The following is a 230,686-nucleotide window of genomic DNA, read 5'->3' as shown; positions in this document are numbered from 1 at the left end:
TGACTTACCTATTTGAACATTTAAATAAAAAAACTAAAGTAAGTAGCGAGGAAGCTATAGACAATAAGCATTCACTAATGCAGCGATTAATATTTAATTATCCATACGAAAAGTTATAAAGACCATAAACTACTAAAAACTTATCCAATAATAAAAAATCCTAGCACTTATATATACATATTAGATGGTGAATACGTAGAATGGAAACCAAATAAAATCATTCCTATACAACCTGACATGTTAACTAAAATTAAAGCAATGTGTTTTGCTTTTCAATGTAGTATATTAAATAGAAGCGATGAAACTGCCACAGAGATATTTAAATATATAATTACAGCAATAAATTTATATTTTAATCACTTTGCAAAAGAAGTTGAACAATATATAAAATGTGCAGAATATCTAACTTCCTGTAATAAAACTTATTGAACCGGAATCTAAACTTCAAATTATCCAGGCATTAGTACCATATATAAAATTCAGCTTGGATTTGTCAGGTAAATTTTCTGATTTACTAATGGAAAATCAAAATTTTGAAGAGGCACAAGCTCTACTTAAAGCGTCTAACTCCTCATTAGATCTTTTAAAAGAACGCGCTTATGGAGAGGGGAAAGAAGCAAGTTATGCAAGCAGTTTATTAAATACTAATACTAAAAAAAAATTTTAGGAGAGTACTATTATAGAACAGCTTGTGCTTATGAGAAAAACTGAAGACTATAATCCATCCAATATTATGAACATGCTTTCGCACTTCTACCGACACATACGGCAATAGCCTTTAATTTATGGTCTAATTATAGAATACAAGGCGAATTTGATAAAGCTAAAGATTAAATACAATATGTACCGGAAGGATATATAAAATACTTCCTAGAAATGTTAACTAATCCATATGAAATTTCTTATAAAAGTGAGAAGTTAACTTCAATTAATAAAAAGACCTTAACTCCTTTCTACTCATCGCTATATGCCGGTTGCGAATATATGGCTTTTTATAACAAAATTTCAAATAAACAAACAATTACAAAAAAACAGCAATCAATATTAAATGAAAAACTAAAAGCAATTAGTGATTTCTCAGGCAATATACTTCTAGCATTCTCACTAGCCCTATGTACTAAACAATTTAAAACGGCGTCTGATCTTTTAAATAAGATACCGGGGTATCAAATAAGTTTATATGATAAGGCTCTTATAAAGCTTCGTAGTTACATGGAGCCAAATTATACGTTACCTCAAAATAATACTCTCGAACCCAATGAAAAAGTAGCAGTTCTAAATGCAGTTAGTACCACTTTAATAGCAGATAACGAGACTAAATTAACTTCTGAAAAATCCGAAAAGATTTTCCAAAATGTTGAAAGTGCTTTGCAAAATGATTCTTGCAATGAAAACACTTTAGAAATTGGGGTAGTTACTGCTTTATTAAATAATAACCAAGAAAAAGTGCAAGAATATGCAAGTAAATTAAGTCCGAAAAAACAGGAAGAAATTATTGCAAGTTATTCTCTCGATGATAAACAAGTAGAAAGTTTAGAGCAATTAATTGATCAATATGATGCAAAGAAAATTCATCAATATTATCAACTAAAAAAGAAATATGAACTGCACTTAGCCATTCAAAAGATTAGCTACTTTAGTAATGATTCTTGGAATATTCCTAAAGAAGGTAAAATTAAAGTTGATAATCAAGAAGTAGCACAGGGTACGGCTATATTCCTAGGTAAATATAGAGAATTCGATTGTTACGGTACAATTTCTAAAAAAATTTATGATAGATTTGATAAAAGTAAAATTATGCCTTTTATTTCTGCTTTAAAAAAAGGAATAATACATCACAAACACGGAGTAAACGGGGTTAAACTTATTAAAAAGAATGCCTTTAAAGTTAAATATGATGGCGAAGACGACCGCCTACTTACAAGCATATTATACTCTCATGAACAAGGGAAGTTATTATTAAATTTTGATGAGTACGGTAATCATGATGAAGTAAAAAAATTTGTTATTGGTCATCGACGGGAATTTTATAATGTAGAGTAATATAAAACTTAAGATAATATTTTAAGAGTTTTGATTCAAATAATCGTTACCGTATTTCTCAATATAATCATCATATTTACCTTTAAAATCAACAATATTTTTTCTATGAGAAAGAGCAATAACCCTAGCCGCTATATTACTTGCAAAGTCACGGTCATGCGTTACCAATATTACTGTACCCTCAAAATCAATTAAAGCTTTTTTAAGGGCTTCTCTTGACTCTATATCAAGATGGTTTGTCGGTTCATCAAGAACCAAAATATTGCTTTTTTCCAGTATCATTTTAGCAAGTAATAACCTTGCACCCTCACCGCCGCTTAAACTTAAAATATTTTTATTTACTTCATCGCTACGGAATAATACTTGTCCAAGCGTATTTCTAATAGTATTTTCCGTTTCCTTTTCAGCTTGCTTTTTAAGCCAATCAATAACACTAATATTTTCATTAAGTAGCTCATGATGGTCTTGAGCGAAATAAGATATTTGCGATTCATACCCCCATTCATAGCTACCTTGATCTGCTGATATTTTATTCATTAAGATTTTTAATAAAGTAGATTTACCTATACCGTTTGCACCGATAATAATAATTTTTTCCCCTCGTGATACATTAAAACTAACTTTATTTAATGTTTGCTTATTCTCAAAATCTTTAGTTATTTGATCGATTTTTAATACTAATTTTCCTGATGATCTTAGTTGTTTAAATCTAAATAATGGACTAATTCGTGAAGTTTTTTGTAAATCAGGTAATTCTATTTTTTCTAGCTGCTTTTCTCGTGAGCTACTCTGTCTTGCTTTCGTTCCTGCTCTAAATTTATCAATCCACGCTTGCATATTTGCTATTTTCTTTTCTAAAAAATTTCACTCGTTTAACTTCTGAGTAGCTATTATCTGCTTTTCCTGAACAAAATTATCATAATTGCCCGTATATAATCTTATTTCTCCATAATCTATGTCCAAAATATCCGTTGCGACATTATTTAAAAAAGCTAAATCATGCGATATAAAAATTACTATTCCCTTAAAAGAGTTTTTTAAATAATTCTCAAGCCAATATATTGAAATAATATCAAGATGGTTTGTTGGTTCATCAAGTAGTAAAATATCGGGATTATTAAATAAACTTTGTGCGAGTAATACACGAAGCTTATAACCTCCTGACAACGCAGAAAGCGGCTCATAATGATATTTTTCCTTTACTCCAAGACCTACAAGCAAGCTAGCAGCAAAAATTTCAGCGACATAACCTTCGTTATCATATATTACCTGCTCTAGTTCGCCGAGCCTATATCCTGCTTTTTCATCACATTCTTGCTTCTTTAATAGTTCTTCTTTTTCTTGCAAAGCTTGCCATAATTTTTTATTACCTGCTATTACCGTATCTATAATTTTAGTATTTTCATAAAGAAATTGATCTTGTTTTAAACAACCTACTTTAGAGTTTTTTGGTATATTAATCTCACCGAAAACCGGCTCTTCTTCTTTATTTAAAATTCTAAAAAAAGTTGTTTTACCTGCTCCATTGCTACCTACAAGACCATATCTTTTATTATTTTTGATATGCAAATTCACATCGGTAAATAGTATTTTTGCACCATAACTCATGGCTGAATTATTTATAACAATCATATTTTTATATAGATGTTAGGGTTAAATTCAGAAATGATTGAGAAAATTTAATACTTCTTCAATAACTCAAGAGCTTTTGCAAAATCAAGTATATATTCTTCTTGTTTTTCTAAATCTTTAAGTTTGAGATTATTATTTGCTTGCTCTTCGTCACCTATGAAAATAATAAATTTAGCATTTTCATTTGAAGCACGCTGCATTCTTTTAGCTATTTTACCGGTGGGTTCTATAATAGTAGCAATATTTTTTGTTCGCAATTTATCTACAATTTCTAGAGCATAATAAATATTATTTTCACCTATAGGTAATACAACTACTAGACTTAATGAAGATACATTATATTCTCGCATTAAAGCAATTCGCTCAATACCAGCAGCAAAACCGATAGCCGGCATATCATCGTTATTACCCATGATTTTAGCAAGCCCGTCATAACGTCCGCCGGCCAGAATAGTAGATTGCGTTCCAAGCTTTGAAGTCGTGAATTCAAAAGCAGTATGGCAGTAATAATCAAGCCCTCTAACCAAACGTGGATTTATTCTATATTTCACACCTAAAATATCGAGATATTTTATTAACTCCTCAAAATATTCTTTGGATTCATCGGTATAATATTCAGACAAGATCGGAGCAGCAGCTACTATTTTTTGATCAATTTCGCTTTTAGAATCAAGAATCCGCATTGGATTTTTGATCAGCCTTACTCTACTCTCTTCTGATAACTGATTTTTAAAATCATTTAGATATTCCACCAATTTTTGTTGATAAACGCTTCTTGATTCACTACATCCAAGAGAGTTAAGCTCTAAGGTAGTATCCTGCTCTATTTCGAGTGCTTTAAGTATGTCTACCGCTAACTTTAAAGTTTCGGCATCGGTAATTGCTCCTTTAGCTCCGATATATTCGTAATTTAGTTGGTGAAATTGTCTTTGACGTCCTGCTTGCGGTCTATCATAGCGAAAAACAGGACCGGTAGAGAAGAACTTTAAGGGTAATTTATGTTGTAAGCCGTTTGAGATAAAACTTCTTATAATACCGGCCGTGAACTCAGGTCTAAGAGCTACAGATTCATTGCTTTTATCTAAAAAACTGTAGATTTCTTTACTGATTACGTCAGAGCTTTCGCCCATTGAACGATTGAAGACTTTAGTATACTCCAGGATAGGAGTACTCATTTGTTTATAGCCGTATAATACTCCAACATCTCTTGCTTTATTAATTATATAGTCGTGCATTTTATAATCATCCGGCAAAAGATCTTTCATTCCACGAAGCGGTTGGAGTTTGTCTAGCATTTGTTTAATTTTGTTTTTTTGGTATTAGTTTTCTATGTCATTCCCGCGAAAGCGGGAATCCAATAACTTTTATTGTCATCCCGCGACTTGATCACGGTATGACATGTAACACCTAATTTTGTTCTTTTTTCATAAAAAATGATCTTACAATATATAAAACAAATATTGTAATAAACCAATATATTAATGCACGACCTGCCGTTAATAGATTAAATTCACCGTCATATATTTGAATAAATAGTAAATATGCACAAGCAATTAAAATAAACGGTACAATAATAAATACTAAAGGACATTTAAAAGGTCTTTGTGCATCAGATAACTTTATCCTAAATAATACCACTATTATTGTGACGGTTATATAATCAATAAGTGCTCCCATTGAAGTTAATTGCGTTAATAATTCCGTAGAACAAAATCCTCCAAGGATAGCTGCAAGAGACGCAAATATTATAATCGTAATATATGGGCTATCATATTTTGGGTGTAGTTTTGCAAAACTTTTCGGTAGTAAACCGTCACGTGCAATCGCATAGAAAATACGTGACGTTCCATATATATTCATCATTAACACCGTCATCATACCGCAAACAGCACCAGTTGCAACTATAGCAGAGCCAATCTTGCTATTATTAATAGTTAAAGCATAAGCAAGCGGTTGATCGTTATTTAACTGATCAAAAGGTGCAATACCGGTAACAAGTCCTGCCATCGTTACATAAACTATAGTCGTTAGAACAAGCGAGCCTATAATACCGATCATTATATCACGTTTTGGATTTTTACATTCCTCAGCTGCGGTTGCAATCGTTCCAAAGCCTGTGAAAGCTAAGAATAAAATAGATGCACCTACTAAAACATTACTAAAACCGAACGGCATAAAATTGCTCCAGTTAGTAGCATCGAAATGTGGAGCAGCAGCAAGTATAAAGACAAATATTGCAGCCATTTTTATAAAAACTAAAATTGCATTTAGTCGCTTACTGTCTTTAGTACCTAAATATAAAATAAACCCAATAAATACTGAAATTAAAAATGCCGGTAGATTTACTATCCCCCCGTTTGTCGGTACTGTAGTTAGCTCTTTCGGTAAGTTAATTCCACCAGCCGCAAGTATTCCCTGTACGTAACCGGACCAACCAGCAGCTACTATTCCCGCAGCAACGCCAAGTTCTAATATTATAACACTACCGATCATCCAGGCGAATACTTCGCCAAATGCTACATAGGAATAAGTATAAATACTTCCGGAAGTCGGAAGCATTGCGGCAAGTTCGGTATAAACAAGTGCTACGAAAATACAGGTAATACCTGCAATCGCATAAGATAGCATTACTGCAGGTCCTGAGTATTTAGCAGCAATTATACCGGTAACGACAAATACACCGGTACCGATCATTGCACCAAGACCTAGTAATATTAAATCGAACGCTCCAAGCGTCTTGCTAAGACCGCTTGAGCTACCTATCTCCTTTACAGATTCAAAACTTTTCTTCTTTAAAAAACTCATTAGTTTCTCCGTATTGTTTTATTATATAATTATTAGTTTGATGTCATTCCTGCGTAGGCGGGAATCCAGTTCTTTTCGGTGTCAGTCATCCCGCGACTTGATCGCGGGATCCAGTCTTTTTTATTTTTTTTTGGACCCCGTGATCAAGTCACGGGGTGACAATGATATCCCTAGTAATCCAGCCGCCGCCAAGTACCCTCTCGCCGGCATAAATAACGCATGCTTGCCCAGGGGCAACGGCTTTTTCTTCGGATAAAAATTTTACTTTCATTTTATCGTCACCGAGTTTACTTATTTCGGCTAAACGAGGCGGTCTTGTTGAGCGAATTTTAACGGCTACTTCTAGCTTCTTGTTATCTTTAATCTCATCTGCAAGCCAATTCACGTCTTTAATTATAAATTCCTGCACGTTTAATGCGGATTCCGGTCCTACATATACTATATTATTATTAGGATCAATCTTTATCACGTATAAAGGCTCATTATAAGCTACACCAAGCCCTCGACGTTGCCCTATAGTATAATTAATTATACCGCTATGCTCTCCTAGCTCAAATCCGTTTACGTGAATAATCTTACCGCTTTCGCTGCTACCCGGGCGTATTTTATTTATTACACTCTTATAATTTCCGTCAGGTACAAAACAAATATCTTGGCTGTCAGGCTTATCCGCTACCTCAAGCCCGAATTTACTAGCAAGCTTTCGTGTTTCATCCTTAGTCAGCCCCCCTAGAGGGAAACTTAAATATTCTAATTGCTCTTTAGTTGTTGTAAACAAAAAATAACTCTGATCTTTTGCCGGATCAAGCCCTGTATGTAATTCCGCTCCGTTATCACCGTCTATTTTTCGTACGTAATGACCGGTAGCAAGCTGAGCTGCTCCAAGCTCTTTAGCCGTTTTAATTAGATCCCTGAACTTTACCGATTTATTACATTGCACGCACGGAAGCGGTGTTTCACCTTGTAAATAGCTATCGACAAAATTATCTATTACCGACTCTTTAAATTTGCTCTCATAATCAAGTACATAATGAGGAATACCCAGCTTATTCGCTACCATTTTAGCATCGTAAATATCCTGACCGGCACAACAGACATTTTTTTTGCCTACTGCCATACCGTGATCATATAGCTGCAAGGTAATACCTATTACGTTATATCCTTGTTCATGCAGCATTGCTGCAACTGCCGAACTATCAACACCGCCGGACATTGCAACAACTATGGTAGACTGCTTATCCCCTAAATTAATCATAAGAACCTAAAACAAACAGCAAATTATACTAGATTTATAATTAAATTACAACACTATCTTTTTATATATTAAAATGCTATAATTAGTATTGTCTAATAATTATCGATTTCGTCATTGCGAGCATTTGCTCGGAGCGTGGCAATCCAGCAAAAAAATAAAAAAATGCTAATTATAGCATTTTTAACTGACGTAGCCTAAAGAATTAAAAAATTATATGTTATTTAAAATATTATACAAAACAGTTGTTACATTAATACCAATTTATTTCATACTGATTATTTTAGAATATGCACGGCAAGGTTTTATTAATGACTTATCACTACAAAAAGTAGATTTATCTATTCAGAATTCTATAAAAGAACCTATTTATTTAGTTTCTTATGCCGATGGCCCTGAATATGTTTATCGTAATCAGAATGCAACAAATCATTATGCAATTAATAAAGGTATAGATTTCATATTTCACTATAAGAAAAAACACCTTAACCAAATATTTATAGAAAAAAACCAAGAAATTTTTAATGAACCTGCAGGAGCAGGTTTATGGCTATGGAAGCCTTATATTATACTTGAAACAATGAAAAATGCACCGGAAGGAGCTATTATAGTATATTTAGATTCAGCGTTTGTTATTAAAAAGCATATCAGTAATTTAACAAATCTTTTAGGCGATAATGATGTATTACTGGTACATGATCGCAATCGTAAAAACGGTAGTTTTGTTAAAGGCGAAACTTTTGCTTTAATGGATTGTCTTAATGACGAATGCAGAAATGCCGATCACATTTGGAGTGCCGTTATTATTGTGCGTAATACCGAGCTTTCTCGTTCTTTTATTGAAAAATGGCTAAAAAGTTGCGAAGATATTAGAATACTTTCAGGTAAAAATTATAATATTTATCCTAATTATGATGAATATAAATGGCATCATTCCGATCAATCAGTACTTAGCCTTATATATCACAAAAATCCACAATCGGTTAAAGTAATAGAGTATGAAGAAACAATGCCTTTTTTATCTTGGTTTCACCGTAAATATTCAAATAGCTCACCGTTAAAGCCTTGGTATAGCATATATGGTATAGAACCTATAATTAATTTTAATACTAACGGTAAAGTTTTACCTTCTACCGCTCTTATAAATACTCCGCCGGTTGTTAGACTTCGTAAATGGGTTATCGAGAATGTTGGATTATAAAGACTATGGATAGAGAGCCATCCATAGTCCAAGATTTATCCTAAAATTTCAACATCATTATCATAATTTAGCCAATAATTCAGCATATCAGAAATAGTTGAAACATCATTATTACTTATTTGTGATTCCAATAAAATTTTAGGAATCCAATTCCATTGTTTTGTTATATTCTTTGGTATTTTTTGTGTATTGCTATAACCTAAGATATAACGGCTATCTTTAGAATAAGCAATATACGGGCATGCTTCCTGAATATTGCCTTTATTTAGTTTCTCGATTCCTGCACTACAATATAGCAATTTAAGATTTTCATTAGGACAAATATCTTCATAATATCTATCAAATTTTAACTCATCCCATTTATTTAATACTTCTGGTTTAGTAAGACCTTTAAGTTGATTTTTAGATTCCTTATAAATCCAACCAATTTTTACTCCTACATTTTTGTGTATATGTAAATAATTAATAATAGCTGTCTGAGATATAATATATTTTGAATGTCCTGGATCATTGTTAGTTAGCCATTGTGCTTTTTCAGTACTTTTAATATTCTCACATATATTTTCATAGTCTTTATTGTCTTCCAAGTTAGATAAACGAATTATTTCTGTATCTTCTTTCATCTTTAGCATATCTAGCAAGTTACTAAGAGCCTTCTTATAGGCGTCAATACAACTCCTTAATTCATTAATATCTGCTCTCTCTTCTTTTGCCATACTATCAGCAAGAATAATAATTAACTTTGAGTTATTACCTTGATTTTTGTTACACAAAATTGTAGCAGTCATTAACATCTGCATTACATCGATAGGTAGCCCGATACTTAATCCATTTTTTTTGACCACAAGCCTATACCCATACATATATTTGGCTTTTCTTGTGAAATATTAATATTATCATAACTAACTAGTGATAAAGCGTTTTCTATGGAAATATTGTCTTTAGTTTTCATACAAATCTCTTATAATTTTTGTTAAAGTTAAAATAAATTGTTTATTAATATGATGTTTTTGCGGGGCAATACGAATATATTGCTCTAGCCTTTCATACAAACTACAGTTGACTACTGCTATATTATGCTTTGCAATGGTTTGGCAGAAAGTAGTAGCATTGCTAAAATATTTAGGCACCTTAGCTATAAAAGTTTGACTCTGTGAAGGAATTACCTCAAAACCCAAAGCTTTCAGCGAATCCATCAGATATAATTTTTCCTGTAATAAATAATTTACTGACGAATTAAGATATTTAGAATCTTGTAAAGCAGCGATGGCCCCTACAATTCCAAGTGAATTAGTGCGATAAGAACCTAACCGTCTTTTCATGTAATTAATTCTTTCTTCTGAAGCAACGATATAGCCCATGCGAAGCCCTGCAAGACCATATGCTTTTGAGAAAGATCGTACTAAAATAATGTTTTCATGAATTTCATGATTAAGAATACTATCACCTATAAAATCAGCACCTGCCTCTGAAATCAGTAGCGGCACAGTCAAATCATCAGCAAGTGAAATTAATTCTCTTGGATTATGCCAAATTCCTGTCGGATTATTAGGGTTGCATATATGTATTAGTGCAATATCCGGTTCTAGTCCCGTGAATAAGGCTTTTAAATCTAAAGTGAAATCAGTTTTAAGCAGAATAGTTTTGGTATATCCACCAAGGGTTGTAATACATGCTACAGATTCAGGAAAAGTGACTGACGGCACAATAATGCCTTGATTTAAAGCATATATTTTCAACGCATCTTCAAGTAGTTGATTTGCTCCTGCCCCAACTATAATATTAGTGCTACTGATATTATGATGTTTAGCAAGAGCTTCAATTAACCTATCTTCATTTGGATAAGTATTAATACCTGATGCAGTTTTAGCAATAGCAGTAATAACTTTAGGTGATGGACCTAAAGGATTTTCAAAAAGTGTTAAATCAATACTATTACGGCTAGTACAAGCATAGGTATGCTCGTAGAGCTTTTTTATAATATTCATATTTAAGCCTTATAAAAACATAAGTAATAAAAAATTAGAATTTATAGGCTCTGTGAAGATGTCTAATGGATTTGCTATTTTGAGGTATTTTTTAGCGAAAATTAATAAGATTTTTGAAGGAATAGCTACTCCTATTTCAAAAAAATCTTATAATTTGCAGCAAAAAATAATCAAAATTAAATCTTTTTAGAAATCTTCACAGAGCCTGAATAATTAAGATGAATTAGCGGCTAAATCGGCTAAAAGAAAACAGAGATGTATAAAAAAATGTGAAAGTAGCGATAAGTTGATATGAGAGAGAAATAATAGAGTAAATTGACTTAGCAATACGGTTATTTTTGTGATTTAATATTATTTTTTGCATAAATTTTATTAGTTACGTTATTTATCATAGTTAAAGAAAGATCTGTTAATGAGAAAATTCTAAATCGATAAAAAGATTTAATATTCATATGAAACTCCTGATATTATTAAATTCTATGTACAAAACTAATTCTTAATTTTGCGAAATGTAATATAGATAAAAAGTAAATTATTGTAAAGATTTCTTTTAGGGTTAAATATTATTTATTAAATTTAACATCTCGAACTTTAAAAAAACTATAAGATAAGGTAAGTACTTTAACGTCTTGCATTTCAGGATCAAACTCAAAATCTTTATCTATATAAAACGTAACCGGCATTAAGACTTTTTCACCGGCTTTTAATAATTGTTCTTCAAAACAAAAACAATGAATTTTTACGAAATATTTTCCTGCTTTATTAGGAGTGACATTATATACGGATGTCCCTATTATATCGTTATTGCTTAGATTTTCTGTTTCATAGAACACTAGAGTATTCTGCCCTGGAACAATTTGCACTCTTTGTTGCCTTGGGATAAAACGCCAAGGCAAGTTTTTATCGACATTAGCATCAAACTCGATAATTATAGGTTTAGTGCCTTTTGTCTTAGAATATACACTCACCGTTTCTTTTGCAGTAGTGCCGCCATATCCTGTAACTTTACAAAATAAATTATAAATAGGTACGGAAGCAAAACTGAGTAACACCATACTGATTATTAAGCCTAGTAAGGAAAAAGCAAAATTTCTATTAGATTTTTTAGACATTATTGGATTTGATTTAAAAATACTCTAGAAAAAGTTTATTTTAGATAATATATATGTTAGTATAAAGAAAATAGTTTTTTAAGGTTAGTATGACTAATAATATTAATGCATTAGCAATCTCTAGCGAATCAGGATTTTATAGCTATTTACAGAAAATCAATAAAATCCCTTCACTTACGCAAGAAGAAGAATTTCTATTAGCGAAATCCTATTTAGAGGACAATGATTTACAAGCTGCACATAAATTAGTAACTAGTCATCTTAAGCTTGTTGCGAAAATTGCAAGCGGCTATAGGACGTACGGTCTTCCTATTACCGAATTGGTTTCAGAAGGTAATATAGGTTTAATGCAGGCAGTAAAAAAATTCAACCCTGAACTTGGTTTTCGCCTATCAACATATGCTATGTGGTGGATTAAAGCCGCCATACAAGAATATATATTAAAATCTTGGTCATTAGTAAAGATGGGAACAACAGCTGCACAAAAAAAGTTATTTTTTAGCCTTAACAAAGTTAAGCATAAAATTACTAATTTATATTCAAGGGCTATTACTACCGATGATTTTGTACAAATAGCAGATGAGCTAGGCGTTTCGGTTAATGAAGTTTCCGAAATGAATACTAGAATTTCAGGTCCTGATTTATCGTTAAATAACTCTATAAATAGTGACGATGCAGAATCAGGAGAGCTAATAGAATTATTACCGGAAACACGCCCTACTCCCGAAGCTATGGCTATTAATAAGCAAAATTATACTACTAAAAAGAACTTACTAGCAAGTGCTATGAAGATTTTAAACGATAGGGAGCTTCGTATTTTAACAGAGCGTAAATTAAAAGATACTCCTAAAACTTTAGATATTCTAAGCAATGAGTATAATATTTCTAAGGAACGTATTAGACAAATAGAGAATACGGCGTTTGAAAAAATAAAAAAGTTTATTTTAAAACATAGTAGAGAAGTAAATGTCATGCCGTGACTTGATCACGGCATCCAGAAAAACAACTTGAAACACTAATAATTTTAGTATTGTGACTGGATCCCGCGATCAAGTCGTGGGATGGACATCAAACCGTTTTCCGATCTATGCAACAATACTTATTAATCAATTCAGCACCATAGACCATTCCGGATCGGAAGCATCCCCAGGAGTTATAATTTCTCTTTCATTATGACCTGTTAGATCAATTGCAAAAATTTTGTTTTTTCCCGGAGCTTGAGCTCTTGACGGCCAACCTTTAGCAAACATAATAACTCGTCCGTTAGGCGACCAACAAGGGCTTTCGACTAAATATCCGCTTGTTATTATCCTTTCGCTATTCTCATCATCTTGGGGGCATGCTTTCATAATTCCGATATTAAAAGTTTTTCCTCCGTCTCCTCTAGTAATCTTAGTAAATGCTATATAGTCTCCTCTAGGAGACCAGCTAGGAGCAGCGTAAGAACCTCCGCCAAAACTAATACGCTGAACATCACTACCGTCCGAATTCATAATATATAATTGAGGAACACCGTTTCTATCGGAATTATACACAATTTGTTTACCGTCTGGTGAATAGCTAGGAGAAGTATTAATACCGAAACCGTCAGTTAATTTATGAAGCCGTTTAGTAGCAAGGTCGATTTCATAAATATGGGTTGAGCCGTTTTTAGCTATCGACATTACGGCTTTTCTACCGTCCGGTGAGAATCTAGGAGCAAAAGATATACCGGCAAAATCACTGACTATACTTTCTTTTCCTGTTTTTAAATCTTTTTCATAAACGAGTGCTCTTCTTTTAGTTGCGTATGAAACATAAAAGATCTTATCCGCTGAACGGGCAAACCTTGGGGTTAGTACTAGTGACTTTCCATTGGTAAGGTATTTATTATTAGCCCCGTCATAATCCATCAAAGCAATTCTTTTTATTTTTGGTAAAGAACTGCTTTCTGATACATACACTATTTTGGTATCAAAATAACCGGAATCACCGGTGATTTTTTCATAAATTTTATCAGCAATTTTATGTGCGGCTCTTCGCCATAAATTTTCCGGTACCTCAAGGATTTCACCGGCGAGCTGTTTTTCAAGCAACGTATCCCATAATATAAAACTAATTTTAAGTTTACCGCTTTCTAGTTTTTTAACTTCACCGTTTACTAAAAGACTAGTATTAATTTGACGCCACGCAGCAAAAAGCGGTTTATATTCTATTCCTGTCTTCTCTTCTATAAAAGATGCAGAGGAAATAGGATGAAATAATCCCGAAAGCTTTAAATCATTAGAGATAACTTTAACCACATCATGACCTACTATATCATCAGTAGAAGTATCAGCATCAAATTTATTTACTGCTATAGGTGTAGGGTCAGCTCGCCCATGCTCAATGTTTATTGTTTCAAGTGCATAACCCGTAAAACTAAATAATAATAGTATAAAATATATAATATTTCTCACTCAAAATACTCCTTTTTATCAAATTCCGTTAGGGTTGTTGAATAACCTTATGTCATTCCCGCGAAAGCTTTTTTGCGTGGAACGGTAAATCAGTTGTCATCCCGCGACTTGATCGCGGGATCCAGTCTTTTGTAATTTTTTTCTGGATACCGTGGTCAAGCCACGGTATGACATCAAAAATCAACTACCCAAAAATCTTTATCAGCTCTTCCCACTCTCTTTGAGTCATACCGCTAGTTTCATGAGTAACTTTTTCACCTTTTATCATTCTTTTAATTACGTCCAAACCTTTACGTGAAATATTTGCTCCCTGCAAACGATATTCCTCAAAAGCTTCATAAGTAAAAGGTACCCAAACTTTGACTATCTCAAGCATTTTTTCGGCATAAACCCTAATTTCATATTGAGCGTGAGGGTCGGCACGCAACCTTAAAAAATGAAGTAAATTATGTAAATTAATCTTCCAATACCATTCAGTATAATAATTTAAAGTTAAATTCATACGGGCAAGTTCTCTTGCTATCCCTATAGCATTCTCATCTATAATATTACCCTCTTCATCGGCATTCATCAGCTCCGTATAATGCCCGTAGCACTGCCTAGCATCTTTTTCGAGAATCATTAATACTTTTTCTGCTATGTCCTTTGGTAAACTATCGCCCTCTCTACATTGTTTATTTACGGCAGATTGCGAAGCAATATTTGCCGGTTCAGGTAGATAAAATTCATTGCCTAAAATAGAGTATCTTGCCGAATATTCGTTAACACTAGCTGTTCTGTGCCTAATCCATTGCCTTGCAATAAATATCGGTAGTTTAATATGAAATTTGATGTCACACATCTCAAAAGGGGTGGTATGATAATGTCGCAGTAAGTAATTTATTAACCCTTGATCTTGGTTTAACTGCTTCGTCCCCTTACCGTAAGAAACACGTGCTGCTTGTACTATAGCACTATCATCTCCCATATAGTCAATAACTCTAATAAAGCCGTGATCTAACACTTTTATAGGCTCGTATAAGATTTCTTCAAGTGCCGGAACTACTACTCTTTTTGTGGTGTTGTGCATTCTATCCTCTGTATTTTTTGTTGCAAGTATTACGTTGTTATGTCATTCCTGCGAAAGCAGGAAGCCAGTAACCTCTAATGTTATCCCGCGACTTGATCGCGGGATCCAGTTTTTTTTTAATTATTTTTTGGATACCGTGGTCAAGCCACGGTATGACATCCAGTACTTTTCTTGATCCACACAGGCAAACCTTACCCCTCATGACAAATAACTATATAAATTCTTACCGTTTCTTTTCAGCCATAATTTTGCCGGTTGGTATTCGGGATATATATCCTCAACTAGCTGCCAAAAATTTTCGCTATGGTTCATTTCTTTTAAATGTGCCATTTCATGAGCTACTAAATATTTCAGTACTTCAAAGGGAGCGAAAACTACTCGCCAATTAAAAGCAAGGTTTCCTCTACTACAACAACTTCCCCAACGAGTAACATTTTCCATTATTCTAATATTGGAATAAGTCAAATTATGTTTTTTGGATATATTCTCTACTATTATTTTTATTTCTGCTAATAATTTCTTTTTAAGGAATACTTCTATACTAAGTTTTTTTAGTACCCTACTGCAATACACTTCTAATATAGAATCATTTAGTTTTATCTGATTTTTAGACGCATCAATATGTATTATTTCATAAGATTTACCTAAAATAGAAATCTTATCTTCATCCTTTGGTATCTCAGTTACATTACGACGTAATTTTTGCCTAACCCAATATTCTTTACTTAACAGAAAATTATGACCTTTTTCGGCCTTTACCTTAAGAGGTAATACAAGCTCTGCCCCTTTAGACGTAATTCGGATAGCTATATTTTTAGCTTTAGCACTTCTCCTTACTATAACATTTTGAGGTTCGCCGTATTTGGTAAGAGTAACAAAATCTCCCATCTAAAATACTATTATTATTCATTTAGGCCAGGTATATATTTGCTTGGATCAACTGCTACTTTGTCTTTACGCATAGCAAAATATAACTTATGTTCTACATGCCCGATAACACTATTTTTAGCAACCTTATCACCTTTTTTAAGTAATAAATCGTCTAAATTAGCATATGCTACTTCTAGATCGTCTTTATCTAATTTAACTATTACTAAATTACCGAATTGTTTATTAAAACCTGAATATATTACCGTTCCTGCAGCTATAGATTTAACTTCGCTATGTTCTTTAGCTGCAATATCTATCCCTTTACTTTTACCGGCTTTAAACTCGGTAATAATTACCCCGTTTAACGGTTTTGCAAAGTTTAATTGTTCTATCACTTCTTCATCTTCGCCTTCATGCCGAGATATAGGGATCTCAATATCATCATTATCATCTTCTATAATTTTTGCCTTTGGTTCTTCGAGTATACCGCTAACTTTTTCTGATGTAGTAGTATCTTCCATAGTTCTTTGCACTATTAATCCCTCATCGTGATCTAGTTCGGTAGGATTATTATTTGCAGTAATAGCCCCCACTTTATACTCAATTGGAGCAGGTGGCTGATCAACGCAAGCAATCAAACAAAAACATATAATAGTACTAAGTGCAACAGGATATTTCATATATTTAACAAAACTATTATTTACATTAGAAAACAAATCTTACATAGTATATAATTTTTATCATTATTTTCCATCAAAAAATTAACTATGAAAACTTATAATATTGTCATAGCTAGTGACCATTCAGGTTACAAGCTTAAGTCTGAAATTATCGATTATTTAGAACAGCAATCTTTAAAGATTTATGATTGCGGAACAAATAACACACAAACCGTTGATTATCCTGATTATGCTAAGAAAGTGGTAGATACTATTATTGAAAAATTAGCACCTATCGGTATTTTAATTAATGATACGGGGATAGGTATGTCTATAGCTGCTAATCGCAGCTCGGAAATAAGAGCCGCTTTATGCAATGATATATTAACTGCCGAAAATGCTAAAGCTCATAATGACGCCAATATCCTAATACTCGGTGCAAAAACCATAGATCATGAAATAGTATTTGATATTATAGATAGGTTTTTAACCACTAAATTTGAAGGCGGCAGACATAGCACCCGCTTATTAAAGATAAAGTAATTTTATAAACTATTAAACATTGTTAGTTCGCTTGCAGCTTTATCAAAAGTAACAGTATAATTACAACCATTAAATATATTTAGCTTACCTATTAATATATCGGAAAAATCTGTTTTATAATTTTCGTATTCTAAAACAGATAACCATAAAACTTGTTGATTCTCAAAACTAAATTCAATTGTACTAAATATTTCTTTTAGTACTAAAACTATTTGCTCTTTTGAATATTTATAGCCTTTTTCTAATACCCAAACTAATTCACATATAACTATATTATTTATAAATATTGAATTTTCTTTACCGGAATATTTTTCTATTAATTCTATAGCTTTGATGCTTTGTACTTTATCGTCTTCGGTTAAGTAACGAATTAGAATATTTGTATCAATTCCTATCATATGAACCTTTAATAATTTCATTCATTGCATCTATAGTTAGAGTATTTTTAGGTTTTGGTAAAATATGTTTCAAGTTTTTAACTGATTTATTTATAGGTATTACCATAAAAGAATTATCTTGTACTATTAGCTCTAGCTTACTTCCTGTAGATAAATTTAACTTCTCTCTAATATAACTTGGAATTGTCATTTGCCCTCTATTAGTGAGCACTACAAGCTGTGTTTTCATAATGATCTAATTTAAATATTTTCAGTATAAATTAATAATAGCAGAAATAATTTAATAATGCAGCATTATAATTAGATTTAAGTTCTGTAATTTTTCTCCAAAAATATATATTTAACTTAATGAGACATTCCTATATATTTTGATAAACCAATATGTACTCCGAATAAATGAAGAGTATGAAAGATAACAAATAAAAAATAAATTTTGTAATAAAGGTGGAAACCGCTTTTCACCTTTATTACTCATTATTTTAAAGCTTCTTTGAAGAAGCGTGTTTATACGATTCTTCAAAGAAAGGAAATGTATGATGCTGCTTAATATGAATCTTCAAGAGTTTAAACAAAAATATAATTATGATGTTGCAACGAAAATGATGCAACAATATCTAGACATTAAATTTGCTCATTTAGATTGTTTACTATTATTTAGAATGGGTGATTTTTATGAGATGTTCTATGAGGATGCAATTCTTGCAAGTAACGTACTTGGCATAGCTCTAACAAAAAGAGGCAAAAACGGTGAAGAAGAAGTCCCAATGTGCGGCGTACCTTATCATGCTCTTGAGAACTATTTAACTAAGTTAATCGAAGAAAATTATAAAGTTGCTATTTGTGATCAACTCGAAACACCTGAAGAAGCAAAAAATAGAGGCGGTTATAAAGCGGTAGTTAGTAGAGACGTTACAAGGATTATAACCCCAGGTACTATAATTGAAGAAAATTTAATTGCTTCAGCTGAGCCTAATTATTTAGCAAGTCTTGTAATACCGAAAAATAAAGAAACAGCTAGCCTTTGTTATGTTGATCTTTCTACTTCTGAAATTTTTGTAGTTAATGTACCGGAAGCCGAAATTCTTAATGAACTTGCCCGTTTAAAACCTCGTGAAATTTTACTTAGCGAGAATCTAAGATCTTCTCATCTTGCAGATAATATCTTCAAACAATTAAATTTTCGTATTACCTATCAAGTAGATAGTTTTTTTGCGGTTAATAAATGTGAAAAAATTATTTTAGATTTTTATAAAATGAAAGATATTAAAGGAATTGGCGAGATATCTAGCGGTCAAATTTGTACTATAGGTAGCATTTTAGAATATTTATCGTTAACGCAAAAACAAAATATCCCTCATTTGCCGATCCCTAGGATTATCAATTTTCATAGCTATATGACTATTGATTTTGCAACTAGACGCAACCTTGAAATTGTAACAAACGCACAAGGCAGCTCGAAAGGAAGTTTACTAAGCACCATTAATCATACGGTTACTAAACAAGGCGGACGTTTATTATATAATTTTCTTTCTAGTCCTTTAACCGACATTGCCAAAATAAATCACCGTTTAAATATTACCGATTTCTTTTATTCTAATCCGGAAATAGTTTCAAAAACCCGTAAATACTTAAAAAAAACCAACGATATAGAACGCTGCTTAACCCGTATTACAATGAATAGAAGCTCAGGTCGTGATTTACTTAGTATTAAATATACTTTAGAAACGGCGACGATTATTAAAGGAGTATTTTGTGATGTTTACGGTTTTAATTTACCTGATTTTATTGAAAAAATTATTAAACCTCTCACAGGCAACGAAGAATTATATAATTTAATAGAGGCAACAATACGGGAAGATGCTCCAAACAACTTAAATGAAGGCGGTATAATAAAACATGAATATCATCCGAAAGTAGCACAATTACATGATTTAATTAATAACGGAAAATTACATATTGAAAAGCTCAAAGATCAATATCGCAAAGAAACGGGTATAGATAGATTAAAAATATGCCATAATAATGTTATAGGTCTTTTTATCGATATAACTGCTAAAAATGCTAATAAAATTACCGATCCTAAATTTATTCACCGTCAAACAACAGTTAACAGCGTACGTTATACTACTAATGAATTACAAAAGCTTGAAAGTGACCTAGTCAATGCTAAGACTTTAGTAATAAGCTTAGAAAAAGAATTATATACGGATATTTGTAGGCAAGTAATCGAGAAAGCTCCTTATTTACGAATGCTTGCAAGCTCTTTAAGCGGACTTGACGTATTTTGTAATTTTGCTTATATCGCTGATGAATATGATTATGTTAAGCCTGAATTTACCGATGATTTAAGTTTTGATATCGTTAAAGGACGACATCCTGTAGTAGAGAAAGCACTGCAGCGAGAAAGCAAAAGCTTTGTATATAATGACTGCCGATTATCGGAGTTTGAGCGTATTTGGTTAATTACCGGTCCTAATATGGCAGGCAAAAGTACTTTCTTACGACAAAATGCCATTATTGCAATCATTGCTCAAATAGGTTCGTTTGTACCGGCAAAAAGTGCCAAAATAGGAGTAGTCGATAAAATATTTAGCCGAATAGGTGCTGCCGATGATTTAATTAAGGGACAATCGACATTTATGGCAGAGATGCTTGAAACTTCGGCAATTCTTGCCCAATCTACAAAAAACTCACTAATCATACTTGATGAGGTAGGTAGAGGCACTTCCACTTACGACGGCGTATCTATAGCATGGTCAGTACTTGAATATATCCATGATAAGCTGAAATGCCGCTGTCTTTTTGCTACACATTATCATGAACTAACCGTTATGAGTAATTTTCTGCCGGCTTTGCAAAATTATACTATCGCTATTGAGGAGTCAGGTAAAGATATTCTGTTTTTACATAATATTATCTCAGGTGCCGCCGATAGGTCATATGGTATTCATGTTGCAGCCTTAGCCGGTCTTCCTGCGAGCGTTATAAATAGAGCTGAGCAGATTCTGCTTAAATTTGAAAAAACTTCTACCGGTAAAGGAAAAAATATCTTATCGACGGAATCAAATAATTTGAGTTTGTTTAACCTCGAACCTAATAAAACTACTATAAGCAGCAAATTAGACGCAAAATTTAGAACTATCGATCCTGATAAACTATCCCCTAAAGAAGCACTTGAGCTAATTTATGAGTTAAAGAAAATGGGTTAATGCGAGTTGGCAGTGTTGCATGGATTAAAAAAAGCGTGCGATGTCATTCCCGCGTAGGCGGGAATCCAGTAAAACATATATAAAAAACTTATTTTTTATATATGTTTATTTTATCAAATATGTATTTTTGTACCAATATCTAAGATTATTTCTTCTGGATTCCTGCTTTCGCGGGAATGACATAAATAACGCCGCTAAAAGCAAGAATCTACAAATTATTTACTACCCCAAAAGAAACCATACACATATCCTACTAATGAGCTTACTAATTTTACTGCTGTGTTATACATTACAGTACAAGTATCATCCGAAGGTATAGTTTTGGAGTTTCTAATTCTGCAGAAGTAAAAATATTTCCTGAATTTACTAGATCAAATATTGTCGGAGTTAGATTATATTCACCACTTGAATATGTTTCATCTGTGAAGAACTCTAATACTGCTTCTTTGCTATCGATTAACATTTCGCCCATAAAAAATCCCCTTTTAATTTTTAAATATTTAATAAATTAATCACTCTGTGTATTAACTTATTAGTGCATTATATAGGATTTTAATATTGAAGTCAAGAAGAAGTTAATAAATTAATATTTAATTAACTAAATGTCATTAAACGCTTCGATGTCACCCCGTGGCTTGAACTATACGAACATTTAGGATGTCATTCCCGCGAAAGCGGGAATCCAAAAATGATTGTCATCCCGCGACTTGACCGCGGGATGACACTTTTACTCTTTTTCCAACCAATATTTGCTACAGGCGAAAAAATTAGGATTAGCGAAATTTTCTTTACCGTAAGTAATTTCTTTTCCGTCGCAATCTAAAATATTACCGCCGCCGGCTTTAATTAAAGCATGACCTGCCGCTATATCCCACTCCATAGTGTGACCGAATTTTGGATATATATCAGCTGCTCCTTCAGCAATTAAGCATAATTTGATTGAGCTACCTACGGCATTTATTTTACCGAATGAATATTTGCTTAAAAATTCTTTAGTAGCTTTATTTGAATTATAAAAACCTATTACCGCATTAAATTCCTCTCTTTTAGATTCGTAGTGAATAGGTATTTCTAAAGAATTTTGTTCGATTTTTAATTGTTGTTTCGCATTTGTATAATATAATTTATCCGATTCAGGTTGGTATACTAAGCCAATGGTCGGAATATTGTTTTCAATAAGCCCTATATTTACCGTATATGTACTTTTACCGTTTACATAGCTTCGTGTCCCGTCAATAGGATCGATTAACCAAAAAGTATCACTGCTGAATATAGGTAGCGGCTGCTCTTCACATACTATAGCTATTTGTGGGGTTAAGGTTTGTAGAGTGTGATAAATTATTTTACTAATTTCCTTATCAGCATTAGTGACGAAAGAACCGTCTGATTTAATATCAGTCAATATTCCTGCCTTTTTTATATCTAGTGCAATCTTGCCGGTATTAATAATTAAATCTTTTAAAGCAGCTATTAAATTATTGTCCATATTATTTATTTAACATTTTTGCAGCGATATCGTCCTCTAACCACTGACCGGTATTTAGAAGCGCAGCCTGCTGCAACTCAGCGATTTGATGATCAGGTGACCCAGGTAATTGCGTCCACCCCAAATACTCAATTCCGTAATATTCTATATCAACCATTCTTAAATAAGAGTCCATATTTTCTAAATCTTTTTTATTATTTGCAAAAATTACTATTTTTGTAGGTTGTTTTGGTATAATTTTCAAGAACTCTATAAGAGTTTTTACTTTATTTATATTACCGGTAAATATTATACCTAAATAAAAAATAGGGGCTCCGGCATCACTTGGATTAAATCTAAATACATCTTTATCATTAACTTTATTAGTAAAATTAATATTAAGTCCGTAAAGTAAGGTATATAGCCATCCTTCATAATTTTCAATTAAATTACACGGGGTTGTTATTTCCTGAAGACCTAAAACCGTTGCACCTTGCTGTTTCATCTTATTAATTAAATCTACCCATTTAGATTCAACAAGCATCATTTGACGCCGCTCTATCAATTGTGCAATAGTTTTATTAACTGATGAGTTATCCACTGCAAGACTATATAAATATTTAGTAAAATTTATATAAGAATTATCTTGGTATCGAAATAATTTTGATTTCGGTGTTATAATAGTATTATCTATATTTATAAGTACCAGCGTATCTGCATCTATCTTCGGTAATAAATTTTTCATTGTTACCGAATCTACGGAGTAAGTAGGAATAATTTGACCGTAGCCCGCATACGAAATAACTAAGCAAAGTAAACTCAATAAAGTTTTATTGATTAGACCTCTTAAATAACCTACCTTATAAAGAGGAATTTGAAGGAAACACGGAACGTAGCACCGCAGCGTACAAAAAAGTACGTGAGGATGCAAGTACCGGATTGACGTACAAATTACCTTTAGAAGGAGGTTATTTAAGAGGTCTACTTTTGTCATAAGGATTTTTACCTTTTGTATTATTATTCTTTAAAGGTGGATTATTTCTTTTTACTTTATTTATTTGAGGTATTAAATCATTAATTAGTTTAGTATAATTTGCTACATCTTGATCTTCTTGGGTATTTTTATTATTATAATGATAACCGATAAATAATATATTAGAACTATAACTATTAAGTTGAAATTCCATTGATTTTAATAATTCTATGTTACTGCTAATCATTATAAAAGCTTTAGGCATAAATCTTATTTGAATAAGGAATTTAAAAATCATCTCTGCTTCCGGTATATTATTACCGGTCAATATACCTTTATAAAATACCGGATAAGTATTAGCAAAACTGTCTAAATTATTAAAAATAATATAATTATTGTTTGGAAAACTATTTGAAAAATCAATATCGAAATTTTTCTTTAAGTAATCGGCAAACCATATTTCAAATTTAGGAATATTATTAAAATTACCGGTAAATCCTTTATTTACAGCTATTATAGGGATTTTACTATTACTAATTTCACTTACAAAATTTGGAAAATCCGATTCTTGTAACTCTTTATTATATTTATCATTAGTTAAAATCAATTGATCTATATAAATAGCTTTTGGATTTGTATTAACATTACGCAAAAGAGGAGTTATTTTTAAATAAATATCCTTATCAATTTGTTTACCGATAGGAACTAAAGACTTAAACAGAAATTCATCTAAAACTGTTACTACTAATAAATCCTGCGGTGCATAATTTTTATTATAATTTTCATTAAAATCTTGCTTTATTTTATTCAAGCTATCTACTTCTATAATCTCTGCACGAGCTATAGACGCAATAAATAATATTAAAATAAATATATATTTTTTAAACATTTATAGTTTCCATTTTTAGTGTCATTCCTAAGGCTTTTTATGTCATTCCCGGGAAAGTGTTGTTGTGTGGATCGGTTTCCGCCCTGTCATCCCGCGACTTGATCGCGGGATCCAGTTAAAAATACTAAAATTATTAGTATTTTAAGTTGTATTTCTAGATACCGTGGTCAAGCCACAGTATGACACCGAACGCGTTTTCCAATCCACGCAACAATGCTTACGCGGGAATGACATAGATCCGCACCGCTCGCAATGACGAAATTTAATATATTAGTGTTACCACATCATAATGCTAATATCAATCCATATTAAATTATAATATGGTAAATATGTTTGGAAGTTTTTTTAGCACGCTAGGCGGTACTGTCGGAAATGCATTTGGGGGTGGCATATTTTCAAGTGTAGGAAGATTTGCCGGCAAAATGCTTGGCGAGTATTTAGATCAACTAAATCATGAACCGACAGAATATGATAATATTAAAAATTTCAAAGAAAACTTTAAATATACTACAGCGAGTTACGGCGAACCTATACCACTAATTTTCGGTACTGCAAGAGTTAACGGCAAAATAATTTGGGCAGATCAAATTAAAGAGATAGCAAATAGTACCCGTCATAAAGAATATTCCCCATATTTTCACAACTTAAAATCCGTTACTAATTTTACTGAATATAGCTATTTCTGTTCGTTTGCCGTCAGTATTTGTGAGGGAGAAATTACTGAGATTAATAGAGTATGGGTAGATGATGAGGTAATAAATTTAGGCAAGTATAATTTTAGATTATATAAAGGATCAGAAACGCAATTACCCGATCCTTTAATTGAAAACAACTTAAGTATTGGTAAAACTCCGGCTTTTAGGTCGCTTAGTTATATAGTATTTGAAGAATTGCCTTTAGAAGATTTCGGCAATATTATTCCAAGTTTCTCATTTGAGATAACAAGAAAACCCAATATTTATTTACCGAGTAATTATGCAAAGGTTGAAAATTTAATCAGTAGCATTAATATGATCCCGGGATCAGGTGAATTTGTTTACGATACGGAGGTTCAATATAAAATGCAAGAAAGTTCTTACGGCGGCGTAATAAGCCATGAGGCTATTAACTCCCATAATCATTATAATATCGCCGATAGTGTATTCAGCCTCAATCAGCTACAAAATACCTGTCCTAATATTAAAAGCACCTGTAGTCTCATGGTGCGGCGATAGTTTAGACATAAGCTATTGTAGCATAAAACCGGCTATAGAGTTTAACGACCCTCTAACCTCATATTCATGTACTTGGCAAGTCGGTCGTTATAATAGAGAGAATGCTAAAATTATCTCTAAAGATGGGCATGATAACCCTAATTACGGTGGCAGCGTTAACGATGCTAGTTTAGTGCGTTACTTAACCGAGCTAAAAAGACGCAATTTAAAAATTATGTTTTATCCAATGTTTTTCATGGACTTATCAGGTAAACCATGGCGTGGACATGTTATAGGTTCTGCAAATACAGTAAGTAATTTTTTTCATAAAGCGGACGGCTATAATAACTTTCTTCTTCACTATGCAAGACTTGTTAAAGATTATGTAGACGCTTTTATAATCGGCTCGGAACTAATCGGCATAACTTCTATAAAAGATGCAGCAAATAATTTTCCGGCAGTGAACGAGCTGATACATCTTGCGTGCTTAGTAAAGGAAATAGTAGGAAGTAATGTACAAATTACTTATGCTGCCGATTGGTCGGAATATCATAACACTAATGGCGGGTGGTATAATTTAGACCCGTTATTTGCCTCCCCTTATATCGATTTTGTCGAAATAGATGCTTATTTCCCTCTAACTAGTTCTTTAAGCTCTCAGATAACAAAAGAAAAAATTACGAAAGGTTGCCACTCTAGCGAAGGGTATGATTATTATTTAGACGGCGAAAATAATAAACAACCTTTATCTGCTGCTTACGCTTGGAAGAATGTAAGGTACTGGTGGGAAAATCATCACTATAATTCTGATGGAAATAGAACGGCTTGGGAGCCAAAAATGAAAAAAATATAGTTTACCGAATTCGGCTTTCCGTCAATAGATAAAGCACCAAACCAACCAAACGTGTTCTTTGATCCTAAATGCACGGACGGCGGTAGTCCTAAATATTCCTCGGCAGCTACTGATTTCTCAGTGCAACGAACGGCTATTAAAGGCTTTATAGAATATTGGCAAACACAAGAATATATAGAAGAAATGTTCTTATGGACATGGGATGCTAGACCCTACCCTGCATGGCCGCACGGTAATATTTGGAGCGATAATCATTTATGGGAAAAAGGACATTGGGTTAACGGTAAATTCGGTAGTTGTAGCCTTGCCGAGATAATCCTTGAGCTATCTGCTAGAAACGGTATTGATCTACAAAAAATCGATATTTCTACTATTGATGAAGTGGTAGACGGTTTTATTTTAAATAAGGTTTTATCTACAATAGATGTTATTAATTCTCTAAGAATATTTTACTTTTTTGATATAATAGCAAGCGATTGCAAAAAAATTAAATTTCTGAAACGAGGAGCGGGTAATTTAGAGCATCTAAGCAGCGAGAGCTTAATAAAACTGATCGATAATAGTTATTTAAAGCAAACAGAAATACCGGAAGAAAATATTATTAGCAAGTTATTAATTTTATCGATCGATTTAATAATTATACTAATTCCTATTGTTACATAAGTAATGAAACAGGCTCAAAATAGTCCGACCCTTAACGTCAAAATACCTATTATTTTATCGCTACCTGAAATAGAGAGCATAGGAGGTTTAATCTTAAAAAATGCTTCTATTGAAAGTAAGGTAATTAAATTCTTAATACCAGCAATCTTTCATGGGTTTAAACCCGGGGATTTCTTAATACTTCATTACAAAAAACTTAAATATCAAATTAGAATAGTAAATATAGAATTACTTTCTTTAACTTCTTATGTTACAGGCGTTATAGATAATTTATCTGCCTATTATTTGCCTGCTGCAAATATTTTATCCGGTTTTAAGAAAACCATAAATGAACAAATTAAATGTATTATACTTGACTTACCTTTTAATGTAGTAGAGGGAAATGATAGGCCTTATCTAGCCTTTTATTTACAGAGTAATATTAATGAAGCATTGTATGTGTCTACAGATGGAAATGATTATGCTAAAATAGCTAATTTAACCAACCGGACTTTTATAGGCAGCGTTGTCGGTTTTGCTTCTGATAATATTACTATTAACTGTAGAAATTTTGAAACACTAGTTAATGATGATTGGAACTTAGCAGCTTTCGGTCTAGAAATTATAAAATTCAAAAGATGGGAAAAATTAGATACCGATACTTATAAAATTAGCGAAATAGTAAGAGGTGAATTTGGAACGCAAAACTTAGTTCACTCACATCAAAATAACGAAAATTTTATTTTACTTGAAAAGAATTTTAATATCATTCCCGTAGCTACAAAATTAAAAGGTAAAAAAGTATATTTTAAAGTCGCTAACTTATAACCTATAGACATTACTTTCCAAAATAAAGTAGGGTTGTAATCGGAAGCATTTGATTGTTATTTTTTATTTTAATGATATACTTATATAAGTAATTACTTAAGGATGAATAATATGACAAGATTAAGTATAGATATATCAAACGAATTGCACCAATTCCTTAAAGTCCATACTGCTTATAAAAATGAGACTATTATGAATTTTGTAAAGGAAGCAATATACAGTAAGATAGAGCAAGAAAAAGAATTAAATACAGAATCAATCAAAATATTAGAAGAATCAACCAAAGGTTTGAACATCAATAAATATTCCTCTTATAAGGAAATGTATAAGAAACTTGATTTAATATGATTCTGCAAACTACTACTAAACGTTTTGAAAAAGAATTGCTACTAATGCATAAACGTAGTAAAAATATAAAAAAGTTAATCACGATTACTGATTTACTAGTAAAAAATATTAATAATAATGTAGCACACCATCTATTATTACCGCCAAAATATTGCTTACATAAAATTACTAATATGAATAATATTTGGGACTGTCATATAGAACCTGATTGGTTATTACTTTATTATTTAGATGATGAAGTTTTAAGGCTAGAGCGTACCGGTACACATAGCGATTTATTTAAATAATCTAATAAGATAAATTTATGACATAATTGCAAGTGAAGCTAGAAAAGAGCTATATAAGCTAATTGATGAAGTAGCTATAAGCCACGAACCTACTTTAATAAAAGGCAAACGGAATGCAGCAGTTTTAATCTCAGCCGATGATTGGGAAGATATACAAGAAACAATATTTGTTGCTTCTAATAAGAAATCAAGCGACTCAATTATTAAAGGATTAAATACTCCTCTTGAAAAATGCAGTACTTCTTTAGATTAGTAATTTAAAATGTATACCTTGTATTATACTGAAGCTGCACGTAAAGATTATAAATTAGTAAGCAAGTCTATTTATAAAGATAAAATTCAAACTTTATTATCTATCATTCAAAACAATCCTTTTCAAAACCTACCGCCTTTTAAAAAAACTAATAGGTACCTATAATGGTGCTTATTCAAGAAGAATAAACCTACAACATAGATTATTCTATCAAGTTTACGAAGAAAGTATGTGGAGTCATTACGGCGATAATTAATTATTAAAGTTGCTCAAACCTGAATAAAAAATTTGCTTGACATGTATATACAAAGTAATTACAATGTATTAAGACATTTATATTGGTAATAAATATGCATGCAGAAATTATTAAAATCGGTAATTCAAAAGGCTTAAGAATACCCAAGCCTTTTCTTGAACAATGCAAAATAAAAAATACTGTAAACTTAACAGTAAAAAATCATTCTCTTATAATAACTCCTTATGAAAATATACGAGAAGGATGGGAAGAAAGTTTTAAAACTATGGCTGAAAAGAAAGATGACCATCTTTTAGATGAAGATTATATAGACTTAGATACAGAAGGATGGGAATGGTAAATATTAACAGATTCGATATATTACTTATCTCTCTTGATCCGGCTAAAGGAACAGAAATAAATAAAACAAGACCTTGCGTTGTTATTTCTCCTAATGAAATGAATAAATATATTAACACTCTTATCGTTGCACCTATGACGAGTAAAATTAAAAACTATCCAACTCGTGTTCCGGTTACTTTTGACGGTACAAAAGGCAATATCGTATTAGATCAAATTCGTACCATAGATAAATCTAGAATTATAAAAAAACTTGGGGTTTTGGATAACGAAACTATAAATTTAGTTTTTAAGACTTTAGAGAAAATATTTACTTAAGTCTATAACGAGTGGCTTTTCCTTGACCTATTCGTTCTAATCGTTTTAAATCGAGTAATTTTTTTATTATAGATTCAATAGTTCGTTCAGGAAATCCTGTTACGTCCACTGCATCCTTTCGGCTAAATTCCTTATTTCCTTTATTAATCCAATTCCATACTTCTAATTGTTTTTCGGATAATAAATATTCTATATTATCTTCTTTGATAATCTGTAAAGCTTTAATACTTTGTAGCTTAACTACATTTAAAAAGAACTTTAACCAAGCAGTAATATCTTCAAGTTCTGTTTTCCAAGATCCTTGAGTTTTATTTAGCACTTTATAATAATCAATTGTGTTTGCTTCAATAATACGCTCATGAGAAACGATTTGAGTAAATAAATAACCATGTTTTAGAAGCAATAAATTTGTTAGTAATCTGCTTGTTCTACCATTACCGTCCTGAAACGGGTGAATCGCTAAATATTCAAAAATAAAATTAGCAATAAGGATGAGCGGATGTTTGGATTTATCGTTAACTGCTAGATTATACCAACCTATTAACTCCTGCATTTCCTTTTTTACCAAATAAGGAGGAGTAGGCTCAAATATTACACCTACTACATTACCGTCATAATCTTTTGCTTCTACTCGGTTTGAGGTAAATTTATAATTTCCCTTATGACGCATATCTTTATCACTATAAACTAACATATCTCTATGTAATTTTAATATAAGCGATTCTGTAATATGTATTGCTTTATAATTATCAAAGATCAATTCAAGGCATTGCAAATACCCTGCTATTTCTTGCTCATCTCGTGTTTTAAATTTCTGAACATTTAAATTTCTATAAAGATTTTCTACATGATCATCGGTAAGTTTATTACCCTCAATACGGTTAGAAGAACCGGTAGAAGTTATAATTACGCAGCGAGTTAAGCGATCTAGAGTGTGAGGTAACAACTGCTTAGTAATTTGCCAGCTATTTTTTACTCCTTCAATTTCAGAAATTATAATATAAATTTCTTCAACTAGTTCAGGATTTAAACTTAATCTTTTATGAATACGAAAATTTTGTAAGCTCATTCATAATCTCACATAGTCACTATGTGAGATTATGTGAGAAAGATCAAGATTTATTTAAATAAACTTATAGATTCACTTTAAGCCTTAAAGAGCCTTGGTTAGCTATATATTTCTTTGCAAGGGATAAATTGTATCTAATACCGAATTCTATCATATTATATTTAGTAGAAAGACTCTCGCCTAAATTATAATTTAGTTTTGTAGGTTTAAATCTAACTGTTGTAAGCGGCTCATCTATTCCATCAAGCCGTGCATCGGTATTTGGTAATTTTCCTCTAAAATCATAATTGACAAAACCGTGTAATTCCGGTTTTACTTTTACGTCTTTTACAAAGAAACTAGTTACGCCTTTTAGCCCCACTATACCTTCAAATCTATTATATGATTTTTTTCTAACGGATAAATTTTGGAAAGTAGTCCCTATTTCGGTATAACTATTATTTTTAAATGTAGCATAGCGAGCTCCAACCATAGGTGTTATAGCTGTAAGGTTAGATATTACATAATTATAACCGCCAAGTAATTCACCGCTATAGGAAGTATTAGTAAATTTACCGATTGCAGTTTGATCGCCTGTAGAAACCTTACGTCTTTCATAATTCTTAATTTTACTTCTACCGTATGAACCTATAGACTCAACAAAGAAATTACTTGTCTCACAATTATAAAGCCCGTAGATAGAGTATATATCGCTTATAGCTTTAGTCTTATCACCGACTTTATAATCTCGATGGCGTAATTTACTACCGGCTCTAGTATAAGCAGCATCAAGTATTACGCTGTCACTTAAAGCATAATCAAAACCTATTATTCCTCCTTGGGATTTAGACTTATATCCACTTGCCCCATTATTACGGAATTTTTGCTTAGCCTTACCATAGAAAAGAACTACCCAAATACCCGTACCGATATTCTCCTCATCACCGGCAGCTACTGCCGCTTGGTTAGTGTACGGCTTTCACGATTCTCACCGCTATTAGGTTTATTTAAACCGCTTAATGTAACCATACTTTCGTCCTGATTATCTAACTCACCGAGTCTAGTGTTGATCCCCGCAGAAACAAAGCTGTCCATATTTATCGAAATATCAATTAATATATCCTCTACTTCTCCTCTATTAAACTCTCCAAGCCCCTCACTCACTTCCCGCACATCTGTTCTTCCGCCTAAACGATCTAAAGTTTCCGATACATTTTTTGTCAATCCTAAATCATTCAATACTTTAGCTGCATCGCTTTTATTACCTAAATCCGGAACATGTTCAATTAATTGATCTATAATGCCTGGAGCTATGGGACCCGTAACCTCGTCTCTTATCGGTTTTGGATCAAAAATAGGTACTATTCCCCCTCCATCGTCTCCAGGATTACCTCCGCCGTTATCACCGTCACCCGGGTTCTCTGGAGCACCGCCTCCATTATCACCATCACCGGAATCAGGGTTTTCTGGATTACCACCACCGTCATCATTATTATTCAGTAATACATTCTCATCGCTTACCCATCTTATCAACCTGTTTAATTCTCCGCCTGTATCAACAGTAACTTTATCTTGAGCAACAGGAGTAAAATTTCCGCCCGCTTCTTTCAATATTACTTCATGTTTAGTATCAGGAGTAATTTTAGTAATATCAGAGCATGATTTCACTTTAATTACTAAACTATCTAAAGCCGACATATCAACATTAGCCCCGTTACCGACTAATATATGACCGCCTGATTGCAATGTTGTATCAAAATATGTAATAATATTGAGAGTACCGTTATATGTAACATTTCCGGTATGTTTTAATTCATAAGTAGCTAAATCTAAAACAGTATCCGTAAATTGTGAATCGGCATTTATCTCTAAATTAGAGAGCAGCACTAAATTTGCTTTATTTGCTACTAAATTAGCTGCTTTAATATTTTTCTCAAGAATAGCAAATTTCTCAGAACCAAACTCTATCCGCTCTATATTTTTAATTTCCTGTTTTAACCAAACATTTTCATCAAATTTTGTAATACCACCACCATCAATTTCAGCATTTACTAAAACCGCATCTTTAAAATGTGCAGAAGCAGCAGCATCAGCAAAATTTAATTTATCTGCTTTAATATCGGTTAAATAAGTAAATAGCTGAAGCGAACGAGGAAGGAGATCTCTATCTACTAGAGCATTTTGTATAATGATATTCTTAGCATTCCTATTATTATCTCGTTCAAAATCTATATTCTTACCTGCATCAATGTTAATCTCTTTAGAATATACATCTCCTTTAACAGTACTATTTTCACTAACTTGTACACTAGCTAAACTATTATTTTTACTTCCTACACTATAAGTAATACCATCGGCAATATTAAGTTTTACGTTACCTTGTCCGTTATTCGCAGTAGTTAAATCTGAATAAAAATTCTTAGTATTTACCGTAACTAAACCGTTTCCTGTTAACTCTATTGCTTTTAACCTATGATCTTCAGCCCCAATAGCACCGTTACCTGTATCAAAATCCGTTACTGCTAACGTATAAATATTATTACCTGCCGTAGTAATATTTGTAACTTGACCTGCCGCTTGTAGCGTTAAGGTCGCTTCTTGCCCTGCGTTTGAGAAATTAATAGTTTTTGCTTTTAATTCACCTGTAATAGTAACATCTCTACCGGCTACTTCTATTGTACCTAAAGTATTATTATTCCCGATAGTACCGGTTATATTAATAGGAGCTTTGTTGTTTAATTTTAAAGTACCGTCATTCTCATTTTCACCTGCAATATCCGTAGCAGTGATATTATCATTGACCTCTATTTCCGCACCGTCCGACACTATAATATTGTCGCTTTTAACAGTACTGCCAAAATTTACCGCACCTGCTTTTACGATAATATCACCGGCTGCTGCATTTGAACCGACGGCATTACGAACACTACCGCCATCAGTAAAGATTAAATTTACAGCCTGCCCGCCGGTCTTATTAATATAAGTCGTAGTTAGCCTTTAGCACCAAAAGTTCAATTATTATTACCGTTACCTTAAATCTCACCGATAGAGTAATCACCGCCGGCAGTTAACGATACATCACCGCTACCTGCTTTTAACATTGCTATATTAGTAATTAGCTTAGTAACTACCCCTGTTCCTTCAAAGTTTAATGTACCACTTGTATCACCCGTACTTGTAACTACACTGTCAATTTGTACGTTATCGGCAATATCAATCACACCTGCTTTACCTTGGAAATCGACTATTTCACCTTTTATATTCCCTGTGGCGGTATATACTGCATCGCTTTTAAATTTAATATTTGCATTTACTTTATTAAGTGTAATAGCATGAATATCTAATACTATATTCTCAACATATATTCCTGCCTGTAAATTTATAGTACCATTACCGGTACTGACAAAATCCAATTCCTTTAATCTGTGATCTTTTGTGCCAAGCGTATTATTATCATTACCGTTATTAACAATTGTTAAATTTTTATCACCCGTAGTTAACTTTATTATACCGAATTGATCCTCTCTCGAATCTAAAGGCCCCGTTAACGTTATAGTATGATCATTAGCATTTGAGCTATTTTTACGATCTAATATTGAATCTCCATGAGCAAATGTCATACCGCCGGTATTAAAATCAAAATCACTGTTTACGGCATCTAAGGCGTAAGTAGCGGCTCCATTTCCATCACCTATCTTTATATTTGCAATCTTAGCAGAAGTTAAGCTCTGATCGGTAAATACTGCACCGCTTTTAATATTTAACTGATTAATATTATGTATGTCTAAATTATCGGTGATAGTAACATTTCCCATGATATTTAAGTTAGCTAGCTCATTACCTGCTGTACCGAGTGTTACTCCATTATTACTATCTACAACTAAATTATGACCGTTACCACTCAAAAATACCACACCGCCACCGCCAGCAAATACCTTTTAAACTATTAGCAAATGTAACAGTTTGATCTACAGGAGCAGTTAATGTTAATTGTGAATTTGCATTGCCAAAATTAATGCTGCTATTTGCACTACTCAGCAGAGCTAAATTGCCGTTATTTACTTCAATTAAAAAGCTCTGCCCTGCATTAGCATCCCCTATATTTATTGTTTTAATCGTACCTATCGTTGCATCCGTAGCAGTTAAAACATTTAATACACCGGTTTGCCCGTTTGCTATAACGGCATTGAAAGTATATTTATCATTACCGTTAAACTCTAAAGTACCGCCCTTTATTCCAAAATCAATATTCTTTGCCTTGAGATTTTTACTAAGTTGTAATTTTCCGCCATTTGTAAAATTAATATCACCTACAAATACATTATCTGCTATAGATACATTTGTTGTGTCATCTCCCTGTTATAGTAGCAGGACTATTTTCTTCATCAGTACCTATACCGCCCGTCACATTACCGTCACCTTTAAAGTTCAAAATACCGCCAACTCCACCGCTACTAAGTACAACTCCGTCAATTGCAAAGCCGGCATTTACATTAAACGTTCCGTTAGTTCCTTTAAAGTCTACATTTCCTGTTATACCTTCAGGTGCTAATGTGCCGTCTGCTTCATAATTTACGTTACCGGTCATTAATCCTTTAACTGTGACATTAGCATTTGCATTTGCTATGGTAAAAGTTTGAGCATAAGTCGCACCTTCTATAGTATCCACTCCATTAAATATTATTTCTTCTAAAACTGCACCGTTTGCTCCTACCGCACCGCCAACAGTTCCATCAGCTGCAAATACTAGCTTACCGCTATTATTACCGGCTGTAGTAGTAATATTTCCATGTATTATACTTTGATGTTCTAATTTTAATACTGATGTTTTATCCGTAAGAACTGCCACTCCCGCATATACTTCGCCGCCAAGGCTGCTCCCCCGCGCTCCTGCTCCTATCTCTACTCTCTTTAAGCTCGCACCATTTGCACCTATGCCATCCGTCACGCTACTATCCTGCTCCAATATCAACACACCATGCGTACCATTTCTAGTGCTTACACTACCGGTTAATTTAACACCCTTTGCTAAAGTCAAACTTGAGGCCTGTTCAATTAGGATTATAGGAGCAAATACATTAGCAGAAAATGTAACAGGATTTGCTCCAATATTCACGACTTTTAAACTATTCTTATTATCTCCTATTATTCCACTAACATTACCGCTATTTATAGTCAATTTCCCTTGATTATTTGCAGAAGTCGTGATTGAACCGGTCACGCCGTTTACTATTAGCTCACTATCAGCACTATATAATACCTCCTGTCAATAATCTGCTTGCCGTAACATTTGCATCCGCATTATTGATATTAAAATTAGTAGCATTAACCTCTCAGTAAAAAATTATATTTCCTATACCGTTAATATCTAACTTAGCAGTATTAACATCACCATTAAAAATTGTATTTCCTCTACTATTAATATTTACTTCTTATAAAGAATTATCATTATTTCCTATTGCACCGGTAATATTACCGCTATTTATCGTAAGTGTCCCATGATTAGGAGCAAAAGTCGTTATGGAACCGATTATTCCGTTTACTACTAGCGTACTATCCGCTCCAAAAGCGATATTACCACCTGCTCCTAAATTTAATGCTTGGTTAAATGTTACTTTACCGGTACTATTCATACTTAGTAACTTTGTAAATACCGTATTATCAACTACGGTATTACCTACTCCCTTAACTTCAAACTCTTTAAGACGATGTGTATTATCTTGCCCTATGGTGTAAGGTCCTCCATTATTTGCTATAGTAAGACCGTTTGTAGTTGCCTCTTACTATCCCATATTCATCTTCTGCATCTGACGGATTTAAATTAGCGTATAATGTAAACTGCTTATCCGTATTACCGGTATTTATTAAATCTAATTCCGAATCTGCCCCTTCAAATATTATCTTTGCACCGTTATTTAATAAAGCTACGTTGCCGTTTTTAGCATCAATCGTATATTTTACGTTATCAGCTATTCTGATCTCTCTTATATCTCCGGCACTTGGGTCACTAATTGTAAAATCAGCATTCAGAATTATCATACCGTTATTAGGATTTACTATAGCATTAACTGCAGATGGTGCATTTATTACTAATGTACCTCCATCTGCATTCTTATCATTGAAAACTACTCTTTTTGCAATTAAACCGCTCTCAATATTTACCTTACCTGAAGTATCAACACCTTGAACAAAAACTAAATCATTTACAAGTACATTCCCTCTTAACGTTACTTGTTTTGTATTATCACCTGAAATCTCTATAATATCAGGTTTATTTTCGTCATCCGTACCTATATCAGCGGTAACATCATTATTTATAGTAAGCCGCATAAAATTGTTAAAATTGAGAGTACGATTTACTTGAATCTTAGAGGCTTAACCTTACCGTCTAATTGAAAGTTAAGAGAAAATTGACCATTATTATTTCCTATTCCTAAATTCTTAATAGGATTGGTTTCGCCTATATTACCCTTTATATAAGAGTTTACTACGTGATTATCTTCAGATTGGATCACATTAACTATACCGTTTTCCCCTGGCACTATATTATCTATATCCGCATTAAAACTTTCATAAACATCTAAAGCAATATTAAGAGTATCGTTAACATTTTGAAAGTTAACCCTTCCTATAATAGGATTATCGCCGCTAACATTTAATGTGCCAGGTTGATTATATGATACATCTCCTGTTATTTTACCTTGAGCAATAATATTTGCATCTTCATTATTAATATTTAAATTAGTAGCTTTAATAATATCGCCAAAATTTATATTACCGTTTCCATTAATATTTACCTCTGATACAGAATTATTATTACCAATAGCCTGAGTAACACTTGTATTATTTCCTAAATTTATTATACCGTTGTTTTCAGCTCCGGTATTGTCTATGGCAGTCGTAATAGCTAAAGTGTCGTTAATTTCTAAAGTAGAATTTTTACCGGCAAAATCTATCGAACTAAATAATTGATTACCGACTCCCGTAATAGTTGCCGTAACATTATCAACCATAAATTTAAGAGGGCCAAAATTAGGGTTAAGACCATCCGCAGCATTAAGTGGACCTATTGAAGTATTTTGACTGACTTCTACTCCTCCAAAAACGAGAGCATTAATTAGAGTTTTTATTTCACCAATTTGAGCATTTGGCTTATCTGCTGAGATGATGGGAGTAGGGACATTATTTGCTTCTATTTGAATAGTATCGCCATCATTAAATATTCCCCCTACAAAACCTACTCCAGTATTTAAACTTACACTATCACCGGTAGTTATAACAGTAGCTCCTGCTGCATTAAAGCTTGTTAAAAATGTTCCATATATTGATGCAGTTGCTAGAAAACTTTTTAATATTCTAGATTTTTTCTTCATAACTCTTAACCTTATAGTTAATTTATATTGACTAAAACTTTATATTAAAACTCTTTAATTTATTAATTTTTATATAAAGTAATGAAATATTAATATTTATTAGGATAATTTAGATTATTTCTTTACCAATAGAAAGATTATGCTATTTATTATAAAATATATTACCATGAAGTATGGTATTTTTAATATAGATAAGGAGTAAATAATGAATACAAAAATATATCAATCGTAGCACAAGAAATTTTTTCAACTATCGATGGGAATTTAGAATCAATAATCAGTTTATTTCCTTTACAATATAAAAAGCAATATGATGCTATTAGCTATGTAATCAATCATTTAAATAATATTAGAATTCAACCGCAAGAATCACAAAGTTTAATTAACGAGCTAGAAGAAGAACTAAAAGAAATAACGGAACTAACGAATACTTTTAAAGAATTAAAAAAATTAACTGAAGCCGAATTACTCCAAATATGTGCAGAAACTGCAGAATTAATAAAAAATAATACTTTAGAAGAAATTAACAAAAAAATAGAATATTTTACAAAAATATCTGAATCTGAACTTGAAAAAGAATATCAAACTAAAATCACTGAAACTCAGCATAAAGCCGTAGAACGGAAAGAACGAAGTAAAGAGGATCATGAAAAAGCTTTGCTGTTTAGTGAATTACTATTTAGTGAAGCAACAAATACAGACCTATTAAAAGTATATGAGAATAACATAAAAGATCAAGAAAGAATCAAAACTGCTGAGGATAAAAAAGCTTTAGAAGAATATCTAGAAAGAAAATAGCACAAGAAACTTTAAATTCCAAAATTATATCTAATGCTTTCATTTATGGCATTTACCACAGTAATTTAGAAATAATAAACTATTTACTTTCTTTAGCAAAAACAAATATCAATGAAAAAGACTCAGATGATAATACTCTTTTACATCATGCGATCTATTCTAGTAAGCCTGAAATAGTTGAACTATTACTTAAGCATGGAAGTATCGATGTTAATATAAAAAATTTCCAAGGTCATACTCCTTTAGCACTTACTATATCTATAGTTGACGGCAATCCTACAATGGTTGAATTACTACTTAAGCATGAAAGTATTAATGTCAATGAAAAAGATGCTATTGGTAATACTCCTTTATATCAAGCTATCACTCATAATAGATTTAAAATAGTTGAGATACTAATTGAACATCCAAAGATCAATGTTAATGAAACAAATTTATATGGTAATACTCCTTTACATCAAGCTAATAGTTATAATTATTTTTCAATAGTTGAATTACTTAAACATAAAGATATCAACATTTATAAAAAAATTCACATAATAGTACCCCTTTAGACTTAGCTACTAATAAACCGGAAATATTTAAATTATTAAATGACTATAAAGAGCGTCGTGAAATTTCTAAGGTTTCTCAAGATCAAGAGCAAGAAGTACAAATTCTAGGTGAAGAATATAATTGTGATGCATTTGATGGAGCGTAATTATTGTATTTATTTCAAACTCTCCGATGTCATTCCCGCTTAAGGCTTGCTTGCGTGGATCGATTCCACCCCTGTCATCCCGCGACTTGATCGCGGGATCCAGATAAAAATGTCAAAAAATATACACTAAAAGTTGTTTTTTGGATCCCGTGGTCAAGCCACGGGATGACACCGAGTGCGTTTTTCGATCAACGCAACAACGCCTTTAGCTAGGAATGACATAGTAGCCATAGGAACAACACCTAATCGCTAAAATTATGACTAATATTTTTTCTAGCGGTACTTATATCTTTTAAACGTTCACAAACCTTTTCAAAGACTTGTTTAGGCAAGATATTTGAAGCATTAATTTGTAAAAACTTATCGTCTTTTAATTTAATCGAAAAAGAAGGTTCTTGGAATTCCGGTCCATCAATTTCTCTAGCAATTTTTATATAATAACCGATTATATGACTGTTGTAATAATCACTTTTACTAATCATTTTCTTAGCTATTTTATTAATCTGCATGTCAGTTTTAGCAGTATAAGTAACTGTAAGGGCAATGCCTAACATAAGACGCTGTCTATGACTAAAAGGAATATCCGACGATAATATAAATTCCGAAACAAAATTTGCTCTGAGCGTTTTATCAATATTTTTATTATATTGTGCTAGCATTATAGCAAGTTCAATAATAATAAGAGTTGTGGCATCGGAATTAATCAAAAGATATTGTACTGCTTCAATATATTTTTCAATTTTACATATATTTTTATCAAATTTTACTAATCTCTTTACCCTCTCATAAATAATATCTTTTTCTGTTTCATGCGGCGGTAACGAGTCAAATCTTACTCCTTCTTTTAAACCGTAATTTGAGATAATAATTTTTTCCGGTGAAAATACCTTAATCATCGCTTTTATTACTAAAACAGCATTATAATTTATGGCTTTCTGCTCGTAATAACTCAGCTTTAATTTATCGATTTGCGATAATTTCTCTAAATATAACTCAAACTCTACACGATTTATTTCAAAATTATGTAAATTTTTAAGAGGATAATTTATAGACTCCATATATATACGGCTCATTAGACGTAATGCACCACCGATTAAATATAAATTAGGATAATGTGCAGCTCCAAATTCCTCCTCTAGCATTTTAGTAATCAGCCCGACATCACCAAAATTGCTACTAGCAATAATTTTAGTACCAAGCGGCAATGATTTTAATTTACCGACCTTCTTATTTCCAATCTGTGCCAGCTCAAGACTTCCACCACCAAGATCCGCTACAATACCGAAAGCATCACTAATACCGGAAATTAATCCGGCAGCCGTTAAATAAGCTTCACGTTCACCTGAGATAATTTCAATATCAATATTGAATCTCTTTTTAATTATAGCTTTGAATTCATCTGCTTTAGGATGTCCTCTAAGTATAGCTGTTGCAACACATCTAATATTAGTAACAGACAGTTTGGTAAAAATATGAATAAGATATTGTAGAGATAAATATGTTTGATGTTTTACGTCTAAACTATCTAAATTAAGTAAATTTGTAAGATAATTTCTAAATTTATAATTAAAAATTTCCGGAGCTCCAAGCTCATCACTTTCATAAACTACAGCTCTTAAAGCATTTGAACCGATATCAATAATAGCTGAACGCATTTTTGGATCTTACTCATTATTTTCCGAAGCAGTTGTTGTTTCGGTCTCTTCAGAATCCTCATGATTATTTGCCCTAGGATCAAAAGGTACTTGAGTAGGTACAAAAGTCGGCGGTAATAATCTACTAGTAAAAAACTTATCTTCGTAATACTTAATTTTACGAGATTTTATAGGCGGAAAGGATTCTATTAAAACAATTTGCTCATCTCTCGGTAACTGTATTACTTCTTGAGGTAAAAGTAAAGCTCTTTGAACTTGAGAAACATTTTGTGTTCTAGTAGAAATATTAAGATCAAAAAATAAAGGTTTACTAAATGATCTTTGTTCTACCGTCTTATTACCGACAAGCTGCGATATTAAATTTGCCGTTTCATAGTTATTAGCAGCAAAAGTAATACGGTATGTTGCATTAGATAAGAATGAATTCATACCGGCATCTTCATATGTTCCTTTTAATTGCTGCGTATCTTGAATAATTAAAAATAAACGTACTCTATAACCTCTAAAATATGCTATACCGGCTTTAAAAGTATCCATCTTCCCAAGCGTTGGGAACTCATCAAGTAAAAACATCACACCGTAAGGTTCTTCTTTTACATCCGGCATTTTTCGGCTTAAAAATTCTGTAGCTTGCTGATAAAATACCTGCATTAATTTCTGCAAGCGTTGTATATTATCGGGAGTAAGTCCTACATATACGGTTGTTTTTACTTTTTTAAATTCTTGTATATTAAAATCAGAGGTAGCAGTAGCAGAGTCGATTAACGGATTTGCCCATAATTCAAGAGATGAGTTCATTGTAGATATTACACCTGAACGCTCTTTATCGGCTTTTTGCAGAAACGCAGCAATATTCATATATGCAACAGGATGTATTACACCGCCTAAAGTATCAAGTACAACTGCTAGATTATAAACCACGTCGTCACTTCTCATGGTACGCACTACTTCACCGAAAGATTTAGTTTTAGTAGGATCGGCTATTAAATATAAAGTTACACCTAAAAATAAACTTCGTGCTTCATTATTCCAAAAATCCTTTTCAGGCATTATAAGGTTTGAAATTTTTTGAACGTCATCAACCATTTGACCAGGCTTAGTACTAACCCAATCAATCGGATTGTAACAATGAGTGATACCGTCGGGATTAGAAGGCTCCCATACAAAAACTTTCTGACCTTGTTTCTCACGCCAACCGCTCGTCAAACCGTGATTTTCGAGCTTTATGTCATGTACTACTACCGAATCGCTCCAAAATAACAAGTTAGGTATCACAAAACCCACACCTTTACCTGAACCGGTAGGAGCAAATAATAAAGCATGCTGGAACCCATCGGCAACAAAATATCCACCAGCATCAACACCTATCAACATACCTTTTTTAGATCTAAGACCTGCGGCCTCTATATCTGACGGATTAGCCCAGTTAGCATCTCCATATACTTTTTCCGGTTGCTCAAAAAATTGTAATGATTTTATTCTTTCAAAATTTTTAATGTAAAATATTATAACAACAATAGCAGGCCCAAGAAGAGATGCGAGTAGCTTCAATTTTAAATAATTATAGTCGGCAATTTTTAACTGCCCCCAAACATTAATAAGCCAATAAGCCCACTTATAAGCAATATTTATAGCATTTATATCTACGCCTAAAGCTCCAACCTCATTAGTAAAAATTGCAACAAATGCACCGCTTATCCAAATGGTACAAAAAATAACAACCGGATGAATTATAGCATGACCAAATATATTCCTAGTAACTTTAAGTATCGTATGCCATTCCATGAATTGATATTCCTAGTTTTTACTTATTACTTAATATTGTTAACGTTATTATGAGGCGGTAGACGAAGTTTAATTTGGAAAAGAGCAAGGCACTTTGAAGCTTATAACCGCAGCGTAGGATTACTACGTGAGGATTATAAGCAAAAAGTAACGTAGCCAATTTTTCAAATTAAACGAGTCTACACCATTCCTTCAGCGTTTTTGTTCTTCTTATAATATACTTCCGAAACATATCTTTTCCCGCCGCTACCGCGTTTTAGCTGCACAACGATATCTACAACGGTTAAAATATACTTCTTTACTTCTTCAGGCGGCATACCGAGATCAGCTTGCATAACCATAAGCTTTAACTGCTCAATTGCCATAGCAGGACTATCAGCATGCAGTGTCGATATTGAACCAGGGTGACCGGTATTAATAGCACGCAAAAAACTAAAAGCTTCTTTACCTCGAAGCTCACCGACTATAATTCTATCCGGTCTTAAACGCAAACAGGCTTCTATTAAATCTTGAGTAGCAACATTTGCTCGCCCCTGTCCTCCTTTGGAAGCAAGTAAATGCACTCTGTTAGGATGGCTTGATAGTACAACCTCACGAGCATCTTCTACAGTAATTAATCTTTCTATTGCAGGTATTTCAGTAAGTGCCGCATTTGTAAAAGTAGTTTTACCGGTTGAAGTACCGCCGCTAATTATGATATTTTTCTTTGAAACAACTGCATGTCTAATAAATTCTTTAATCTTTTTTTCAGCTAAGAAATTATTTAAAATTACTGCATCTTCATCTACTAAACTCTCTGTTGCAGTTTCATCAAATGCCCCCATTTTAGCGTACTCGTCTAAAGTTAAATTCATACCGCTAGGCTTTCTGATAGAATAAATGATTTGTCCTATTTCACAAGCAGGAGGAAATACTATTTGAATACGGTAACCATTTGGTAAAGTTGCAGAAAGTAAAGGCTTTTCTTCTGAAATCATCTGTTCGGTAGATTGAGCAACTAAACGTCCTAATGAAAGTAGATGTTCGCTATCCAGTTCCGGTATTTGCTTAGAGTATATATCGCCTTTCTTTTCAACCCATACTTCTCCAGGCTTATTAACCATAATTTCATTAATACCATCTTCAGCAAATAAATTTTTAAAAGGAAGTAAAAACGTCTCTAAGGCTGCGAATTCTTCATTCATTTCATTACCTTCGATTTTAATAAAACGGCTTTTGGGAATGTATAATCCTTATTAACGTATATTCTAACCGGCGTACCTTGATTAACCGTCGTTGTCGGCTTAAACTGCTGCTGAGTTATCATATTTTGTACAACATTTGTAACATCCGTAAAAGCTTGAGTAGAAGCTTGCTGTGCTTGCGTCGGAGTTGATGCTATAGACGTAGTAGTAAGCAAACTTGAAGCTGCCGTATTAACTGCCTGTACTAACGTAGATAATCTCTGATCGGCAGTATTTGCTGACGAAGGATCTTGCGCTGTTGTACATGCTTGAGTCATAGTAGTATAAGCAGTCGAAGTTTTATCGGTAATAGCAGCAAGTACGTTAGTACAAATTGTAACTATCCTAGTATTTGCATCCATCGAGGTATTAGCTGCAATAGTTTGAGCAGTATTTAATAATTGTGTGGCTGTAGCACTATTAGTTGCTGCAGCTTGCGAGTCTATAGGAGGCGGCACCAACTTATCAAGGACTTTAGCAAGACCTATATTAAAGCCGGATTGTAAAACCGCATTTGCAAATTGTTCTTTATATTTATTATCGACTCTTCCTTGTATCCCCGGTCTACCTAAATTATCGACCGCAGGTGAATCAAATTCTATAGTATAACCGTTGGTTAAATCTATTCTATCCCATATTATAGCAACTCTACCGTAACTGTCTGATGAAGTTGAGGTTGCATATTTACCGAATATTTTTGATCCTTTCGGTATCAATATAACTTTATCTTTCTCAGAAAATACGTCTCTACTAATAATGGCTCTTATTTCACCGCCGAGATCACTATTTATTGCCGTCTCAAGCACTGCATCAATTAATTTACCGCGTCCGAGAACCAAAGACATATCACCGCGATCTTTAAATGTTGCTTCTGCCGTAATCTGTTCCGGTGTTTTTTTAGGCTCTACACCACCAACCAACACTATAGATGATTTTCTTTTTGCTTCACGACGTTTCTTCTCTTCATCGCTCTCAACTAGCGTTCCTGAGGTCGAAGGCAACGAAACCGGCGGCAATGGAAGCGTTTTGTCTTTATTCTCTTCTACAGGAGTAGTAGGAGGTAAAACCGGTGGAACTTCTACTACCGGAGGAGGAGGCGGTGGGGGAGCGGTGGGCGTCTCAAGCTTAGGCGGATCAGGTAACTTTGGAATCTCCGGAATATTATCCTCAACATCCGTAACAGGTTTTACAATATTACTCGGCACCTGAGTCTCCGGTATCTCTTCTTTTTTAGTACCGAAAAAAAGAGTATAAAAAATATATATAAAAATACCGCAAATTACAACTACTATTGCAATACTCTTATTAAAGCTAACTGAAACTTTTGATAATTCTCTTTGTACTTCAGGCGAATCTGCTCCTGATAAAGAACCGGTATTATTATTATTATTATTTTGCTCTTCAGCCATATCTAAATTATATTAGTTAAAGTGTTTTTGTTATTATTAAAAAAGTTGTCATACCGTGGCTTGTCTCTATATAGTGTACGGACGTTTAGGATGTCATTCCACACGAACAAGCTTTCATGAGAACGACAGTGATCCTACTAAAACCTTGCCATGCAATTACTGTTTTTCTTAGGATAGTAAAATTTAATTACATATACTAAATCCCTTTCGTTACCCATCATAAGTTCCGTAGAAGCGATATCAAATTCATATGTTCTTTTATTAGTTATAATAGTCATATTTGTACGAATATCTTTTTCAAGGGGTTTTATAAATAATCTATTTGCCAGAGGAGTTATTTTCCACGCATAAGCATCCCCAAGAATTATATTTTGGATTTCTTCGTTTTTAGCAAATTCTATATGCGATTGAAAGCCAAAATGCAGAACTAACAAATAAACTTCATTTGGATTATATATATAAGTTTTTATCCTATTATCTTTAGTTATAGATAAATCATCTACATAATAATTATTACTACTATTACTACATGGATCATCTTCTATAAGAGGACATTTAGCTTGAGCTATAAAACTACTAAATAATACAAAAACTAAAAAACAAAATCTAACTATTGTCATCGTCTACCCTATATCCGTTAACTTGGAATCCTACCGGATTTATATCAAGTTCTGAACCTGTTAATTGCATAGGCACGTAAGCATAACTTACTACCGCTATTTTATTATAAACTAATTGGCTTCCTGATGTTTCATTTACGGAAAATCTAACTATATATTTATCTGCTGCGATTTTTGACCATGATTTTATTACTAAAAATGTAGTATTATCTTCTTTATATTTTAAAGTAGGATCAAAATCTTTATTTCTTATATAGCCAAGATAATTATAATAAACACCGCTTGTTGAAAATAATCTTATTGTCGTACGAGCTAAAGTAGTAAAATCAACCGGATTATATGTTTCCCGTGCCGTTATATATTTCTTTATAAAATACCTTGTAAGCGACTCATCCGCCGTTAATACCGGTGATGAAATAGGTTCTACCACCGAGGCACGTCCGGTATTACTATTAAGCTGAATAACAAAAGGATCAAACTGTTTAGATTTTACTACAAATGCTATTACTAAAGTTGATATAACCACAAAAATGGTTAGTAGTATTATTAATATGATAAGTAAGTTACGTTGAACAATTAACTTATCAGATCGCTCTTCATACCAATTCTGAGTAATTTTTAAAGGATTAGCCGATTTAATACTTTCTTGATTTTGTGTATCGCCTGAACCGCTTTGCGAGTTATTACTTGATTTAAAGAAGCCAAATATATTATTCATATCAAAGGTATTTTTATTATTACATTGTTATTGTGTAAAACTATTGCTTTTATGCTATATTTACTGAATTAACCGGTCTTCTTATACAAGGATTTACGCTTAAACTCGATCCATCATCTATATCAGCAGAAACGCACGGGCTTTTAATTTCATAAGGAGCTGAAGGGGTACATGACAACAATTGAGAAAGCATAATTAATACTAATAAAAACTTTAATGATTTTAACATTCTAATTATACATTATTAAATTATCTTGTTACTGTTTTAAAATTACCTTACTATACAACAGTTCACAAGCATTTTTTGAAAAAATCTATTTATAAATATTAAAAAGATTGTCAACTAATGCGAATAGCGAATTATACTCAAATGATTTGGAGAATTGGAATGTAAAACGAGGAGCAAACACGCACAGCCTATACTTAATAGGTGAGCATGTGAGTTCCACGAAGTTTTGCAGAACCGATTCTTCAAAGCAGAATGAGTATACAATAATAACTATCATCAATAATTATTATTGTATAATTTTAATTTATAATTTATTTATTTTAATTTTAAAGTTAAATAATATTTGGTATTGTAGCAACAATATAAACTTATTTTATAGCTTAAATAATATTAAATTAACAAATCATAATCATATTATAATAATTATGATAGACTTAAAACAAAATAAAATTAGCTATTAATCTAATAAATGCGAATAGCGAATTACTTTGTAATTTGTTATTGACGATAGTAATTATGGACCCATTAACCAAAGCAATACAAGAATATATCAAATCCGGCGAATATTTTATTGATGCAAGAAAATGGTATAATTTTAAGTATATCTTACCGTTAAGTCATAGAAGTCTTCTACTTTTAATATGCACGATTTTTACCTTATTATTCACCTTAATTTGTATAAATATCGATATATTGCTACCAATAAACGAAAAAGTAAGTTATTTAATAAAAGATGATGCCGAAAAACAAGCTACCGTTACTAATACTAAACATTCGTCATTAGCAAATCCTTATATTTCCGTTGCAAATATTATGCTTCAGAATTATGTAAAACAACGAGAAGAATATAATTATGATATATTAAAAGAACAATTTACCTTTATCAAAAATGCTTCTACGAGTATTGTTTATATGCAATTTGCTAATTTTATGAATATTGATAACCCATTATCACCGGTCATAAGATATCAAAAATTATATAAACGCTCAATTAATATATTATCAATTAACAATATAAATGATAATGAGGCAGTTGTTACTTTTGAATCATTGGCAAAGAACAGTACGGGTGAAATCTTAGAAAATATGCTGTGGGAATCAAGGATAGGGTTTATAATGGATTCTATAGGTATAAATATATCGCCGGATACAGCATTTAATTTTACCGTTACTAGTTACAAGCTAAAATTATTAAGGAATAAAAATCAGAAATAATATGAAGAAACTAATAATATTTAGTACTTTTATACTACTTACATTAAATGTCTTTGCTCTTACTACATCACGACCTTTAGGTCGAGACCCACGTCTAAGAGTTATGACTTATAACCCTGACGATGTTTTTAAATTTACAGGATATTACGGCTATCAAGCAAGTATCGAACTAGCAAGAGATGAGGAAATAGTAAGTATTTCTATGGGAGATACTACTTCATGGCAAATAGTGCCTGCCGGTCATAGGATTTTCATCAAACCGATGGAACCGGATGCTACTACTAATATGACTTTAATTACTAATAAACGGACTTACTTCTTTGAACTATATGCCGCAGAAACACTCGATATGCGTGCCCCTGAAATGGTCTTTAACGTAAAGTTTCTTTATCCGGATGACGAAAATGACAATATGAGCGGTCATATGCAAACTTTTTCTGCTTCCTTGGCAAGTCCTGATCTTACTCATCCTGAAAAATATAACTTTAATTACTATATTAGCGGCAGCGAAGCAATAGCTCCTATTAAAATTTTTGACGACGGCGAGTTTACCTATCTTCAATTTAGGGATAAAAACGCTGAAATTTCCGGTATTTTTGCCGTAGATGATTCACTTCGAGAATCTTTAGTAAATTATCGCCTTGCTCAAGATAATCCTAATATGGTAATTCTTGAACAGGTTTTTCCTAAGCTCGCTATACGTAAGGGCAAAAAAGTCACATGCGTATTTAATCAGTCTTTCAAAGAGTACTAGTAATGTCGCATTTAATATATTTCTTTGCCTTGATTTTACTAACTAACGGCTTATTTATAATGCTTACAAGCCGTAATTATATTCATAAAATTATCGGGCTTGGGATCTTTCAAAGTTCGGTATTAGTATTTTATTTAAGTCTTGGAAAAATTAAAACAGGCGGTGTACCTATTTTACAAGAGGGTATCACTACTTACACTAGCCCTTTGCCTCATGTATTAATGTTAACTGCTATAGTAGTTGGGTTTGCTACTCTTAGTGTAGCTTTAAGTTTAATATATCAAATTTATAAACATTTTGGTACAATATCAGAAAGTGAAATTAATTTTGATAAATGATTTTCTCAACTATGTCATTCCTCTATTCGATTATGTCATTCTTGCCGTCCTTTATGTCATTCCCGCTTTCGCGGGAATGACATCGGCTCCATGCAACAATGCCTCACGGAAATGACATAAATATAAGTTTTGAATAAAGTTCCATGATCCTAGCTAACCATTTCCCTATCATACAAATATTACTTCCTTTATTCGGGGCTTTACTCTCAATAATATCTTTTCGCTTTACTACCTTTGCACGAGTAATTACTACAGTTTGCATTTTATCTAGCCTTTTGGTCAGTATTTATGGATATAGCATTATACAAAATACGGAACTATCTTACACCATGGGAGAATGGAGTTCAAAAATAGGAATAGAATATCGACTAAATTCGTTAAACCAAGCTATTATTATTTATCTTAATCTTGTCTTATTATTCTTTTTAGTTTTTTGTCATAAGATTACTAATCAAACAATCTTAAAATATATTAACAACAATAGAAAATCTTTATTTTACGGTATATTATTATTTGCTCACACCGGCTATTTAGGAATGATTGCTACTCACGATTTCTTTAACCTATATGTATTTATAGAGATTTCGGCACTTAGTAGCTATGTCTTAATAGCACAAGGGGCTAATCCAAAATCTTTAATTGGAGCTCTTGATTATTTAATCATGGGTAGTATCGGTGCAACTCTTATTCTTATATCTATAGGATTTTTACTAAGCATTACGGGCAGCTTAAATATGTACGATGTTGCAGCTTATTTGCAAGAACATCCTAATTCTCGTATAACTACTATAGCTATCGGTTTTTTCTTAATAGGTGCTATTTTAAAAACAGCTTTTTTCCCTATGCATTTTTGGATGATGAGAGCTTATAATAACACGGCTTCAGTTATTTTAGTATATTTAGCAGGGATTTCTACTATAATAGGAATATATATAATATATAAATTTACTTATATTATTATAGGCTATGAGACAATTAAAACAGCTATTACAAATTTTATAAGACCTACCGCTTTAGCTACTCTTATTATGGCCCCGTATTTTGCTTACCAGGCAAAAGACTTCAAGAATATTATAATTTATTCATGTTTTACTCAAATAGGTTATGTATTCCTATTATATGTTACCGGGGGCGGTATAATACTTTTACCAAGCTTATTACTTGCAGATAGTATAAATAAAATAGCTCTTTTCTTGATAGATGCTTATAATGAAAGCTATAAAAGAAATCCTAACAAAGTTTTAATAATAATTGTTATTATTTGCAGCTGCGGCTTACCTATCAGCCCGTTATTTTTTATCAAAGTAAATATTCTTGAATTATTATTAACGCAAAATCTACTATTAGATTTTGTTATAATTTTACTCAGCTCCGTAGGATCATTATTTTACCATTATAAAATGGTGAAAGTTATTTTTTGGAAGAATTAATTAACCTTTGACATTCTGGTACAATATATTATAATTAACTAGACAACAGACCAGTTAATTATATGTATAATTCTATTACAGCCTTCGATGCTAAAACTCATTTTTCTAAATTATTAGATCGTGCTAGTAAAGGCGAAGAAATTCTAATTACCAGAAGAGGGAAAGTAGCGGCCAAAATTGTTCCAATCAATACAGAATATGATATTGAAACTTCAAGAATAGCAGCAATCAGACTCCGCAAACTTGCTAAAGAAATTAATTTACAACCTTCTGATTTTGAAGAGTGGTTAAATTATAAAAATGAAGGTAAAAAGTAAAAATGTCACCTTTTGTTTTAGATTCCTCAGTAACTCTTTCATGGTTTATGCCTGATGAAACAGCAAATTTAGAAATATTAGATAAAACTGTAGCAGGAAAAGCAATTGTCCCTGCTATTTGGGGGCTTGAGATAGGAAATATTTTATTATGTGCTGAACGTGCAGGACGTCTTACAACAAAACAACGTCATCAAGCAATTTATACTCTCAAAGATATATACATCAAAATTGATCAAACAACTTTAGAGCATACCTGGCTTGAAACAATGGACATAGCAACACAATACGGATTAACTCTTTATGACGCTAGCTATTTGGAATTAGCATTACGTTATGGAATACCTATAGCAACACTTGATAAATCCTTAAAGCGAGCAAGCAAGATTGCAGGAATTATCACGATTTAAACACCTGTTTAGCTTATCATGATTATACAATTTACTACTCCGAGTCTCTTAATCTTATCAACTTTGCTAGTTGGTGCATTAAATTTAACAAGTCCGTATGCCACTAGTAAAGATAGTTTTATACGTAATTTCTTACTTATTATTATCGCTATTTTTTTCTTCGGTAATATTTTAATTATTGATTGGTTATTTTTAAAAGGTATCAGAGCAGGATTTGAATTTAATATATTTGCTAATTATTCCATAGGTTTTTATCTTGAACCTTTAGGGCTTATATTCTTGAGCTTAATAGGCTTTTTATGGATTTGTGCTTTACTTTACACTCCACAATATCTTGCTATTAATAATATAGAACACTCTTCTAGATTCTTATTGTTCTTTAACTTAACTATTCTGATCGGAGTTTTAATTGCTTTATCTAGCAATTTGTTCACGATGTTTATTTGCTATGAGCTTTTAACTATTTCTACTGCTTTTTTGGTAGGGCATACCAAAAATAATATAGTACTTAGCGGGTTATACAAATATCTAAAAATTCTGATGATTTCTGCCACAATATTATTTTTACCGGCAGTGATAATTATTTATGCTAAAACCGGTAACGGAGATTTTGCAAGCGGTAGTCTAGTAGAAAATTATTTTTCTAAAAACCAATCAATTATTTTATTATTAATGTTTATTTTTGGAATTGCCAAAACTGCAATTTTTCCGGTACATTCGTGGCTTCCTGCCGCTATGGTTGCACATTACCCCGTTAGTAGTTTACTGCATGCCGTAATAGTGGTTAAAACCGGATTATTTTGTATTTACAAAATCCTATTATATATATTCGGTTTATCATATTTACAAAGGGTATTTGCCGAGTTTAACTGGTTAATTTTTATACCGATAGTAAGCATATTTTACAGCTCAATCAAGGCACTAGGCACGGATAATATCAAAAAAATACTTGCCTATTCTACTATGAATCAACTAAGCTTAGCATTGCTTAGTGCTTTCATGTTAACGCCTAAAGCACTCGGGGCTGCAATCTTACATTTAGTTTCACATTCTTTTACAAAAATCTGCTTATTTTATAGTATGGGAAGTATTTATAGTTTAAAGAAAACCGATCAAGTACAGGCTTTACATGGTACATTCAAAGAATTTCCTTTAATTTCTTTTATTATATCTATCTCTTCATTATCACTCATCGGTATACCTATCTTTAGCGGATTTATTAGCAAATTCTCAATATTACTTGTCGCAAGCGAGCAGAATCAAATCATCGTTATGATTGTCGTAATAGCTAGTAGTATATTCTCAAGCCTTTACCTTCTCAAAATATTAAGCTCTATTTACAAACCTTCTTTGATAGAATCCAGCGTAACAAAGCTACTTCCCTATTCCATGCGAATCAGCATAATAATTTGTGCTTTAGCTATAACATTATTTTACTTTATTCAAATCTTAATCAGAGAATTTTTAGCTTATATTACATGAAACATATTTACATAATTTACGTATAATCATATAATATGTAAATATGGTAATTATTTTTAAGGATAAATATGGCACAAATTATTAGAGCAACAGAAGTTGTACGATCTTTTTCGGATATTATGAATAGAGTTTACTATAAAGGCGAGAGCTTTGACGTTCAAAAAGGTAATAATATTATAGCAAGAATTACGCCTGCAGAAACCAAGCCTTCTATAGCAGTAAGGGACTTAGAGGAAGCCTTTAAAAATGGCCCCCACCTTGATCCTGAAGATGCTGATCAATTTCTGAAAGATATCGAAGAAATAAGACGCAACACCAGAATAGACATTAAAAAATTATATCAAAAATGGGATTAATAATTGATACCTCAATATTTATAGCTTTAGAAAGAGGGAAAATAACTACTAAAGCTTGGTCAAATTATGATAAAGCTTTTATCAGTCCTATTACATTAACGGAATTGTTAATGGGAATTGATAGAGCAGATAACGACAATAGGCGTATAAAACGTTTAGATTTTATAGAGTACGTAAAAATCTTATTTACTATATTACCTTTTGGCATCGAAGAAGCATATACATACGCCCGCATTATTCATAATTTGTATAAAACAAATATCACTATCGGTACTCATGATTTACTAATTGCTGCAACGGCAATTACAAATAATTTTCCAATACTAACTCTAAATGTAAAAGACTTTAAAAGGATTCACGGGCTAGAAGTGTTAACAGTTTCTTCTAAAGATTAAAATGTTTATTCAAAACACCCAATTTGCATTTTCGCTAGCTAATTTTGAACTTGCTTTTGACCTTAGCTCTCAAAATCAATTAATAGCTTTAGCATTCTTAATTGTTACCGCTATCTTAAATCTTTATACAATTTCTCAAAATAGAAAATTTGAGACGCTAATAGGTAGTTTATACTGTTTATCCTCTATTATATGTGTATTTGCAGCTGATTTTATTTCCATGATCATTTTGCTTGAATTCATGACGATTTGTGCCTGCATAATTATTTTTTGTGACCAATTAAAGATAAAACCGGTACGCCAATATTTTCTTACGCATTTATTCAGTAGCGGGTTAATTTTAATCGGCATGACTCTTCTAATTCAAACAACAGGTAATACAGCTTTTATTTCCTTAACTGAGTTAGTATACAATGCTGAATTACCGGCAATATTCATACTTGCAGGTTGTTTGATTAATGCCTCAGCTATTTTTGTAAACGGATGGGTTGTTAATTGCTATCCTATAGCTTCAAGTAGCGGTGTTGTATATTTAATTAGTTTTACTACTAAAGTTACTTTAATTATCATTTTAAAATTATTTAGCGGTCTTGAGATACTTAAGTTTTTTGGAATATCAATGATCATTTACGGGTTAGTATTTTCTCTAATTGAGAAAAACCTTAAACGATTGATATGTTATCTTACCGTATCACAGCTTGGTTTTATATTAACGGCTATTAGTATAAACTCACCTAGTATTGCTTATCTTATTACAAGCTTTATATTCATACATATATTATATAACGGACTATTTGCTTTATGTTTCACTTATATAGAAGATGAGTACGATATTAAAAATTACCAAGATCTTAAAACCGCCACCAATCCTATTTTACTAATTGGATTTATAATTAGTATATTAATATATACCTCTATGCTGCCTATTAGCTCTTCTTATATCAAAGATGAAATAGCTAATATTTTAAACGAAAATAATGTAATGCTATTTTCCAAGATAGTAACTTGTACCGTGTTATTTGGGTTGTTGTTGGAAAGTATAGGTAATTTGTCATACCGCGACTTGATCGCGGTATCCAGAAAAAAAATAAGCAATGATAATAAATATTTATGGATACCGCGATCAAGTCGCGGTATGACAAGTGTGGTTTACCTCTCTTTCTGCATCATAACTTTATGCGTATGTTTATTCTATCCTGTTCAAATATCACATATTGCTAACTTCAAGCTAGTCATTCCTGCAATCTCGCTATTATTAGCTTTAATATTTAGAAAAATACCACGTATTTCAACAGCAGACATCAATCTTGACTTATACCAATATATTGAAAAACTTATATATTTTAGTATCGATAAATATAAAGAAACGGCAGACAATAATGAAGATGCGGAAGAATATCTTAATTTTAAAGTTATTTGGGGTAATATTTTAAGTAAAATATCTGCTTGGCATAATCAGCAAACTGCTATATTTATTGTATTATTTCTATTAATTAGTTTGATTTTAACATTGCAATATTAATAACATATGAAACCACCAATAACAGATAAACAAAATTACAGCTTTGAGCTTCATGGACAAACAATACACGATGATTATCACTGGTTGCGTGATCCTAAATGGCCAAAGGTAAAAGACTCTAAAATTTTAGATTATTTAAAAGCCGAGAATAAATATACCGAAAATTTCTTTGCCGATCTGCAAAAGGATAAGGAAAAGATTTTTGAAGAATTAAAAGGACGGATCAAATTAGATGATGAATCGGTTTATGTTAAGAAAAAAGATTATTACTATTATACAAGAGTAGAGGGGGATAAAAATTATCCGATATATTGCAGAAAACATAATAATATTAATGCTCCTGAAGAAGTAATATTAGATGCTAACCTTCTTGCTCCAAACGGTGGTTTTACCGATGTTGCCAAAGTTGCAATGTCACCTGATCAAAATCTAATGGCTTATAGCGTTAATTTTACAGGTAACGAAAAATACGATATCAAAATATATAATCTTAAAGAACAAGAATACCTATCTGATAATGTAAAGGATATTGCTCCTACTATAATTTGGCATGAAAAATTAAACGGCTTTTTCTATATTACTATTAATGAGAATCAACGTTGGGATAAAGTAATGTTTCATCGTTTAGGTGAAGATGTTTCTCAGGACAAATTAATATTCGAGGTAAAAAACCCTCTTCATTTCATTAGTAGCAAGAAATCAGCAAGTCGTGAATATATTTTTATAAACTCAGGTGATCATAATGAAAATGAAATTTACGTAATTTCTATGCAGGATGATAATTTCACTCCTAAACTAGTACGACCTGCACAAAATAAAATATTCTATGAAATAGAACATGAAGGCGATTATTTTTATATTAAAACTAATTATAAAGCTAAAAATTTCCATGTTGTAAAGCTGCCGGTAAATAATTTTGAAAACACTAGCCTAGATGATATTTATATTAAAGAAGAACAGGATAAATATTTAAAAAGCTTTGATATTACAAGTAATTATTTAATCTTAAATTATCGTGACCAAGGTTTACCGCTAATTAAAATAAAGCGATTCAAAAATCTACAAGAAAAAATAATTCATTTTCCCGATGAAAGTTTCCAAGCAAGTAGTTTTTCTACAAACTTTGAGGAAGACGATATCAGAGTAAATTACTCTTCTCTAGCAAGACCAAGTACCACTTATAGCTACGATTTTGACAGCAATAAATTAACGATATTAAAGCAGCAGGAAATACCTTCAGGCTTTAATCCGAAGGAGTATAAAGTAGAGAGAATATTTGCAGATAGTGATGACGTAAAAGTACCGATTACTTTATTCTACAAAAAATCTTTATTTAAAAAAGACGGCTCAAACTCTTTATATCTAATGGGGTACGGAGCTTACGGGATTAGCATGCCTGTCAATTTTAGAAATACGGCAGTAACGCTTGCCGATCACGGCTTTATTTACGCGGTTGCTCATATTAGAGGCGGCGATGATCTAGGTCATGATTGGTATGAAGCAGCGAAGTTTTTAACCAAAAAAAGCACCTTTGAAGATTTCATAGCTTGTAGTAGAACTTTAATTAAAGAGAAATATACAAGCAAACAAAATATAGTCATAATGGGCGGTAGTGCCGGCGGTATGCTAATCGGTTATGTACTTAATGAAAAACCGGAAATCTATAAAGCGGCAATCGCTCATGTACCGTTTGTAGACGTGCTGAGTACCATGCTTGATGAGAGTTTACCGCTAACTCTCTTGGAATATAATGAGTGGGGTAATCCGAAAGAAAAAGAATATTTTGAATATATTAAATCTTATTCTCCTTATGATAACGTAAAAGAACAAAACTACCCTGCTCTATTCATTACTTGCGGTATATCCGACCCACGTGTAGGTTACTGGGAACCTGCTAAATGGGTAGCAAAATTACGAGAGCTAAAAACGAACAATAACCCATTATTATTAAAAATAAATATGGATACAGGACATACCGGTTCTACCGGCCGTTTTGATTATCTGAAAGAAACAGCTGACGAATTAGTATTTATTTTTAGAGTGTTTAATGTGGAAATTTAAGAGGTATATGTCATTCCCGCGTAGGCGGGAATGACATAGTAACAATTACCCAATATAAAAACAATGCATAAAAATTATCTAGAACAATTACAAAAATTACCGATTACTTTAATTTTACTAATTAGCTTAATTTGCTGTATTGGTTTCATTGTGCTTTATTCTGCAGCAAATAGCAATTTGCAGCCTTGGGCTTACAAACAAATTATAAATTTTTGTATATTCTTGCCTTTAGCTATTATTATTGCATTAATTGATTTGCGGATAATCTTTAGGTTATCGTATATCTTTTATTTTTGCGTACTGGCTTTACTAGTAGCCGTGGAGCTTTTCGGCTCAACTGCCATGGGCGGTAAAAGATGGATCGATATCGGTATAGTTAAACTTCAACCTTCCGAACCGATAAAAATCGCTGTTGTATTAATGCTTGCTAGATATTTCCATTCACTAACAATTGACGATCTTACAAAACTTCATAAAGTTATTATACCGATTATAGGAGTTTTAATACCGGCTTTTCTAATCATTAGAGAGCCAGATCTCGGTACAGGGATGATTGTTTTAATTGTTTCGGCAATTATATTTTTTGCAGCAGGTTTTAGAATAAAATATTTTATAATACTAGGCCTTGCTACTCTTGTTAGCCTGCCTATTGCTTGGAATATGATGTATGATTATCAAAAAAAACGGGTGATGGTTTTTTTAGATCCGGAACATGATCCGCTCGGTGCTAGCTATAATATTATTCAATCCAAAATCGCTATAGGTTCAGGTAGCTTATTTGGACGTGGTTTAAATCAAGGTAGTCAAAGCCATTTAGATTTTCTTCCCGAACATCAAACCGATTTTATCTTTGCTACCTTTGCTGAAGAATTCGGCTTTATAGGAGGAATGTTTTTATTAATATTATATTTTGCACTTATAACTATTTCTTTATTAATTGCCGCAAATTGCCGAGAGATTTTTAGTAAATTAATGGTAATAGGTATCACTTCAATTTTATTTAGTCACGTATTTATTAATATAGCTATGGTGATGGGCTTACTTCCCGTAGTAGGCGTACCCCTGCCGTTTATTTCTTACGGCGGAACAATGATTGCATCTATGCTAATCGGTTTTGGACTTGTGATGAATGCTCAGGTACACGGACATACCGCTTTAAACTAGATTCAATTATATCTGTAAAAAATACGGTATTATTTAATTGGTCACAACAAATTAATAATAAGCTGCATTTTCTTATTTATCGTATAAAGCGAAATTTCCTATTGACTTTTATATAAAACAGTATAGATTTCTTTACAAATTAACTTTTATAAAGAAATTATGCTAGGCTACAAAAAGGAGCAAAGAAGCTTAACAAGAGAGGATAAAGAAAGTATAGCTTTTTTATGTATAGGAACGTTTTTAGAATACTTCGATTTGATGTTATATATTCATTTAGCAATTTTATTAAATGAATTATTTTTCTCTCCTAATAATTCTTTGTCTGATTTTCTTATAACTTCTTTTGCTTTATGTTCAACTTTTATTTTTAGACCTATAGGAGCTATAATTATTGGTTGGATAGGTGATAATATAGGTAGAAAGCCTACAATTATTTTGACTGCCCTACTAATGTCCATTTCTTGTATTACAATTGCTATTTTACCTCCATATGCTCAAATAGGAGTCACTGCTTCATGGATAGTTATATTATGCCGAATAGCCCAAGGCATGTCATCTATGGGGGAAATAGTGGGAGCGGAATTGTATCTTACTGAAAAGCTTAATCCCCCAATACAATACCCTGCTGTTGCTGTGATATCAATTTTTGCGAGCGTTGGTTCTGCAGTTGCTTTAGGAATAGCTTGTTTGGTTACTTCTTTTGATTTTAATTGGCGTATTGCTTTTTGGTTTGGTGCAGGAATAGCGTTTGTCGGATCATCTGCTAGAACTAGACTACGAGAAGCACCAGAATTTGCCGATGCAAAACTTCAACTACAAAAAACTTTAGAGCAAGTTAAATTAGATAAAAAATTACTTCAAAATAATATAATATGGACAATGAAAACTAACAAAAAAACCATTTTATCTTTATTCTTGATACAATGCATATGGCCTGTATGTTTTTACATAGCTTATATTTTGTGCGGTAACATTTTAAAAACTAACTTTGAATATAGTGCTGCAGATGTTATAAGACAAAATTTTTATGTTTCAATGGTTTATTTACTAGGATTAACATTTTTAACTTATTTAAATTATAAAATATATCCGTTGAAAGTTCTTAAAGTGCAATTATACATGTACTTTATTTTTAGCTTAACCAGCCCATACTTATTGAACCACGCAAGTTCTGTAACTGAGATTTTTATAATCCAAATTCTTACCATGTTACTTAGACCTGATATATCTTCAGCAATACCTATATTTTTTAAACATTTTCCTATATTTAAGCGTTTTAGAGCAACTAGCTATATTTTTGCTATAGTCCATGCTTTAATGCATATAATAAATACGTGTGGTCTTATGTATTTAGTAAAAATTTGTGGTAATTGGGGATTAGTTATCATAACAATTCCAATAGGTGTAGGTTATATATTTGGATTAGATCATTTTATAAAATTAGAAAAAGAGGTTGGAAATTATCCTAAAGAGCCATTTGTAAATTATACCCAAAAGACTGTTGTATAATATGTAAATATTGAAAACAGAGTTGTATGATTTTACTTTGTACAATTGGTATTTCCAAATACATAGCTAAAGTCACAAAATTTGCTAAAGTCTCTTCAATAATCTTTTTCGCTTTCTCAGGTGATTTAGCTCCCAAAGTTTGGATGTTATGTATACGATCAAATAATTTTATGAGTGCAGTATCATATCTTTTTTGTCTAACTAGCAAATTCAGACTTTCCTCACTACTTATTTTTCCGTAAGGTTTGATTCTAGTTAAACCCTCTACGTGCTTTGCAACTTCTAGCCCAAAAATGGTGGTTATTACTTCTTCGGTAAGTTCTGTATCTTCAATAGTATCGTGAAGCAGTGCGGCTTGCAGCATAATAGCGTTATAGAGCTTAGGTACTTCTTCGGCTACAAATTCAGCAAACATATAAGCCACTTCGATCGGGTGAGAATAATAAGGTTCACCCGATTTACGCATTTGAGAGCCGTGATATTTGCGGGCGTAGTAGATACCTTTTTTAATTTCCTCTATAATCAACAGGGTTTTTTACTTTAGTGTTTAAATATTCAAGTTTATCAAGTAATTTTTTACCATAAACACAAATTTCAAACTTTTCTTTCCAAGAGCTTAAACCTTCCATAAAAAGTTATTTTATTTATATTAATAATAGTTGATTACAATTATAGTAAAAATTTAAAAATTGTAATAATAAATAGCTTTTTAATCCTTTAGTATTTTAACAACTATTATTCTGTTTTATTAGTTGCTTTAGCTTCTTGTTCCTGCTGTAATTTATACTCTGCTACTTTTTCTTCTACGTAATTTAAAAAGAAATAAGTAAAAGTTAAAAAACTAGTAAGAATAATAGCAAAAGTTATTAATATTAATTTAAGCTCTTTCCTTGCATTTTCAGCTTTTAAACGCTTTTCTTCCTCTTCATCAATATAAGATTCAGAGGTTAAAATTTCTTCTTCTTTATTGTCCATATTTTAACTCTTTAAAATTAACTTATATATGAATGATAGAGCTTAATTATCACCTGAGAGAAGTAATCTATAGCAGTAATTAAAATAAGTCAATAACTATAATTGTTGATTGTAATAATCATATATTTAATAAATCCTCTTTCCCTAAAAATACTGCACGTTCTATTTGACGACGTTTAACAAGTCCTTCTAGTTTTTAACATAGACCCAATAAGCGCGATTCATATATGGATTTAGTAGCAGACGGAGTTTTTAACTAGAGAAGAATTTTTGCGTAAGGAAACACAATTAAAAGAACGTCAATACGAATCAAACGAGTTAATTAAAAATTATGACGTAGTAGATGACAAGTTATCTAAAAAACTTCTAGATTTTATAAATGTAACGACAAATGCGTATGAAACTTTTAAAGGTTCGACAATTGCCGAAAAAAGGAAATTTTTAAATTTGGCTTTCCTGTTCAATGAACTTGAAAAAGTAGCCAACTGTACGGAATGGCTCCCCGGGCCGGATTCGAACCAGCGACCGAACGGTTAACAGCCGTTTGCTCTACCACTGAGCTACCGAGGAATAATTTTAGATAACTTCTTATAACAAATCTTTTCTATAACGTCTAGCGTTTTCTTTATATAAAATAAAAAAAATTAATACAGATCAAGCGATAAAAAATTACTCATCACCTATTTTTAAAGCAGCAATAAAGGCAGATTGCGGGATTTCGATATTACCGTACTGTCTCATTCTCTTTTTACCTGCTTTTTGCTTCTCAAGAAGCTTACGCTTACGGGTTATATCACCGCCGTAACATTTAGATAATACGTCTTTACGCAGGGCTTTAATAGTCTCACGGGCAATAATACGGCTACCTATACTTGCTTGAATTGCTATATCGATTTGCTGTCTTGGTATCAAGTCCTTTAATCTTACACATAACGTCCTACCCCTCTGCGCGGCACGAGAGCGATGTACGATTGTCGATAACGCATCAACCGCCTCACCGTTAACCAAAATTCCAAGTTTAACAAGCTCGGAAGGTTCATAAACATCCATTTGCCATTCAAAACTTGCATAACCTTTAGAGCAGCTTTTTAAACGATCGTAAAAATCGTAAACTATCTCATTTAACGGTAATTTATAAACTATTCTAGCCCTGTTTGCTATGTAGCTATGATCTAGCTGCACTCCCCTTTTTTCAGTACAAAGCGATAATACTGCACCTAAAAACTCATCAGGTACCATTATAGTTGCCTTAATCCATGGCTCTTCCATTGACTCGATTTTGTGCAAATCAGGTAAATCTGCGGGGTTATGAATTTCCAAGCTCTCACCATCCCGCATATAAATTTTATATACCACACTTGGTGCGGTAGTAATTAAATCTAAATCAAACTCCCTACTTAAACGTTCCTGAATTATCTCTAAATGTAGTAACCCTAAAAAGCCGCACCTAAAGCCTACTCCGAGTGCTGAGGAGCTTTCCATTTCATATTCAAAGCTGGCATCATTAAGGCGCAATTTAGCAAGCGAATCCTTTAGATGCTCAAACTCTGAACTATCTGTCGGATAAAGACCGCAAAACACTACAGGTAAATTTGGTTTAAAGCCAGGCAACGCTTGCTCGCAAGGCTTTTTCTCATCAGTTATAGTATCCCCGACTTTACAATCCGCTACCTGCTTTATAGAAGCAGTAAAGAAGCCGATCTCCCCTGCATATAAAACATCCGAAATATGTTTTTTCGGAGTAAGATATCCAACATTCTCAACTGTATAAACTGAGTTTGTAGCCATCATTTTAATACGCATATTCTTACGTAAAGCCCCGTCAATAATACGTACTAAAATAACCACGCCAAGATATGGATCATACCAACTATCAACAAGCAAAGCTTTCAAAATATCAGAACTACTTTCTTTTGGCGGAGGTAATTTATTTACTATCGCTTCTAAAACTAAATCAATCCCTATACCGCTTTTAGCAGAAATTAGCACAGCCTCGTTTGCATCAATTCCGATTATATCCTCTATTTGCTGCTTAACCTGCTCAGGTTCGGAAGCGGGTAAATCAATCTTATTAAGCACCGGTACTATTTCGTGATTATTCTCGATTGCTTGGTAAACGTTTGCAAGCGTTTGTGCCTCTACTCCTTGCGTACTATCAACTACCAATAACGAGCCTTCACAAGCGGCTAAAGACCTACTAACTTCATAAGCAAAATCGACATGTCCCGGTGTATCCATTAGATTCAAATAGTAAGTATTGCCGTCTTTAGCCTTATATACAAGCTTTACTGTTTGTGCCTTAATAGTTATGCCTCGTTCTTTTTCGATATCCATCGAATCTAGCACTTGTTGGCTCATTTCTCTAGCCTGAAGCCCGCCGCAATGTTCAATTAACCTATCAGCTAACGTAGATTTACCGTGATCGATATGAGCAATTATTGAGAAGTTCCTTATATATTTTTGATTATTCATAATTATTGTGATATAATTTGCATTTGTTTATTGGGGTTATCGCCTTTGTCATTCCCGCGTATGCGTGGATCAATTCCACCCCAAACAATCACGATAATATATAACAAAATCAAAATTTATAACAGGAAAAAATAATGCGAGCCGAAATAGAAAATTATGTAAAAAAAATTGAGCAATCTTTAGAATTGCTTGAGAGGTCTCTTTGATGTCGAAACTTCGACTAAACGATTAAAAGAATTAGAAGAACTAACAACAAACCCTGATTTATGGAATGATCAGGTTAACGCACAAACATTACTTCGAGAGAAAAGTGCTTTAGAAGAAAAACTAAATGCTTTTAATAAACTCAAATCTAATTTAAAAGATACTTTAGAACTTGAAGAACTAGCCGACACCGAAAACGACTTAGAAACACTTTCACGAGTTGAACAAGATCTTAAAAATTTAAGCATAATTGCTGCTAAATTTGAAACGGAATGTTTATTTTCAGGTGAAGCAGATGGGAATAATTGCTTTTTGGAGATTAATGCCGGAGCAGGAGGAACTGAAAGCCATGACTGGGCATCTATCATGATGCGTATGTATTTGCGTTTTGCCGCAAGATTAGGCTTTAAAACTGAAATAATCAATATGATTAACGGCGAAGAAGCAGGCATTAAATCATGCACGATTAGGATAATAGGCAAACGTGCTTACGGCTGGTTTAAAACCGAAGCAGGAGTTCATAGGCTGGTGCGTATTTCCCCGTTTAATGCGGCAGGTAAAAGAATGACCAGTTTTGCAAATAGCTGGGTATATCCCGAAATTGATGATAATATAGCAATTACTATTGAGGATAAAGATTTAAGAATTGATACTTTCAGAGCATCAGGAGCCGGCGGGCAGCACGTTAACACTACAGATTCTGCCGTACGTATCACCCATATACCGACAGGAACGGTAACGCAATGCCAAAGCGATAGGTCACAGCATAAGAATAAAGCTCAAGCTATGAAAATGCTTCAAGCCAAACTCTATGAGCTTGAAATGCAGAAACGCACAGACAGCGTTAACGAGCAGAATGCAGCTAAAACCGATAATAGCTGGGGACACCAAATTAGGTCATATGTCCTGCAACCGTATCAAATGGTGAAAGATTTACGTACCGATTATGAAACTTCCGACACTAGAGGAGTGCTTGATGGTAACCTTGAAGAATTTGTTTCCGCAAGCCTTGCTATGAACGCCGGTAGTAAGAGATAAATTATTTATATGTTTTACTCTATGTCATTCTCGCTAGGCTTTATTGCGTGGATCGAAAAACGTACCTAGCGTCATACCGTGGTGGTCAAGCCACGGTACCCAGAAATACAACTTACAATACTAATTAATCGGTATCTCTCTTGCGTCTTGTTCTTTAACCTCAGTGCGAGGTAGAATAATAGTAAGTATTCCATTCTTAAGGCTTGAAGAGATATTTGTTTGATCTACATCTTCATATAATGATATTACATAATTAAAATTTTTATTCATATAATTATCTGAATCATCAGCTTTATTTTTTGCTTCTATATTCCCTGTAATAAATAATTTATTGCCGTTTACTTTAACCTTAATTTGACTTTTATCAAATCCAGGTACTTCCATAACAATAATATACTGCTTATCTTTAGTAATAAAATTGCTTTTTATGCTATTAGATTCATACAACAGCAATCTATTTTTAAATAAATTATCAATATTTGTAATTTGATTATCTATTAAATCCGCTACTTGACGCAAAGGTGTCGCATGACCGGCATCATAATTCTTATTAGCCATTGCAATATTACTAGATAAAATAATAGCTGCTATAGACGGAATATATAATCTTACACTCTTTAACATAAAACCACCTTTAATTTTGTTAGTTATATATTTAAATATATAAAATTATCTATTTAAAATTCAAGTCTTATACTTCCATAATTTGCTGAAAGTACGCTGACCAAAGTAAAAACTAATAATCCCTGCAAAAATAGTTTGATCTTCTATACTCCATAATATGTCTAAATATTCCACTAGCAGGGTAGAACTTTTTAATGATTTATATTGAACATATTTAACTCCTCCATACATTGCACAGAAGCTATAAGCAAGCACTGGTCTTACTGAGCCGTTTAAAGCATCAACCCAACTAACACCTGATTTATAAGTGGAGTAAAGAGATCTGCCATTTCTTGCGATATGGTAAGCTCTGTAAAAGTTTTGGATTGATTTAGTTTGTTATTAGCAATTTGACGATCTAAAATATTTATCTCGTGTTTTTGTTGTTAATGTCTTTGTATATTTTTAAAATTTCAGGAATGATAGAACTAATAAATCCTGTTATAGCTGCAAATAAAGTAATCATAAATACCTACCTATATAAATTTTAGGATAAGTATAACAAAAATTAATTACCACACTAAGCAAGGGGGAGGAGGAGTTGCCCGCATGGGCTGACAAAACTACTTTAAATTAGACCAAATGCGGTTTTTGGCAATATAGAAAAAGATAGTAAATACTACTAAAAACATCATAACTTTAAGACCCATAGATTTACGGTGTTCCATTTCCGGCTCGGCTGCCCATTGTAAGAATACTGCGACATCATGCGACATCTGCTCTACACTTGCATTAGTGCCGTCCATATAAGTCACCTGCCCATCTGTAAGCGGCGGCGGCATTGCTATTTGCTCGTCAGGGAAATAGGGATTATAATGAGTTCCTTGCATCAGCTTAAAATCTGCCGGCGGTTCTTTATAACCGGTAAGCAGCGAATATATATAATTAGCTCCGTCATGACGTGCTTTTATTATTAAAGATAAATCAGGAGGATATGCTCCGTTATTAGCCGCTCTTGCCGCTTGCTCATTAGGGTAAGGAGGTACAAAACGATCGGATGGAAGAGCAGGACGTTCAAACATCTCACCGTCATCATTTGGTCCGTCTTTTACCGTATATCCTTTAGCGATTTCTTTTATTTCATCATCAGAAAAACCGATATCTTTTAAATTACGGTAATATAAATTATTCAAGCCGTGACAAATGCTGCAAACTTCTTTATAAACCTGAAAACCTCTTTGTGCAGCTTCACGATTAACTGTGCCAAATACGCCGTCAAACGACCATTTCATCTTTTTCGGCGGCAATGCTGCTTCACCTGCTAGGCATACGCTAGAGGTTATTAGTATGATGATGGAGATAATTAGTTTAATTTTCATAGTATTTTTAAATTTATATCACTGTGTCATTCTAGTTTCTTGATCAGTGTTGTTACATGGCTCTTGAAAAATGCTCCGATGTCATACCGTGGCTTGACCACGGGTATCCAAAATAACAACTTATAACGTTATTTTTTGTTTATTTCCTGGATCCCGCGATCAAGTCGCGGGATGACAATCGGGAATTGATCCACACAACAATGCCACGCAGGAATGATATATACTACTTTTACAACTCCTCCGGCAATGGCAATGGCTTCTCATATTTACCGATCAGCGGTAAGGCTACTAAGAAATGGAAAAAGTAATAACAAGCAGCAAAACGGCTAATGGTAATATACGGCTCTTCTGCCGGCTGTCCCCCTAAGTAACCAAGCAATAAACAATCTGCCATAAATATCCAAAAAGCAATTCGGTATATTGGTCTATAATTGCTACTTCTGACTTTTGAAGTATCAAGCCAAGGCAGTAAAAACAATACGAATATACTTCCGAACATTAATAGCACCCCGCCGAGCTTAGACGGTACGGCTCTAAGGATCGTATAAAACGGCAGAAAATACCATTCAGGTACGATATGAGCAGGTGTCACTAACGGATTTGCCGGAATGTAATTATCGGGATGTCCTAAATAATTCGGTTCGTAAAAAATAAAATAGGCGAATATCATGAAATAAACCCCAAAACCGACAAAATCCTTTACGGTATAATAAGGATGGAACGGAATAGTATCTTTAGAGCTTTTAACGTCGATACCTTTTGGGTTATTTGAACCATGCTGATGCAAGGCTACTAAATGGAGCATTACAAGGGCAACGATAATAAACGGTAATAAATAATGAAGAGAGAAGAATCTATTTAATGTCGGATTATCAACAGAAAAACCACCCCATAACCACGTAACTATGGAGTCCCCTATTAGCGGAATAGCTGAAAATAAATTAGTAATTACTGTTGCACCCCAGTAGCTCATTTGCCCCCATGGCAGTACATAACCCATAAAAGCAGTAGCCATCATAGTTAGAAAAATGATAATACCGATATGCCAAAGCAGTTCTCTAGGTGCTTTATAAGAGCCGTAATACAAGCCTCTTGCTATGTGTAAGTATACGGCAGCAAAAAACATCGATGCACCTACCGCATGAGTATAACGCAGTAACCAGCCGTAATTTACGTTACGCATGATTCGCTCAACACTATCGAAAGCATGATCAATATGCGGGGTATAGTGCATAGCAAGCACCACGCCGGTAATTATCTGAATTACTAAAGCAATACCGGCAATAGAGCCTAAATTCCATAAATAGCTAAGATTTTTTGGAGTTTGATAATGGCTAAAATGCTTTAGAAAAGAAAAAATAGGTAAGCGATAATCTATCCATTCTATAATAGCATTAGGCTTTTTAGGGATAATATCTTCATTCATAAATAACTACCCAATTCTAATTTTTTTGTCGCTAATGAAGGTATAAGGCGGTACTGCTAAATTTAAAGGAGCAGGACCTCTTCTAACTCTACCTGAAGAATCATATTGTGAGCCATGGCATGGACAGAACCATCCATCATATTCACCTTGATTAGCAAGCGGCACACAACCTAAATGCGTGCAGATCCCGATCGTCACAAGCCAATTATCATGACCTGCTTTAACGCGTGCTTCATCTGTTTCAGGATCAATAAGCTCCGACATTTTTACTGCTCTTGCTTCGGCTATTTTATCAGGAGTACGGTTGGTGATAAAAACCGGTTTACCTTGCCATTTAACCGTAACTGTTTGCCCTACCGCAATATTTGATAGATCAACCTCAATTGATGATAAAGCTAGCACGTCTGCAGAAGGGTTTAAAGAATCAATAAGAGGTAAGAGTGTACATGCAGCCCCGACCGCTGCAACACTACTAGCCGTTAGAACCATAAAATCACGACGTGTAGTTTGTTTGTTTTTATTATCTTCAGTATCCGACATATAATATTAAAGTGACATAAATTAACGATTATTATTACTACCGCTTAAGGTATTATTAAGATTATTTTGATTTTCTAGTTGTTCATAAGGGTTTATTATAGGACGTTCAGCGTCTGCAGCACTATCTGCTTGTTTTGGCGTAAGCTTATTTATTTCATCTTCTAACTCTTTTGCTCCTGTCCCTTCTTCATGCTTATATTCTCCAGGATCACTTAAGCAATTCCAAAAGCTAACTAAATGATTCCAATCAGGACCGAGTTTTGTAGTACAATTTTGAGCAACTACTTTACTTGTATCTAATATCTCGACTATAGTTTTAGTAAAATAATCTATAAATCCGATTTTTTTTAAGCCCAATACCGTATAATATAAAGTAATTAAGGAAGCAACTGCTATAATTAAATACCATTTAGTGATAATAGACCACAGAAAAAATCCCATAGGATTCGCTGCAATTAACCTTCGTAAAGCCTGCCACATATATTTTTCTCAAAAAAATTTATTAACAATATTCATCTTATTTTATATCACTACATTAGTAAAAATAAAGCAAAATCACGTAATATTATAAATATTTTTAATTAAATAGGAACTTAAGAAGAATGAAACCGGTAAAAATACTAAATTAATTCCTATCATAATAAAAATTAATTGTAAGTTATTATCTTGTAATATTAAACCTGTCATTATAATATTCGGAATTAATAACGGCATAATAAACGTACCGAAAAAATTAGCATTCTTCTTAAAATAACATTGCACGCTACCGGATAAAACTACTAAACTACTTGATAAAACTAACATCATCCATACACTAATAAAGAAAAATATTATCTCAAGCAAAGTTTGATTAAAAAAAATATAAATAATGGGTAAAATAAAAACCAGCCCTACCGTACTACTGATAAATATAGCAAAAAATTTAGCTAATATAATTTTTTCATGACTGACAATTGATAATAACAACTCTAAGCTTCCGTCTTCCAAATCAGATTTAAATATAATAGAAGAAAAATTTATTAATGAAATTAATAAACAAATTACCGAAAAAATTAAACCGAATTTGTTAATATCCCTTTCACTGTTAATTAAAACAGTACTAATTATGCAAAACAAAAAAAATATCACTAGATATTTAATTATATTATTAATGCGATTCTGCACTATAAATTCACGCTTAATTAATACAAATAGATTATTCATGGTTAAATAAGTTATAAATTAAATACATAATAGCTGCAACAGTTAAACCTATACCGATTTCTACGATAAATATCCCTATATGTTGAGCAAGTAGCTTATCATTGATAAAATTTGTTAGTGAATAATAATTTAAATAATTATCGTTAAAAAATAGTGATATCGTTCCTACAATTGCATATATTGCTACCCCTAAAATAGCAATATAAATTAATACATTAGGAGAGAAGTATCGATTTAATGTCCGATTACCGTAAACTAAATCATAAGCAATGAAGCTAGACGCAAATATAACACCTGCTTGAAACCCACCACCCGGCGAAGATTCACCGTTAAGCTGAATATATATACTATACAAAATTATATAAGGGATTATAAAACTAGTAATATATTTTATTATTTTTGTCATGCCGTGGTCCCTCCACGGCATCCAGTTTATATTTTTACGGATACCGCGGTCAAGCTGCGGGATGACATCTTTTGAAACTTCTTCTCTCTCAAATTTCTTTGAAAATACCAACAACACGGCAATTCCTGCAATTAAAATTACGCTAGTTTCACCTAAAGTATCATAGCCACGATAGCTAGCAAGAATAGCTGCCACAAGGGAAGGTATACCAATATCTTTAGTAGTATTTTCGATATAATATTTACTTGAATGCATATGAAGAGGAGCATTATCATCACCGTAATTTGGTAATTCTAGCCCCATATAAGTAAGAATTATTACAAATACTAAACATATTAAACTTGCGGGAATAATATTAGTTCTCTTGATATTCTTTAAATCAGGAGGTAATTTGCGTAACAAATTCAAATATACGCATGTTGATAAGCAAGCTCCAAGTGCTGCTTCAGTCATTGCAACGTCCGGAGCATCCATAATGAGATAAGATACGCCGATTAATAAGCTAAAGACAGAAGAAGCAATCACTGCATTTAGTAAATCTTTAGCAAAAATTATTTTTATGGATATTAAAATCAATAAAAAAGCAATTAAGTTAAGTAGGTAATTGCTGAGATTAAAATTTAAAGCTATATTCATTAGTTTTATAGGATGTTGACTGTATTGTCTAATGTCATTCCCGCAAAAGCGGGAATCCAGTAACCTTTATTGTCATCCTAGCTAACTTGATCGCGGGATCCAGTCTTTTTTAATTTTTTTCTGGATGCCGTGGTCAAGCCACGGCATGACAATAATTCATTATTCCTAAATTCCTGCTTTCGCAGGAATGACATCGAAAGCAGCGAGGCTTTACCAAGTGCATGAGTTGCTACCGGATTTAGTAGAAAAATCAATAAAGCCGCTAAAATTAATTTAACAGAGTTAATAATATCTGCTTTAATACACGCAAAACCTATTAAGCAAATAGGCACTCCAAAACTCTCAATAACGCTTGCAGCATGTAATTTAGGATAAAAATCAGGAAATCTAAAAAACCCGATTATTCCTGAAAATATAGCAAATAATCCAATAATTACCAATAATATTCCGATATGATATAGTGTCATTATTTTTATTTCTTTGTTATGTCATTTGTTGTATGGTTCTAAAAACCTACTCGGTGTCATCCCGTAGCTTGACCACGGGATCCAAGAAAATATTTAAACAACTATTATTATATATTGTTTTTATGGACCCCGTGGTCAAGCAAACTAGGTGACAATAATTCAATTATTCCCCCTGGGCTAAGCTATAACCTGCCACCCCGTCAAACTCAAATAGATTCTCTACTTTGATAAAATCAATATTTGCTTTGCTTAAAGCTTCAAGCAATCTTGTTATATCTAGATGCTTTATTTCCGTGCCGTCCTTATTCATAAAACGACAACACCAATGATCGAAAACAGTTTCAAATCTTGCATCACGAGGCCATAATTTTAACCCTTTTGAAGATATAGTTTTTAACTCAAAATTACCAATATCAAGCTTATTAATTTTATCTGCTATATCATGAGCAGACAAAACATTCATATTTACAAATATATCGGTGCCAACCAGCTTCTTAACTTCTTGGGTATCAATTTTATAATCTATATTACTTTCTTGTTTCTTGGCAATTAACGGATAATCTGCTTTAGATAGCTTTGTTGGTAACTGTCCTAATCTTTTCACTACTTCTGCGGCAAATTCTTTTGTACCGACTTTTTTACTAGAAGTCTGCTCGTTATATATATCGGCTGTGTGAACTCCATCCTCTATAGTTTGCTTCCAAGCATTTTCGATTAAACTAGCAATATCACCCTGCCCTATATGCACTAGCATCATTATAGCAGCATTTAAAAGCCCTGAAGGATTAGCGATATCCTGACCTGCAATATCGGGAGCACTTCCATGTACCGCTTCAAACATCGCATAATGCTGCCCGATATTTGCAGAACCGGCAAGCCCTACCGAGCCTGAAATTTCAGCAGCTACATCAGAGATAATATCACCGTATAAATTAGAAGTCACGATTACGTCAAATATTTCCGGTTTGGTAGCAAGCCTTGCCGTCCCGATATCGATAATATAATGCTCATTATTAATTTGCGCATATTCTTTTGCAATTTCATTAAATACTTTATGAAAAATCCCATCAGAAAATTTCATGATATTATCTTTGCTTAAGCAAGTAACTTTTTTACGGTTATTTTTTACTGCATATTCAAAAGCATATCTAATAATTTTTTCACAACCGGTATGGCTAATTAACTTTACCGATTCATACATGTTATGAGTCTGGCGGTATTCTATACCTGCGTATAAATCTTCCTCATTTTCACGTATAATAGTGAGGTTCAAATTTGGATGTAATGTTCTAGTAAAAGGATGAAACGAAACGGAAGGACGAATATTAGCAAAAAGCTGTAATGTTTTACGAATCGTGACGTTTAAACTTTTATATCCTCCGCCTTGCGGGGTAGTAATCGGGGCTTTAAGTATAATGCCGGTACGTTGTATTGATTCCCAACTTTCCTCACTTATGCCTGAAGTGTAATGCTTCTTGTAAAGCTTTTCACCTATTTCTATAGTCTCAAGGCGAATACGAGCTTCGGCTTTACGTAATATATAAAGCACTGCCTCCATTATTTCAGGACCTATACCGTCCCCATATGCAATTGTAATCGGTGTAAATTCTGCCATATTAAATACTCTCATTAAATAATATCATTGTTGTGTGGCTCCTATGTCATTCCCGCAAAAGCGGGAATGACATCCTGAACGTTCGTACACTACTGGGTCAAGCAACTAGGTGACACCGAACGCGTTTCTGAGCCATACAACAACATCATTAATAGTTTATCGTTACTTCTTTTAACCTCTCATTCAACATAAAAGTCACTTCGGAAGTTATATTCAAATTATTTTTGGCATATAAGACTTGAGCACTTGGAATTACCAAATTAAGGTTATATTTCTCGGCAAGTTCACTAATTATTGTAATAGTTGTTCCATGGACTCTACTCATAGCTTCAGCGTGGGCTTGTTCAAGTTTTGTTTTCTTAATCTGAATTTCTTTTCTAACGTGGCTAACTTTTGCATTAAATTCGTTTACTTTATGCTCAAATTCGGTTTCACTTAAATTAGAACGTTCATTTAGCAATTTCTCTTCTAGCGGTTTAAATTCTGCTTCTTTTGCAGCAATATCCTCTTGAATTTTATGATTAAGCTTTTCGATTTTATTACGCAAATCTTTTATAGCTATCGAACCTTCCAATATAGATTGTACATCAGCAACAGCTACTCTAACTTTGAAATTATCCTCTTTAATCGGCACATTTTGTGCTTCCGTGATCGTTGAGAAATTTATTATGAATATGCATAAACATAATATTCGATATATCATTGATAATCCTTTTAGATTAAACTGTGTCGTCGCTAGGATTGTCATCCCGTGGCTTGACCACGGGATCCAGTTAAAATGTTGTTTCTAGATGCCGTGGTCAAGCCACGGCATGACACCAAGGTCATTTAATCTAAGAATAAATAACATCAAGCGATTTGTCTATAATTAAAAACTTAACTATTACCTAACATTGGCACATTCCCGTCCCCCCATAGTGTATATTCGCCATCCAAATAATAATCACTAGAAAAAGGTTCAAACGGAATAGTGTTTATTTCTTCTTGGCTAAAATAGATACCGTTCTCATCATATATTTCAGTAGCAGGATCTTCTAGCTCAACATAAATTTCGTGCTTTTCATTAAAGTCATACAAAAAATTAAAAGCTTCCTGAATATATTCCTTGTCGTCTTTCTTAACCCAAACCGCTTGGATTTTATAGTCTTTTGCAGCATCGGTATGCTTTTCATCATCATCCATAAAAAATACATTTGCTTTATTCGTTATTTCAGTATTGTTCATCACTTCTCTAATATAAGGTACTTTATTACAAAGTTTTATCTCTTCATCACTCTTAGCAGGTAAACCTGTTTTTATATATATATTTTTTACCGTTTCTTCACCTAATAACTGTTCTAATGCATATTTTACGGCATCAGGATAAGCATTAAACGATGCTATAGCTATTTTATGACCGGATGATATAATATTTTTAAAAAGACGTACTAATTGTTCTTCATTTTTCCAACCTAAATTATCCTTATCTAAAAATCTCTCCATTAGCTCTATAGAGAATTTTTGCTCAAGCCTAGCCATCTCTTTAGCACGTTCATCATATGAGCTAAAAAAGCGATTTTGTATATTTCGCTCTACTAAGCCTACTACCCGCTGCCCGATATAATTATGCGAATGCCCCTTAATTAAAGTTCCATCAAAATCAAATATAAATAGTGCTATATTATCGTTCATTAATTTCTCTTGTTTTAAAGTTTAAAAATTCTTAGTAATTTTTATTCTGTAGTTAAATCAGTTTCTTTTTCAAGAACTTTATTCCAATTTTTGGTATTTTAGTATATAATACGAAAAACTATTGTAAACTTGTGAGAATTTTTAAAGATGACATCTATTCGTAATATAGCAATTATTGCCCACGTTGATCATGGGAAAACTACGCTTGTCGATAACATGCTTAAACAAAGCGGTACTTTTAGAGCTAATCAGGCGGTTGCCGAACGTGCTATGGACTCTAACGATCTTGAGCGTGAACGCGGTATTACCATACTGGCCAAATGCACCGCTCTTATGTGGAACGATATACGTATTAATATCGTTGATACACCTGGGCATGCTGATTTTGGCGGTGAAGTAGAGCGTATACTTAGTATGGTTGACGGTGTTGTGTTACTCGTGGATGCTTCAGAAGGACCAATGCCGCAAACAAAATTTGTATTATCTAAAGCTTTAAATCTCGGCTTAAAGCCTATCGTTGTTATTAATAAAATTGATAGAGACGATCAAAGAATTAAAGAAGTTATCGATGAAGTATTTGAGCTATTTGTAGCACTTGAAGCAAATAACGATCAGCTTGATTTTCCTATAGTTTATGCATCAGGTAGAGCAGGAAGAGCTTCTTTAACATTTGATGATAAAATTAATCCTTTAGATAATTTAGCCGATGATTTATCGCCGCTTTTTGATCTCATAGTAACACATGTACCTACGCCCGTAGCTGACGATAAAGCACCGTTTTCTATGCTTGTTACTACTAGAGAATACAATTCTTTCTTTGGTAGGGTTTTAACGGGACGTGTACAAAGCGGAACTGTTAAAATCAACCAAAACGTTAAAGTATTAAATCGTGAGAATAAGGTACTTGAAAACGGACGAATTACTAAAATATTAGCATTCAGAGGTTTGGAGAGAATCGCTATAGATGAGGCTACAGCCGGTGATATTATTGCTGTAGCAGGCGTTGAAAACGCCAACGTTGCCGATACTATCTGCTCTCCCGAAGTAACGCAGGCCGTACCGTCTCTACCGATCGATCCCCCGACTCTATCCATGACCTTTAGCGTTAACGATTCACCGCTTGCAGGAAGTGAGGGAACAAAAGTTACATCAAGTCTAATAGGTAATAGATTAATGCGTGAGCTTGAGAGTAACGTCGCACTAAAAGTTACCGAAGCTGCCGAGAAAAATGCTTTTCAAGTTGCAGGACGCGGTGAGTTACAATTAGGTATATTAATTGAAACTATGCGTCGTGAAGGGTTTGAGCTATCTATCAGTAGACCTGAAGTATTATTTCAAACCGATGAGAACGGCAATAAGCAAGAACCGATGGAAGAAATTCAGGTTGACGTTGATGACGATTATGTCGGGATGGTCGTAAAATCTTTAGCACTTAGAAAAGCCGAAATGACTGATATGAGACCGTCAGGCGGAGGCAAAAGCCGTGTTACGTTCATCGGACCGTCTAGAGGGTTAATCGGTTACCATAGTCAGTTTTTAACCGAAACTCGAGGCACAGGCATCATGAACCGTATTTTCCACGGATATGCCGATTATAAAGGAAATATCGAGGGGAGACGTAACGGTGTTCTTATATCAAACGGTGACGGGGCGGCAGTCGCATATGCTCTATGGAATCTAGAAGAAAGGGGGGAAATGTTTATAAACCCTAGTGATAAAGTATATAGAGGTATGATTATCGGCGAACATAATCGTGATAATGATTTAGAGGTAAACCCGCTAAAAGCGAAGCAACTAAGCAACGTTAGAGCAGCAGGTAAAGACGAAGCCATAAGGCTAACTCCGCCGATGCTTTTAACTTTAGAGCAGGCAATGAGCTATATACAAGATGATGAAAGAGTGGAGGTAACCCCAAAATCTATTCGCCTACGTAAAGCTCTACTTGACCCTAACGACCGTAAAAGAGCTGCGAAGTAAAAGGTCGCTCCTAGCTAAAAGCAGCCTTGTTGCAGCGATCCCGATGTCATTCCCGCGTATGCAGGAATCCAGTAAAACCTGTAAAAAACTTGTTTTTTAGGTTTATTTTGTCAATTAATATGCAATTTTTGTACCAGTACTAAGGTTATTTTTTCTGGATTCCTGCATACGCGGGAATGACATTATAGCCATGCAATAACAACGCTTTTAGCTAAGACGTAAACCCTAAACACTATAATAACAAACTTTCTTAACGGCTTCTATTACATCACTCTCGCTAGGCAGAGCTAATTTTTCTAAATTAACGGCATAAGGAAGAGGGACATCTTTGCCGCTGACAATCTCTATCGGAGCATCTAAATAATCAAATGCTTCTTTCATAACTATAGAGGCTATACTTGCTCCAACACCTGCAAAAAACCACCCTTCTTCTACTACAACCAAACGGTTAGTTTTTTTCACTGATTCTATTATTGTCTCAGTATCAAGAGGCTTAATAGTACGCAGATCAATAACCTCACAATCAATATTATCATCCTGTAAAACATTTGCAGCATCTAGGGCAAGTTTTACTTGAATCGAGAAAGTGACTATAGTAACGCTATTACCCTCTCTTAAAGTTTTTGCTTTACCGAAAGGGATAGGCTCAATTGTTTCCGGTACGTCAAAACTATGACCGTATAAAATCTCGTTTTCCAAAAAAATAACCGGATTATCATCTCTAATAGCCGTAATCATAAGTCCTTTATGATCTTCTGCACTATAAGGAGCTACTACTTTTAATCCTGGAATATGGGAATAACAAGCTGTATAATTTTGGCTATGCTGTGCTGCTACTCTACTTGCTGCCCCGTTTGGTCCTCTAAATACTATCGGACATTTTACCTGCCCGCCTGACATATAATGAGTTTTTGCAGCTGAATTAACTATATGATCCATAGCTTGCATAGCAAAGTTAAAGGTCATAAACTCCACGATCGGACGAAGTCCTGCAAAAGCTGCTCCAACTGCAAGCCCTGCAAAACCATACTCCGTTATTGGCGTGTCAATTACTCTTTTAGGACCAACTTGCTCAAGCAATCCTTGAGTTACCTTATAAGCTCCTTGATATTCTGCAACTTCCTCACCCATGACAAAAACTTTGTCGTCTCGTATCATCTCTTCTTGCATCGCATCACGCAATGCTTCACGTACCGTTATTTGCATTTTTCTTTTTATTTAAATTAAATGTTCGATGTCATTCCCATACAGGCGGGGCGTTTGTTAAATGGTTCTGATGTCATTCCTGCTTTCGCGGGCATCCAGTAATCTCGAATGTCATCCCGCGACTTGTGAGCTAGATCCAATCTTTTTTTTCTGGATACCGCGATCAAGTCGCGGTGTGACAAATATTCGTATATAACTCCCTTTCATCAGGCAGCGGCGAATTTTCTGAAAACTCTACTGCTTCTTTTACAATTTCTTTTACCGACTGCTCTATTTCTTTTAAATCCGCTTCGGTTGCATATTTATTGTCGCGTATCGTTTTTCTTATTATTACTAACGGATCACGCTCTTTATATTGCTCAACTTCTTCTTTACTGCGATATTTTGCCGGATCGGACATTGAATGCCCACGATAACGATAAGTCTTTACTTCTAATATCAGCGGCTGACTAGTCTCTCTAACATATTCTGCTGCTTGTTTAGTACCGTCATACATTTCTTCAAAATCCATACCGTCTAGCTGAAATCCTTTAATCCCAAACGATTCCCCTTTCTTATATAAATCACGCATAAAGGTTGAGCGGGCAACGGAAGTGCCCATTGAATATTCGTTATTTTCGATAATATAAACTACCGACAAACCCCATAAAGCAGCCATATTAAAGGCTTCATATACCTGACCTTGATTAACGGCACCGTCACCTAAAAAAGTAAAACAAATATTATTCGTACCATTATATTTTTCAGCAAAAGCAAGCCCTGTACCTATCGGCACTTGAGCCCCTACTATACCGTGTCCACCGTAAAATTTGTTCGGTACGTCAAATAAATGCATAGAGCCACCCTTGCCTTTTGAGCAGCCTGTAGCTCGCCCCATAAGCTCGGCAAGAACATACTTAGGCTCAGTTCCCGCTAAAATAATATGAGCATGGTCACGATAGCTAGTAATAGTGCTATCACCCTTTTGTTTAACCATATCTACTGCAGAAATTACTGCTTCCTGACCTATATATAAATGACAAAAACCGCCTATTTCTCCCATTCCGTATAACTGACCGCATTTTTCTTCAAAACGCCGAAGTAGGAGCATATCTTTAAAGCTTTTTATATATTCTTCCTTTATCGGCTTATATTTTCCTAACTTAATATCCACTAATTACTCCTTAATGTTTTTAGTCTTATGTCATTCCCGCGTAGGCGGGAATCTAGAAACAGATGTCATCCCGTGACTTGATCACGGGATCCAGTCTTTTTAAATTTCTTATTGGATCCCGCTACAAGCTCGCGGGATGACACCATCAAAATTAAAATTCACAAAATACGGTACATGATCTGAAGGCGGCAGCCAATCACGTGCTTCTGATAGTAAATTTATAGAAAATAATGCATCTTTTAAATTATTACTCACCCAAATATGATCAAGTCTTCTGCCTCTGTTAGACTTTTTCCAATCTATATTTCTGTAACTCCACCAAGTATAGAATTTTTCGTCAAGCGATACGAAATGCCTGCTACTGTCGATAAAACCTAACGAGTTTTGTAACTCTACCAATAATGCGCGTTCAACATCAGTATGGCTGATAACATTTCGCAATTGCCTACTAGACCATACATCATGCTCATGCGGAGCGATATTTAGATCACCGACAATGATAATTTTATCATTTTTAGTACGGTTAACGGTTAACCATTCCTGCATTAGCCTTACATATTCCAGCTTATGCTTAAATTTTAAGTTTATCTCTATATCAGGTATATCACCGCCGGCAGGAACATAAAAATTATGTATTTCTATATCATTAACAGTAGCTGCTATATGCCTTTTATCACTATTATATAATTCCAAAGAAAAAACATTATTCAAAGGAAATTTAGAAATAATAGCAACACCGTTATATGATTTTTGTCCTGAATATATTACATGTTCATAGCCTATATTTTTAATAACTTCAAGAGGAAATAATGAATCAACCACCTTTGTTTCTTGAAGCAATATAATATCCGGCTTATGTTCATGCGCTAATTTTCTTAATAAATCGACCCGTAGACGCAATGAATTAATATTCCAAGTAACTATCTGCATTTAATTTTTTATAGCTGCCCCTATTATTGCATCTCTGAAATAAATTATTCCAAGCTGATTTAAAGGATTTTTCATGTCAATTTTATCTTTTCCTTCTTCAGGAATTTTAATCATAGTATTACTAAGTATAGCAAAGTAAAGATTATTAGGCAAAACATATCCTGCTTCACTTTGCATTCCGAGGGCCTTTCCCGTATAATGAATCATTAAATGCTGAGAATCAAGATCGGTAAGGAAAATACCGTAACCCATATAAGATTTTCGCCCTTCTATATCTTTTGCTAAAAAATATTTAGTAGTCATAAGTTTATACGACTTCTTAGAAAGAATTTTTCCCTCATTTAATGCCCTGTACCATTTAACTAGATCGTTTGGTGTCGATATTATCCCCCCATCTGCACAAGGAACTGCTAAAAAATCAGCTATTACAGGAGTAAATATAGGTTTATTACTATTATTGGGCGTTAAAAAATATCTTACCGGATAATTAGAACTAATAACGTTTTTTTGGATTCTAGCGGCTTCACTATATGAAGCAAAACTAGTAGATTTCATATTAAGAGGTTTAAAAAATTCATCATAAAAAAAGTTACCTAAATCTTTTTTAGCTACTTTTTCGATAATCATACCAAGTATAACAAAATTAGTATTACTATATTTAAATTTTTTTCCTATAGATACTTCTAAAGGCTTAGAAGAAACAAATTGTAATATTTTCTTGTGAATCTCTTTCTTAGACATATTTAAATCAAGTTTAACAAAACTAAAATATTCGGCAATACCGCTACTATGCGTTAATAAATTATGGATAGATATTTTATATGCCCAATCCGGCACTTTTCCGCCCCACATTTCCGGATCAAGATATTTATAGATTTTATCGTTAATATTTAATAATTCCTGTTCTTGTAATTTTAAGATTCCTGCCGCTGTAAAAGGCTTTGTAGCAGAAGCAATAGGCATCATTTCATTTGCTTTTAATTGCTCACCGTTTAAAGCAAAGATGCCTTTAGCACCGGTTAATAAAGGTTTATAATCATCGGCAAACATAAAAACGGCATTTAAAAATCTATTACTTATATATTCTTTTTCTGCCTCATTGATTCTTTGCTGTATATCTGCAAAACAATTAATACAATTAGTAATTAAAAAAAACAGTAATAAAAGATATCTACGAATCATAACTTCAACACTCCACAAACTTATCAGTAGACGTCTTACATAACGCAGCTAATAAAGAGGACTTTGAAGGAGACACGGAACGCAGAACCGCAGCGTACAAAAAAGTACGTGAGGATTCGAGTACCGGATCATTGTCCAAATCACCTTTAGAAGCAAGTTATATAAGACGTCTAGTAAAATAAAACGGTAATTTTGCTTCTAAATTAATCTCTTTACCAAAAACCTTTTCAGATAAACATATATTATTAGCATGCAAGAACATATATTTACTATACGGCATTATTTCTTTACTGCCATATTTATCATCTCCAAGTATCGGGCAACCTAATAAGGTAGCGTGCAACCTTAATTGATGCATTCTACCTGTAATCGGAGTAAATGCAATTAAAAATAAGTTATTATCAAGTGATTTAAGTAATTTATAATAAGTAATAGCAAGTTTACCATTTTCACTATCAATATCAGTAATTTTAGGTGTACTTCCCTTACTCTTGTCTATATTACTTCTAACTTCGCCTACATTTTTAATTGGCTTCCCATAGGTTACGGCAAAATATGTTTTGACAACCAATTTTTCTTTAAAAGCATCATGAAGCTTTACACTACTTAAATAATTTTTGGCTATTAAGAGCAAACCGCTTGTTTCTTTATCTAACCTATGTACTAGCTTAAAATCAGCACCTTTATAATTCAAATATTTTAATGCAGAGTCAATAGATAAATTTATTTTACTGCCGCCTTGAGTCGCAAGCCCTGCAGGTTTATTTATAACTATTAAATTATCATCTTCATATATCAAATAATCGGTAGTAATTTTCTTTGCTAGCTTAATTTCGGCATCGGTAAAAACTAATTTTTCGGGTTGTTTAACAGGTAAATTAAACTTATCGCTAATAAAAATTTTATCGCCGTCTATTACTCTTAAACTAGCTTCTGCTTTCTGAGAATTAACGATAATTTGTTTTTGACGTAATGCTTTCTCTATTACTCCTTGAGTCAATAACGGATATAGACGTTTTAAATATTTATCTAATCTAGAAGAAATAGGAGTACTGACATCGATGATCATTTAGAACTTTTTATTAAAAAATAGCACCAAATTACTACCGATAAAAGAACTATCGCAAAAAATTGATGAGTAGAGGCAATTATTATAGGTACAGAGTATAAAAGAATAATTATTCCGGTAGATATCTGCATTAATAATGCAATAATTAGAAAATATGCTATTTTATTTAATTTCGGATGCTCTGTTTTTAACAAGTAAGTTGCTAAAGCCATAACAACCAAAAATACGCTATAGCCGCCTAAACGATGTATGAATTGTATAAAAACCGGATCATACCAATTTTTAAGATCAAAGAAATTATCTTTTATCTCCGTCGGAATAAAATTATCACCCATTAGTGGAAAACTATTATATATCAGCCCTGCATCAAGCCCTGCAACTAAAGCACCTAAAAAAATTTGCAGGTATATTACAGTAATAGCAACACTAGAAAATATTAACGGTAATTTTAAATCTGTTTGTGACGGGATTAACAAAATATCACAACGATTTTTTATTAATTGATAAAAAAGTATGTGATAAATAATTACGGCGATAATTAAATGAAAAGCAAGCCGGAAATGACTAACAGACGGGTTATTCAATAAACCGCTTTTAACCATATACCACCCCATAAAGCCTTGTACACAAAATAACAACAAAGCAATTATATAAGGTGCAATATCACGATTTTTTATAATGCCTTTAAAATAAAAATATATTAAAGGTACAATATATATTAAAGCTGTAATTCTACCGAGTAACCGATGTATAAACTCTAACAGATAAATAAATTTAAACTGTGATAAAGTCATTCCGTAATTAACGGAATGATATTCGGGAAAAGCTTTATATTTAGCAAACTCCGCTTGCCAAGCTTCAAAGCTGAAAGGCGGTAAAATACCTGTTATCGGACGCCACTCTACTATAGATAAACCAGAACCTGTAAGTCTCGTTATCCCTCCTATAACAATCATCGCTATGACCATTATACAACTTATAGACAACCATTTTGTAATTAAACTTTTCTGCACTTTTATTTTAAGTTTATGTTTTTATATTGTTTCTTTATATGTCATTCCCGCGGAGGCGGGAATGACATAAAGAACATTTACCGAGTCATACAACAATACCTTAACAATTAGCTGTTAAATCAAGACTCTGCGTTCTTTTCCGTATCCGTGGCGGTATTAGAAGCACGCTTCTTATTTGATTTTTTATTACGATATCTACGCTTTGATGTTTTTTTTTCCGGCACTTCTGCTGTTACTACATCACTTTCTATAATTTGTGACTCTTCATTTACAACCTCTACATTTTGTGTAGATTGTTCCACTTCTTGCTTTGTCTCTAGTTTTTTATTCTTTTCTTCAACTGAAACGTTATTATTATTATTATTAACTGTCTTCCATTTATGTTTATTCTTGCGTAATTGTTCTTTTTTGGGTTCTTCTTCAGTATAATCGGCACTATGATTTTGGATCACCGGCTTAACAGGATTAACATTATTGTTATTTTTCTTCAATAATTTTACCTTTTCAATCGAATAACTATCTGATGTAGCATTAGGATCGGAATAAAAATTAAGCTTTATATTATATTTTTCTTCAATAAATTTTATCTCGGCACGTTTATTATTAAGTAGATAAATAACTGAAACGATATTGGTAAAAACATTTATTACATCAATTCTTTCTTCAAAAATTTCGTTCTCTATAGTGCGTAAAATTAACATAGCATTAGCGTCATTAGCTCTAATGACTCCTTTACCGTTACAATGAGAACAAATTGCCGAATTAGTTTCTAAGAAAGAAGAACGCAATCTCTGTCTTGAAAATTCAAGTAATCCAAACTGACTAATATTACCGGTTTGTATACGAGCGCGATCACGACTTAAAAATTCTTTAAAGGATCGTTCAATAATTTTACGATTCTTTGCTTCGCTCATGTCTATAAAATCAACAACTATCAAACCTGATAGATCTCTAAGCTTTACTTGCTGTGCTACTTCTTTGGCTGCTTCTAAATTAGTTTTTAGTGCCGTTTCTTCGATATTTTTCTCAGAAGTGGATTTACCGGAATTTACGTCAATTGAAATAAGAGCTTCCGTAGGATTAATAACAATATACCCTCCTGAAGGTAATGTCACGACAGGCTGATATAATTTAACTAATTGCTCTTCTACTTGAAACTTAGTAAATATAGGAGTTTTATTTTTATGTTCTTTAAGTTTTGAAAGCTCTGAAGGTAATAAATCCTGCATAAATTTTGAAGCATCTTCATAAGCTTCCGGTCCTTGAATAACTACCTCTTTAACATTGTGATCACACATATCACGTATGGTTTTACGTATTATACTATCTTCTTCATGAATAAAACACGGAGCCGGAAATTTAATAGTACTTTTACGAATTTTATTCCATAATCTTGCTAAATAATTATAGTCTTTCTTCAAATCTAAGGTGCTACTTCCTCTACCTGCGGTTCTAACAATGACGCTGTAAGTATTTTTGTCACCGCTTACTATTTTATTTAAAATATCTTTCAGTCTTTTTCTTTCTTCCCCGTTTGATATTTTACGCGATATGCCGTTTTGCGAACCTTTATTAGGCATTAAAACACAATATTTACCAGCCAAGGATATATAAGTAGTAAAAGCGGCACACTTATTTCCTCGTTCTTCTTTAGTAACTTGCACCAATAATATTTGGTTTTTTCTTATTACTTCTTGAACTTTATATTGTTTATATTGCGGAATATTTGACTCGATGCCGCTTTGAATAATTTCAATATCATCAGCCGCTTCTAAATTAAGTTCTGACTGAAATTTACTCTCTACTAAATCTTCTATGGTTTTTAGGTCAATTTCTTCACTCTCAACCAAAGAATCATATATAGCAGCCGGCTTCTCTTTATCATCTTCAACCGTAATATTTGAAAGAGCTATTTCAGGAAAAGCATTAACCGGAAAATTTCTCTCCGAGGCAGGCAAATTGTAATAGTTAGGATGGATTTCACTAAACGGTAAAAAACCGCTTTTATCCATTCCGTACTCTATAAAAACAGCTTGTAGCGACGGTTCTATTCTTGTGACTTTTGCTAAATAAATATTACCTTTATTTTGTTGTCTTACGGTTGTTTGAAACTCAATATCTTCTATATTGTTGCTTTGTCCTAATAAAACTACTCTTGTTTCAGTTGGAAAATTAGCATCAATTATAATTTTTTTATTCATTTATCTTGCTCACTAACTTGAAGAACAAATAATTAATATAATGCTTGTATCTTAAGAAAAATCATTGCTTATCTTGTATTAATTTAAATAGATAATTTATCTATAATTAAAGAGCAAAAATGAAATTCTAGATAAACTTCAAATAACACCTCTTTAAAATACCAAAAAATATATTATTATTTTTCTTACATTAAAATATTTTCATATTATTTAATTCATTAATTTTTTTAAAATTAAACAATAATTATATACAAATTATAAATAAGACTACCATACTTGATTAAAAGCTGATAATCTAATAACTATCCATATATACTTAAATAATGGAATTACAAATCTCTTTAATTTTTAAGATAAAAATCTTAATCATTTAATTATGAGTTATATACCATGTATTTATGTTTAGCAAACACTTAATTTATGACTTTAAAAAACGATTATAAAACTATTTTTTGCTCACTTTTGGGAATATTTATTTTTTCCTGTATCAATGCCATAAATTTTTATAATTTTAAAATTTTTTTACTGATAAATAAAAATCTAGGCGGAGAACAAATAAATCATATAAATCAAACTAAATTTATAGGCTCGATAATCGCAGGCTTTGCCTTAACACAGTTAATTAATAAGTTAAGTAATAAAAAAATTATTTTAATTAGCTTATCTTTATTAATTATTTGTACAATAAACCTAATTTTATTGAATAATTATACCCTAATTAAAATTAATTTTATTTTAATTAATTTTGGAATATTTTCATATTTCACTTCTATAACATTACACATTATTGAAAGTGCTAAAGAAAAGAAATATTTTTTTTTAGCTTGTATAATGTTGTTATGGGCAGGTGGAAATTTAATGGTAGATTTATTAAATCCATTTATAAAACCGACAAATAATACTATAGTAATTTGTGCGTTGTTATACTGCATCAATATTCTAACCGAATTTCTGCATTATAATCCTACATCTCATAAATTAAATTTAAATTCAAAATTCTCATCCTTAATAAAAAATGTCGAATTACAATTATTGACAGGCTTCGTAGTTGCTTATGTCACCTTGGATATATTATGGTATTATGAAGCTTTTGCATTAAAGAAAGAATTAGCATTAATTAATTTAAGGCTCATACTAAAATATATTTTCCTAGCAATATGTTTTTCTATAATTCCTATATGCTACATATTAAGCAAAATAAATAAATATTTGGCTAATTTATCACTAACTATAATTTTACTCATCTGCTTTATTTTACTACCACTTCATGGAACTAATAAAAACCTTAATATATTATATATAATACTAATCGGTAGTTGTTTAGGGTCCATTTTTATTTGCAATATTTTAATACTAATTGATAAATTTAGAGATTACGAACTCAGCACAGCTTTGTTTTCATATTTTTCAATGTGTAGCATCGGTATATATGCCGGAGCTTTATCATCTCATGTACCTTACGGCACTATTAACGGCAGTGATTTCTTATTTTCCGTTTTTGCCGTAGTCGGTAGTTTTGTAGCTTATCATTTTTGGTATTTTATTAAGTATAAATTATATAGATTCTAAATTTAGCTCGGTGTCATACCGTGGCTTGACCACGGTATCTAGAAAAAAAATTAAAAAAGACTGGATCTAGCTCACAAGTCGCAGTATGACAAGTGTTATCTAAGTATTTATGTAATATTTTGTAACATAATATCACTTGTATAATTTGGCATTAAATATATATTTAAATATATTTTTACAATGCCTAAAATGCAGCAAAATACATTATTAAAACCGGTTAGTTGTTACGGGATCGGAGTTCACTCAGGAAAACGCACCCAGTTAACTATAGAACCTGCTAAAGAAAATACCGGAATTATATTCATTAGAACCGACATATCTTCTGAAAATAATTATATTGAGGCTAGCTATTTCAATGTTTCCGATACCTTGTTATCTACCACTATAAGTAATGATCATAAAGTTCAAATTTCAACAATTGAACATTTAATGGCAGCACTTTGGGGATGCGGAATCGATAATGCAATTATTAAAATTGACGGTCCTGAAGTACCCATTATGGACGGCAGTAGTAAACCTTTTGTGTTTATGATTGAATGTGCAGGTAAAAAATTACAAAATGCTCCTAAAAAATATCTAAAAATTTTAAAAGATATAAAAGTAATTCATAAAGATTGTGAATTATATTGTACTCCTTCCAATCACATGACTGTAGATTTAACCATTGATTTTAGCAGTAAAGCTATAGGCAAACAAAATCTAAGTTTTTCAAATCAAGAATCTTTTACTAAAAATATTGCAGATGCTCGAACTTTCGGCTTTATGAAAGATGTTAATGATTTGCAAAGCAAAGGACTTGCCCTAGGTGCTTCATTTGAAAATGCTATAGCCATAAATGAAGAGGACAAAATTCTAAACCCAAACGGCTTGCGTTATGAAGATGAATTTATTCGTCATAAACTATTAGATTTATTCGGTGATTTATATACCGGCGGCACTAGCGTTGTAAGTGCAATTAAAGGCTACAAAACCAGCCATGCTCTTAATAATGAATTATTGCATAAAATATTTAGCGATACTACCTCTTACAAATTTGTTACTGCAAGCGAATTATAATGAATTCAGTTGAATTATTTACTATATAATTTTATATTGTTAAATTTCGCTTTCTTTTTTGCATCCTTTTTGACTTTTCACTTTTCGTCCTTTTTATTTCAGCATTATTAACTTTCTCTTTATCCATAGCTTTAGTTAAAGAACTATATCCTTCGGCTTTACTAGGGTTTTCATAAAATGGATTCATTACATTTTTAATATCTTTAACATAACTCTCTTTTTTATTATCTATTGTTATTTTATTTTTTCTAAAAAATCCTTCTAAACCGTTTCTTTTTATTTCAAAATTAAAACTACCTCTTATTTCTCGAAATTTTTGTATTTTTTGGTCTTTATTCATACTCCAATAATTCTTATTCGTTATTAATTTTTTTAAAGCTAATGTTTGTAATACTTGACTCTTAGTATAATTCTCTAATTGTTCTAAATTGTCATATATAGGAGTATCTTGTTTTTTATATTCTTTATTTATATTTAATTTAAATATTGCTTTTATTTCTATTTTTTCCTTTTCGGTAAGACCATCGATAATTAATGATGCGGTCGTAACTACGCCGTAACCCGTAGCTTTTAATATATCAAGCACATTACCGCTAGCACCTTTAATAATAGAGGTAGCCAAATTTGCGGCTCCACCTAAATTATTTCCAAATATTCGTCCTGTACTTTTCAATTTATTTACATTTAACTGATACTTATCTTGAGTAGAATCCTTACCTGCCGTCTGTACCGTATATAATTCATTTTTCAAAATATCTTTTAAGCTCGGTTCTAATGATAATATATAATCTTGCTGACTTTTAGCATTTCTGTTATGTACTAATAAATTATTCTCTTTATGAAGTTTACGCAAACTATGCACTTTCAAAGTCTCGTTTATAGCCTGAATTCCTACGCTCACGCCTGAACCAACAGCTACAGCTATAATCATCGGTGATATAGGAGTAAAAAGTCCGGAAACAGCAATTGCTATAGAAGCTGCGGAAACTGCATAACTTAAGCTATTACTAAATAATATTTTACCGATTTTGCTTTGTCTAAAACTAGTCCAATAAGATTTGGACTTATTAAATATTGTTCTAATACTTGATTTTTTTGAATCAGACATTTATTTTTCTCTCCCAAGCACAATATTTTTATAAATTTTTCTTTTATTTATTTAATTAACTTCTCTTACAACTTAAATTATAGTATAAATTCTAATAAAAAAACAAAATAAATGTCTGGAAAAGAATTAAATAAAATTGTTGCAGCCATCTTATTTGCTAGTTTAATTGCTATGATGGTTGGGTTTGTTGCAAATGTATTATACAAACCAAACTTACAAGTTTTACATCGCGGTTATAGCGTTGCAGTTCACGAAAATTCAGTAGCTTCTACGTCGGAAGCACAAGCACCGGTAAATATACCGGAATTGATGAAAACCGCTAATGCCGATAACGGTCGTGAAATAGCCAAAAAATGTTTAATGTGTCATTCTCTTGATAAAGACGGTCCAAATAAACTAGGACCGCATCTTTGGGATGTAGCAGGTCGCCCTAAAGCAAGCATAGCAGACTATAAATATTCCCCTGCTCTATCAAAACTTGGCGGCATATGGGATGATGACAGTTTATTTGCTTTCTTACATAAACCAAGTAGCTATGCCCCAAGAACTAAAATGTCCTTTGCTGGTATCTCAAAACCGCAAGACATAGCTGACGTAATATTATTCTTAAAAACTTATGTTCATGATAAATAATTATCTCACCGAAATATGGTTAATAATCGGCATAATTTGCTTAGTTATTGAATTTTTTGCAGTTCCAAGCATCGGATTCTTATTTTTTGGACTTGGAGCATTATCAAACACTCTTGTGGTATATAACTACGATATTAACTTACAAAATCAAATAACGATTTTTGGTATATTATCGCTTATTTGGTTTAGTATATTATACTTACCTCTTAAAAAATATGTTTATAGTACAACTGCTAAAGCAGAAAATTATTCAGATATGGTAGGCAAAGCCGTAGAAGTTCATAGCTCTACCATCTCGTCCCATACTATAGGGCAAGTAAAATGGTCCGGTGTTATTATGAATGCTTATCTTGCACCAAATGAAGAAGAAGCAAAAACAGGCGACCAACTTTTTATTATCGAAGTTAAAGGTAACATCTTAGTTTGCTCTAGACACAAACCTAATCATAACTAAATATCCTCATATTTTCCTATCTATTGTTATTCCCTAATAAATAATTAAGAAATTAACTATTTTCTTGTAAAAATAAAATTTTTGTGTATAATACAAAATATAAGCAATGATCATAGGGTTTTAGTTAAATATTGATTTAATTATCTTATTTATATTTTTTACCTTATTTCAATAATTTATTATTAAAATTTTAATAATAAATCAAGGGGTAATAATATGAGAAAAGTAATAATGCAAGGACCTAAGGTATCTAACTATACTAATACCGAAGAATTAGCAATTCTTTCAGGAGATGATGTAATACATCACTATCTAAATACTCTCCATGCTCCTATTGAATTATTTATAAATGCTCATGGTCAAGAATATCTGCAGGAAAATCTACCTCCTCTATTAACTATAAGCTTGTTTTCAAAAGAGGATGAATCGAATTTATCTGAAAGACTTGCTCACAATGTACTTACAAAGATAGCAAAAAATACAGTTGGAGATATGCCTAGTATCGTACATATACTTTCCTGTCATTCAGGTGCAGCTCAGCATAACTTAAGTCAGGTTAAAGGAGATATTGTACTATGTACTTATACTAAATCTACTAATACGTTAAAGGAATGTATTAGTAAACTTTTATTTAATAGAGATACAAGTTTAATTAATTTTATAGTAAAAAACTTACCTTTACTAATAGCTACTGATTTTACTATTAGCTATAAGTTAAATGATAGTATATATACTCTTGCATTTGATCATACACCTATAAAACAAATGAATTTAGATACTTTTTCAAAATTTTTACAAATACAATATGATAATGTAATTAAATTTTATAAAGAGCTGCACCAGCAATACTCTGACAAATACGAAGAATTAATACCTAAATATGATTTTCCGGAAACAATATCATATACTACAGAAAAACTAAAAGAAGCTTTTAATTCCATATTAAATATAAATTATACTAACCTAACTGCTTTAGCAATAGAACATTTTTTGAAAATAGATAATGCTTCTACTTTTGGCATTTTAAGCGATGCTATTAAACAATACAACATAACTGGCATTGAATTAATACTCAATAATATTGAAGTTAATGATTCGTACTTATGCGTAGCCATTATAGCAAGCGATACTCTACCTATAAATGATCGTATTCAAGTAATTAACATGATGCTTGAGAGAATAAAAGAAGTTGGCAGCATTAACTTTTATACAGCTGCCATGTCAAAAGATCCGGCTATATTTAAAATACTACTTAACAAAGTAGGAATAGCTGATGCTATACATTTTGATATAGCTGTTAAAACAGGTAACACTGACATAGTACAAGCAACACTTGAGAAAATGGTAAAAACTAATGATTCATATTGGGCTATGAAGACTATAGCTAAAGTATTAACCGGGGAAGAAAAAGCCACTGATGCACATACAGTTATAGCTATTAAAACAGGAAATCCGGATATAGTTAAAGCAGTAATAGAAAAAACCGGTATTACTTACGACATGCTCAAAATTGCTAGCACTACAGAAAACCAAGAAATTATTGATTTAGTATTTATAAATTTGGTACTATCCCAGAATGGCTTTTATTCAACTCTATTAGTAGCATGGATGAACAATCTTTTTACAGAGTAATTACTAAATAAAATGCCCCAAGTGTCAATTACTGCTGCTTATTATGCATTAAAAGTAGGTAATTTAGAGGCAATACCGAAAATACTTAATAAAGTTAATATCAACTATATTAGAAATGGCGATAAGGAGTTTTGTCGTGAAATAGCAAATGAATTTAGTACTGAACAAAATCAAGAAGTCATTAAGCAATTAGAGCAATACCTTATTACTCAACCTGAATTTAATATAACAGATCAGTTAGAAAGTAATATTATGAGCATAATAGGAGATTTTATTCCGGTTGCCGAGTAATATTTAATAGAGATAAGGTTGTTAAAATCTTATCTCTTCAAACATTCTCCTTAAACCAATCAAAGGCTTTTTTAAAGAAGCTGCTATTTTCATCAAGTCTAATATGAGCGAATTCTTTTTGCTGTTTTAATGCATGAATCTTTAGCATTCCTATAGTTGCCGAATATATAGCAGGATTATAATCTTCTACGAAACCGGCAATAATCTCCGGTTTACCGATTCTACTCTGTTTTTCAAAAACTCTATTTGAAAGCTCTTTAAGTCCTCTAAGCTGAGACCCGCCACCGGTAATTACAACTCTAAAAACTTCAACTTGTCCTTTTGTTGCTTTGTCATATTCGGCTTTTACCATTGATAATATTTCTTCGGCTCTTGCTCTTATTACCTCAGCCAATTTATAAATTGTTACAGACGTATTTAAATTATGATGAGTATCAACTTGAAAATCATCCATATTTATAATACTATCTTTCTCAAATAAAGGTATAGTTGCGTTACCGTATAAAATTTTTAATTTCTCTGCCGTAACAAGATCAATACCAAAAACTTTAGCAATATCCGAGCTAATATGAAAACTACCTATATTTACATGCCCCGTATATATTAATTTACCTGCAAAAAAAATACCGAAAGAAGTAGTTTTATCTCCCATATCGATGATAAGCGAACCTAGATTTTTTTCATCATTTGTAAGACAGCTAATAGCAGAAGCATAAATTGCAAGAGTGATATTTGTGACTTCAACATGACATTTAGCAAAGCATTGTACAATATTTGATAACATATTTGAACTAGCTGCAATAATATGTAATTCACAACTAAGTTCTCTACCGTACATACCTATAGGGTTTTCAACTGAATTATTATCAAGGGTCAACTCAAGAGGAAAATAATGAATAATTTCTTGGTTTTTAACTTTAAATTCAAGCAATGCTTTTTGTAATAATTTTTTAATATCTTGCTGCGTTACGGTTTGCCCGTTAACTTTAATTGTATAATTTATATAATAAGATTTAGTATCAGCACCTGATAACGATAATATAATTTTTTTTATATTTTTACCGCAATCTTTTTCAAGTGCGTAAATTGCCGAAACAATACTAGTTTCAGCATTTTTTAAATCTGATATAACTCCTGATTTAATACCTTTAGAATGATGCAAATTTTGGCTTGCTACTTTAATCTCACCTTTTTTACTAATATAGGCAGCAATTACGGCAATCTTACTACTGCCGAAATCAAGTGTAACAAAATTTGATATTTTCTCTTTCATTTTTTTATGTAAATTATTGTCATGCCAATTATTGCATGGATCGAAAAAAGTCCTGAGTGTCATACCGTGGCTTGACCGGCTTTGTTGCATGGATCGATTTTTTTATTGTCATCCCGCGACTTGATCGCGGGATCCAGTTTAAAATACTAAAGTTATTAGTATTTTAAGTTGTATTTCTAGATACCGTGGTCAAGCCACGGTATGACACCGAATGCGTTTTTTGATCCATGCAACAACGTCCTTACGCGGGAATGACATACACTATTAGCACTTCTCTATATAATACTTATTCCTATCTCTTAAATCCAAAACCTTATAATTTTGGTTAAATAGCTTGTTAGCTTTATTGAGTGCATCGATATATTTTAACGCTTCTTCAAACTCTTTTTCAGGTAACTTAATACTTATATTACCTTTAAGATTTAAATCCCACCTTCTATCTCCGAGCCTTACAGCGGCTGAAGTTTTATTCATTAATACCGGATATTTCTGTAGCTCACTTACTAATTTACCTGCATAGATATTTGCCCCTTCCCCTACAACATGTAATAAATGAGGAAAAGGCTGAATATTTTTACTAATTTCGTAACCTTCTTCATCAACCAAGAAAAGCTGATTATTGATTTGCCAAATAGCAATAGGTGCTCTTTCAAATAATTTTATATATACCGTATTTGGTAACCTTCGAGTGACATATACTTCCTTAATCCATTTATTTTTCTTTAAATTATTTCTAATTTCGTCTAACTTAAGAGCAAAAATAGGGCTACCGTTACTCGCATTTAAAACCTTTAATATTGTAGGTTCATCAACATTTTGCTGTCCTTCAATTATAACATTCTCAAGTTTAAAACCAAGTTTTGTTGTTGTTTGATATATATTTGTTGTTAAGTAGGTTTTTACGCCGGCAAAATATTTTGTAAAAACAAATAGACATACAAAGATAATTAAAGCAACCTTAAGCCCTAATATTGCTTTTTTGTAAATTAGTCCTAATTTTCGGCGTAATGAGATATTATTAGTTTTTTTTGTCTGTTTTTTTTTATTTGAGCTTGGTTTTTTTCTCATGATTCAAAGCTTGCCGTCTTTATAATTTCTTCAATTAAGTTAGTAAAATTTATCCCTGCATAAGCTGCAATTTCCGGCACTATTGATAAAGGAGTCATACCTGGGTGAGTATTTATCTCCAAAGCATATAATTTGTTTGTCTGATCTTCTAAAATAAATTCTGCTCTAGCAGGACCTTTGCAATTCATTGTTTTATAAATTTTTTCTGATTCTATAAGTAATTTTTCATATAAATTAGCAGGTAGTGGAGCAGGACAAAGATGCTCAGCAAATCCTTCGGTGTATTTAGTCTCATAATCATAAAAACGATTTTTCAGTAATTTAATCTCTAAAGCTCCTAGAGCTTTGCCGTTTAATACTGCTACTTGCAACTCTCGCCCTTTTATATATTGCTCTATTATTACCTGATCACCGTAAGGAAAATCATAATCGGCAAAGTTAAAATCATCTTCTTCAAATATTACTTCAACGCCGATACTTGATCCTTGCGTCAGAGGCTTAATTACATATGGTCGTTTCATAGGGTCAATCTTTATATTATCGCTTTTATTTACGACAATACTTTCTGCCATATTAATATTATTCGTTAAAAACCAGCTTCTAGAATGTATTTTATCGAATGCTAACGCTGAAGATAACACCCCGCTATGAGTATAAGGAATCCGCATTATATTAAGTAATCCTGGCAAACAACCGTCTTCGCCGTATGTACCGTGTAGGCAATTAAAAACGATATCAGGCTTTATTTCTTGTAATTTAACTGCAATATCTGCTCCCATATCAATAAAGGTTACTTTATATCCTAATTCAATTAAGGCTTTACTAACCCCTTCGCTTGACACTAAAGATACTTCACGCTCAGCAGACATACCACCTGCTACTAACGCTATATGCTTTTTACCGCTATAGTCAATTGATTTGGACTCGCCTACTTCGTCGCTCGTCGCTCTCCTATTAGTTATAGGCTTCGCTCCTCGCTCCTTGTATTCAAGTCCAACTGAATTGACTATATTACTCAATATTTTAACTTCAGAATGTTCCACCCAATGTGTTTGATATTTATGCATATTTTCCGATTCGTTTTATTTCCCAGTTTAATTCAACACCGCTATCTTCAAATACGTTTTGCCTGACAAAATTCCCTAAATCTTCTAAATCCTTAGCAGTAGCATCACCGTTATTTATCATAAAATTACAATGAAGTTCTGACATCGAAGCACCGCCTATTCTATAGCCTCTAAGTCCTGCTTTGTCAATAAGCTGCCACGATTTAAGCCCCTCAGGATTTGCAAAAGTACTACCGCCTGTACGTGCCTTAATAGGTTGCGTCCGTGATCTTGTAGCATTTATTTCATTCATCCGTAATAATATATTTTCACTGTCGCCTTTATTTACTTTAAAAACGGCTTTGAAAATAATTAAATCCTTTGGTAAATTATTACTGCGATATTTAAAACCGATTTCTTCGTTGGTAAATGTTAAAAAGTTTCCTGCAAAGTCGATCGCTTCAATTCTAACTATAATATCCTTAAATTCAGAGCCGTAAGCACCGGCATTCATAGCAACTCCGCCGCCGATAGTACCCGGAATACCTACTAAAAACTCAAAACCGGAAATAGCATTTGCGTGACAGAATTTTGCTAAATTATAATTAAGACAGCTGCTGCCCACTACTAAATGATTATCATCTATAAAATCAATATTACTAAAATTCTGACCAAGCTTTATTGTAACTCCTTCTATACCGCCGTCTCTTATAATAATGTTTGAGCCTGCACCGAAAGTAGTTATAGGTACTTTTTGCTTATTTTGTATCAAGAAACTTGCTAAATCTTCGCTATCAAAAGGTTTAAAGAAAATTTCGGCATTACCGCCTACTTTAAACCATGTCAGATGTTTTAAATTATAATCTTTTTTATACTCGCCTTTTACTATCGGTAAAGTCATCACAAATTACCGAATTTTTTTGGTAATTCATTTGCAAAACTTGAAATATTACCTGCTCCCATCATAATTATCATATCACCGGAAGCTGCGTTATCTATAATAACTCCAACCGCCTCATCTAGTTCGGCTAGAAAATTTGCTTGATCATGATGCTTATTCTTAGTAATCTTATCAACTAAACTTTGTCCTGTAATTCCTTCTATAGGGTTTTCACCTGCATCATATATATCGGTAATATAGAGTATATCGGCATCAGCGAAGCAAAGCATAAAATCATCAAATAAATGCTGCATTCTTGAATATCTGTGAGGCTGAAAAATAGCAATAACTTTACCGTTTTGTTTATTTGCTATATTTTTAGCCGTAGCAAGCGTTGCTTTAATTTCCTCAGGGTGATGAGCGTAATCATCGATAATTGAAGCCCTATTATATTCAGCTACTTTAGTAAATCTCCTCTTCACTCCTTTAAAATTATTAAAGCCGTTTTTAATAGCTTTAATACCAAAATCTAATTCTATCCCAACGGCGATTGCAGCAAGGCTATTTAAAATATTATGTCTTCCAGGTGTTGGAATAGTAATTTTTTCAATAATCGTTGTACCTAGTACATTCGGTAAACTAATTTTTACGTCAAAAGTAGAGGAGGCAATATCAGTGTTAATATTAAATGCTATAATATGAGCATCAGCCGAATCAATTCCGTAAGTAACAATCTTCCTTTCGGTAATATCATCTACTAACTTACGAACTATTTTATGATCGATACAACAAACTGCAAAACCATAAAACGGCAAATTGATAATAAAGCTTCTAAAAGCACTAATTAATGTTTCAAAATCTTTATAATAATCTAAATGTTCGGGATCAATATTAGTTATTATCGCAATAGTTGATGGGATATGAATAAATGTCGCATCGGACTCATCGGCCTCCACAATTAAATAATTACTTGAACCAAGATATGCATTAGTAGATCTGTTATTTATAATCCCGCCGTTAATAACCGTAGGACATAAGCCGGCTGCCTCAAATAAACAAGCAACTAGAGAAGTAGTAGTGGTTTTACCGTGCGATCCCGAAACTGCTACGGAACATTTTAATCTCATAAGTTCAGCCAACATTTCCGCACGTCTAATAATCGGAATTTTACGTTCTAACGCTTCTTTTATTTCAGGATTATTTGGATTAATTGCCGATGAAATAACGACATACGAAACATTGGTAATGTGTTGCGGAACGTGTCCTAAAAATATTTTAATGCCGTATGACTCAAGCCTTTTAGTATTATAATTTTCTACTAAATCGGAACCTTGTACTTTATAACCTAGATTATGTAATATCTCGGCAATACCGCTCATTCCAACGCCGCCGATACCTATAAAATGTATAATTTCTAAGGTTTGATTAGTTTTTTTTAATTCAAGTAACAGCATCTAAGTTTAATCATTTAAAGTTGAGTTCTGCATATAGGTTTTTATGGACGTTGTCAAGGGTTATAATTCATGTCATTGCGAGCGAACGAAGAGAGCGTGGCAATCTCAGGACTTTGGCACGAGATTACTTCGTCAAAACTATGTTCTTCCTCGCAATGACGATATTCCCGACTCTGTAGGAATGACATCTACCCTATCAAACTTTGCTTCGGAATAGAAATTCCCTTGTAACCCACCGACTTTTAGATCAATTAAAAATTTAGCTATTTCTCCGTTTTCTACGAATTCAGCTACCGTTTCAATACCTAAATCTTCTGAAATTTTAATTAATCTTTCTACGAAATACCTACTTTGTACGTCACTTGTAATACTACGTACATATTGACCGTCAATTTTGATAATATCAATAGGTAAGCTTTGGAGTTGTTTAAAAGAAGTAAAACCCGAACCAAAGTCATCTAATGCAAATCTACATCCGTACTTACGTAGCTTATTAATAAACAAAGTTATTTTATCGTAATTCTCATTGAAAGAAGTTTCCGTAATTTCAATAATTAAGCGATCTCGCACATTATGAGCTTTTAATAAGTTTGCTGCTATTTCCCATAAAGCTTCATCGCTTGTTCCTATATTTGAAATATTAACGGCTAACATTAAATTTGGGTTTTGGGCAAGTTCATTAACAGTCATTTCCAAAACAATTTGATCAATTATAAAAATTAATCCTTTATTTTCAGCAAGAGGAATTATAGGACCTACGGAAATATAAACACCATTCTCATCAGGTATACGAAGCAGACATTCATAATAATGAATTTTCATAGTACTGCGATCTATTATAGGTTGATAAGCGAATCGCATAGTCTTTTTTGCTAAGGCTTGTCGTAGTAAGTTAAGCTGAAGGTTATATTTTCTTATATTTTCCAAATCATGTTCTGTGCTGCTATATTCGCGGTAATAATAATTATTATTTTGTGAAAGTAACATATTTAATGTTTTTTCAATTTCTTTAGCATTATTACTTACTTTTGGAAATTTAATACTAGCAATATAACAATTCATATAAATTGCCGGCTTCTGTTCATTAATATAAAGCTGCGAAAATAAATATAATTTTCTAGCAAAATTTTTAATTAAGTCAGAATCAGTAGTATTTAGGATAAATAATATTCTATCTTTCTTTATTTTCTTAAACTTTGAAAAAATATTAAGTTCTTCGCTTACATTTTCAATGATTTGATCTAAATCTTTAATTATAAAGTGTTTATCTTGCTCTATAAATTCTATTTCATCATAATTAACTAATCTACAAGCAAAACATACGCCTTTTTCCAATTTATCTATCTCATCTTGTAAATCTTTATAATCCGTTATTAATTCCGACATTGCCATTTTTATCATAAAATTATATACTTAAGAATATTAGGACATTTTTACTGTAAATGAAATAAAAATATGAGCCGCATAGAAAGGATACAAGAAAAATTAAGTGTGTTAAAACCACATTTTCAAGAAATAATAGATGAAAGCTATAAACATGCGAGTCACTATGATGGAATCCACAGCCATATAAAAATAAGAATTTCTGCAAAAATTTTACAGGGAAAAAGCCTAATTGCCAATCATCACACTATTAACAACTTACTTACCGATGAATTTAATAACGGTCTACATGCGTTATCTATAGAGGTACTATGATGAAAACAAACGATATTATAAAAGTTGCGATAGGAGCTAGCAGCGTAGCACAAAAAGCTTTAAATAGTATAGCGGATAAAAGCTGCGGCATAATTGAGGATAAAATACTTAAAGGTAACTACGTCACTCGCGAAGAATTTGAAAAATTACAAACTTTAGTAATAAAACTAAAAAAAGAATTAGCAGAGTTAACTGGTAAATAATTACAAGTTAATATTTTTATGTACATAAAAAGTTTCGAGGGGATATGTACCCTGTAAATGATGTGGAATTTGCTGCATTTTTACCTTATCAATAATCAGAACTTTTAACCTCCAAGAAAGCCAAGCATTCCCTATGCGAAAATATGATCTACCCATCGCCTCCCCTACTACTCTCGTTGATAATACCCAATCATCGCCTATTGAATCTAATAAAGCATCATCAAAGAATGTTTCTTGTACTGATTCTAATTTATTATTTTGCCAAATACGTATACAATCGGAAATATTACTGATTATATCCCATGCTTGAGCCCATAATTTTAAGGTATTAGTACTTACAGGTTTCATTGTATGGTAGAGCTGCAATAATTCTTTAGGAGGAATCATAGATATAGAACTTTGAAAGCTTTCTTTTGGTGATACCTGTAATACCACTTCACTCACCTTTCATTACTTTGTAAATACCAAGCTACTCTACGGGTTAATAATATCTCTGCTGCATTCCATCCGTACCATAAAATCACATTAGTAGCGGTGGTTATCAATTTGTTTAAATCATTATAAATATTTAATAATTCGGTCTCTATTTTATTATTGCAATAATTCGGTAATAATTTTTCCCAAAATACCATTCTAGCAGAAGGGTTAATACTATCTACATCAAATAATGGACCTATAGATAAATCATCATAATGTCTTAATACAACATGATTTTTTGACTGTGAGGATTCAAGTATATATTTTATAGAAGCAAATGCACTATCACCGCTAACAATATGTATAACCATAATTTTTATATCTTTTGATCAATTCTAATTGATACTATTGCTGACATGCCGGGAACTAGATTGGCACTTGGGGATTCAAAATCTATTAAAACAGGTACACGTTGTACTATCTTAGTAAAATTACCGGTAGCATTATCGGGGAGGGGATTAAACTAAATTTAGAACCGGTAGCAGGAGCAATATTACGAATCTTCCCGTAAATTACTTTTTTAGGCAAAGCATCAAACTCAATTTTTACTTTCTTCATGCCGGACTTAAATTTCTTAATTTGCGTTTCCTTAAAATTAGCTTGAATATACATAGTGTTATCTTGCACTATAGAAAACAACGCTCTTCCAGGTAATATATAATTTCCGATTTCTAAACTACTATTACCGAATATACCCGATACCATAGCAATAAGTTTAGTATTTTGTAAGCTCCTTAAGGTAACTTTTTTATTTTCCGTTAATTCTTTGAATTTTTCTTTTTCTGCGGATTTCTCAAGATCTAAAAGAGCAACATTTTGTTTAGATATATCTAAATCTAATTGTGCTTGTTTATAATCTGTTTTAGCTTTTTGATAATTATTTCTAGAGTCATCTAATGTTTTAGAGCTAGCAAATTTTGCCTTATTTAATTCCTGCACCCTAGAAAAATCCGTTGAAGCAATATAAAAGCTTATTTTAGTAATCTTTAATTTTTCAGCCGCTTGTTCTAAGCTAATCCGCCCTATTGAGGTTTTGTGCTCTATAATTTCTATATTTTGTATACAAGCTTCTATAGATGCTTCAAGTGCCGCAAGCTTTGCTTTATAATCTCTATCGTCAATTTCACCTATCAGATCGCCTTTATTAACTTTAGTGTTATTGGTGATAAATAACTTTATTAAAACACCGCTAACTTCAGCACTAACGTTTGAAATATCTGCATCTATGTACGCATTATCCGTGGATTGTGTATTTGCCCAAACATAAATTCTATATCCAAAATAAATATTACTAAGGCTACAATAATTACATATTTAGTAAATGGATGATGTTTATATTTGTCGATAGCTTGTTGTAATACACGCGGCATAATTAACTTTACCAATACCCTCTATGTTTAAAAAAATAACAAATTGGTATAGAAAGAATATATATAACTGCAATTAACGGCAGTGAATACCATGGATATATGATAAGATTTATAATAACAATAGCAACTAAAATCATTGCAAGCGATAAATACTCAGGTTTAATACTTAAATTTTTTGTTGAGATTGTAGGAAGCCTACTAGCAAGTAGAAAAGCTATAATAGCCAAATATATATTAATTGTTATAGTGTGAGTACGGGTATTGATATTTAATAACGTACCGATTTCAAAATCTATCATTACAGGCGTTAAAGCAAGTAAAGCACCGCATGGAGCAGGTACACCGGTAAAAAAATATTCAGTTTTTTTATCTTGTTTCGGTTGATAAATGCCAACGTTAAAGCGAGCTAAACGCAACGCCATACACACTATAAATAATAGCATTACTGCTGATGAAAATACCTTATACTCATATTGTTGAAAAGACCATAAATATATTAAATAAGCAGGAGCTATACCGAAATTAGCAAAATCGCATAATGAATCAAGCTCTGCACCAAATGGGCTAGCTGCGTTTAGCATCCTTGCTATTCTACCGTCGATACCGTCAATAATTGCCGCTACTATAATGCAATATACCGCAAGTTCCCATCTACTATCCAAAGCAAATTTTATAGAACTCATACCGGTTACAAGACCAAGCAACGTAATAAAGTTGGGAATTAATTTTATTATAGGTACAGGCTTAGTTATTATAGATTTACGAATTTTTAACAATTTTATACTCAAAATGTATTTTAGTAAATACACGGCTTTTATGTCATTCCTGCCTACGCGGGAATAACATCCTGGACGCTCGTATAGCAGTGGATCAAGCCACGGTATTATGACACGTAAAAATATCTACTTCCTCTCAAACTTGAATTCTGCTGTTTTTTTACGTCCAAAATCAGCAATGATAGTTTCACCGCCTATAGCGGTCTGCCCTTTACTCACTAATAAAGCTGTTTTCAACGGTAGATAAACATCTACTCTACTACCAAAACGAATTATACCGTATCGCTCGCCCGTTTTAACTTCATTACCCTCTTCTAAATCACAAACTATACGCCTTGCTATAAGTCCGGCTATTTGAACAAAAACAATTTTCTGCCCTTGATCAGTTTCCATTAATACTGATTGACGCTCATTATAAATACTAGCTTTATCAAGTGAAGCATTAAAAAACTTTCCTGGATTATAATGAAGTGCTAAAATTTTTCCGTTTGCCGGAATTCTATTAACATGGACATTAAAAATATTTAGAAAAATACTAACTCTAATCATTGCCACATCACCGAGCCCTAATTCCGGCGGCGGCAATGCTTCCTTAATTTCTTGAATTACTCCATCTGCAGGACTTATTACCAAATCATCATTTATAGGAACATATCGATCGGGATTACGAAAGAAGTAAATACACCACGCAGTAGCAATAAACCCAATACAGCCAAGTTTTTCATTAAATGATGCTAATAAAAAACTTACTAATGCAAAACTAGCAATAAATATATATCCTTCGCGGTGAATAATTTTAAATAAATCATTATATTGTTTCATTTTAATCTCTATGAATCTCCTTATTATTTTAACTATGCCTGCTCTGCTGTATCTTCTTGCCTCTCATTCTCGTCTTCATCTTCTTCTTGAGGGGTAGTTTGGGCTTCTTGAGCAGCACCAAGAGCATATACGCATAAATCCGGAAGTGGAACACCGTTTTTTTTGGCAAGATCATTTAGCTGTGATATTGCTTGCATAACCTCATCAGGAATAGTACCGCCTCTTTCGTCAGATAACCATTTTGCTTGAAATTGTAGCGGATGATGCCCTTCTTGCGGCGTACCTATATAAAACTTAAACTTGGCTCTTTGTCCACCAAAATCACAGTCAAATGCAAACTCTTTATAATGTGCCATAACTTTATGAATAATAATTATATCTAATATTATTATATTCTAACAATAAAAATGTAAATCTAAAATAATTTCTTGTCTAATATTTTTTAAGTTTCTTAGCAATATAGCGATTTGAATATATAAATTTATCGCTAGAATCTATAATTATACCGCCTGCTTCCTTAATAAGAAGCTCAAATGCATAATATAATGTAAAATTTAATAATGATAAACATATTAAATCCGCTTTACCTGAAGCTACAAGCGTAGCCGCATAGCAAGGAGAGCCAAAAGATCTAATATTATCTACCTCCCCCAAATTATTATGATTTAAATCTTCAATAATTGCTAAACAGTTCTTTAAATCGGCATTATCGGAAACTCTAAGTCTTAATCCTTGATAATTAGAGTTTAAATTATTTTTTTCTATCCAAGCTCCTTTACCTTTTTCAGCATAATAAATTTCATTAAGAGCGGGAAAATATATTACTGTAGAAGTAGGAGTTAAAACTCCTTGATTCCTTTTGAAATAAGTTACGGATATCGCAAAAAAAGGTATGCTTCTAGCGAAATTATTTGAGCTATCTATAGGGTTAATTAAAAAAACACTCTCATAATTATTATTTAAATCGAATTTATCCTCCGGAAAAAATAAATATTGTGTATGTTTTTGTAATTCTTCACATAATAAAGTTTTCAATTTTAAATAAGATCGCTTGCAAAATTCTTCATTTCTTACAGAATTTTTTTGTAGCATTTCGAGTTCTAAAAAATCTCTATGCAAAAACTTAACTGCTTTACGCATGGCATTAATTAATAAATTAGTTATAGGCTGCATTTAATTAATATTAAAGTAAATGAACAGTATACGAAGATCAACTTCAACAAGAGCAAGGAGTTCAAAGTCCTCGGAACGCAGCGTATACTTAATATAGTTCGTACCGTAGCTCTTGTAGAACGACGACGCCAATTTTTGAAGTTCTATCTTAGTATACTTATTTGGCTCTTTCGACATATGTCATATCATCAGTTTTGACAACAATTTTTTCCCCTATTTCTAAATATTGCGGTACTTTAACTTTAATGCCGTTTGTTAAAATTGCCGGTTTATAAGAAGCGGTAGCAGTTGCTCCCTTTATTACCGGATCAGTTTCACTAATCTCAAGTATAACGGTTGGAGGAAGCTCAATATTTAAAGGCTTTTCATTATAAAATTCGACTTTAACAATCATATTTTCGGTTAAGAAAGGTAATTTTTCTTCTAAAATTTCCTTGGGAACATTTATTGGATCAAAATGTTTGGTATCCATCAATACTAAATCATCACCTTCAAAATATAAAAATTGATAATCTTTTTGTTCAAGTTCGGCTTTTTCTAAATAATCGGAAGAACTGAATCTTTCGTTACGCTTTGTCCCTGTTTTTAAATTTTTCATCTCAACTTGTACATAAGCTCCACCTTTCCCGGGTTGCGTATGTTCCGGCGTTTTGCTTACAACCCATAAATCATTATTATAAACTAATATGTTACCTGTTCTAATTGAATTTGCTGAAATTTTCATATATTATACATTTAAGACTTAAAATAAAGTATAAATATACAAATTATTTCCTTTAAAAACAAGAATTTAATCTTATGACCACAATATTAGTAGTAGACGATATAGAAACCAATATTAAGTTACTAACAGCCAAACTTTTAAAAGAGTATTATACTGTTCTTACTGCAAATAGCGGCAAAGAAGCATTGGCAATTCTTAAAAAGGAAAAAATTGATATTATACTACTTGATGTTATGATGCCGGAAATGGATGGATTTGAGGTATGTAAAACGATAAAAACCGATCCGGAAACTACTCATATACCGGTTGTAATGGTAACTGCACTTTCTGATATTGATGATCGAGTTAAAGGTCTTGAAGCAGGAGCTGATGAGTTTTTAACAAAGCCGATTAACGATACTGCTTTATTTGTAAGGCTTAAATCGTTATCCAGAATGAAAAGCTTAATTGATGAATTAAAACTTCGTAATAGCACTAATGCATTATTAGGCGTAACAAATATTGAAATGCATGACACTTTTGCAGATAAAAAAATATTACTCATTAATGATGATGTAGTACAAGCAAAAAATATAAAACAAATGTTACTTAAGATTACCGCAAACGTAAAGGTGATAAGTAATTCCGATGAATTAGATATTATAAATGAATATACACCCGATTTAGTAATTATCAGTAGTACGCTCGAAAATGAAGATCCTTTAAGAATCAGTGTTATTTTAAGAGGTAAAGCAGAAATAAGCGGAGTGGTAATAATTTTACAAATTGATGAAGACGGTATGCCTTTGGTTGTGAAAGGTATTGAACTCGGTATTAATGATTATTTCGTTTATCCTATAGAGGAAAGTGAATTGCTTGCTAGAATTAGAACACAATTAAGGCGTAAGCAATATCAAGATAATTTACGTAATGATCTTGAACAAAGTGTTAATTTAGCAGCTAAAGACGGCTTAACCGGCTTATTTAATCGTCGCTATTTCGATATACACCTCAAACAAATGATTGAGAAAACTAATAAAGAAAGTATTAAATTATATTTACTTATGTGCGATATCGACAATTTTAAACATGTAAACGATACTTACGGTCACCAAGCAGGCGATAAGGTTTTAACAATTGTATCCCGTATTTTGAAGAATACTCTCAGAGTAACAGATTTAATAGCAAGATTTGGCGGTGAAGAATTTACTATACTCTTAACGGATATAGATATTTCTAAAGCAATTGAAACTGCGGAGAGAGTTAGAGTTAAAATAGAATATATGGATTTTCACATTGAAGATCAAATGGAACCTTTAAAAAAAACTATTTCAATCGGAGTTACGGAATATAAAAAAGAAGAATCAATAGAATCTTTCATTGCACGTGCTGACAAAGCTATGTATGAAGCTAAAACAACGGGTAAAAATAAAGTAGTAAAATTATAATTGATTTTTTAAAGTAAAAAAATAATGAGCAATTCTTCCAAAAAACATCTTGATTTACCATATAGACCAGGAGTCGGCATGATGATATTAAATGCCGATAACCATATATTCGTCGGTAAAAGAATAGATACAAAAATATCTGCATGGCAAATGCCGCAAGGTGGGATCGTTCCCGGCGAAACTCCAAGTATTGCAGCAATGCGTGAGATGCTCGAAGAAATAGGAAGCGATAAAGGATATATTATTGCCGAAAGCAAATGCTGGTATAGTTATGATGTACCAAGCTTTTTAATACCTAAATTGTGGAACGGTAATTTTCGTGGACAAAAACAACGCTGGTTTCTAATTAGATTTACCGGAAATAACGAAGATATTAATATAAATACCTCTAATCCGGAATTTGACCAATGGCGTTGGGCATCACTTGACGAGCTATTATCTATTATAATTCCTTTCAAACGGAAACTTTATCAAGCCGTCGTAAAAGAATTTGAATCATTAATTCAGTAAAAGTCTTATATACTTAATTATTTAGAGCCTCTTGATCCTCTATTTGACCTAGACATACATTATGTTGATCACTATTATCATGGTGATCAGAATTTATATGTACCTTAATTTTATTAGCTATATATCCTATGCCTAATATACTTAATGTTACTGCTGTAATATAGATAAAAAGAGTACTTGTAGCACTATTGACCTCTCTATCACTTTCAATTAATTCATTTATAGCACTAAATAATGAGGTATCTGTATCATTGCCTAAAGTAAATACAGCACACTCATTTGTACCTCTAGACACTAAACTAATATCTTTATCGCAACTAGATTCAACCATATAATATGTACTATCATTCTTTATTAAGCTATAATTATTATCACCGATTATATGTGCAGTAAATGCATTTGCTAGGTTAGATATAGTTATATTATCAATAAAATCTTTTACTTCTCTTATATGAAATAAATTTATAATAAAATTACTTAGGCAGTGATTTGTTGTGGTTTCAGTTTCCCAATTAACCGTATCAATTTGAGCTTCCGGCATTCAAAACCATGAATTTATATCTTCAAACGCAAATTTTAGCTCTTGAACCAATCCACATAAAATATATTTTTTATCAGCAATATGTACAAAGGTATGATCAGGATGCTCATCTAAACAGTATGTAGAAGTATTAGAAAAAGGTTTTAAATGCACGGAATATACCTTATTGCTATCAAGGCTTTGTGCATAGCTATTTTCACTAGAATCAGCGGGTATTAAATTTGGTAATAAAATAAGCCTACAAAAATAACCGATTAAATTAACTATATTTGGTAAAAACTTAATATGATAATTTGGCATAATGTTACTTTATGTTTATAATAAGTATATCTTATTATTAAATATTATTAAGATTATTGTTATAATTCAATGACTTAATAAGAAACCATCATTGAGCTGCTCATCCTTGTGTGATTTTTGCTATTATTCTTTTCACTGAAGTAATTAATTATTACAGCCCGAAAATAATTAGGTTTTACTTTCTATTTTTGCAGCCAATATAAAATCGTTTTCCGTAAGACCATTAATTTTATGAGTCCATATTTCAACATTGCATGCTCCCCAAGATATAGTTAAATCGGGATGATGTGCTTCCTGTTCTGCAATTGCGGCTATCTTATTTGCAAATTCCATAGCCTTTACAAAATTAGGAAATGTATATTTCTTATAAAGATGCCCTAATTCATTTACTTGCCATTCATTTTGTAATTCAGTTAATAATTTATCAATTTCTTTTTTCTCAAGCGGCGGAACTCCACCCTCACACGGAATACATTTTTTTTCACTTAATACTATCATAGTTTTTTATTCTATATCAAAGTTAAAATATTGATCTTTATAAGGTTCATCTTCAAGTGTATAATGCCACCACTCAAATTGACATGCTTTAAAATTATGTTTTTGCATCTTAAAACGTAAATAATTACGTTTTGCTAAATATTGCTTATCAATTAATTTACTATCATGATGTGAAGCTTCATCAAATAGGGCAAAAGAAGTATACATGTCTACTGTATTGTCATCTAAATAGGATATAACATGCTCGTCTTTCAACTTTCTCTTAATGACTTTAGGATTATTATTAACTTCCTGCCGAAGTTTTATTATTGATAAATCTACAGTACTACCCCCTACTATGACTGGATCTTTCAGCTATATAACCTAATGTAAAACATTTAGACTTATCTATATATGGGTAAAAGTTTTTCTTATTTTTTTGATCAATATTATCTTTGCTCCATCTTAAAAAGTGTTGTACAGCTCTTTGTGGTCTATATGCATCATATATAATAAGTGAATAACCATCTTTTTTTATCTCATCTTGTACTACTTTAAGAGCTTTAGCAGCTTCTATGGTTAAAATTGCTTCCGGTGCTTTATAACCCTCTACCTTTTTACCAACAAAATTTTCATCTGAATAATAACGCATACTTTGGATAATTGTAGGGTCGATATCTTTCAGATACACAAACCCTTTAGGTAAGGATCTGGCATATATTGGAGAAAAGCTCATAAATATAAGAATTAAAGTTGTTAAAATCAATTTCATAAAATGCTAGGCTCTGTGAAAGTTTCTAATTGATCTGTTATTGTGAGATATTTTTTAGTGAAAATTAAATCTTTTTAGAAATCTTCACAGAGCCTAATATAAAATATTTATACATTTATCTTATACAAAATTTTATTAAAAACTAGAACTTTCAAAAAGACGGATGAATGGTAGCGAGGGAGGGATTTGAACCCCCGACACACGGATTATGATTCCGTCGCTCTAACCAACTGAGCTACCCCGCCAGGGGAGAAATAATATATTGTTACAGATATTGCTAACTAAAGTTGTTGCAAGTATCCTATATCATTCCCGCAAAAGCGGGAGTGATATTAGAGCCATGCAACAATGGCAATAGCCAACACCTTAAATTTTATCTTAACGTTTAGAGAATTGTGTTTTCTTACGTGCTTTACGCTGTCCGTATTTCTTACGCTCTACTACTCTAGAATCACGTGTTAAAAGACCGCCTTTACGCAAAATAGCATGAAAATCCGGAGCAGATTTATCTAGAGCTTTAGAAATCCCATGTAAAACGGCTCCTTTTTGTCCTGAAATTCCTCCACCTCTAACAGTACAAATTACATCATACTGATCGATAGTGTTTGTTAAAACAAAAGGTTGTAAGATCGTTTTCACATAAGTTTCAGAAGGAAAATACTGGTCTATTGTTTTTTTATTAACAGCTATTTTTCCTTTTCCTACTTTAAGCCATACTCGTGCTATAGCATTTTTTCTTTTCCCTGTAGCATAAAACTTGCCTGAATTATCTATTTTTTCTTTAGGTGCTTTTACTGCTAACTTCTCAGAAGTTAGAACTTCTTTAGTTAATGGCTTGTCTGTTTTAATCTTTAACTTTGTCATAGGTAATTACTTTTTATTTTTTGGATTTTGGCTTGCAAAATCATAAATTGCAGGCTGCTGTCCTACATGAGGATGATCACTATTTGCATAAACATACAAATTACTCATTTGCTTAGCACCTAAAGTATTTCTTGTAATCATTCTTTTTACAGCCATTTTAATAACTCTCTCAGGGTGTTTACCGCTTAAGATTTTACCTGCCGTAGTATCTTTAATCCCCCCTGGAAATCCTGTATGTCTGTAATATATTTTTCCGTCTTTAGGATTCGCTTTTTTACCTGTTAATTTTACATGCTCTGCATTTATTATGATTATATTATCACCACAATCTAAATGAGGAGTAAAGCTAGGTTTATGCTTACCGCGTAGCATATTAGCAACTCTGCTAGCGAGTCGTCCGAGTACAATATTTTTTGCGTCTATAACCCACCATTTCTTTTCAATTTCCGATGGTTTTGCAGAATAAGTTTTCACAATAGTATCTTTTTAATTTTAATTTTTTAAATAAAGACTTAAGAAACATATTTAATAGCATTAATACCTGCCATTTGTCAAGTTAAATATAATCTATTTACTTCCGAATATTATCTTTCTCTCAGTAGAGAAATATAGATGATTATTTGTACTTAAACCATAATAACGAATATTCTTTATAATTTTGCCGATATGAGGCATCATGTTTAATCCATTATTATCAATGTCAAAACTATATAAAACACCGTTAACGGAAATAACATTTAAACTTCGCTTATTGTTATTATCAACTCCAACAAAAGGTGCTAAAAAAGTAGCAGATTTTAGTTTCTTAGGATCTTGCCCGTCACTTAAATCAGCTACAAACTTTACCTTCCCTGTTTCAGGATTAAATGCTGCTATTTGTCTTGCATTATTTGTTACAAATAGACTATTACCGATTAAAGACATTGAGTGGATATCCTCTGCATTTACCTGCCAAATCACACTGCCGGTTGCTGTACTCAGTTTAATAAGCTTACCAAGACCGGTTGCTATATATAAATTCATATTATCATGAACGGGTGTACATAAAATACTTGATTCGTCAAAATTCGGTATAGCTATGTGATCGCTAAGATTTGCAAACTCAAAATTCCATCTTACTTCACCGTTTTTTATATTTAAGGCAAGTACTTGCCCGGAATTATAAGTTACTATTACATTGTCATGTTGTACTATCGGCGTCATAAAATAACTAGCCGATAAAACTTCCGCAAGGCTTTCATGCTCCCATACGGTTTTTAAAGTTTCTGCATTTAAAGCAATTGTTTGATTACTGATAGTTTGCACTAAGACAGTATTATCATTTAGCATAACAGGCTTAATTCTAATAATATCCGGAAGTTCTTTTCTAATTATTTCATAACCTGATTTTGCATCTAGTACTACTAACAATCTTGAACCGTATGTTACGTATAGCTTTCCGTTATAATGTAAAATTCCGCCACCTATATAATTATCTTTTTTATGTCTACTTAAATTATAAGACCAAATAATCTTATTTTTCTCTATAGAAAATGCAGAAATATTTGATCTAATATCCAATGCATAAATCATATCGCCTATAAAAACCGGCTCGGTAATTGTTTTGCTTCTAGCGAAACTATACTGTTTATTCTTAAGCATATTTACATTAAATGCATATATATTTGCATTAGAATCTAAATATATCGGCTCATTAGTTTGCATTGATAATTTAAGAGTCAGTTCAACAATATTTTTTACCCTTTTCGGTCCAAGCCCGTTACATGAAATTAAAATAAACGGTAATAACAGAAGTGCTATTTTTTTTGTCATATTTTTCCTTAAGTACGAATTATTATTTATTTAAATTTACGAGCAGAGCCTTAGCCTGATCTTTTAACAAATCAGATACATTATTTGAAATTAATAAATTTTTTAGATTTTTTTCTGCTTGCGGTTTCATATTATTCTTAATATCCCACATAGCTTTCATAATAGTGGCCGTAGCCCAAAAAGGTTTTTTCTCGTCATCAAAATAGTTTAAATATTTTGTCAATTTTTCTTTATCTTGAATATCTAGATTTTGATCATCAATGACAAGGCCACACCATGAAATACGTGCATAAGAAGTAGAAATTTCGGAATATTCTTTATTTTCAATAATTTTATTAAGCAGGTCTTGCGCTTCTGAATATTTTTTTTCCGACATCTTTATAGCTACTTGTTCTAATGCAGCTATTTCTTTTATTCTAGTATTACTAGTAGTAACTAAATTCTCTAAAGTATTAAAAGCTAATTCTTCATTATCTTTTGTTGTTTCCAAACCAACGGTTTTAACAAGAATATCTCCGTTTTTTTGGTTATTTTTAATTCTTTTATCTTTATTATTATTAATAACAACCATTATAGTAATAGCTATTATAGAAATGATTATTATTATAGGTAAAAGCTTTTTGAAAAAAATTAACCTTTTTTCTTCATTTTGATCACTCAATACTTCGTCTAAAATATCAGTCATATTTTATTATTTTTATTTATTTTTACAGCCAAATTTGATCTTAGCATCTTCTGTCATTTTCTTGGATGCGGCCGTTCTATTAGTTGGAAATTCCTTATCAAGCTTAGCAAGCATATTACATGCTTCCTGAGTTTTTTTTAGTTCACCTAAGGAAAGTGCTAACTTCAATAACCCATCGGAAGATTTTGCCCCTTTCGGTGACTCTTTATAGCCTTTTAAATAGTTAACCGCTGCTCCGTTATAATCTTTTTGTTTAAAAAAGCATTCCCCGTACCAAAAATAAGCATTACTAATTAGCGAACTGTTAGGATATTTTTGGATAAAATTTTTTAATTTATCTTTTGCTTCAGTAAGCTTATTATCTTTATAAGCAGCTAGAGCCAAATCATAAGCTTGCTTATCGGGAGCTATATCCTTATTAACCGTAATGGGTTTTTTAGAAGCAGTATCAGGCATATCTTTTAGCAAAGCTACATCAAAAACGTCTTGGCTTTTTGAATTATTACCTTCTGAAATTTCAGTATTTTCTTCTTGATTCGGAATATTTGAGTTTTGCGTTAACATATCAATTTTATGCTGTAAAACCTCAACTTTACCGATTAATCTTCTGATTTCTTGTTCCTGTTCATCTAGCCTATTTTCAAAATCATTATTTGCTGCATATTTTAAAGGCTTTCCTTTAATAGTTTCGCTTTCTCCGAAAACAACCATAGAAAATAAAAAAGTAAATAATAAGATAATCAGTTTCATATATTTTTTAACAATTTATAACGTTTCTTATAATACCGAAAATTTTTTAATATTCTACATAATTTTTTGGCATTGCCTCATAACTATAGATTTCGTCATGAGCTACGCGACTAAAAGGAGTGTGGCAATCCAGAAAAATAACAAAAAATACTACGAATTAGCATTTTTTTCTTCCTTGCTTCGTCAAAACTTATAGTTTTTCCTCGCAATGACGTAGAATTTTTAAGCTATCAACTCTTATTTTGCAATGCCTATATTTCAAGACTACCGTCATATGTAAAAGTTATTGTTACGGTGGTACCTTCATTTATCTTACTTTGCAAATCAAATTTACCGTTCATAAGTTCAACCAGCTTTTTAGTAAGCGGCAACCCAAGACCGGTACCCTCATATTTGCGACTAAGCTCACTATCAATTTGACCGAACACCGACAAAGTTTTTGGAATATCTTTTTCCTCAATACCGATGCCGGTATCTATAACTTTTATATATACTAATTTTACTAACTCGTCTTTTTCAAGTGCAATAGTAACACTTCCTCCGGAATTTGTAAATTTCACGGCATTTGATAAAAGATTTAAGAATACTTGTTTTAGCCTTTTTGGATCAGCCTTTATAACAATATGCTCTTTCGGTAATTTACTAATTAAAGCCACTTCGGCTTGATCGGCACGAGGCTTAACAAGTATCAGCGAAGAACTAATTAATTTATTTAAATCAAGATCTATACTATCTACTTTTAATTTATCGGCAGAAGCTTTAGAAAGATCTAAAATATCATTAATCATACTAAGTAAATGTTTACCGGCATCATTTATATCTTTAATATAATTCTTACTTTTTTCTGCGTCCCTTTCCGACATAAGAATTTCCGAAAAACCTATTATAGCATTAAGTGGTGTACGCAACTCATGACTAATATTAGCAAAAAACTTTGTATTTGAAGAGCTGGTTTTTTCTACCTTTACTATTTGAGCTTTTAAATTTCTATTTGTTTCAAGTTGCTCCTCAATAATTTGTCTAGCATAGTTAGTATTACTAATAATTATAGTGCAGAATATTATAAAAATAATAATAAAAGTTATAAAAACCTTTTGCTCAAGAGATGTTATATTTTGCCACTGGTTGGTAATATTAGTATTAATCTCAAATACTGCATCTACGGAAAAATCTAAATTATTATCTATAACAGGGATATAGCTAGTAACAAAAGAAGCTTCTTCCACTGTTAAGTCACTCTCATTTTCTATTACTACCCTTGGTAATAATATATGACTTGTAATACCTTCAAAAGCATCTCGAAGCGGAGCTTCTGAAGTAAAAGACTTTAAAAAAAATTTATCGATTTTTGCGGTAGCCATCTCAACCACACTATCATCTTTATAGTTTTCTACACTATACATATGTAACATATTACTAGTGATGAATTTATTACCTTTAAGATCGTAGAGAGAAATATTAATATTAAGGTTGGTGAACCATTGAGCGGTAATCTTTGCAAAATCAATAAACTCTTGATCTTGTAATAATTTTAAATAACCGAATTTATGTAATTTACTGATTACGTTCTGATGAGTATTCCAAATATTATCAGTGTAAAGTTCTACAATTTTAGTATGTTCCAAAGCTACGTGTTTTACTATCATTTCTTTTATCATAAAATAACGGTAAAACATCATATTTATGACAATATTAAGAAACAATATAATAAATGATAATCTTACTATATACTTATTATGGTTCATTACGAGACCTAGTAGTTATTTTTATATCACCCTGTGGCTTGCCCCTCTACTGTACGAACGTTCAGGATGTCATTCTCGCGTAGGCGGAAATCTAGTAAAACCTATAAAAAACTTGTTTTTTTAGGTTTATTTTGTTAATTAATATATAATTTACTAGTATTAAGGTTATTTTCTAGATTCCCGCCTACGCGGGAATGACATAGGGAGCCATGCAACAAAGCCGGGAATGACAGAGAATAACATTACTCTTTCTCCTTATCTTCTTGTTTAACATCGCTTGTTTCCAGCTTCTGATTAATAATCAACCCTGTAATTACATCATAAGCACGAGCAAATTGATAATCTTTTTTGTATAATTCCGATAATTCATTCTCTTCTTGTTTATTATTTTTGGCTTTTGTTGCTTTTTTACTATCTTTGTTTTTAGATGAATTATCTTTATTTTTTTCATTATCATTCTTTAAGTAATTTTTTAAAGAACTCTCTGAAAAACGCTTATCTATTTTTTTCACCTCAGGATATTCGACTTTTGCCAGCTCAATTATAATATCAGGCTCTATTCCTTCTGCTTGAATAGAACGACCGCTTGGGGTGTAATATTTAGATATGGTGAGTTTTACGGCAGCCCTAGAATTGATTTGCGTTAAAGCCTGAACTGATCCTTTACCGAAAGACTTAGTGCCAAGTATTATTGCTCTTTTATGATCTTGCAAAGCTCCGGCAACTATTTCCGAGGCAGAGGCAGAATTACCGTTTATTAAAACTATCATAGGTACTTTGGGAGCTTTTAACGAAAACTCATTTGCTTTAGTTTCGCTATTACTTGATGCAGTTCTACCTTTTGTTGTTACAATTACACCGGAATCAATAAAATAATCACTAACGGCAATAGCTTGATCGAGTATACCTCCGGCATTATTGCGTAAATCAAGAATAATACCTTTAAGATCATCTTTACTTTCAGTTTTTAACTTCTTTACTGCCGCCTTCAGCTCAGAAATTGTTGATTCATTAAAAGTAGTTATACGTATATACGCAATATTATTTTTTTCTAAATGTGCTTTTATCGGCTTGATTTTTACTATTTCGCGAGTAAGTTCTATTTCTTGCGGTTTTGCCTCTTCTTCCTTAATTATCAACAATTTAACCTTAGTACCGGGTGTACCACGCATTTCTTTTATAGCTTTATTAGGACCAAGCGTAGAGACTAACTCGTCATTCACGCCTACTATATAATCCCCGCCTTTAAGCCCTGCTTTGAAAGCCGGTAAATCGTCAATAGGAGATATTATCTTAATTACTCCGCTATCATACATTATTTCAACACCGATTCCGCCGAATTCACCTTTTGTAAAAGTAAAAATATCTTCTAAATCCTCATCGGTATAATAGCTTGAATGAGGATCAAGCGAATTTAACATACCGTTAATTGCTTCATCTATCATTTTTTGCCTATCGGGTATCTGTACGTAATCCTTTTCTATACGTTCAAATACGTCTTGAAATTGCTTATAAGCTTCCTGATTCGATATTTTATTTTCAGGGTCTTTTTCTTCTTCTGCAAATGCACAAATAGAATTTATAATAAAAAATAGTGTTATAATTAAACGTAATAACATAATGCTCCAAATATGTGTTTAATTTTGTGTTTTTAACGTCATTGCGAGAAGGCGTCACCAGTGTGAATCAATTTTCTCAATGTCATCCCGCGACTTGATCGCGGGATCTTGTATCATAAACTGTGTCCTGAGACCCCGTGGTGGTCAAGCCACGGGGTGACATTTTTCTTCAAATATCCAAATCATTGATAATTTTGTCCATTTTAACTAAAGCTTGTTCATAAATAAATTGAAATCTTTTTTCCGGCTTTTTACCCATTAAATCATCTACTATTTTATCGACATTTTGGCAATCTTCTAAAGTCACCTTTAAAAGCGATCTTTTTTCAGGATGCATAGTAGTTTCTTTTAATTGAGCAGGCATCATTTCACCGAGACCTTTAAATCTACCTACTTCAATTTTAGCTTGACTTGTTTTTGATAATTTATCTGTTAACCTAGCTTTTTCCTCTTCATCGGCTGCATAATAAGTTTTATTAGATTGCGTTAAACGATAAAGCGGGGGTTTCGCTAAATATAAATGCCCCTCTTCTACCAATTTCGGCATTCGTAAAAAAAAGAAAGTCATTAATAACGAAGCTATATGGGCTCCGTCTACATCTGCATCAGTCATAATAATTATTTTTTCATAACGCAAATTTTCTTCTTTATAATTTTTTAAACTACCGCAAGCAAGTGCTATTTCTAAATCCTGTATTGCTTGATTATTAACGATTTTCTCAAGCGTAGAACTCGCAACATTTAGCACCTTTCCCCATAACGGTAACACTGCCTGTGTTTCCCTACTACGTGCTTGTTTTGCAGATCCTCCTGCCGAATCACCTTCCACGATAAATAATTCCGTTCCTTCGGGTGAGGTTCGTGTGCAATCGGCAAGTTTACCTGGTAAACGTAATTTTTGAGTAGCATTTTTACGAGAAATATTTTTTTCGTTTTTCTTACTTATTCTAAATTCGGCAATAGCAATTACATGTTCAAGAAGATTAGTAGCTAAAGCTTTATCGCTACTAAGAAAGTGGTCAAAATGATCTTTTATTATATTCTCAACAGGTTTGCTTACACCGTTTGATACTAATTTTTCCTTAGTTTGCCCTTGAAAAGACGGTTCAGATATAAAAATAGAAAGTACGACGCTTGCGGTTTCTAAAATATCCTCAATGGTCAGATTAGCAGCTTTTTTATTCCCTATCATTTCACCGTATGCTTTAAGCCCGCGTAAAATAGCCGACTTAAGCCCTTGCTCATGTGTTCCTCCTTGCGGAGTCGGAACGGTATTACAGTAAGATTGAATAAACGCCGAGTTATCGTTATTTTGCCAGCAGATTGCCCATTCAAGTTTTACCCCGTCCGGCGTAGACTCTATATTGCCTGAAAAAATTTCCGGAGTAATTAAATTATCTAGAGTTATTTTTGAACTTAAATAATCTTTTAAACCGTTCGGAAAATTTATTAATGCCTTTTTAGGTATATCTGACGGCACTTCTACTTCGCATTCCCATTCTATAGTAACACCGCGATATAAATAAGCTTTTGACCTTGCAAGCTCATAAATCTTTTTAGGATTAAAATGTAATTTTTCACCAAAAATTTCCGGATCGGGAGTGAAATTTATTGATGTACCTCTTAGCCTTTTAGGTGCTTCTTCACATATTAAATCAGTTAACTTTTCTCCTTTAGAGTAACTTTGGCTGTATAATTTACCTTGTTTATAAACCTTTATTTCTAAATGTTTAGATAAAGCATTAACTACCGATATTCCAACACCGTGTAAACCGCCTGCAGTATGATAAACATTATTTGAGAATTTACCGCCCGAATGAAGAGTAGTTAAAATTACCTCCAAAGCAGATTTATCAGGAAATTTAGGATGATTATCAATAGGGATACCGCGACCGTTATCAAATATAGTAATACTATGATCCTGATGCATTTTTATCGTGATAATACTTGCAAAACCCGCAACTGCTTCATCCATAGCATTATCCAGCACCTCAGATACTAAATGATGCATAGCATTTGAATCGGTGCCGCCGATATACATTCCCGGTCTTTTACGAACAGGCTCAAGCCCCTCTAATACTTCAATATCTTTTGCACTATAGTTATTATCGACTAGCTTATTTTTTTTTTCTTTGTTAAAGCTGAATAAATCATTCATATATTAGGGGAGGCAATTAATTATTTTCTTTCCTAAATTAAACTATTTAATATAGAAAAGCAATTATGCTTTGCAAGAATTGTTTGAATTGTGATGTGGATAAGAAAGAATGTCCGATGTCATCCCGCGACTTGATCGCGGGATCCAGCTTAAAATACTAAAGTTATAAGTACTTAAAGTTTTTTTGGATCCCGTGGTCAAGCCACGGCACGGGATAACAATTACGCAAACAATACCGTTAATTATAACCTTTAGCTTTGATTAACATGCACGCTATGTTAGCGTTTCCTTGAGCTAAGGCAATATCTAATGGATATTGGCATTCATCATTTAGAGTAGAAATTTTAATGCCGCGTATGACCAAAAATTTTGCTAAATAGTAATTATTGTTATAAGTAGCAGCAGTTAGTAATGTTTCACCTAGTCTGCTCTTTTCTTGCAATATCGGATAAACATCAAGTAACGCACGCAGCCCAAAAAGATTGTTTCTATCAACTGCTCTAAAAGCATTATCTACTGCACTACAATAAGATAGGTTGGCATAAATATCTTTCTGTTTATTTATATCATTATCATATTTAATAAAACTCTCTACAACTTTTCTTCTTTCGGCATTTACTATCCATTCTGCTTTCTTTTGGAATAGCCCTATATATGCATACATATCCATCTGCTCTAAAGTCGCTTGCTCCGTTAGTTTACCAAGAACTATATCATCATCAGGTAAAAGTAACATTTGCGTTTCATCTTTAACAAATTTTGTTGCCGATTCCGATGTTTCATTATTTAGGTTATTATCTTGTTCTTGAATCGTAACATTTGGAGAGCTTACCGGCGGTGATTTCTCTTGATTATTTGTAGTTTGACTATTCTTAACTTGCTGCTCTAAAGGCTTACTTTGATTGGGCTTCACTACAACAACAGGTATGAGCGGAGTATTCCAATCTTGTTTTTTCGGTATATTCGAGCTAGCCGTTAATGTCTCTTTCGAGTTATTTATCTCTGCCGAAGAATTAGTTGCAGGGACTACTTTAGGCGGAGTGCTAACAGGTGTATTTGGACTACTCGGCATTATAGGTTGTGTAGACGGTTGATCTGTAGGCATTACCGGCGGTGCAGGTACATTACTAGGTACTACCGGAGTTTCTGCAGGAGGCACTGTTGCCGGCATGGTACTTGGAGTAGTATCTTGGGTTGTACTAACCGCAGGCAGAGAAACAGCAGGCATATTAGGTATAGACGGTGTTGCCGGCGGTGCTATCGGTGTTACGCTTTCTTCCTCTTTATTAGCATCAGGAGGTGGATTAAGCGGAATAGGCTTATGCACGGGCGGCAAATTGGTCGGTTTATATATTTGCACAGGCGGTGACGGAGGTACTACATAGCTTCCGGGACGAGCCGGAGGCATAGATACCATCGGTCTTGGTACGTTAGGAGTTATAATATTGGAAGCTAGATTTGTATCATCATGTGCATTAGAAGCAATGTCATCATCACGCATTTCATTACTTGTAGCACTAGGTAACTTTGCACTACCAATATCTATAAAAGGCTCAGATGTTTCTGATTCATTAGGTTCTTGTTGCGTAACTTGTATATCCGGCGTGTTATCATAAGAAGCTAAATTTGTACTATTTTCATGCTTGGTATTTGTATGAACATCATCACTTACAGCACTAGGCAATGCTGCATTACCGACATCCATAAACGGCTCAGCATGTTCATTTTCATTAGGCTCGTGTGAAACTAGCTTTGGTTCTTCTTGATCAGCTGCTTTAGTTTGTTCATTTGTTGATTTAGGAGATATATCTTTCTTTTTTGGTTTAATAAAAAATTGCTTAAATTTATCAAAAATAGAAGTATCTGAATTAGAGCTAACCTCCTTGTCTTCGGTAGCTACTTCGGCAGCAGATAATGAGGAGGGTAATGGAGGAGGCACAGCATAACTTTGTCCTGTCACCAATAACAGCTTGATAAAAAATAATATCTTACATAATTTATTTAACATATAATTCCTTATTAAATAATTTAGTTGATAGTAGGATGTTGTTCCATTCCCGCGTACGCGGGAATGACATAAGTACCCTACCTCTTACTATTTTGCACCAATTTCTTTATTTCAATCTCTACTAACTCTTTAACAAGTAAAGGTAGATTTTTATCGAGCCACAGCTTAAGTTCCGGTTTTAACATCTCAACAACTAATTCTTCAAGTGCATTTTTAGATGGAATATTGTTATCCCGCTTTTTATCTTTAATAGTATCGGTAAAATTTTTAAAAATATCACCTATTGCCTCAGCAGATTTAGTTGATATTAACTTTTCTTCTTCATCTTGATTTACTATCTCTGTTAGCTCTAATATATCTTCATCTTCACTATCATTTTCGTGAATAGGATTTTTACATTCGTTAATTACTCCTTTGATCGATTTTAATATGTCTTCTATAGACATATCTTGGTTCTTCTTACTTTCTGTACTCACGTTAGAAACCTATAAACATTTTCTTTTTAATAGTCTTAAACTCTTCTTCAGGACTAAAATATTTTACTTTAAGTTTTAAACTTTGAGCCGTTAGCTCGCCGGTTAACAATTTCATTTGATATGCCGCAAGTACTGAAGATTTATACGCATCCACACGAGTTATTTTCGCTTCATATAATTTTTCTTCGGCAGTTAAAACATCTAATATTGTTTTAGACCCGACTATTTCTTCTTGCACAGTACCGTCATATGATATTTGAGCAGCGTCCACGCCTTGATTAGCTGCAACAATACGTGATTTTGCTGCTTCAAATCCCTCCCACACACTTACAACCCCTGCTTGGGTCTGCTTTATCGCACTATCAAGCTGCACTGCACTACTTCTTGTTTGGTTCTTAGCCGATCTAATTCTCGAATATTGAGCTCCTCCTTCAGGATAAATAGGTATATTTACCGAAAGAGTAGTAGTAACACTTTTAGTGTTTATATTTTGAACAACTGGATCTTGCGGATTATAGTGAGTTCTACCCGATTGCAACTTTACACTTACTTGCGGCAATAATTTTCCTTTTTCTGCCATTTCTGAGGCTTTAGCCGAAGTCACATTATGCCTTGCCGAATCAATATCAGGATTTAACTTAGTAGCTTTTTTTGTTAACTCATCTAATGAAGCAGGTAACATTTTAGGTAAATCAGGCATAGTTATATTAGTCGGTTCTATTCCGAATACTCTAATAAAATTTGCTTTTTTTCCTTGAAAATCGGCATAAGCAGCTAGTTTATTCGTTTCTGCCGCTGCAAGCCCTGCTCTTGCAGTTGCTATATCTATTTCCGTTGCTTCTCCAAGCCTTAATTTTTCTTCAACGGTATTAACTTGTTGTATGTTAGTGCGGACCCTACTTTCGGAAATATCATATTTCTCTTTGCTCTCAAAACAATCAAGATAAGCAGTTATTAAATTTAATAATACTTTTTGTTCGCCGGCATAATATTCGCCTCGTGACGCTCTAAATCCTGCTTGAGCAGCTTTAAGAGCTGCAACACTAGAGCCCCCATTAAATAATGATTGCTCAATTGTTAATGCACCTTGATCGCTATCTGTTTCCCTTGGGGTAAGACCAAGTCTATCTGCGTATTTTTTATTATATTTATTTTTAGTGTTATTTCTATTAATCTGCAATCCGGCACTAGGCATAAACCCTGAAAAAGCTCGTGGAAAACTCTCAATTGAGTTCAGAAATTTAATTTTCGCAGCTTTCAGCTCCTCATTATTCTTATACCCTTCAGTTAAAGCTTCCTGCAAATCAACAGAGGCAGCCGAACTAGTTAGTAATAATGTAACAATAAATGTAGTTAATTTACGCATAAATTTTTTGAATAATTGATAATATGTTAGTTAGATTAGTTTAATCTTTCAAGAATATAGCTATACCTAAAACAATATAAATCTATTGTAGCAATGTTAGCACGTAATATAACAAAAATTAATCTTAAGGGCAATGATAACTATTTTACATTTTATTTTATGGTTATAAAGCTTTAAGATTAATTAACATTTGGTAATAAACTAATAAATTTTATGTCTATAATTGATTTTTCTCGCTTCAGTGGATTAAATAAAGAACAACAAGAAGAACTACAAAGACGTTTAATAAAATTAAACGGTTTTATAAAATCTTTGAAAATAAACGTAAAAGATTTAGAAGATCATTTATTTTATATTTTACAAAATTCTTTAAATGAATTATCTCACACTGAAAATATCGATGTAGAAAAAATAGAAAAACTTTTTAATGGGACAATCCAAGAATCCCTAACTACTCTATCCGCGGCACTTGAGAAAGCATATCAAGAACAGTTAAAAACAAAAGATATCTTTTTATTTGACGGGCTTATTATAGAAAAATGTTTAAACGTTTTAGAACAAGTTTTAAAATTGCAGCAAGAATTAGATAAACTCTATCCTGGAGCTTCTAAAAAAATTATAGAATCATTAGAAAATATATTAGTCGGGGTTATATCAACTCAAATGCCGATTCTTGGGATATTTATCCAAACAAGCGGAATATTTGAAAAAATAAATAATCTTATTGACTATGAAAAGCTATTGCCAAAAGTAACAAAATTGCATAATAATATAAAAGAAATGAGGCAAGAAATTAAAGGCAATAAAAATCTTGAAAATATATATACAAAAGCCGAGAAAGTTGCCGCAATTTCAGAAATATCAAAAGAACCGCCTCGAAAAATTATTGAAATAGCAAATAAAAATCCTAATAATAAAGCTTCCCTAGAGAATGTTGTAGAGGCTGTTAAATATATACCAAAAAGTAAAGATGAAGTAGAAGAAAAAATAGCAGAACTAAAAAGTAATATTGAAAGTGCAATTCCGAAAGATATAAATATTGACAAATTAAATTCTGTAAAGAATACTATTTCCAATAATCTAAATGAAACTACAATAGAATTATTAAAAGTATTAAATCCGGAAGCTTCTTTTGCCGAAAAGATAGAATCCTTATGTAAAGCAGCAGAAAAAGCTGCAGAAATTGCAAGTGATATAAAAAAAATAATAGGAATAATACCCGGAAGTAAGGAACTCGGAAATGTTATAAGTTTAGCAATAAAAACTAACTTATTACCGCCTCCGGTCTTAGCAGTTGCAAAGCTATCTCCTGATATAGCTAACTTAGTTAATATAGGTAAAGCAGTGGTTACGATGCTTTCTAAAACACAAAACTTAACTCAACAACAAGGAAGAGCAAAATAGTGTCTAATTCTAATACTCATATTTTAATTGCCGTAGGCTGCTTAGCATTAATAGTAATATTTTTAATGTATAAGAAAATAGCAGCACGTAAAAAAAATATATTACCTGCTGAAGGAAGTAATGTTGACGATACCCCAAATGTTGCTCTTAATAGTAAAAAACCAGAGAATAAAAAGCTAACATTACAAGAAAGAATAGAATTATCTTGGAAATTTCTTTATGACATCACAGAAATTATTTTAAATAAATTCTCTAAAGAAGATGTTATTCAAGTGAATAAATGCGGTCAGGTTTTACTTGAAAACGGTGTTAGATATGAACATGTAGTCGACCTTGCAATCCCTCAAGTCAAATCTCATACCCAAGCAGTTGAACAAGAACAATCTAAAGGTAAAAAAGCTTTAGGGGTATAATATACTTCTTTGCTTTGAAGAGTAGTATTTTATACTCCTCTTCAAAGCAGGTTTAAAATATTGAGTAACCAAGATGAAAGGCAACTTATGCCTTTATTACAAATTCAATTATATTTTTTATCTTTATACTTGTTATATATATATATATATATATATATATATATATATAACTTTTTAGGAGTTTATTCCTAAATAGTCATCTTTTTTAGGCATAAACTCCGATTAAGTTAGATTATAAAAGGCAGCATTCCTAGCTAAATAGGTAAATTTTATTTAAAATATGTCAAATATATATCTTGTTACTATATCGTTTAATAAAAGTAAGCAATTCTTATTAAAGGATTACGACACGGTTTGGCATTTACTTTGGCAATTTGCAGCTTCTTTGTATAAAAATGGAAAATATATTAAATAATGTAGAATTTTTTAGCCCAACCAAAAATAGTTTGGTTTTTTACGGTGTAATTCCTAATAAAGATGCTTTATATGCTTCACATTTATGCCATCATGCATTAGAAGCAAAAAATAAATTAAAGCAACTAGGCGTAACAACCAATTATAAGATAACAGCGGACTATATTAGTGAAACACCGCTTTATATAGAAGAAAATATTGAAAATGCAAAATTTCTCTATTTATATCCTATTTCATGGTCAAAAGCTTATGACGAGTAGCTTGTATTACGTACTGATAAAGGGAAAGATCTACCTTTATATATAATAAATAACGATAAAGATCCTTATCTTGAAGAAGATATTACTTCTTGGAAAAATGATTATGCGGCGGCTTACAGCTTATGGCTTTCAAGCTATAAAAAATTAGAACCGTTAATGGAAAAACAATTATCAGAATTAGATAGTGATATTTCTATAGAAGGAAGAAAAATTAGTAAGCGAATACAAAAATGTTTGAAAAAGAAAGTTTTTTATCCTATAGCAGAACCGGTATCAGGACACTCATATGCACGTTCTAATTATTCAAATTGTCCATCTTGTGAAAAAGATTGGCAATTAAAAACAACATTTCATGGAATATTTGATTATAAATGTAATAAATGCCTTTTATTAGGTTATGAACTTCATAGTTAGTTTTATTTCCTAGAATTAGGATACCTTATATATACGCCAGTTTAAAATAAGACTCAAACAAATCCGTTAACCTGATGCTCCCAAAGTTCTTTAAATTTACCCTTTTCCTTGCGAACGAGTTCAGTAAAAGTACCGTCTTCCACGACTTTACCTTTATCCATAACAACAATCCTATCCATATGTTTAATAGTAGATAATCTATGGGCTATAGCAATTATAGTTACATTATCAATATCAAGCATTGTGTTAATAGATTTTTGTACCTCTTGTTCAGTATGGCTATCAAGGCTTGAAGTTGCTTCATCTAAAACCAAGATTGGAGCGTTTTTAAGAATAGCACGGGCAATTGCGATCCGTTGTCTTTGCCCACCGCTTAGTTTTACACCTCTCTCACCGACAATGGTGTTATATTTTTCCGGTAAGCCCTCAATAAATTCATGGATATTTGCAGCTCTTGCAGCACTTTCTATTTCCTTTTGCGTGGCATTCTCTTTGCATACCCAATATTCTCGCCGATTGAGCGATGAAAAAGCATAATATCTTGAGGAATTAATGATATCTGCTCTCTTAGACTGTCAGAGGAAGTATCGTAAAGGCTTTGGTTATCGATTATAATATCTCCGATTCCAGCTTTAAAATTTTTCAACAATAATGCAATCAAGGTAGATTTACCGCCGCCTGAATGCCCTACAATGCCCACTTTTTCACCGGCCTTAATTATGCAAATTAAGATGCTCAAATACATTGCCACCTTCTTTATAAGCAAAGGATATTTCTTTAAATATGATTTCCCCTTTAGAAATCTTTAATTCAGCTGAATTTTCTTTATCTATGTTATCTTGCGGGGTTTGCATGATTGTAAAGGCAGAACGAAAAGCGGCCACATCTTCCAAAAAGTCTTTAACTCTCATAGTAGCATGCCAAGAATTTTCAGCAAATAGCAACGTTAGAGACATAATAAAAGCTATATCCCCAATACCAATCTCACCTAGATTACGTAAGTAAATTACATATACAAATACTCCTATCAAATATACCCAATATACTAAGTTCAGTATTATAGAGATAATTAGATCATATTTATAATATTTAATCGCTAAAGGATTGTGTACGTTGAGGTAATAATCGTCTATTTTATTTAATTCTCGCTGTTTTGTTGCAAATGAAAAAATAGTAAAGATGTTGCTAATACAATCAGCTACCATACCAAATAAATTATACCAAGCATCTTGCCTAATTTGCTCCATTTTGGCAAGTTTGGTAAAAAACCGTAAGGCAAGCGGTAAATAAACGGCAATAAAGGCGATAATAAAAGTAAATATTTTAATATTATTATATGCAAGTGTAATACCGGAAAATAATGTACTAAGTAGAGTTTGGCTTAATTTATATTCAATTGCTTGATGCATTTTATAATAATAATCACCTATACCGCGTATTCTTCCTATTACTGAACCGGAAAGGTTATTTTGAAAATAAGTATAGGGCAAATTAAAACAGTGATTACATATTTTATTCATCATGTCTTGAAAGATATAAGGCATGCTTTAAGTTGAGCAAAATCGTGAGCACGCCAAGCCCCGTCAAGTATAAATTGTGCCATTAAAAAACACACTACCGGTTTATAACTTTGGACAAACGTAATTTGTTCATTTTGCGTAAATAAATCAAGTAAAAGCTTTACGGCGTAGTTATATATAATAGGATAGATGTCGCTTGCAAGCGGTGCAAGCATCATGATCAGATATAAATATTTATACGGCTTTATAACAGACCATAAAAAAGAAACGGGATGAGTTTTGATTTTCATAAGTTGAAGAAATATTGGTCAAATTTAGGAAACTTCTGTGTATGAATACCCAAACCGTCATTGCGAGCGGGCATTATTGCGTGGATCGGTAAATACTCTTTATGTCATTCCCGCGTAGGCGGGAATGACATCGAAGCATTAGGTTATCTAAAGCAATTCTTTTTAGGCAATTCCAAATTTCATATATACTACGAGTAAATGAAGAGTCGATAGACAAGTATACATTTTTTCTTAAAGATACTTACTATTCTCTTCCCTAATTAATGTTATTAACTGTTCGACCGATAATACTTCCTGGTCAGTAGTTCCGAGTCTTCTAATTGTTACTTGTTTCTTTTCTTTTTCCTGCTTACCGATTACGGCAATCATCGGTACTTTTTGATTAGAAAACTCACGAATTTTATAATTAATTTTATCAGGTGAGATATTAATATCCGTTCTTACACCATTATCAATTAAAGCTTTTTGTACTTCTAAAGCGTAATCGTTTAAATCGCTTGTGATTGTTGCAATAGCAACCTGTACGGGTGCAAGCCAAAGCGGGAAACGCCCCGCATATTCTTCTATCAATATACCGATAAAACGCTCAAGTGAACCAAGTATTGCCCTATGCAGCATTACAGGTCTTTTCTTTTCACCGCTTGCTGCAACATAGCTAGCATCAAGTCGCTCCGGCAATACAAAATCCATCTGAAGCGTACCGCATTGCCATTGCCGCCCTATCGCATCGGTTAATACAAACTCAAGCTTTGGACCGTAAAATGCCCCCTCACCCGGGTTTAGCGTATAAGTAAACCCTGCTTTTTCTACTGCTTCTTTCAAAGCATTCTCGGCCTTATCCCAAACTTCATCGCTGCCTGCACGAATTTCAGGGCGATCAGAAAACTTTACCTTTATATCGATAAAGCCGAAATCTTTATAAACTTCCGTCAGTAATTCACAAAAACTAACTGTCTCATCGGTAATTTGTTCCTCTGCACAAAATATATGAGCATCATCTTGTACTAAGCTCCGTACTCTCATTAAACCGTGCAATGCACCGGATGCCTCATTACGGTGACACAATCCAAACTCCGACATACGAAGCGGTAAATCACGATAGCTCTTGATACCTTGTTTGAAAATCTGCACGTGGCAAGGACAATTCATCGGTTTTAAAGCTAATGTCTTGTCATCAGCCTCTAAGGCAAACATATTGTCACGGAATTTTTCCCAATGTCCTGAAGCTTCCCAAAGGCTCTTATCAACTAAAACAGGAGTCTTAACCTCAGTATAACCGTTCTTACGATTTTTTTTTCTGATATATTGCTCAACTATATTATATATACTCCAGCCTTTATCATGCCAAAATACCATACCTTGCGCTTCTTCTTGAAAGTGAAATAAATCAAGCTCACGCCCAAGCTTTCTATGGTCACGTTTCTCGGCTTCTTCAAGCATAAAAAGGTAATTATCTAGCTGCTCTTTTGTAGCCCAAGCAGTACCGTATACACGCTGTAATACTTCATTACGACTATCACCTCGCCAATAGCTGCCGGCAACTTTCATCAGCTTAAAATGCTTAACAAACCCTGTAGATGGAGCATGCGGTCCTCGGCATAAATCAATAAAATTACCTTGCCTGTATAAAGTAATCGGCTCATCCATTGGTATTGAAGCAATAATTTCGGCTTTATAATGCTCTCCTATCGACTTAAAAAATTCTACAGCTTTATCCCTATTCCATAACTCTCTTGTTACTTTCTCGTTTTTCTTGGAAAGTTCTTGCATTTTAGCTTCTATAACAGCTAAATCATCGGTAGTAAAAGGCTTATCACGAGCGAAATCGTAATAATAGCCGTTTTCAATTGCAGGACCGATCGTTACTTGAGTTTCAGGGAACAGCTCTTTTACGGCTTCAGCAGTTAAATGAGCTGCATCGTGCCTTATTATCTCAAGACATTCAGGATCTTTTGCGGTTAAAATACGAAGCTTGCAATTATTTTCAATTACAGTACTTAAGTCTTTAAGCTCGCCGTTTATTTCAGCAACCATTGCTTGTTTTGCAAGTGACATTGAAATTGCATTTGCTACTTCATAGGCGGTAATGTCTTTTTCAAATTGTCTTACACTACCGTCGGATAAGGAAATATTTATCATTTTTTATTCTAACTTATTTTTTCTAGGTTTCCGCTTTGGACGTGCCGGTATGGCTCTTGAAAAGTCCGCTGTCATACCGTGGCTTGACCACGGTATCCAGAAAAAAATTAAAAAGACTGGATCCCGCGATCAAGTCGCGGGATGACAACTCGATTTCTTGAACCGGACAATACTTTAAATTATTTACCAACAACTTGTTTTTTTTCTTGATCTATTTGAGCCATAGCATTCATAAACTCTAATACTCTTGCATCACTAAAAATCTGATCTATAGTTTTATCGTTAATAGTTAACCCGTCATCTTTACTTTTTATATAAACTATTAGAGATTCGCCGTCTTTTAATTCAGAATTTTGACTAAAAGCTTCTATTGCCCCAAAGCCGTATTGCTTTATTACTGAAGATTGTTTTTCTAGATTTAAAGTAAATTCCTTAGAATCTTCTATTTTATTAAGCACCGGTACAATAGCATTATTAGTATAATTCACAAAATTATTTATAAACGCATTTGGATCCGATAATTTTATTACGCTTTCTAGATTCAGAGGATTCTCTAAATTAGGCATATCAATATCAATAGCAAAATTAAAATCATCCATTACAAGATTAGTTTTACCGGATAATTTTTTTTCTTCGGGATCAAACTCACCTTTTAAATTAAATTCGGAATTATTTATTTTTGCAAAAACCCCCATTATTTTCTCTCCGTCTTCTTGAGTAATAGGGCTACTTAGTTTAAAAATTTTGTCTAACTCAGCTCTTTTATTTAAACCATTACTAAAGTAACGTCCTAAAGCTTCAACTGCCGTCTTTTGATATATCTCCGCAGGTTCTATAGTAGATTTAATATTTAAAGCAAAAGCAAAAATTTTATCTTTTTCTATATTTAATTTATATAAATTACTTTCTACTTTTCCTTTTCTTTCAATATCGCACGCAAATAAAAACGGCTTACCTTTTACTAATTCGCCTAATATTTGCATAAAAATAACAACATGCACATTCTCATCTTGCTTTTGATCTAGAGAAAAGTTTTGAATTAATAGTTTTCCGAGAGCTACTAGCTCATCGCCATATTTAAGCTTTAGTTGGCCTTTATAAGTAGTTGGCACATTTAATACATCCAAGTGTGCTACATCATATTCAAATGAGTCAAAATTAGCTCCCTCTCCTATTTTATCTCTTAAAAATTTAAAAACTTTGTCAGATAAATTTTTACTATAGTTTTCAGAGGTAAATGAAACGACACTTTTTCCATCCAAAGTTAATAAATTCAGATTATCCGATGTTTTAGTATTAGTAATTACAGAATTACTAATATCGCTTTCTGCTAATTTTTCTGCATCCCTAGAACTATATAGGGTTGATTTTCTATCACTCATGCTTAATTTCCAATAATCAGGCTCTCTATTAAATAAAGATTTTCTAAACCAAATTGTTGTATGATGATCAGGAGAATAAAAAATATTTTCTTCATCCTTAGCAGTAGTAATTTTTACATTATTTCCGTAAGAATCAATTTTTGTAATATTCAAAAACGGTACGTGTCTAATAACTATCTCATCGTAATAAAAATCTATAGGTTTTAACATTACTTTATTTAAAGTAACACTAAAGCTATATTTATTAACTTTTATTGAATCATAAGTTATATATTCTTCATATTTATCAAGAATAGAGATAATATTCTCTTTACTTTGATGTTCAAATTTATAGGCAGCATATCCCCACCCTACTAAGATTAAAGCTAAAAAGCTTATTATAATAAATCGTATTTTCATCTTTTCTACTGTAAAAAATTATTAAAAACCAAAAATGTCGTTCCCGCGTGGATAAGCTTTCCGATGTCACCCCGTGGCTTGACCACGGGTTATTTTACTTTTTTCTGGATGCCGTGATCAAGTCGCGACATGACATCAGAGCGTTTTTCAAGTTCAAAATAGCACATGCCGCTTAAAAAATATATTTATTTTTCTTTTAAACGATCGGCTATTAGCTGATATGATTCAAAAGCGTTACTCGGTTCGTTTTCAAGCAATTCAAATCCTAATTTCTCATTACTGTTAATGTGCCATAATCTACAATTATCCGGACTAATTTCATCAGTTAACATAATGATAGATTCTTCACCGTTAAACACACGCCCAAATTCTAATTTACACTCAACAAGCCGAATCCCGACACCGATAAATAAGCCGCTTAGAAAAGCATATATACGCAAAGCTTGCTCTTTTACCGCTTTAATTTCATCCCTAGTTAACCAACCAAAATTTAATATTTGATACTCATTAACTATCGGATATTTAAATTCACGACTTCGGACCTTAAAATCAATGATCGGCTTATCAAATACATATCCTTCGTCCATCCCAAATTCTTTTACAAATCTACCGCACGCTACCGATGATATTATTACTTGTATCGGAAAAACCTCGACATATTGAATTAATTGCTCCCTCATATTTATTTTTTCGATAAAATGATTTTCAATGCCGATCATTTCCAGTTTATCCATTAGAAAAGAAGAAATATTATTATTAAGTACCCCTTTACCTGATATATCAACAGTCTCGCCGGTTTCTAAAATAGCCTTATCGGAAAAAGCCATTATAAGTAAAAAATCTTCTTCGGCAGAATATAAGATTTTACTCGAACCTTCATATAATTTTTTTTTCATTTATTAATCTCAAAATTCATAAGAAAGAGTACTGGGACCAATAATTGCCGATGTAGTAGTACCACTAAATATTTGATTTGCCGTATTAATAATGTCATCGGCTTTTATATTCGTAATAATTTCTATGATCTCTTCAGGCGCAATATATTTACCGAAAGCTGCATAATTTTTACCGATTTCTTCTGATTTATAAGCTACTTTTTCTTGTGCCATCAACAAATTACTTCGTAGTTGCGTTTTAGCTCTAATCATCTCTTCTTCATTAACTTTTTCAGTTATCTTGGTTATTTCATTTTTCAGCTCTTTGCATAATAATTCCAATTTATCATGTGCGGTACTTGCATAAATAGTAAATACTCCGCTATCAACATATGTACTATTATAACTACCGACTGCATATGCAAGCCCTAGCCTTTCACGAATATGCTGAAATAAACGTGAAGACATACCACCGCCGAATATTATAGCCAGTAGCTGTGTTCGGTAAAGCCTTTCTAAATTAATATACGGCGTTCCTTCAAAACCCAGTATTAAAGTAGTTTGCTCCAAATCCTTATTGATAAAGCTATTACCTCCTATATATCTTGCAGGTAGAAAACTACTTTTTACTCCTTGCTTCAAAGAAGAAAATAATCGCTCTGCAGTACCCACTATTTTATCGTGATCAACATTCCCGGCAACCGATAAATACAGATTTCCGGCGTTATAATGTTTATCTATAAAACTCAAAAAATGTTCTTGAGTAAAACTAGCCAGTGTTTTGCTTGTTCCAAGAATCGGTTTACCGAGCGGCTGATCCTTATAAACGCTACTATAAAACTTCTCATATATTAAATCATCGGGATTATCTTGGCTATGGGCTATTTCCTGTAATATCACCTGATATTCCTTAGCTATCTCTTCTTCGGAGAAAATAGAATTTTGTATTATATCGGCAAGTATATTAAGTGCTTTATCACAATTTGCGGATAATACTCGTGCATAATATATTGTTTTTTCATGACCTGTATACGCGTTAAAATGACCACCTATCTCGTCAAATTCTTCGACTATTTGTTTTGCCGTTCTTGTTTTAGTACCTTTAAAAGCCATATGCTCAAGAAAATGAGAAATGCCCTCTTCTTCAGGATTTTCATAACGGCTTCCGACTTTAACAATTAAATTTATCGCTACCGAATTAACATAAGGCATATTATATGTTAAAATTGTCAAACCGTTTTTTAATTTACTAACGTTAAAATTTTCTTTCATAATTATTTTTTGTTTTTTCTCTTAATTTTGCAAGACGCAAAAATCTTGCAAAGGCAAAAATCATTGAATCTACAAACCCGTCAAAACCGAATACAAAATATCGTCTGATAAAAAATGCTTTAAAAACCCACCATAACATTTCAGTTGCTATTCGGATATTTGAAACTTTTTTATCTTGCATCATTAAATCTTTTGCCTGCTCGCTAGAATAAAAATTTGCTTTAGTTACCAACTGCTCAATTGAAGTACCCGAATAATGATAAGCAGCTTCGTTTAATAAATAAACTTTATCTGTAAAATCAACATCTTTATTAAATACCACCGAATCATGAGTAGTACTATTTACGGTATTTGCAAAGCTTGCAAACTTTTTATTATATAACCGGGTACATTTATTAAATGGAGCAAACATCCGTGGCTTTCGGTCATTACGATGCATTATTAAAAGCTTTATTTGATAGGCTAAATAACGATCTTGATTTCCGGACACAAAAATATACTCTATTTCATCTTGTAAATCTTTAGACAGCTCCTCATCAGCATCAACATTAAGAATCCAATCATTTATACAAAGACTTTCGGCAAAAGATTTCTGCCCTACATAACCAAGCCACGGTTTTATCACTACCGTTGCCCCTAATTCTTCAGCTATACTAACCGTATCATCAGTACTTTCACTATCTACTACTATCACCTCATCAACAATATTTTTTACGCTATTTATAGCTCTTGCTATCCTTGCCGCTTCATTTTTAGTAATAATAAATGCTGAGATTTTGGTCATATACTTACACACGTCATTGCAAGAAAATTAAGCCTTGTTGTATGGATCGAAAAATGTATTCAGTGTCACCCCGTGGCTTGACCACGGGGTCCAGTTAAAAATACTAAGATTATTAGTATTTTTAGTTGTTTTTATGGATTCCGTGGTCAAGCCACGGGGTGACAACAAAAAATCAAACCTATACTATCATCCTAAACACTAATTTAACTATATATGTTAAAAGTAATGTGGATAATAATCCGCTAAGCCATAAAATAATAAACCATTGCCACCCTTTTAGACAAGAGGTTATTTTTTTAAATTTTTTAATATATCGGATGATGAGATGATTTGCCACGGAATATATAATAACAATAGAAAGTGTAGCCAAGTATGACAGGCAGGAATATCCCCGCTCCTATCAGCAGTAAAGACTGTGACTCCGGTGCTGCTGCTGCGGTTTCAAGCGTAACTTTATAAGGAACGATATATGGCCATATACTTATAGCAAGCCCTAAATATCCTAATAAAAATAATAAGATCGTATAAATAAACGGCTTTACTTCTTTTTTCTGCTTGATGGCTTTAATTAATTTGATAAATATTAAAACAGTTACAATAGGTACAATCGATAAATAGTAAATATTCGGTACACTAAACCAACGATGATTTATGTGGTTATTTAAGAAAGGAACCCATAAGCTTACAAGCCCCATAAAAAGTGCAACGTAAAATAAAATATATAAAGCAGATTTATAAGCCCAATCTTGTGTTTTCTTTTCTGTTTTCAGAATAAGCCAAGTAGCACCCAAGAGTGCATAACCAAATATTAATGCTATCCCCGTCATCACCGAAAAGGGAGTAAGAAAATCAAAGCTCCCCCCTGCAAATTCTCGTCCTTCTACTTCTATTCCTTGGACAAACGTACCAAGCATTAAACCTTGACAAAAAACAGCAAGCATAGAACCGAAATGAAAAGCGTAATCCCAAATATAACGATGACCTATATGAGCCTTAAAACGGAATTCAAAAGCTACACCGCGAAATATTAGACCGAGTAACATCAATGTAATAGGAATATATAAAGCCGGCATTAACAGTGAATATGCAAGTGGGCAAGCTGCAAATAAACCACCGCCGCCAAGTACCAACCAAGTTTCGTTACCATCCCAAAAAGGAGCAATAGAATTGATCATTTTATGACGGCAATCATCGGTAGGTGCAAACGGAAATAAGATCCCTACCCCTAAATCAAAACCGTCTAATAAAACATATAAACAAATAGCGGTAGCTATAAGCCCACCCCAAACAAGCGGTAAATCTATATAAGATGCAAAATTTAACATTAGTTTTTTAACGAATTAAAATAATATTACAATTTAATGACAATTTAGCCCAAGCTTTATCTGCTGTATATAATAGGATAACCGGTGATTAATCCGAGACCAATACAAGCTCTGTCACCAAGAGACAAACCAAATTGCTCTGCTTCTTTTTTTAAGCGTCCAATTTCTATAGCTTGATCAAAATCTAATGATATAATTTTATTTATTGAAGCCGAAATCATTTCTTTACTTTTAGAAGGTGATACATTTAGCTTTTTATTTAACTCTGCTATCACTTTCGCTATATTTACCGTAGACATGATAATGGTAATAATTCTTCAACTTTCTCACTACCGTTTTCTGAGTTAAATAATGCAAGTAAAACAGATGCATCTAAAATGCATTTATTCATTTTTAAATTCCTTTTTGCTTGACTCAATTAAAGACTCAACTAATGATATATTAGATTTTACCAATGCTTGAAATTCTTTAATTTTATTTTTTAAAGGAATCAATTTTAATTTCTCATCAAGTATTAACATTAATTGATCTCCTGAAGAAAGATGTAATTGGTCTCGAATTTTTGCAGGAATATTTATTCTGCCATTTTCAGATATAGTAACTTTATATTCTAAGTGCATATTTAAAAAATGTTTTGATTATTCAATAAATATAAAAAACTATAGTTAAAATTACAATAACAAAATACTTTTATACATTCATATAAAAACTATTTTACTTTTCTAACAATGGATTATTCAAACCGATCTCTCCATACATTTCTTTATTATCTATCACCTCTATACCTTTCTTTATCAAATGCATTATGTAATATATACCCGCTCCGAAAATGATCGCATACACTACTACAAAAGCAGTTAGAGAAATAAATACATATTTGCCAAGTACCGGTGATACCGTATCCACGGTTTTTAAAATATTATACACTATATAAGGTTGTCTACCTACCTCAGTTACAAACCAGCCGGCAAGTACTGCAATAAAACCTGAAGGCGACATTAATATATACCAATATTGAAACCAATGCGTAGTATATAATCTTTTCTTCAAATAAAGATATAAGCCCGCTACACCTGTAAATACCATTAAGAAACCAATACCTACCATAATACGGAAGCTAAAAAATACCACTGCAACCGGCGGACGCTCTTCTTTTGTCCATTCTTTTAACCCTTTCACTTCACCGTCTAAGCTATGCGTTAAGATTAAACTACTAACATAAGGTATTTCTATAGCATATTTTGTTTTTTCTTCTTCCCCGTCAGGAAAGCCGATAAGATTAAAAGCCGCTCCTTTTTCCGTATTCCAAATACCTTCTATAGCCGAAACCTTGACCGGCTGATATTTAAGAGTATTTAAACCGTGTAGATCACCGATAAATATTTGAATAGGTGCAACGATTAATGCCATTAACACCGCCATAAAAAGCATAATTTTAGCATGCTCTTTATAACGATTATTTACTAAATAAAAACTACCTACACCACCGATGACAAAAGAAGTAGTTAAATAAGCCGCCGTAATCATATGGAAAAAGCGATATGGGAAAGAAGGATTAAAGATAATTTCTAACCAATTTAAAGGATAAAAGAACCCTTCGCCTCGCAGTTCAAAACCCGCAGGCGTATGCATCCAGCTACTGGCTGCAAGTATCCAAAAAGCTGAGATTACAGTACCGATAGCAACTATTAACGTAGAAATAAAATGTACTTTTTTACTGACTTTATTAAAGCCGAATAACATTATACCTAAAAAAGAAGATTCGAGGAAAAAGGCAGTAAATACTTCAAAACCGAGAAGCGGTCCGAGTACATTTCCAACCTTATCTGAAAAATTCGACCAATTAGTACCGAATTGATAAGACATTACAACGCCCGACACCACCCCCATACCGAAAGTAACGGCAAAAATCTTCACCCAAAATTTGTATATTTCTTGATAAACTTGCTTTTTTGTTTTTAACCATAACCCTTCAATTACCGCTAAAAAGCTTGCAAGCCCTATAGTAAAGGCAGGGAATATTATATGAAAGCTTATGGTAAAAGCAAATTGAATCCTCGATAATAATACTTGATCAAATTCCATTATGATATGTCATTCCCGCGGAGGCGGGAATCCAAAAAAAATAGCTTTAATATGGTACAAAAATTATATGTTTGACGAAGTAAACATATGAAAAAACAAATTTTTTATATGTTTTTCTGGATTCCCGCCTCCGCGGGAATGACATACAATAACATCAATACAGTATTTGATTTAATTAGCCGCTTTTGCTATTATTAAATTCTATCTGATTAGTTTTAACAAATTTTCCTTTTTCGGAGTTCCAATTATAATGAACATTTACTATTCTTACTTCTGTAACATTAATATCACCATTGGGCAATTGCGTTACATCACACCCTTTTCGGATAGAATCCGTAATTAATAAACTTGCTTGACAAATATATTTTACATCAAAGAACGGAGAATCGTCTTCCTTAGACTTTTCTTGTTCTTCTAAAAAATTATTAGATAATTCTTTTTCTTGCATTTCTAATGATTTTGAAGTTATTTTCTGAATTTTGTAGCATTATTTAGGGTAAGAAGCAAGGCTTGTTTATTATTTTTCCATACATTTAATATTTTTAGGTATATTTTTGCAAAATAATTAAATTAAATATACGCTCTGAAATAAAACGAATTAATATATTATTTTGAAATCGAGGTGCATTATCGTGATAAAATACCCTACTTTATCCAAATCAACATTTAGCTTAGGTATTTATTTTTTAAAATTCGATAAAGTTAAAATTACTTTATTAACCGTAATCTGTATTTTACTCGGTATGATTCCGGCAATTGATAGTATATTACTTCAGAAAATCATTGATTTAATTGAATCTTTTAGCGATGAGAATACTCATAACCTTTTATCTTCCATGATTTACTGGGCAGTATTTTATGCTCTTTGGTGGGAGAGTATTAATATAGCATATCGTTCATATGATTATTTGTATCTAAAGACTATGCCCGTAATAAAAGGGAAAATACTAAATGAACTTTATAATTATACACAATATCATAGCCATAAATTCTTTCAGGATAATCTAGCAGGACATATTAGCAATCGTATTACCGAAACCGCAAGATCATTTGAGATGATCATTTCGATATTCGGTGAAAAAATTCTTCGTAAACTAGCAATTATTGTATTTGCATTAATTGCTTTATATTCGGTACATTACGTTTTTGCTACGATATTTATTTTATGGATTACGGTTTTTTTAGGACTTAGCGTTCTTTTCTCGGATAAAATCAATAAATACTCGTTAAATTATGCTAGAAGCCAATCTTTTGTTGCCGGTAGTATCGTAGATGCAATTAGCAACATTAATGCGGTTAGAATGTTTACAGCCCATAAATTTGAACGTCAACACCTAGAAACAAGAGTAGAAAATGCCGTAGCCGATGAGCAAACTATGCAATTCTTTATGTTCAAATTACGCTATGCTCTTGGGACTTCTTGTTCAATAATGATTTTTATAATGATTTATTATTTGTCGGTACTTCGCAGTGAATTATCTATAACTATAGGTGATTGCGTATTAGTGCTAACATTATGTATAAATGTAGCAGACGATATTTGGGATTTAACCCAAGAAATAGGCGATATGTTTGAACAGGTCGGGGCATTTAATCAAGGTTTATCTTTAATGGCACCGCATATTATAACGGATATTGAGAATGCTACTCCTTTAGATATCAAAGAAGGTGTAATTGAATTCAGAAACGTTACGTTTAATTATCATCATAATAATAATCTATTTTATAATAAATCGGTATTAATACCAAGTAAACAAAAAGTAGGGCTAGTCGGATTTTCCGGTTCGGGCAAAACCACTTTTATTAGTTTGCTCACTAGGTTACATGATATAGAAGCAGGAATGATTTTAATAGATAATCAAAATATTAAAAATGTAACTCAAGATTCTCTTAGAAAAGCTATTAGCCTTATACCGCAAGAACCGGTACTTTTTCATCGTACTATTTTGGAAAATATCAGATACGGGAAAAAAGAAGCTACTCTTGAGGAGGTTATAGAAGCAGCAAAATCTGCACATATCCACGATGTGATCGATAATTTATCGGACGGTTACGATACTATGTGCGGAGAGCGGGGCAATAATTTATCCGGCGGTCAGCGTCAAAGAATTATTATAGCAAGAGCTATCTTAAAAAATGCTCCTATTTTAATTCTCGATGAAGCAACAAGTAGTTTAGATAGCGAAACGGAAAGCCTAATTCAAGAATCAATGGAATATTTAATGCAAAATAAAACCGTGATAGTTATTGCCCACAGATTATCTACTTTACTAAATATGGATAGAATTTTAGTTTTTGAAAAAGGCAGCATAATCGATGACGGTAGCCACGCAGAATTACTAAAAAATAGTAAGCTCTATCAAAAATTATGGAACTCTCAAGTAAAAGGATTGATAGTGTGAGGCAGCGTTGCCTATGTTCGATGTCATTCCCGCGGAGGCGGGAATGACATCGGAGTCATGCAACAAGCTCGGTAATAATAGCCTCAACCTTTAACTAAGTCAGTATGAGCCTTCGCTTCTCCTGTTACTTCAACTTGAAGTAATCCATACTCTGTCATTGATTCTATTGCATAATAAGGTAATTTCGCTTCAACGTTACTATTAATAATATTTTGGAGTTCAAAAGCACATAGAGCTTTTAAGGTGAATATAGGTTGTGTAACGTCTTTTAACTTTTGTTCGTAATTTTTTACATAAAGATCTATTTTTTCCCTAACTGCTTCGTTTCAGAACTACCTAAAAAAGAAGTATTATTAAAAACAAACTTATATAGTTTAAATAAGTTATCTATATATTTACTTAATGTACTCTTAAAATTAAAAACATCTTTTATAACCGGCAATATGTCTGCTTTCCATTGAACAAATACAGCTAAATCTTTCTTGTCAATAGCCTCAATTTCCTTATAATCTTTCTTACGAAGTGCCGATTCTAATTTTAAAAGAGCTTTGAACCCTTTATTGATTCCTTCATCACGGAGCATTTGTTTGGTAGAATAAGGAGCTAATAAATCCGGGTTAGCACCATATTGTAAAAATACTTTTGCCATATTTATTCTAGCTTGATCCGTACTAGACCAGCCTATAAAAGAATATGCTGATTTTCCAAATGTGGTATATTTATGTCCTATAAATTCCATATCAACACCATGGGCAAGCAACATAGTTACTATAGATATATCTTTTTTTATGAAAGTAGCTATAATATCTAAAGAAGACATTCTTCCCTATTCACTGTAATTAGGATCAGCTCCATTTTCAAGTAGAAATGCTACCATATCTAGATGCCCGGCTTCTATAGCACTACATAAAGGAGTTATACCAGAATCATCGCCAAAGTCTATATTTGCTCCTTTTTTAAGTAAAAGCCTAGCTATATTTTTCTGATTATTAATACACGCAAAATTTAAAAGATTTCCAGAACCATACTCCGATGTATGTACTACTGTATTTGGACTAATATTTAGAGCTGTTAACAAACTATCAACTAAATCGTAATCGCCCTGATGAATTGCTTTAACTATAACAGGGTCAGGATTCCGTGCTATTTCATATATATCGCAATATATGCAAGGACAGATCTTTAACATCTTTACTCTGACCTTCAATAGAAGCTTTGAATTCTTTGACAAAACTTTCTCTAAAAAATTCATGTTTCTTTATTTTAACATTTAATACGCTTTCATCTTCTTCAGATATTGAGCTATCATTTATTGCAGCTTTAGCTTTAGAATAATCATCTATATTATCAAACCTCATTGTTTTTGAATCGTTATTCTCTTTTACTTGGTTATAAAACTCAATGACCGGATATCTGTTCCTTTTGCAAGTGAAAGCTTAACCATTTCTTTATTATTCATATTGCAAGCAGCTTGTAAAAAGTTGTTATCTCTATATTTATTAAATTCTGTATTTGGATCAACCTCTAGATTTGTTAATAAAGTTCCCACTAAATTAATATTATTTTCCGTGATTGCATTATATATAGCGGTTACCGGATCCTTTACTATTTTAGAAATTATATTATATGCTATGTCATAGGCTGAATTAAGTGGATTTATAAAATAGCTTATTTCGTCCTCATTAATTAAATCTTTTACTTCTTGAACAAACTTCTCGCTCAAAAATTCATAGCTTTTTATTTTACTTTTATCTTCTTCAGATATTGAATAATAATCTATATTATCCAGCCCCATTCTTTGTTGTTTTTCTATATCTTTACGACTTAATAGCTCATAAAATTTATCCCTAATCATATCATCGGATATCGTTATTTTTTCTACTTGTATTTTCATAAATATTTCCTTTTATTATTCAATTAATAATATTTTGTACTATACACAAAAAAACAATTAGTCAATAAATAAAATCTTATATTAAATATTGTAATATGCTGTTATAGTAATTTCTTTAGCTACTAATATTTAAATAATGAAACTATCTGATTTTGACTTTGATTTGCCAAGTGAACTTATTGCACAATATCCATCTAGTAAACGTGACCATTCGGATTTATTAATTGCTGCTACGCCACCTATTAAAACTAAATTCTACAACATAATAGATTACTTAAAAGAAGGTGATTTATTAGTCTTTAATAACAGCAAAGTCATAAAGGCAAAGCTAAATTTAGGGAAAAATAGACCTCTTTCTAAACTCGCTTATAGGGAGGAATGTGAAGGAGACACGGAACGCAGAACCGCAGTGTACACAAACGTACGTGAGGATTCGAGTACCAGATCGACGTACAAATTACCCCTAGAAGTAGAGTTGGGAAAGAGGTCTAATATTACAATAAATTTAAATCAAAGATTATCTAATAATTGTTGGTCGGCTTTTGCAAAACCTGCACGAAAACTTAATATAGGCGATGAGTTTTATTTTGATAATCATAAGGTAATCATTGCCGAAAAACTTGCAATGGGTGAGATTAAAGTAAAATTCGAGCTTGATGATATTTCTGTATTTGAGTTCCTAGATAAATACGGTGAGATGCCGCTACCGCTTTATATTAAACGCCACGAAGCACAAAAAAGCGACAATGAACGTTACCAAAACATTTATAGTAGTATAGAAGGTTCAGTTGCAGCACCAACGGCTGGACTACATTTTACTAAGGATATACTTAATAAACTTAAAGCAAAAAATATACAAACCACATTTTTAACACTACATGTAGGAGCGGGAACTTTTTTACCGGTAAAAACCGAAAATATTCATGAGCATAAAATGCATACCGAATATTGCTCTATTACTCCTGAAACTGCTGGACTTATCAATAAAGCAAAGCAAGAAAAGCGACGCATTATTGCAGTCGGCACTACGACACTTAGAACCCTTGAGAGTTCTTGCAATAACGGCACCGTAAAAGCCGGTGATTTTGAAACCGATATATTCATAACCCCAGGCTTTAAATGTCAAACAGCAGATATGCTACTTACTAATTTCCATTTTCCTAAATCTACTTTATTTATGCTTATATGTGCTTTTGCAGGATTTAAAGAGATGCATGAATTATATAAATATGCTATAAAAGAAAAAATGTGTTTTTTCAGCTACGGCGATGCAACACTTTTGTATAGAAAAATATGAATAGTATCATAGAATATTCCTTTTTAACAAACCTTACTAAATTACTTTTATAGAGGAGATTTGGCTTTTTGGCTCGCGTGCAAGAGGTGATAATAATGAACGTGCGGATATTGATATTGCCATCCTCTGCCCTAGTGCAAATAAAAGCGATTGGCAACAAGTTTTAAATATAATATATAACGCAGATACTCTTTTAAAAATAGATTGTGTATGATTCGATACATTAAACGATAATGATAAACTTAAACAAAATATTATTAATTTTAAAAAAATTCTTTATAAAAAGGACTCGCACTAATGGAAAAAATATTTTGGGAAGACTCGTTCCACACATTAGGGCAAGCAATTATCAAATTACATAATGTTATAGAGAGTTCTAAAGTAGATAAAAATGATTATGTATTAGATGCTTCTGTAAAAAGATTTGAATTCGTTATTGAATTATTTTGGAAAACCTTAAAAAAATACTTACTTACGCAAAAATTGACAGTACTACCCCGCGCGAGACGTATTAAATAAAGCTTTTCAATTTAGTATGATTGATGATGAGAAAATATGGCTTAAAATGCTAGATGATCGTAATAATACTTCCCATGTTTATAAATATGAAGATGCAAAACGAGTTTTTGAAAATATTAAACTATATTTACCGATTTTAGAAAAAACCTATAACAAACTAGAAACAAAATACCTATTACGAGTAAATGAAGAATAGCCAAAATAAAACATAAATGAAATTTGTATTCGAGATGAGAACTGCTTTCCATCTAGAATACTCATTATTTTAAACTTCTTTCAAAAGGAGTATACAATACTACTTTTGAAAGAAAAGAAGTATATAATCGAGTGACAATAACATTAGACGTAAAACAAATTGCTTTATCAAAAGAGTTAGCTGAGATTGCCTTAGAGCTTAATAAACCTCGAAAACTACTTCAAATATTTAGCAAAAATAACCTAAAAAGCGGAATTTATTTATACGGTCCGGTGGGCAGCGGCAAAACTATGCTGATGAATTCTTTTTTTGAAGAATTAACCGCACCTAAAATAATAATACATTATCAGAACTTTATGCAGGAAATTCATAAAACAATGCATAAATTACAAACAGAAAATCAAAAAGATATTATTCCGAAAATTGCTAAAGATTATGCTAAAAAAACTAGAGTACTTTGTATAGATGAATTTGAAATTAAGGATATTACCGATGCGATGATAATCGGTAGATTATTTGATGAACTAATAAAGCAAAATATTTTTATTTTTATAACCTCTAACACGAGTCTCAATAATCTTTACAAAGATGGGTTACAACGAGAATCTTTCTTACCTTTTATAAAGATAATCAATAATACATTTTATGTTAAATATCTAGATAATCACCATGATTATCGATTTGATAAAGCTTTAGGAGTTAAAGGAGAGAGAATTATTTATCCCTTAACTCTAGAAAATCAAAACAAACTTGGAAAAATTATTACAGACATTAGCGATAATAGAGTTCTTTCGAAACTCGCTTATAGAAAGGAATTTGTAGGAGACACGGAGCACAGCACCGCAGCGTACATACCAGTACGTGAGGATGCGAGCACCGAATCGACGCACAAATTACCTCTAGAAGTAGAGTTTCGAAAGAACTCTACTAATTTTACTCCTCAAAATATTGAGGTTTTAGGTAGAAAAATATCATTTCAAAAAGTGCATAAAAGCATATTAGTCACTGATTATAATGAATTATTTACAAGAGATCTTAGCTATATCGATTATGTCAATATTTGTCAAAATTTCAACGTTATTATAGTTCAAAACGTTCATACTATCGAGGCTAACGATACAAATACGGTCGTTAGATTTATCAATTTTATCGATAACGCCTATTTCTATAAAATACTCTTATTTATGAGCTTAGAAGATAACCCTAATAAAATATATCAAGGTTCTAACCGAAGTGAAGAATTCAAACGCACTATATCAAGATTAAATGAAATGAATAGTGCAGCTTATTTGTTAAATAATGATTTTAGGAATTAACTGCCTTAAGAAACTTAATAAATTCGTCAATATTGATTTTTATATCATCTTCTAAATGTTCTTCGGTCGTTTGATTTACATAAAAAGGAATAATAATCACACGACATATAATTTGCTATTCTTTTGTAAAAACTGCTAGGAGGAGTTGTGCCGTGATCAATCTCTACTACTTTGCATTTTGGAGCCGCAAAAATAAGGTTAGCAAATCCTGATCCGTGTGGTCCAACTATTATTTTTGCTTTATTAAAAAGCTGAGCATGTTCATACGGAGAGGATAACTCTAGATATATTACCTTAAAACCGATTTTCTCAATTTTTTCTATTAATTCTTCTTCATTAACTATTTTTCGGGTAGAAGCGTATTTACGGGAAATATATATTTTATCGTATGCTTTACTATTATCTTTAATAAAAATATTTCTTAAATCTTTTTATTAAAGATAAAGGCGTACCTTTTACCGGAATAAACGGTACAGATGGAACAATTAAGTCTAGTAGCTTGAATTATACAGTCACTATTCACCACAAGAAGCTTATCTTCCGGTATATTTAAATAATTTAATACTATTTCTAATGACTTAATTTGCCATGAATATTTTAAATTATTAATATAGATACGATCATATTCAACATTTGATTCTTTTAATATAATTAATCTAGGCAAAACTTGTAGCAACCAATGATACCAATTTTCAGAACCCGGAGATGAAATTACTGCTAATTTTCCATTAAAATATAAAGGATTTTCTGTATTAATATCTCGTTTTTTATTTAATAAACGATGTTGATCACCTAAGCTTGTTTGAGTGTCTTGTAGAATATAACCTTCTTGAGTTAAAATCCCACCTTCATTAATTACTGTCCCATTTGGTAACACTAAAATAAATTGATCAGTATTTTTTTCTTTAAACAGCTTTTTAATTTCTATGTTAGATTTTAATGATTCTATGGAAGTAAATTGATGTTTATTCTTTAATGCGTAAGCATTACTTACCTAAAATAGCAAAAGATAAAAATTGTGAATATAAAGTATCTGATAAAGAGAAAGAAAGATAATTAAAAATTTGCATTGCAAGCTTGGCAGCGACTTACTCTCCCATGCCTTATGACATAGTACCATTAGCGCTATGAGGTTTCACGTTCGAGTTCGGGATGGGATCGTGTGTTTCACTCATGCTATAACCACCAAGCTAGCAATACAAACTTTTAAAAAGATAGAATTTGTATTAGTCTGCTGTTAATGTTGTTGCACAGCTCTAAAAAAGTCTTAACACCATACCTTAACTTTTACTACGATACTCAGCAAAGTAATTTTTACTGGATATTGTGGTCAAAGCCTATGACAAATTGAGTCATGCAACAACATCTTTATTCATTGATAAAGCTATATATATATATATATATACCTGATAACTTTGTGAGTTGATACTACATTCTTATAGAATTAACACTATATGCATATGTAATCTCACAGCAAAGTAAATCAATCGAGCTATTAGTATCGGTTAGCTACACACATTACTGTGCTTCCACACCCGACCTATCAACGTGGTGGTCTTCCACGGCTCTAATAGGGAAGTCTAGTTTTGAGGTGGGTTTCCTGCTTAGATGCATTCAGCGGTTATCCCTTCCGTACTTAGCTACCCAGCTGTGCCGTTGGCACGACAACTGGTCCACCAGGGGTACGTCCACCTCGGTCCTCTCGTACTAAAGGCAGATCCTCTCAAACTTCCTAACACCCACGGCAGATAGGGACCGAACTGTCTCACGACGTTCTAAACCCAGCTCACGTACCACTTTAATCGGCGAACAGCCGAACCCTTGGGACCTTCTCCAGCCCCAGGATGTGATGAGCCGACATCGAGGTGCCAAACGATTTCGTCGCTATGGACGCTTGGAAATCATCAGCCTGTTATCCCCGGAGTACCTTTTATTCGTTGAGCGATGGCCCTTCCACTCGGGACCACCGGATCACTATGACCGACTTTCGTCTCTGCTCGTCTTGTCAGACTCGCAGTCAGGCTAGCTTATGCCATTGCACTCTAAAAGTTGATTTCCGTCCAACTTGAGCTAACCATCGCGCGCCTCCGTTACTCTTTGGGAGGCGACCGCCCCAGTCAAACTACCCACCATGCATTGTCTCGGATCCTGATTCAAGGATCTCGGTTAGATGTCAAGAACCAAAAGGGTGGTATCTCAAGGGTGACTCCACAAAGGCTGACGCCTTCGCTTCGTAGTCTCCCACCTATCCTGCACATCTGATTCCTAACACCAGTGCAAAGCTATAGTAAAGGTTCACGGGGTCTTTCCGTCTGACCGCGGGAACTCCGCATCTTCACGGAGAATTCAATTTCGCTGAGTCGATACTGGAGACAGTGGGGAAATCGTTACGCCATTCGTGCGGGTCGGAACTTACCCGACAAGGAATTTCGCTACCTTAGGACCGTCATAGTTACGGCCGCCGTTCACTGGGACTTCAATTCAGAGCTTGCACCCCTCCTTTTAATCTTCCAGCACTGGGCAGGCGTCAGACCCTATACGTCGTCTATTGACTTTGCAGAGCCCTGTGTTTTTAATAAACAGTCGCTACCCCCTAGCTTGTGCCACCTGCAAATGATTGCTCATATACAGGTCATCTTTCTTCCGAAGTTACAGATGCAATTTGCCTAGTTCCTTCAGCATCGTTCTCTCAAGCGCCTTGGTATACTCTACCTGTCCACCTGTGTCGGTTTCGGGTACGGTCTATAATGAAGGTGTTATTTCCTGGAAAATATTCACTGCACAATCAATCCAATAAGACTGTACAATTTACTATTTTCGTCACATCCTTCAGGTTCAGGAATATTAACCTGATTCCCATCGATTACGCCTTTCAGCCTCATCTTAGGGGCCGACTAACCTTGCGCAGATTAACTTTACGCAAGAACCCTTGGACTTTCGGCGAGAATGTTTCTCACATTCTTTATCGCTACTTATGTCAGCATTCTCACTTCCGATACCTCCAGCAAACCTTACGGTTCACCTTCGCAGGCTTACGGAACGCTCCGCTACCATTTATGCCAAATGCATAAATCCGCATCTTCGGTACATGACTTGAGCCCCGTTACATTGTTGGCGCAAGAAAACTTATTTAGACTAGTGAGCTATTACGCTTTCTTTAAATGATGGCTGCTTCTAAGCCAACATCCTAGTTGTTTTGGTCTTCTCACATCCTTTAACACTTAGTCATGATTTAGGGACCTTAGATGGCGGTCTGGGCTTTTTCCCTCTCGACTATGGACCTTAGCACCCATAGTCTGTCTGCTATGCTGTACTCGCCAACATTCGGAGTTTGATTGAGTTTGGTAAGTCTGTGGGACCCCCTAGCTCATTCAGTGCTCTACCTTCGACGGTAATCGCTATAACGCTCTACCTAAATAGATTTCGCGGAGAACCAGCTATATCCGAGTTTGATTGGCCTTTCACCCCTAACCACAGCTCATCCCCTACTTTTTCAACAGTAGTGGGTTCGGTCCTTCAGCGGATTTTACTCCGCTTTCAACCTGGCCATGGCTAGATCACCCGGTTTCGGGTCTAATTCATCTAACTAAAGCGCCCTATTCAGACTCGCTTTCGCTACGCCTACACCTAACGGCTTAAGCTTGCTAGATAAACTAAGTCGCTGACCCATTATACAAAAGGTACGCCGTCACAAGACATATAAACACGCTTGCTCCGACTGCTTGTAAGCATTTGGTTTCAGATACTATTTCACTCCCCTTGTCGGGGTACTTTTCACCTTTCCCTCACGGTACTTGTTCACTATCGGTCACTAGAGAGTACTTAGGCTTAGAGGGTGGTCCCCCTATGTTCAAACAGGATTTCACGTGTCCCGCCTTACTCAAGGACTTCAAACTTTTTACCTATACGGGACTATCACCCTCTATGGTTAACCTTTCCATGTTGTTTTAGTTATTTTTTTGAAGCCACTGGCCTGGTCCGCGTTCGCTCGTCACTACTAACGGAGTCTCGGTTGATGTCCTTTCCTCCAGCTACTTAGATATTTCAGTTCGCTGGGTTTGCCTCATATAGCTATGTATTCACTATACAATACCTAATAAATTAGGTGGGTTTTCCCCATTCGGAAATCTTCGGATCAAAGTTTATTCGCAACTCCCCGAAGCTTATCGCAGCGTATTACGTCCTTCATCGCCTTCTAGTGCCAAGGCATCCACCAAATGCTCTTATTATATTTACTTACGCTTTTAACTTGAGATTACACGATGCATACAGAATTAATTTCACAATTATTTTCAGTATCTACTCACGATATAAATTTTTATTATCGCGGTGTATTTAGTTTTTAGCTTTATCAACTTTTTAAACAGCTACAAAGTTTTACGTTTCAAACTTTGTGTGATGATTTTATATCTATATTTTTAAAGCTTGTCAAACACTAATTTCAAATAATTTTAATTTTATTTTTTATGAGGTGCCTACAAAGTTATTTTAATTGATAATTAAAGAGATTTTATAGCGAAAATTAATAAGATTTTGAAATGATACTTCCCTATTTCAAAAAAATCGTATAATTTGCGGCAAAAAATAACTTAATTAGCTTTAAAATTAACTTTGTAGGCCTCCTCTAAGTTATTTTAACCTCTTTTTAGAGTAGACTTTGTCGGCTTTTTGTTTAGACTTGCGGCACCTAATTTTGTATCTACCTTACCGCCTAAATCTTCAAACAAGAATCTGCCTTTTTGTAAAACATGATTTACTGCTTTCATTTCACCTTCTCTGTTTATCAAACCGTTTTGAGTTTTAACAAACAATAATTTACCGTCTTTTCTAAATACTATATTTTCATCAATTTTCAAAATCCTTTGATATATTTAAATTACCGTTCTTATCAAATTTACCTAAAATATTTTTCTGTAAATCAGCAAATTCGGCATGAGCATATAATTTTGAAATTTCTTTTATTTGCTTTGGATCGGTTATATGTTCTCCGGCTTTGTTAATAAAGCCGCTAATCTCATATTGAGATGTTTTGCCATGTGGAGTTTTTTTCACAAGGAATTGAGTTTCCGTAAGTAGCTTAGTTTGCTCTTCTAATTCATCGTCTACTATATTAATTACTTTCCTTTTTATAGAATAAATATCACTGTTCTTTTCAAGCTTTGAGGTAAACTCCTTAACGTCTAAATTATCATTAAACTTAACTTCTTTTTGATCTTTACCCATAATAATACTCTTATTTTAATACTGTATCTTTTAAAATATTTGTACCACGTAAAAATTCTTCTATATTCAAAGCTTTTTTACTCTCTTGTTGAAGTTTTTTCACTCGTAATATACCGCTTCCACAAGCTATTTCCAGCTTATCGCTAATAACGGTACCGGGAGTAAAGTGATGATCCGCATTTAAATATTCTGCTTCAAGAATTTTAATTATTTTATCATCATAACTAAAATATGCTCCAGGCCAAGGATTCATGCCCCTTATTTTACAATCAATAGAATAAGCGGAATCCTGCCAATTAATTTTTCCTTCTTCTTTGGTTAGTTTATGAGCATACGTAATGCCGTCGCTTGACTGTTTTATCGGTACTATATTATCGATATTTGCAAGTGTTTTAATTAATAATTCCGCTCCTAAATTAGCACATTTATTATGCAATTCTTTCAATGTTGTTCTTTCTTCTAAATCAAAATCTTCTTTCATCAATATATCGCCTGTATCAAGCCCTGTATCCATACGCATAATACATACGCTACTTGTTTTATCTCCCTCAATAATAGTACGCTGTAGAGGAGCCGCTCCTCTGTGACGAGGCAAATCGGATGGATGGATATTAAGACAACCGTATTTTTTAGCATCTAATATAGCTTTCGGCACAATAAAACCATATGCAATAACAACTATAATATCAGCATTAACTTTATTAATTAGATTTATTGTTTCATCATTACGAAGAGTAGAAGGAGTATAAACAGGGATTTGATGCTCAAATGCTAATTGATGTATCGGGGATTTAGCTAAGCTAAGACCTCTGCCCTTAGCTTTAGGTTGCTGCGTAAAAACAGCCGTAACTTCGTGATGAGCTATAAGTTTTTTAAGAGCGGGAACTGCAAATTCAGGCGTTCCCATAAAGATTACTTTCACACTATATTATTTTTGAGTTTCTTGAGCTTACGAAGTACCACAGCTCGTTTTAGACTACTTAAATAATCAATCATAAGCTTACCTTCTAAATGATCATACTCATGCTGAATAACTCTTGCAAGCCAATCGTTTGCCTCAAGCTCTTGTTGCTTATTATGATAGTCTAAATACCTAACCTTTATAGATTCCGGTCGTGCTACCTCAACACGTTGCTGCGGTACTGAAATACATCCCTCATTAGCCGTAACTAGCTCTTCTGATTTTTCTATTATCTCAGGATTTACTATAAAAAGCGGGAAAAAATCTTTTGGTCTTTCTACCGGATCATGATCTTTTATATCAATTACTAAAATACGTTTTAATACGCCTACTTGTACTGCGGCAAGCCCTGCACCGTCTTCATGGTACATAGTTTTAAGCATATCATCCATAAATTTTCGTGTTTGATCGGTAACTTCTAAAACCCTATGAGATTTCTGTTTTAACCTTTCATCCGGTGCCGTTACTATCGGTAATATTGACATAATTTTAAGTTTAGTAATTTTATTTTAATATACCATAAAACCGCCTAAATGTAAAGAAAGCAAACCAAGCTTAAAATTCTCTAGTAGTTGCATAATAAGCTCACCTAATAATAATAATTTATTGAGTTAATAGTATTTAGTAAAAAATAATGGCAAATATCAGATAACATTGTTAATAAATAAAAGCTCGCATAAAATTAAGGAGGAATAATAATGCATTGGGGTGATATTGAAGAAATTGCCGAACAACTCGAAGAACATTGTAGCGATCAGTATAATGAAAAAAAAATTTCATTATCAAAGCTAGAGAAACTGATTAGAGATTTAAAGGACTTTGAAGATGAAGAGCAAAAAGTTGAAGAAGTTACGTTAGAAGAAATTTTAGATAAATGGGAAGAAATACGAGAAGAAATGAGAGAAATTGATTAAGTAGCTTTTTGAGTTACAGCAAAAAGCATTATGGTATTGACACCAAATTTTGCAAGATTCGCTTATACTCACGTATTAATATACGTTCCGTTAAGCTCACTTTTAAATTTGGTGTCAAGAGCGGCAATGTTGAAGCTGTATTTTTAGGCATTTATAAATTAACTTTATAAAAATATATTATAATCAATAAAAATATAGCGACTGCCTGAAAAAAAACTCTTAAAGTCATTAGCTTTGAGCTAAATTTCTTATCAAACTTTCCTCCGATAGCCATCGACACTACCCCTATAACAAGAACCGTAAGGGTTAAACTAATCGCAATTAATAACCATATCATAATTTATTACTCAATATATAACTTCTACACAAAGATTATGACCTTGTTGCATGGATTAGTTTTGCCGTCATTGCGAGGAAAATTATGAAGTAATTGACGAAGCAATCCAGTAAAAAAATGCTAAAATTAGCATTTTTTTTATTATTTTTCTGGATTGCCACGCTCCTTCCAGTCGCTCGCAATGACGACTTGGGTATCCCATACAACAAAACCTACAAGCTCGCAGGATGACAGGGGTGGAATCGAGCCACGTAACAACTATACCTCTTCAGGCTAATCTCAATTCTCTTCCTCTACCTCATTATCTTCTTCACTTTCGGAAGTTTCAGCAATTAAAGAGACAGACACGACTTTTTCACCGTCATCTAGTTTAAACAGGATTACACCACTAGTGTTACGTCCCGTAATACGCACTGACTCAAGTTTACAGCGAATTAACTTGCCGCTATTGGTGATCAGCATTAACTCATCATCCATTTTAACCGGCATAACGCCAACAACTAAACCGGTTTTATCGTTAATATCCATATTGATTATACCGCTACCACCTCGATCGGTAATCCTATAGCCATATGCCGAGCTTCTTTTACCAAAACCGTTCTCGGTTACGGTTAAAATGAATTCTTCGGAATTTGCCATTTCCAAAATAGAATCTAGAGTTAAGCTTACGCCAAGTTCTTCAGGATTGAATGACTCTCCCTTAGCAATCTCGAGTCTTTGCTCCCACGGCACGGATAAATAAGCATCTCTATCCTCTTTTGTACTGCTAATACCTTTAAGCACAGTCATAGAAATCACGGAATCCTCTCCAGCAAGCTTCATACCTCGTACACCGTCGGAAGTACGGCTTTTAATAACACGTAGCGATTCAACAGGGAATCTTAAAGCTTTACCGGCTTTGGTGGCAAGTAAAATATGCTCGTCTTCTTTACATGGTTTTACGTCAATTAATTTATCGTCCTCATCAAGCCTAATAGCAATTTTACCGTTTGACTGAATCTTTTTGAAATCTAATAAATCGCTTCTTCTGATATTACCCTGGGCAGTTGCAAACATAATGTTTAAATTATCCCACTCATCTTGATTTTCAGGTAGCGGCATAATATTTGTAATATGCTCATTTTCTTTCAGCGGTAATATATTAACCATCGGTCTACCCTTACCTTGCGGATTACTTAAAGGCAGTTTATACAGTTTTAAACTATAAACCTGGCCGATATTTGAGAAGAATAACATTGGGGTATGAGTGCTACCGACAAAAACTTGCGTGGTAATATCTTCATCACGCATTGAAAGCCCCGATCTTCCTTTACCCCCACGTTTTTGCGAACGATAGCTACTTAGAGGTACACGCTTGATATACCCTCCAAGCGTTACGGTTACCACCATTTCTTCACGCTGCATTAAATCTTCTATATCTTGATCAAATTCACCAAATTCAATTGAAGTAAGTCTAGGAGTTGCAAATTCTTCTTTAACTTTAATTAGCTCTTCTTTTAAAATTTCAAGTAAACGTTCACGCGAACCAAGTATATTAAGATATTCGATAATTTCCGTAGCAAGGTTCTTTAAATCTTCTTCAAGCTTGTTTTTCTCCATAGCGGTTAGGCGTTGTAGTCTCATTTCTAAGATTGCCTTAGCTTGCACTTCGGTAAAGCTGCATTTACCATGCTCGTTTAGCATTGCTTTATCGTCAACCAGCTTTACAAGAGGTAGAATATTTAATGCATCCCATTTGCGTGCCATTACTTCTTGTTTAGCGGCATTTGGATCATTTGAAGCTTTAATAATACGTATTATTTCATCGATATTGCTAACGGCAATAGTTAGCCCTAATACAATATGTGCCTTATCTCTTGCTTTATTTAGCAAATATATAGTACGGTTAGTAATTACTACTTCCCTAAAACTAACGAAAGCAGCAATTACTTCTTTCAAATTCATAACTTTCGGTAGCCCGTCTTTAAGAGCAAGCATAATAACACCAAAACTGGTTTGAAGCTGCGTACAAGCATATATTTGATTTAAGACTACTTCAGCCACTACGTCTTTTTTTAGTTCAATAAAAATCCTTACGCCGTTTTTATTCGATTCGTCACGTAAATCACTTATACCCTCTATACGTTTTTCCTTAACCATTTCAGCGATCTTCTCAACGAGCCTCGCTTTATTTACCATATACGGTATTTCGGTAATAATAATTGCTTGACGGCTATTACCTATATTCTCAATCTCGGCCCGACCTCGCATAATGATACTACCTCTACCGGTAAGATATGCGGATCTAATACCGCTAATGCCTAAAATCATCGAACCCGTAGGAAAGTCCGGTCCTTTAACGACTTCGAGTAAATCGAAAATCTCTATATCGTTATTATCTATATATAAACAACAAGCATCAATCACTTCACCAAGATTATGAGGAGGGATATTAGTTGCCATACCGACGGCAATACCGCCGCTACCGTTAACCAATAAATTTGGAAACATTGCAGGAAGTACCGACGGCTCTTCTTCAGAACCGTCGTAATTAGGATTAAAGCTAACGGTTTCTTTATCGATATCTTCCACAAGTTTATGCGAAACCTTAGCCATTCGAGATTCGGTATACCTCATTGCCGCCGCTGCATCACCGTCCATTGAGCCGAAATTACCCTGCCCGTCTACAAGCGGTAAACGCAAGGAAAAATCTTGTGCCATACGTACTAACGAGTCGTAAATAGCACTATCCCCGTGTGGATGGTATTTACCCATCACGTCACCGACTATTCTAGCGGATTTTCTATAAGGTTTGCTAGCATGATTACCGGCTTCATGCATGGAATAGATAATTCGGCGATGTACCGGCTTTAAGCCGTCTCGAACATCCGGTATAGCTCTACTTACTATAACGCTCATAGCATAATCAAGATAAGATACTTTCATCTCATCTTCGATATTGACCGGTACTAAATTAGGAGAATATTTATCAGTCACGATTACTTAGCCTTAAATTTAATTTAATGAATTATATTTAATTATAGAGACATAATAAATTTCTTTCAAGGATTGCTTGTATTTATAATCGTAAGAGTTAACAAACTTCTATTATCGCTAAACTTACTAAAGCATATACCCTCATTTTGTAATTCAAATTTTTGATTCTCCGTTAATTGCATTAATCCTAATTTATTTGTTTCAATAACATTATATTAGGCAAAATTACTAAATGTTTATTAGTAACTATTTCTTCTTTAACCGTTTTTTCCAATTTTAATCTTAATTAATCAACTTGCTTATATATCACAAGAAATTCTGATTTTAATTTATTAATAACTTTCTCCACTTCATTGGAGGAAGGGGTGGTTATTTCATTTTGGCTTTTACTGTTCAACTTATTTAATTCAATAATTTTAATACTAGCTTGTATCTGATTTATAACTTCCTTATAAATATCCAAATATGTCTCTTTTTCTTTGTCCTGCCACTGTATAGCTTCTAATTCAGCATCTAGCTCCTGCTTACTAAACAATTTCTTAAATGCGGCAAGCCATGGACCAAAAGCCATGTCTTCTAATTCTGTAAAATAGTCTCCTAATTTCATATTCTATTCTCCGTATTTATTTGTTATAATACGATAATATTATTTAAGTTGAAAATAATCAAGGTAAACTAAATTAACAGTGGTTAATATTTCCTAGCGTAACAATTGAAAAAAGTAATCCTAAATGTTTAAAATAATTTGACTATTTCAAAAAAATTTCATAATATCCGTTAATAAGCTCAATCAATAATACTAAAATATGAAAACAGCCTTTATTTTCCCTGGTCAAGGATCACAATTGATCGGCATGGGAAGAGATTTTTACGATAATTTTAAGCCAGCTAAAGAAACATTTCAAACCATCGATGCAGCACTAAACCGAAAACTTACCGACATAATCTTTAATAGCACTCCTGAGGAACTAACACTAACTACCAACGCACAACCGGCATTAATGGCAGTATCTATGGCAATAATAAATACCATCAAAGCTGAAACCGGTAAAAGTTTGGATAGTCTTTGCGATTATGCTGCCGGTCACTCTCTAGGTGAATATAGCGCTCTTTGTGCTGCCGAAAGTATTAGCCTTACAGATACTGCAAAACTACTTCATGTACGTAGTACATCTATGCAAGAAGCATGTCCCGAAGGTGAGGGAAGCATGGCAGCTTGTATCAATATTCCGCTTCAAAAACTTGAAGAAATATTAGAAGATATCAACAAAATAAATTTATGCCAAATAGCCAACGATAACATCGAGGGGCAAATAGTTATTAGCGGCAAAGTAGATGCTATCGATTATGCTATCAGCATAATTAAAGATTTAGGTTATAAAGCGATAAAGCTGAAAGTGAGTGCTCCATTTCACTGTAGCTTAATGAAACCGGCAGAGAATAAAATGCAACTGGCGCTTGATAAAACAGTAATTAACAAACCAATAATACCGGTAATTCAGAATTATACCGCAAAACCTGCTACTAATCCCCTAGAAATCAAACAAAATTTAATTCTTCAGATATGCGGACGAGTTAGATGGCGTGAAACTCTAGAACTATTTAATACACTAGAAATCACTCATATAGTAGAAATAGGAGCCGGAAATGTGTTAACAAATATGCTCCGAAAAATCAATTATCCATTCAAATTAAGTAATATAGAAGAACTACAGAATTTTTTAGACAACGTTAACAAATAACGGTCTCTAATAACTTCTGATTTATAAAGCTTTTAAATTAACTTAATATTATTATATGAAAATTAGTTTTAGTTTTTTTTAAGCAATTACTAGAATTATTAACTAGTGATTGGAAAAGCTATTTACATGGGAGAATAAAAGAGCTTGAAGATTTAGCTTTAGAAAATACTAATAATACATTTTTAAAAGAAGAGTGTTATAGGAAGATTGCTCTTATCCGAGGAGACATTAAAAAAGGTGAATATCCGTGCTATGTGCTTCCTTTTAATAAAATAAAATGTATGAGTTTGTTACTTACCAATATTCATATATTAGAACTTGATTATCTAAATCAAAATAAGGTAAAAGCAGTAAAAAATATGCTGAGAAATAATTTCCAAGATATATATAATCCGGAAATTTATATTATTGCTAATTATGAAGAACCTATAATTAAAAACTATACAATAACAGATAAAATAGCAAAAGGTAAAGTTATTACCTTTGAAGATTTAAATATTAAATATGAAAATCATACGGATGAAGAATTAAAATATATAGGTGACATAGTAAATGATATTAGAAAACTAGATAGCAAGCTAGTAACAGATTTATCAAATATCATCAATTTTATTCATCAATTTTATTTTGTAGATTCTTTTATTACTCAGTGTACAATCCTTTTTATGGCTACACGTTTTGAAGATCTACAAAATTTTCATCAAAATTTAGATAAAATCAACTTTTTGGTGCCGTCACAAGAATATGATCCAAAATGCCAACCAAAAAACTATAAGGGTTTTATAAATATTGAAGCGATAACCTGGAATAGGTTTTTAGTTAAATATCAAAAATTATTTAATAATCTTAGCGAAGAATCTTCAGCAATATTATTTAGCATCTGTAGTGATAATGATGATTTTGTAAAATCATTGCTTTCAGACTCTCTCTCGTAATTTAGAAAAGCAAACTAAAACCATAACCTATGTGATGGATAAATATGCAGGTAATACTGATTCTTGTCATATAACTCGGCTTTTTAATATTTGTAATAATGCGACAAAACTTAAAATAGTAAAATTATTAATCTTAAATTCTATCTCTCTCGATTGAGAAAAACGAATTGAAATTTTAAAATATGTGACAGATAAATATAAAGATGACACGGATTCTATTTGTCATATAACCAACTTTTTAATATTTGTGAAAATACAACAAAATCTGAAGTTATAGAATATTTTATTGATTATTTAGAACCTTGGAAAGGATTACCTATTCATTGGTGCTCTAATGATATGCTTCCTATGGGTGAAGTTTCTTCAAAACTACTAAACTATGATTATGAATAATATTTAAATCAGTAATAAAAATTCTAAAATAATTCTAGAAATTTTATAATTTAGATGATATAAAGTTAAGCCATAACCGGAGAGATGGCCGAGTGGCCGAAGGCGGCGGTTTGCTAAACCGTTATACGGGTCATACCGTATCGAGGGTTCGAATCCCTCTCTCTCCGCCAGCTCAGTTTAAAGTATTATGCTCTTTTATTTTCTTTATAATGCTTAGTATACTTATCTAGTAAAATCCTAATCATTTTTTGATAAGGAACGTGGGCAGTAGCTGCCTGACCTTTAAAAAATTCTACACTTTCTTTGCTTAACGAAATAGTTACTTTTACTGAATCATCTTTTAATAATAACTCTTTAGGATGCGGTCAAAAATCTTTTACTATTTTTACTGTACCTATTTCTCCGTCAGTGTATTTTGTTTTCTTGCTCATAAATCCTCTGACCTTTTTGCGGGTATCCTGCTCCAAAAATTCTTATATGGTTATCTCGAAACATAAAACGGACTGTTAAAATATTATCGTCAACTTTTCCTAAACAAAAATATCTTTTCTCGGTAATACTATGGTCTATATCTTCTAAAATTATTCTTTTTATATCTAGAAAAGCTTTCTGGGCTTCATAAAAACTTACATTATGCTTCTGGGTATTACTTTTATTTTTTTCTTCATCCCATTCAAAAGAGGAATGCATTTTTAACCTATAATCATTAATTTAATAATAGTTTGCTTTATATTAAATGTCCATATATTTATATGGGTAGTAAGCCATACCATTAGTTTTAAATTAAAGCATAACAAGGCTTAAACGCTGCCTGAATCAAAGCTAACCTGAACTCCTTAAAAGTTCGCATAACGTACCACACCCCCCCCGCCAGTCTGGAAAGCCCGCCACTTCTTGCAGTTTATCGAACGGGAAAGCCTGTATCATAATTTCTTTACAAAAAATTAAATTGTAAAGAAACTTATACTGTTTTATATAAAAGCCAATAGGGGATTTCGCTTTACACGATAAATAAGAAAACGAAGTGCAACTTAATACACTTCATAAGGATCGGAATGTAAGGGATTAGGATATTTCACCGCCCCCACAATATCTTTACTAAGAATAGCGTCCAAACGTCCGAAAATTTTTATTGATTGTTTCAATAATTCAAAATCTTTATGATAAACCTAAAACTTAATCTGATTCACCTATTATTTTAAGGGGGCTTGTGCTAATTTCTTCAGATTCTATTAATAAGTACCAGTTCATAATGTTATCCGAATTATATTTAATAGGATTCCATGAATAGGGACGAGGAGGCAATTCCCCTGCTAAGTAATTTGTTAAAATTTCATTAGTTTGTTCTTTATCATGAAAGCTTAATTTTATTTGATCATTTTCTATCCAATGTTTTAGCTTTCCTGCTTCTTCTAGAGTTGCAAATCTCACATTGCAACAACCTTCTTCACCGGCACTAGATGTTAAACCCACATGGATTGGAGCTGCATCTATTTTCTTAAATATATCTATACCAAGACTCATATCTCGGCTTATTATATCCTGTATCTCTCTCCAAGTAACCCTTGCACCGCTTATCTTAGCAAAGATTAATTTATCGTATGATACTCCGTCTTCAGAATGAGTATGTGTATAGGCAATAATTAATCCTGCAAGCTTATTGTAACTTCTTGAAATTATTATCATAGTTTACTTTTTAAAAAATTTTTAAATTATAGCTCACTTTCTCCGGCTCTTTCATCACCTAACATAAAGTTAACTTTTATACCAAGATAATATACCTCCAAAAATCAATGTAAATAAATAATTTAAAAATTAATTTAATTAGGTTGAAAGTTAATTTATACAAATATTTTTTTATATTTTTACTATGCTTTATGTATAAATATTTAAGTTCCTTTGTAATAATTGGTATATCTAAAGTTTTATACCAAGTATTTATAAGCTATCGATTCGATCAAAAAATTTACTCATGCTCTATTAGCGGCACAATAAATATGTGATAAATAAACTAATTGAAAGAAAAAAAATAAGTAATATACAGCAATGGCTCATTTTGAGATTGAAAAGCAAGCAATACTATACTATCGTTGGTAGCTATAATTAAATATAGTAAAAATATGCTTTTTCAATCAATAAATTTATACTCTATCTTAGTTGCGGGTCTTACAGCTACGGTTATAGTTTTTATGCGTCAATTATCTTATTACAAACAACAAATTATTAATAAGGACTTCAAAATAATACCTGCCCATTTAGATAAAATATTTTTATATAAACTTCTTAATAATAACTGCGATAGACATTCTGCTCTTGAAATAATGAAATCATATTTTAAGTTAAAAACCGCAAGATCGTTATCATATGAAGAACTTGAAAATGATGAACAATTAAGCGAATTATTTAGAGATTCTTTAAACTATTTTATTGATAATTTTATGTCAAAATCCGATAAATCAGTTGCAGTAAATAAAGCTTTTAGTACCCAAGATGAACATAACACTATTCATAAATTATATGCCTTTTTAGAGAAAGATAAAATATCGGATAAAACACATCAAATGCTTATATACGTTAAAGTGCCTTATATAATGACCAAAGACGAAGAAGAAAGCTTAAACACTTTCATACACTTGGCCACGATAATGTAGATTTTTATGGAAATGAAATTATAGTAAACTCAGCCCCATTTTGTGACAGGCGCGAGGAGCGAAGCCTATATATTAATAGGCGAGACGACGAGCAACGAAGCACAAAGTTCAAATCAGTTTACTATAAAAGACCAAGTTAACAATATAAACTATAAAGGAGCTATTAAACAGAAAGCAATGGAGTGAGCCGTACAGCAAAAAGCATTATGGTATTGACACTAAATTTAAAAGTGAGCTTAACGAAGCGTATGAGCGAATCTTGCAAAATTCGGCGTCAAGAGCTTAATATTGAAACTGTATTTTTAGAGTTGATTTAAAGCCCGGTTTAGAGTTACCTAAACCGAGAAATAAATTATTACTTACCTAAAAGTGGATATGTAACATTTTTTAAGAACTTTCGTTTAATATAAGTACATACTAAAAATGTAAGTATGGTGCTTGGAACATAGCGAATTATCGTAGGTAAATATCTTATTAAGGTCTTAGTTGAAACTAAGTCAGTAAACGGAGTACTTATGCCCTCTACTAACTCTCTACTTTTTGATCTTAAAGAATCTAAAGTATGATATCTATTTTTATATTTTAAATAACATCTAATAGCTTCAATAACCATAGAAGATATAATAGAGATTATTCCACTTTGCATAAGAAAATAAAATTCCGTAGTATCCGAACAATAACAATAATTAGCAGTAATTATTAAAACTAAACCTAGAATATTAAAAAAAATAGACAAATAGTTTGCCATAAGATTTACGCCTAATGCTACTGTTTAATAATTCATACATTAGAGATTTTAACATTGAATTACCTATTTCATAAGAATAGCGAGCAATACGCCTGCACCAAAAGCGTAAGCGAGATTCCGCAAAGGGTGGTCACGTGTCGACTCACATAAATCTGCTACATTAGCTTTACCTTTATCCATTCCTTTATTTTTATAATGTTCCATAACGGATGATAAATTACCTAACTACTCATCAAGAATATCTCCGGATTTATCTTTTAAATTATGCAAATCTAGAAACTAAGTTTTCAATATCTTTTTTGATACCTTCAACATCTTCTTTAGCAGAGTTTGAATTTGATTCTTGCATAATTTACTCCTTTATTGATTTACACTTTATTAAACAAATTATTTTGCTTATAATTATATGATACTCCTCTTATAAGCACTTTACAATAGCTTAAATAACATTATGGAAATAAATTTATGAGATTTTAAAATAAAAAAACCGAATCTAAAATAGATTCGGCTGAATTTAATGATTTTTTGTTTCTTACTATTTACTGCCAAATGAAGAAACGATTTTATTAATTAATGATTCAATATTAATTGCTGATTGAGTATATCTTATTTCTTCATTAGCCGCTAAATTTTCATCATCATTACCGGGTACGATCGAAATATACTTACCTCCAAGTAACCCACTGGTGACTACTTGAGCTTTAGAATCTTTAGGTATTTTAACATCATCATTAATATTTAGATATACACTTGCGTAAAAGCTATTTGGGTCTAAAGTAATTTTCTTTACACTACCGATTTTTATACCTGAAATCATCACATCGCTTCCGACTGCTATACCCTCTGCACTCTGAAAATTAGCGGTTACCTGATAACCTTTTGAGCTAGTTATAGAACTACCTGTTTTGTAGGCAAAAATCAAAAATAGCAAGGCAATAATTAATACTACAAAGCCGATAATTGTTTCAATAATATTCTGTTTCATTGTTTTTTTATATTTTATAATTAATTACGGTTGCCATCTATTATATTTAAGATTTGATGTTTTAGGCGGCTTTTTAGCTATTTTATTAGACATCTTCCCAAACTCTACTTCTAGAGGTAATTTATACGTCGATCCAGTACTCGCATCCTCACGTACGTTTATGTACGCTGCGGTGCTGCGTTCCGTGTCTCCTTTAAATTCCTCTCTATAAGCGAATTTGGAAAGATATCTATTATCCTTTTGCCATGGAAAAAGCTGAATATTTTTTGGTATCTCATTTACTAAATGATGTAACCAAGCATGCCAACTTGGCGAAATTTTTGTAGGTTCATTTACATTTTTATAAATAACAAATCGCCTTGGACGTCCTAAATAATTAATATTACGGCTTTCATAATATTGATTCAACAACTCATCTTCTCCTACTTTTTTGTGAAAAAAAGTAATAAAAAACTTATCTATCCACGACATTTTAAAATTTCTATAGCAGTTTGTCTTCCTTGCACTGCAAGCTTATCGGCAGCAATATTACCGCTATTATTTGTATGACCTTTTACCCATTTCCAAATAATAGTATGTTTACTCAATTCTGCGTATAATTTTTGCCATAAATCAGCATTTTTCACGGGTTCATTGTTGCTTTTACACCAATTATTTTTTACCCAATTATGAATCCAAGCGGTAATTCCTTGTTGCAAATATTTACTATCAGTATAAATCTCAACATTATAAGATTTTTTCAAAATCCTCAATGCTTCAAGTGCTGCCGTAATTTCCATACGATTATTAGTCGTATCTAATTCATACCCTAATATTTCTTTGCTAGTATCATTAAATTGAAGTAAAGCTCCCCATCCTCCGGGACCAGGATTACCTGCACATGCACCATCAGTATATATAACTACTTTCGATATATTCTCTTTCAATATTTTAACTAGGTTTAGGTTTAGAAGAATTACGAAACTTATCTAACATTATAACATTTGGAGATAATGAAGTCTTACAACTTTTATTATTACTTATCTCCTCTTCATGTTGATGATTTTCTTGTACATTTAACGACTGATTAAAAGTTAGGCTGTAATTATTATTGGAATCAACAAAACTGATAAGTGCATCAAAAGGTACGTAAATTATTTCTTTAACACCGTCAAAACTTACCGTTAAAGAAAAGCCCGTATCATTTACTATTAAATTTTCAAACTGATATTGCAGTACTATTGTTATTTGTTTTGGATATGCTTGCTTAACTTTTAAGGGTAAAATTACCGCAGGATTATCAGTTCTATATGATATATATATTAACTGATCCCAATATAAATTTTCATGCTGAATTTTTGTTAGAATTTTTTTCACAAATTCTAGCATATATTCATTCATAAATTTTTTATATTCGGTATTCATATGAGAAAAGTAAAATATACACTCTAAAATAAATAAAAATAGGTAGACGAAGTTTAATTTGGAAAAGAGGACTCGGCGCCTTGAGGCTGATAACTACAGCGTACATACTAGTACATGAGTGAGGATTATCAACAAAAGACTTTGTTGCCCATTTTTCAAATTAAACAAGTATACGTGAGGGTTTTTCTGTTGCCCGGCAAACCCCCAAGCCGCGTAGGTTTAAGCTGCAGCTAAAGCTGGAGCACCTACATAACGATTATTATCGTTTGCGTTTCTTTGTTTTGACCCATATGGCAAAAGCCATCGGCGGAATCATCCCGAGTAAAAGCAATTTTTTTATTAAGCACGTCGATCCTATTGCGCCCCCAAAATTGTTATTGTGATGGTTCGTTCTATGTCATTCCCGCGAAAGCAGGAAGGACATAAGAACCATACATAACACTTACATATTGGTGGAGGCGTCGGGTACTGCCCCCGAGTCCGCAACCTCTATTCTAAATTACGTTTATTACTATAGCTATATTAGCATCTAGTATTATGCCTTAATTTGATCAAAATGTAAAGGTCAAATCAGAATTCTAGATTTATATTAAAAATGCACTTATAATAAATGTTTAGACTTCTAAATTAAAAACTTATTATGCTACCAAATCTTGGAATTATCGCAGGCAGAGGTTCATTACCTTACTTAATAGCCAATAATTATACTACGCAAGGCGGTAAATGTTATATAGCGGCAATTAAAGGCGAAGCCGATATAAACCAAATTAAAAATTTTGAATATAAAGTTTTAAAAATTGGTATGGTCGGGGAAGCTATAAAATATTTTAAGGAGAATGAGGTACAAAATATTATTTTTATAGGCAGAGTTAATAGACCGAATTTTAAAAATTTAGCCGTAGATAAAATAGGCGGTTTATTGCTTTTCAAAATACTTGGACAAAAAATTCGAGGAGATGATAGTTTGCTAAAAACAGTAGCAGATTTTTTTGAAAGTTACGGTTTTAAAGTAATTTCAAGTAACGAAATATATAAAAATCAACAATGTGACTCCAATATTATAACCGATACTAACCCTACGAGTTCAGATAAAAATGATATTGAGCTTGGAATAAAAATATTAAATCATTTAAGTCCATTCGACATCGCACAATCGGTTATAGTTGAAAGTGGCTACATACTTGGTATAGAAGCTGCCGAAGGGACGGATAATTTAATAGCGAGATGTGCAGATTTACGTAAAAATCCTCATGGAGGAGTGTTAGTAAAAATACCGAAATTAGGTCAGGATACAAGGCTAGATATGCCGACGATCGGTCCGGATACTATACGAAACCTTGCTAAGTATAATTATAGCGGTATAGCAATCAAAGCAGATGAAGTGATTGTAGTCGAACAAGAACTAACTGTAAAACTCGCTAATGAACATAAAATTTTTATAGCAAAATGTTAGCAATAGGTATTACCGGTAGCTATGCATCGGGAAAAACTTTTATTTTGGATTATCTAGCAGAGAAGGGATATAAAACTTTTTGTGCCGATCGATGCATAAAAGAATTATATCAAGATTTGAGCGTGCAAACTCAAATCTTAAAATTGCTACCTGAACTTGAGTATTTCAATATCGGAAAAATCAGTAATTTAATCTACAATAACGACCTATCTAGAGAGAAATTACAAAATTTTATTTACCCCTTACTAATAGATAAACTCATTTTGTTTAAAAAAGAAAACGCTAATTCCAAATTTGGTTTTGCTGAAATACCTCTGCTTTATGAAGCTAAATTTGATAAATATTTTGATTTTGTCGTAACAATATATTGCTCTGAAGAAGTAAGAATGCAAAGAGCGATAACGAGATCTTCGTTTGACATAGAAATTTATAATAAAATCAAAGAAATTCAACTATCACAAGAGAGCAAAATAGCAAAAGCAGATTTTTCTATAAATAGCGGCGTTGATATGTTAGACTTGGAAAAACAAATAAGTAATTTAATAAAAAAGTTAGAATGTCGAGTTTAAGAGAAATAATTTTAGATACCGAAACTACAGGACTTGACCCGCGACAAGGTCACCGAATCGTTGAGATCGGTGCTATTGAGATGGTGAATAAGGTATTAACAGGCAGGAATTTTCATTTTTATATTAATCCTGAGCGAGACATGCCGTTTGAGGCTTATAGAATTCACGGTCTTTCCGGTGAGTTTTTGAAAGATAAGCCTTTATTTCATACAATAGCCGATGATTTTTTAGAGTTTATCTCAGATAGCAAACTTATTATTCATAATGCTCCTTTCGATATAAAATTTCTAAATCATGAATTATCATTATTAAAGAGAGCCGAAATTAAACTCTTGGAACTAGCAAATACTATCGATACTCTTGTGATGGCTAGAAGCATGTTTCCGGGAGCAAAATATAATCTTGATGCATTATGTAAAAGATTTAAAGTTGATAATTCCGGTAGACAACTTCACGGTGCTTTGAAAGATGCGGCATTACTTGCAGAAGTGTATGTAGAACTAACAGGCGGTAGACAATCCGCTTTTAAGATGGTTGATCAATCTATCGGAATAAATAATTTAGCCACTAATCAGGTAAATAACAAAACACGACAAGCTACTATCGTTATTAAACCTACAAAAGAAGAACTACAGAAACATAAAGATTTCATAAATAAGATTTTAACACCGGCTTAAATTGTGATACTAATGTCATTCCTACGGAGGCATTGTTGCGTGAATCAAAAAACGCACTCAGTGTCATACCGTGGCTTGACCACGGTATGACAGCAAAAAAACTGATCTACGCGGGCATGACATTGGATAACCATGACTAACAAAACTAATTTAACAAATTTCTTTGTACTTATAACCTTTATAATACTTATCTCTTTAGGCTTTTGGCAGCTTAGTCGTTTAAAAGAAAAGAAATTATTTTTAGCCTCAATGCAAGCTAATCTAACCTCACCTGCAATTAATTTAGAAGAACTTGGTAGCAATGTAATTTATCGTAAGGTAAAAATTACCGGTCAATTTTTGCCTAATAAAGACATATATTTATATGGTCGGCGATCAATGTCGAGTGAAAAAGACGGCTATTATTTAGTGACTCCCTTTAAAACTCTAGAAGAACAAATTATTTTAGTAGCACGAGGCTGGTTTAGTAATCGCAATAAAAATATTATTACACAAGCAGCCAATGATCAAAAACATGAAATAATTGGTGTTACTATGCCTTCCGAAAAAACCCGTAGTTACTTACCTGCCAACGATATAAAAAATAATGTGTGGCTAACGTTAGATTTAAAAGCTGCATCCGAAGCTTTAGGGTTAAATCTAGAGAATTTTTATATTATCGAGGAAGGAAAAGACATTAGCCATTTAGATATTTTATTACCTCTTTCAATCAATCATTTAGCAGCTATTAGAAACGACCATTTAGAATACGCCCTAACTTGGTTTGGACTTGCTATTTCCTTAATCGTAATCTATGTGATTTATAGGCGTCGTTAAATACATGACTTTTGAAAAACGCTCTGGTGTCACCCCGTGGCTTGACCACGGGGTGACAGAGGGAAAATTGATCCACGCGGGAATGACATCGGATCCATACAATATAAAAACAAGAAATAATGAGTGACTTACAAAGAGAAGCATCTGATCCTAATTATTCCGTTTGGGTATCGGCATCGGCAGGTACCGGTAAAACCAAGATCCTAACCGATCGGTTCTTACGCTTATTGATCAAAGGAGTAGAACCTTCAAATATTTTATGCCTTACTTTTACTAATGCTGCTGCCGTAGAAATGCAAGCAAGGATTAATAGCAAACTTAAACATCTTTCTCTTTGCAATGCAGAGAAACTAGAAGAAGAACTTTTTTTAATGCTAGGCAATAAGCCGTTGCCACAAGAAATAGAAAACGCAAAAACTTTATACGATAAAATACTAAATAGCAATGAGCCTTTAAATATCTATACTATCCATGCGTTTTGTCAAAAAATCCTTAAAACTTTTCCTTTAGAAGCAGGTATCACACCGGAATTTAAGATTCTTGAAGAAACCAAGCTACAAGATATCTTCCTAAATATCAGAAATGAAATTTACTTAAGCGATGAGCATAATGACTTAATTAAAATTTTACTTAACCGTTTTCATGAAATAACTCTGCAAGATATTTTTACCGAAATAATAGAGCAGAAAATTAAATTCAAAAAGTTATTTACTCATAAAACTATTCCGGGAGAAATACAAAATAAAAGATTAGCATTAGGAGAATTAAATAATATTTACGATAAGGTAAAAAACTTATTTGTAGAATATGATTTGGAAATAGAACCGAAAGAAATTTTTTTTACCAAAGACGGAAAAAAACGTAAAAGCCTTTTATCGAAAGAATTAATAAGAAAATATCCTAAATTATTGCTAGAGCTAGAAAAAATTACCTCTGAAATTTACCGCTTAGATGAGCTACGTCGCATAGAGGAACTAGAATATCACACGAATTTACTTACTAAACTTGCTTATATTATTTTAAAAAAATACGATTCATATAAAGAAGAAAATAATTTACTCGATTACGACGATTTAATTTACTACACCGAAAAATTACTAAATAATAAAGCTACGCACGAATGGTTGCTGCATAAGCTGGAGAGTGCAATAAATCATATTTTGGTTGATGAAGCACAAGACACAAGCCCCCCGCAATGGAATATTATTACTACTTTAATAACAGCATTTAATGTCATAGATAAGCCAAATAATAGCGTTTTTATAGTAGGCGACGATAAACAATCCATCTTCAGTTTTCAAGGTGCCGATCTTCGTAATTTCAGCTTAGTAAATGAGCAACTAAAAGCAAACCTTACAAATGCTAATAAGAAATTCAAAAATATCACCCTTGAATATTCATATAGATCATGTGCAGAGATTTTACAATTTACTCACTATGTTTTGAAAAATATAAAATCTGATGACCCTAATTTATTCTTTCCGGATAATCCTTTAATATCCTCATTTCGCACACATCAAGGTACAGTAACGGTTTGGCCCTTAGTGACGAGCGAAAAACAAGAAGAACTTTTTTGGGCATTGCCTGAAGATTATGAAAATTCTAAATCTGCAGCCGATTTACTTATAGAGAAAATCGTAAATTTCATAAAAGAAAAAATAGAAAGCAAAGAAATCTTGCCCTCTACTATCTGTGCAATGAAGAGTGGTTATACGAAGATCAACTTGGAAAAGAGCAAGGAGTCTGTAAGCCGAGGAGCGGAGCGTATACTAAACGTTCAGCATCCTAGGGCTTACAAAGACGACTTAGCCAATTTTTCAAGTTCATCGAGTATATCTGAAAAAGATTTTATGATATTAGTACGAAAGCGAGATGAATTTAGTAATAATTTGATAAAAGAACTTAGCAAAGCTAAGCTTAAGGTTGAGATAAGTGATAGAATTAATCTTAAAGATCATTTATCAATAATGGATTTAATGTCCGTGGCTAAATTTGTGTTATTACCTGATGATGATTTAAACCTTGCCTGCTTACTAAAATCACCGATTATTGGAATAAATGAGCAGCAATTATATGAACTGCTTATAAATAAAAAAGATGAAAGCCTGTGGGATAATCTATTCTCATACCTTGATATATACGAAAAATTAAATTCCTTAATTGAGATTTATAAAACCTCAACTGCCGAGAATTTTTTTACTCTAGTAGTTAATAGTCTAAATTTGCGTAAACTCTTAAATGTTCATAACGGCGATGATAGCGATGACATGATAAATGAGTTATTAACATTAAGTAGTAATTATGCGAATGATATAAATAATTCTTTGCAAGGATTCGTTGCTTGGTTTGAAAATAACGATATCTATATTAAACGTGATATGGAACATTCGGATAAAATAAGAGTAATGACCGTACACGGCTCTAAGGGACTTGAAGCCCCTATTGTTATATTATGTGATTCTACTTCTTTACCGGTAAGCAGCAATAAATTTATTTGGAATGATAACGGGGAAATGTTTTTTTCTGCGAATGCTGCTGATACTCCACAATTTTTGCAAGAACTAAAAGAAGCTGAAAAACTAAAAGACCTACAGGAATATATAAGACTACTCTACGTTGCAATGACGAGAGCTAAAGACCATCTAATTATATGCGGCTTTAGTAATAAAGCTGCTACTTCTGAAAACTCTTGGTATGAAATAGCTAAACAAACTTTTGATAAATTTTTCAATTAATAGTTGTTTTATTAAGTATAATATGTTATTAAGACGCGCATATAATTTAAAATAGCGTCTTATGTTGAAAATTTTAGAAAATTTTTTTGAAAATAAAGCAAGAATTAAAATAGAAAAGTTTAAGCAATTACCGCCTTTACATGCAGCAGTTGAAGAAGATAATATTTCAAACGTAAGAATATATTTACATAGAAAATGTGACGTAAACGAGCAAGATATTAACGGTAAAACAGCTCTGCATCATGCTTATGAAAAAGGTAATAAGGAAATAATAAAAATACTACTTCAATATCATGGCATCGATAAGAATATCCAAGATAATAACGGCTATATTCTTTCAGAATGTAGTACTGAATTTGAAAATAAAGTAGATAAGCTAGGAGAAGTCATAGAATAAGAATAGCTTAACAAATTCACTAGAAAGAATAAACTAGTATATTAATCTAGTTTACTAAAAATATGAAAACTATCGGAATCTTTGAAGCTAAAACCCATTTATCTGAAATTGTTAAAAAAGGGGAAGAAATTTGTATAACAAATCGAGGTAAAGAAATCGCTATTATAATGCCGTTTAAAAAATATTATCAAAATAAAATAGAAGAAGCTTTTATTGGGCTACAAAATTTAAAAGAACGTGTTCCACTGGGCAGTTTTCAGGATATTATTGAAATGAAAAATGAAGGACATAAATGAATTTAGTAGTTGACTGCTCTATAGTTATGTCTTCGATTTTGCCTGAAGAAAATCAACTTGAGATACAATATCACTTATATAAGATATGTGCACCTGCGATATTTTATCTCGAATGTAATAATGTTTTATTATCTGCTATAAGCAGAAAAAGAATTAAGCTAGAAGATTATCAAGAATATTTAGAAACTATTCAGAATTTGCTAATTTATATTGATAAATTCTCATGTATGCCTGAATCTTTGTATTTTATTAATGAACTAGCTATACAAAATAAATTATCTACCTATGATGCTTCTTACCTAGAACTTGCTATAAGGCTAAATGCCAAAATAGCCACTTTCGACAAAAATATAATAAAAGCATGCCATAAGCATTCTGTTGAAGTATTAAAATAATTATAAAAAGAACTGTGTCATGCCATGACTTGATCAGCGTTGTTGCGTGAATCGATTTTCTGATTGTCATCCCGCAACTTGTGAGCTAGATCCAGTTAAAAATACTAAAATTATTAGTGCTGTAAGTTGTTATTTTGGATACCGTGGTCAAACAACTAGATGACACTGAACTCGTTTTTCGATTCACACAAGTAAGCCTATCGCAGGAGTGGCATAGAATCACAGCTAACCATTACCAAATATCTCTTCTAGTTCTGCTAAACGTTTCTCTATTGCATCAATATCTCTTTTTTTTAAAGGTCTTTCTAGTAAATCTGCTATCTCAGCTTTGAGATTTTCTAAATTTTCTTTTGAAGTAAACTCTGCTACGAGTTCAGATATGGGCTTTTTATTTTGATTGGACATGCAGTTGCTCCCGATTGATTAAACTTAAATTGCTCAAGTTTCAACCACCGAAGTGTCACCTCTGGTGGTCGGGGCGTTCAAAGAACCGTCACAGAACAGTTATAATAGCTTTTAGGTTAAAGCATACACTTTAAACCTTGAACATAGCTAAAATCACCCCAACCATGACAAAGTTGAGGAGCATTTTTTAAATGGATAATGCTAACCATCTGTGACAAAGGGCTTTGAAACCCCGGAATAACGTTGCCGCTATTCTTGCGGAAGATTTTAATCAATTTTTTTAAAAAGTCAATTGGCTATTGCGGAGGTTTGTTGCATGGATCGGAAAATGCCCTTAATGTCATTCCCGCGTGGATCAGTTTTTTCAGTGTCATCCCACGACTTGATCGCGGGATCCAGTAAAAATACTAAAATTATTAGCATTATAAGTTGTTTTGCTGGATACCGTGGTCAAGCCACGGTATGACACCGAACACGTTTTTCGATCCACGTAACAATGCCCGCTCGCAATGACGACTCGGGTATCCCATACAAGCGAACCTTAAGTGCGAATGGCATCGGCAGCCTAGCAACAACATCTATATTAGATTAAACTAACAAGCCTCTATAAGGCTAGGATTAGAATCACCAATCAATATACCGAATCCTTCTCCTCCGTTATTACCTTAATCACTATGGTTATGATAATCTTTAGGAACGCATGAATAAGCAGAAAAATCTTTTAATAATACTACTTCAAACTTAGCAGTTATATTCCCTTGAGAATCAGCTTTAACTAATACTTTTTGACCTGGACTTATTTTACTAATCTCTTCTTTACTAATTTTTATACCATTAATTCTTATTGCTTTATTAAAATTCTTAGTTCTAATAATAGTAGCTTCCTGATCAGCCGGTATAAGAATATCTATTCTATTTTGATTATTAGAAGCAGACTTAGGAACTGCTCTCGATGTCATAGTATTAGCTAACATATATGCCAAGCTAAGAGCTGCATCTTGTGAACTAATATTAACAGCACCAATATCGGTATAATTTGTTGAATTTGTGTTTGTTGTTTCTGAACTAACTAAACCGGCTATAGGTAAATTAATACCACTAACTCTAGCTATTGGTAAATCAGTACTTGTAGAGTCAATAATCATTCCTACATTTAGGATTGGACTAGCAATAGCAGGAATTGCTACTGAACCACCAGCAGTAATAGTATCCCCTGCTGAAACAGCAATCAAATTTTGGTTTGCTGTAGCCTCTATATCGGCATTATTTCTAATATTTTGTCTCATCATAATTTATTTCCTATTTTAATTATAATTGGAAAAGCATTATATAACAAAATTAATAAAAGTAAATATATTAACTATTATTTTGTTTTTCCTCCTGCTGTTTATACCAAAGTTCTGCGTAATAGCCTTTGTGCTGTAGCAAGCTTTTATGGTTGCCTCGCTCTACTATATAGCCACTATCTAAAACAATAATTTCATCTGCATCAATAATAGTTGATAATCTATGAGCGATGATCAGGGTAGTATGGTGTGCCAAGATTTCTTTAAGGCTTGCTTGAATTAGCTTTTCGATTTTAGTATCAAGCGAGCTAGTTGCTTCGTCAAAAACATATATTGCCGGATTTTTTAGGATTGTTCTTGCTATCGCTATACGTTGTTTCTCACCGCCCGAAAGCTTTAATCCTCTCTCGCCTACCTGCGTATCATAGCCTTCGGGTAGCATGCTAATAAACTCATGAATATGGGCATTTTTTGAGGCTGCTATAACTTCATCGAAGCTTGCTGCATTATTACCGTATGCGATATTGTAATATATCGTATCGTTAAACAATACCGTATCTTGCGGGACAATTCCGATACATTTACGAAGCGATTGTTGCGTAACTTCTCTTATATCTTGATCGTCTATAGTAATACTACCGCTACTAATATCGTAAAACCTAAAAAGCAAGCGTGAGATAGTTGATTTACCTGCCCCGCTACTACCGACTACTGCTAAGGTTTTGCCGCTTCCGATCGTAAAGCTTATATTATGCAAAATCGGACATTCCTGATTATAAGCGAAGCTAACATTATCGAAACTAACCTCACCTTTTGAGATAATTAGCTCCTTAGCGTTCACAGCATCCTGCACTTCTGCCGGTATATCAAGCAGCTTAAACATATCTTCCATACTAACTAGAGCGTTCTTAATTTCTCTATAAGCAAAGCCAAGTATTGAAAGTGGAATTGATAATTGAAATAGGTAAGTATTAACCATTATTAAATCACCGACGGTCATTTTATTTTGGTTAATAGCATTTGCCGAAAGTATCATTAAAGAAACAAGCCCTAAGGATATAATAACATCCTGCCCGATATTTAAAATCGATAGACTGTTAGTAGTTTTAGTGGCTGATCTTTCATAAGTTTGTAAAGCCTCATTAAATTTCACTGCCTCATATTCTTCATTACCAAAATATTTAACGGTTTCAAAATTCAACAAACTATCGATTGCCCTATTATTGGCAGTGTTGTCGCTTTGGTTCATTTCCCTTGCAAATGAAATCCTCCAAATGCTAATTAGGAAAGTATAACCAACATAAACTATCATTGTTATTAAAATAGTCACGGCAAACCATATACCGTAAACATACCATAACATCCCGCTTACAAGTACGATTTCTACGCTTGTCGGGAAAATATTAAATAGTGAATACCGCAGCACCGCTTCAATACCTTTAGTACCACGCTCTATTGATCTACTTAAGCCTCCTGTTTTTCGGGTAATATGAAAACGCATACTTAAATTATGCATATGTTTAAAGACATTTAGAGCAACTAAGCGAGTCGCCTGATGCCCTACTTTTGAAAAAATGATATTTCGCAGCTCACTGAAAATTTGGACAAGTATTTTAGTACCGCCATATGCAAAAATAATCCCAATAATAACCGAAAGAGCAAAGTTTTCATTTAATCCGTCTATTATATATTTATAAACAATCGGAACAAAAATATTGATTATTTTAGCTATGACTAGACAAATAAGAGAGGTAACAATACGTAACCTAATATCAAAATCCTTCGACCATAAATAAGGAAGAAGTAGATAGAATGAATTTTTGTGATTGTTGTTTTTGAACATTGCTATTGAGGTTTTTGTAAATTTGTATGGCTTTGTCATCCAGGAAGCTTGTAGGTGTGACTCGATGTCATTCCCGCGTAGGCGGGAATCCAGAAAAATACTTACCTAAATCTTCCCAATCAGGATTGAGTTTTTCTATTAATTTTATTTTCCAACTACGATTCCACTTCTTTAATGCTTTTTCTCTAGCAAAAGCTTCTTTAATATCAGCAAATCCTTCTGTATAAACAAGCTTTATAACATCATATTTTGCCGTAAATCCCTTAACTGCTTTTTGCTTATGTTCATAAGTACGGCGTAATATATTATTAGTAATACCAATATACAAAGTACCATTGCGATCAGAACACAATATATATACCCAATACATTTTTATTATTTATTTTTTCTGGATTCCCGCCTACGCGGGAAGGCATTGTTGCGTGGATCGATTCCACCCCTTTCATCCTGCGACTTGTGAGCTAGATCCAGTTAAAAATACTAAAATTATTAGTATTTTAAGTTGTTTTTTGGATACCGTGGTCAAGCCACATTATGACATCGAACGCGTTTTTCGATCCACGCAACAATGCTTACGCGGGAATGACATAGAACTAGCTCTTTTACTTCCTCCCCCCCCCGGCAGCAGGCGGAGTCTTCTTCGGCTGTCCTTCTAACAACTTATCAAGCCTGCCTTCTTCATTAAGCTTCTGTAAATCATCATTACCACCTATATGAATATTATCTATAAATATCTGCGGGACGGTTCTGCTGCCACCGGCTTTCTTAATTAATTTTTCTTTCTCTTCCTGAGTAAAATTACTTACTTCAATTTCCTCATAAACCACCTCTTTCTTATCAAGCAACGCTTTAGCTTTTATACAATAAGGACAACTAGCGAGAGTATAAATAATGATCGTATGTAATATAGTTTTATTCATAATGTTATATTTTTTTGTTAGATTTTAATATATTATCTTAAACTATAGTTTTTAAAGCAAGTAAAAATGCATGAATAATCTTTCTATTATCTCAGAATATAAACCGGCAGGCGATCAGCCAAAAGCAATAGATGAAATTATAGCAGGATTAAATAGCAAGAAACGTTCTCAAATGTTGCTCGGTATTACGGGATCAGGTAAGACTTTTACTATGGCGAATATTATTGCAAGAACGAATCGCCCTACTCTTATTATGGCACATAATAAAACTTTAGCGGCTCAAATTTATTCAGAAATGAAGTCGATTTTCCCGAAAAATGCCGTTGAGTATTTTGTCTCATATTATGATTATTATCAGCCCGAAGCTTATATAGCACGCACCGATACTTTTATAGAAAAAGACTCATCAATTAACGAGCAGATTGATTTAATGCGTCATTCCGCTACAAGATCGCTATTAGAAAGACGTGACGTTATAGTAGTTTCTTCCGTTTCATGTATTTACGGGCTTGGCTCTCCTGATTTATATTACCAAATGACGGTTAATTTAGAATCAGGTAAAAGCTACCCTCGTGATACACTACTAAATGATTTGGTAAATCTGCAATATGAGCGTAACGATATTGGGTTTGAACGTGGCTGTTTTCGGGTTAAAGGTGATAATATCGATATTTTTCCCTCACATTATAGCGATAAAGCTTGGCGTTTATCGTTTTTTGGCAATGAACTCGAATATATACATGAATTTGATCCCCTAACAGGCGAAAAACTTGCTAAGCTCGATAAAGCTATGGTCTTTGGTAATTCACATTTCGTGATGCCGCAAGAAACAGTAAATAAAGCCATATCAGGCATTGAGGAGGAGTTACAAAAACGCTTAGAATTCTTAAAGTCACAAGATAAACTACTTGAAACCCAAAGACTAAATCAACGTACTCAATACGATCTTGAAATGTTAACCGAAACCGGTAGCTGTAAAGGCGTTGAAAATTATTCGAGATTCTTTACAGGGCGTAACGCCGGTGAGCCACCGCCGACGTTATTTGAGTATCTACCGAAAGATGCGTTATTATTTGTTGATGAAAGCCACGTATCCGTACCACAAATTAGAGCGATGTATAACGGCGATCGAGCAAGGAAAGAAGTGTTGGTAGAGCATGGGTTTCGTCTGCCTTCTGCTCTTGATAATAGACCTTTAAAATTTGAAGAATGGGAAAAATTTAGACCGCAAACCGTTTTTGTATCTGCAACTCCGGGACCATTCGAGTTAGAAGAAACCGGCGGCCTCGTAGTAGAATTAATTATCAGACCTACGGGACTGCTTGATCCTGAATGCATTATAAAGCCTGCTACTAACCAAGTTGAGGATTTAATTAGCGAGATTCAAAACACTATCGCTAAAGGTTTGCGTGTTTTAGTCACCACCTTAACAAAAAAAATGGCAGAAGATTTAACTACCTATTTGCAGGAACTAAAATATAAAACCTCTTATTTACATTCTAACGTTCATACACTTGAGCGTATTGAAATATTAAGAGATTTAAGGCAAGGTACTATCGATATTTTAGTAGGTATTAATTTGCTTCGTGAGGGTCTCGATCTCCCTGAATGCGGTTTAGTAGCCATACTTGATGCTGACAAGGAAGGGTTTTTACGATCGGAAGTATCGTTAATACAAACGATCGGAAGAGCTGCACGAAATAGCGAGGGCAGAGTAATACTTTATGCCGATAAAATGACTAAATCTATTGATAAAGCCGTTAGTGAAACGACGCGTAGACGACAGATTCAACAGGAATATAATGAAAAACACGGCATAATTCCAAAAACCATCAACCGTGCTATTCACGCTTTAACGGAACTTGAGAAAATCGATAGTAAGCTTGATAAAAAACAAGCTCATACTTTATTTGATAACCCTGCTAAACTAAAAGCTCATATTGACAAATTAAAAAAAGAAATGCTTAAAGCTGCAAGTAATCTTGAATTTGAACAAGCCGCAAAACTTCGTGATCAGCTAAAAACTCTAGAAGAGGCGGCGTTGGAATTGAGCTAATATTTTTATTTAATGTCAAGAGAGCAGAAGTAAACGAAGTTTAATTTGGAAAAGAGCAAGGTGATTCGAAGCTTTTGACCGCAGCGTAGTTTGACCTAGGTGAGGATCAAAAGCGAGAAGCAACGACACCAATTTTTCAAATTAAACGAGTATACCTAAAGCTTTTCCTATGATACGGTGATAAGCCGTGCGTATTAATAGCTTCGATATGTTCTTTGGTACCGTAGCCGGAATTTTTGTGCCATAAATATTGTGGAAATTCAGTGCTTAAATCTAACATCAAACGATCCCTAGTAACTTTTGCAACAATAGAAGCCGCTGCAATCGATAACGATAAATTATCACCGTTAACTATACTAACAAATCTCTTGTCATTAAACTGCATATTACCGTCAACTAAAACTATTTCCGGTTTAATAGTAAGATTTGCCGCAGCAATAGAACAAGCTTTTTTAGTTGCTTCTAATATATTAATCTCATCAATTTCGGTATGGGAAATAATAGCGGTTGACCAAGCATAATTACTAGTTATTTGCTCATATAATAATTCTCTTTTCCTTTTAGAAAGCTTTTTAGAATCTTTAATACCTGGGATAATATTTGTGTTATCTATTACAACGGCGCTAACTACTACCGGACCTGCGAGCGGTCCTCTACCTGCTTCATCTATACCTGCTACAATATACTCCTGATATTTCTTCTCATACTGTAATAAGTCTACTTCCATAATTGTATTTTTTTAATTTTTAATGTATACTCGTTTAGTTTGAAAAATTGGCGTCGTTGCATGGAGCGATGTCATGCCCCCGCGTAGGCGGGAATGACATTAGTCGTTTTTTAAAAACTATGCAACAAAACCTAAAATAACTTAGAATTATAAAAAAGTAAAAGTGCAAAATTATTTTCAATTATTAGGGCTACAGCAAGATTACGATATTGATCTTAAGATACTAGAAAAGCAATATTTTGCTATGCAGGTAAAATATCATCCCGATAAAGCAAAAACTTTGCAAGACAAGGAACAAAATCTAATTATTGCGGCTGCATTAAATAAAGCTTACTCTACTCTTAAAGATGCCTTAAAACGTGCCGAATATATGCTGCTTTTGCAAAATATAAACTTGAATGACGAAAAGGCACGCACTCTACTTTCTAGCCTAGAGTTAAGCATATTTTGGGATGAAATGGAAATAATTGAAAATACTACCATATTTAGTGATCTAGCAAAAATAAAAGATAAATATGAATTAATGGAAAAGCTCGAAATTGATTCTTTAAAACAAGCTTTTGAAGCACAAAATCTATCAGATGCGACTATAAAAACTAGCAAACTTAAATATATTGGAACATTGCTTAATAAGCTGCAAGAAAAAATAAAATCATGCAAATAATAGAAATTAAGGAACCGGAGCAAACTGATTTTAAGCAAGAACGGCAAATAGCAGTCGGTATCGATTTTGGCACTACTAACTCATTAATAGCTATTTCAACTAATAGAAAAGTTCAAGTTATTAAGACTATAGATGATAAAGAATTAATTCCGACTACTATAGAATTTACAGACGAAAATTTTACGATAGGTAATAATAACGGATTGCGTTCCATTAAAAGACTATTCGGGAAAACATTAAAAGAAATTCTAAATACGCCCGTACTTTTTTCGTTAGTTAAAGATTATCTAGATATAAATAGTGATAAACCTAAGCTAAATTTTGCCAATAAAAGGATGCGAATCCCTGAAATTGCAGCAGAAGTTTTGATTTATCTAAAAAATCAAGCAGAGAAGCAATTAAAGACTAATATAACTAAAGCAGTTATAACGGTACCTGCACATTTTAACGATGCAGCAAGAGGCGAAGTAATGCTTGCGGCTAAAATAGCAGGTCTTGAAGTATTAAGGCTAATTGCCGAACCTACTGCTGCTGCCTATGCTTACGGCTTAAATAAAAATAGACTCCTTAGGAAGCTCTCTTATAGAGAGGAATTTGTAGGAAACACGCAGCACAGCACCGCAACGTACAAAGGAGTACATGAGGATGCGAGCAGCGGATTGACGCACAAATTACCTCTAGAAGTAGAGCTTCCTAAGGAGTCTAATCAAAGCGGTTGTTATTTAGTATATGACCTAGGCGGCGGCACTTTTGATGTATCTATTCTTAATATACAAGAAGGTATTTTTCAAGTTATAGCAACAAACGGCGATAATATGCTTGGCGGTGACGATATAGATATAGTAATTACACAATATCTTTGTAATAAATTTGATTTACCTGATTCTATAGATACTTTACAACTTGCAAAAAAAGCAAAAGAAACTTTAACATATAAAGATAGTTTTAATAATGATATTATATCACTTAATAAGCAAACATTAGAACTATTAATTTTACCTTTAATAGAACGTACTATCAATATAGCCAAAGAGTGTTTAGAACAAGCAGGCAATCCAAATATAGATGGAGTTATTTTAGCAGGCGGTGCAACCCGCATTTCTTTAATAAAAAATGAATTATATAAAGCATTTAAAGTAGATATTCTATCAGATATCGATCCTGACAAAGCAGTTGTATGGGGGGCTGCATTACAAGCAGAAAATTTAATAACACCCCATACAAATTCATTATTGATTGATATAGTACCTTTATCGCTGGGCATGGAATTATATGGCGGTATAGTTGAAAAAATCATCATGCGTAATACTCCGATTCCTATTTCGGTAGTAAAAGAATTTACGACTTATGCCGACAATCAAACCGGTATACAATTTCATATATTGCAGGGTGAACGTGAAATGGCTGTAGATTGCCGCAGCCTTGCAAGATTTGAGTTAAACGGATTACCTCCGATGAAAGCAGGCGATATTAGAGCCGAAGTTACTTTTGCTATTGACGCAGACGGTATATTATCCGTTTCTGCTTATGAGAAAATCAGTAATACATCACATACTATAGAAGTAAAACCAAATCACGGTATTGATAAAACGGAGATTGATATTATGCTAGAAAACGCTTATAAAAATGCTGAAATAGATTATACTACAAGATTATTACAAGAAGCAGTAATTGAAGCAGAGGCTTTAATCTTTAACATAGAACGTGCTATAGCAGAATTAACAACTTTATTATCGGAAAGTGAGATATCTATAATTAATTCTTTATTAGATAATATAAAAGAAGCCGCACGTGCTAGAGATCGGAGCTTAATTAATAATTCTATTAAAGATTTTAAATCCAAAATAAAAAAATCTATGGATACAAAGTTTAATATAATAATTAATGATTTGCTAAAAGGCAAAAATATCAATCAAATTAAATAGCCTCAGTTATATATAAAATTTTATATATAATCGAATTAATTTAGATAAGGAAAAATAAGAAGAATGTCAAGAAAAATAAAAGTAACATTTATTATAAATGATGGAGAAGAAAAAACAGTAGAAGCACCCATAGGGCTTTCTATTTTAGAAATCGCCCATAGTAACGATATAGACCTTGAGGGAGCTTGTGAAGGATCGCTTGCTTGTGCTACTTGTCACGTTATTTTAGAAGAAGAATTTTACAACAAATTAAAAAAAACTACGGAAGCAGAAGAAGATATGCTTGACTTAGCCTTCGGTCTTACGGATACTTCTAGATTAGGATGTCAAATTATTTTAACCGAAGAATTAGACGGCATAAAAGTACGCCTTCCTTCCGCTACTCGTAATATAAAATTATAATGGATTAAAAAAGTGATACGTAAAATACTTCTTTTTGTGTTTTTAGCCTTTACTATAATATGGTTTGCAATTGCATATACTATAAAAAATAACGTTGTAAGTTTAATTAAAAATTCTGAATCCGATAATCTTAAAATCTCTTATAATGTGGTTAAGTTTTCAGGTTATCCTTTTAATTGGAAAATTACCGTAATGGATCCTAAAGTAAAATTAATTGATCATGTAAATTCTAAAGAATTTACTAGCGAAAATATTGTCCTAAATATAGCTTTTAGTACTAAAAGAGCCGCTCTTAATTTCGGTCCTTTTATTAGAGAGGTCGATAATTACGGCGACAAAACATTTACCTATGATGTACGCAGCGATGATGACATAAAGGGTATAGGAAAATTTAATAAACCTTTATATAAAATATCAAAGGATGATAATTTAAAAGAGGTATTAAAATCAATTCAGTTAAATAATAAAGCATTATCGATATTTAAAGATAATCAAGAAATCTTTAAAATTAATGATTTAGCATTGCTTATAAGAAACCAGAATTTAGCAAGTGAGGAAAATATATCCTTATTTTTAAATATGAATTATGATTCAGAAAAAGATATTTTGAATTTTAAAAATGCTAATTTAGATATTGCTGCCTCTTTAAAATTTGCTGAAGATGGGGAAGATTCAGCTATTTTACAAAATTTTAATATAGAAAGATTTATTTTTACTTGTGATAATGATTCTAAAGTTAATTTAAACGGTGCTTTACAATTCTTTGCCAATAAATTACCGGAAGGAAAACTATATTTTGAGCTGGAAAATTATAATTCCATAGTTGATAAATTATTACCGAATAATATTATTTTTTCTAAAAAAATAATTAAAACAATTATTGCTAAGGCAATTAATAAAGCTTCCGACGAGGATTTAAATATAGATCAAAATGATACGAATTTGGCATATAACAATATAGAGAAAGCTAAGTTTGATATTGAGTTTTCAGATAAAGGAATAAATATCGGTTCAATTAATTTATTGGAACTAAAACTTGGCGAACATAAAGAAGACCAAAACACCGAAAATAATCCGAATTAGGTTTATGAACAATTTTAAATTAGCGTTATATACTACTATTATTAGCATATTTCTTATTTGCAGTAATATTTATGCTGCTCCAAAAGTCGTTAAAATCGGTACCGGCTCTATTTTAAAAGGATATTATGGCTATTGGACTTGATTTATGCAAGACTATTACAAATGATGATAAAAAATAATGAACATATTAAATGTGAAGTTGTTGCAACAAACGGCAGTATAGAAAATTTAAAATTATTACAACAAGGTAAAATTGATTTAGCCTTAGTGCAGGCCAATATTGCAGTAGAAGCATATGAGGGTATAGGTTATTATCACGATCAAGAAAAAATGCAAAATTTACGTCAGGTGCTTAATCTACATGATGAATTTTTTACGGTTATTGTAAAAGATGAGGATAAAATAAAAGTTTTTGCTGATATTGACGGAAAAAAAATAACTAATGGTCCGGCATTTTCCGGTAGTAATATTACTTATGATGCTGTACGTTCTTTATATAAATTTTCTAAAAAACCTGAAGAGCTACACATGAATTATGAAGATTCTATTGATAAATTCTGTAATAAGGAAATAGATGCTATAATAATGATGGTTGGACACTCTAACCCCTTAGTAAATTTAATAGCTAATAAGTGTGAAGTTGATTTCGTTTCAATTGAAAATGATAAAATTAGCAGAATTAGTAAAACAAAATAGAGCTTTTCATAAAACTATACTTCACAAGAGCTTATATCCAGGGATTACCGATGATCAAACTACAGTAAAAGTATCGGCAATTCTAGTAACTAGAGATGATGCGAATCGTGATATTTTAGATAAATTTATCGGAGCTTTTCATAGAAACGTAGCAAATTTTAAACTTTCTAATTACTTATTAAATAACCTTGACATTAACTATTTTGCCGATACTAAAAATTTTGTTCTACCAAAACATGATACAGTAAGGAACAAACACTAACAATATCTTATGTCTGAAAATATTATATTTAAAAATATACTTATACCTATAGATTTAAATGATAAAAAATCTATAAAAGGCATTCTTGCTAAGGCTTTAATGCTTGCTACTGCCTTTCAAGCGAAATTACATTTTATGTATGTAATTCCTGAATTCGGTACGAAAATGTTTGAAGATTATTTACCTAAAAATTGGAGAACGGAGAAAAAAGCAAAGTATCAAGCCCAAGTTAAAGAGCTTATCAAACAGTATATTCCCGATGAAATTGAAACAGATTATTATATAGGTAGCGGTGCCGTTTATGATGAAATAATTAAGCACTCTCATGAAATTAAAGCCGATTTAATAATAATCTCTGCAGTTACAGTTAGACTGCAATTAAAAGATTATATGCTTGGACCTAATGCTTCTACAATCGTCCGCCATTCAGATATATCAGTTTTAGTAGTAAGAGACGAGTAATAAGCATTATTGTATGGCTCTTATGTCATTCTTTTGGGGACCGAAAAAGCTTACCGTGTCATACCGTGGCTTGACTACGATATCCATAAAAACAACTTAAAATACATAATTTTAGTATTTTAAACTGGACCCCGTGGTCAAGTCACGGGGTGACAGATAAGTTTTCCAAGCCATGCATGGAATAATAATCTACAACTTCACTTTTCACTTCACAAAACCTTGGTGGCTTTGATATTTCTTTTGTAAGTGGCAGTTATATTCAAGTAATATACTTACATTACTTTTTTCCGTTAAAACGCTAGCACCGATATTATAACCAACTTTAGGCTGCTTTGGTAATGCAACGGTTTTATTAACTTCTCTATCTTTCCATTTTACTTTAGCATTAAGTTTTTTACTCTTATCGTTAAAGTAATTTTCCACAGATGCTTGAAGTGTAGGCGTAATACTAAACCCTTCAGCTATTTTCTGAGGAGCTAAAGCTACTTTGCTGCCTAAAATACCACTCCATAAATGCTCTTTTTTAGAAGCAATACTTAAATGCTGAATACCTACATTGCTTTCTTAGTATGCACCGTCTTTAGAGTGACCGTATCTTACACCGAGATTTGGAGTAAGAGTAATACTGCCGTTCATAAGATGATTATAACTTAATAAGGTTTCAAAGTTATAATTATTATTCTTATATTTACCGGTTGCAATAGTACCTAAACGGTTGATTTTACTCTTCACGATATTATGATTGTAAGCAAACATAGCTTGGATCATGAAGTTTTGCGGTAATTCTTTCTGCCCGTATAAAGCTACGATATGGCTATCAATATTAGTATTTAACCTGCTACCGCTAGATTTAAACTTTGAATCCAGTTTAGTATAAGCAATACCGACTAAATCTTTGTAGTGATCAAACCCAATATCCAAACCTATAGTACCGCCTGAAGCATGACCTTTATAACTGGCAAAACCTTTTTGTGATCCTTGCTTATTAGTACCGTAAATACCGGCAATCCAAACACCTTTACCTAATACTCTTTCATCTTCATCACCCGCAGCAACCGCAGCATTAGATAACATTCTATGTGATATAATATCACTATTCATTTGAGCGATATTACGAATAGGGCTATACATTGCTCCAATCACTGCTTCGTCGTCTTTTACTGCCGTTTGCATTTCTGCAACTTCAGCCGCTTCAACTCTTATAGCTTCCGCAATTCTTGCTTCCTCAGCACGCTTTACTTCTTCTTTCTTAGCTTCTGCTTTGTCTTGCTCTTCTTTCTTTAATGCATCAAAGTCAGTATCAGAATCGTTAGACTTTAGCTCACCGGCAGGTATTGCTAGAGTAACAACCGATTCTTCTGTTTCTTTTTCTTCAAATAAATCTGCATCACCTAAACCTCCTGCTTCATCAGCTACTACAGGTGCAGGCTCACCTTCTACCCGCATCGCTGGAGGAACATCTGCATATCAGCCCTCGGTGGTATTTCTGCAGGAACATTATTATTCACCGCTTCACCTATCTGAGGTATATGAACATTGTTTACTTCAGCTGCAACTTGTGGAGCAGGTACTTCCCCTCTATTCAATAATAATGCTCTTAAATCTGCATTCTCTCTCATTAACTCTGCTATTTGTGCTTGGAACCTCGCAACAACTTCATCTACAGGTAATGCCCCTGCTCTTGCGACCAATCTAGGTTTTATCACTTGTGCTACAGTTATTGGTCTTGGTGTTAAATCCGGTACTATTGGATTTGCTACTATTGCTGTTCCAAATTGATTTGCTGTTATATACTCTACTGTTCCATCAGCTTTTTCAATTGTTAACCTAATATTATTTACAAGATTTGCTCTTTCTGTATTATCTATACATGCAATAACAACTCTTTTTTTAGCATCATTAATTAAATCTTCTTCATATATATTATAGGGAACTCTTCTGATCCCGTTTTTTACAAATGGAGTACTAACTATATGCTCATCTTCCTCACCATATTTATCAACAACTAATGTAGCCATTTTATCATCGTAATACTCTTGAGTTATATTACCAGCCTGAAATTGTTGAGTTAAAAGATCCATATCATCTCGAATCATCCTTGCTTTTTCTGCATAAGCAAGAGTCATTCCTCTCCCCTCTTTTATAGAATTAATTTCTTCCAAACTTAAATATTGTTTATACTCATTTTTTTCTGCTGCTCTATCAATAATAGTATCATAATATAAAGAATAGTTATTACGCTCTTGATTACGAGGTACGGGAATATTTTCAACTGCTCCTATTATATTTACACTGTCTATTACTGCAGTTCTAATATTTTCTTTCAAACCTTTTAATATTGTTTCTTTTTCCTTTTCATGGAGTTGATCAAGCGTTAAATCCTCACTTCTGAACTGTCTAATGCCCTGCATTTCAAAAGTTTTTCCTGCCTCAATAAGCTTATCGGTAACATCTATTTCTTTAATTATATTATCAGCAGTATGAAAATATTTGAGTTTATAAGTATTACCGGCAGTGAAAATACTTTTATACCCAACTGTAGGATCAATATTAACAACTCTTACTACTTGTTCTTGACGCTCCTGATTAGGGTTTATAGGTATATTTATAATGCCATCTTTATTATAATGCCGACCATTTGCTTTTATTGTTTCAAGTATTGTACTTTACGTGCTATCATTAACGGGGTACCATTTTCTTGTACTCTTTTTAGGGCAGTATCTATTTCTCTTTTTTTGTCCGCAGGTGCTTCTCGTAGTATAGGAGCAAAAAATCCAATAGCCCCCAAATTATCATTTCGTATTTCAGGGTTTAATGCTACATGAGGTACAAACCTTTCTACTACTTGGTTTACCTCTACATTATTCCTTCTTGCATTTCTCGCTGCCCTTGCTGCCTCTCTTTCAGCTGCCGGTCTTAAATTTCCTATTCTTGCTGCTGCATTAACGGCAGCTTCCGCAACATTGTCAATGATTGCTACGTCTAAATTTCCAGCAGCGGCAGCGGCACGACGTGCCTCTATACGACGGTCAGCAGCAGTTTGAGCTTCTAAAGCTACGCTAATATAGTAGTTGTAGCACAAATTAAACTTAATTTAGAAAAATTTATAGATTGTATATTTTTTGCCATAATATCTAGTTCCCCTTTAATGAAATATTAATTATTACTTAAAATATTAATGTTTTCTTTATTATTAAAGAGAATTATACACGAAAAAATATTATGTCAAGAAATTTTTATTGATGGACTATAAGGTAGGATAACAATGTGGGTTTTATACGATAGTTTAATATTTGTAACAATCGTAATGTTTAATTTTTGTTAGCAATTAGTTAATTTGTTAACGCCTCGTGGTGCATTATACGATATTACTTTTATACATGCAAGCCATATTATTAAATTTTTCATTATTTTTTAAAATGCTTTATAATGATTATTGCATAGTTTAATGTCATTCCGTTGATCACAGGAATCCAGTCAATAATAGGAAAGCATGATATTTTATATAAATTTTAAAAGTTATTTTCTGGATTCCCGCTTTCGCGGGAATGACATTAGCAACAGCTAGAATGAAATAAAAACTATAACAAACTATAAGGTATATACTTTGTCTCTCAAAACCAAATTACTTTTTATTACAATCACTGGCATTATAATATTATATTTTATTATTCCTCCTGCTCCATTACTTAAAGACATAAGTTTCTCACAAAGAGTATTTGACCGAAACGGCGAGTTTTATAGAAGCAGTACTGTTATATGAAGATAGGCATTTTGACAAACATTTCGGCGTTAATCCCGTTTCTTTAGCCAAAGCTTTTTATTCTACTTATTTAGAAAACGGTCGAAAAATAGGCGGATCTACTATAACAATGCAAGTAGCACGCCTTAGATACGGGATAAACTCTTCTACTATCTTTGGTAAAATTCATCAAATTATTAAAGCTGTTCATATAGAACTATATTATTCAAAAGATGAAATCCTAGAAACTTATCTAAACCTAGTGCCTTACGGTAGTAACATTGAAGGGGTAGCAGCCGGCAGTTATATTTACTTCAATCGCAGCCTAAAAGACTTAAATTTGATTGATATTTTAAGCCTTGCAGTAATCCCGCAAAATCCACTTAAAAGAGGCGGAAACAACCTTAATATATTTGATGCACGTAAATATTTATTTACCAAATGGCTAGCGGCTCATCCACAAGATATTATTTATAATCAGTTAATTAGTTTGCCGATTAAATTTAATCAAAATAAAAATCTTCCTTTTATTGCACCGCATTTTACTTTAGATATGCTAGCAACTAATGATAATCCTATTATACGTACTACTATAGATAAAAATCTACAAACTACTATAGAGAAACAAGTTCGGCTATATATTAATAACCTGAAAAAATACGGCATTAATAATGCCTCCGTAATTCTTCTTGATTTTACTACTATGGAAGTACTTGCAAGTATTGGCTCCGGAGACTTTTTTAATAACGATATTTGCGGGCAGATTAACGGCACTAAAAGCCATAGATCTCCAGGCTCAGCTTTAAAACCGTTTGTCTATGCACTTAGTTTTGATCAATCACTAATACACCCGTTAACTTTACTAAAGGATACACCTACTTACTATAATCATTATAAACCGGAAAATTTTGATAGCAGATTTACAGGCGGTTTAAGTGCTAGAGAATCGTTAATAAAAAGCCGTAACGTACCAGTGATATTTCTAGCATCTAAATTAAAAAATCCGAATTTTTATGAGTTCTTACAACAAGCAAAAATTAGCGGCTTACGAAAACCTGAAAATTACGGCTTATCTATAGTACTCGGCACAGCAGAAATTACGCTTAAAGAGTTAACTACTCTTTATGCTATGCTTGCTAATTTCGGTAATTATAAACCGCTTAAGAAAGTATTAGATCCTGTTATGTCATTCCCGCGAAAACGGGAATCTAGTTCTGTGTCATACCGTGGCTTGACCACGGGATCTAGAAAAAATTTAAAAAGACTGGATCCCGCTACAAGCTCGCGGCATAACATAAACGATTTTATGACTGATTCTAAAATATTATCCCCTGAAGCAAGTTATCTAACTCTTGATATTATAAAAGATACGACTCGTCCTATTACCTATAATAATACAAGGCATAACTTACCGATTTATTGGAAAACAGGTACTTCCAGCTCATTTAGAGATGCACTTAGCGTCGGAATATTCGGAAAATACGTACTTGCCGTTTGGGTTGGAGATTTCAAAGGTCAAACTCACGGAACATTTACGGGTAGTATCTCTGCTGCCCCTTTATTCTTTAATATTATCGAATCCATAGCCCAACCAAATAAAGATGAGGATTTAATCCTTTCAAAAATTAATGAACTAAATATTACTAAAGTAAAAGTTTGTGCAGATACGGGAGATATCGATAACGATATGTGTCCGGTTAAAGCAGAAACCTTGTTCATTAAAGGCAAATCGCCGATAAAACAATCAGGTATTTATAGAAAGATGCTAATAGATTTAAAAACCGGCATGCCTGCTTGCAACTTTATTAAAGGACAAACAGAATATAAAACAGTAAATTTATGGCCGACAGATATGCTTGCGGTTTATCAAAAAGCAGGAATACATATATTACCGAAACCGATACCTACAAACCATTGCAATAGGTTGATAAATTGGCATCATCAAAAACCTAAAATTATATACCCGTTAAAAAATTCCGTACATTCAATTAAAAATAGTGATAATATTACTTTTAGTGCAATTAACGATAATAAAACTAATAATATCTTTTGGTTTGCGGGTAATGAATTAATAGCAACTGCAAAACCAAACGAAGCAGTAATATGGAAGGCAAAAGTCGGTGAATTTATTATTAGAGCTATCAGTGATAGCGGCGAAAGCGACAGTATAAAACTTTATATTAAAGAATAAATTAGCGGTTATATATGAAATTTAAAATTCCCATAGAAGTTGATATTAAATCTTTAACGGAAGAAGAAACTGCTCTTGACTCTTTAAAAGCAAATATTCTAAATGCATTGACGGAAGTTAATTATTCACTAATACAAGCAGGAAAAACATTAGAAACTACAGTAATAATAGGATCGCCTCATAGCGGAAAAAGCACATTTTTAAACGCTCTTGAAAACAACCTTAAGGTTATCAAAAACGGTGAAGAATTTATATTTGATAAATTATGTGATTTTGATACACCGGCAATTAAGCATAAATATGAATCGGCTGTATATTACCCAAAAAAATTTGAAATCGCAGGAAAAGTATTTTTGGAATGTTCTAGCAAAACCGGTACAGCTGATGTTATCACTCAGGAGTTAATTAATGTATTTTTCATTAAAAACTTAGTTAAAATAGCCGATAAATTAAAATTTATCATAGTATTAGACGCAGTAACAGTAACACAGTTCCCGGCAACCTTAACGATATTCTAACAGGCTTTAAAAATATTTTTCCTACAGAAAAACACAATAAATTAAAAGGAAATGTTATGTGTAATAACAAAATATCATGAAAATAATCACAACAAAATTATACCGGTATTAGAAAGCGTTACTATTAATAATGATATATTAGCATTTTCAGATATAAAATTTTTTCATAAACCTACTTCTCAAAATGAGAAAATAAAGCTTAATCTAAAACTAAAAGACCTAGAAGAGAGAGCAGGAGCCCAAGAGCTAGAGGATACAGGAGTTAGGTTCATTCCTACATAAACAAGACAGCTTGATAGAAAACTTACATACACAAATACAGATAAATGTAGAATGTATAATTAATACTATCCAATCAATTTTCAGAGATTTTAATATATATACACCTCTTAACTGTTCAAAATTTTTAGATAATAATAACTATGAGGATTATGTTAAGCCGTATTTACCAAATTCTCCAATACAATATCCGGCTCTAGAAAAAACTCCTTCTTATTTTGAAGGATTAACGCAATTATCAGAATTTAAAGCTATCATATCAAATAAACACGATAATAACCTCATAGCGGCAATACTTCAAATTTTAGACTCTATTGAGAGCTTCACAAGTGATAAACCGATTATTCAAGGTTACCATTATGTATTAGACCCTACAAATTAAAGAATTATTATTATTTGAAGAAACGTTAACTACACAATATGGTCTCAATACAATGATTGCTATAGTTCTTTAATCGAAACATGTGACTTATTCATACAAAATAACTATCTATCTTCTATAAAAAATATAGCACCTGAAAATGATCAACCGGTGCAATATTATATAGAAGCCATAGATTGGTTAAATAAGTACTCTAACAAGGCGGAAGTAACTAAAACTATAGCTACCTGTTATTCTAAAATCAGCAATATATTGAGTGAAGAAAGAGATTATAAGGGAGCTTTAGCTAATTATAATGCAGCTCTAACATGTAATGAAGAACTTAAAGAAATGTACAATAAAATCGGTGATATGCTATTTAAACTAGAACATGAAAAATTAGCTATCATATTTTATAAAAAAAATAATAAATCGGACTCTATAGTAAAATGTTATGACAGCCTTATAGATAAGGCTGAAAAGCTTGTCAAACCGGATTTGTATATTCAGAAAGGAGATTATCTTCGCTCTCAAAAACAACAAGATGCAATGTTTATGGCATACAATACTTTCTTAGGAAATTCAGATAATAATGCAATTCAACAAACGGATATTTCAGAACAACAAAGAAAGGAGTGTTTTAAGGATATAATCGGCGATATTATTGATCTATCTCATTGCCAATAGCAAATAGCGTTATCTTAATAAGTCATTTATGCTTACTTTAGCTCTAGTAGTTTTATCAACTTGTTTTATGATGACTACGCAGTAAAGTCCAGGCTTACCCGCTTCCTTAGCAGGTAATACCCCCGGTACTACAACAGAATAAGCCGGAATTCTGCCGTAAATAATTTCCCCTGTATCTCTATATACTATTTTTGTAGAGCTACCGATAAACACCCCCATACTAATTACTGCTCCCTCCTCTACTATTACACCTTCTGCTATTTCCGATCTTGCACCGATAAAACAATTATCTTCAATGATAACAGGCTTTGCTTGTAATGGCTCAAGTACCCCGCCTATTCCCGTGCCGCCTGAAATATGGCAATTCTTGCCGATTTGGGCGCATGAGCCGATAGTAGCCCATGTATCAATCATTGTTCTCTCATCTATATAAGCACCTATATTAATGAAAGAAGGCATAATAACGACATTTTTAGCTATATAAGTACCGGTTCTAACAAAAGCACCGGGAACTGTGCGTATAGCTGCTTCTTTGAATGTATTTTTATCAATATCTGCAGAAAATTTAGGAGCAACTTTGTCATACCAACTATTATAATTGCTATTATAAAGCTGCGATTCCGTAGTAATAAAATATAGCAATATAGCTTTCTTTACCCATTCATTAACTTGCCAACTATTTTCTTTCTTTTCACAAACACGAATTGTACCTTGATTTAAGCTTTCTATAATGTCATTAAGAGTCTTTTGTAATGTTATAAGCTTTGAAGAATCTTGAAGAAGTTTGTCCTTAATTTGCCAAGCTTCTTCAATTTCTTTAATAAGAGAGGACATATCTTTTAACTGTTTTATTGCCAAAAATAATAAATGAGATTATCATGAAGTCAAACATAATAATTATAATTAACTATGTATATTACTTGCCCAAATTGCCAAACAAAATTTATTGTTACAAGCAATCACATAGGTATTAACGGACGACGAGTAAAATGTTCCAAATGTAGCCATTTGTGGTATCAAAAATTAGACTATAATAATAGTAAATTAAATGACTTTAAAGATAAAGTAAACACGGAAACTATTAAAACTCCTATTAAAAATCATTACAATGCTAATGTGCCGGTTATGTTACCGTATATTCCTCCTAAGAAAAAATATAATATATTTCCAATATTATGGACTAGCTTTATAATTTTTTGTTTAGTGATATTACTAGTAGATAGTTTTAAATTCTTAGGTAAATATGATCAATTAAAAATAGAGGAAATTCATTTAGGAAAATCTCGTCATATAGGCGGTATGAAGATATTTTATAAATTATCTAATGAGTCGGATTATCTAATTTCCGATCCTATAATCACAGTTAGAGTAATGGATACTAATAATCAAGCTTTAGATGAATATATATCCATTACAAAGCTGCAAGCAAAAATTCCTGCAAAACAAGCAATATATCTAGAAATGAATATTGAAGGGATACCTGTTACGGCAAAATATATTGATATTGCTATAGGTAATAGATTAGGGCTTTTATTTAAGTGAGAACCACTTTTTGTTTTACGAGTAGGCGTTGTGGTATGGTTCTTATGTCATGCCGACGAAAAGGGGTCTTGTTGCATGGATCGATTTCCCGTTGTCATCCCCCGCGAGCTTGTAACGGGATCCAGTTTAAAATACTAAAATTATTAGTATTTTAAGTTGTTTTTTGGATACCGTGGTCAAGCCACGGTATGACACCGAAGGCGTTTTTCGATCACGCAACAAAACTGGAATGACATTAGCAATGTTTACTGTGTCTAAAAGTAAAATACCCATAAGTCGAAACTTATGGGTATTACTCTAAAGATATAATAATTTTTATTTCGTGTATTAGGAAACACCACACTTTGCGCTATTAGTATCACTTGATACCATGTTAACAATATCAGGAGCTTTAAATAATATAATAATTGCAGTAACTACCACTAAAGCTACTTCCCACTGCAATTTTCCTCTTAATGTTTGAATTCCCAGAACAATTATACCGACAACAGCTATACCTTTTGCAGTATTGCCTCTGAATACTTTAATTAACTTACACAATGCATCACCTACCGGATCGTCGACACTACCACCTAAGCTATCAAAAGCTACCATAATAATAGCCACACTTAGAATAGTAAATAATATGCGTAATGATAGATTATAATCGATTAATTCTTCGTTTAATTTACGAATAGGAAAGTTCATATGTTTTACCTCAATAAAATAATTAGTATTCAAAAAATAATGTATAATTTATTTATATATAAATCAACTCCTAAATATATGCAATTTTAATTAATATGCACAAATATTTTAAAAACACTTGTTTTAAGTAACATTATAATCACATATAGTATAATTTAACTTCCAAATATATAAACAAACGTAAATAAAAATAACCAAACCACGTCAACAAAATGCCAATACCATGCAGCAAATTCAAACCCTAAATGTCCATTACCTTCTGTAGTAAAATCTCCTCTTTTTGCTCTAAAGTAACCAACTATTAGAAATATAGTACCTATAATTACATGAGCTCCATGAAAACCCGTGGCTAAATAAAAATTAGAAGCATATATGCCATCTGTAAATTTAAACGCCGCATGATAATATTCATATGCTTGCATAGTTGTAAAAAATATTCCAAGCAATATAGTAAGAGCGAGTGCAGTTACGCAATCTTTTTGATTTTTTTCCTCTAAGGCGTAGTGAGCCCAAGTAACGGTAGTGCCTGATAAGAGTAGTATTAAAGTATTGATAAAAGGAATATCAAACGGATCAAAAGTTTTAATTGTAGGCGGAGGCCAAACTCCTTGCTTTACAACCCATACACCGTCTAAAAGACCTACGGGTGATAGACTTGATTTAAAAAAAGAAGCAAAAAATACACCAAAAAATACTATTTCCGTTAAGATAAATAACGCCATACCTATTTGTAAACCTTTTCTAACCGGTATTGTAACTATTCCTTCTTTTACTACGTCTCGCCACCAAGAATATAAACAGTAAACTACTGAAATAACTCCTGCAGATAAAATATATACATTAAATTTGTAGCCATGCATAAACGAGATACCGCCTATAACCAAAAGAAGTAAAGCAAAAGATGTGAGGACAGGCCAAGGGCTTGGGTCTACTATATGGAATAAGTGCGATTTTGTAATAGGATGCGAATTATTTAAAATTATTTTTTGACTCATATTTTTATTTTATATTTCCTAATTATCGCCAATAACAAACTACAAAAGTAATCCGCTATTCGCATGAATTAAAATAAATATAAATTATTATTGATGTAAAAGCAAATTCTAGCAGCAGATTATATAGAAAATATACCTCGTAACTCAGAATTACATTATTTATTATTAATGACAACTAAAATCTCTTGGCTCTTTATATTATTCAACTAATATATAGACCGCTAATAATGTTTAAGCTCCATTGTTGCAAGACCAATCTGTCAAAACTTAATATTAAGTTATGCCAGGGGTCTCTTATTATAAGTGAGTAAAATCATGAAATATAATGGAGGTTGTTGTCTTACAGCAACGGAGCTTAACCCCTGGCACCTTTATTTATTAATTTCTAGATTAGGTTTAGGCATCAATTAAATAAAGAAATTGCGAGTAGTATTAGCTATGTTTGATAAAAATAAAGATTTGTTAATTCTAAAAAATACAAAGGTAAAAAATAAAGAAAAAATTTTTCCTTTCATCACCGTTTCTAATAATATTATTAATATTTTTTTATTATCTTCTTAATATCTTAGAAGTAAAATATTTCTAGATTTTTCAACTAACTAAGTAATCACCAAAAAATATATCTTTGCTTATTAAACTACGAACTCTAAATTTTCTTGCTTAAAATTATAGAGATACGACAAATTATCTTCACTATTTTACTACTTATTTCTGCAAATATTGCCTTAGTGCTATCATTCATTATAGCAATATTTTTATGTTCAATTTCATCAAGTCGAAATTTAGTTATATTATCTAATAATTCTTGTTCACAACCTAGGCTATGCAAATAATTTATTTGCTGTTCATAATGTTTTTCTATTACTTCTTCTACACTCTCGGTAACAAGCATCGCCGTTTTTATTCCCATCAAGGAAGATAAAGCACCAAGTAAAAATCCGTAATAATGCCAAAAAAATAATAAAACCGTGGGTCTTACTTTTGTTTCTAGTAATTTTTTTGCAAAATAATTTAAATGTATCTCTTCGTGATCAAGCATTTCTTTAATCAATATATGATCATTTTGAGATTTAATATATTTTAGCTGCCCTTGATAAATTCTTTTTGCACCATACTCTCCAGCATGATTAACTCTAATAATTTCATGAATTTGTTTGTTAGGGTCAGAAAAATCAGGTCTTGGCATATAATGTACTTCTAATAAATGAGGACACTTTTATACGAAGATCAACTTCAAAAAGAGCCAGGAATCCACAAGACGAGGAGCGGAACGTATAATAATACGCGAGTACCACAGTACTTGTAGGATGACGTAGCCAATTTTTGAAGTTCATCGAGTATAAATTTTTTGGAGTAAATCAAAGCTAGCAGGGTTTAGCTTATATTCGACCTCTGCTTGCTGCAGCAGTTTTAAAGTCTCTAAACATTCAGCTAGGCTCAGACTACTTGCTATTTTTGTAAAATCATTAATATACTGATAAAAAATCGGTGGTGATAATGATTTTATTGCGAGTTCCAAACGCTCACCGTTTTTTACTTTCGATAAAATTATATATAAATTTAAGTAATGCCTTATTAATGCTCTGATAATTAAAACTTCATTGATATTTTGTTTTTTTAATATATCAAGCTCTTGCAGAAAATTACTATAATCTTTTTTTGAAAAATACATTGCTAAATCACTGCCGTTTGCCGTAATTTCGCTACTTATAACTTCTAGAACGTCGTTTAAAGTAATTTCTTTTCGATCATGAACAAAATATATCAATTTATTTATTTCATTACAAACTAGATCGTGATCACCTTTTAGGTGAGCTTTTAAATAAGCATTAGCTTCTTTACTTATAATTTTATTAGTTTTTCCTACTTTATCTAAAATGATTCTTTCAATTTTTGCTTCATCGTCATGATAACAAGCGACTGCCGCTAAATATTCTTCCGTTTCAAAAAATTTTCTGAAGCTTGAACTAGAAGTAATTTCCTCACCTATAAATACAGGAAAATTTATATAATCACTGCTTAGAATTGTTTTTAAATTCTTATCGATTGAATTCCCGACCGATCTAACTTTAATTAATTCTTTTTGACCAAAAAAATTAGGTGAATTAAGCAATATTTCTAAAGATGAAATATTAAGTTCTGCATATTCTATAGAAGTTTGTAGCATATTTAAGCTTTTTACTAAGTGCTTACAAATTTTTTCTATATAACCTTTATCAGGACCATATAGTAACAGAGCTCTAATTTTTCCGGCTGTTATTAGCTCAAATAATCGCTTAATTTGTGAAAAATAAAATTTCATAAGTTTAGGTTCTATGTATCAAAAGTAAAATATAAAATTAATCTGCTACGAATTTCCTCTGCTGCTTGATATGCTAAATCTATTCCTGTTTCATCTCTTTCAACATTTGTTGCATATGGTGTAAAAATAGCATTATATGATGTGTTTTGGTAAAACTTCTCTTCAATTAAAACCTTTTGGCTTTCTATATCAATTAATTTATATCTAACTAATTGATTAATATATTCCCTTAAAACATTGGAGTTTTTTTCAATAGTAGCAGGCATAGTTGTTGCGATAAGCTCTGCTTTAAGTAGGTATTTTGCTTTTGCTTTCTGAGGTAAAATACTAGTTAAGCGATGATAAAATTCAGCCCCTTCAATTGTTTTAATCGGCTCAACTTCAATAGCTTCTAAATCATTATTTCTATTGTATTCTTCTCTATATACGGGCTTTAAATTACAGCTACTTATCAGAAAGAATATTATTATAAATAAAGAACGCATAATTTTTATTTTTTATTATATTGGTTTATTTCAGTTTTGTGAAGATTTTGTTGCACAACTTTTATGTCATTCCCGCAAAAGCGGGAATCCAGAAAAAAATAGTAACCATACGTAAAATTATATAAAAATTTGACATCTAATTCGCTTAAAAAATTTTATAGATTCCCGCTTTCGCGGGAATGACATAGGAAATGTCTGTGTGAAAGAAAATTATAATAATTAGTATTTATTAATATTTGTAATAATTATATATTAATTTATGTTGACATTTATAAATAAGACCTGTATACTGCTGCCGCTTCAAAATAATTTTTAAGGTATTAGACGAAATTATATAAACTTGTTCCAGTGTTCCAAAAAAAAGAAAAAGTAACTTTAACAGAATATCACTCAACAGAAAATATTGTAGCACCCAACGTAAACACAGACGAAGCTAAAACTGTAAAGATTACAAGAGAGGATTGAGAAAAATCTTTTAAGTTACATGAAGAAAAATTGATAATATTAGCACAAAAGCTATCATCACAAGAACCAATTAATAATGATGATTATAACCCTCAAACAGAGTATTACCCATTGATAGGAGACGATGGAATTACCCGGTATATTCCTACCACTGAGTTATAATTTTTTAAGCTTAAAAATACTTCATCGGTAAGTTCTACGTACTTATCGTTTTTTATTAAAGAACTCTCTACATCTTCCTTGCAAATCTAATACTCCATGTTAAATTTACAAGGAAGATATCGCTCTCCAAGTTCGTTAACGGTTTTAGTTTAAGCTTTTTAAAACTCATCATTATTTATTTTAGGATTAGTTTGTCCAACTACTATTTTACTTCCTATATATTCTTCAAAATCTTTTTCCCAACCGCACCATGGATCTATAGTAAGCCGGTCTATAAAACTTTGTTCACAATTTTGTAATATTTCTATTATTTCTTTACTAGTATTATAACGTGAGGGAGTAAGACCTGCAGCATCTTTTATCGTTACTAAAGTAGGTTTTTCCTTTAATAAAATTTCAACTTCTTTACTATTAACCCCTGCAATTGCCGAATGTAATCACGATAAACCATACGGATTTATAGAATCTATAGCGTCCCGATTTGCTTCTAATATCTCTACTACTAAATCTTTTTTACCATGTTCAGCTGCTTCGTGTAATAAGGCATTGGGATTACTTTCAAGAGATACCTTTAATGCACTTTTAAAAGCTTTTATGCCGCTTTTTGTTTTATCTTTAAATAATTTTTCCAACTCCTCTATATCACTCTTTACTGACGCGGATTTCATTTCTCTATCTGAATCGGGCGAATTTAGGCTGGGAGTTTTATATTGATTTAAATCTGATGTAGGTAAAGTAGGTATTGGTTGTTTTCTCATTAATTCTCCTAAATTTATAAATTATTAATTATTTTAGGAGGAATTGTTAATTAGCGATGTTTCTTAGGTGTGGGGGCGATGTCATTCCTGCGAAAGCAGGAATCCAGTAATCAACCAGCATAAACACTATTAGTAGTTTAAATTGCCTCACTTTTTTCTGGATTCCCGCTTTTAGCTAGGAATGACATCAAGAGCGTTTTCCGATCCCTGCAACAAAGCCACGCAGGGATGACATAGTATGGCGAACAACACTGAGCTAATTTGCAATTCTCCTAGGCTCTGTAAAGGAACATTAAATTATTTATATTTTTAGATATTTTTGAGCGAAAATTAATAAGATTTTTGCAGGAATAGTTATTCATATTTCAAAAAAATCTTACAATTTGTAGCCAAAAAGAATAAAAATATAAATAATTTAATGTTCCTTTACAGAGCCTAAATATAAGATTATAAATTTAGAAACAACAACGCAACAAACTAGGTTGAATTGATTATTACTTAATTGCTTAAGAATTGTTAATTTATCACAATGAATTACTTACTGAAGTTTTATATTTTCCATATCCCAGTCATGAGAAATAGTATTATATTTCAATATATAAGGCTTAGTATCTATAGAATCTAGAGTTACATCCGCAATCATATTATCATGTGATGAGATAAGTTCATTATAACCAAAATTAGCGTAATAAGGTTGATAATTTCTAAATCTAACCGTTATAAATTTCTCTTTAGTAATAGCAGGTAAGAATTTCACCAAATCATCAATATTACTTAATTTCAGATCTTTTATTTCAAGAATTTGTAATCTATAAACATTTTTATAATCTTTAGTAAAAAACGTTGGTATAGAGCTAAAGCTACTACCCGATTGAACGGAAGCTATACTTAAAGCTTTAAGCGGAAGACCTGATTTATTGCTAAAATAATCATCGGTTTCAAAAAATACGGCACCGCCAAAATTTACCATTTTAGTGATTTTATTACTATTTATATCATATAAATCTACTGCTTGTTCTAGCTTTTTTCCGTCACGAAATATAGTAAGCTTAATAGCTATTCCTTTAAAATTATCCATTTCTTTATCAAATAACGCTAGATTACCGCCGAGTTCCTTATCATTTACTGCCCAAATAATATCACCGGCTTTTAAAAGCTTTTCGGCAGGTGAGCCTGCTAGAATTGTCTTAACGCTTATCACTCTATTTCTACTATCAGGAAATTTATTTATATATTTATCCATTTCTTCTTTAGGGAAATTATGATGTTTAACTGCTTTATTTAAAGAATACAATTCGCTTACTACTCCAATATGATTCCGCTTTGGTTCTTTATTATTCTTCAAACTTTCCAAAGTGCGAGCTACATAATCACCGTGCAACGCCAAAGAATGGGTTTTACCGCCGCCATATAATACTCCTATAGCCTCAATCTTATCATTTAACACCGGTGAACCGCTGGCACCTCCTGTAGTATTTAAATTAATAACATAAGTACATTGCGGCATCATACCTGTAATATTATAAAGATCTGATAAGTAACCGGTATGGAAAGAAAAGCCTTGAGCTTCGGTATTTCCTACTACAAAAACTTTTTGATTTAATTTTGGAAGTTCGCTTGCAAAAGATATTTGTGTTGCCGATGCCGGTATGTCTTTGCTCTCTACTTTTAGAACGGCATAATCTTGCCAAATATCGTAATAGATAAGTTTTGCTTCTGCCTGCTCGCCGTTATAAAAAGTAACAAAATAAGTTCCGATCGAAGCAACACCGACTACATGGGTATTAGTAATTATATAGCCGTTTTGCTTATCGTTAATAAATCCCGTTCCGGTCCAACTGCTTGTATCTTCATACGCCGATACGGCAATTCTAGTATCAATCGTTACAATTGCTTTCTTAGCTTTTTCAAATATAGTACTATTCATTTCTGAAGAGGCTAAAACTATATTGTTTAAGAAAACTAAATTAATAATAAATAAAAGTTTTAGTACAATCGATAGTTTTTTCATTTTTACCTCTTGTAAAATCATTAAAGTCGCACTATATCAAATAAAAAGTCATAACAAAATAGAAAATTTTAAGAAAACGAGGATTATTATGGGAAAAGTAATAGGTATTGACCTTGGGACTACTAACTCTTGCGTTGCAGTCATGGAAGGGAAAGAGCCAAAAGTAATAGAAAATTCAGAAGGTGAGAGAACTACACCGTCAATAATAGCTTTTGCAAACGGCGAAAAATTAGTAGGGCAATCAGCTAAGAGACAAGCAGTAACTAACCCTCGCAATACTATATATGCAGTAAAGCGATTAATCGGTAGAAATTTTACCGATCCTATGGTTAAGAAAGACCAAGATATTGTACCGTATAATATAGTTAAAGCCGATAACGGTGATGCATGGGTCGAAGCGGATAATAACAAATATTCACCAAGCCAAATTAGTGCTTTTATTTTACAAAAAATGAAAGAAACTGCCGAGAATTATTTAGGGGAAAAAGTAACACAAGCAGTAATAACCGTACCTGCTTATTTTAATGATGCACAACGTCAAGCAACGAAAGATGCAGGTAAAATAGCAGGTCTTGAAGTGCTTAGAATAATTAACGAACCAACCGCCGCAGCTCTTGCTTACGGTTTTGATAAATCTGCAAGTAAGACTATTGCGGTTTATGATTTAGGCGGCGGAACGTTTGATATTTCAATCCTTGAAATCGGTGACGGTGTTTTTGAAGTAAAATCAACGAACGGTGATACATTCCTTGGCGGTGAGGATTTTGATACAAGAATATTAAACCATTTAATAGATGTATTTAAAAAAGAAAGCGGTATAGATTTACGTAATGATCCTTTAGCACTTCAGCGTTTGAAAGAAGCAGCGGAAAAAGCTAAGAAAGAGCTATCTTCCGCAGTAACTACCGATATTAATTTGCCTTATATTACGGCCGATAGTAGCGGTCCAAAACATTTAAATATCAAATTTACTAGAGCGGAACTTGAAAAATTAGTAGACGATTTAATTGAGAAAACCATCGAACCTTGTCGTAAAGCGTTAAAGGATGCAGGTTTAAAGCCTTCCGATATTCAGGAAGTAGTGTTAGTCGGCGGTATGACTAGAATGCCGAAAGTACCAGAAGCCGTAAAAAAATTCTTTGGACGTGAACCGCATAAAGGCGTAAATCCCGATGAGGTTGTAGCCCTTGGTGCTGCTATCCAAGGCGGAGTACTTAATAAAGAAGTAACGGATATATTATTATTAGACGTTACGCCTCTATCCCTTGGTATTGAAACTCTTGGCGGCGTCTTTACTAGATTAATAGATCGCAATACTACTATCCCGACCAAAAAAAGCCAGGTATTCTCCACTGCCGATGATAATCAGCATACCGTAACTATTAGAGTGTTCCAAGGTGAACGTGAAATGGCACAAGATAATAAATTACTTGGTCAGTTTAATCTTGAGGGTATACCTCCCGCACCTAGAGGTGTTCCGCAAATAGAAGTAACATTTGATATTGACGTTAATGGAATAGTACATGTTTCGGCTAAAGATAAGGCAAGCGGTAAGGAGCAAAAAGTAACTATTCAAGCCTCAGGAGGACTCAGTGATGCCGAAATCGAACAAATGGTTAAAGATGCTGAGCAGAATGCTGATGAAGACAAAAAGCGTAAAGAACTTATTGAGGCGAAAAATGCTGCCGATAGTTTAGTTTATTCTACTGAAAAAACTTTAAAAGATTACAGCGATAAATTATCATCAGAAGATAAAGGACTAGTCGAAGAAGCACTAACTGCTTTAAAAGCCGTTCTTGATTCGGAAGATGCAGCTTTAATTAAAGAAAAGACCGAAAGCTTAACTGCAGCTAGCATGAAAATCGGTGAAGCAATGTATAAAGCACAAAGTGAAAGTCAGCCTTCTGAAGAAAATACTGCTAACGATGAAAAAGTAGTAGACGCCGATTTTAAGGATGTAGAGAAGAAGTAAAGCAAGTATGTCATACCGTGGCTTGACCACGGTATCCAGTAAAATATATAAATGGATTCCTAAGATCCCGCGGCTTGACCGCGGGATGACCACCATGTTTATAAATTAAATTATGTCACAAGATTATTACCAAATTCTAGGTGTTAGTAAAACAGCTAGTTCAGCTGACCTTAAAAAAGCTTACCACAAGCTAGCTAAACAATATCATCCCGATAATGCGGCAGCCGAAGATACGAATGCCGAGAAGAAATTTAAAGAAATCAATGCTGCTTATGACGTTTTAAAAGATGAACAAAAAAGAGCAGCTTATGACCGTTTTGGGCATGATGCTTTTCAAAATCAACAATCACGAGGAGGAGCAGCAGGAGGGACTAGCGGTTTTCATCCCGATATTAACGATATTTTCGGTGACTTCTTTAGCGACTTTATGGGAGGTGGTAGAAGGTCACGCCCGACTTCAAGCAAAGTTAGAGGCTCGGATTTAAAATATGATCTGACAATTAATTTAGAAGCAGCATTTCACGGTATAGAAAAAAATATTAGCTTTTCTAGCAAAGTAAAATGCGACACTTGTCACGGTAGCGGTTCTGAAAAAGGTGAAACCGTAACAACTTGCGATGCTTGCGGCGGTGTTGGAGCGACTAGAATTCAGCAAGGATTCTTTACGATCGAGCAAACTTGCCATAAATGCCAAGGTAACGGACAAATTATAAAAAATCCATGCAAAAAATGTCATGGCATGGGACGTTACCATAAGCAACGAAATTTATCGATCAATATTCCTGCCGGCGTTGAAAACGGTACTAGAATAAGACACACAGGCGAAGGAGAAGCAGGTATTAGAGGCGGTCATAGCGGTGATTTATACGTTGATATATCAATAAAACCTCATGATATTTATAAAGTAGACGGAGCAAATTTATATTGTAAACTACCTATTAGTTTTGTAAATGCCGCCCTTGGAGGGGAAGTAGAAGTACCGGTAATTGAAGGCGGAAAAGTAAATTTAACAATTCCTGCAGGTACACAAAACGGTGATCAATTAAGACTACGCAGCAAAGGTATGTCTAAAATGAGATCAACTATTAGGGGTGATATGCTTACACATATTCATGTTGAAGTACCTAAAAATTTATCTAAAAGACAGCGTGAGTTACTAGAAGAATTCAAAAAAGAATCCATAAGTGAAAAAGAAAACGACGGCAGCTTTTTTAACAAAATGAAAAGCTTATGGTCGTAACTTTTGTTTAACTTTCCTATAGAAATGAAACCTTTGATGTTACAAAATATTATTTGCATAATATTACCGGAGGTTTCTATGCCTTATAAAAATAATAACGATTTACCTGATTCAGTCAAAAATCATCTTCCGAGCCATGCTAAGGATATTTATCGCGAAGCTTTTATCATGCATTTGAGCAATATAAGGATGCCGATAAAAGACGTAAGGATGATTCAAGAGAAGCAGTTGCACACAAAGTAGCATGGTCAGCCGTTGAAAAAAAATACCATAAAAATGATAAGGGACGCTGGGTAGAGAAATAAGTCCAAGAAATTTATAAGTTTATGAGATTTGAAATTGAATCCTTGAAATTCGATAAGCCTATATGTATATTTAGGTATTAACTGAATTTAAGTTCTTATGAAATTAGCAAAATTATTAAGTGTCCTTTTCATTATAGGACTATCTTTAAGTGGCTGTAAAAGCAAAAAAACCAGTGATGATATAGTAGTTCCTATTCCTACTCTTTATAACGAAGGTATTACTTTGTTAGAAAAGCAACAATATAAGAAAGCTGCGGAAGAATTCGGAAGAGTATTTTACCAACATCCAGGTAATGAAATGACGCCGCAAGCTGAATTGATGCAGGCCTATTCTTTATTCCTTGCCGCTCAATATGAAGAAGCGGTTGACGTGCTTGATATGTTCATTAATTTGCATCCTGCAAATGTTGATATTGCTTATGCATATTACCTTAAAGCTCTATCATATTATATGTTGATTTCTGACGTAAACCATGATCAATCTAGAACTTTCCTTGCTAAAGACAGTTTTAAAGACGTAATAGAAAAATTCCCGAATACCAAATATGCTATTGATTCATCTTTAAAAATTGACCTAGTAAACGATCATCTAGCAGGTAAAGAGATGATGGTAGGTCGGTTCTACTTAAAGAAAAAGAATCCTATGGCAGCAATTAACAGATTTGAAGAGGTAATTGATAATTATCAAACTACTTCTCATTCGGTAGAAGCTCTTTACCGTTTAGCCGAAAGCTACATGATGCTCGGGCTGCCGGATGAAGCAAAAAAATATGCCTCGGTGCTAGGTTATAACTACCCCGACAGTCAGTGGTATAGTTATGCATATAAGTTGGTCAAGTAGTATGATACCGGTAAATATGAAGAAGAGTTATACGAAGATCAACTTTAAAAAGAGCAAGGAATTCACAAGGCGAGGAGCGGAGCGTATATTAATACGTGGCTACCTGCGCTCTTGTAGAATGACGATGCCAATTTTTGAAGTTCTCTCTTAGTATAATTATGCTCCAGAATCTTTTAGTTAAGAATTTCATTCTGATAGACGAACTGGAAATTGAGTTTAATAAAGGTTTATGTGTTATTACCGGTGAGACAGGAGCCGGTAAATCTATTTTGCTCGATGCTATTTTATTTTGCCTAGGTTACAAAACTTCAAACAACATAATAAAGCGTGGAAAAGATTACGCTGTTGTTAATATAATATTCTCTTTAAATGAAGAAATAAAAAATTTTCTACTCCAAAATTTTATTGAACCTGAAGAGTTATTACTTGTAAAGTGTTTGCAAAAAGCCGAAGGACGGAAAAATTTCTTCATTAATAATCAAGTAGTTAATAAGACTCTTATGCAGCAATTAGCTACTTACTTATTTGAGCTTCATGGACAAAATAATAATATTTCTCTTCTAGAAGCAAATACGCAGCGTGATATTTTAGACAGTTACGGAAATCTTTTGGACTTCCGAGCGGAGCTTTCCAAATGTTATCAGATTTGGCAAGATACTCGGAAAGAAATTGCCGAAATAACACTTAAACAAAATTCTATAGAACAAGAAATTGATTATTTAAGCTTTGCAACGGAAGAATTAACTAAGTTGAACATTCAAATAGGTGAAGAAGAAAAATTAGCAAATATACGAAAAGATTTGCAAAATAAAGATAAAGATTTACAGCTAATAAAAGATATTCTAGAACAGATTAACAATCCCGAAATAAATATTTCAATTAATAGAGCAGAAAAATTATTAGCAAGACAAGGTCAAAACGAACATTTTGAAACTATCGCTACAAGTTTAGAAGAAGCCTATAATAATTTAGAAAAAGCACGCCAAGAATTATCAAATCTGTTAGATAGTTTTAATTACGAGGAATATAATCTTGAAGAAACAGAAGAAAGATTATTTTTAATAAAAGCTATTAGTCGTAAATATAATGTTCCTGCTGATGAGTTAGGTGTATTTTTAGATAAATCTTTAGAGCAGCTCAGTATATTAAAAAACAAAATAGCAAATAGCAATGAGTTAAAAGCTCAAGAAGTGCTATTGCAGAGAAAATATTATGAACTAGCAAGCGGTTTATCTACAAAGCGTCTTATTGCTGCAAAACATCTAGAAGAATCGTTGCATCAGGAGCTAAAACAGCTTAAAATGGCGAAAGCAATCTTTGGGATTGAGATAACTGCTAGAAAAGAACCAACAGCGTGCGGTAATGACGATATTGTGTTTAAGGCTTCTACTAACCCCGGAACGGCAGCGGAAGCAATTAATAAAATCGCTTCCGGCGGTGAATTATCAAGGTTCATGCTTGCTTTAAAAACTTCTTTATTTGATAAAATGGTAAAACCGTCTATTATATTTGATGAAATAGATGTTGGAATCGGCGGTGAAGTTGCAGATAAAGTAGGTGAGAGATTAAAAAAGCTTAGTACTGTTACTCAAGTAATAGTTATTACACACCAGCCGCAAGTAGCAGGTAAAGCCGACTTACATATAAAAATTGAGAAAACGCAGCTAGAGAAAGAAACAAAGGTAACGGCAAAAGCTTTGAATTTATCTGAAAGACAAGAGGAACTCGCCCGCATGATTTCAGGTAAAACAATCACCGAGGCAAGTTTAAAGGCAGCAACAGAATTGTTGCATTTGTAGTAGTACTCATTGTCATCCCGCGACTTGATCGCGGGATCTAGAGAAGCAATCTACGATACTAGTAACTTTATTACTGGATCCCGCTACAAGCTCGCGGGATGACATTAAATGTTTCGAGATTCCCGCTTTCGCGGGAATGACATCGGAGTCGTACAACAAAACCTACAATAGAGAAAAATATGAACAACTACACAAAATTAGAAAATGAATTTTCAACCATCTCTCATTTTAATAATATTCTAAGCATATTATACTGGGATGTTGCCGTAAATATGCCTATAGGTTCAGGTGAGAGTCGCAGCAACGAAATAGTAACTTTAACGTCGCTTGTTCATTCTATGCTCAAATCTCCTATCCTAAAAGAGCTACTTAGCAAGGCACAAGAAGAATCACAACACCTTAACGATTGGCAAAATGCTAATATTAGAGAGATTGAGAGAAAGGTAACAGATGCAAATTGTATCGATGAGCAACTACAAAAGAAGTTAGTAGCTACTACTACTAAAGCAGAGCTTGTTTGGCGAGAAGCAAGAAAAAATAATGACTATAACTTATTCAAACCGCACTTACAAAAAGTTTTAGATTATACGAAAGAAGTAGCAAAAGCACGAGCAGATGTTTTTAATTGCGGATTATACGACTCATTAATAGATATGTATGATCCAAGCAGAAAAAGTAGCGAGATCAAGCAAGTTTTTTCAGTACTTAAAAAAGAACTTCGGGCGCTTATAAATAAAGTTTTAGAAAAGCAAAAACGCGAAAAAGCATTAGTAAAGAGTAGTAGACTAGATCCTAAGATGCAAAAGCGTATCGGACAACGCATTATGGAAATGATGCAGTTTGATCTAGCAAAAGGACGACTTGACGAATCGACTCATCCTTTTTGCGGTGGCACGCCAAACGATATACGTTTAACTACTAGGTATGATAAAGACAATTTCATACGCGGTTTAATGGGAATTATTCACGAAACAGGTCATGCTTTATATGAGCAGAATTTGCCGGAAATGTATAAAGGACAACCGGTAGGGCGTGCTAAAGGTATGGCTTTTCATGAAAGTCAGTCTTTATTTATGGAGATGCAAGTAGGTAGATCAAGAGAATTTACGGAATTTTTAGCCAAATTACTTCACGATGAATTTAATATAAAAGGCGAAGAATATTCAGCGGAAAATTTATATAGAAAAATTACAAGAGTTATGCCTGATTTTATAAGAGTGGATGCAGATGAAGTAACTTATCCAATGCATGTAATATTACGTTTTGAGATTGAAGAGCTGCTAATCAACGGTGATTTAAACCTTGATGAGTTACCAAGCTTTTGGGACAGTAAGATGGGGGAATATTTAGGTATTAAACCGGCAAGTTTCAGTAACGGCTGTCTTCAAGATATTCATTGGTCACACGGAAGTTTCGGCTACTTTCCCGCCTATACAAACGGTGCAATTATTGCGTCGATGGTGATGAAAAAAGTAAAAGAGATGCACCCAAATATAAAAGATGATATATTAAAGGGTGATTTTAGTAATCTAAATAATTATCTAAATAAGAATTTTAGAAATCTCGGTGCGTTAAAAAATTCAGCCGATTTATTAAAAAGTGCTAGCGGTGAGGACAAGATCAATCCTGAAGTGTATATCAAGTATTTAGAGGGGAAGTATTTATAGTAAACACCGTCATGAGCTAAGCGATTGAAGGCTTTGCTGCATGGATCGGTAAAACCCACTGTGTGGTCACCCCGTGGCTTGACCATGGGGCCCCCATAAAACAACTTAGAGTGTGCATTATTTTGACATTTCTAACTGGATCCCGCGATCAAGTCGCGGGATGGACAGGGGTGGAATCGATCCACGCAACAATGCCTCCTCGCAATGACGTCTTACGACAAAAAATCAAACAATACAAACAACAATATGGAAGAATATTTAAAAAAAACAGACTTTTTATTTGGCGGGAATGCTGTTTTTGTTGAAGAACTATATAGACAATATTTAACAAATCCCGCTTCAGTTGATCAAACTTGGCAAGAGTTTTTTTCTCAGGTTAAAGACAATAATGAATCTTTGTTTAATAAAAGTACGGCAAAAATAATTATCTCTGATGATACTAAAAAAGAATCGTTAAATAATAATCTATCTTCTGAAAGCTTAAATAGTTTCAAAGCTAAAGACATGATAAATGCTTATCGCAAGCATGCTCATTATTTAGCAAATCTTGACCCGCTTGGTCTTGAGATGCGTAAAACAAAAAATGATTTAAAGCTTAATATAGAAACTTTTGGTTTTGATAGCGGTCAGCTAGAAGAAAATATTAATATTACAGATGAATTTGTCGGTACTTGGAACTGCAAATTATCTGAATTAGTTACCAAGCTTGATAAAGTTTATACAAATTCTATAGGTATAGAGTTTGAACAAATAGAAAATGTAGAAGAAAAAAACTGGTTATATAATAAGCTAGAAAGCGCAGTTACCTTTTCTTCTGAAGACAAAAAAACTATCTTAAATGATTTAGTAGAAGTAGAGGGGTTTGAGCAATATCTACATACAAAATTCCCTGGAGCTAAGCGTTTTTCCGTTGAGGGCGGTGATGCTTCTATAGTCGCCATGAGTAAAGCTATAGATTTATCTATGCATCAAGGCGTTGAAGAAGTCGTCATCGGTATGGCACATCGAGGGAGGTTAAACACCCTGACTAAAGTAGTCGGCAAACCATATAAAGCCGTTATTGCGGGCTTCATAAGCGGCAGCGTATTTCCTGATGAACTAAATGTTTCGGGCGATGTAAAATATCACTTAGGCTATTCCTCGGATAGAGTCATAGGGGAGAAGAAAATACATTTATCACTAGCCGATAATCCATCGCATTTAGAGGCAGTAAACCCTATAGTTGCAGGGAAAGTAAGAGCAAAGCAAGATATACTTAAAGATACTAAACGTAATAAAGTCAAAGCTATTTTAGTGCATGGCGACGCTGCTTTTTGCGGTCAAGGCGTGGTAGCAGAGAGTCTATCAATGTCGCCTTTAGCCGCTTATGATATCGGCGGAATATTGCATTTCGTCATTAACAATCAGCTAGGTTTTACGGCGAATGCTGCGGATACTAGAGCTAGCAGATATTCTACGGAGTTCGCTAAAGTAATAGCTGTCCCGATTTTACACGTTAACGGTGACGATATAGAAGCAGTGTTAAAAGCAACTAATATTGCCGTAGAATACAGGCAGAAATTCGGTAAGGATGTTGTAGTAGAAATTGTTTGTTACCGAAAATACGGGCATAATGAGGGTGACGAACCGATGTATACGCAAGGCAAGATGTATAACATTATTAAAAGCAAACCGACCCCTGGAAGTATTTACGCAAATGAGTTAGTAAAAAGCGGTATAATTGATAATAATTATTTTCCTAAATTAAAAGAAGAATTTAAAGCAAAGCTAGATAAGGAATATGAGCAGGCTAAAAGTTATAAGTACGACGCTCATTTCTTAGGCGGTTTATGGCAAGGCATTTCTCGTACTCTTAAGTCTGCTTCAGTAACAGGTATAAATAAAAAAACCTTACAAAATTTAGGGACTAAACTATGCGAAATACCGAAAAATTTTGCCGTTAATCCAAAACTTGTAAAATTATTTGATGCTAGAAAGGCTAGTTTAACTACAGACCAGCCTATTGACTGGGCGACGGCAGAGCAGCTAGCTTTCGCAACGCTGCTTAACGCAGGGACGTATATAAGATTAACAGGGCAGGATTCAGGACGCGGCACTTTCTCGCATCGTCATTCGGTATTGCATAACCAAATTGACGATACTACCTATATACCTTTAAATAATTTATCGGAAAACCAAGCAAAATATGAGGTAGCCGATAGTAATTTATCTGAATATGCGGTGCTTGGTTTTGAATACGGTTATTCTTTAGCAAATCCTAAAAACCTGATTTTGTGGGAAGCACAATTCGGCGATTTTGCTAATGGGGCTCAAATTATTTTTGATCAGTTTATTTCAAGCAGTGAAACTAAATGGCTTCGTATGAGCGGGCTTGTGGTTTTGTTACCTCACGCATTTGAGGGGCAAGGACCGGAGCATAGCTCGGCAAGGCTTGAGAGATTCTTACAATTAGCTGCAGAAGATAACATGTATGTTACATATCCGACTACTCCTGCTTCGATTTTCCATCTGCTACGTCGCCAAATACTTGATGATACCCGCAAACCGTTAATCGTAATGTCGCCGAAATCATTATTACGTCATAAATATGCCGTATCTAAACTTGATGAGCTAGGCGAAAATACTACTTTCTTACCGGTTTTAGATGAAGTCAATAAAGTAGATGCAAACAATATTACCAAAGTAATTTTATGTAGCGGCAAGGTATATTATGATTTGTTTGAAATGCGTGGGAATAATAGTAATATAGCGATTATTAGGTTAGAACAATTATATCCTTTTGAAAAAAAGGTTGTAGCATCGTTATTAAAAAAATATAATAGGACGCAGGAATTTATTTGGTGTCAGGAAGAACCGAAGAATATGGGAGCTTGGCGTTATATAGTTTCTCACTTAAACGATGCTTTAAAAGAAGCCGGAATTAATAACGAATTTAAATATGTAGGTAGAGAGGAATCAGCCTCTCCGGCAGTAGGTTCGCTGCAAGTACATAATAAACAGCAAGAAAGATTGCTAAAAGAAGCAATAGAGGTTTGAATATTGTGGTTGGATAGTTTGAAAAATTAAGTTGTCATCCCGCGACTTGATCGCGGGATCCAGTTTAAAATACTAAAATTATTAGTATTTTTTATTGTTTTTTGGATACCGTGGTCAAGCCACGGTATGACACCGAACGCGTTTTTCGATTTTTTAGGAGTCAAATAAATTATGAGTATTAAAATTATAGTACCGTCACTTGGGGAATCCGTAACGGAAGCAACTATTGCCAAGTGGTATAAGAAAGAAGGTGATTCAGTTAAAACCGATGACTTACTGTTAGAAATCGAAACCGAGAAAGTAACTTTAGAAGTTAATGCTCCTTGCAGCGGTACTATAGGTAAAATATCGCAAACTGACGGTGCAAATGTGGCAGTCGGCGAAGAAATAGGCGAAATAAATGAAGGAGCGGTTGCAAGTACTGCCGGTACTAATAATGAATCTGCGAAGCCTCAAGCAGCCACGCGACCTACTTCAGAAAAGCCTGTAGAAAAACCTGCCGTTGCTAATAATACTCTTGCCCCTTCCGTACAAAAATTAGTTACCGAAAATAAGCTTGACCCAAATAATATAAAAGGCACAGGTAGAGACGGTAGGATTACCAAAGGTGACGTGCTTGAAACACTAAACACTCCGCCTGCGGCTACTTCTGCTCCTGCAATGAGTAAATCTAATGAAGATAGGGTGCAGCGTGTTCGTATGTCACGTTTGCGTAAAACTATTGCACAACGCTTGAAAGATTCACAAAATACGGCAGCTATTTTGACTACTTTTAATGAAATTGATATGTCAAAAGTAATTGCCTTGCGTAATCAATATAAAGAAGAGTTTGAGAAAAAGCACGCTGTGAAACTTGGATTTATGTCGTTTTTTGTCAAAGCAACTATAGAAGCTTTAAAGCTTATTCCGTCGGTAAATACCGAAATAGACGGCGACGATTTAGTATATAAAAATTATTACGATATAGGGGTGGCTGTCGGAACGGAGCAAGGGCTTGTCGTACCTGTCGTGAGAGACGCTGATAAAATGAGATTTGCTGAAGTAGAAAAAGCTATAGGAACTTTGGCTAAAAAGGCACGCGAAGGTAAGCTTTCTATGGCTGATTTGTCAGGAGGGACATTCTCGATTTCTAACGGCGGCGTATATGGTTCATTATTATCCACGCCGATTATTAATCCCCCTCAATCAGGTATTTTAGGCTTACACAAAACTGAGGAAAGAGCCGTAGTTATAGACGGTAAAATTGAAGTGCGTCCGATGATGTATATAGCTTTATCTTACGATCATCGTATAATTGACGGAAAAGAAGGAGTATCGTTCTTGGTAAAAATTAAGCAGCTCATTGAGAATCCTGAGAAGTTATTGTTAAACTTATAAGTATACTCGTTTAATTTGAAAAATTGGCTACGTTGTTTTTCATTTTTAATCCTCACGTAGGTTTAACTACGCTGCGGTTAAAAATATCAAAACGCCTTGCTCTTTTCCAAATTAAACTTCATCTACCTACTTTTCGTTTATTAGGAGTATATATAATAATGATAAAATGTACTCGTCGCATTGAATTCGATGCAGGACATAGAATTATTGGACATCAAAATAAATGTCAGTTTTTACATGGTCATCGCTATGTTCTTGAGATAACTATAGCCGCAAACAAAACCGATACACTCGGTATGGTAATCGATTTTGGTTTAATTAAGGATTTGGCTAAAAAATGGATTGACGAAAATTTTGATCATAGCTTAATCCTACATCAAGACGATAAGGAAATGGGACGGCAAATAGAAAATTGTACCGGTCAAAAAATATATTACATGAGAAATAACCCGACTGCCGAAAATATAGCGACGCATTTAAAAAATGAAATTTTTCCTAAACTTTTCGTAAACCAAAAGTCCTCTGTTACTAGCCTCAAACTATTTGAAACACCTAATTGTTTTGTTGAGGTTTAGGCATGTATCTCGGTGAAATGAAGAGGGGTTATATGAAGATCAACTTGAAAAAGAGCAAGGAATCTGTAAGCCGAGGAACGGAGCATATAGAAGTACGTGAGCATCCTAGGACTTACAAAGATGACATAGCCAATTTTTCAAGTTCATCGAGTATACAAGATTATTGTTTAATTTTCACTACTACTAATGATTTGCAAATTGCCGAAAAAATAGCATCTGTTTTGTTAGAATTAAATCTTGCTGCCTGCATTCAAATTGACGATGTCAAAAGTTACTTTAGATGGAATGGTAGAGTAACTTTAGAAACCGAATATAGACTTGTAATTAAAGCAAAATCTTCTAATTATAACGAAATTGAAAATAAAATCCTTGAAATTCATAAGTATGAATTACCGCAAATAATAAAAATAAATATTGACTATGGCTTTCAAAAGTACTTAGAATGGATTGACCAAAATAGTAAATAAACTTATTGTTGAACAAATTTAAAAATTAAGTAAGTAAATTATGAAATTATGGCAAAAAGTTACCTTAGGGTTAATCTTAGGTATTATATTTGGTATATACTTACCACAATATGTTAATTATATTAAACCTATCGGTGACATTTTCTTACGTTTGATAAAAATGATCATTACCCCTTTAATTTTCTTCAGTTTGGTTTCCGGTATCACTAGTATGAATGATACTTCCGCACTCGGTAGAGTAGGAATGAAAGCGGTAGCCGCTTTTTTAGGTACTACTTTTTTTGCCACGGTTTTTGGACTCACTGTCGCCTTAGTATTAAAGCCTGGAGTAGGCATACATATAGATTTCGCCTCTTCAGGAACGACAAGCAGAACTTCATTTAATATAATTGATTTTTTTGTAAATATCGTCCCTGATAATGCCGTTGGGGCTTTTGCAAACGGTGATGTCTTACAAGTTGTATTTTTTGCTATTTTTGTTGGAATTACCTTAAATAAAATGAAATCTATCGGTGAACCTATTACTGATTTAATTCATGTAATGTCAAAATTAATATTAAAAATGATATCGTTTGTTATTCAATTATCCCCTTACGGTGCTTTTGCCTTAACAGGCTGGATTGTAGGTATGCAAGGAGTTGAGGTAATGATTAGTTTATCAAAACTTGTTGTAGCGGTAGTTGTGGCTATGACGTTTCAATATTTAGTTTTTGGCTTACTTATATATGTATTCTGCCGTGTTTCCCCTATACCTTTTTATAAGAAAAGTTTCGAGTATCAGATACTTGCTTTTTCTACCTCAAGTAGTAAAGCAACTCTTGCAACTACTATGCAAGTTTGTCGTGAAAAGCTTGGCATTTCAGAGTCTAGTACTTCGTTCGTACTTCCGATAGGTGCATCAATTAATATGGACGGCTTTGCTATAAATTTATCTCTTACTACTATATTTTTTGCTCAGATGATGGGAGTAACACTTGCTCCTCACGACTATTTAGTAATTATTCTCACTTCAACACTTGGATCTATCGGCGGTGCCGGTATTCCCGGTGCCTCTTTGATAATGCTTCCTATGGTTCTTTCTTCGGTTCACTTACCTATAGAGGGAGTAGCAATTATTGCCGGTATTGACCGAATACTTGATATGCTCCGTACTACTATCAACATTACCGGCGATGCAACAATTACTATGATTATAGATAACAGCGAAGATACTTTAGATAAAGAAGTATATTTATCTTAATGTATATACTCGTTCAACTTGAAAAATTGGCTACCTCGTCTTTGTAAGTCCTCAGATGCTCACGTATTTAGTATACGCTGCGCTCTTCGGCTTATAGACTCCTTGCTCTTTTCCAAGTTGAACTTCGTATCCCAACTCTTCATTTACTCGTAGTATACTTGCTACATATATCTCTAGATAGCCCTCATTTTTCAACTTTTAATTTAAAAAAGCTATTGACTTTAGAATCTGAAATATGTATTACAATAGCTATATTAACTTAAGGTTGGGGATATGTGTTAAATTTCCTAAATAATACAGTACCATCAAAAAGGTTTGTATCTATAAATAATAGAACTTCAGCAAGTGATATACCTGAATCGTTGTGGCATTCTATCGCCGAAAATAGTTGTGATATTAATTGGAAAAATATACCATTACAAAAAAGTCCTTTTCAGATTGTCACTACTCAAGGTTTAATTCAAGAATTAAAACCCAAAACTATAATTGAATTTGGAAGTTTTAAAGGGGCTTCGGCCCTTTGGTTGGCGGACATACAAAGTTTATCGGTAAAAGACGGTAAAGTTATTAGTATAGATATCGCTTTTGAAAATATTGATCAAGCTGTAAAAGAAGATAATAGAATAGAATTTTTACAAGGTGATTCTAATAAAGTAGAAGCGATATTCCCAAAAGAAAAAATATCCACAATAGTACATCCTAGACTTTTAATAGAAGATGCTCATATTAATACTATAGGTATTTTAGAATATTTTCATAATAATATATTTGAAGCAGGAGATTATTTTATCATTGAAGATACTAATATTGATTATAATAATGCGTGCTATGATGGTTTGGAGAAAAACTTTAGACGCAAAAACTTGTATAGCAAAATTAGAAAATTTAAACAATAAAATCGTTAGATTAACTAGCTGGTTGAAAGAAAAAAAAGATTTATATTTAGTAGATACAAAATATGTAGATCCTTTCGGTATTATTAATGCTTCTAAAAATTGGAACTCAGTTATAAAAAAGATTTAAAGATAAATTATGAGAAAGGAAATTTATCTAAAAAATTTAAATATCAATACTGATGAAGTTTTAAACAATTTGACTGAAAATCCATATAAATCTACCGTATTTTTTAAAAATTTTTTAGAAAAAAAATATGTAAATTATACAAAAAATATTACAGATGCCGTAAATAACGATACAGAAATTAATATCGATAAAAAAAACTATAATGTTGTAACCCCTTATGACGGTGAGGTACAGGTTACCGGAATAGAAGAGCTAATTTATCATATGTATGGAGTAATAGGGGTAATTGGTAGTTTTCCTATATCATATAAAGATGAAGATAAGAATATTATTAGAGCGGTAGCACCAAGACGTAATTCTTATAATGAACGTAGCTCTCAATCACCTTATAATGATTTAGATTGGCATGTAGATGCTGCATACCGTCCAATGATAAAAAAGAGGGATAACTTATCTCCTTTACCCGATTACTTAATTTTCGGTATTGTGCATAAGGGGCATGAGAATCTACCTATAGTATATATTAGCCTTAAAGATATATTAAATCAATTAAGCTATCAAGATATCTTAATAGGGCTTAGTAATGAATTTACAGTAACAAGTGCAGATTCTTTTTCATGTAAAATATTAAGTAAAAATATACCTTTACTAGTAGAAGATGCTAACGGTGGCAGAATAAAGATGGATGCTATTCCTGAAACACAAAGAGCAGCAGGGTTGTTAAATAAAATTAGAGAAATTGTAGATCAAAAATCTATTCAAAATTATATATATATATATATATTATATTGCTTCCGGTGATATCGTTGTATTAAGCAATAAAACGGTTTTACACAAAAGAGATAGCTATAGTCCTAAATGGGATGGAAAAGACCGTTATTTTATTAGAATATATTCAGTGAAAGATATAAACCAAGGTATATTAGCAAATTCTGCTCAACCTTGGATATGGGTATAATAACCATAGTACTAGATAGTTTTATGTAAATCACGTAAAAAACGTCATTGCGAGCATTCGTAGAATGCGTGACAATCTAGTAGGTAGTGCGAAAACTCCTGAGATTACCGCGTGTTGCTAACGCAACTCCTAACAATGACGGATAGTTTTTAAAAACTGTCCGATATTATGATAATACACAGGGACAGAACAGTTTAACCCTCAATTTCTACTTTTTATAAGGTAGCAAATTACAAAAAATTACTATTGGCAAAAGTCTTATCCTAACTTATGAAGTATCAATAAAAACGCTACAAAAATTTAACGGTGAGCATTGAGAAGCTTTTTTATTGCTTTTTCCTTTTCTTTATTTTGAGTCTGTATGCTATTTCTTTCTTTTATAATTTTCAGTTTAGTTTTAAACGGAGCAAGAAATAAAGCACTATAATATTCTCCGTCCAAAGCATGTAAATTTCTATTAGCATCCACTGCTATCCAATCTAAAGCTCTTTTCCCTTTAAAATCTTTAATTTTTTGATCTGCTCTATATTCTAATAAAATACGAGTAGGTTCAACATTAAGATATGATGCTGCATACATAAGGGAAGTCATTCCGGTTTTAGAATTTTGAACGCTAGAATTAACACCTAACTTAAGCAAAAGTTTTATTAAATCAGGGTTATTTCTTTCTGCGGCTAACATCATTCCGGTACTACCGTCTTCATATCTTAAATTAGGACTCATTCCCTGATTAATTAAAAATTCGGCAATTTCCGGCTTCATAAATCCTATATTTATATGTATTAAATTCATAGATGCACTACGCTTTAATAAAAAATCGGCAATTTTTATATTATTATTCGATATAGCATAATCTAGAGGAGTCCAACCCAAGCATGGTTGATTTACTCCATATCCCTCATCTAATATTTTTTTTACTTCATCGATATTAGCTGCCTTAATAGCATCTGCTATCGGTGTAATTGGATTTCCCACTTTTTGATCATACTCAATACCGTCTACATATATTTTTTCGCTCTTATACTCAAGTTTACATTCCATCGCATGAATAGAAGGAATAATAAAAATAATTATAAACTTTAAAATTACTTGAATAATTTTCATATAATTAATCTTAATTGTTAATTACTTGATCAATCTAGGTACTATGTAACTATGCAGCATTAAACCTTTATCGGTAAGATAGACATTTTTATCTAACTTAATTAGGTCTTGGTTTTGATAATGTTTAAGATTATTCATGTCTAAAATATTCTCTAATTTTGTGTGCAATTTCTGCTCTAATGTAGAAATATTTATGCCACTTTTAAGACGCAATCCCATCATTAACATTTCTTCAATGATTTCTTGATGTGTTAACTTAATGTTAGTTTGAATACCGACATTTTTTGTTTTAACCGAGTCTAACCATTTTGCAGGTTTATGCCACATCATAATTGCCGATACTGAACTTGAGGGTTCAATGATTCTACTATGAGCTCCAGGACCTATACCTAAGTAACTATTATAATTCCAGTAAGTTAAATTATGCAAACATTCCTGACTCGCTAGAGCATAATTCGATATCTCATATCTAAAATATTTTTTAGATTCTAGATAATGGTTTGTCCATTCATACATTTCAGCTGCTTCATCCGAATGCGGCAAAATCAGGTTACCGTCCTTAAATAATTTATAAAACGGTGTACCTTTTTCAATAGTCAGCTGATAAAGAGAAATATGCGAGGTAGCAAGCTGCATTGCTTGTTTTAATTCTTCTTGCCAGTCTTTTAATTTCTGACCGCTACGTGCATATATTAAATCAAATGATACTCGTGGAAAAATCGTATTTGCCGCCTCAATTGTTTTAATGGCTTGCATACAATCATGGGTTCTACCTAGTTTTTTTAAATCGTCTTCTTCTAAGGATTGTACTCCAATTGAAACACGATTAATTCTGGCAGATTTGAATGCTTTAAACTTCTCAGTTTCAAAGGATGTGGGATTGGTTTCTAGAGTTATCTCGGTTTGATGATCAATAATTGCTATATTACTGATTTTATTTATTATTCCTTCCACTATTACAGGATTCATTAACGAAGGAGTGCCACCACCGAAAAAAATAGATTTTATATATTTATTTTGAATAATGGCCTTAAAATACTCAATTTCCCTTTCATAGGACTTAAGCCACTGATGATGATCTATAGTGCTTGCCACATGAGCATTAAAATCACAATACGGGCATTTTGACAAACAAAACGGCCAATGAATATAAATACTTAAATCATCTGCCGTAACTTTCATATTTTATATTTTTAAAGAATGCAGATAATTTATGTTAGTTTCTCAATTTCTTCTTTTTTTAATCCGGTTGAGGCAATTATTAAGTCACTTTTTAAACCGGCTTTGATTAAATTTTTCGCTATAATAATTTTTTCTTTTCTTCTTCCCCTGTCTATACCTTGTTGCTCCCAATGATATGCTAAGCTTCCCATGATTTTTGCTCCTAATTTAGGGTTTAAATGCGATTTAAGCATTTTTGCTACTTCTATTTTATCATTTTCTTTGATTTTATTCAAGGTGTAGGACAAAATTAGCTCTATATAATCAATACCGATATTAATTTTAATAAATTCAGGTAAAAGATCAGCTATTTCTTGCCATCTCTTTAATAAATCTCGTTCGTGTATATGCTTCATAAAAAATTGTAAAATTCCAGACCAAGCATTTTCTTTCAATTTTTGATCAGATATATCATGCACGTTTATAAGTTAATAATCATTAATCCAAGTATTTTTAAGTTCACCATGATCAAACAACTCCCATAAATTACGAGGAGCGTTATATTTTTGTATACCGTTATAGAATACGCACGGATATATAAAAGGCAATTTCTTATTTTTCGTTGTTTTCATTATGATATTCAGCAATGTTTAACATATACTTAAACAAACGAAAAGCCATATAATAATCAGGTTTACTTTGATGTTCTTAATAATAAAAATAAGTAACCGTCTTCACCGCAAAATTTAGCTGAAAATAAAATGTCCAATATGGATTTTTTAAGTATTTTATCTACAAAACTATCTTTCTCCATTTTAAGAGTTTCAAAAGAAAGTAAGTTTTGTATATGAGGCGGTAAATGCATTTCAAAAAACTCTTGAGCGACTATCGGATTTTCAAATGCACTTCGTACAATCTCATCATGTTTAGGCTTTTTCTTTTTTGACATAATATAAATTTACGAAAACAATTTTCCAAGTCCGCTACGTAATAGATTTTTAGGGTTCATTTTACTTGCTTTTTTCATCATATCGCTTATTTGCTTATATTGCTTTAGTAAAATATTTACCTTTTGTACTGTAGTACCGGCACCTAGAGCTATACGTTTTCTGCGAGAGGCATTAATTATATCGGGATTCTTACGTTCTGTCGGCGTCATAGATAAAATAATTGCTTCTTGATGTTCAATTATTTTACTATCTAATTTTGACTGATCTATTTGATCCATAATTTTACCGCTACCCGGTAACATGCTAAGTATACTTCCAAAACCTCCCATTTTTTTTATGCTTCTCATTTGCTGCATATAATCATTTAGATCGAATTTACCTTTTTTTAATTTAGCAGCTGTTTTTTCCGCTTCTTCTCTATCAACGATACCGGCTGCTTTTTCAACAAAGGATATAATATCGCCCATGTCAAGTATTCGAGAAGCTAAACGTTTAGCGTCGAACTCTTCTAAATCGGTTAGTTTTTCACCACTACTCAAGAATTTAATCGGCTTTTTGGTAATATATTTTACACTAAGTGCTGCACCGCCTTTAGAATCACCGTCAATTCTAGATAAAATTAATCCTGAAAGTTCTAACTTTGCATTAAAGCTACTTGCCGTAACTACTGCATCCTGCCCTGTCATACTGTCAATTACTAATAAAGTTTCCGTAGGCTCCACTATCTTTTTTATTGATAGTGCCTCCTCCATCATCTCTTTATCAATTTGTGTTCTACCGGCAGTATCATAAATTACGACATCATAAGCAGAGAGTTTAGCTTCAGCAATAGCTCTTTTGACAATATCAAGAGGTTTCTCACCTTGCACAATAGGTAATGAATTAATCTGTACTGAATTTGCAAGTATAGCTAGCTGCTCTTGTGCTGCCGGTCTGTAAGTATCCAAAGAAACAAGTAAAACTTTTTTATTTTGATTTTTAAGTCGTAAAGCAAGTTTACTACTCGCTGTAGTTTTACCGCTACCTTGCAACCCTACCATTAGGAAATTTACAGGCGGCTTTGAATTTAAATTTAGCTTTGTCTCACTTTCACCGGCAGCTAAAAGATTTATCATCTCTTCATGGATAATTTTAATTATCATCTGCCCAGGTGAAACAGACTTAATAACCTCCTGCCCTAGTGCTTTTTGTTTAACTTCCGCTATAAAATCTTTTATCACCGGCAACGCTACATCCGACTCTAAAAGAGCCACTCTTATATCCCGCATAGCAGCATCTATTTGGGCTTCCGTCAAAATTCCTGAGCTGACTAGTTTATCAAAAGTCTTCGTTAAATTTTGTGTTAAAGTTTTAAACATGTAAATAATTTGATTTTAATAAAGTTCACAGAACCTAATATATACTACGAGTAAATGAACAATAGTCAAAATAAAACATAAATTAAATTTGTATTCGAGATGGGAACCGCTTTCCATCTCGAATACCCATTATTTTAAACTTCTTTCAAAAGGAGTATATTTCTCTCAATATGTTTTAGCAACAATATATTTTGTTGTTTTATGGATAACGTGAAAGGAGTGCAGAGTGATATCGAGTTCAATTACTCGAAAATTCATTAACCACTAATATATAACTTGCTTTTAAGTCCAAATCATAATCAATGGTATTATATATTAACTTTTTTATGTCAGTAAATTTTTGCAGTAAATATGAAGGATGTTGATTGGATAGTTTATTAAAAATCTTATTTTCTAAATCTAGAAGTTCAATATTAACGTTAGCAGATTTTTTAAGAATTCTATTCATTAATAATAATACGTTATCAATAAAATCTAGCCATAATTCTCGGTCTTTAGTAGTAAAACGATTAATAAAATCTAACGTCTCATTATCTGCTATCGGCTGAATAAACTCAGAATATAATTCGTTTTGAGTATGATGGATAGATGATCTAATATTAATTTTAAAACATCTTGATCTAATCGTAGAAATAATACTTGCAGCTCTTGAAGTAATTAAAAAAATGTAACTATTCTTTGGTGCATCTTCAAGAATTTTTAAGCATGAATTCGCCGCATTCAAATTCATAAGATCCGCCGAATAAATTACGGCAACTTTATAACCTGAGATTGCAGAAGTTTTACTTAAAAATTCTTGTAACTTTCTGATTTGTTCAATAGAAATATTTTTAGCATTAGATGTACCTGAAGTTTCCCTAGCGATAAAATGATAATCAGGATTATTTTCAAGAGGAATGTTATTCTTAAAAAGCTTAACATATATAAAATCTTCTACGTCTTTTAAAGCTTGCTCTATATTTGCAGCTTCGATAAGCCAACTATTGTATAGCTTATTGTGTTTTAAGTTAAACTCTAGACGTTCGATTATCATAATATAAAAAGAGTTATCGTAGTAACAAGAAATGGTTTATGGTTGTAATATCATTATTGAATTGTACTTAAGAAGTGTTCTATATCATTCCGGCTTTTGCAGAGCATTGTTGCATGAGTCGGTTTTTCTAGTGTTACCCCGTAAGCTTGTAACGGGGTTCGGAAAATTATTAGTGCTATAAGTTACTCCTTGAATGACATGGTCAAGTCACGGTATAACACCGAAGCGTTTTTCTAGAGCCATGCAACAAAGCCCTTTTGTAGGAATTATACAATAAAGCATTTATAACGGTAAATCAGAATCATTAATTACAAGCTTCTTTCATTTTTCTTCCGGCTCTAAAAGTAGGGTGATTGTAAGCATCTATTTTCATTTTTGCTCCGGTTTTTGGATTACGACCCTCACGTGCTTTTCTATGATGTATTTCAAATGAACCGAAACCTGTTATATTAATATTATGGTGACTCTTTATAGCATTAATCACACTATCAAGAACTAAATTAAGTGCTTTCTCGGCATCAGCTTTTGTTAATGATTTATGTGAAGCATGTTTATGATTATGACCATGGTCGGTCATAAATGCTATAAATTCGGTTTTATTCATTTTTTTTGGTTCTTTTTTGTTATGTACACTCATAATAAAATCAATTCTCCTTTAATGGGTTAATATGCATGGATGTTTTTTTATAAAAAAATATATACAACTGGCAATAATATACATCAATATATTTTTTATATGAGTTAATTATAACAAACTACCCACATACTGCAAATGCCAGTTATTTACAAAGTTTAAAATATATACGTTATTATATTAATTTATAGAAAAATGTAGCCATTTTACATCAGTAATACTGTTAAAACTATTTTAATCAAGTAATTAAAGTGAAAATTTATCATTAAAACCCTAATTTATTGTCAATAGTAAATTACAAAAAGTAATTTGCTATTGGGTAAAATTGTAGAAATCAGGATTTGAAGCGTTTCTTCCCCCCGATTTCAAAATAAAATATTATTATATTCTATAAAAAATTATAAGTTTTTACTAAAAATAATATATATAATTAATTCATATAAAAGGTAGAAACCGCCTTTCACCTTTTATATTCAATATTTCTAACCGAATAGCGAATTATTACATAATCCGCTATTCGCATTAATTTAGAATAAAATTTTTAAAAAAATATATTAAATCCAATGTTATTGTCTGAAATTTGCATTAAACGTCCGGTATTTGCTACGGTTTTGAGTTTGGTTATCGTAGCTCTTGGGGCAATTTTTTTTACCAAACTACAAATTAGAGGAATTCCGGATATTTCAGTTCCCATTATAAACGTCAATGCTTATTATGCAGGTGCCGATGCTTTATATATGGAAAAAGAAATAACGACACGTATAGAAAAAGCTTTAAAGACGGTTAAAAATTTAGATTATATAACTTCTCAAAGTTCCACCGGTGAAAGTAGTATTACTTTATCGTTTCTACTATCTACCGATATTGAAGTAGCACTAAACGATGTTCGTTCTAAAATATCGGATATCACTTATATGTTTCCGCAAGATATGAAAGCTCCGTCGGTTGCAAAACTTGATGCCGATAGTTTTCCAAGTCTTTTCATAAGTATTGAAAGTGATCAATATAGCGATTTAGAATTAACGAAGATCGTCGAAGATAGTCTACAAACACCTTTAGATAAACTTGAAAGCGTAGGACAATCACAAATTTACGGAGGCAGGGAATATATAATGAGAATAGAACCAGACTCCAAAAAATTATATCAGCATAAAATTTCTTTATTGGAGATTGAATCTGCAATAAAAGAACAAAATAAAGATTATCCCGCAGGCACAATTAAAACAAGAAGTAATAATTTTATAGTAACTCTTGAAGGTTCTTTATCTACACCGGCAGAATTCGGCAATATTATTCTAAAAGTACAAAACGGAAGCATAATAAAATTACGAGACATCGCGAAAATATCTTTAACTTCTCCCGATGAGGACATAATTTTCAGATATAACGGCAGAAGCTCTATTGCCCTTGGTCTTATAAAAGAATCAAAAGCTAACGTCATAGATTTATCAAATGAAGTAACTAAAGAATTAGAAAGAATTAAAGAATCAATGCCCAAAGGAATAAGCATGGGTATCGCATACGATGGAGCAACACCTGTAAAAGCATCAATTTATGCGGTATTTCAAACAATTTTTGAAGCTTTAATATTAGTAGTTTTAGTCACTTATTTATTTCTTGCTTCTGCTAAAATTACCTTAATTCCGTTTGTGACGATTCCGGTATCGTTGATCGGTACTTTTAGTGTAATGTATGCTTTTGGATTTTCTATTAATATATTTACGCTCCTTGCTATGATACTTGCTATAGGTCTTGTAGTAGACGATGCAATAGTTATGCTTGAAAACATTTTTAGATATAATGAAATGGGGCATAAACCCATGGAAGCAGCTATGCTTGCTTCTAAAGAAATCGGCTTTGCAATCATTGCTATGACTATTACGCTTGCTGCCGTATTTTTACCTGTCGGTTTTATAGAGGGTTTTATCGGGAAACTATTTATTGAATTTGCTTGGACTTTAGCATTTTGTGTTCTGTTCTCAGGATTTGTTGCTTTAACTTTGACTCCTATGATGTCAAGTCGTATGGTTACAAAACATAATACGGACTTACCGCAATTCTTAGTAAAGTTTAATGACATTCTACAATTTATTCAAAATAAATATATTTATTATCTAAATCTAACTTTTGAAAATAAAAAGAAATTTGTCATCATTATTGCATCATCATTTATAGTGCTGATTATTAGTTTTAAATTTACTCAAAAAGTTTTTGTACCGCAAGAAGATGACGGATTTTTACAACTTTCTCTTAAAGGACCTGAAGGTTCTAGTTTAGAATCTTCTACTAAAGTAGTAACGGAAGCTGAAAAGATCCTTGCTAATTATAAAGATATATTAGGTTATCTGATGGTAATAGGTGCAGGCGGTAGTGATAAGGTTTTTGGGTTCATTCCGTTAAAAGACTGGAGTGAGCGTGCTTGTTCACAAGAAACTATTAAGAATATGTTAAATAAGCAATTTTCCGAAATACCTGGCATGTCGATTTTCGCTATGGATCCACGTTCAATGGTTAGCGGAAATGCAAGTAGCCCTATCGAGTTTACTATTCAAACGAACCTTGAATATGATGACCTAGATAAAATATCACAACAATTTATTGATATAATGAAAACAAACCCTATTTTCTTAAACGTCAATAGAAATTTACAATCGGCAATGCCGACTATAAGTATAGAAGTTAACCGTGATAAGGCTTATTTATACGGAATGGATTTGGCCAATATAGGCAAAACAGTACAATATTTACTTGCAGGTCAACAAATCGGGGATTTTAGAATGGGTAATGATTTATATGATGTTATATTACAATTTAATCAAAAAGATCGAAAAGATATTAGCGATTTTAGTAAAATTTTAATTAGAGCAAAAAATAATAATATGTTACCGCTTGAATCGATAGCCAATATTACGGAAAAAATATCGGTAAAATCATATAGTCATTATAATAATTCAAAATCCGTTACTATTTCTTCCGATCTTGCTCCTGATGGAAAAATTAATGACGCAATCGATGAAATCAATAAAATAGCCTCTAAGTTACTTGATCCTAGTAATACTATAATTGAATATATCGGAGAAATTAAACAAATGAGAGAGGCAGACAGTAATATGCTTATAACATTTGTATTTGCTCTTGTATTTATCTATTTAGTGCTTGCAGCTCAATTTGAAAGTTTTACTGATCCTTTATTAATATTACTTGCCGTACCTTTCTCAATAACCGGCGGTGTACTTGCTCTTTGGCTTGCAGGTAATAGCCTTAATATGTATAGCAATATCGGACTTATTACTTTAATTGGATTAATTACTAAGAATTCTATTATGATAGTAGAATTTGCTAATCAGCTAAGAGAAAAAGGAGTAAAGGTTCGGGAAGCTATAATAGAATCCTCAAAACTGCGCTTGCGTCCAATTCTTATGACTACCCTTGCTGCTGTAGTCGGAGCTTTACCTCTAGTTTTTGCAGACGGGGCCGGTGCTGCTGCTCGTAATTCTATCGGTTTTGTAATAGTTGGAGGATTAAGCATCGGTACTATATTTACAATTTTTGTTATACCCGTAATATATCAAACTTTTAAGAAGGATTAATAAATTATAGAATTGTAAAATTTAGTAGACATAAAGCACAAAATGAGAAATGATTATTTTACGTTTAATGAATATGAGGTCAAAATATGTTAATAAATACTTCTAATAATCCGCTTATTACTACTATACATTTACTATCTTCTATAGGTGCTATAAATTGGGGCTTGGTTGGATTGTTTAATTTTAATTTAGTCACACTTTTATTTGGCTCATTTCCAATTATTGTTACAATACTTTATATAATTATAGGCTTTTGTGGTGTATACTCTTGCCTTTGTTTAGGTAAGCTATTTTGTAAACCTGGAATAGAAAAGGCGCAGTAAAACTGTGTCACTCTGTGGCCGGCATTCATTGTTGTATGAATCAGACAACTCGCTTGATGTCATTCCCGCGGGGGCGGGAATCTAGAAAAAAACGAAACAATACTAGTAGCATTTATGCTTTTTAATTACTGGATTCCCGCCTCCGCGGGAATGACATCGTAAGAGCTACTTGTGCTATAGCAGTTATCGCTGCTGTTTCAGCTCGCAGTATATTACTTCCTAAACTTATAGATTTTGTATTCTTATATGAGGCAAGAAGTTCAAGCTCATCATTAGTAAAACCGCCTTCCGGTCCAATAACAATATCTATATCACTATTATTAAGTGATGATGCAATTTGTAATATAGAGTTTTCTTCTTTTTCATGTTCATTAGCATATAACATCAAATTATTATTCTTTTTAAGATAATCTTGTAATTTAATAGCTTGCTCAATTATCGGGGGAATAAGACGCTCCGATTGCTCTGTCGCTTCAATCACACCTTTTGTTAAACGTTCGATATTTACCGATCTAAATTGACACCGCTTGGTAATTAACGGAATAATTTTAGTTATACCGAGTTGCGTAGCCATATTTATTGCGAGCATTAATTTATCTTGCTTTATTATAGCAACAGCAAGAGTTAAAGCAGATTCTGTATAAGGCTTTTTAAACTGTTCTTTAAGCTTAACCGATAGGTTATTTTTACCTATATCGGTAATTTGTGCTAAAAATTCTCCATCCGTACCGTTAAAGATACGCAAGCCATCATTTACTTTAAGACGTAGCACCGTTTTAATATAATGAATATGAGCGTTTGCTAATTCTATCTTGCTATTTTCAGCTAAATGACTATTAATATATATGCGGTTATATTTCATATATTTAGTACTATGGACGATAAAAAAGATAATAATATATCAGAAGAAGAAAATTTGCCAAAAGAAAAAGAAATTGGTGGGGTTAAAGGTCTAGAACCGACAAGATACGGCGATTGGCAACATAAAGGTAAAGTCACGGATTTTTAGGTATTGTGTAGTAAGTTTAAATTATTTATATTTTAAGGAATTTTTATGCGAAAATTAATAAGATTTTTGCTGGAATAGTTATCCCTATTTCAAAAAAATCTTATAATTTGTAGCTAAAAAGAACTAAAATAGATTAATTTAAACTTACTACACAATACCTACTATGCCCTCATTTGAGCAAATTAAAGTTTTACCTTATAAACCGCAAGAATTATTTGATTTGGTGTGGGATGTAAAGTCTTATCCTAAATTCTTACCTTGGTGCGTTGCTTCTAGAATTATTTCAGAAGATAACTATGAGATCATTGCTGAGTTAGTGATCCAGTTAAAAGGTTTTTCAGAAAAATATAATTCACGAGTTACAAATGCAATAACAGATGATGGAATATATTTGATTGATACGGTAGCTATTTCAGGACCTTTTGAATATTTAAAAAGTACTTGGCAATTTGTTCCACGCACGGCAGGAACTGAATTAAAATTCTTGATTGATTTTAAAATGAAGTCCGTAATACTGGATAAATTAATCGGCACTTATTTTACCAAAGCAACCGAAAAAATGATTGTAGCTTTTGAAAAAAGAGCAAAGGATGTTATTAGATGAAAAAGGATAAGTTAAAAACTTATCCTTTTTTTATTTGTAATTAGAAAGATTTAATAGCTTGAACCTTAACAATTAGCATCAACTCCCACTAAAACTATACTTCCTTCTTCTTCATTAGCAAAATCTAGCTCAATTTGAGCAGCATTATTTAAATAATCATTAAAAGTTTTAATATCTGCTTCTAGGTTTTTTGTAGCAGAATCAACATATTCCGGTATATATTTAATAGCTTCTTTAATTTTAGGAGAGATTATTTTACCTATAGTATTTCCAAAAATTTTTTCTACTGTAAAATCAAGGGCATATTCTGCATAACTAATAACTGTATCTTTCAAATCTAAAG

At 32.7% G+C, this 230,686-nt stretch carries 230 protein-coding genes, 3 tRNA genes, 2 rRNA genes, 1 other RNA gene and 21 pseudogenes (2 of these 257 only partly in view); 102 read left to right on the top strand and 155 right to left on the bottom strand.

Features of this window, described 5'->3' with window-relative positions; genetic code table 11:
- The 4 genes from ACIAS7_RS04605 to ACIAS7_RS04590 form a co-directional block, all read left to right on the top strand.
- Positions 1-119, top strand: the 3' portion of a protein-coding gene (locus ACIAS7_RS04605; protein WP_473198395.1) for a hypothetical protein. 181 nt of this gene lie to the left of the window's left edge; only the last 119 of its 300 coding nucleotides appear in the window; its start codon lies beyond the left edge, outside the window; it ends in the stop codon at positions 117-119.
- A gap of 118 nt (positions 120-237) precedes the next feature.
- Complete coding sequence (locus tag ACIAS7_RS04600; protein WP_473198394.1) at positions 238-429, top strand: hypothetical protein; 192 nt, start codon at positions 238-240, stop codon at positions 427-429.
- Positions 430-490: 61 nt separating this feature from the next.
- Positions 491-667 (top strand): hypothetical protein, encoded by a 177-nt coding sequence (locus ACIAS7_RS04595; protein WP_473198393.1) that lies wholly within the window; start codon positions 491-493, stop codon positions 665-667.
- Between the two features lie 209 nt (positions 668-876).
- Positions 877-2,043 carry a hypothetical protein gene (locus ACIAS7_RS04590; protein WP_473198392.1) on the top strand — a complete coding sequence of 389 codons (1,167 nt, stop codon included), beginning with the start codon at positions 877-879 and terminating at the stop codon, positions 2,041-2,043.
- A gap of 21 nt (positions 2,044-2,064) precedes the next feature.
- On the opposite strand, the gene ACIAS7_RS04585 is transcribed toward ACIAS7_RS04590, so the two are convergent.
- The 5 genes from ACIAS7_RS04585 to mnmA all read right to left on the bottom strand — a co-directional run bounded on the left by ACIAS7_RS04585 (position 2,065) and on the right by mnmA (position 7,735).
- The gene (locus tag ACIAS7_RS04585) at positions 2,065-2,889 is read right to left on the bottom strand and encodes an ATP-binding cassette domain-containing protein (protein ID WP_473199416.1); all 825 of its coding nucleotides are present in this window, start codon (positions 2,887-2,889) and stop codon (positions 2,065-2,067) included.
- Positions 2,890-2,907: 18 nt separating this feature from the next.
- Positions 2,908-3,675 (bottom strand): ATP-binding cassette domain-containing protein, encoded by a 768-nt coding sequence (locus ACIAS7_RS04580; RefSeq protein ID WP_473198391.1) that lies wholly within the window; start codon positions 3,673-3,675, stop codon positions 2,908-2,910.
- Positions 3,676-3,722: 47 nt separating this feature from the next.
- The gene (gene hisS, locus ACIAS7_RS04575; protein WP_473198390.1) at positions 3,723-4,970 is read right to left on the bottom strand and encodes a histidine--tRNA ligase; all 1,248 of its coding nucleotides are present in this window, start codon (positions 4,968-4,970) and stop codon (positions 3,723-3,725) included.
- Positions 4,971-5,082: 112 nt separating this feature from the next.
- Positions 5,083-6,480 carry an amino acid permease gene (locus ACIAS7_RS04570; protein WP_473198389.1) on the bottom strand — a complete coding sequence of 466 codons (1,398 nt, stop codon included), beginning with the start codon at positions 6,478-6,480 and terminating at the stop codon, positions 5,083-5,085.
- Between the two features lie 148 nt (positions 6,481-6,628).
- Positions 6,629-7,735: a tRNA 2-thiouridine(34) synthase MnmA gene (gene mnmA / locus ACIAS7_RS04565; protein WP_473198388.1), complete on the bottom strand. Its 1,107-nt coding sequence runs from the start codon at positions 7,733-7,735 to the stop codon at positions 6,629-6,631.
- 214 nt (positions 7,736-7,949) lie between these two features.
- Between mnmA and ACIAS7_RS04560 the strand changes: the two genes are divergently transcribed.
- A complete protein-coding gene (locus tag ACIAS7_RS04560; RefSeq protein ID WP_473198387.1) occupies positions 7,950-8,933 on the top strand; it encodes a hypothetical protein in 984 nt (327 codons plus the stop codon).
- Between the two features lie 35 nt (positions 8,934-8,968).
- Here the strand turns inward: ACIAS7_RS04560 and ACIAS7_RS04555 are convergent, their stop codons facing one another.
- The 4 genes from ACIAS7_RS04555 to ACIAS7_RS04540 all read right to left on the bottom strand — a co-directional run bounded on the left by ACIAS7_RS04555 (position 8,969) and on the right by ACIAS7_RS04540 (position 12,033).
- Positions 8,969-9,778, bottom strand: coding sequence for a hypothetical protein (locus ACIAS7_RS04555; RefSeq protein WP_473198386.1), 810 nt, complete (start codon positions 9,776-9,778; stop codon positions 8,969-8,971).
- A complete protein-coding gene (locus tag ACIAS7_RS04550; RefSeq protein ID WP_473198385.1) occupies positions 9,757-9,885 on the bottom strand; it encodes a hypothetical protein in 129 nt (42 codons plus the stop codon). Before ACIAS7_RS04550 ends, ACIAS7_RS04555 begins: the two co-directional genes overlap by 22 nt.
- Positions 9,875-10,921 (bottom strand): pyridoxal phosphate-dependent aminotransferase, encoded by a 1,047-nt coding sequence (locus ACIAS7_RS04545; RefSeq protein ID WP_473198384.1) that lies wholly within the window; start codon positions 10,919-10,921, stop codon positions 9,875-9,877. Before ACIAS7_RS04545 ends, ACIAS7_RS04550 begins: the two co-directional genes overlap by 11 nt.
- Before the next feature lie 563 nt (positions 10,922-11,484).
- Entirely contained in the window at positions 11,485-12,033 is a 549-nt protein-coding gene (locus tag ACIAS7_RS04540; protein WP_473198383.1) for a cytochrome c oxidase assembly protein, read from the bottom strand.
- Between the two features lie 89 nt (positions 12,034-12,122).
- On the opposite strand from ACIAS7_RS04540, the gene rpoH reads away from it, so the two are divergent.
- Positions 12,123-13,013 (top strand): RNA polymerase sigma factor RpoH, encoded by an 891-nt coding sequence (gene rpoH, locus ACIAS7_RS04535; RefSeq protein ID WP_473198382.1) that lies wholly within the window; start codon positions 12,123-12,125, stop codon positions 13,011-13,013.
- 126 nt (positions 13,014-13,139) lie between these two features.
- Here rpoH and tolB read toward each other — a convergent pair whose 3' ends face one another.
- From tolB to ACIAS7_RS04515, 4 genes are all read right to left on the bottom strand, one after another.
- A complete protein-coding gene (gene tolB / locus ACIAS7_RS04530) occupies positions 13,140-14,471 on the bottom strand; it encodes a Tol-Pal system beta propeller repeat protein TolB (protein WP_473198381.1) in 1,332 nt (443 codons plus the stop codon).
- Between the two features lie 184 nt (positions 14,472-14,655).
- Positions 14,656-15,540 carry an FAD-dependent thymidylate synthase gene (gene thyX / locus ACIAS7_RS04525; protein WP_473198380.1) on the bottom strand — a complete coding sequence of 295 codons (885 nt, stop codon included), beginning with the start codon at positions 15,538-15,540 and terminating at the stop codon, positions 14,656-14,658.
- Between the two features lie 198 nt (positions 15,541-15,738).
- Complete coding sequence (locus ACIAS7_RS04520) at positions 15,739-16,428, bottom strand: M48 family metallopeptidase (protein ID WP_473198379.1); 690 nt, start codon at positions 16,426-16,428, stop codon at positions 15,739-15,741.
- Positions 16,429-16,442: 14 nt separating this feature from the next.
- On the bottom strand, positions 16,443-17,126 hold the full coding sequence (locus tag ACIAS7_RS04515; protein WP_473198378.1) for a murein hydrolase activator EnvC family protein: 684 nt from the start codon (positions 17,124-17,126) through the stop codon (positions 16,443-16,445).
- 51 nt (positions 17,127-17,177) lie between these two features.
- Here ACIAS7_RS04515 and rpiB point away from each other — a divergent pair, with 51 nt between their 5' ends.
- The gene (gene rpiB, locus ACIAS7_RS04510) at positions 17,178-17,612 is read left to right on the top strand and encodes a ribose 5-phosphate isomerase B (protein WP_473198377.1); all 435 of its coding nucleotides are present in this window, start codon (positions 17,178-17,180) and stop codon (positions 17,610-17,612) included.
- Between the two features lie 2 nt (positions 17,613-17,614).
- Here the strand turns inward: rpiB and ACIAS7_RS04505 are convergent, their stop codons facing one another.
- Complete coding sequence (locus ACIAS7_RS04505) at positions 17,615-18,010, bottom strand: PIN domain-containing protein (RefSeq protein WP_473198376.1); 396 nt, start codon at positions 18,008-18,010, stop codon at positions 17,615-17,617.
- Positions 17,997-18,239 carry an AbrB/MazE/SpoVT family DNA-binding domain-containing protein gene (locus ACIAS7_RS04500; protein ID WP_473198375.1) on the bottom strand — a complete coding sequence of 81 codons (243 nt, stop codon included), beginning with the start codon at positions 18,237-18,239 and terminating at the stop codon, positions 17,997-17,999. The genes ACIAS7_RS04505 and ACIAS7_RS04500 overlap by 14 nt, the downstream gene beginning before the upstream one ends.
- 307 nt (positions 18,240-18,546) lie before the next feature.
- On the opposite strand from ACIAS7_RS04500, the gene mutS reads away from it, so the two are divergent.
- On the top strand, positions 18,547-21,219 hold the full coding sequence (mutS, locus tag ACIAS7_RS04495) for a DNA mismatch repair protein MutS (RefSeq protein WP_473199415.1): 2,673 nt from the start codon (positions 18,547-18,549) through the stop codon (positions 21,217-21,219).
- A gap of 289 nt (positions 21,220-21,508) precedes the next feature.
- Here mutS and ACIAS7_RS04490 read toward each other — a convergent pair whose 3' ends face one another.
- The 4 genes from ACIAS7_RS04490 to ACIAS7_RS04475 all read right to left on the bottom strand — a co-directional run bounded on the left by ACIAS7_RS04490 (position 21,509) and on the right by ACIAS7_RS04475 (position 24,546).
- Positions 21,509-21,691: a hypothetical protein gene (locus ACIAS7_RS04490; protein WP_473198374.1), complete on the bottom strand. Its 183-nt coding sequence runs from the start codon at positions 21,689-21,691 to the stop codon at positions 21,509-21,511.
- A 255-nt stretch (positions 21,692-21,946) separates the two neighbouring features.
- Positions 21,947-22,705 carry a 3'(2'),5'-bisphosphate nucleotidase CysQ family protein gene (locus ACIAS7_RS04485; protein ID WP_473198373.1) on the bottom strand — a complete coding sequence of 253 codons (759 nt, stop codon included), beginning with the start codon at positions 22,703-22,705 and terminating at the stop codon, positions 21,947-21,949.
- Position 22,706: 1 nt separating this feature from the next.
- A complete protein-coding gene (locus ACIAS7_RS04480; RefSeq protein WP_473199414.1) occupies positions 22,707-23,558 on the bottom strand; it encodes a DUF2608 domain-containing protein in 852 nt (283 codons plus the stop codon).
- Between the two features lie 94 nt (positions 23,559-23,652).
- On the bottom strand, positions 23,653-24,546 hold the full coding sequence (locus ACIAS7_RS04475; protein ID WP_473198372.1) for a DUF2608 domain-containing protein: 894 nt from the start codon (positions 24,544-24,546) through the stop codon (positions 23,653-23,655).
- Positions 24,547-24,875: 329 nt separating this feature from the next.
- On the opposite strand from ACIAS7_RS04475, the gene ACIAS7_RS04470 reads away from it, so the two are divergent.
- The 8 genes and pseudogenes from ACIAS7_RS04470 (at position 24,876) to ACIAS7_RS04435 (ending at position 29,863) form a co-directional block, all read left to right on the top strand.
- Positions 24,876-25,760: a hypothetical protein gene (locus ACIAS7_RS04470; RefSeq protein ID WP_473198371.1), complete on the top strand. Its 885-nt coding sequence runs from the start codon at positions 24,876-24,878 to the stop codon at positions 25,758-25,760.
- A pseudogene (locus ACIAS7_RS04465) lies at positions 25,642-27,255 on the top strand (baseplate megatron protein TIM-barrel domain-containing protein). Before ACIAS7_RS04470 ends, ACIAS7_RS04465 begins: the two are co-directional and overlap by 119 nt.
- A 3-nt stretch (positions 27,256-27,258) precedes the next feature.
- Positions 27,259-28,062 carry a GTA baseplate fiber-binding domain-containing protein gene (locus ACIAS7_RS04460; protein ID WP_473198370.1) on the top strand — a complete coding sequence of 268 codons (804 nt, stop codon included), beginning with the start codon at positions 27,259-27,261 and terminating at the stop codon, positions 28,060-28,062.
- 111 nt (positions 28,063-28,173) lie between these two features.
- Entirely contained in the window at positions 28,174-28,410 is a 237-nt protein-coding gene (locus ACIAS7_RS04455; protein ID WP_473198369.1) for a hypothetical protein, read from the top strand.
- Positions 28,407-28,697, top strand: a complete 291-nt coding sequence (locus ACIAS7_RS04450; RefSeq protein ID WP_473198368.1) for a type II toxin-antitoxin system RelE/ParE family toxin — start codon at positions 28,407-28,409, stop codon at positions 28,695-28,697. The genes ACIAS7_RS04455 and ACIAS7_RS04450 overlap by 4 nt, the downstream gene beginning before the upstream one ends.
- A gap of 13 nt (positions 28,698-28,710) precedes the next feature.
- Positions 28,711-28,950: a type II toxin-antitoxin system Phd/YefM family antitoxin gene (locus ACIAS7_RS04445; protein WP_473199413.1), complete on the top strand. Its 240-nt coding sequence runs from the start codon at positions 28,711-28,713 to the stop codon at positions 28,948-28,950.
- 350 nt (positions 28,951-29,300) lie between these two features.
- A complete protein-coding gene (locus ACIAS7_RS04440) occupies positions 29,301-29,546 on the top strand; it encodes an AbrB/MazE/SpoVT family DNA-binding domain-containing protein (RefSeq protein ID WP_473198367.1) in 246 nt (81 codons plus the stop codon).
- Positions 29,540-29,863: a type II toxin-antitoxin system PemK/MazF family toxin gene (locus ACIAS7_RS04435; RefSeq protein WP_473198366.1), complete on the top strand. Its 324-nt coding sequence runs from the start codon at positions 29,540-29,542 to the stop codon at positions 29,861-29,863. Before ACIAS7_RS04440 ends, ACIAS7_RS04435 begins: the two co-directional genes overlap by 7 nt.
- Here ACIAS7_RS04435 and ACIAS7_RS04430 read toward each other — a convergent pair.
- From ACIAS7_RS04430 to ACIAS7_RS04395, 8 genes are all read right to left on the bottom strand, one after another.
- Complete coding sequence (locus ACIAS7_RS04430) at positions 29,856-30,932, bottom strand: Fic family protein (RefSeq protein WP_473198365.1); 1,077 nt, start codon at positions 30,930-30,932, stop codon at positions 29,856-29,858. The two genes, ACIAS7_RS04435 and ACIAS7_RS04430, sit on opposite strands and share 8 nt — an antisense overlap.
- A gap of 64 nt (positions 30,933-30,996) precedes the next feature.
- The gene (locus ACIAS7_RS04425) at positions 30,997-31,830 is read right to left on the bottom strand and encodes an autotransporter outer membrane beta-barrel domain-containing protein (protein ID WP_473199412.1); all 834 of its coding nucleotides are present in this window, start codon (positions 31,828-31,830) and stop codon (positions 30,997-30,999) included.
- 32 nt (positions 31,831-31,862) lie between these two features.
- On the bottom strand, positions 31,863-33,737 hold the full coding sequence (locus ACIAS7_RS04420; RefSeq protein WP_473198364.1) for a hypothetical protein: 1,875 nt from the start codon (positions 33,735-33,737) through the stop codon (positions 31,863-31,865).
- Positions 33,738-33,943: 206 nt separating this feature from the next.
- Entirely contained in the window at positions 33,944-34,816 is an 873-nt protein-coding gene (locus tag ACIAS7_RS04415; RefSeq protein ID WP_473198363.1) for a hypothetical protein, read from the bottom strand.
- 443 nt (positions 34,817-35,259) lie between these two features.
- Entirely contained in the window at positions 35,260-36,132 is an 873-nt protein-coding gene (locus ACIAS7_RS04410; RefSeq protein WP_473198362.1) for a hypothetical protein, read from the bottom strand.
- A gap of 211 nt (positions 36,133-36,343) precedes the next feature.
- Entirely contained in the window at positions 36,344-36,544 is a 201-nt protein-coding gene (locus ACIAS7_RS04405) for a hypothetical protein (protein WP_473198361.1), read from the bottom strand.
- Positions 36,545-36,656: 112 nt separating this feature from the next.
- Entirely contained in the window at positions 36,657-37,241 is a 585-nt protein-coding gene (locus tag ACIAS7_RS04400) for a hypothetical protein (protein WP_473198360.1), read from the bottom strand.
- Between the two features lie 26 nt (positions 37,242-37,267).
- A complete protein-coding gene (locus ACIAS7_RS04395) occupies positions 37,268-38,284 on the bottom strand; it encodes a hypothetical protein (protein WP_473198359.1) in 1,017 nt (338 codons plus the stop codon).
- A gap of 657 nt (positions 38,285-38,941) precedes the next feature.
- Between ACIAS7_RS04395 and ACIAS7_RS04390 the strand changes: the two genes are divergently transcribed.
- Together ACIAS7_RS04390 and ACIAS7_RS04385 are read left to right on the top strand one after the other, a co-directional pair.
- The gene (locus tag ACIAS7_RS04390) at positions 38,942-39,082 is read left to right on the top strand and encodes a hypothetical protein (protein ID WP_473198358.1); all 141 of its coding nucleotides are present in this window, start codon (positions 38,942-38,944) and stop codon (positions 39,080-39,082) included.
- Positions 39,064-39,636, top strand: a complete 573-nt coding sequence (locus ACIAS7_RS04385; RefSeq protein ID WP_473199411.1) for an ankyrin repeat domain-containing protein — start codon at positions 39,064-39,066, stop codon at positions 39,634-39,636. The genes ACIAS7_RS04390 and ACIAS7_RS04385 overlap by 19 nt, the downstream gene beginning before the upstream one ends.
- A gap of 388 nt (positions 39,637-40,024) precedes the next feature.
- Here the strand turns inward: ACIAS7_RS04385 and ACIAS7_RS04380 are convergent, their stop codons facing one another.
- From ACIAS7_RS04380 to ACIAS7_RS04350, 7 genes are all read right to left on the bottom strand, one after another.
- Complete coding sequence (locus tag ACIAS7_RS04380) at positions 40,025-41,437, bottom strand: Ppx/GppA family phosphatase (RefSeq protein WP_473198357.1); 1,413 nt, start codon at positions 41,435-41,437, stop codon at positions 40,025-40,027.
- Between the two features lie 9 nt (positions 41,438-41,446).
- Positions 41,447-43,222, bottom strand: coding sequence for a type IV secretory system conjugative DNA transfer family protein (locus ACIAS7_RS04375; protein WP_473198356.1), 1,776 nt, complete (start codon positions 43,220-43,222; stop codon positions 41,447-41,449).
- A 179-nt stretch (positions 43,223-43,401) separates the two neighbouring features.
- On the bottom strand, positions 43,402-44,406 hold the full coding sequence (gene virB11, locus ACIAS7_RS04370) for a P-type DNA transfer ATPase VirB11 (protein ID WP_473198355.1): 1,005 nt from the start codon (positions 44,404-44,406) through the stop codon (positions 43,402-43,404).
- Positions 44,403-45,854: a TraB/TrbI/VirB10 family type IV secretion system protein gene (locus ACIAS7_RS04365; RefSeq protein WP_473198354.1), complete on the bottom strand. Its 1,452-nt coding sequence runs from the start codon at positions 45,852-45,854 to the stop codon at positions 44,403-44,405. Before ACIAS7_RS04365 ends, virB11 begins: the two co-directional genes overlap by 4 nt.
- Positions 45,855-45,991: 137 nt before the next feature.
- Complete coding sequence (locus ACIAS7_RS04360; protein WP_473198353.1) at positions 45,992-46,474, bottom strand: TrbG/VirB9 family P-type conjugative transfer protein; 483 nt, start codon at positions 46,472-46,474, stop codon at positions 45,992-45,994.
- Positions 46,461-47,192, bottom strand: coding sequence for a VirB8 family type IV secretion system protein (locus ACIAS7_RS04355; RefSeq protein WP_473198352.1), 732 nt, complete (start codon positions 47,190-47,192; stop codon positions 46,461-46,463). Before ACIAS7_RS04355 ends, ACIAS7_RS04360 begins: the two co-directional genes overlap by 14 nt.
- 49 nt (positions 47,193-47,241) lie before the next feature.
- Entirely contained in the window at positions 47,242-47,421 is a 180-nt protein-coding gene (locus ACIAS7_RS04350) for a DUF2706 domain-containing protein (protein WP_473198351.1), read from the bottom strand.
- A gap of 516 nt (positions 47,422-47,937) precedes the next feature.
- Between ACIAS7_RS04350 and ACIAS7_RS04345 the strand changes: the two genes are divergently transcribed.
- From ACIAS7_RS04345 to ACIAS7_RS04285, 13 genes are all read left to right on the top strand, one after another.
- A complete protein-coding gene (locus ACIAS7_RS04345) occupies positions 47,938-48,636 on the top strand; it encodes a VirB8 family type IV secretion system protein (RefSeq protein WP_473198350.1) in 699 nt (232 codons plus the stop codon).
- 1 nt (position 48,637) lies between these two features.
- Positions 48,638-49,390, top strand: coding sequence for a P-type conjugative transfer protein VirB9 (gene virB9 / locus ACIAS7_RS04340; RefSeq protein WP_473198349.1), 753 nt, complete (start codon positions 48,638-48,640; stop codon positions 49,388-49,390).
- Between the two features lie 2 nt (positions 49,391-49,392).
- Positions 49,393-49,728, top strand: a complete 336-nt coding sequence (locus tag ACIAS7_RS04335; RefSeq protein WP_473198348.1) for a Na+/H+ antiporter subunit C — start codon at positions 49,393-49,395, stop codon at positions 49,726-49,728.
- Positions 49,729-49,871: 143 nt separating this feature from the next.
- Entirely contained in the window at positions 49,872-51,158 is a 1,287-nt protein-coding gene (locus tag ACIAS7_RS04330) for a proton-conducting transporter transmembrane domain-containing protein (protein ID WP_473198347.1), read from the top strand.
- A gap of 62 nt (positions 51,159-51,220) precedes the next feature.
- Positions 51,221-51,475, top strand: coding sequence for a type II toxin-antitoxin system Phd/YefM family antitoxin (locus ACIAS7_RS04325; RefSeq protein ID WP_473198346.1), 255 nt, complete (start codon positions 51,221-51,223; stop codon positions 51,473-51,475).
- A 2-nt stretch (positions 51,476-51,477) separates the two neighbouring features.
- The gene (locus ACIAS7_RS04320) at positions 51,478-51,882 is read left to right on the top strand and encodes a type II toxin-antitoxin system VapC family toxin (protein WP_473198345.1); all 405 of its coding nucleotides are present in this window, start codon (positions 51,478-51,480) and stop codon (positions 51,880-51,882) included.
- 18 nt (positions 51,883-51,900) lie between these two features.
- Entirely contained in the window at positions 51,901-53,364 is a 1,464-nt protein-coding gene (locus tag ACIAS7_RS04315; RefSeq protein WP_473198344.1) for a proton-conducting transporter transmembrane domain-containing protein, read from the top strand.
- Positions 53,365-53,432: 68 nt separating this feature from the next.
- Positions 53,433-53,720 (top strand): type II toxin-antitoxin system antitoxin VapB, encoded by a 288-nt coding sequence (gene vapB, locus ACIAS7_RS04310; protein WP_473198343.1) that lies wholly within the window; start codon positions 53,433-53,435, stop codon positions 53,718-53,720.
- Positions 53,711-54,115, top strand: coding sequence for a PIN domain-containing protein (locus ACIAS7_RS04305; RefSeq protein WP_473198342.1), 405 nt, complete (start codon positions 53,711-53,713; stop codon positions 54,113-54,115). Before vapB ends, ACIAS7_RS04305 begins: the two co-directional genes overlap by 10 nt.
- Before the next feature lies 1 nt (position 54,116).
- Entirely contained in the window at positions 54,117-55,637 is a 1,521-nt protein-coding gene (locus tag ACIAS7_RS04300; protein ID WP_473198341.1) for a proton-conducting transporter transmembrane domain-containing protein, read from the top strand.
- Positions 55,638-55,643: 6 nt separating this feature from the next.
- A complete protein-coding gene (locus tag ACIAS7_RS04295; RefSeq protein ID WP_473198340.1) occupies positions 55,644-57,698 on the top strand; it encodes a S9 family peptidase in 2,055 nt (684 codons plus the stop codon).
- 63 nt (positions 57,699-57,761) lie between these two features.
- A complete protein-coding gene (gene rodA, locus ACIAS7_RS04290) occupies positions 57,762-58,862 on the top strand; it encodes a rod shape-determining protein RodA (protein WP_473198339.1) in 1,101 nt (366 codons plus the stop codon).
- Positions 58,863-59,021: 159 nt separating this feature from the next.
- Positions 59,022-60,371 (top strand): MFS transporter, encoded by a 1,350-nt coding sequence (locus ACIAS7_RS04285; RefSeq protein WP_473198338.1) that lies wholly within the window; start codon positions 59,022-59,024, stop codon positions 60,369-60,371.
- On the opposite strand, the pseudogene ACIAS7_RS04280 reads toward ACIAS7_RS04285, so the two are convergent.
- The 4 genes and pseudogenes from ACIAS7_RS04280 to lepA all read right to left on the bottom strand — a co-directional run bounded on the left by ACIAS7_RS04280 (position 60,328) and on the right by lepA (position 63,818).
- Positions 60,328-61,000: pseudogene (locus ACIAS7_RS04280) on the bottom strand (HD domain-containing protein). The gene ACIAS7_RS04285 and the pseudogene ACIAS7_RS04280 overlap by 44 nt on opposite strands.
- Positions 61,001-61,106: 106 nt before the next feature.
- Positions 61,107-61,346 (bottom strand): RP671a family tick cell line-upregulated protein, encoded by a 240-nt coding sequence (locus ACIAS7_RS04275; RefSeq protein ID WP_473198337.1) that lies wholly within the window; start codon positions 61,344-61,346, stop codon positions 61,107-61,109.
- 495 nt (positions 61,347-61,841) lie between these two features.
- Positions 61,842-61,916 (bottom strand) — tRNA-Asn (locus ACIAS7_RS04270).
- A 99-nt stretch (positions 61,917-62,015) separates the two neighbouring features.
- Positions 62,016-63,818, bottom strand: coding sequence for a translation elongation factor 4 (gene lepA, locus ACIAS7_RS04265; RefSeq protein WP_473198336.1), 1,803 nt, complete (start codon positions 63,816-63,818; stop codon positions 62,016-62,018).
- A 134-nt stretch (positions 63,819-63,952) separates the two neighbouring features.
- Here lepA and prfB point away from each other — a divergent pair.
- Positions 63,953-65,060, top strand: a protein-coding gene (prfB, locus tag ACIAS7_RS04260) for a peptide chain release factor 2 (RefSeq protein ID WP_473198335.1) whose coding sequence is annotated in 2 segments (ribosomal slippage) — positions 63,953-64,021 and positions 64,023-65,060 — 1,107 coding nt in all. Because the reading frame shifts where the segments join, the coding sequence is not laid out codon by codon here.
- Between the two features lie 120 nt (positions 65,061-65,180).
- Here the strand turns inward: prfB and ACIAS7_RS04255 are convergent.
- The 12 genes from ACIAS7_RS04255 to ACIAS7_RS04200 all read right to left on the bottom strand — a co-directional run bounded on the left by ACIAS7_RS04255 (position 65,181) and on the right by ACIAS7_RS04200 (position 75,006).
- The gene (locus ACIAS7_RS04255; protein ID WP_473198334.1) at positions 65,181-65,684 is read right to left on the bottom strand and encodes an Hsp20/alpha crystallin family protein; all 504 of its coding nucleotides are present in this window, start codon (positions 65,682-65,684) and stop codon (positions 65,181-65,183) included.
- Between the two features lie 60 nt (positions 65,685-65,744).
- Complete coding sequence (locus ACIAS7_RS04250) at positions 65,745-65,939, bottom strand: hypothetical protein (protein WP_473199454.1); 195 nt, start codon at positions 65,937-65,939, stop codon at positions 65,745-65,747.
- Positions 65,940-66,286: 347 nt separating this feature from the next.
- On the bottom strand, positions 66,287-67,042 hold the full coding sequence (locus tag ACIAS7_RS04245) for a cytochrome c1 (RefSeq protein WP_473198333.1): 756 nt from the start codon (positions 67,040-67,042) through the stop codon (positions 66,287-66,289).
- A gap of 229 nt (positions 67,043-67,271) precedes the next feature.
- Positions 67,272-68,468, bottom strand: a complete 1,197-nt coding sequence (locus tag ACIAS7_RS04240; protein ID WP_473198332.1) for a cytochrome b — start codon at positions 68,466-68,468, stop codon at positions 67,272-67,274.
- A 6-nt stretch (positions 68,469-68,474) separates the two neighbouring features.
- Positions 68,475-69,008, bottom strand: a complete 534-nt coding sequence (petA, locus tag ACIAS7_RS04235; RefSeq protein WP_473198331.1) for a ubiquinol-cytochrome c reductase iron-sulfur subunit — start codon at positions 69,006-69,008, stop codon at positions 68,475-68,477.
- 21 nt (positions 69,009-69,029) lie between these two features.
- Positions 69,030-69,488: a DUF2670 domain-containing protein gene (locus ACIAS7_RS04230; protein WP_473198330.1), complete on the bottom strand. Its 459-nt coding sequence runs from the start codon at positions 69,486-69,488 to the stop codon at positions 69,030-69,032.
- A gap of 75 nt (positions 69,489-69,563) precedes the next feature.
- Entirely contained in the window at positions 69,564-70,211 is a 648-nt protein-coding gene (locus ACIAS7_RS04225; RefSeq protein ID WP_473198329.1) for a heme exporter protein CcmB, read from the bottom strand.
- Positions 70,204-71,253 carry a DUF4040 domain-containing protein gene (locus tag ACIAS7_RS04220; RefSeq protein ID WP_473198328.1) on the bottom strand — a complete coding sequence of 350 codons (1,050 nt, stop codon included), beginning with the start codon at positions 71,251-71,253 and terminating at the stop codon, positions 70,204-70,206. The genes ACIAS7_RS04225 and ACIAS7_RS04220 overlap by 8 nt, the downstream gene beginning before the upstream one ends.
- Before the next feature lie 77 nt (positions 71,254-71,330).
- The gene (locus tag ACIAS7_RS04215) at positions 71,331-71,720 is read right to left on the bottom strand and encodes a Na+/H+ antiporter subunit G (protein WP_473198327.1); all 390 of its coding nucleotides are present in this window, start codon (positions 71,718-71,720) and stop codon (positions 71,331-71,333) included.
- A gap of 163 nt (positions 71,721-71,883) precedes the next feature.
- Positions 71,884-73,335, bottom strand: a complete 1,452-nt coding sequence (locus tag ACIAS7_RS04210; RefSeq protein ID WP_473198326.1) for an NADP-dependent isocitrate dehydrogenase — start codon at positions 73,333-73,335, stop codon at positions 71,884-71,886.
- A gap of 148 nt (positions 73,336-73,483) precedes the next feature.
- A complete protein-coding gene (locus tag ACIAS7_RS04205; RefSeq protein ID WP_473199410.1) occupies positions 73,484-74,038 on the bottom strand; it encodes an OmpH family outer membrane protein in 555 nt (184 codons plus the stop codon).
- A 173-nt stretch (positions 74,039-74,211) separates the two neighbouring features.
- The gene (locus ACIAS7_RS04200; RefSeq protein WP_473198325.1) at positions 74,212-75,006 is read right to left on the bottom strand and encodes an HAD family hydrolase; all 795 of its coding nucleotides are present in this window, start codon (positions 75,004-75,006) and stop codon (positions 74,212-74,214) included.
- Between the two features lie 147 nt (positions 75,007-75,153).
- Between ACIAS7_RS04200 and typA the strand changes: the two genes are divergently transcribed.
- Positions 75,154-76,983, top strand: coding sequence for a translational GTPase TypA (gene typA / locus ACIAS7_RS04195; RefSeq protein ID WP_473198324.1), 1,830 nt, complete (start codon positions 75,154-75,156; stop codon positions 76,981-76,983).
- A gap of 225 nt (positions 76,984-77,208) precedes the next feature.
- On the opposite strand, the gene ACIAS7_RS04190 is transcribed toward typA, so the two are convergent.
- From ACIAS7_RS04190 to ACIAS7_RS04175, 4 genes and pseudogenes are all read right to left on the bottom strand, one after another.
- Positions 77,209-78,189, bottom strand: coding sequence for a pyruvate dehydrogenase complex E1 component subunit beta (locus ACIAS7_RS04190; protein WP_473198323.1), 981 nt, complete (start codon positions 78,187-78,189; stop codon positions 77,209-77,211).
- Between the two features lie 163 nt (positions 78,190-78,352).
- A complete protein-coding gene (gene pdhA / locus ACIAS7_RS04185; protein WP_473198322.1) occupies positions 78,353-79,342 on the bottom strand; it encodes a pyruvate dehydrogenase (acetyl-transferring) E1 component subunit alpha in 990 nt (329 codons plus the stop codon).
- Positions 79,343-79,407: 65 nt separating this feature from the next.
- A pseudogene (gene xth, locus ACIAS7_RS04180) lies at positions 79,408-80,272 on the bottom strand (exodeoxyribonuclease III).
- A complete protein-coding gene (locus ACIAS7_RS04175; RefSeq protein ID WP_473198321.1) occupies positions 80,273-81,454 on the bottom strand; it encodes a serine hydrolase domain-containing protein in 1,182 nt (393 codons plus the stop codon). It lies immediately after the preceding pseudogene.
- A 26-nt stretch (positions 81,455-81,480) separates the two neighbouring features.
- On the opposite strand from ACIAS7_RS04175, the pseudogene ACIAS7_RS04170 reads away from it, so the two are divergent.
- A pseudogene (locus tag ACIAS7_RS04170) lies at positions 81,481-81,621 on the top strand (palindromic element RPE1 domain-containing protein); the annotation flags it as partial.
- Here ACIAS7_RS04170 and ACIAS7_RS04165 read toward each other — a convergent pair.
- From ACIAS7_RS04165 to ACIAS7_RS04155, 3 genes are all read right to left on the bottom strand, one after another.
- Positions 81,612-82,523 carry a pseudouridine synthase gene (locus tag ACIAS7_RS04165; RefSeq protein ID WP_473198320.1) on the bottom strand — a complete coding sequence of 304 codons (912 nt, stop codon included), beginning with the start codon at positions 82,521-82,523 and terminating at the stop codon, positions 81,612-81,614. The pseudogene ACIAS7_RS04170 and the gene ACIAS7_RS04165 overlap by 10 nt on opposite strands.
- Positions 82,520-83,536, bottom strand: coding sequence for a COX15/CtaA family protein (locus ACIAS7_RS04160; protein ID WP_473198319.1), 1,017 nt, complete (start codon positions 83,534-83,536; stop codon positions 82,520-82,522). The genes ACIAS7_RS04165 and ACIAS7_RS04160 overlap by 4 nt, the downstream gene beginning before the upstream one ends.
- 119 nt (positions 83,537-83,655) lie before the next feature.
- Entirely contained in the window at positions 83,656-85,737 is a 2,082-nt protein-coding gene (locus ACIAS7_RS04155; RefSeq protein WP_473198318.1) for an Rne/Rng family ribonuclease, read from the bottom strand.
- Between the two features lie 420 nt (positions 85,738-86,157).
- Between ACIAS7_RS04155 and ACIAS7_RS04150 the strand changes: the two genes are divergently transcribed.
- A complete protein-coding gene (locus ACIAS7_RS04150; RefSeq protein WP_473198317.1) occupies positions 86,158-87,306 on the top strand; it encodes an MFS transporter in 1,149 nt (382 codons plus the stop codon).
- Positions 87,307-87,495: 189 nt separating this feature from the next.
- Positions 87,496-88,362 (top strand): UDP-3-O-acyl-N-acetylglucosamine deacetylase, encoded by an 867-nt coding sequence (lpxC, locus tag ACIAS7_RS04145; RefSeq protein ID WP_473198316.1) that lies wholly within the window; start codon positions 87,496-87,498, stop codon positions 88,360-88,362.
- Between the two features lie 31 nt (positions 88,363-88,393).
- On the opposite strand, the gene ACIAS7_RS04140 is transcribed toward lpxC, so the two are convergent.
- Complete coding sequence (locus ACIAS7_RS04140) at positions 88,394-89,470, bottom strand: hypothetical protein (RefSeq protein WP_473198315.1); 1,077 nt, start codon at positions 89,468-89,470, stop codon at positions 88,394-88,396.
- Positions 89,471-89,581: 111 nt separating this feature from the next.
- On the opposite strand from ACIAS7_RS04140, the gene ACIAS7_RS04135 reads away from it, so the two are divergent.
- The 4 genes from ACIAS7_RS04135 (at position 89,582) to ACIAS7_RS04120 (ending at position 92,480) form a co-directional block, all read left to right on the top strand.
- Complete coding sequence (locus ACIAS7_RS04135) at positions 89,582-90,103, top strand: c-type cytochrome (RefSeq protein WP_473198314.1); 522 nt, start codon at positions 89,582-89,584, stop codon at positions 90,101-90,103.
- Positions 90,087-90,557 (top strand): NfeD family protein, encoded by a 471-nt coding sequence (locus ACIAS7_RS04130; RefSeq protein WP_473198313.1) that lies wholly within the window; start codon positions 90,087-90,089, stop codon positions 90,555-90,557. Before ACIAS7_RS04135 ends, ACIAS7_RS04130 begins: the two co-directional genes overlap by 17 nt.
- Before the next feature lie 216 nt (positions 90,558-90,773).
- The gene (locus ACIAS7_RS04125) at positions 90,774-92,189 is read left to right on the top strand and encodes a hypothetical protein (protein ID WP_473198312.1); all 1,416 of its coding nucleotides are present in this window, start codon (positions 90,774-90,776) and stop codon (positions 92,187-92,189) included.
- A gap of 12 nt (positions 92,190-92,201) precedes the next feature.
- Positions 92,202-92,480, top strand: coding sequence for a hypothetical protein (locus tag ACIAS7_RS04120; RefSeq protein ID WP_473198311.1), 279 nt, complete (start codon positions 92,202-92,204; stop codon positions 92,478-92,480).
- A 37-nt stretch (positions 92,481-92,517) separates the two neighbouring features.
- Here the strand turns inward: ACIAS7_RS04120 and ftsA are convergent, their stop codons facing one another.
- The 6 genes from ftsA to ACIAS7_RS04090 form a co-directional block, all read right to left on the bottom strand.
- Positions 92,518-93,753: a cell division protein FtsA gene (gene ftsA / locus ACIAS7_RS04115; RefSeq protein WP_473198310.1), complete on the bottom strand. Its 1,236-nt coding sequence runs from the start codon at positions 93,751-93,753 to the stop codon at positions 92,518-92,520.
- A 264-nt stretch (positions 93,754-94,017) separates the two neighbouring features.
- Entirely contained in the window at positions 94,018-94,821 is an 804-nt protein-coding gene (locus ACIAS7_RS04110) for a cell division protein FtsQ/DivIB (protein ID WP_473198309.1), read from the bottom strand.
- On the bottom strand, positions 94,818-95,888 hold the full coding sequence (locus ACIAS7_RS04105; protein WP_473198308.1) for a D-alanine--D-alanine ligase: 1,071 nt from the start codon (positions 95,886-95,888) through the stop codon (positions 94,818-94,820). The genes ACIAS7_RS04110 and ACIAS7_RS04105 overlap by 4 nt, the downstream gene beginning before the upstream one ends.
- A complete protein-coding gene (gene murB / locus ACIAS7_RS04100; RefSeq protein WP_473198307.1) occupies positions 95,881-96,771 on the bottom strand; it encodes a UDP-N-acetylmuramate dehydrogenase in 891 nt (296 codons plus the stop codon). The genes ACIAS7_RS04105 and murB overlap by 8 nt, the downstream gene beginning before the upstream one ends.
- The gene (murC, locus tag ACIAS7_RS04095) at positions 96,768-98,201 is read right to left on the bottom strand and encodes a UDP-N-acetylmuramate--L-alanine ligase (protein ID WP_473198306.1); all 1,434 of its coding nucleotides are present in this window, start codon (positions 98,199-98,201) and stop codon (positions 96,768-96,770) included. Before murC ends, murB begins: the two co-directional genes overlap by 4 nt.
- A gap of 138 nt (positions 98,202-98,339) precedes the next feature.
- Complete coding sequence (locus ACIAS7_RS04090; RefSeq protein ID WP_473198305.1) at positions 98,340-99,602, bottom strand: EAL domain-containing protein; 1,263 nt, start codon at positions 99,600-99,602, stop codon at positions 98,340-98,342.
- A 54-nt stretch (positions 99,603-99,656) separates the two neighbouring features.
- Between ACIAS7_RS04090 and ACIAS7_RS04085 the strand changes: the two genes are divergently transcribed.
- The gene (locus ACIAS7_RS04085; RefSeq protein WP_473198304.1) at positions 99,657-99,899 is read left to right on the top strand and encodes a BolA family protein; all 243 of its coding nucleotides are present in this window, start codon (positions 99,657-99,659) and stop codon (positions 99,897-99,899) included.
- Complete coding sequence (locus ACIAS7_RS04080) at positions 99,899-100,102, top strand: hypothetical protein (protein ID WP_473199409.1); 204 nt, start codon at positions 99,899-99,901, stop codon at positions 100,100-100,102. The genes ACIAS7_RS04085 and ACIAS7_RS04080 overlap by 1 nt, the downstream gene beginning before the upstream one ends.
- On the opposite strand, the gene ACIAS7_RS04075 is transcribed toward ACIAS7_RS04080, so the two are convergent.
- From ACIAS7_RS04075 to efp, 8 genes and pseudogenes are all read right to left on the bottom strand, one after another.
- The gene (locus ACIAS7_RS04075) at positions 100,103-100,546 is read right to left on the bottom strand and encodes a DUF3658 domain-containing protein (RefSeq protein ID WP_473198303.1); all 444 of its coding nucleotides are present in this window, start codon (positions 100,544-100,546) and stop codon (positions 100,103-100,105) included.
- Positions 100,543-100,890 carry a DUF1835 domain-containing protein gene (locus tag ACIAS7_RS04070; protein WP_473198302.1) on the bottom strand — a complete coding sequence of 116 codons (348 nt, stop codon included), beginning with the start codon at positions 100,888-100,890 and terminating at the stop codon, positions 100,543-100,545. Before ACIAS7_RS04070 ends, ACIAS7_RS04075 begins: the two co-directional genes overlap by 4 nt.
- Positions 100,891-100,895: 5 nt before the next feature.
- Positions 100,896-101,949 (bottom strand): annotated as a pseudogene (locus ACIAS7_RS04065) (HlyD family secretion protein).
- 8 nt (positions 101,950-101,957) lie between these two features.
- Positions 101,958-102,725 carry a CDP-alcohol phosphatidyltransferase family protein gene (locus ACIAS7_RS04060; protein ID WP_473199408.1) on the bottom strand — a complete coding sequence of 256 codons (768 nt, stop codon included), beginning with the start codon at positions 102,723-102,725 and terminating at the stop codon, positions 101,958-101,960.
- A 126-nt stretch (positions 102,726-102,851) separates the two neighbouring features.
- Entirely contained in the window at positions 102,852-103,547 is a 696-nt protein-coding gene (locus tag ACIAS7_RS04055) for a phosphatidylserine decarboxylase (RefSeq protein ID WP_473198301.1), read from the bottom strand.
- Positions 103,548-103,579: 32 nt separating this feature from the next.
- A complete protein-coding gene (locus tag ACIAS7_RS04050; RefSeq protein WP_473198300.1) occupies positions 103,580-103,903 on the bottom strand; it encodes a DUF2610 domain-containing protein in 324 nt (107 codons plus the stop codon).
- Positions 103,904-103,979: 76 nt separating this feature from the next.
- Positions 103,980-104,720, bottom strand: a complete 741-nt coding sequence (locus tag ACIAS7_RS04045; RefSeq protein ID WP_473198299.1) for an inositol monophosphatase family protein — start codon at positions 104,718-104,720, stop codon at positions 103,980-103,982.
- Between the two features lie 157 nt (positions 104,721-104,877).
- Positions 104,878-105,444, bottom strand: coding sequence for an elongation factor P (gene efp / locus ACIAS7_RS04040; RefSeq protein WP_473198298.1), 567 nt, complete (start codon positions 105,442-105,444; stop codon positions 104,878-104,880).
- Positions 105,445-105,518: 74 nt separating this feature from the next.
- Here efp and ACIAS7_RS04035 point away from each other — a divergent pair, with 74 nt between their 5' ends.
- Both ACIAS7_RS04035 and ACIAS7_RS04030 read left to right on the top strand, forming a co-directional pair.
- Positions 105,519-106,871, top strand: coding sequence for a PleD family two-component system response regulator (locus tag ACIAS7_RS04035; RefSeq protein WP_473198297.1), 1,353 nt, complete (start codon positions 105,519-105,521; stop codon positions 106,869-106,871).
- A gap of 24 nt (positions 106,872-106,895) precedes the next feature.
- Positions 106,896-107,381 (top strand): RNA pyrophosphohydrolase, encoded by a 486-nt coding sequence (locus tag ACIAS7_RS04030; RefSeq protein ID WP_012150535.1) that lies wholly within the window; start codon positions 106,896-106,898, stop codon positions 107,379-107,381.
- 13 nt (positions 107,382-107,394) lie between these two features.
- On the opposite strand, the gene ACIAS7_RS04025 is transcribed toward ACIAS7_RS04030, so the two are convergent.
- From ACIAS7_RS04025 to ACIAS7_RS03945, 17 genes and pseudogenes are all read right to left on the bottom strand, one after another.
- Positions 107,395-107,922, bottom strand: a complete 528-nt coding sequence (locus ACIAS7_RS04025; protein ID WP_473198296.1) for a hypothetical protein — start codon at positions 107,920-107,922, stop codon at positions 107,395-107,397.
- The gene (locus ACIAS7_RS04020) at positions 107,923-108,222 is read right to left on the bottom strand and encodes a hypothetical protein (RefSeq protein WP_473198295.1); all 300 of its coding nucleotides are present in this window, start codon (positions 108,220-108,222) and stop codon (positions 107,923-107,925) included.
- A gap of 168 nt (positions 108,223-108,390) precedes the next feature.
- Positions 108,391-108,720, bottom strand: a complete 330-nt coding sequence (locus ACIAS7_RS04015; protein ID WP_473198294.1) for a 4a-hydroxytetrahydrobiopterin dehydratase — start codon at positions 108,718-108,720, stop codon at positions 108,391-108,393.
- A gap of 57 nt (positions 108,721-108,777) precedes the next feature.
- Positions 108,778-108,927, bottom strand: a pseudogene (locus ACIAS7_RS04010) (M15 family metallopeptidase); the annotation flags it as partial.
- 118 nt (positions 108,928-109,045) lie between these two features.
- Positions 109,046-109,471, bottom strand: coding sequence for a M15 family metallopeptidase (locus tag ACIAS7_RS04005; RefSeq protein WP_473198293.1), 426 nt, complete (start codon positions 109,469-109,471; stop codon positions 109,046-109,048).
- 168 nt (positions 109,472-109,639) lie between these two features.
- A tRNA-Met gene (locus ACIAS7_RS04000) sits at positions 109,640-109,716 on the bottom strand.
- A 133-nt stretch (positions 109,717-109,849) separates the two neighbouring features.
- Positions 109,850-110,335: a 30S ribosomal protein S9 gene (gene rpsI, locus ACIAS7_RS03995; RefSeq protein ID WP_473198292.1), complete on the bottom strand. Its 486-nt coding sequence runs from the start codon at positions 110,333-110,335 to the stop codon at positions 109,850-109,852.
- Between the two features lie 6 nt (positions 110,336-110,341).
- Positions 110,342-110,809 (bottom strand): 50S ribosomal protein L13, encoded by a 468-nt coding sequence (rplM, locus tag ACIAS7_RS03990; RefSeq protein WP_473198291.1) that lies wholly within the window; start codon positions 110,807-110,809, stop codon positions 110,342-110,344.
- A 93-nt stretch (positions 110,810-110,902) separates the two neighbouring features.
- The gene (locus ACIAS7_RS03985) at positions 110,903-112,147 is read right to left on the bottom strand and encodes an outer membrane protein assembly factor BamB (RefSeq protein ID WP_473198290.1); all 1,245 of its coding nucleotides are present in this window, start codon (positions 112,145-112,147) and stop codon (positions 110,903-110,905) included.
- A gap of 22 nt (positions 112,148-112,169) precedes the next feature.
- Entirely contained in the window at positions 112,170-112,832 is a 663-nt protein-coding gene (locus tag ACIAS7_RS03980; RefSeq protein WP_473198289.1) for a DUF2659 family protein, read from the bottom strand.
- Between the two features lie 12 nt (positions 112,833-112,844).
- Entirely contained in the window at positions 112,845-113,582 is a 738-nt protein-coding gene (gene ybgF / locus ACIAS7_RS03975) for a tol-pal system protein YbgF (protein ID WP_473198288.1), read from the bottom strand.
- Between the two features lie 251 nt (positions 113,583-113,833).
- Positions 113,834-115,327 carry a sensor histidine kinase gene (locus tag ACIAS7_RS03970; RefSeq protein WP_473198287.1) on the bottom strand — a complete coding sequence of 498 codons (1,494 nt, stop codon included), beginning with the start codon at positions 115,325-115,327 and terminating at the stop codon, positions 113,834-113,836.
- 242 nt (positions 115,328-115,569) lie between these two features.
- A complete protein-coding gene (locus ACIAS7_RS03965; protein ID WP_473198286.1) occupies positions 115,570-116,946 on the bottom strand; it encodes a S41 family peptidase in 1,377 nt (458 codons plus the stop codon).
- A 169-nt stretch (positions 116,947-117,115) separates the two neighbouring features.
- Complete coding sequence (gene parE / locus ACIAS7_RS03960) at positions 117,116-119,104, bottom strand: DNA topoisomerase IV subunit B (RefSeq protein ID WP_473198285.1); 1,989 nt, start codon at positions 119,102-119,104, stop codon at positions 117,116-117,118.
- 238 nt (positions 119,105-119,342) lie between these two features.
- On the bottom strand, positions 119,343-121,112 hold the full coding sequence (locus tag ACIAS7_RS03955) for an ankyrin repeat domain-containing protein (protein WP_473198284.1): 1,770 nt from the start codon (positions 121,110-121,112) through the stop codon (positions 119,343-119,345).
- Between the two features lie 77 nt (positions 121,113-121,189).
- On the bottom strand, positions 121,190-121,588 hold the full coding sequence (locus tag ACIAS7_RS03950) for a DUF2497 domain-containing protein (protein ID WP_473198283.1): 399 nt from the start codon (positions 121,586-121,588) through the stop codon (positions 121,190-121,192).
- Between the two features lies 1 nt (position 121,589).
- The gene (locus ACIAS7_RS03945) at positions 121,590-122,954 is read right to left on the bottom strand and encodes a TolC family protein (RefSeq protein ID WP_473198282.1); all 1,365 of its coding nucleotides are present in this window, start codon (positions 122,952-122,954) and stop codon (positions 121,590-121,592) included.
- Positions 122,955-123,167: 213 nt separating this feature from the next.
- On the opposite strand from ACIAS7_RS03945, the gene ACIAS7_RS03940 reads away from it, so the two are divergent.
- From ACIAS7_RS03940 to ACIAS7_RS03925, 4 genes are all read left to right on the top strand, one after another.
- Positions 123,168-124,358, top strand: a complete 1,191-nt coding sequence (locus ACIAS7_RS03940) for a hypothetical protein (protein WP_473198281.1) — start codon at positions 123,168-123,170, stop codon at positions 124,356-124,358.
- Positions 124,358-124,771, top strand: a complete 414-nt coding sequence (locus ACIAS7_RS03935) for a DUF2660 domain-containing protein (RefSeq protein ID WP_473198280.1) — start codon at positions 124,358-124,360, stop codon at positions 124,769-124,771. The genes ACIAS7_RS03940 and ACIAS7_RS03935 overlap by 1 nt, the downstream gene beginning before the upstream one ends.
- 395 nt (positions 124,772-125,166) lie before the next feature.
- Complete coding sequence (locus tag ACIAS7_RS03930; protein ID WP_473198279.1) at positions 125,167-125,445, top strand: hypothetical protein; 279 nt, start codon at positions 125,167-125,169, stop codon at positions 125,443-125,445.
- Positions 125,446-125,487: 42 nt separating this feature from the next.
- Entirely contained in the window at positions 125,488-125,859 is a 372-nt protein-coding gene (locus tag ACIAS7_RS03925) for a DUF2310 family Zn-ribbon-containing protein (protein ID WP_473199407.1), read from the top strand.
- 53 nt (positions 125,860-125,912) lie between these two features.
- Here the strand turns inward: ACIAS7_RS03925 and ACIAS7_RS03920 are convergent, their stop codons facing one another.
- The 15 genes and pseudogenes from ACIAS7_RS03920 to ACIAS7_RS03850 all read right to left on the bottom strand — a co-directional run bounded on the left by ACIAS7_RS03920 (position 125,913) and on the right by ACIAS7_RS03850 (position 138,378).
- A complete protein-coding gene (locus ACIAS7_RS03920) occupies positions 125,913-126,173 on the bottom strand; it encodes a hypothetical protein (RefSeq protein ID WP_473198278.1) in 261 nt (86 codons plus the stop codon).
- Positions 126,174-126,209: 36 nt separating this feature from the next.
- Positions 126,210-126,290: pseudogene (locus ACIAS7_RS03915) on the bottom strand (ATP-binding cassette domain-containing protein); the annotation flags it as partial.
- 35 nt (positions 126,291-126,325) lie between these two features.
- A complete protein-coding gene (locus ACIAS7_RS03910) occupies positions 126,326-126,559 on the bottom strand; it encodes an ATP-binding cassette domain-containing protein (RefSeq protein ID WP_473198277.1) in 234 nt (77 codons plus the stop codon).
- Between the two features lie 13 nt (positions 126,560-126,572).
- Positions 126,573-127,403, bottom strand: a complete 831-nt coding sequence (locus ACIAS7_RS03905) for an ABC transporter transmembrane domain-containing protein (RefSeq protein WP_473198276.1) — start codon at positions 127,401-127,403, stop codon at positions 126,573-126,575.
- Positions 127,379-127,669, bottom strand: a complete 291-nt coding sequence (locus ACIAS7_RS03900) for a hypothetical protein (protein ID WP_473198275.1) — start codon at positions 127,667-127,669, stop codon at positions 127,379-127,381. The genes ACIAS7_RS03905 and ACIAS7_RS03900 overlap by 25 nt, the downstream gene beginning before the upstream one ends.
- A 231-nt stretch (positions 127,670-127,900) precedes the next feature.
- Positions 127,901-129,808, bottom strand: coding sequence for a threonine--tRNA ligase (gene thrS, locus ACIAS7_RS03895; RefSeq protein WP_473198274.1), 1,908 nt, complete (start codon positions 129,806-129,808; stop codon positions 127,901-127,903).
- 179 nt (positions 129,809-129,987) lie between these two features.
- A complete protein-coding gene (locus ACIAS7_RS03890; protein WP_473198273.1) occupies positions 129,988-131,589 on the bottom strand; it encodes a phosphoribosylaminoimidazolesuccinocarboxamide synthase in 1,602 nt (533 codons plus the stop codon).
- Between the two features lie 185 nt (positions 131,590-131,774).
- Complete coding sequence (locus ACIAS7_RS03885) at positions 131,775-132,485, bottom strand: phosphoribosylaminoimidazolesuccinocarboxamide synthase (RefSeq protein WP_473198272.1); 711 nt, start codon at positions 132,483-132,485, stop codon at positions 131,775-131,777.
- A gap of 9 nt (positions 132,486-132,494) precedes the next feature.
- Positions 132,495-133,736, bottom strand: coding sequence for a M16 family metallopeptidase (locus ACIAS7_RS03880; RefSeq protein ID WP_473198271.1), 1,242 nt, complete (start codon positions 133,734-133,736; stop codon positions 132,495-132,497).
- Complete coding sequence (locus tag ACIAS7_RS03875; RefSeq protein WP_473198270.1) at positions 133,720-134,520, bottom strand: glycosyltransferase family 2 protein; 801 nt, start codon at positions 134,518-134,520, stop codon at positions 133,720-133,722. The genes ACIAS7_RS03880 and ACIAS7_RS03875 overlap by 17 nt, the downstream gene beginning before the upstream one ends.
- A gap of 305 nt (positions 134,521-134,825) precedes the next feature.
- Positions 134,826-135,845: a cytochrome d ubiquinol oxidase subunit II gene (gene cydB / locus ACIAS7_RS03870; RefSeq protein ID WP_473198269.1), complete on the bottom strand. Its 1,020-nt coding sequence runs from the start codon at positions 135,843-135,845 to the stop codon at positions 134,826-134,828.
- Between the two features lie 7 nt (positions 135,846-135,852).
- Positions 135,853-136,236: pseudogene (locus ACIAS7_RS03865) on the bottom strand (type II toxin-antitoxin system VapC family toxin).
- On the bottom strand, positions 136,229-136,465 hold the full coding sequence (locus tag ACIAS7_RS03860) for an AbrB/MazE/SpoVT family DNA-binding domain-containing protein (protein ID WP_473198268.1): 237 nt from the start codon (positions 136,463-136,465) through the stop codon (positions 136,229-136,231). The pseudogene ACIAS7_RS03865 and the gene ACIAS7_RS03860 overlap by 8 nt, the downstream one beginning before the upstream one ends.
- A gap of 94 nt (positions 136,466-136,559) precedes the next feature.
- The gene (locus tag ACIAS7_RS03855; RefSeq protein WP_473198267.1) at positions 136,560-137,930 is read right to left on the bottom strand and encodes a cytochrome ubiquinol oxidase subunit I; all 1,371 of its coding nucleotides are present in this window, start codon (positions 137,928-137,930) and stop codon (positions 136,560-136,562) included.
- A gap of 175 nt (positions 137,931-138,105) precedes the next feature.
- Positions 138,106-138,378 carry a DUF2671 domain-containing protein gene (locus ACIAS7_RS03850; RefSeq protein WP_473198266.1) on the bottom strand — a complete coding sequence of 91 codons (273 nt, stop codon included), beginning with the start codon at positions 138,376-138,378 and terminating at the stop codon, positions 138,106-138,108.
- Between the two features lie 184 nt (positions 138,379-138,562).
- Here ACIAS7_RS03850 and ACIAS7_RS03845 point away from each other — a divergent pair, with 184 nt between their 5' ends.
- Positions 138,563-140,332 (top strand): ABC transporter ATP-binding protein, encoded by a 1,770-nt coding sequence (locus ACIAS7_RS03845; protein WP_473198265.1) that lies wholly within the window; start codon positions 138,563-138,565, stop codon positions 140,330-140,332.
- A gap of 301 nt (positions 140,333-140,633) precedes the next feature.
- On the opposite strand, the gene ACIAS7_RS03840 is transcribed toward ACIAS7_RS03845, so the two are convergent.
- The 4 genes from ACIAS7_RS03840 to ACIAS7_RS03825 are packed head-to-tail and all read right to left on the bottom strand — an operon-like array spanning position 140,634 to position 142,226.
- Positions 140,634-141,152, bottom strand: coding sequence for a hypothetical protein (locus ACIAS7_RS03840; RefSeq protein ID WP_473198264.1), 519 nt, complete (start codon positions 141,150-141,152; stop codon positions 140,634-140,636).
- A 6-nt stretch (positions 141,153-141,158) separates the two neighbouring features.
- Positions 141,159-141,521 carry an ankyrin repeat domain-containing protein gene (locus ACIAS7_RS03835; RefSeq protein WP_473198263.1) on the bottom strand — a complete coding sequence of 121 codons (363 nt, stop codon included), beginning with the start codon at positions 141,519-141,521 and terminating at the stop codon, positions 141,159-141,161.
- A complete protein-coding gene (locus tag ACIAS7_RS03830) occupies positions 141,481-141,690 on the bottom strand; it encodes a hypothetical protein (RefSeq protein WP_473198262.1) in 210 nt (69 codons plus the stop codon). The genes ACIAS7_RS03835 and ACIAS7_RS03830 overlap by 41 nt, the downstream gene beginning before the upstream one ends.
- Before the next feature lie 23 nt (positions 141,691-141,713).
- Positions 141,714-142,226 carry a hypothetical protein gene (locus tag ACIAS7_RS03825; RefSeq protein ID WP_473198261.1) on the bottom strand — a complete coding sequence of 171 codons (513 nt, stop codon included), beginning with the start codon at positions 142,224-142,226 and terminating at the stop codon, positions 141,714-141,716.
- Between the two features lie 136 nt (positions 142,227-142,362).
- Between ACIAS7_RS03825 and queA the strand changes: the two genes are divergently transcribed.
- The 5 genes and pseudogenes from queA to zapE all read left to right on the top strand — a co-directional run bounded on the left by queA (position 142,363) and on the right by zapE (position 145,554).
- On the top strand, positions 142,363-143,523 hold the full coding sequence (queA, locus tag ACIAS7_RS03820; protein WP_473198260.1) for a tRNA preQ1(34) S-adenosylmethionine ribosyltransferase-isomerase QueA: 1,161 nt from the start codon (positions 142,363-142,365) through the stop codon (positions 143,521-143,523).
- Between the two features lie 40 nt (positions 143,524-143,563).
- A complete protein-coding gene (locus ACIAS7_RS03815) occupies positions 143,564-143,737 on the top strand; it encodes a nucleotidyltransferase domain-containing protein (RefSeq protein WP_473199406.1) in 174 nt (57 codons plus the stop codon).
- A gap of 83 nt (positions 143,738-143,820) precedes the next feature.
- Positions 143,821-144,042: a nucleotidyltransferase substrate binding protein gene (locus tag ACIAS7_RS03810; protein ID WP_473198259.1), complete on the top strand. Its 222-nt coding sequence runs from the start codon at positions 143,821-143,823 to the stop codon at positions 144,040-144,042.
- Positions 144,029-144,238: pseudogene (locus ACIAS7_RS03805) on the top strand (HI0074 family nucleotidyltransferase substrate-binding subunit); the annotation flags it as partial. The gene ACIAS7_RS03810 and the pseudogene ACIAS7_RS03805, both read left to right, overlap by 14 nt.
- Positions 144,239-144,369: 131 nt before the next feature.
- Complete coding sequence (zapE, locus tag ACIAS7_RS03800; RefSeq protein WP_473198258.1) at positions 144,370-145,554, top strand: cell division protein ZapE; 1,185 nt, start codon at positions 144,370-144,372, stop codon at positions 145,552-145,554.
- A gap of 44 nt (positions 145,555-145,598) precedes the next feature.
- Here zapE and ACIAS7_RS03795 read toward each other — a convergent pair whose 3' ends face one another.
- From ACIAS7_RS03795 to def, 7 genes and pseudogenes are all read right to left on the bottom strand, one after another.
- Positions 145,599-145,928, bottom strand: coding sequence for a glycosyltransferase 61 family protein (locus ACIAS7_RS03795; RefSeq protein WP_473199405.1), 330 nt, complete (start codon positions 145,926-145,928; stop codon positions 145,599-145,601).
- Between the two features lie 47 nt (positions 145,929-145,975).
- Entirely contained in the window at positions 145,976-146,431 is a 456-nt protein-coding gene (locus ACIAS7_RS03790; protein ID WP_473198257.1) for a hypothetical protein, read from the bottom strand.
- 198 nt (positions 146,432-146,629) lie between these two features.
- Positions 146,630-146,744, bottom strand: a 5S ribosomal RNA gene (gene rrf, locus ACIAS7_RS03785).
- A 284-nt stretch (positions 146,745-147,028) separates the two neighbouring features.
- Positions 147,029-149,792 (bottom strand): 23S ribosomal RNA (locus ACIAS7_RS03780).
- Between the two features lie 396 nt (positions 149,793-150,188).
- A pseudogene (locus tag ACIAS7_RS03775) lies at positions 150,189-150,606 on the bottom strand (hypothetical protein).
- 181 nt (positions 150,607-150,787) lie between these two features.
- The gene (fmt, locus tag ACIAS7_RS03770; RefSeq protein WP_473198256.1) at positions 150,788-151,699 is read right to left on the bottom strand and encodes a methionyl-tRNA formyltransferase; all 912 of its coding nucleotides are present in this window, start codon (positions 151,697-151,699) and stop codon (positions 150,788-150,790) included.
- Positions 151,696-152,223, bottom strand: coding sequence for a peptide deformylase (gene def, locus ACIAS7_RS03765; protein ID WP_473198255.1), 528 nt, complete (start codon positions 152,221-152,223; stop codon positions 151,696-151,698). The genes fmt and def overlap by 4 nt, the downstream gene beginning before the upstream one ends.
- A 213-nt stretch (positions 152,224-152,436) precedes the next feature.
- Between def and iscX the strand changes: the two genes are divergently transcribed.
- The gene (iscX, locus tag ACIAS7_RS03760; RefSeq protein WP_473198254.1) at positions 152,437-152,652 is read left to right on the top strand and encodes a Fe-S cluster assembly protein IscX; all 216 of its coding nucleotides are present in this window, start codon (positions 152,437-152,439) and stop codon (positions 152,650-152,652) included.
- Positions 152,653-152,803: 151 nt separating this feature from the next.
- Here the strand turns inward: iscX and ACIAS7_RS03755 are convergent, their stop codons facing one another.
- The 4 genes and pseudogenes from ACIAS7_RS03755 to ACIAS7_RS03740 form a co-directional block, all read right to left on the bottom strand.
- Complete coding sequence (locus ACIAS7_RS03755) at positions 152,804-152,989, bottom strand: twin transmembrane helix small protein (protein WP_473198253.1); 186 nt, start codon at positions 152,987-152,989, stop codon at positions 152,804-152,806.
- Between the two features lie 57 nt (positions 152,990-153,046).
- Positions 153,047-153,191: pseudogene (locus ACIAS7_RS03750) on the bottom strand (zinc ABC transporter substrate-binding protein); the annotation flags it as partial.
- A gap of 77 nt (positions 153,192-153,268) precedes the next feature.
- Positions 153,269-155,965 carry a DNA topoisomerase (ATP-hydrolyzing) subunit A gene (gene gyrA / locus ACIAS7_RS03745; RefSeq protein WP_473198252.1) on the bottom strand — a complete coding sequence of 899 codons (2,697 nt, stop codon included), beginning with the start codon at positions 155,963-155,965 and terminating at the stop codon, positions 153,269-153,271.
- Between the two features lie 286 nt (positions 155,966-156,251).
- Positions 156,252-156,572, bottom strand: a complete 321-nt coding sequence (locus tag ACIAS7_RS03740) for a hypothetical protein (protein ID WP_473198251.1) — start codon at positions 156,570-156,572, stop codon at positions 156,252-156,254.
- 199 nt (positions 156,573-156,771) lie between these two features.
- On the opposite strand from ACIAS7_RS03740, the gene fabD reads away from it, so the two are divergent.
- From fabD to ACIAS7_RS03720, 4 genes are all read left to right on the top strand, one after another.
- Positions 156,772-157,707, top strand: a complete 936-nt coding sequence (fabD, locus tag ACIAS7_RS03735; protein WP_473198250.1) for an ACP S-malonyltransferase — start codon at positions 156,772-156,774, stop codon at positions 157,705-157,707.
- A gap of 281 nt (positions 157,708-157,988) precedes the next feature.
- Entirely contained in the window at positions 157,989-158,642 is a 654-nt protein-coding gene (locus ACIAS7_RS03730; RefSeq protein WP_473198249.1) for a hypothetical protein, read from the top strand.
- 219 nt (positions 158,643-158,861) lie between these two features.
- The gene (locus tag ACIAS7_RS03725; protein ID WP_473198248.1) at positions 158,862-159,035 is read left to right on the top strand and encodes a hypothetical protein; all 174 of its coding nucleotides are present in this window, start codon (positions 158,862-158,864) and stop codon (positions 159,033-159,035) included.
- A gap of 78 nt (positions 159,036-159,113) precedes the next feature.
- A tRNA-Ser gene (locus ACIAS7_RS03720) sits at positions 159,114-159,205 on the top strand.
- Between the two features lie 15 nt (positions 159,206-159,220).
- Here ACIAS7_RS03720 and ACIAS7_RS03715 read toward each other — a convergent pair.
- From ACIAS7_RS03715 to ACIAS7_RS03705, 3 genes and pseudogenes are all read right to left on the bottom strand, one after another.
- Positions 159,221-159,466: pseudogene (locus ACIAS7_RS03715) on the bottom strand (CopG family transcriptional regulator).
- The gene (locus ACIAS7_RS03710) at positions 159,441-159,725 is read right to left on the bottom strand and encodes a BrnT family toxin (protein ID WP_473198247.1); all 285 of its coding nucleotides are present in this window, start codon (positions 159,723-159,725) and stop codon (positions 159,441-159,443) included. The pseudogene ACIAS7_RS03715 and the gene ACIAS7_RS03710 overlap by 26 nt, the downstream one beginning before the upstream one ends.
- A gap of 486 nt (positions 159,726-160,211) precedes the next feature.
- The gene (locus ACIAS7_RS03705; RefSeq protein WP_473198246.1) at positions 160,212-160,721 is read right to left on the bottom strand and encodes a hypothetical protein; all 510 of its coding nucleotides are present in this window, start codon (positions 160,719-160,721) and stop codon (positions 160,212-160,214) included.
- 404 nt (positions 160,722-161,125) lie between these two features.
- On the opposite strand from ACIAS7_RS03705, the gene ACIAS7_RS03700 reads away from it, so the two are divergent.
- On the top strand, positions 161,126-161,686 hold the full coding sequence (locus ACIAS7_RS03700; protein ID WP_473198245.1) for a hypothetical protein: 561 nt from the start codon (positions 161,126-161,128) through the stop codon (positions 161,684-161,686).
- Positions 161,687-161,728: 42 nt separating this feature from the next.
- Positions 161,729-161,872 (top strand): hypothetical protein, encoded by a 144-nt coding sequence (locus ACIAS7_RS03695; protein ID WP_473198244.1) that lies wholly within the window; start codon positions 161,729-161,731, stop codon positions 161,870-161,872.
- Between the two features lie 169 nt (positions 161,873-162,041).
- Here the strand turns inward: ACIAS7_RS03695 and ACIAS7_RS03690 are convergent.
- The 7 genes and pseudogenes from ACIAS7_RS03690 to ssrA form a co-directional block, all read right to left on the bottom strand.
- Positions 162,042-162,489 (bottom strand): annotated as a pseudogene (locus tag ACIAS7_RS03690) (hypothetical protein).
- A gap of 8 nt (positions 162,490-162,497) precedes the next feature.
- Positions 162,498-162,783: pseudogene (locus tag ACIAS7_RS03685) on the bottom strand (hypothetical protein).
- Positions 162,784-162,969: 186 nt separating this feature from the next.
- Complete coding sequence (gene mlaD, locus ACIAS7_RS03680; protein WP_023507540.1) at positions 162,970-163,419, bottom strand: outer membrane lipid asymmetry maintenance protein MlaD; 450 nt, start codon at positions 163,417-163,419, stop codon at positions 162,970-162,972.
- 24 nt (positions 163,420-163,443) lie between these two features.
- Positions 163,444-163,890 (bottom strand): NADH-ubiquinone oxidoreductase subunit NDUFA12 family protein, encoded by a 447-nt coding sequence (locus ACIAS7_RS03675; RefSeq protein ID WP_473198243.1) that lies wholly within the window; start codon positions 163,888-163,890, stop codon positions 163,444-163,446.
- Positions 163,878-164,345 carry a ribonuclease HI gene (gene rnhA / locus ACIAS7_RS03670; protein WP_473198242.1) on the bottom strand — a complete coding sequence of 156 codons (468 nt, stop codon included), beginning with the start codon at positions 164,343-164,345 and terminating at the stop codon, positions 163,878-163,880. Before rnhA ends, ACIAS7_RS03675 begins: the two co-directional genes overlap by 13 nt.
- 4 nt (positions 164,346-164,349) lie before the next feature.
- Complete coding sequence (locus ACIAS7_RS03665) at positions 164,350-164,823, bottom strand: ClpXP protease specificity-enhancing factor SspB (protein WP_473198241.1); 474 nt, start codon at positions 164,821-164,823, stop codon at positions 164,350-164,352.
- 175 nt (positions 164,824-164,998) lie between these two features.
- Positions 164,999-165,390, bottom strand: a transfer-messenger RNA (tmRNA) gene (gene ssrA / locus ACIAS7_RS03660).
- Between the two features lie 73 nt (positions 165,391-165,463).
- Here ssrA and ACIAS7_RS03655 point away from each other — a divergent pair.
- The 8 genes from ACIAS7_RS03655 to ACIAS7_RS03620 all read left to right on the top strand — a co-directional run bounded on the left by ACIAS7_RS03655 (position 165,464) and on the right by ACIAS7_RS03620 (position 172,161).
- Positions 165,464-166,276: an LpxI family protein gene (locus ACIAS7_RS03655; protein WP_473198240.1), complete on the top strand. Its 813-nt coding sequence runs from the start codon at positions 165,464-165,466 to the stop codon at positions 166,274-166,276.
- Positions 166,270-166,845 (top strand): dephospho-CoA kinase, encoded by a 576-nt coding sequence (gene coaE / locus ACIAS7_RS03650; protein ID WP_473198239.1) that lies wholly within the window; start codon positions 166,270-166,272, stop codon positions 166,843-166,845. The genes ACIAS7_RS03655 and coaE overlap by 7 nt, the downstream gene beginning before the upstream one ends.
- Positions 166,833-167,522 carry a DNA polymerase III subunit epsilon gene (gene dnaQ / locus ACIAS7_RS03645; protein WP_473198238.1) on the top strand — a complete coding sequence of 230 codons (690 nt, stop codon included), beginning with the start codon at positions 166,833-166,835 and terminating at the stop codon, positions 167,520-167,522. Before coaE ends, dnaQ begins: the two co-directional genes overlap by 13 nt.
- 132 nt (positions 167,523-167,654) lie before the next feature.
- Positions 167,655-168,338, top strand: a complete 684-nt coding sequence (locus tag ACIAS7_RS03640) for an SURF1 family protein (protein WP_473198237.1) — start codon at positions 167,655-167,657, stop codon at positions 168,336-168,338.
- Between the two features lie 119 nt (positions 168,339-168,457).
- On the top strand, positions 168,458-171,073 hold the full coding sequence (locus ACIAS7_RS03635) for a UvrD-helicase domain-containing protein (protein WP_473198236.1): 2,616 nt from the start codon (positions 168,458-168,460) through the stop codon (positions 171,071-171,073).
- Positions 171,074-171,134: 61 nt separating this feature from the next.
- Positions 171,135-171,470, top strand: a complete 336-nt coding sequence (locus ACIAS7_RS03630) for an ankyrin repeat domain-containing protein (protein ID WP_473198235.1) — start codon at positions 171,135-171,137, stop codon at positions 171,468-171,470.
- A gap of 62 nt (positions 171,471-171,532) precedes the next feature.
- Entirely contained in the window at positions 171,533-171,766 is a 234-nt protein-coding gene (locus ACIAS7_RS03625) for a type II toxin-antitoxin system Phd/YefM family antitoxin (RefSeq protein WP_473198234.1), read from the top strand.
- A complete protein-coding gene (locus tag ACIAS7_RS03620) occupies positions 171,763-172,161 on the top strand; it encodes a type II toxin-antitoxin system VapC family toxin (protein WP_473198233.1) in 399 nt (132 codons plus the stop codon). Before ACIAS7_RS03625 ends, ACIAS7_RS03620 begins: the two co-directional genes overlap by 4 nt.
- Before the next feature lie 225 nt (positions 172,162-172,386).
- Here ACIAS7_RS03620 and ACIAS7_RS03615 read toward each other — a convergent pair whose 3' ends face one another.
- The 5 genes from ACIAS7_RS03615 to grxC all read right to left on the bottom strand — a co-directional run bounded on the left by ACIAS7_RS03615 (position 172,387) and on the right by grxC (position 176,615).
- Positions 172,387-172,566 (bottom strand): hypothetical protein, encoded by a 180-nt coding sequence (locus ACIAS7_RS03615; RefSeq protein WP_473198232.1) that lies wholly within the window; start codon positions 172,564-172,566, stop codon positions 172,387-172,389.
- A gap of 665 nt (positions 172,567-173,231) precedes the next feature.
- Positions 173,232-173,855: a hypothetical protein gene (locus tag ACIAS7_RS03610; RefSeq protein ID WP_473198231.1), complete on the bottom strand. Its 624-nt coding sequence runs from the start codon at positions 173,853-173,855 to the stop codon at positions 173,232-173,234.
- A 67-nt stretch (positions 173,856-173,922) separates the two neighbouring features.
- Positions 173,923-175,695: an ABCB family ABC transporter ATP-binding protein/permease gene (locus tag ACIAS7_RS03605; RefSeq protein WP_473199404.1), complete on the bottom strand. Its 1,773-nt coding sequence runs from the start codon at positions 175,693-175,695 to the stop codon at positions 173,923-173,925.
- Between the two features lie 67 nt (positions 175,696-175,762).
- Positions 175,763-176,065, bottom strand: coding sequence for a GIY-YIG nuclease family protein (locus ACIAS7_RS03600; protein WP_473198230.1), 303 nt, complete (start codon positions 176,063-176,065; stop codon positions 175,763-175,765).
- A gap of 232 nt (positions 176,066-176,297) precedes the next feature.
- Positions 176,298-176,615, bottom strand: coding sequence for a glutaredoxin 3 (gene grxC, locus ACIAS7_RS03595; RefSeq protein WP_473198229.1), 318 nt, complete (start codon positions 176,613-176,615; stop codon positions 176,298-176,300).
- Positions 176,616-176,685: 70 nt separating this feature from the next.
- Between grxC and uvrB the strand changes: the two genes are divergently transcribed.
- Positions 176,686-178,671, top strand: coding sequence for an excinuclease ABC subunit UvrB (gene uvrB / locus ACIAS7_RS03590; protein WP_473198228.1), 1,986 nt, complete (start codon positions 176,686-176,688; stop codon positions 178,669-178,671).
- 136 nt (positions 178,672-178,807) lie between these two features.
- On the opposite strand, the gene ACIAS7_RS03585 is transcribed toward uvrB, so the two are convergent.
- Entirely contained in the window at positions 178,808-179,398 is a 591-nt protein-coding gene (locus ACIAS7_RS03585) for a ribonuclease HII (RefSeq protein ID WP_473198227.1), read from the bottom strand.
- A 163-nt stretch (positions 179,399-179,561) separates the two neighbouring features.
- Here ACIAS7_RS03585 and hscB point away from each other — a divergent pair, with 163 nt between their 5' ends.
- From hscB to ACIAS7_RS03555, 6 genes and pseudogenes are all read left to right on the top strand, one after another.
- A complete protein-coding gene (gene hscB, locus ACIAS7_RS03580; protein ID WP_473198226.1) occupies positions 179,562-180,062 on the top strand; it encodes a Fe-S protein assembly co-chaperone HscB in 501 nt (166 codons plus the stop codon).
- Positions 180,053-181,987: a Fe-S protein assembly chaperone HscA gene (hscA, locus tag ACIAS7_RS03575; RefSeq protein ID WP_473198225.1), complete on the top strand. Its 1,935-nt coding sequence runs from the start codon at positions 180,053-180,055 to the stop codon at positions 181,985-181,987. Before hscB ends, hscA begins: the two co-directional genes overlap by 10 nt.
- 63 nt (positions 181,988-182,050) lie before the next feature.
- Entirely contained in the window at positions 182,051-182,389 is a 339-nt protein-coding gene (locus tag ACIAS7_RS03570) for a ferredoxin family 2Fe-2S iron-sulfur cluster binding protein (RefSeq protein WP_473198224.1), read from the top strand.
- 12 nt (positions 182,390-182,401) lie between these two features.
- The gene (locus ACIAS7_RS03565) at positions 182,402-183,472 is read left to right on the top strand and encodes an RP198 family tick cell line-upregulated protein (RefSeq protein WP_473198223.1); all 1,071 of its coding nucleotides are present in this window, start codon (positions 182,402-182,404) and stop codon (positions 183,470-183,472) included.
- Between the two features lie 4 nt (positions 183,473-183,476).
- A pseudogene (locus tag ACIAS7_RS03560) lies at positions 183,477-184,430 on the top strand (TAXI family TRAP transporter solute-binding subunit).
- A 9-nt stretch (positions 184,431-184,439) separates the two neighbouring features.
- Positions 184,440-184,892: a universal stress protein gene (locus ACIAS7_RS03555; RefSeq protein ID WP_473198222.1), complete on the top strand. Its 453-nt coding sequence runs from the start codon at positions 184,440-184,442 to the stop codon at positions 184,890-184,892.
- 204 nt (positions 184,893-185,096) lie between these two features.
- Here ACIAS7_RS03555 and ACIAS7_RS03550 read toward each other — a convergent pair whose 3' ends face one another.
- The 4 genes from ACIAS7_RS03550 to ACIAS7_RS03535 form a co-directional block, all read right to left on the bottom strand.
- Positions 185,097-185,315, bottom strand: a complete 219-nt coding sequence (locus tag ACIAS7_RS03550; RefSeq protein WP_473198221.1) for a hypothetical protein — start codon at positions 185,313-185,315, stop codon at positions 185,097-185,099.
- Between the two features lie 141 nt (positions 185,316-185,456).
- Positions 185,457-186,338, bottom strand: coding sequence for an autotransporter outer membrane beta-barrel domain-containing protein (locus tag ACIAS7_RS03545; protein WP_473198220.1), 882 nt, complete (start codon positions 186,336-186,338; stop codon positions 185,457-185,459).
- The gene (locus ACIAS7_RS03540) at positions 186,329-187,303 is read right to left on the bottom strand and encodes a hypothetical protein (RefSeq protein ID WP_473199371.1); all 975 of its coding nucleotides are present in this window, start codon (positions 187,301-187,303) and stop codon (positions 186,329-186,331) included. Before ACIAS7_RS03540 ends, ACIAS7_RS03545 begins: the two co-directional genes overlap by 10 nt.
- Before the next feature lie 233 nt (positions 187,304-187,536).
- Positions 187,537-187,974, bottom strand: coding sequence for a hypothetical protein (locus tag ACIAS7_RS03535; RefSeq protein ID WP_473199370.1), 438 nt, complete (start codon positions 187,972-187,974; stop codon positions 187,537-187,539).
- A gap of 525 nt (positions 187,975-188,499) precedes the next feature.
- Here ACIAS7_RS03535 and pbpC point away from each other — a divergent pair.
- The 5 genes and pseudogenes from pbpC (at position 188,500) to ACIAS7_RS03510 (ending at position 192,670) form a co-directional block, all read left to right on the top strand.
- Positions 188,500-190,825: pseudogene (pbpC, locus tag ACIAS7_RS03530) on the top strand (penicillin-binding protein 1C).
- A 14-nt stretch (positions 190,826-190,839) separates the two neighbouring features.
- On the top strand, positions 190,840-191,343 hold the full coding sequence (locus ACIAS7_RS03525; protein ID WP_473199459.1) for a hypothetical protein: 504 nt from the start codon (positions 190,840-190,842) through the stop codon (positions 191,341-191,343).
- A 51-nt stretch (positions 191,344-191,394) separates the two neighbouring features.
- Positions 191,395-191,625 (top strand): hypothetical protein, encoded by a 231-nt coding sequence (locus ACIAS7_RS03520; RefSeq protein WP_473199369.1) that lies wholly within the window; start codon positions 191,395-191,397, stop codon positions 191,623-191,625.
- A 10-nt stretch (positions 191,626-191,635) separates the two neighbouring features.
- Complete coding sequence (locus ACIAS7_RS03515) at positions 191,636-192,004, top strand: hypothetical protein (protein ID WP_473199368.1); 369 nt, start codon at positions 191,636-191,638, stop codon at positions 192,002-192,004.
- Between the two features lie 150 nt (positions 192,005-192,154).
- Positions 192,155-192,670: a hypothetical protein gene (locus ACIAS7_RS03510; protein ID WP_473199367.1), complete on the top strand. Its 516-nt coding sequence runs from the start codon at positions 192,155-192,157 to the stop codon at positions 192,668-192,670.
- A 9-nt stretch (positions 192,671-192,679) separates the two neighbouring features.
- On the opposite strand, the gene dapD is transcribed toward ACIAS7_RS03510, so the two are convergent.
- A complete protein-coding gene (gene dapD / locus ACIAS7_RS03505; protein ID WP_473199403.1) occupies positions 192,680-193,504 on the bottom strand; it encodes a 2,3,4,5-tetrahydropyridine-2,6-dicarboxylate N-succinyltransferase in 825 nt (274 codons plus the stop codon).
- 75 nt (positions 193,505-193,579) lie between these two features.
- Here dapD and ACIAS7_RS03500 point away from each other — a divergent pair, with 75 nt between their 5' ends.
- On the top strand, positions 193,580-194,212 hold the full coding sequence (locus tag ACIAS7_RS03500) for an MJ0042-type zinc finger domain-containing protein (protein WP_473199366.1): 633 nt from the start codon (positions 193,580-193,582) through the stop codon (positions 194,210-194,212).
- Between the two features lie 327 nt (positions 194,213-194,539).
- Here ACIAS7_RS03500 and ACIAS7_RS03495 read toward each other — a convergent pair whose 3' ends face one another.
- A complete protein-coding gene (locus ACIAS7_RS03495; protein WP_473199365.1) occupies positions 194,540-194,899 on the bottom strand; it encodes a TrbC/VirB2 family type IV secretion system protein in 360 nt (119 codons plus the stop codon).
- A 155-nt stretch (positions 194,900-195,054) separates the two neighbouring features.
- Positions 195,055-195,894: a cytochrome c oxidase subunit 3 gene (locus ACIAS7_RS03490; protein WP_473199364.1), complete on the bottom strand. Its 840-nt coding sequence runs from the start codon at positions 195,892-195,894 to the stop codon at positions 195,055-195,057.
- Positions 195,895-196,314: 420 nt separating this feature from the next.
- Here ACIAS7_RS03490 and ACIAS7_RS03485 point away from each other — a divergent pair, with 420 nt between their 5' ends.
- Positions 196,315-196,455 carry a hypothetical protein gene (locus ACIAS7_RS03485; protein WP_473199363.1) on the top strand — a complete coding sequence of 47 codons (141 nt, stop codon included), beginning with the start codon at positions 196,315-196,317 and terminating at the stop codon, positions 196,453-196,455.
- 85 nt (positions 196,456-196,540) lie between these two features.
- Here the strand turns inward: ACIAS7_RS03485 and ACIAS7_RS03480 are convergent, their stop codons facing one another.
- The 3 genes from ACIAS7_RS03480 to ACIAS7_RS03470 form a co-directional block, all read right to left on the bottom strand.
- Entirely contained in the window at positions 196,541-197,080 is a 540-nt protein-coding gene (locus tag ACIAS7_RS03480; protein WP_473199362.1) for a demethoxyubiquinone hydroxylase family protein, read from the bottom strand.
- A 144-nt stretch (positions 197,081-197,224) separates the two neighbouring features.
- Positions 197,225-198,196 carry a DNA polymerase III subunit delta gene (gene holA / locus ACIAS7_RS03475; RefSeq protein WP_473199361.1) on the bottom strand — a complete coding sequence of 324 codons (972 nt, stop codon included), beginning with the start codon at positions 198,194-198,196 and terminating at the stop codon, positions 197,225-197,227.
- Between the two features lie 11 nt (positions 198,197-198,207).
- On the bottom strand, positions 198,208-198,681 hold the full coding sequence (locus ACIAS7_RS03470) for a hypothetical protein (RefSeq protein WP_473199360.1): 474 nt from the start codon (positions 198,679-198,681) through the stop codon (positions 198,208-198,210).
- Between the two features lie 348 nt (positions 198,682-199,029).
- On the opposite strand from ACIAS7_RS03470, the pseudogene ACIAS7_RS03465 reads away from it, so the two are divergent.
- Positions 199,030-199,308: pseudogene (locus ACIAS7_RS03465) on the top strand (hypothetical protein).
- Positions 199,309-199,745: 437 nt separating this feature from the next.
- Here the strand turns inward: ACIAS7_RS03465 and ACIAS7_RS03460 are convergent.
- Positions 199,746-200,066, bottom strand: coding sequence for a hypothetical protein (locus tag ACIAS7_RS03460; RefSeq protein ID WP_473199359.1), 321 nt, complete (start codon positions 200,064-200,066; stop codon positions 199,746-199,748).
- A gap of 538 nt (positions 200,067-200,604) precedes the next feature.
- Complete coding sequence (locus ACIAS7_RS03455) at positions 200,605-202,098, bottom strand: S1C family serine protease (RefSeq protein WP_473199358.1); 1,494 nt, start codon at positions 202,096-202,098, stop codon at positions 200,605-200,607.
- A gap of 67 nt (positions 202,099-202,165) precedes the next feature.
- Here ACIAS7_RS03455 and dnaK point away from each other — a divergent pair, with 67 nt between their 5' ends.
- From dnaK to ACIAS7_RS03385, 14 genes and pseudogenes are all read left to right on the top strand, one after another.
- Positions 202,166-204,049, top strand: a complete 1,884-nt coding sequence (gene dnaK, locus ACIAS7_RS03450) for a molecular chaperone DnaK (protein ID WP_473199357.1) — start codon at positions 202,166-202,168, stop codon at positions 204,047-204,049.
- A 112-nt stretch (positions 204,050-204,161) separates the two neighbouring features.
- Positions 204,162-205,289: a molecular chaperone DnaJ gene (dnaJ, locus tag ACIAS7_RS03445; RefSeq protein ID WP_473199356.1), complete on the top strand. Its 1,128-nt coding sequence runs from the start codon at positions 204,162-204,164 to the stop codon at positions 205,287-205,289.
- A gap of 24 nt (positions 205,290-205,313) precedes the next feature.
- Positions 205,314-205,532, top strand: coding sequence for a hypothetical protein (locus ACIAS7_RS03440; protein ID WP_473199355.1), 219 nt, complete (start codon positions 205,314-205,316; stop codon positions 205,530-205,532).
- Positions 205,505-205,594: pseudogene (locus ACIAS7_RS03435) on the top strand (ChaB family protein); the annotation flags it as partial. The gene ACIAS7_RS03440 and the pseudogene ACIAS7_RS03435, both read left to right, overlap by 28 nt.
- 97 nt (positions 205,595-205,691) lie before the next feature.
- Entirely contained in the window at positions 205,692-206,435 is a 744-nt protein-coding gene (locus ACIAS7_RS03430; protein WP_473199354.1) for an outer membrane protein assembly factor BamD, read from the top strand.
- Positions 206,436-206,593: 158 nt separating this feature from the next.
- Positions 206,594-208,234 (top strand): DNA repair protein RecN, encoded by a 1,641-nt coding sequence (gene recN, locus ACIAS7_RS03425; RefSeq protein WP_473199353.1) that lies wholly within the window; start codon positions 206,594-206,596, stop codon positions 208,232-208,234.
- A gap of 179 nt (positions 208,235-208,413) precedes the next feature.
- Complete coding sequence (locus tag ACIAS7_RS03420) at positions 208,414-209,901, top strand: carboxypeptidase M32 (protein WP_473199352.1); 1,488 nt, start codon at positions 208,414-208,416, stop codon at positions 209,899-209,901.
- Positions 209,902-210,147: 246 nt separating this feature from the next.
- Positions 210,148-212,937 carry a 2-oxoglutarate dehydrogenase E1 component gene (locus tag ACIAS7_RS03415; RefSeq protein WP_473199402.1) on the top strand — a complete coding sequence of 930 codons (2,790 nt, stop codon included), beginning with the start codon at positions 210,148-210,150 and terminating at the stop codon, positions 212,935-212,937.
- Positions 212,938-213,108: 171 nt separating this feature from the next.
- Positions 213,109-214,314, top strand: coding sequence for a 2-oxoglutarate dehydrogenase complex dihydrolipoyllysine-residue succinyltransferase (odhB, locus tag ACIAS7_RS03410; protein ID WP_473199351.1), 1,206 nt, complete (start codon positions 213,109-213,111; stop codon positions 214,312-214,314).
- Positions 214,315-214,472: 158 nt separating this feature from the next.
- Positions 214,473-214,889 (top strand): 6-pyruvoyl trahydropterin synthase family protein, encoded by a 417-nt coding sequence (locus ACIAS7_RS03405; RefSeq protein WP_473199350.1) that lies wholly within the window; start codon positions 214,473-214,475, stop codon positions 214,887-214,889.
- Between the two features lie 152 nt (positions 214,890-215,041).
- The gene (gene cutA / locus ACIAS7_RS03400) at positions 215,042-215,356 is read left to right on the top strand and encodes a divalent-cation tolerance protein CutA (RefSeq protein WP_473199401.1); all 315 of its coding nucleotides are present in this window, start codon (positions 215,042-215,044) and stop codon (positions 215,354-215,356) included.
- Positions 215,357-215,396: 40 nt separating this feature from the next.
- Positions 215,397-216,596: a dicarboxylate/amino acid:cation symporter gene (locus ACIAS7_RS03395; RefSeq protein ID WP_473199349.1), complete on the top strand. Its 1,200-nt coding sequence runs from the start codon at positions 215,397-215,399 to the stop codon at positions 216,594-216,596.
- Positions 216,597-216,871: 275 nt separating this feature from the next.
- Positions 216,872-217,492 carry a CmcI family methyltransferase gene (locus ACIAS7_RS03390; protein ID WP_473199348.1) on the top strand — a complete coding sequence of 207 codons (621 nt, stop codon included), beginning with the start codon at positions 216,872-216,874 and terminating at the stop codon, positions 217,490-217,492.
- 136 nt (positions 217,493-217,628) lie between these two features.
- Positions 217,629-218,420 (top strand): cephalosporin hydroxylase, encoded by a 792-nt coding sequence (locus ACIAS7_RS03385; RefSeq protein ID WP_473199347.1) that lies wholly within the window; start codon positions 217,629-217,631, stop codon positions 218,418-218,420.
- Positions 218,421-219,138: 718 nt separating this feature from the next.
- On the opposite strand, the pseudogene ACIAS7_RS03380 reads toward ACIAS7_RS03385, so the two are convergent.
- From ACIAS7_RS03380 to ACIAS7_RS03355, 6 genes and pseudogenes are all read right to left on the bottom strand, one after another.
- A pseudogene (locus ACIAS7_RS03380) lies at positions 219,139-219,618 on the bottom strand (ankyrin repeat domain-containing protein); the annotation flags it as partial.
- Positions 219,619-219,702: 84 nt separating this feature from the next.
- Complete coding sequence (gene hemW / locus ACIAS7_RS03375; RefSeq protein WP_473199346.1) at positions 219,703-220,863, bottom strand: radical SAM family heme chaperone HemW; 1,161 nt, start codon at positions 220,861-220,863, stop codon at positions 219,703-219,705.
- A gap of 29 nt (positions 220,864-220,892) precedes the next feature.
- Positions 220,893-221,791, bottom strand: a pseudogene (locus tag ACIAS7_RS03370) (Rpn family recombination-promoting nuclease/putative transposase).
- Positions 221,792-221,800: 9 nt separating this feature from the next.
- On the bottom strand, positions 221,801-223,150 hold the full coding sequence (ffh, locus tag ACIAS7_RS03365; protein WP_473199345.1) for a signal recognition particle protein: 1,350 nt from the start codon (positions 223,148-223,150) through the stop codon (positions 221,801-221,803).
- 238 nt (positions 223,151-223,388) lie between these two features.
- Positions 223,389-224,183, bottom strand: a complete 795-nt coding sequence (locus ACIAS7_RS03360; protein ID WP_473199344.1) for a DNA polymerase III subunit delta' — start codon at positions 224,181-224,183, stop codon at positions 223,389-223,391.
- A gap of 304 nt (positions 224,184-224,487) precedes the next feature.
- Positions 224,488-224,820 (bottom strand): HU family DNA-binding protein, encoded by a 333-nt coding sequence (locus ACIAS7_RS03355; protein WP_473199343.1) that lies wholly within the window; start codon positions 224,818-224,820, stop codon positions 224,488-224,490.
- Positions 224,821-225,380: 560 nt separating this feature from the next.
- Here ACIAS7_RS03355 and ACIAS7_RS03350 point away from each other — a divergent pair.
- Positions 225,381-228,407 carry an efflux RND transporter permease subunit gene (locus ACIAS7_RS03350; protein WP_473199342.1) on the top strand — a complete coding sequence of 1,009 codons (3,027 nt, stop codon included), beginning with the start codon at positions 225,381-225,383 and terminating at the stop codon, positions 228,405-228,407.
- Between the two features lie 143 nt (positions 228,408-228,550).
- Positions 228,551-228,730: a DUF378 domain-containing protein gene (locus ACIAS7_RS03345; RefSeq protein ID WP_473199400.1), complete on the top strand. Its 180-nt coding sequence runs from the start codon at positions 228,551-228,553 to the stop codon at positions 228,728-228,730.
- Between the two features lie 121 nt (positions 228,731-228,851).
- Here the strand turns inward: ACIAS7_RS03345 and ACIAS7_RS03340 are convergent, their stop codons facing one another.
- Entirely contained in the window at positions 228,852-229,592 is a 741-nt protein-coding gene (locus tag ACIAS7_RS03340) for a 16S rRNA (uracil(1498)-N(3))-methyltransferase (RefSeq protein WP_473199341.1), read from the bottom strand.
- Between the two features lie 21 nt (positions 229,593-229,613).
- On the opposite strand from ACIAS7_RS03340, the pseudogene ACIAS7_RS03335 reads away from it, so the two are divergent.
- Both ACIAS7_RS03335 and ACIAS7_RS03330 read left to right on the top strand, forming a co-directional pair.
- Positions 229,614-229,739 (top strand): annotated as a pseudogene (locus ACIAS7_RS03335) (DUF1674 domain-containing protein); the annotation flags it as partial.
- Positions 229,740-229,902: 163 nt separating this feature from the next.
- Positions 229,903-230,343: a type II toxin-antitoxin system RatA family toxin gene (locus ACIAS7_RS03330; protein WP_473199340.1), complete on the top strand. Its 441-nt coding sequence runs from the start codon at positions 229,903-229,905 to the stop codon at positions 230,341-230,343.
- Positions 230,344-230,408: 65 nt separating this feature from the next.
- Here the strand turns inward: ACIAS7_RS03330 and ACIAS7_RS03325 are convergent, their stop codons facing one another.
- On the bottom strand, positions 230,409-230,686 hold the 3' portion of the coding sequence (locus tag ACIAS7_RS03325) for a hypothetical protein (RefSeq protein ID WP_473199339.1). Its footprint extends 139 nt past the window's final position; only the last 278 of its 417 coding nucleotides appear in the window; its start codon lies off the right edge, out of view — the gene reads right to left on this strand; the stop codon is at positions 230,409-230,411.

Source organism: Rickettsia sp. 109562A South Dakota, assembly GCF_055791265.1.
The sequence above is the reverse complement of the archived record's forward strand: the minus strand, read 5'-3'. Positions and strand labels throughout refer to the sequence as shown.

What these genes read in the sequence shown, in the direction of transcription:
- ACIAS7_RS04600 (WP_473198394.1), top strand. Translation starts at nt 238, where the DNA reads ATGTTAACTAAAATTAAAGCAATGTGTTTTGCTTTTCAATGTAGTATA.
- ACIAS7_RS04590 (WP_473198392.1), top strand. Translation starts at nt 877, where the DNA reads ATGTTAACTAATCCATATGAAATTTCTTATAAAAGTGAGAAGTTAACT.
- ACIAS7_RS04580 (WP_473198391.1), bottom strand. Translation starts at nt 3,675, where the DNA reads ATGATTGTTATAAATAATTCAGCCATGAGTTATGGTGCAAAAATACTA.
- hisS (WP_473198390.1), bottom strand. Translation starts at nt 4,970, where the DNA reads ATGCTAGACAAACTCCAACCGCTTCGTGGAATGAAAGATCTTTTGCCG.
- ACIAS7_RS04570 (WP_473198389.1), bottom strand. Translation starts at nt 6,480, where the DNA reads ATGAGTTTTTTAAAGAAGAAAAGTTTTGAATCTGTAAAGGAGATAGGT.
- mnmA (WP_473198388.1), bottom strand. Translation starts at nt 7,735, where the DNA reads ATGATTAATTTAGGGGATAAGCAGTCTACCATAGTTGTTGCAATGTCC.
- ACIAS7_RS04560 (WP_473198387.1), top strand. Translation starts at nt 7,950, where the DNA reads ATGTTATTTAAAATATTATACAAAACAGTTGTTACATTAATACCAATT.
- ACIAS7_RS04550 (WP_473198385.1), bottom strand. Translation starts at nt 9,885, where the DNA reads ATGAAAACTAAAGACAATATTTCCATAGAAAACGCTTTATCACTAGTT.
- ACIAS7_RS04545 (WP_473198384.1), bottom strand. Translation starts at nt 10,921, where the DNA reads ATGAATATTATAAAAAAGCTCTACGAGCATACCTATGCTTGTACTAGC.
- ACIAS7_RS04540 (WP_473198383.1), bottom strand. Translation starts at nt 12,033, where the DNA reads ATGTCTAAAAAATCTAATAGAAATTTTGCTTTTTCCTTACTAGGCTTA.
- rpoH (WP_473198382.1), top strand. Translation starts at nt 12,123, where the DNA reads ATGACTAATAATATTAATGCATTAGCAATCTCTAGCGAATCAGGATTT.
- thyX (WP_473198380.1), bottom strand. Translation starts at nt 15,540, where the DNA reads ATGCACAACACCACAAAAAGAGTAGTAGTTCCGGCACTTGAAGAAATC.
- ACIAS7_RS04520 (WP_473198379.1), bottom strand. Translation starts at nt 16,428, where the DNA reads ATGGGAGATTTTGTTACTCTTACCAAATACGGCGAACCTCAAAATGTT.
- rpiB (WP_473198377.1), top strand. Translation starts at nt 17,178, where the DNA reads ATGAAAACTTATAATATTGTCATAGCTAGTGACCATTCAGGTTACAAG.
- ACIAS7_RS04505 (WP_473198376.1), bottom strand. Translation starts at nt 18,010, where the DNA reads ATGATAGGAATTGATACAAATATTCTAATTCGTTACTTAACCGAAGAC.
- ACIAS7_RS04500 (WP_473198375.1), bottom strand. Translation starts at nt 18,239, where the DNA reads ATGAAAACACAGCTTGTAGTGCTCACTAATAGAGGGCAAATGACAATT.
- mutS (WP_473199415.1), top strand. Translation starts at nt 18,547, where the DNA reads ATGCTGCTTAATATGAATCTTCAAGAGTTTAAACAAAAATATAATTAT.
- ACIAS7_RS04490 (WP_473198374.1), bottom strand. Translation starts at nt 21,691, where the DNA reads ATGGGCGAAATGTTAATCGATAGCAAAGAAGCAGTATTAGAGTTCTTC.
- ACIAS7_RS04485 (WP_473198373.1), bottom strand. Translation starts at nt 22,705, where the DNA reads ATGGACAATAATTTAATAGCTGCTTTAAAAGATTTAATTATTAATACC.
- ACIAS7_RS04475 (WP_473198372.1), bottom strand. Translation starts at nt 24,546, where the DNA reads ATGTTTAAAAAATATATATTTATTTTAATATTATTTATTGCGTCTATA.
- ACIAS7_RS04470 (WP_473198371.1), top strand. Translation starts at nt 24,876, where the DNA reads ATGTTTGGAAGTTTTTTTAGCACGCTAGGCGGTACTGTCGGAAATGCA.
- ACIAS7_RS04460 (WP_473198370.1), top strand. Translation starts at nt 27,259, where the DNA reads ATGAAACAGGCTCAAAATAGTCCGACCCTTAACGTCAAAATACCTATT.
- ACIAS7_RS04455 (WP_473198369.1), top strand. Translation starts at nt 28,174, where the DNA reads ATGACAAGATTAAGTATAGATATATCAAACGAATTGCACCAATTCCTT.
- ACIAS7_RS04450 (WP_473198368.1), top strand. Translation starts at nt 28,407, where the DNA reads ATGATTCTGCAAACTACTACTAAACGTTTTGAAAAAGAATTGCTACTA.
- ACIAS7_RS04440 (WP_473198367.1), top strand. Translation starts at nt 29,301, where the DNA reads ATGCATGCAGAAATTATTAAAATCGGTAATTCAAAAGGCTTAAGAATA.
- ACIAS7_RS04435 (WP_473198366.1), top strand. Translation starts at nt 29,540, where the DNA reads ATGGTAAATATTAACAGATTCGATATATTACTTATCTCTCTTGATCCG.
- ACIAS7_RS04430 (WP_473198365.1), bottom strand. Translation starts at nt 30,932, where the DNA reads ATGAGCTTACAAAATTTTCGTATTCATAAAAGATTAAGTTTAAATCCT.
- ACIAS7_RS04405 (WP_473198361.1), bottom strand. Translation starts at nt 36,544, where the DNA reads ATGAATAGTACCGGTAAAGTAACATTTAACCAAGCATTAAATTTAGGA.
- ACIAS7_RS04400 (WP_473198360.1), bottom strand. Translation starts at nt 37,241, where the DNA reads ATGCGGCTTACTATAAATAATGATGTTACCGCTGATATAGGTACGGAT.
- ACIAS7_RS04395 (WP_473198359.1), bottom strand. Translation starts at nt 38,284, where the DNA reads ATGAAGAAAAAATCTAGAATATTAAAAAGTTTTCTAGCAACTGCATCA.
- ACIAS7_RS04380 (WP_473198357.1), bottom strand. Translation starts at nt 41,437, where the DNA reads ATGCGTTCAGCTATTATTGATATCGGTTCAAATGCTTTAAGAGCTGTA.
- ACIAS7_RS04375 (WP_473198356.1), bottom strand. Translation starts at nt 43,222, where the DNA reads ATGGAATGGCATACGATACTTAAAGTTACTAGGAATATATTTGGTCAT.
- virB11 (WP_473198355.1), bottom strand. Translation starts at nt 44,406, where the DNA reads ATGAATGAAGAATTCGCAGCCTTAGAGACGTTTTTACTTCCTTTTAAA.
- ACIAS7_RS04365 (WP_473198354.1), bottom strand. Translation starts at nt 45,854, where the DNA reads ATGGCTGAAGAGCAAAATAATAATAATAATAATACCGGTTCTTTATCA.
- ACIAS7_RS04360 (WP_473198353.1), bottom strand. Translation starts at nt 46,474, where the DNA reads ATGACAATAGTTAGATTTTGTTTTTTAGTTTTTGTATTATTTAGTAGT.
- ACIAS7_RS04355 (WP_473198352.1), bottom strand. Translation starts at nt 47,192, where the DNA reads ATGAATAATATATTTGGCTTCTTTAAATCAAGTAATAACTCGCAAAGC.
- ACIAS7_RS04350 (WP_473198351.1), bottom strand. Translation starts at nt 47,421, where the DNA reads ATGTTAAAATCATTAAAGTTTTTATTAGTATTAATTATGCTTTCTCAA.
- ACIAS7_RS04345 (WP_473198350.1), top strand. Translation starts at nt 47,938, where the DNA reads ATGGACCCATTAACCAAAGCAATACAAGAATATATCAAATCCGGCGAA.
- virB9 (WP_473198349.1), top strand. Translation starts at nt 48,638, where the DNA reads ATGAAGAAACTAATAATATTTAGTACTTTTATACTACTTACATTAAAT.
- ACIAS7_RS04335 (WP_473198348.1), top strand. Translation starts at nt 49,393, where the DNA reads ATGTCGCATTTAATATATTTCTTTGCCTTGATTTTACTAACTAACGGC.
- ACIAS7_RS04330 (WP_473198347.1), top strand. Translation starts at nt 49,872, where the DNA reads ATGATCCTAGCTAACCATTTCCCTATCATACAAATATTACTTCCTTTA.
- ACIAS7_RS04325 (WP_473198346.1), top strand. Translation starts at nt 51,221, where the DNA reads ATGTATAATTCTATTACAGCCTTCGATGCTAAAACTCATTTTTCTAAA.
- ACIAS7_RS04320 (WP_473198345.1), top strand. Translation starts at nt 51,478, where the DNA reads ATGTCACCTTTTGTTTTAGATTCCTCAGTAACTCTTTCATGGTTTATG.
- ACIAS7_RS04315 (WP_473198344.1), top strand. Translation starts at nt 51,901, where the DNA reads ATGATTATACAATTTACTACTCCGAGTCTCTTAATCTTATCAACTTTG.
- vapB (WP_473198343.1), top strand. Translation starts at nt 53,433, where the DNA reads ATGGCACAAATTATTAGAGCAACAGAAGTTGTACGATCTTTTTCGGAT.
- ACIAS7_RS04305 (WP_473198342.1), top strand. Translation starts at nt 53,711, where the DNA reads ATGGGATTAATAATTGATACCTCAATATTTATAGCTTTAGAAAGAGGG.
- ACIAS7_RS04300 (WP_473198341.1), top strand. Translation starts at nt 54,117, where the DNA reads ATGTTTATTCAAAACACCCAATTTGCATTTTCGCTAGCTAATTTTGAA.
- ACIAS7_RS04295 (WP_473198340.1), top strand. Translation starts at nt 55,644, where the DNA reads ATGAAACCACCAATAACAGATAAACAAAATTACAGCTTTGAGCTTCAT.
- rodA (WP_473198339.1), top strand. Translation starts at nt 57,762, where the DNA reads ATGCATAAAAATTATCTAGAACAATTACAAAAATTACCGATTACTTTA.
- ACIAS7_RS04285 (WP_473198338.1), top strand. Translation starts at nt 59,022, where the DNA reads ATGCTAGGCTACAAAAAGGAGCAAAGAAGCTTAACAAGAGAGGATAAA.
- ACIAS7_RS04275 (WP_473198337.1), bottom strand. Translation starts at nt 61,346, where the DNA reads ATGGACAATAAAGAAGAAGAAATTTTAACCTCTGAATCTTATATTGAT.
- lepA (WP_473198336.1), bottom strand. Translation starts at nt 63,818, where the DNA reads ATGAATAATCAAAAATATATAAGGAACTTCTCAATAATTGCTCATATC.
- ACIAS7_RS04255 (WP_473198334.1), bottom strand. Translation starts at nt 65,684, where the DNA reads ATGTTAAAGAGTGTAAGATTATATATTCCGTCTATAGCAGCTATTATT.
- ACIAS7_RS04245 (WP_473198333.1), bottom strand. Translation starts at nt 67,042, where the DNA reads ATGAAAATTAAACTAATTATCTCCATCATCATACTAATAACCTCTAGC.
- ACIAS7_RS04240 (WP_473198332.1), bottom strand. Translation starts at nt 68,468, where the DNA reads ATGAATGAAGATATTATCCCTAAAAAGCCTAATGCTATTATAGAATGG.
- petA (WP_473198331.1), bottom strand. Translation starts at nt 69,008, where the DNA reads ATGTCGGATACTGAAGATAATAAAAACAAACAAACTACACGTCGTGAT.
- ACIAS7_RS04230 (WP_473198330.1), bottom strand. Translation starts at nt 69,488, where the DNA reads ATGTGGCAGGCTTTACGAAGGTTAATTGCAGCGAATCCTATGGGATTT.
- ACIAS7_RS04225 (WP_473198329.1), bottom strand. Translation starts at nt 70,211, where the DNA reads ATGAATAATCTATTTGTATTAATTAAGCGTGAATTTATAGTGCAGAAT.
- ACIAS7_RS04220 (WP_473198328.1), bottom strand. Translation starts at nt 71,253, where the DNA reads ATGAATATAGCTTTAAATTTTAATCTCAGCAATTACCTACTTAACTTA.
- ACIAS7_RS04215 (WP_473198327.1), bottom strand. Translation starts at nt 71,720, where the DNA reads ATGACACTATATCATATCGGAATATTATTGGTAATTATTGGATTATTT.
- ACIAS7_RS04210 (WP_473198326.1), bottom strand. Translation starts at nt 73,335, where the DNA reads ATGGCAGAATTTACACCGATTACAATTGCATATGGGGACGGTATAGGT.
- ACIAS7_RS04205 (WP_473199410.1), bottom strand. Translation starts at nt 74,038, where the DNA reads ATGATATATCGAATATTATGTTTATGCATATTCATAATAAATTTCTCA.
- ACIAS7_RS04200 (WP_473198325.1), bottom strand. Translation starts at nt 75,006, where the DNA reads ATGAACGATAATATAGCACTATTTATATTTGATTTTGATGGAACTTTA.
- typA (WP_473198324.1), top strand. Translation starts at nt 75,154, where the DNA reads ATGACATCTATTCGTAATATAGCAATTATTGCCCACGTTGATCATGGG.
- ACIAS7_RS04190 (WP_473198323.1), bottom strand. Translation starts at nt 78,189, where the DNA reads ATGCAAATAACGGTACGTGAAGCATTGCGTGATGCGATGCAAGAAGAG.
- ACIAS7_RS04175 (WP_473198321.1), bottom strand. Translation starts at nt 81,454, where the DNA reads ATGATTCGTAGATATCTTTTATTACTGTTTTTTTTAATTACTAATTGT.
- ACIAS7_RS04165 (WP_473198320.1), bottom strand. Translation starts at nt 82,523, where the DNA reads ATGATCATCGATGTCAGTACTCCTATTTCTTCTAGATTAGATAAATAT.
- ACIAS7_RS04155 (WP_473198318.1), bottom strand. Translation starts at nt 85,737, where the DNA reads ATGAATAAAAAAATTATAATTGATGCTAATTTTCCAACTGAAACAAGA.
- ACIAS7_RS04150 (WP_473198317.1), top strand. Translation starts at nt 86,158, where the DNA reads ATGACTTTAAAAAACGATTATAAAACTATTTTTTGCTCACTTTTGGGA.
- lpxC (WP_473198316.1), top strand. Translation starts at nt 87,496, where the DNA reads ATGCAGCAAAATACATTATTAAAACCGGTTAGTTGTTACGGGATCGGA.
- ACIAS7_RS04140 (WP_473198315.1), bottom strand. Translation starts at nt 89,470, where the DNA reads ATGTCTGATTCAAAAAAATCAAGTATTAGAACAATATTTAATAAGTCC.
- ACIAS7_RS04135 (WP_473198314.1), top strand. Translation starts at nt 89,582, where the DNA reads ATGTCTGGAAAAGAATTAAATAAAATTGTTGCAGCCATCTTATTTGCT.
- ACIAS7_RS04130 (WP_473198313.1), top strand. Translation starts at nt 90,087, where the DNA reads ATGTTCATGATAAATAATTATCTCACCGAAATATGGTTAATAATCGGC.
- ACIAS7_RS04125 (WP_473198312.1), top strand. Translation starts at nt 90,774, where the DNA reads ATGAGAAAAGTAATAATGCAAGGACCTAAGGTATCTAACTATACTAAT.
- ACIAS7_RS04120 (WP_473198311.1), top strand. Translation starts at nt 92,202, where the DNA reads ATGCCCCAAGTGTCAATTACTGCTGCTTATTATGCATTAAAAGTAGGT.
- ftsA (WP_473198310.1), bottom strand. Translation starts at nt 93,753, where the DNA reads ATGAAAGAGAAAATATCAAATTTTGTTACACTTGATTTCGGCAGTAGT.
- ACIAS7_RS04110 (WP_473198309.1), bottom strand. Translation starts at nt 94,821, where the DNA reads ATGAGAAAAAAACCAAGCTCAAATAAAAAAAAACAGACAAAAAAAACT.
- ACIAS7_RS04105 (WP_473198308.1), bottom strand. Translation starts at nt 95,888, where the DNA reads ATGCATAAATATCAAACACATTGGGTGGAACATTCTGAAGTTAAAATA.
- murC (WP_473198306.1), bottom strand. Translation starts at nt 98,201, where the DNA reads ATGCTGTTACTTGAATTAAAAAAAACTAATCAAACCTTAGAAATTATA.
- ACIAS7_RS04090 (WP_473198305.1), bottom strand. Translation starts at nt 99,602, where the DNA reads ATGATAAAAATGGCAATGTCGGAATTAATAACGGATTATAAAGATTTA.
- ACIAS7_RS04085 (WP_473198304.1), top strand. Translation starts at nt 99,657, where the DNA reads ATGAGCCGCATAGAAAGGATACAAGAAAAATTAAGTGTGTTAAAACCA.
- ACIAS7_RS04080 (WP_473199409.1), top strand. Translation starts at nt 99,899, where the DNA reads ATGAAAACAAACGATATTATAAAAGTTGCGATAGGAGCTAGCAGCGTA.
- ACIAS7_RS04070 (WP_473198302.1), bottom strand. Translation starts at nt 100,890, where the DNA reads ATGGTTATACATATTGTTAGCGGTGATAGTGCATTTGCTTCTATAAAA.
- ACIAS7_RS04055 (WP_473198301.1), bottom strand. Translation starts at nt 103,547, where the DNA reads ATGAAACAATATAATGATTTATTTAAAATTATTCACCGCGAAGGATAT.
- ACIAS7_RS04050 (WP_473198300.1), bottom strand. Translation starts at nt 103,903, where the DNA reads ATGGCACATTATAAAGAGTTTGCATTTGACTGTGATTTTGGTGGACAA.
- ACIAS7_RS04045 (WP_473198299.1), bottom strand. Translation starts at nt 104,720, where the DNA reads ATGCAGCCTATAACTAATTTATTAATTAATGCCATGCGTAAAGCAGTT.
- efp (WP_473198298.1), bottom strand. Translation starts at nt 105,444, where the DNA reads ATGAAAATTTCAGCAAATTCAATTAGAACAGGTAACATATTAGTTTAT.
- ACIAS7_RS04035 (WP_473198297.1), top strand. Translation starts at nt 105,519, where the DNA reads ATGACCACAATATTAGTAGTAGACGATATAGAAACCAATATTAAGTTA.
- ACIAS7_RS04030 (WP_012150535.1), top strand. Translation starts at nt 106,896, where the DNA reads ATGAGCAATTCTTCCAAAAAACATCTTGATTTACCATATAGACCAGGA.
- ACIAS7_RS04025 (WP_473198296.1), bottom strand. Translation starts at nt 107,922, where the DNA reads ATGCCGGAAGCTCAAATTGATACGGTTAATTGGGAAACTGAAACCACA.
- ACIAS7_RS04020 (WP_473198295.1), bottom strand. Translation starts at nt 108,222, where the DNA reads ATGCCAAATTATCATATTAAGTTTTTACCAAATATAGTTAATTTAATC.
- ACIAS7_RS04015 (WP_473198294.1), bottom strand. Translation starts at nt 108,720, where the DNA reads ATGATAGTATTAAGTGAAAAAAAATGTATTCCGTGTGAGGGTGGAGTT.
- ACIAS7_RS04005 (WP_473198293.1), bottom strand. Translation starts at nt 109,471, where the DNA reads ATGAAATTGATTTTAACAACTTTAATTCTTATATTTATGAGCTTTTCT.
- rpsI (WP_473198292.1), bottom strand. Translation starts at nt 110,335, where the DNA reads ATGACAAAGTTAAAGATTAAAACAGACAAGCCATTAACTAAAGAAGTT.
- ACIAS7_RS03985 (WP_473198290.1), bottom strand. Translation starts at nt 112,147, where the DNA reads ATGACAAAAAAAATAGCACTTCTGTTATTACCGTTTATTTTAATTTCA.
- ACIAS7_RS03980 (WP_473198289.1), bottom strand. Translation starts at nt 112,832, where the DNA reads ATGACTGATATTTTAGACGAAGTATTGAGTGATCAAAATGAAGAAAAA.
- ybgF (WP_473198288.1), bottom strand. Translation starts at nt 113,582, where the DNA reads ATGAAACTGATTATCTTATTATTTACTTTTTTATTTTCTATGGTTGTT.
- ACIAS7_RS03970 (WP_473198287.1), bottom strand. Translation starts at nt 115,327, where the DNA reads ATGAACCATAATAAGTATATAGTAAGATTATCATTTATTATATTGTTT.
- ACIAS7_RS03965 (WP_473198286.1), bottom strand. Translation starts at nt 116,946, where the DNA reads ATGTTATTACGTTTAATTATAACACTATTTTTTATTATAAATTCTATT.
- parE (WP_473198285.1), bottom strand. Translation starts at nt 119,104, where the DNA reads ATGAATGATTTATTCAGCTTTAACAAAGAAAAAAAAAATAAGCTAGTC.
- ACIAS7_RS03955 (WP_473198284.1), bottom strand. Translation starts at nt 121,112, where the DNA reads ATGTTAAATAAATTATGTAAGATATTATTTTTTATCAAGCTGTTATTG.
- ACIAS7_RS03945 (WP_473198282.1), bottom strand. Translation starts at nt 122,954, where the DNA reads ATGCGTAAATTAACTACATTTATTGTTACATTATTACTAACTAGTTCG.
- ACIAS7_RS03940 (WP_473198281.1), top strand. Translation starts at nt 123,168, where the DNA reads ATGTCTATAATTGATTTTTCTCGCTTCAGTGGATTAAATAAAGAACAA.
- ACIAS7_RS03930 (WP_473198279.1), top strand. Translation starts at nt 125,167, where the DNA reads ATGGAAAATATATTAAATAATGTAGAATTTTTTAGCCCAACCAAAAAT.
- ACIAS7_RS03905 (WP_473198276.1), bottom strand. Translation starts at nt 127,403, where the DNA reads ATGCCTTATATCTTTCAAGACATGATGAATAAAATATGTAATCACTGT.
- ACIAS7_RS03900 (WP_473198275.1), bottom strand. Translation starts at nt 127,669, where the DNA reads ATGAAAATCAAAACTCATCCCGTTTCTTTTTTATGGTCTGTTATAAAG.
- thrS (WP_473198274.1), bottom strand. Translation starts at nt 129,808, where the DNA reads ATGATAAATATTTCCTTATCCGACGGTAGTGTAAGACAATTTGAAAAA.
- ACIAS7_RS03890 (WP_473198273.1), bottom strand. Translation starts at nt 131,589, where the DNA reads ATGAAAATACGATTTATTATAATAAGCTTTTTAGCTTTAATCTTAGTA.
- ACIAS7_RS03885 (WP_473198272.1), bottom strand. Translation starts at nt 132,485, where the DNA reads ATGAAAAAAAAATTATATGAAGGTTCGAGTAAAATCTTATATTCTGCC.
- ACIAS7_RS03880 (WP_473198271.1), bottom strand. Translation starts at nt 133,736, where the DNA reads ATGAAAGAAAATTTTAACGTTAGTAAATTAAAAAACGGTTTGACAATT.
- ACIAS7_RS03875 (WP_473198270.1), bottom strand. Translation starts at nt 134,520, where the DNA reads ATGACCAAAATCTCAGCATTTATTATTACTAAAAATGAAGCGGCAAGG.
- cydB (WP_473198269.1), bottom strand. Translation starts at nt 135,845, where the DNA reads ATGTTAAATTTTGCATCTTATATAGATTTACCGCTTGTTTGGGGTGGG.
- ACIAS7_RS03860 (WP_473198268.1), bottom strand. Translation starts at nt 136,465, where the DNA reads ATGCACTTAGAATATAAAGTTACTATATCTGAAAATGGCAGAATAAAT.
- ACIAS7_RS03855 (WP_473198267.1), bottom strand. Translation starts at nt 137,930, where the DNA reads ATGGAATTTGATCAAGTATTATTATCGAGGATTCAATTTGCTTTTACC.
- ACIAS7_RS03850 (WP_473198266.1), bottom strand. Translation starts at nt 138,378, where the DNA reads ATGCAAGAAAAAGAATTATCTAATAATTTTTTAGAAGAACAAGAAAAG.
- ACIAS7_RS03840 (WP_473198264.1), bottom strand. Translation starts at nt 141,152, where the DNA reads ATGTCTTCTTTAGATATTATAGCTACTTTCATAAAAAAAGATATATCT.
- ACIAS7_RS03835 (WP_473198263.1), bottom strand. Translation starts at nt 141,521, where the DNA reads ATGTTAAAGATCTGTCCTTGCATATATTGCGATATATATGAAATAGCA.
- ACIAS7_RS03830 (WP_473198262.1), bottom strand. Translation starts at nt 141,690, where the DNA reads ATGAGGTTTGATAATATAGATGATTATTCTAAAGCTAAAGCTGCAATA.
- ACIAS7_RS03825 (WP_473198261.1), bottom strand. Translation starts at nt 142,226, where the DNA reads ATGAAAATACAAGTAGAAAAAATAACGATATCCGATGATATGATTAGG.
- queA (WP_473198260.1), top strand. Translation starts at nt 142,363, where the DNA reads ATGAAACTATCTGATTTTGACTTTGATTTGCCAAGTGAACTTATTGCA.
- ACIAS7_RS03810 (WP_473198259.1), top strand. Translation starts at nt 143,821, where the DNA reads ATGGAAAAAATATTTTGGGAAGACTCGTTCCACACATTAGGGCAAGCA.
- def (WP_473198255.1), bottom strand. Translation starts at nt 152,223, where the DNA reads ATGTCAATATTACCGATAGTAACGGCACCGGATGAAAGGTTAAAACAG.
- iscX (WP_473198254.1), top strand. Translation starts at nt 152,437, where the DNA reads ATGCATTGGGGTGATATTGAAGAAATTGCCGAACAACTCGAAGAACAT.
- ACIAS7_RS03755 (WP_473198253.1), bottom strand. Translation starts at nt 152,989, where the DNA reads ATGATATGGTTATTAATTGCGATTAGTTTAACCCTTACGGTTCTTGTT.
- ACIAS7_RS03740 (WP_473198251.1), bottom strand. Translation starts at nt 156,572, where the DNA reads ATGAAATTAGGAGACTATTTTACAGAATTAGAAGACATGGCTTTTGGT.
- fabD (WP_473198250.1), top strand. Translation starts at nt 156,772, where the DNA reads ATGAAAACAGCCTTTATTTTCCCTGGTCAAGGATCACAATTGATCGGC.
- ACIAS7_RS03730 (WP_473198249.1), top strand. Translation starts at nt 157,989, where the DNA reads ATGAGTTTGTTACTTACCAATATTCATATATTAGAACTTGATTATCTA.
- ACIAS7_RS03710 (WP_473198247.1), bottom strand. Translation starts at nt 159,725, where the DNA reads ATGCATTCCTCTTTTGAATGGGATGAAGAAAAAAATAAAAGTAATACC.
- ACIAS7_RS03705 (WP_473198246.1), bottom strand. Translation starts at nt 160,721, where the DNA reads ATGATAATAATTTCAAGAAGTTACAATAAGCTTGCAGGATTAATTATT.
- mlaD (WP_023507540.1), bottom strand. Translation starts at nt 163,419, where the DNA reads ATGAAACAGAATATTATTGAAACAATTATCGGCTTTGTAGTATTAATT.
- ACIAS7_RS03675 (WP_473198243.1), bottom strand. Translation starts at nt 163,890, where the DNA reads ATGTCGTGGATAGATAAGTTTTTTATTACTTTTTTTCACAAAAAAGTA.
- ACIAS7_RS03665 (WP_473198241.1), bottom strand. Translation starts at nt 164,823, where the DNA reads ATGAATACCGAATATAAAAAATTTATGAATGAATATATGCTAGAATTT.
- ACIAS7_RS03655 (WP_473198240.1), top strand. Translation starts at nt 165,464, where the DNA reads ATGCTACCAAATCTTGGAATTATCGCAGGCAGAGGTTCATTACCTTAC.
- coaE (WP_473198239.1), top strand. Translation starts at nt 166,270, where the DNA reads ATGTTAGCAATAGGTATTACCGGTAGCTATGCATCGGGAAAAACTTTT.
- dnaQ (WP_473198238.1), top strand. Translation starts at nt 166,833, where the DNA reads ATGTCGAGTTTAAGAGAAATAATTTTAGATACCGAAACTACAGGACTT.
- ACIAS7_RS03640 (WP_473198237.1), top strand. Translation starts at nt 167,655, where the DNA reads ATGACTAACAAAACTAATTTAACAAATTTCTTTGTACTTATAACCTTT.
- ACIAS7_RS03635 (WP_473198236.1), top strand. Translation starts at nt 168,458, where the DNA reads ATGAGTGACTTACAAAGAGAAGCATCTGATCCTAATTATTCCGTTTGG.
- ACIAS7_RS03630 (WP_473198235.1), top strand. Translation starts at nt 171,135, where the DNA reads ATGTTGAAAATTTTAGAAAATTTTTTTGAAAATAAAGCAAGAATTAAA.
- ACIAS7_RS03625 (WP_473198234.1), top strand. Translation starts at nt 171,533, where the DNA reads ATGAAAACTATCGGAATCTTTGAAGCTAAAACCCATTTATCTGAAATT.
- ACIAS7_RS03620 (WP_473198233.1), top strand. Translation starts at nt 171,763, where the DNA reads ATGAATTTAGTAGTTGACTGCTCTATAGTTATGTCTTCGATTTTGCCT.
- ACIAS7_RS03615 (WP_473198232.1), bottom strand. Translation starts at nt 172,566, where the DNA reads ATGTCCAATCAAAATAAAAAGCCCATATCTGAACTCGTAGCAGAGTTT.
- ACIAS7_RS03610 (WP_473198231.1), bottom strand. Translation starts at nt 173,855, where the DNA reads ATGATGAGACAAAATATTAGAAATAATGCCGATATAGAGGCTACAGCA.
- ACIAS7_RS03605 (WP_473199404.1), bottom strand. Translation starts at nt 175,695, where the DNA reads ATGTTCAAAAACAACAATCACAAAAATTCATTCTATCTACTTCTTCCT.
- ACIAS7_RS03600 (WP_473198230.1), bottom strand. Translation starts at nt 176,065, where the DNA reads ATGTATTGGGTATATATATTGTGTTCTGATCGCAATGGTACTTTGTAT.
- grxC (WP_473198229.1), bottom strand. Translation starts at nt 176,615, where the DNA reads ATGAATAAAACTATATTACATACGATCATTATTTATACTCTCGCTAGT.
- uvrB (WP_473198228.1), top strand. Translation starts at nt 176,686, where the DNA reads ATGAATAATCTTTCTATTATCTCAGAATATAAACCGGCAGGCGATCAG.
- ACIAS7_RS03585 (WP_473198227.1), bottom strand. Translation starts at nt 179,398, where the DNA reads ATGGAAGTAGACTTATTACAGTATGAGAAGAAATATCAGGAGTATATT.
- hscA (WP_473198225.1), top strand. Translation starts at nt 180,053, where the DNA reads ATGCAAATAATAGAAATTAAGGAACCGGAGCAAACTGATTTTAAGCAA.
- ACIAS7_RS03570 (WP_473198224.1), top strand. Translation starts at nt 182,051, where the DNA reads ATGTCAAGAAAAATAAAAGTAACATTTATTATAAATGATGGAGAAGAA.
- ACIAS7_RS03555 (WP_473198222.1), top strand. Translation starts at nt 184,440, where the DNA reads ATGTCTGAAAATATTATATTTAAAAATATACTTATACCTATAGATTTA.
- ACIAS7_RS03545 (WP_473198220.1), bottom strand. Translation starts at nt 186,338, where the DNA reads ATGCGGGTAGAAGGTGAGCCTGCACCTGTAGTAGCTGATGAAGCAGGA.
- ACIAS7_RS03540 (WP_473199371.1), bottom strand. Translation starts at nt 187,303, where the DNA reads ATGCAGGGCATTAGACAGTTCAGAAGTGAGGATTTAACGCTTGATCAA.
- ACIAS7_RS03525 (WP_473199459.1), top strand. Translation starts at nt 190,840, where the DNA reads ATGAAATTTAAAATTCCCATAGAAGTTGATATTAAATCTTTAACGGAA.
- ACIAS7_RS03520 (WP_473199369.1), top strand. Translation starts at nt 191,395, where the DNA reads ATGTTATGTGTAATAACAAAATATCATGAAAATAATCACAACAAAATT.
- dapD (WP_473199403.1), bottom strand. Translation starts at nt 193,504, where the DNA reads ATGTCCTCTCTTATTAAAGAAATTGAAGAAGCTTGGCAAATTAAGGAC.
- ACIAS7_RS03500 (WP_473199366.1), top strand. Translation starts at nt 193,580, where the DNA reads ATGTATATTACTTGCCCAAATTGCCAAACAAAATTTATTGTTACAAGC.
- ACIAS7_RS03495 (WP_473199365.1), bottom strand. Translation starts at nt 194,899, where the DNA reads ATGAACTTTCCTATTCGTAAATTAAACGAAGAATTAATCGATTATAAT.
- ACIAS7_RS03490 (WP_473199364.1), bottom strand. Translation starts at nt 195,894, where the DNA reads ATGAGTCAAAAAATAATTTTAAATAATTCGCATCCTATTACAAAATCG.
- ACIAS7_RS03480 (WP_473199362.1), bottom strand. Translation starts at nt 197,080, where the DNA reads ATGCCAAGACCTGATTTTTCTGACCCTAACAAACAAATTCATGAAATT.
- holA (WP_473199361.1), bottom strand. Translation starts at nt 198,196, where the DNA reads ATGAAATTTTATTTTTCACAAATTAAGCGATTATTTGAGCTAATAACA.
- ACIAS7_RS03470 (WP_473199360.1), bottom strand. Translation starts at nt 198,681, where the DNA reads ATGCGTTCTTTATTTATAATAATATTCTTTCTGATAAGTAGCTGTAAT.
- ACIAS7_RS03460 (WP_473199359.1), bottom strand. Translation starts at nt 200,066, where the DNA reads ATGAGAAAACAACCAATACCTACTTTACCTACATCAGATTTAAATCAA.
- ACIAS7_RS03455 (WP_473199358.1), bottom strand. Translation starts at nt 202,098, where the DNA reads ATGATTTTACAAGAGGTAAAAATGAAAAAACTATCGATTGTACTAAAA.
- dnaK (WP_473199357.1), top strand. Translation starts at nt 202,166, where the DNA reads ATGGGAAAAGTAATAGGTATTGACCTTGGGACTACTAACTCTTGCGTT.
- dnaJ (WP_473199356.1), top strand. Translation starts at nt 204,162, where the DNA reads ATGTCACAAGATTATTACCAAATTCTAGGTGTTAGTAAAACAGCTAGT.
- ACIAS7_RS03440 (WP_473199355.1), top strand. Translation starts at nt 205,314, where the DNA reads ATGAAACCTTTGATGTTACAAAATATTATTTGCATAATATTACCGGAG.
- ACIAS7_RS03430 (WP_473199354.1), top strand. Translation starts at nt 205,692, where the DNA reads ATGAAATTAGCAAAATTATTAAGTGTCCTTTTCATTATAGGACTATCT.
- recN (WP_473199353.1), top strand. Translation starts at nt 206,594, where the DNA reads ATGCTCCAGAATCTTTTAGTTAAGAATTTCATTCTGATAGACGAACTG.
- ACIAS7_RS03420 (WP_473199352.1), top strand. Translation starts at nt 208,414, where the DNA reads ATGAACAACTACACAAAATTAGAAAATGAATTTTCAACCATCTCTCAT.
- ACIAS7_RS03415 (WP_473199402.1), top strand. Translation starts at nt 210,148, where the DNA reads ATGGAAGAATATTTAAAAAAAACAGACTTTTTATTTGGCGGGAATGCT.
- odhB (WP_473199351.1), top strand. Translation starts at nt 213,109, where the DNA reads ATGAGTATTAAAATTATAGTACCGTCACTTGGGGAATCCGTAACGGAA.
- ACIAS7_RS03405 (WP_473199350.1), top strand. Translation starts at nt 214,473, where the DNA reads ATGATAAAATGTACTCGTCGCATTGAATTCGATGCAGGACATAGAATT.
- ACIAS7_RS03395 (WP_473199349.1), top strand. Translation starts at nt 215,397, where the DNA reads ATGAAATTATGGCAAAAAGTTACCTTAGGGTTAATCTTAGGTATTATA.
- ACIAS7_RS03385 (WP_473199347.1), top strand. Translation starts at nt 217,629, where the DNA reads ATGAGAAAGGAAATTTATCTAAAAAATTTAAATATCAATACTGATGAA.
- hemW (WP_473199346.1), bottom strand. Translation starts at nt 220,863, where the DNA reads ATGAAAGTTACGGCAGATGATTTAAGTATTTATATTCATTGGCCGTTT.
- ffh (WP_473199345.1), bottom strand. Translation starts at nt 223,150, where the DNA reads ATGTTTAAAACTTTAACACAAAATTTAACGAAGACTTTTGATAAACTA.
- ACIAS7_RS03360 (WP_473199344.1), bottom strand. Translation starts at nt 224,183, where the DNA reads ATGATAATCGAACGTCTAGAGTTTAACTTAAAACACAATAAGCTATAC.
- ACIAS7_RS03355 (WP_473199343.1), bottom strand. Translation starts at nt 224,820, where the DNA reads ATGAGTGTACATAACAAAAAAGAACCAAAAAAAATGAATAAAACCGAA.
- ACIAS7_RS03350 (WP_473199342.1), top strand. Translation starts at nt 225,381, where the DNA reads ATGTTATTGTCTGAAATTTGCATTAAACGTCCGGTATTTGCTACGGTT.
- ACIAS7_RS03340 (WP_473199341.1), bottom strand. Translation starts at nt 229,592, where the DNA reads ATGAAATATAACCGCATATATATTAATAGTCATTTAGCTGAAAATAGC.
- ACIAS7_RS03330 (WP_473199340.1), top strand. Translation starts at nt 229,903, where the DNA reads ATGCCCTCATTTGAGCAAATTAAAGTTTTACCTTATAAACCGCAAGAA.